Raw genomic sequence first — 195,634 nt, 5'->3', positions numbered from 1 at the left:
CCACCGCCAGACCTCGATCCCGATGACGATCCCGACCCTCCCTTCTGACTTCACGGGGGCCGCAAGGCCCCCGTTTGCATCTCAGCACCGTTCCCCGCTTCAGGCCGCCTGCCCCATCATCACCAGCGCCGCTGACATACCTACCGGCGTCGCTTCACCCCCGCATTCCTGCAGCTTACCGACCACTTCATCTCGCGCTCTGCGCGGTCATGTTCATTCCCATCGCAGCGCGAGACAAACGCTGTCGTTCCACCTCGATTAGCCCGGGACGTCGGCCCTCAAATAGCGCGGGACGTAACAGGTGCGCGACCTCCTGGTCCGGCGCGGCGTTGTGCTCGTCGGAAAGGAAGTCCAGCAGGCTGGAGCCCGGGTCCAGGTCAAACGGCGTATCGAGCGAGGTGGTATGTTCGTTAAGCGCCAGCACGTCCTGCACCTCGTCAGGCGTCTTGCCCAGCAGGTGGGCAATGTCCTCGAGGCTGGCGTCGCGGCCGTCGGTGCCGCCTTTTTCAAGGTGCCGCTTGGCGCGCAGCACCTGGTTGAGTTCACGGATCACGTGGACCGGCAAGCGTACCGTGCGCGCCTGGTTCATGATGGCGCGCTCGATGCTCTGGCGGATCCACCAGGTCGCGTAAGTGGAAAAACGGAAGCCGCGCGACGGATCGAATTTCTCGATCGCGTGCATCAACCCCAGGTTGCCCTCCTCGATCAGGTCGAGCAACGGCACGCCGCGGTTGAGGTAGCCCTTGGCGATGCTCACGACCAGCCGCAGGTTACGCTCGATCATGACCTGCCGCGCGGAGAAATCGCCGTCCTTGGCCAGCGTCGAGAAATGCAGTTCCTCAGGCGCGGAAAGCAGCGGCTTGATGCTGATGCGGTTCAGGTAGTGCTGCACCGTATCAGCCGCCAACTCCGTATGCAGGACGGTGCGGAAGTCATCGTGTTCGGCCGCGCCGGACTCGGTGCCGTTCTCGCCGTCACTGTCCTCGTCCTCTTCCGCCTCGTCCTCGTCGTCATCGTTCAGATGACGATCGTTGTCGTCGCTGAGCAGGTCGGCCTCGCGCAGGCCAACCGTTGCAGTGGTCGCGATCGGCTCATCGGTAACGGGAATCAGTTCCGCACCGACGTCCTTGTCGAACGCGTCCAGATCAGCCTGATCATCGGCTCGTGCCACACCAGCCTTCACTTCCGGCTGCTTGGGACGGCGAGCCCTGCTGACGATTCCGGAGGAGACAGTTTTCTGGCGTGGCATGAACCCTCACTGTGGTGGCAGATACCGCATCGGATCAACCGGTTTTCCGTTCTTGCGAACTTCGAAGTGAAGCCTTACCCGGTCGGTATCACTATTGCCCATCTCCGCTATCTTCTGCCCTTTTCGGACGGTCGATTGCTCTGCCACCAGCACCTTGTCGTTGTAGCCGTAGGCAGTAAGAAATGTCTCATTGTGTTTGATGATGACAAGATTCCCGTAGCCGCGCAAGGGGCCAACGTGAATCACCCGACCATCGTCGGCAGCAAGCACGGCATCGCCTTTCTTGCCCGCAATATCGATCCCTTTATTGCCCTTGTCATCAAATTTGCTGACCAATTGGCCGGTTGCCGGCCATGCCAGTTTCATGGCCCCGTCGGCAACCGGCGCGGACGTGCCGGCGGACGCTGCGGCACCTGCCGCGGGCGCGCCAGCGGCTGCCGGAGGCGGCACCGGCGTGCCTGCCGGTCGCGCCTGGTCGAGCGGCTGCCCCTGGATCGAACCCGGCGCCACCGGCATGGTGGTCACACCCTGGCCGGCATTGACGTCGGCACCCGGCGGGACGACGCGCAACAACTGGCCCACCTCGATCTGGTTGGCGTTGCTGATATTGTTCCAGGCCGCGACATCACGATATGACTGGCCGTTCTCCAGTGCGATACGGTAAAGGGTATCGCCTCGCTTGACCCGATAGTATCCGGCGGGCGCCGGCTCCAGCGGTGCCGCAGGAGTGCCCGCGGTGGAGGTGCGGTCCACCACGGGTGCCGGCATCGGCGAGTTGGCGCAGGCAGCCAGCAGCGCCGCCAGCGTGGAAGCCGCCACAAGCTGGCCAGCGCGTGCGAAATGATGCGAATTCACGATCTTGTGCATAGTTCGACTCAGATGGTGCCCGATTTTAAGGGCACAAAGAAAACGGCTTCAAGCGCGGTTCGGTGAAAGCGATGCCGATTGAGCCGCTCGATCAGCAGGAGCTGCTGCGTGACCGTCTGGCCCGGCGCGCCGGCTGGCGGCATCAGTGCGACTGGCGCGATCAGCCGGCCGCCGACGGCAAGCTGCTCGAGCAGGGCTTGCGGCACGTCCATGCCGGCGGCAGCAAGGATGATGGCCGAGAACGGCGCCGCCTGCGGCAGGCCGAGCATGCCATCGCCATAATGCAGCCTCAGGTTTGGCACGCGCAGCGGCCGCAGGTTCGCCTTCGCCTGCTCATGCAGCGGACGAATGCGCTCGATGGAAAAGACCTCACGCGCGACCAGGCTCAGCACCGCGGCCTGGTAGCCGCAGCCCGTGCCGATCTCGAGCACGCGCTCCAGCGGCGCGTCCGCCGGCAGGCCTTCACGCAAGAGTTCGATCATGCGTGCGACCACGGACGGCTTCGAGATCGTTTGTTGATGGCCGATGGGCAGCGCAGCATCCTCATAGGCCTGCGATGCCAGCCCCGGCTCGACAAACAGATGGCGCGGCACGGTGCCGATGGCGGACAACACACGTTCGTCGCGAATGCCCGCGGCCCGCAGCCGCGCAGCCAGCGCGCCCCGCGCGCGGTCCGACGCCATGCCGCCCCCGCCCGCCGTCGCGGCCGAAGCGCGCGCCTCCACGGCGCTGGCTGCTGGCGTGGGCACGGATGGCTGCTGGTCGCGGACCTTGGCCGGCGCCCTCGCCGGGCGCGGCGCGCCAACAGCCGGCATGCCGGCGGTACGCGCCGGCGCCGGCTTGCGCTGCACTACCGCATCCAGCGGCAGGGGGAATTTGCTGCGAGGGGGCGTCGGGCTCATCGGCGGCGAGGCACTGCGGCGGGAATGGCTAGTTCAGCCACTGGGCAAGCGCCTCGAGCTGGCCGCGATGTGTCAGGTCGAGCTGCAGCGGCGTCAGCGAAACATAGCCTTCTGCCGTCGCGTGGAAATCCGTGCCTTCGCTGGCATCGCGCGCATCCCCCGCTGCGCCGATCCAGTAATTGAGATCGCCGCGCGGGTTGACCTGCGAGATCACCGGCTGCGACGGATGCCGCTTGCCGAGCCGCGTGGCACGATAGCCCTTGATGTGTTCGAAAGGCAGGTTCGGGATATTGACATTGAGCAGGAACGGCTCGGTGGGCGGCGTGGCAATGGCACGCTCGACAATGGCACGCGCCACGCGCGCGGCGGCGTCGAGGTGTTCCCAGCCCTTGTGCACCTGCGAGAACGCAATGGAAGGAATGCCCAGCAGGTAGCCTTCGATGGCGGCCGCGACAGTACCGGAGTACAGCACGTCCTCGCCCATGTTCTGCCCCTGGTTGATGCCGGACACCACCAGGTCGGGCTTCTCGTCGAGCAGGCCGGTCAGCGCGATATGCACGCAATCGGTCGGCGTGCCGTTGACGAAGCGGAAACCCTTCTGCACGCCTTCTCTCGCCTCGTAGATCGAAAGGGGCCGCTGCAAGGTCAGCGAGTTCGAAGCCCCGCTGTGGTTCTGCTCGGGCGCGATCACCGTAATGCGCGCCAGCGGAGCGAGCGCAGCGTGCAAGACGGCCAGTCCCGGCGCGAGATAACCGTCGTCATTGGCTAGAAGGATGTGCATCCCGCGATTGTACCTGACGAAGCCTGCGCAAGCGGCCTCTCCAGGCACGGCAAAACCCGCTTGCCGCATGTCTCCCGCAGCCACGCAAACGGGTCAAACCGCAGAACAGAACGATCGTGCTATTTGCGTTACACTTGGTCTTGCCAACTGGCCGCGCGCGGCAGCCACGCGGCAAGCTTATCGCCCATACATATCACCGGAGACAAGATGAAAGCCGTTCTGTGCAAGGCCTGGGGGCCGCCCGATTCCCTGACCGTCGAAACCCTGCCGGATCCGGTGCCGGATCAGGGCGAAGTGGTCATCGAGGTGAAGGCCGCCGGCGTGAATTTCCCGGATGTGCTCATCATCCAGAACAAATACCAGGCCAAGCCGGAACTGCCGTTCACGCCAGGTTCCGAACTAGCGGGCATCGTCACCGCGGTCGGCGCGGGCGTCACCCATGTCAAGCCGGGCGACAAGGTGATTGCCTACCTTGGCAATGGCGCCTTCGCCTCGCACGTAAAGGCTCCGGCCAACAAGGTCGTGCCCATGCCGCCTGGCATCGATTTCGAAACTGCGGCAGCGTTCACCCTCACCTACGGCACCTCGCACCATGCCGTGATAGACCGCGGCGAACTCAAGGCCGGCCAGACCATGCTGGTACTGGGCGCTGCTGGCGGCGTCGGCCTTGCTGCGATCGAGATCGGCAAGGCCATCGGCGCGCGCGTCATTGCGGCGGCGTCCACCGATGAAAAGCTCGCGGTCTGCAAGGAGCATGGCGCCGACGCGCTGATCAACTACAGCACCGAAGACCTGCGCGAACGCATCAAGGCGCTGACTGACGGCAACGGCCCGGACGTCATCTACGATCCGGTAGGCGGCATCTATGCCGAACCGGCCTTCCGCTCCATCGCGTGGCGGGGCCGCTATCTGGTGGTGGGTTTCGCCAACGGCGAGATCCCCAAGATCCCGCTCAACCTGGCGCTGCTCAAGGGCGCGTCGCTGGTAGGCGTGTTCTGGGGGGATTTCGTGCGGCACGAACCGCGTGCCAACCAGGCCAATATGGCGCAGATGCTGGGTTGGATAAAGGAAGGCAAGCTGCGCCCGCACATCTCCGCGCGCTACTCGCTGGAACAGGCTCCGCAAGCGCTCAAGGACATGGAAGCGCGCAAGGTGACCGGCAAGGTCGTGATCGTTCCCTGAAGCAGGAACAGTCGAAAAAAATAAGGACGCAGAGCGTGCGGCAACGCCCTGCGCCCCTGTTGGGGCAATCCGCCCCAAGCTGTCTTCCACCTGAATGCACACCCCTACTGGCAGCGGAAGACAGTTCCCAAATCAGCAATCAGGCGATTGCTGCATCGACATGAACCGACGCGTCAGAAGCGATGCTGCAGGCCGGCGATCACGCCGGTCTGGCTGTTGGCATACCCGACGAAGTCGCGCGACAGGCTGACGTTCTGGCCGTTGCGGGCCTTGGCGTAACCAGCGGACAGATAAGCCAGCGTGCGCTTCGAGAACGAATACTGGGCGCGCACCGAGAACAGGATCGGATCGGCGTCGTTGCCGCCCTTGATGTTCTGCTTGTAGACCGCGCCATACAGCGTGAACGCCGGCGTGAATTCATAGCTCGCGCCGCCCCAGTACATGTCGCTGCGATCCGAGGCCGCGCCGGTGGTCAGCGTGCGCTTGTAGTTGCGGTAGCCGGCAAACAGCGACAGGTTGCCGAAGTCATAGCTGGCGCCGGCGTGGATGCCCTGGATGTAGTCGGTGGCGTCGGCCGGCGTGGTGCTGCTGCCTGCGCCGTTCTGGCGGTCCCACGTTGCTGCCGCGGCGAACTTCCCGGCGTTGTAGCCCACACCAAGGGCGTACTTGGACGAGGTCTTGAAATCGCCCGCCACCTCGCCCATCGCTGCCGTCGCCCCCAGTTTCAGCCCGCCGAACTTGCCGTCGTAGCGGATGGCGTTCGATGCGCGCGAGAACAGGCCGTCCTTGCGGCCGCCCGTTGCCGTCGAGGACGTTGCCCACGAATAGTTCGGCGCGTAGCCCATCGGGTCGAACGGCAGCATGAAGTCATAGGTCGTGGTGAAGGTGCGGCCCAGCACCACCTGGCCATAGCTGCTGCTCAAACCCACCGTGGCGCGGCGATCGAACAGCGTGCCGTCCGTGTCCAGCTTGCCCGTGTCGATGGCGATGCCGCTTTCCAGGTTGAAGAGCGCCTTCAGTCCCCCGCCCAGGTCCTCGACGCCGCGCATGCCCCAGCGCGACGTATTCCTGCCGCCCGAAGTCAGCTTGACCACGGAGCCATCCGGCCCGGCATGGTTGACATACTCGACCCCTGCATCAACCAGGCCGTACATGGTCACGCTCGACTGTGCGAAGACCGAACCGGTGCCCGTCAGACCGATGCAGGCCAGTGCCAGTGCCGTACGTTTCATACCTTTTCTCCTTGCTTTGCTTGTTGTGGTAATACCAGTCGCTTGTGCCGGAGGATCTTGTCCGCCGCCGATGCCGGCGGCGAATCGCGGTGAAAGCACGGCCGCCCCGCGTCGGCCGCAGCGCCAGCACAACTGTCTGCCGGCACGTCCACCACAAATGTCCCCTGGTCGTTATGGCGTTCCATCCGGCAAGCGGTGGAACGCTGGAATGGCGGCATCGTATGGGAGCGGCACTTTCAGTTCGCTTTCGGGCGAAGGCGCTTTGGCGCGTCATGCACAAACCCGGGGTTGGGAGTTTCCCTAGCTACAAAGAACGCGCACTTCGCTGTATCTGTCTGTGCCACCCCATCCATTGAATTGCCCCAAGGCTGTGCGCCGTGGCGGGTCACGGACGTGCACGCTCGGCCGCATGGCTGCCTGGCCTGTGCGGAGAACGCCGCCCCCTCGTGCCACCACGCACCCCGCCTTGCCGCCTTGAATTGCCCGATGCGTATCCTGCTTGCCGAAGACAACGTGATGCTGGCCAACTCGCTGAGCCGGGCCATGACCCAGGCCGGCTTCACCGTCGACTGCATGCACGACGGCCGCAGCGCCGACCACCTGCTTGCCACGCAGGACTACGCCCTGCTCATCCTTGACCTCGGTTTGCCGAGGCTGGACGGGCTCGAGGTGTTGCGCCGGCTGCGCCAGCGCCGCAACCGGATGCCGGTACTGATCCTCACCGCGCACGGCACGGTGGAAGACCGCGTACGCGGCCTGGACCTGGGCGCTGACGACTACCTGGCCAAGCCTTTTGACCTGTCCGAACTGGAAGCCCGGGCGCGGGCGCTGATACGGCGCAGCCACGGGCACGAATCCACGCAGCTGAGCTGCGGCCCGCTGCAATACGACAGCGTGAGCCACGCCTTCACCATCGACGGAGAACTTCTGCAGCTCACGCGGCGCGAGCGCTCGGTGCTGGAGGTGCTGATGCTGCGCGACGGCAAGGCCGTGAACAAGTCGGCCCTCTCCGAGAAGATCTTCGGCATCGACGAGTCGGTCAACGCAGATGCCATCGAGATCTACATCCATCGCCTGCGCAAGAAGCTGGATGGCAGCGGCGTGGCGATCGTCACCCTGCGGGGCCTCGGCTACCTGCTCGAATCGCGGCCACAGCCCGCGCCATGAGCATCCTGGGCAGGACGCCGAGCCTGCGCCTGCAGCTTTCCCTGTGGCTGCTGCTGCCGCTGCTGGGACTGCTGGCACTGGATGCCTGGCTGACCTACGAGCGCGCCATGTCGGCCGCGCACACCGCCTTCGACCGCACGCTCGAAGCCTCGCTGCGCGCCATGCGGGAAGGCATCGCCCTGCGCGACGGCCGGCTTGAGATCGACGTGCCGAGCCTGGCGCTGGAACTGTTCGACGACAAGGCCGGCCCGCATGTCTTCTACCAGGTTCGCGCCGAAACCGGGGAGACGGTCACCGGCTACAGCGACCTCCCAGGGCCGCCCGGCGCCCGCCCGCCGCTCTACCGGACCGTGTTCTACGATACCGTGTTCCGCGAACAGCCATTGCGCATGGCCGCACAGGCCCTGCCGATCCATGACGTGGGCTCGGCCCGCAGCCAGCTGGTGTGGGTCGTGGTCGGCGAGACCATCGAGCCGCGCCAGGCGCTGGCGCGGGAGATCCTGCTTGGCTCGCTACTGCAGGAACTCGTGCTCGTGGCGCTGGCGCTGGGCATCGTCTGGCTCGGCGTGCGCCGCGGGTTGCGGCCGCTGCACCGCCTCTCCGACACCGTGGCCGCACGCAGCGCCAGCCAGCTCGACCCGATCGAGCATCGGGACCTGCCATCGGAAATGAAGCCGCTGGTGCACGCGCTCAACCAGTATGTCGATCGCCTGCACCGCATGCTGCAGGCCCGCAAGCGCTTCTTTGCCGATGCCGCGCACCAGCTCAAGACGCCGCTGGCCGTGATCCAGGCCGAATCCGAACTGGCGCTGCGCGAGCCCGATGGCGAGCGCGTACGCGAGCATATGCGCGTGCTGCACGGCACCGTGCGTCATGCCGCCAAGGGCGTGCAGCAACTGCTGTCCCTGTCGCGGCTCGACCCGGAAAGCGGTTACGCGCCCACGCTGCGCGATGTTCCGCTCGACGCAGTGGCGCGCGCGGTCGCACTGGAATGGGCGCCGGTCGCACGCAGGCAAGGCGTGGATCTGGGATTCGAGGGAGATGGCCCGGCGACCATGCTCGGGCAAATGGAACTGCTGCAGGAACTGACCGCCAACCTCATCGACAATGCCATCCGCTATGCGGGCGACGGAGCGACTGTCACGGTAAAGGTTGCACAGGAAGCCGACGGCGGGGCCCTGCTGCAGGTGGTCGACAATGGCCCCGGCATTGCTCCGGCCGAGCGCGAGGACGTGTTCCGGCGCTTCTACCGCGGTGAAAGCGGCCAGGGCGTGGAAGGCACCGGGCTTGGCCTGCCGATCGTCAGGGAGATCGCGAGGCTGCACCAGGGGGTTGCCGGCCTGGAAGAGACTCCCGGCGGCGGCCTGACTGTCACGGTCCGTTTCCCCGCACCGGACGGCTAGCCGCTTACCTAATGCCCGATCAGAGCTTCTCGGTTTCGCCCGTCTTCGGCTGCCACTTCATCAGCCGCTTTTCGCCAGCCCCGACCATCCAGTCCAGTACCAGCGCAAACGCCGTCAGGACCACGATGCCCGCGAACACGGTATTGATGTCGAACGTCCCTTCGGCCTGCAGGATCAGGTAGCCCACACCGCGCGCGGAGCCGAGGTATTCGCCCACCACCGCACCGACGAAAGCCAGGCCCACCGATGTGTGCAGCGACGAAAACACCCAGCTCGTCGCGCTCGGCAGGTACACGTGGCGCAGCAGTTGCTGGCGGTTGGCGCCCAGCATGCGCGCATTGGCCAGCACCACGGGACTGACTTCCTTCACGCCCTGGTAGACGTTGAAGAAGACGATGAAGAACACCAGCGTCACGGCCAGTGCCACCTTGGACCAGATGCCCAGGCCGAACCACACCGCGAAGATCGGCGCCAGGATCACGCGCGGCATCGAGTTCATCGCCTTCACGTACGGATCGAGGATGGCCGACGTCAGCGGGCTCAGCGCCAGCCACAGGCCCACGCCCAGGCCGGCCACGGTACCGATGCCGAAGGCCAGCACGGTTTCGATCAGCGTCACGCCCAGGTGCAGGTAGATATCGCGCTCGACGATAAACCAGTTCCAGATGCGCTGCGCCACCATCAGCGGCTCGCCGAAGAAGAAGGCGATCTCTTGCGAGCGCGTGGCCACGTGCCACACGCCGAGGATCACCACCAGGACCAGCAGCTGCCAGACGCGCAGCATGCCCTTGGAGTCAGGACGGAATGCCATGGGAATTCGGATTCGGTATCAGATTGGCCGCGGCGTTCACGCGGCGGCGGCGTTACGCTGCTGGGCATAGCCCTTGAGAACCTCTTCGCGCAGCACGTCCCAGATCGCGGCGTGCAGTTCGACGAAGCGCGGATGGCTGCGGATCTCCGCCACATCGCGCGGGCGCGGCAGGTCGATGACGAACTCGCCGATCGGGTGCGTGCCCGGCCCGGCGGACAGCACTACCACGCGGTCGCTCATGGCGATCGCCTCGTCGAGGTCGTGGGTGATGAAGAGCACAGCCTTGCGCTTGGCCGCCCAAAGATCCAGCACCTCGTTTTCCATCAGTTGGCGCGTCTGGATATCGAGTGCGGAGAACGGTTCGTCCATCAGGATGATGTCCGGGTCCAGCACCAGCGTCTGCGCCAGGCTGACGCGCTTGCGCATGCCGCCCGAGAGCTGGTGCGGATAGCGGTCGCCGAAGCCGCCCAGGCCCACGCGGCGCAGCCATTCCTCGCCCTGTTTCACCGCCTCGGCACGCGGCACGCCGCGGAACTCCAGCCCGGCCACCACATTGTCGAGCGCGCTGCGCCACGGCATCAGCGCTTCGGCCTGGAACATGTAGCCGGCGCGCCGGTTGAGGCCGCGCAGCGGCTCGCCAAAGACCGTGATCTCGCCGCTGGATGGCTCCAGCAGGCCGGCGCCGACATTGAGCAGCGTGGACTTGCCGCAGCCGGTCGGGCCGACCACGGAAACGAACTCGCCCGGCTGGATCGCCAGGGTAACGTCCTTGACCGCCGTATAACGCTGGTTGCGGTCTTCGCGCGAGACAAAAGTGCAGGTGACCTTGTCGAGGGAAAGTGCGGGAGTGCTCATGGGGAAATCGTCTCGTTCGCCAAGCGCCGGCACAGGGCACGCCGGCGCGGATCGAGGGTATGAATGGCCTCCGTCCCTGCAATGCAAAGGCCCGCTTCACACAGCGGGCCGGGGGCGGAAGCGGCGCGGGCTTACTTGTACTTCGCGTTGGCCTTCTGCACGAACGCGTTGGTGTACGTGTCTTCGAGCCTGATGGTCTTGCCCTTCAGCTCGGCATCGAACTGCTGCAGCATGTTCAGCGCGGTGCGCGGGCCATCGGCCGGCATCACGCCGTCCGGGGAGATCGCTTCCTTGACCTTGTCCCAGGCGGCCAGGTACAGCGCGCGGTCGCCGAGCAGGTAGCTCTCGGGCACGGTCTTGACGATGTCGGACGGGCCGGCCTTCTGCAGCCACTTCAGCGCGCGCACCATGGCGTTGGTCAGCGCCTGCGTGGTGTTGGGGTTCTGCTGGATGAATGCCGTCGACGCGTACAGGCAGCCTGAAGGCATATTGCCGCCGAACACGGCCTGCGTGTCCTTCAGCGTACGGGTATCCGACGCGATGCGCACTTCGTTCTTCTGCGTCAGCATCGAGATCACCGGATCCAGATTGGCCATGGCGTCGATCTGCCCCGAGCGCATCGCGGCCACCGCGCCGGCGCTGGCACCCACGCCGATGAACGATACGTCCGACGGCTTGAGCCCGGCCTTGGCCAGCACGAAATTGGCCATCATGTTGGTCGACGAACCCGGTGCGGTCACGCCGATCTTCTTGCCTTTCAGGTCGGCGACCGACTTGAAGCCCGGCATGGTCTTGTTCGACACCACCAGCACGATCTGCGGCGCGCGGCCCTGCAGCACGAACTCCTGGTAGCGCTGTCCCTTGGACTGTAGCGCGATGGTGTGCTCGAAGGCGCCGGAAACCACGTCAGCACTGCCGCCCACCACCGCCTGCAGCGCCTTGGCGCCGCCCGCGAAGTCGACGATCTCGACGTCCAGCCCTTCTTCCTTGAAGTACCCCAGCCGCTCCGCGATGGTCAGCGGCAGGTAATAGAACAGGTTCTTGCCGCCGACGGCGATCGTCACCTTGGTCTTTTCGGGCTTGCCCTGTGCCTGCGCCTGGCCGAAGGTGAACCACCCTGCCAGGAACAACGCCAGCGCGATCAGCAACTGCTTCCAGAATTTGTTGTTATACATTCGATTCTCCTACCCGTTGGGATCTGCAAACGGCATGCCGCCCGGCGGCCTAGTGCGATGCTAGCGGACCTTTCACGGACCCGCATCGGGGCGAATACCTAAAGCCGGCCAATCGGCAGCCGGCCCCAGCTTACGCCCCTTTGCTTTCGATCGGCTTGCCGCCCGCGCTTATTCGGCGTGGATATCGGCGGACTTGATCACCTTGCCCCAGCGCGCCAGTTCCGCTTTCTGGTACTGCGCGAGTTGCTGCGGGCCCATGAACACAGCCTCGGCACCAAGTTCCTCGGCCTTCTTGCGGAACGCGTCGGTGCGCATGATCTTTTCGATTTCACCGGCCAGCTTGTCGATCACGGGCTTGGGCGTGCCCGCCGGCGCGTACATGGCGAACCACGACGACACATCCAGGTCCGGATAGCCTGCTTCCGGTGCCGACGGCACATCCTTCAGGCTGGGCAGGCGGGTCTTGCTGGTCACCACCAGCGGGCGCAGCTTGCCCGCGGCGATATGGCCCATCAGCGGCGGCGGCGTGGTCATGGTCAGGTCCACGTTGCCGCCGAGCAGGTCGGTCATGGCCGGGCCGGTACCCTTGTACGGCACGTGGGTGATGTGGATGCCCGCCATCTGGTTAAGCAGTTCGGTCGAGACATGCTGCAGCGAGCCATTGCCCGACGACGCATAGTTCAGCTTGTCCGGATGGCTCTTGGCGTAGGCCACCAGTTCCTTCATCGACTTCACCGGGAGGCCCTGGCGCACGACCAGCACCTGCGGCGCCGACAGCAGGTTAGCCACCGGTGCGAAATCCTTGACCGGGTCCCACGACAAGTTCTTCACCAGCAGCGGCGTGATGACGTGAAAGCCCGAGTACTGCACCAGCAGCGTGTAGCCGTCCGGCTTGGCACGCGCCACGACCTGCGCGGCGATGCCGCCGTTGCCGCCGGGGCGGTTGTCCACCACCACCGCCTGGCCCAAGGCCTTGGCCAGCGGTTCGGAAATCATGCGTGCCGCCAGGTCGGTGGTGCCGCCCGCCGCGGCCGAGACCACCAGCGTGACAGGACGGTTCGGGTAGCTGCCGTCCTGGGCAAAGGCGCACGGCGCGGTCGCCGCGATAGCGCCGCCGAGCGCGAGCATGGCTGCCGCCATCAGCTTGCGGCGTGCAGGCAGGAAAGAGAAGGCTTGCTTCATGGAATGTCTCCGGTATCGGTATCGGTATTGACTGATCTTTCTTATCGTCGCGCCGCAGCTTCCCGCGGCGCGCTTGCCGCAGGAAGCTAATCCTGGCCGGCGAAATGCTCTACCAGCCAGGCTGGCGGCTGGTGCGTACGCAGACGCGGGCCCGCGCGCAGCAACTGGCTGCCGACGTCGCGGTCCACCAGCGCCGGTATGCCAGCCACGACATCAAGCAAAGCTGGCAGGTCCACGCCGGTCTGCACGCCCATGCAGGCAAACATGTGCACGAGTTCCTCGGTGCTGACGTTGCCGCTGGCGCCCGGCGCATAGGGGCAGCCGCCCAAGCCGCCGGCGGCAGCATCAAAGCGCCTGACGCCGGTTTCCCATGCGGCCACCGCATTGGCCAGCCCCATGCCGCGCGTGTTGTGCAGGTGGATGGTCAGCGCCGTGTCCGGAAAGCGCTGCTGGAACTGTTCGCACACCTGTGCCACCTGGTTCGGATAGGCCATGCCGGTGGTGTCGCACAGCGTGATGCCCTCCGCGCCGGCGTCCGCAAAACTCTCGGCCAGCGCCATCACGGCATCGCTGCCCACCTCGCCCTCGAACGGGCACCCGAACACGGTCGACAACGAAACGTTGACCGGCACGCCGGCCGCACGCGCCTCGGCGATCATCGCCAGCAACTGCGCCTGCGACTGCCCGCGCGTCATGCGCAGATTGGCTCGGTTGTGGGTCTCGCTGGTCGACATCACCAGGTTGACCTCGTCCGGCCGGCACGACAGCGCCCGCTCCAGGCCGCGCAGGTTCGGCACCAGCGCGGTGTAGCGCACGTCCGGCTGGCGGCGCATGCGATGCATCAGGGCCTCGGCATCGGCCAGTGCCGGGATGGCCTTGGCGGACGTGAACGATGTCGCTTCGATGCGCGCGAAGCCGCAGGCGGACAAGGCATCGACAAAGGCGACCTTGGCGTCGGTTGGCACCACCACGGGCTCGATCTGCAGGCCGTCGCGCGGCGCCACTTCATTGATCTCGATACGGGCCGGGCCGCGCAGGGCTGCGGTGGAAAAAGCGGCGGCGCTCATGCGATCACCTTGCGGGCACGCAGGTCGGCAATCGCCGCGGCGTCGAACCCGGCCTGGGCCAGCACGGCATCGGTATGCTCGCCAAGCGTCGGCGCGCGGTCATGGATCTCGCCGGGACTGCCCGAGAGCTTCGGCACGATGCCGGGCACTTCCACGGTCAGGCCGCCGGCCGACGTGACCGACTCGATCACGCCACGCGCACGGTAGTGCGGGTCTTCGGCGATGTCCTTCACGGTGTAGATGCGCCCCGACGGCACCTCGGCCTCGCGCAGCACGGCCAGCACCGACTCCACAGTCTGCGTACTTGTCCAGGCGCCAATGGCGGCGTCGATTTCCTCGACGCGCTTCACGCGCCCGTCGTTTTGTGCGAGCGTTGGATCCTCCGCCAGGTCGGCGCGGCCGATCGCATGCATCATGCGCTTGAAGATGGCATCGCCATTGGCCGCCACCAGCACGTATTCGCCGCTCTGGCACGGATAGGCGTTCGACGGTGCAATGCCGGGCAGCGCGCCGCCAGCAGGCTGGCGCACCGCGCCGAATGCCGAGTACTCCGGCAGCAGGCTTTCGCTGAGATTGAACAGCGACTCGTACAGCGCCACGTCGATGACCTGCCCTTCCCCGCCGCGCGCGTCGCGCTGGTAGAGGGCCAGCAGCACGCCCATCGCACCGTGCAGCCCGGCGATCGTGTCGCCCAGCGACAGGCCTGCCCGCACCGGAGCCCGGCCCGGCTCGCCGGTCAGGTGGCGCAGGCCGGCCATGGCCTCGGCCACAGCGGCAAATCCCGGCTCATCCTTCTTGGGGCCGGTCTGGCCATAACCCGACACGCGCAGCATGATCAGGCGAGGATTGTCGGCATGCAGCACGTCCCAGCCCAGGCCCCACTTCTCCATGGTGCCGGGGCGGAAATTCTCGATCAGGACGTCGGCTTCGGCGGCCAGCTTGCGCACCAGTGCCTGGCCTTCCGGCTGGCGCAGGTCGATGCAGATCGATTCCTTGTTGCGCGATTGCGCTTCCCACCAGACCGAGGTGCCTTCATGCAGCATGCGCCATTTGCGCAGCGGATCGCCCTGCCCGGGCGGCTCCACCTTGACCACGTGGGCGCCGAAGTCGGCCAGGGTCTTGGCCGCGAAAGGGCCGGCAATCAGTTGCCCGAGTTCGAGGACGCGGATGCCCTCGAGAATCTGTTGCGCCATGAATGTCTCCGTACCGTGCGGCCTGCCGGGGAATCTGGCGGCCGCGATTGCGTTTCGACGGAGTGTGCCTCAGCAGCCCGCTGGCCGGAATCGGCAATCGGAGAAGCGGGTTTTCTCGGAATGCGAAAGGCCTGGGCCTTCTTGATGTGCCTAGAACGGCGCGCGGTCGCCGCAGAGGTGGGTGATCAGCAACCGGGCCGAGACCGTCAGGCCGGCCGGGTCCCGCATGCCGATCAGAAGCGAGCGCTTCGCCCAGGCATCCTGCAGCGACACCAGCGACAGCCCCATCGACTTCACATGCGGCTCGGCGGCGATGCGCGGCAGCACGCCGACACCGAGCCCGGCCATCACCATGCGGCACATGGCATCGAAGCTGCGCACCTGGATGCGCAGCCGGAACGGGCGGTCCAGCCGGCTGCTTTCCTCCAGCAGGCGCGCGGCCAGCGAGGTCACCTGCGGCAGGCTGACGAAGTCGTATTCGAGGGTGTCGGCGTAGCGCACGGGCCCGCGCTCGGAAAGCGGATGGCCCGGCGGCGTGACCATGACCAGTTCGTCCTGGCGGTACTCCACGGTCACCAGGCCCGCGCATGGCGTGCGGTCGGCAAAGATGCCGACGTCGGCGCGGTTCTCGACCAGCGCGGCGACGATGTCGCTGCTGTTCTGCTCTTCCAGCTCGATGCGGATGGTCGGATGCAGCCGCATGAAGGCCGCCAGGTCATCGGGCAGGAACTGCGTGATGGCCGAGGTGTTGGCACAGACGCGCACCTGCCCGCGTACGCCGCTCGCGTAGTCCGACATCACGCCGGCCATGCGCTCGACGTCCTGCAGGATGGTCAGCGCATGGTGGAAGCAGGCTTGCCCGGCTTCGGTGAGCTGCACGCCCGCGGCATGGCGGAAGAACAGCGGCGCGCCCACGGCCGCCTCCAGGTCCGAGATCCGCTTGCTGGCGGCGGCCACGGCCAGGTGCGACTGCCTGGCCCCCGCCGAAATGCTGCCCTGCCGGACCACGGCCACGAACAAGCCAAGCGTGACAAGATCGAAGCGGGCCAGGTTCATCGCGAGTGTTGCCGAAGTGGGATGGCGGAAAAATGTCCAGGTCGGGCCATGGTGCCGGATGCGCCAGGCCTTAGAGATTGCGGCGATCCATCACCGCGCGGGCAATGGTGCCGGCATCGACGTATTCCAGTTCGCCGCCCACCGGTACCCCGCGCGCCAGGCGCGACACCTTGAGCCCGCGCGCCTTGAGCATTTCGCCGATGTAATGCGCGGTGGCTTCGCCTTCGCTGGTGAAATTGGTGGCGACGATGACTTCGCTCACCGGGCCGCCCATCTCCGGATCGGTGGCTCGCGCGAGCAGGCGGTCGAGATGGATTTCCTTCGGGCCAATGCCATCAAGCGGCGACAGCCGGCCCATCAGCACGAAATACTTGCCGCGATAGGTCAGCGTCTGTTCGATCATGATCTGGTCGGCGGGTGTTTCCACCACGCACAGGATCGAACCGTCACGCCGGTCGTCAAGACAAGTTTCGCAGATTTCCTGCTCGGTGAAAGTATTGCAGCGCGCGCAATGGCGGATGTGATCGGCCGCGCCGCGCAACGCGTCGCCGAGCTTGCGTGCGCCTTCACGGTCGTGCTGCAGCAGGTGGTAAGCCATGCGCTGGGCGGACTTCGGACCCACGCCGGGCAACACCCGCAGCGCCTCGATCAGCGCCTGCAGCGAGGTCGGAGGGGAAGCCTTCACGACTGCCCCCCAGCCAGCGGCATGAACATTGCACGCGCCATGGTTGTGCCGGCAGTGTGCCTCAGAACGGCAGCTTGAAGCCCGGCGGCAGCGGCAGGCCCGAGGTCATCGAGCCCATCTTTTCCTGCGTGGTCGCCTCGGCCTTGCGCACGGCGTCATTGAACGCGGCGGCCACCAGGTCTTCCAGCAGGTCCTTGTCGTCGGCCAGCAGGCTCGGATCGATGGTGACGCGCTTCACGTCGTTCTTGCAGGTCATGACCACCTTCACGAGGCCGGCGCCGGACTGGCCCTCGACCTCGATCTGGGCCAGTTGCTCCTGCATCTTCTTCATGTTTTCCTGCATTTGCTGGGCTTGCTTCATCAGCCCGGCCAGTTGACCTTTCATCATGATGGAATGCTCCTGGATTCGATAGAAAACGGTTGAAAGGCCGCGCGCCGCGCGGCCTGGAAAATCAGGCTACGCGCGGCTGGATCGAGCCCGGCACGATCTGCCCGCCGAAGTCGCGCAGCAGGCCTTGCACGAACGGGTCGGCCTCGATATTGGCCTCGGCCTCGCGCTGGCGCTCGGCACGGGCCTGGGCATCGGCCGCGGCGGCCGTTTCGGAGACCGCGCCGATTTCGCACAGGACACGCACCGCTACGCCGAAATGATCCGACAGCGCCTGCTGCAGGCGCTCGGCGACGCCGTTCTCGCCGATTGCCGCAACCGGAATACGCAGGTGGAGGGTACGCCCGACCACCTGGGTCAGTTCGCTCTGGTAGGCCAACTGCTGCGTCAGCCCCTTGAGCGACAGGCTGGCAGCGAGCGTCGGCCACTCGCCCGTGAACACCGGCGGCGTGCCGTCTTCCGCTGCGACTGGCGGCCGCGGCGGGACAGCCTTGGCCACGGGTCTCGGGCGCGGTGCCTCGGGCGCGGGAGCTTCCGGCTTGGGCGAGCGAGCAGGCGCTGCCGCCTTCGGCGGCAGACTCACGGGCTCGCTGTCATAGGGACCAAAGACCGGCAGATCCGGGGGCAGCTCTTCCCACGGCGGAATGTCGCTGCCGCCCGAGGCTTCCCAGGGCGGCACGCTTTCCGGTTCCTGCGCAGGCTTGCGGACAGGTGCGGGCGCCGCGGCCGGCTGGGCGGGCCTTGCCGCCGGAGCCGGTGCCGGGCGCGATGAAGCGGCAGGCGCCGGCGCACGCAGTGGCTGGGCCGGCTGGCGTGCAGCGCCACCGGTCGGCGTTGGCATCGGCGCCGCGGCCGGCGCGCGGCCTGAGCCGCCGCGGCCAGCGGAGGCCTGGCGTGCCGCCGCCAGGGCGGCGCGGGCTGGAGACATCGGCGCGTCACTGCTGGCGTCCGGCCTGGCCGGTGCAGCAACCGCGGGCGCCTGCGCTGCCGGCGCAGGCGACACAGCGGATTCCACATAGCGCGCCATGGGTTCAGCCACGACCGGTGCGGCTGCCGCCGCAGTTCGCGCGCGCGGCGTAGCGCCACCGCCCTGGCCCGATGCCGTGGCAGGCAAGGGTTCCGGACTGGACGACGGGCGGAATGCCAGCATGCGCAGCAGCGTCATGGTGAAGCCCGCGTACTCGTCAGGCGCCAGCGCCAGTTCGCTGCGGCCGAGGTTGGCAATCTGGTAGAACAGCTGGACTTCCTGGGCATCGAACACGCCCGCCAGCCGGCGCACGTCCCCGGCTTCCGGCCACTCTTCCTGCACCGAAGCTGGCACGGCCTGGGCCAGCGCGATCTTGTGCAGCAGCGAACCAAGGTCCTGCAGGGCACCGGCGAACGACAGGCTGCGGTCGGCCATGGCATCGGCAATGCCGATCAGCGCGGCGCCGTCCTCGGCCGCCAGCGCGTCGAGCAGCTGCACCAGGTAGCCCTGGTCAATCGCGCCCAGCATGCCGCGTACGGCCTCTTCGGAAACCTGGCCTGCACTATAGGCGATGGCCTGGTCGGTCAGCGACAGCGCGTCGCGCATCGAGCCGTGGGCCGCCTGGGCCAGCAGCCGCAGGGCATTGCCGTCATGGCCGATGCCCTCTTGCGCCAGGATATTGTCCAGGTGGGACACGATGTGTCCCGGCGGCATCTGCTTGAGGTTGAACTGCAGGCAGCGCGACAGCACCGTGACCGGGATCTTCTGCGGGTCGGTGGTGGCCAGGATGAACTTGACGTGGCCAGGCGGCTCCTCCAGCGTCTTCAGCATCGCGTTGAAGGCGTGGTTGGTCAGCATGTGCACTTCGTCGATCATGTAGACCTTGAAGCGCCCCGCCGTCGGCGCGTACACCGCCTTGTCCAGCAGCTGCGCCATTTCGTCGACGCCGCGGTTGGACGCCGCGTCCATCTCGATATAGTCGACGAAGCGGCCGCTGTCGATTTCGGTGCAGGCCTGGCACTGGCCGCACGGCTGCGCGGTGATGCCGCCGTTGCCGTCAGCGCCGGTGCAGTTGAGGGCCTTGGCCAGGATCCGGGACAGCGTGGTCTTGCCGACGCCGCGCGTGCCGGTGAACAGGTAGGCGTGGTGCAGCCGTTGCTGTTCCAGCGCGTGCGTGAGCGCGCGGACCACGTGCTCCTGGCCGACCAGCGTGGTGAAATCCCTGGGGCGCCATTTGCGCGCTAGAACTTGATAACTCATGGCGGCGATTGTAGCAAATGGCGGCGCCGCGACGGCGGCCGCCGCGGCAATCCGTCCGCCCGCCAGCCTTGGCGCCGCCTGGGCTCGCGCGGGGCCGGATCAGCCGCACTCGCCCACGTATCCGCAGTTGGCGCACTTGGCGCAGCCGTCTACCTTGTGCAGGGCGTGCGCGCCACACTCCGGGCAGGGTTTTCCGGTGCCAAGGGCCGGGTTGACGGGGGCAGCCGCAACAACGGCGTCTTGCCCGATCTCCTCCCCTGCGGCAGCGCCTTCGCGGCGGGCCAGGCGCGCTGCCAGCTCGGCCACCGGCACCTGGGTGCCCTCGGTATCCAGGAACCCGCGCTTGATCAGGATGCGCTGCAGCGCGTAGCCGATAGCCGCCACCTCGGAATCATGGAAGCGCGGCACTTCCGTGCCGTCCTGCCGCACCAATGTGCCATAGCGGACCGTGCCCTTGTCCCACACGACATTGCGCATGTCGGCGAGCGCCTTGGCCACCGATCCACCCGAGCGCGCCACCATGGACAGCAGGCGCATGGTCGACGTGATCCACTGCTGCCCCTCGCTGCGCTGGCCGGCCGGCATGAAGAACTCGATCGGCCGCTCGATCTCGACCGGCTTGCCGTCCAGCACGCCGCTGACCCGCATGAAGTTCACGGTCAGGTAGACCGTCTTGTGGCCTTCGTAGGTCATGTAGTCGAGCTTGGAGGTCACTCCCTCCAGGTCGCCCACAGGGCGGCTGCCGAAAGGCCGCACCAGCGGGTCGTCCGCCGCCGCAGGCGCCGCAGCCGGAGCGGTGGGCGTACTGACCGACAGCACGGCACCGAGCACGCTGTTCGGCCGGTACGTCGCCAGCCCCTTCAGCCCCGCCTTCCAGGCCTCGAAATACAGGTTGCGGAACGCCTCGTATGGATAGTCCTCCGGCACGTTGACGGTCTTGCTGATGCTGGTGTCGATATAGGGCTGCACGGCCTGCAGCATGCGCATATGGTCGAGCGCCGACATCTGCAGCGCCGTCACGAAGGCATCGGGCAGCTGGTCCATGTCGGCACCCATGTGACGGTAGAGCCGCCATGCATGGTCGGCCACCTCGAAGCTGCGGTAGGTGTTGTCCGGCATGCGCTTCTTGCGGTTGTAGGTCCACGAGAAGGCCGGCTCGATGCCGTTCGACGCGTTGTCGGCAAACGCCAGCGTGATCGTGCCGGTCGGCGCAATCGACAGCAGGTGCGAGTTGCGCAGCCCATTGCGCTCGATCGCCTGGCGCACGGCCTCGGGCAGCCGGCTTGCAAAGCCGCTCTGCAGGTAGGCATCGGCATCGAACAGCGGGAACGCACCCTTCTCCGCGGCCAGCGCGGTCGATGCCAGGTAGGCTTCATCGCGCATGCGCTCGGAAATGCGGGCGGCAAGTGCGCGCGCCGGCCCGCTGTCATAGCGCAGGCCCAGCATCACCAGTGCGCTGCCCAGGCCCAGGAACCCCAGGCCTACGCGGCGCTTGGCCTGTGCCTCGGCCCGCTGCTCGGGCAAGGGCCAGAAGGTCGCGTCGAGCACGTTGTCCAGCATGCGCGTGGCCACGCGGACCACTTCGGCGAAGGCGTCGAAGTCGAACTCGCTGTCAGGGGAAAACGGCTGGCGCACGAAGCGCGTCAGGTTGACCGAACCCAGGCAGCAGCAGCCGTACGACGGCAGCGGTTGCTCGGCGCACGGGTTGGTCGCTTCGATGGTCTCGCAGTAATAGAGGTTGTTGTCGGCGTTGATGCGCGACAGGAACAGGATGCCAGGCTCGGCGTGGTCGTAGGTCGCGTGCATGACCTGGTCCCACAGCAGGCGCGCGGGCATGCGGCGGTAGACCCACTGCCCGTCATCGCGCCGGTAGGCGCCGGCACCAATGAGGTCCGCGCCGGGCTCGGCCTCGTGCACCAGTTCCACTTCCTCGTCGTTCTCGACCGCGCGCATGAATGCGTCGGTGACGCCGATCGAGATATTGAAGTTGCTGAGTTCGCCTTTGTCCTTGGCGTGGATGAAGCTCTCGATATCCGGGTGGTCGCAACGCAGCACGCCCATCTGCGCGCCACGCCGCGCCCCGGCCGACTCGACCGTCGCGCACGACGCATCGAACACCTTCATGAACGACACCGGACCCGATGCGCGCGAATGCGTGGCGCGCACCAGCGCGCCGGCCGGCCGGATGGCCGAGAAGTCATAGCCGACGCCGCCGCCGCGGCGCATGGTTTCGGCTGCCTGCGCGACCGCGGTGTAGATGCTGGGCCGGCCATCGCGCGGCTCCGACACCGAATCCCCCACGGGCTGCACGAAGCAGTTGATCAGCGTAGCCTGGATGCCGGTGCCCGCGGCCGAGTTGATGCGGCCTGCCGGCACGAAGCCGTTCTCCTGCGCCCACAGGAAACGCGCCGCCCAGGCCTCGCGCTGGTCTTCGGCCTCCACCTGCGCGAGCGCGCGCGCCACGCGCTCGCGCACCTCGGTAGCGCTCTGCTCCTCGCCTTTGGCGTATTTCTCCAGCAGGACTTCAGTCGAGATTTCCTGCGGCGCCAGCGCGCCACGGAGGATCTGGTCGTTTGCGTTCATGTCTTGGCTCACCATTCATGTCCGGATTGGGCAGCCGGTATGCTCGGGGCACTGCGGGGAACATCGCCTGCGCTAGGTCAAGCCAGGTCAAATTTCCGCAACTTCAACGCAGTGCGTCCACTCTGGGTTACAATGGCGGTCGGACGGGCCTCCTCGCATGGTGGCGCGGTCAACCTGGTCAGGTCGGGAACGAAGCAGCCATAGCCGTTTTCCACCAGTGCCGAGGGCCAGGCTCGTCCACCTTATACCCTCCCACTACCCTCCCGCTCGTTCCCCGCTGTCCGGCAGAATCCCCTACGCAATTCAGGCCTTTTGGGCGCCTCCTTGCGCCACTCCGCGTCGCACATCCAGTCACTTTAGTACAGCAAGGCCCCGGGCGCCGCTTCCTCCATTCTGCGCCGATTCCGGCAAGGCAGCAGGACGCCGCACTTCCGGTATTCAGTCCGGTATTCAGAACAATGAGCCCTGCACCGGCTCCGCCGCCGGCACGGACAACGCTTCGACCGGAATCCACTCGCCCTGCGCCGTGGCTACGCCGGCCTCCACACGCTTGCCGGGGAACATCGGCGCCACGGCAGCGACATAGCGCATGAGCTGGGCACGATAGGCGGCGCGCTCTTGTGGCAGCAGACGCAGCTTGTAGTCGATGATGACGACCTTGTCGTCGAATTCGACCAGGCGGTCAATACGCAGCAGCCTGCCGCGCCCGTCGTAGAGCTCGACCTCATTGCGAGCCGACACTGCGTCAAACGCCTGCAGCAGCGGCGACAACGCCGGGGCCGACAGCATCGCCTGCACCGCGCCGACCGCCTCTTCCACCTGGGCCAGCCAGGCCTGCCGAGCGCCTGGCGAGCCGGCCCCGGCCAGCGGAAACCAGCGCAGTACCGTCGGCACGTCCGGCACGGCATCGAACGCATCGGGATAGCGCGTGATCCGCTCCAGCAGCGCGTGGATCAGCTCGCCGTGGCGCGCCGCGGCGGCATTGAAGACGATGCCTTCGGTTTCGTCGCCCGATGCCTCGAGCAGGGATTCACCCATGCCGTCCTGATCATCGGCAAATTCCACCACGCCCGCCGCATCGCGGTAGCGAAGCCGGAAGTCCGTGAAACGCACGGGCTCGCTCAGGCGCGATGCCACGGGCAAATTGTCCGCCTGCACTGGCGGACGCTCAGCCACGGCCTCGGCCACCCCGGCTGCCTGCAGGCGGACATACCAGCTACCCGCGATTTCGCTTCCCGGTTCGCCTTCGGCGTTCTTGCTGGCGCGGCCCTTGACGCCGCTGACCAGCAAGCCTTGCTGGGCACGCGTCATCGCCACGTACAGCAGGTTCCAGTTTTCGCGCTCGCCCAGTGCGGCCTCGGCCTCGAACAGTGGCATGCGGGCCAGCCCGCGTTCGCTGCGCTTGCCATAGGCGGAAAAATGCCGTGGCACGCGCGATTCCGGCGGCCAGTCGATCAGGATGCCGCCACGGTCCGGCGCCGGATCGCTGTGGTTCGCATCCAGCAACACGACGAACGGCGCCTCCAGCCCCTTGGCGGCATGGACGGTCAGGATATGCACGGCATCCAGCCCGGCCTGCGCGGGATCCTCGTCAGCGGGCTCGGTGTCCTCGGCCATGCCGCCTTCGTCGGGGCTTTCCTGCTCATCGCCGCGGCGGATTTCCTGCAGTTCGTCGATGAACTTCGGCAGGCTCGGATAGCGGCCGCCATCCAGGTCCAGCGACAGCTTCAGGAATGCATCGAGGTTGGCCAGCACCTGCTCGCGGATATCCGGCGGCGCGGCTTCGGCATAGCGCCGCCGCACTTCGCCGCCATGGAAGATCTGGTCAATCAGGTCATGCACAGGCTGGTGCGGCGCCAGCCGCAACCAGTGCCGCAGCCGCGCCACACCTTCGCGCACGGCGTCGGAGCATGCCTGCGGGACACCCCCGGCATCGATGCGCGCCCACCAGCCACCCTCTCCCTCCAGTTGCGACAGCGCAACGAGGTCGTCATCCGTGGCGCCGACCAGCGGGCTCTTGAGCACGTGGGCAAGATCCAGGTCGGACTCCGGCGTCATCAGGAACGCCAGCAGCGCCGACAGGTCCAGCGCCTCCAGGGTAGCCAGCAGGCCGCCGCGGCGCGGGCTCAGGCACGGAATGCCAGCCTCGCGCAAGGCGCGCTCGTAGTCGGCCAGGTGGGTCTTGCGCCGCACCAGCAGGTGCATGTCGCTCCAGCGCGCGGGCCGCTGTTCGCCGCCCTCGTGGACCGGGACCGTGTCATGGATATGGCGCAGCCATGCCGCGACGCGCCGGCCTTCTTCCAGGCGCAGCGAGTCGCCTTCCTGACGGCGTGGCTGCAGCAAGGTGTCACGATGGCCGGATTCGGACGCCGCATCGGAAGACGCGTCCGGCTCCTCGGCCAGCGCATCGGTCGATCCGCTGTCTTCGGACTCCACCAGCGGCAGCAGCCAGACCGGTCCGCCGCCCTCAGGCAGCGCGGTGGTCTGCGTTTCGTAGAGCGGATAGCGGCCTTCGCCACGCGCGGCATCGAACACGGCGTTGACCCACGCCAGCACTTCCATGCGGTTCCGGCGGGTGCGGTTGGTGCGCAGCACCGTGGCGCCGAACTCCGCCTGGAGCATGGTGCTTGCGGCGCCGAACAGGCGTGCGTCGGCGCGGCGGAAGCGATAGATCGATTGCTTGGGATCGCCGACCAGGAACACCGTCGGGCGCTCTCCCAGACCCGCGTAGCCGGCCAGCCACCCTTGCAGGATGCGCCACTGCAGCGGGTTGGTGTCCTGGAATTCGTCCAACAGCAGGTGGCGGTAGCGCGCATCGAGCCGCACCTGCAGATAGGTGGCGGTCTCCTCCTCGGCCATCAGGCAGGCGGCCTGCCACTCCAGGTCGGCAAAATCCATCGCACGCTGCTCGCTCTTGTACTGCTGGTAGCGTTCCAGCAGCGCGTCGCCGAGGCGGTAGAGCGCCAGGTTGACCGCGAGCACAGCGGCTTCGCAACGACGGGCGCTGATCTCATCGAGCATCGCACACAGCTCGGCGTGCTGCGCCACCAGCGCGTCCACCTGCGATTCCCCGCCTGCCGACTTGACCAGCGCACTGGTCCGGCGCAGCGAACGCGGGCTGCCCGCAGCGGTAAAGAATGCCGTGCGCAGCAGCGCGAAAGCCTGCTCGGCCGGCTTGCCAGGCGCCGCGCCCGCCTCGCACCAGGCACGGATGGCAATCAGCGCATCCTGGATGCGGCCCGCATGCGCCTGTTCGGTCTTGCCGCCCGCACCGAGTCGCGACGCCAGCGACTGGCACATGTCGAGCCACGCTTCGTCACACAGCGCCGGCACCAGCACGTCGCCCTGTGCATCTTCGCCAAGGCACTCGGCCAGCGCCTCGGCCGGATCGCCGCCTTCGCGCATGGCCCACCACTCGCTGCGCGCGTGGAACATGGCGTCGAGCAAGCCGCGCGCCTGGAATTCACCGACGGCATCGACCAGCGTCTCGTACGCCTGCCGCAGCTCCGCATACCGCGGTGCCGCCAGCGAGCGCCAGACCGGCGCCCACGCCTCGCGCTTCATGCGCAGCGCGTCTTCGCGCAAGGAGGCGCCCGGCACGACACCTGATGCGAGCGGCGCGCCGCGCAGCAGCGTGCCGAACCAGCCGTGGAAGGTGTCGATCGCCATGCGCCCGGGTGCGGCCAGCACCTGCGCATGCAGGCGCCGCGCGCGCGGCAGCGCTTCGCTGGCGGCCTGCGGCGTCATGCCGCGCATGAGCAGCGACTCGATCACCGCCTCGTCGCTGTCGCGCGCCATCTGCGCGAGCACCTCCATCAGGCGCTCGCGCATTTCTTCCGCGGCCTTGCGGGTGAAGGTGATGGCCAGGATCTCGTGCGGGGCGGCACCAGCCAGCAGCAGGCGCACCAGGCGCGCCACCAGCAGCCAGGTCTTGCCGCTCCCGGCGCAGGCCTCGACCACCACCGAACTGGCAGGATCGCAGGCGGCACGCGTGAATTCGGCCTCGCTCACTGGCTGGCCGTCGCGCAAGTAGGCGTGAACCGTCATGATGTCAGGTCCGGCACGGCGGTGGATTCCCAGAAGCCCTTGCGGCACAGGCCGCGGGCATTGCAGTACGTACAGGCCGAGGCGTCGCCGAATGCCGGCAGCCGCACGCCTTCGCGCAGGCGCATGACGTCGCTGCGCATCTGCTGCTCCAGCCAGGCGACAGCGGCATCGAAATCCGGCAGGTCGACTTCGCGCTGGGGCCCCGCAGCGCCTTCGCGTGCGCCTTCCAGCGACACCCAGCTTCCGCCGACCGCATCGGCACGCAGCAGGCCATAGAACGGCAGCTGGCAATCTTCCTCGACCTCGCTGGTCTTGCGCTTGAGGCGCGTGGCGCTCTGCGTCTTGTAGTCGAGCACGGCATGCGCACCGTCCGGGCCCTGGTCGAGCCGGTCGATGCGACCGTTCAGCCGGATCGGCCTGCCGTCGGGCATGGGCAGGTCCACGCCGGCGTCCAGCTCGCCGCCGCGCCAGAACCATCCTTGCGCTTCGCGGTCGCTTTGCCATGCCACATAGGACGGCAGCACTTCGCACCAGCGCCGATAGTAGCCGATCGCATTGCCGTCCTCGGCCATCAACGCGCCGAAGATGTCGTCCGATATCTCGCGCAACCTGTCGAGCCTCGCCGGCTCCGGCACCACTTCGCCGCGTTCGCGCCGCATCTGCAGCTCGCGGTGGTAGCGCAGCAGCACGCGGTGCAGCAACTCGCCAATATCGCGTTTTTCCAGGTCGTCACTGACAGCCTCCAGTCCGGCCAGGCCCAGCATGCGGCCAGCGAAGAACTGATAGGGGCAGCGCCGCAGCATGTTGTAGGCCTGCGCGCTCCAGCGAACCGGCACCAGCTCGGGTGCAGCCGGCGCGGGCATGCCGCGCGTATCGGCGAACGTCTGGTGGATGAGCGGAGCCATGCTCGCTTCAATCGTCACGCCCGCACGCGCGCAGCACGCGGACAAGCGCTCGATCCAGCCGGACACGTGCTTGGGCTCGCCACGTCCGCCCAGGCGCTGCCACGTCAGCACGACATCGTTGTTATTGAGCAGGACTTCCGCCAGGTCGCGGGCCTGCTGCGCAAAGCGCGCTTCGCGGTCTTCGAGCTCCAGTTCGCGGCGCATCTGGTTGGAGAAGAACATCAGTTCGGCGGCGCTCGACGGCAATTGCGCGTCGTCGCAGCCGACCACCACGACCCCGTCGAACCGGCGCATGCGTGCGCCGTTGAGCGGCAGGATGGTGATCCGTGCCGAGCCGGCGGCAGAGGGCTCCTTGTACGCCACCGACTCCAGCAACGCGGAAAGCATCGCGCGGAATTCCGCCTGGCACAGCGTGGCATGCGAACTGGTTTCATCCGATGGCAGGTCCTGCAGCCGCGCCAGCGCGTCAAGCAATTGCCGGCCCGCCTCGTCCGCGGCGAGCGCGGTGCGCATGCCGAGCGCGTCGAGCGTGCCGTCCAGGCAGCCCAGCCAGACCGACAACGGATGCTGTGCAACGCCGCGCGGCCAGCGGGCGGCCTCGTCGGCGAGCACAGCGAGCAGCTCGCCCGCGCTGCGGCGCACTGCCTCTGCCCGCTGGATTTCCGCGTCGTCGGCTTCCGCCGGCGCGGCAGGCAGCGCGCCGGACAGGTGGCGCAACCGGTCCCATCCGCCGCTGACATTGTCGCGCCGGACCCGGCGCTCGATCATCGCGATGGCGGCGCCGCGGTCCGTGAATTCGGGCAGGCAGAACGGGCTCTTCAGCAGGTCGAGCAGCGCAGCGGTGTCGCCATCGCGCACCAGCAGGTCGAACCAGCGCATCAGTGCCGCCGCGGCGCGCGTGGTCGACAGCTTCCAGCCGGTTTCATCGCGCACCGGTGCCCCGGCACGCGCGAGCAAGGCACGCACGCGCCTGGCCACGACGCGGTCGTGCGCGACCAGCGCGATATTGCGGCGCCCCGCGTTGAGCCATTGCACGAGCTGGTCCGCCGCGGCGGCCGCTTCGTCCTCGAAACGGGCGGCGCCGATGACGCGAATCGATGGCCGCGCCTCTGGCAGCACTGGCATGGCCTGCGCGAATACCGGTGCATCGCCGTCATCGGCAATGCGCGCCTCCGGCCACAGCGCAACCAGCGTGTCGTACCAGCCGGCCGCCTCGGCTTCACCGGTGCCCGACCAGTCATAGCCGACCTCCAGCACCGGCACCAGCTCGGCTGCATCGCGCAGGAAGGCACCCTCGATGGGCGTCGGCGGTGTCGGGGCAATCCACACGACCGGCCCTGAGAGTTGCTGTGCAAGCTGGCGCAGTGCACGCCGGCGCGACGGCAAGGGATCGTCCGGACCTGATAGCGCCTGCCAGAACGCGAGCACGATGCGCGCCTCCTCGCCGAGCAGCCGCTCGGACAGATGCGCATAGGTACGCTCCAGCGCGCCTTGCAGCAGCGACGCGCGATCCGTACCGTCCATGGCTTCGCCGTCGCTCACGGCGACGTCCTCGAGCCAGCGCGTATTGAGTTCGTCGCAGATCGACAGGAGCGTCTGCGCCAAACCCCACGCCGCGGATTCCGTCTGGGCGCCGAACGAGCGCCTCAGCCAGTCCTGCGCGCGCACGGCCTGCTGCACGGCCAGCAGGCGGGCGGCATGGCTGCGCACCGGCGAGCCATCGGGCGGCAGGTCGAGCAGCCAGTGTCCCAGGGTCAGGACACGGGGCAGCAGGCGCGGCCGGCCGGCGGCGCGCGCCGCGGCGTCGAGCGCCATGCGCACGCCCGGGATCTGCGCCGCGGTCGGCACGACCACATGCGCGGCGGCCTCGGGCACACCGCAGTGGTCAAGGAAATGCCAGGCAGCCGCAGCCGCCTGGTCGAGGAAATCCGGGCCTGGACGAAAGCGCAGTGGCGTCATGAGCGCACGTGCCGCGGGTTACGCGGACTGCGTAGGGACAAGAGTGAAAGCAACGGCAATAACGGAAACAACGAGGGCTGACTGCCCGCTGCGGCATTTGCAAGCGGCGGACCATGGCGGAATCTGCGAATCGCGCGGCAGGCCCCGCGCCCGTCCCGCTCAGTGCGGGCCGCCCTCCAGCCGCGCGCGGATCTCGCGCGCGGTCTCGAGCAGGCCTTCGTAGCCCGAGCGCGCATGCTCGGGTAGGTCCGGGTCGCCCACCAGCGTGCCGAGGGTCTCGATAATGCTGTACACCAGCCCCTTGGCCGCGCCGCTGGCAATGCTGTTGGTCTCGACCGCGCTGCTGATGTGATCCAGCGCGTCGCTCAGGTGTTCCACATCCGGAGACGCCGGCTCGGCGTCGGGCTGTGTGGGCTTGCGGGAATCGGGAGTCATGTCGATGGCCTTGTCGATGGCGCATGGCGCGCAGGAAGTGCTGCCCTTCTATTCTACGCGTCCGGCGGGCGCATCAGGCACACGTCCGGGCAAATCCGGGCAGCGTGCTGGCGCCCAAAAAGTGCCGCTTGTCCCACATGACCGATTGTCGGAATCTCTTGACCCCATTGAAACAACCATTCATGTGAACCGGAAATCCAAGGCAGAATATATACACTGCCGGCGATTATCCGGACCGCTAACGGGGCCTTTTGGGAACCGTCTTGAAAATCCGCAAACTGGTAACATATCGACGAAACCGGGGCGCGACAGCGGCCGCCGCGGCGAATCCCCGCCAGGCGCCGTCAGGCGAATCCGGGGATTCTCGTGTAAGGTAGCGGTTCGGCCATTCCCAGCCATTGACATAAACTGAGCGAAACCAGAGGTTTTCCGCCATGAGTGAACAAATCAAGTATGTGAGCGACGCCTCGTTCGACGCCGACGTCCTCCAGTCCGACAAGCCTGTCCTGCTCGACTTCTGGGCCGAATGGTGCGGCCCCTGCAAGATGATCGCCCCGATCCTGGACGAAGTGGCCAAGGACTACGGCGACAAGCTGCAGATCGCCAAGATCAACGTCGATGAGAACCAGCAAGTGCCGGCCAAGTTCGGCATCCGCGGTATCCCGACGCTGATCCTGTTCAAGAACGGTGCGGTCGCGGCCCAGAAGGTCGGCGCGCTGTCCAAGTCGCAGCTCACGGCGTTCCTCGACGGCAACCTGTAAGCGCTTGCCTGCCGGAGCCCTGGCATGGGCTCCGGGTTTCCCACGATCCGATGTGCGTGCGCCACGCCCTGGCGCGCCGGTCGGATTGTGCTAAGATGCCACCAACAACTTCCCCGAGCGTTCGCTCATTTCTTCCCCCTTCCCTCTAGGTCTCGCCCGTCCGGGCCTTCTGTACCCCTTGTCTATGCACCTGACAGAACTCAAATCGCTTCACGTGTCTGCGCTTCTCGAAATGGCGGCAACGCTCGAGATCGACAACGCACAGCGGATGCGCAAACAGGAACTGATGTTTGCGATCCTCAAGAAGCGCGCCAAGATGGGCGAAACCATCTACGGAGACGGCACGCTGGAAGTTCTGCCCGACGGTTTCGGTTTCCTGCGCTCGCCGGAAACCTCGTACCTGGCCAGCACGGATGACATCTACATCAGCCCGTCGCAGATCCGCCGCTTCAACCTGCATACCGGTGATTCGATCGAAGGCGAAGTGCGCACGCCCAAGGACGGCGAGCGTTACTTTGCGCTGGTCAAGGTGGACAAGGTCAACGGGCAGCCGCCCGAAGCGGTCAAGAACCGCATCATGTTCGAGAACCTGACGCCGCTGCACCCGAACCGGCCACTCCAGCTCGAACGCGACATCAAGGCCGAAGAGAACATCACCGGCCGCATCATCGACATGATCGCGCCGATCGGGCGCGGCCAGCGCGCGCTGCTGGTGGCATCGCCGAAGTCCGGCAAGACCGTGATGCTGCAGCATATTGCGCACGCCATCGCAAACAATCATCCGGAAGCAGACCTGTTCGTGCTGCTGATCGACGAGCGCCCGGAAGAAGTGACCGAAATGCAGCGCTCGGTGCGCGGCGAAGTGGTGGCCTCCACGTTCGACGAACCGGCCATCCGCCACGTGCAGGTCGCCGAAATGGTGATCGAGAAAGCCAAGCGCCTGGTCGAACTGAAGCGCGACGTGGTGATCCTGCTGGACTCGATCACCCGCCTGGCGCGCGCCTACAACACCGTGGTACCCGCTTCGGGCAAGGTCCTGACCGGTGGTGTGGACGCCAACGCGCTGCAGCGCCCGAAGCGCTTCTTCGGCGCCGCGCGCAACCTGGAAGAAGGCGGTTCGCTGACCATCATCGCCACCGCGCTGATCGAGACCGGCAGCCGCATGGATGACGTGATCTACGAAGAGTTCAAGGGCACCGGCAACATGGAAGTGCACCTGGAACGCCGCCTCGCAGAAAAGCGCGTCTATCCGTCGATCAACCTGAACAAGTCCAGCACGCGCCGCGAGGAACTGCTGATCAAGCCGGACATCCTCCAGAAGATCTGGATCCTGCGCAAGTTCATCTCCGACATGGACGAAGTCCAGGCCATGGAATTCATCCTGGACAAGATGAAGGCAACGAAGAACAACGCAGAGTTTTTCGATATGATGCGCAGAGGCGGCTAAGCCTCCGGCATCTTTGCCAAGCGAACAAAAGGCGTGCCGCGGCGCGCCTTTTTTGTTTTGTTGTTTTGTCGCATTGCCAGGGCCGGCCCCGGCTTTCAGCCCCCACCGCACCATGCTCGGCAAACTGACCCAATTCCTGCGCACCCGCTCGAAAGCCCGCAAGCTCGAGCACTACGCCATCCCCGATGCGCTGTGGGAGCGCACCGTGTCGGCACTGCCATTCGTGCAGCGCTACGCCGAGGACGACCTGCGCGCGCTGCGCGAACTGGCCACGCTTTTTATCGCCGAGAAGGAATACTCCACCGCGCATGAACTGCCGCTGACCGACGACATGGTCGTCACCGTCGCGGTGCAGGCTTGCGTGCCCATCCTGCGGCTTGGCATCGAGTGGTATCGCGGCTGGCACGGCATCGTGCTGTACCCGGGCGAATTCATCATCCGGCGTACAGTGCAGGATGAGATCGGCCTAGTGCATGGCATCGTCGAGGAAGCCAGCGGCGAAGCGTGGGAACACGGCCCGGTCATCCTGTCCTGGCCCGATGTCGATACGCCGGGCGGCGGTCTCGACACCGGGCACGATGTGCCCGCCGACACATATAACGTGGTGATCCACGAATTTGCCCACAAGCTGGACATGCTCGACGGCGAACCGGACGGCGTGCCACCGTTTTCCCGGCAATTGCACCCTGACGTCGACGCCGAAGCCTGGGCCGAAACCTTCCTGACCGAGTACGACCGCTTTGCCGAAACCTGGGACCAGCATCCCGTGAAAGCCTGGGAGCATCCCGAGCGGCTGCCGCCGGCCCTGCGCCTGATCGACCCGTATGGCTGCGAGGCGCCGAGCGAGTTCTTCGCAGTGACGGCTGAAGCATTTTTCGTGGAACCGGCGGGCCTGAAACGTCACTGGCCAGTGATCTATCAATGCCTGGCAACGTTCTTCCGGCAGGATCCCGCCGGCGCGTCGGCTTAGGGCTCCGAGTCCGGCACGCACCGGTTCGCCGCAAATTGCGGTCGTGTTTCCCAAGCCATTGTTTTTCTGCCATAATTCCAGTTTGCCCGTAATCGGCAAGTGGTTCGTTCACCGCCGCGGTATTGTGCCGGCAGCGCGCAACGGACTGGCTACCCAACCAGAAAGGAATCACCATGAAAGAAGGCATCCACCCGAATTACCGCGAAGTCGTGTTCCAGGACATGTCGAGCGACTTCAGCTTCATCACCCGTTCGACCATCCAGACCAAGGACACGATCGTGAAGGACGGCAAGGAATACCCGCTGGCCAAGATCGAAGTCTCGTCGGAATCGCACCCGTTCTACACCGGCACCCAGAAGATCATGGACACCGCCGGCCGCGTCGAGAAGTTCCGCCAGAAGTTCGGCAACAAGCTGGGCAAGGCTGCGAAGTAATCGCTCCGGCGAACACCCGTTTGCGTGGCGCCAGCGGACAGATGTTCCGGTGCCATGCAGACCCGCAAAGAGGCAGCAGCGGCTGCCTCTTTGTATTTGTGCCCTCCATACCGTTCCGGCCCTGGCGCCGCCACTCGCTTGCAGCAGCCTTGCCCGTCCCGCGCTGCTGACCCCATCCGCCGATGCGTGAAGCCAAGACTTCCCCCGTTCAGTTGACCGCCTCCGCAACGGGCGCGCTGCCGCGTGCCCTGCTGCTCGCGATCTGCATCATCTACGGGCTGACCGGCCTGTTCAACCGCGACCCATGGAAGAATGAGGACGCGGCCGGCTTCGGCGTGATGTGGCAGTTGGCCACGGGTGGTCCGCATGACTGGCTGATGCCCAACATCGCCGGGCGCCCTTTCACCGAAGACGGCCCGCTGGTCTTCTGGATCGGTGCGGCCATGATCCGCCTGTTCGGCGGCTGGCTCGGCGCGCCCGATGCATCGCGCCTGGCCACGGCGCTGTGCTTCTTCGGCACCTGCGCCTTCATCTGGTACACGACCTACCTGCTCGGGCGCCGCGACGAGGTCCAGCCGTTCGCCTATGCCTTCGGCGGCCAGCCCAGCGCGCGCGACTATGGCCGCACGCTGGCAGACGGCGCCCTGCTCGTTTTCCTGGCCTGCGTGGGGCTGGCCATCCGGGGCCATGAAACGACCGCACAAGTCGGCCAGGTTGCCCTGATCGCCATGATTCTGTATGGACTGGTGCGCAGCCTGGACAAGCCTGTGCACGGCAGCCTGGTGTTCGGGCTTGGCCTGGGCGCGCTGACACTCGCCAGCGGACCGATCCTGCCGCTGGCGCTGCTGGCTGCCGCCGCTGTCTGCGCTGTCGTCTGCGCCCCGCTTCCGTGGCGGCGGCTGGCGGCTATCGGCCTGCCGCTGGCACTGCTGATCGTGGCGGCATGGCTGGCCACCGCCTATTTCGGCACGGCGGACCGCACCGAAGCCGTGACCTTCATCCGCGAGTGGGCCCGCTATGACCGGCGCAGCTATGGCGCGCCGAATATGCAGACGTTCGGCTTCAACATGCGTAACCTGTTCCTGTATGCGTGGCCGGTCTGGCCCATCGCAGGCTGGGCCTGGATTGCCTGGGCCGGCATGCGCCGCGCCCCGCATGTGGCGCTGCCGCTCGCGCTGCTGCTGCCGACGCTGGTACTGCTGTTCCTGCAGACCAACGCCGGGGACGTGCAATTCATCCTGCTGCTGCCGCCCATGGCGATCCTCGGCGCGTTTGCGCTGCCCACGCTCGCACGTGGCGTGATCAACGCGATCGACTGGTTCGCCCTGCTGTTCTTCACCATTTTCGGTGGGACGGTGTGGTTTCTCTGGATCGCCAAGACCACGGGCTGGCCACCGCGCATCGCCCGCAACGTCTTCCGGCAACTGCCCGGCTTCCAGCATCACTTCACGCTTTCCGCCGTCATCTTCGCGCTGCTGGTGACGGTGGCCTGGGTGCTGATCGTACGCTGGCGGCTGTCGCGGGCACCCAAGCAGATCTGGCGCCCGGTGGTGATCTCCGCCGCCGGCACCACACTGATGTGGGTCATGGCCATGACGCTGTGGCTGCCGTCGATCAATTACGGCAAGACCTACCGCGACGTAGTCGAGGCTGCCGCCATGGCGCTGCCGCCCGCGTACCAGTGCGTACAGCCGATCCGCATGGGCAATGCCCAGCTCGCGTCATTCGCCTACTTTGGCCATTTCCGCTTCGGCGGCCCCGACGATGGCTGCGACATCCTGCTGCGGCACGACAGCGCCGACTACGGCGAGCCCAGCAAGATCTCCCATTTCGAATGGCGGCTGATCTGGGAAGGCCGCCGGCCCGCCGACCGTGACGAGCGTTTCCGCATGTATCGCCTGGTCGATACATCGCGCGCCACGCACGCACGGCCGGAACTGCCGCGGCGCCGCCTGCCCCAGTAGCCCTGAACCCTCTTGCCGGCGGCATGGCTGGCGGCTGCGCCGCCGCCGCCGGCTGAACTCCTGCGCATTCATGCGCTTGTGCGAATCCGGCATGAACCTGCTTCACGACCTGCGGCGTATCGCCCATCTTGCCGCGCCGGTACTGGTCGGCCAGCTCGCGGTCATCGCGTTCGGCGTCATGGATACGGTCATGGCCGGGCGCGCCTCCGCAAGCGACCTGGCTGCGGTTGGTCTCGGCGGCTCAATCTATGTGACCGTCTATATCAGCCTGATGGGCGTGCTGCAGGCACTCGCACCGATCGCCGGCCAACTCTACGGCGCAGGCCGCAGCGAACAGATCGGCAGCGAGGTCAGGCAAGCCGCCTGGCTCGGGCTGGCACTGTCTGTTCCCGGCGTGCTGCTGCTCGCATTCCCGGAGCCGCTGCTCGCCTTTGCCAAGGCGCCCCCTGAACTGGTCGGCAAGGCCAGCCAGTATCTGCATATTGGCGCATTCGGCCTGCCCGCGGCCCTTGGTTTCCGCATCTATTCGGCGCTCAACAACGCGCTGTCGCGCCCGGTCATGGTGACGGTACTGCAAATCGTTGGCCTGGCCCTGAAGGTGCCGCTCAACGCGTGGTTCATCAACGGCGGACTTGGCATACCCGCCATGGGCGGCCCTGGTTGCGCGCTGGCTTCGACGCTGATCAGCTGGGGCTGGTGCGTTGCCGGGCTCCTGATCCTTCGCCATAGCGCGGTCTATCGGCCCTTGAAGATCTTCTCGGCCTGGAGCTGGCCGGTACCGGCCCAGCTACGGGCACTACTGCGCCTGGGCGTACCGATGGGGTTGACCTACCTGATCGAGATCACCTCTTTCACGCTCATGTCGATCTTCATCACGCGCATGGGTACCGTCACCCTTGCCGGCCACCAGATCATTGCCAATCTCGGTGCCGTGGCCTATATGCTGCCGCTCTCGCTGGCAATCGCCACGTCGACACTCGTGGCGCAGTCGATCGGCGCACGTGACATGGCCGGCGCGAGCCGCCTTGCGTGGCGCGGCATCTGCCTGGCGGCGTCTCTCGCCATGCTGACCGGCTGCATGCTGTGGCTGCTGCGCGAGCCCTTGCTGCATGCCTACACCAGAGACGCCGCGGTCGTGGCCACCGCGCTGCCACTGGTACTGTTCATCGCCTTTTACCAGGCCTTTGACGCCATCCAGGTCATGACAGCCTTTATCCTGCGCGCCTACAAGATTGCGCTGATTCCGACACTGATCTACGCCGGCTCACTATGGGGCATCGGTATTGGCGGGGGCTATGTGCTGGGATTCGGCCTGATTGATACCCTGCCTGCATTTACGCGTGGCGCCGCGGGTTTCTGGATCGCCAACAGCGTGAGCCTGGGCGTTGCCGGTTTCCTGCTGGTGCGCTACTTCATGCGCATCAGCACGGTGGAACAGCATTGATGCGCATGCGTCTATCCTGGGTCGAACCTGCATCGGGATAGATGCAACGAAGCAGTATTTGCATTTGAGCCAAAGCAAAAGAAAAAACCCACATGGGATTAACCATGTGGGTTTAGTTTTGGCGGAGTGGACGGGACTCGAACCCGCGACCCCCGGCGTGACAGGCCGGTATTCTAACCGACTGAACTACCACTCCTTAGTCGGCTGCCGCCCCGAGCTTCGCTCGATGCAGCAATTCAGGCGTTTGATTACGCCCGATGTTATGGCGTCCCCTAGGGGATTCGAACCCCTGTACTCACCGTGAAAGGGTGATGTCCTAGGCCTCTAGACGAAGGGGACAGAAACTTGTCTTTCAACACGTTCCGTCTCGCGTTGAGAAGTCGGTCATTCTAACTGACTTTTCTTCGCTTGGGAAGCATCTTTTTAACTACGATGCATCCTGAATTCTGGTGGAGCTAAGCGGGATCGAACCGCTGACCTCTTGCATGCCATGCAAGCGCTCTCCCAGCTGAGCTATAGCCCCGTATGCGGTATTTACTACGATACTACTTATTCGCTGTTTCATTATTACCTCAACGCCTCAGCGAATGAAAGAATTATATACAGCCTTGATATAAACCGCAACAGTTATTTTCTGCCTCGGCGATTATCAGATAATCCTCTCACTTATAAGAAAAAACCCACATGGGATTAACCATGTGGGTTTAGTTTTGGCGGAGTGGACGGGACTCGAACCCGCGACCCCCGGCGTGACAGGCCGGTATTCTAACCGACTGAACTACCACTCCTTAGTCGGCTGCCGCTCCGAGCTTCGCTCGACGCAGCAATTCAGGCATTTGATTACGCCCGATGTTATGGCGTCCCCTAGGGGATTCGAACCCCTGTACTCACCGTGAAAGGGTGATGTCCTAGGCCTCTAGACGAAGGGGACAGAAACTTGTCTTTCAACATGTTCCGTCTGGAAACATCCAAACTGCGGATGATTCCGGCATCTTGGTGGAGCTAAGCGGGATCGAACCGCTGACCTCTTGCATGCCATGCAAGCGCTCTCCCAGCTGAGCTATAGCCCCATGGTACTGCCATTTATTACTGCTTGCTTATTCGCCCCCACCGGATATTTCACCGTTTCAAGCGAAGCAGAGATTATATATCAACCTCGATTTTTTGCAAGCCCCCAATCTGTTTTCCTCTAGCTCTGCTTCCGCAGATTTTGGCCTCACGGCCGCGAGATTCTTTCCAGATCGCCCGCTTGGTCTTGCTTACTGACCGCGCTGCAGGGAGAACGAGATTATGGCGAAGTCCTGGCCGGAGCGCAAGCCCCCGCCAGGACTTTTCGCAGCTTTTTATGCGCTCAGGCCAGCGGCAAGGCGGCGCAGTACGGTCTCGCGGCCGAACAGCTCCAACACGGCGTCAATGCTGGGCGTCTGGAGCTGGCCGGCTACCAGCAGGCGTACGGGCATGGCGAGCTTGGGCATCTTCAACCCGAACTCCGCCAACACCGCCTTGAACGTGGCGCTGATGGCTTCCCGCTTCCATTCGGGCAGCGCGCCGAGCTGGGTCGCCAGCGCCTTCAGCGCCGGCTGGATTTCAGGCGTCAGGTGCTCGGTCTTGAGTGCCGCATCCGCCTGCGGCTCGCCGCGGTAGAAAAGCAGCGCTGCCTGCGCGACTTCCTTGAGCGTGTTGGCCCGGTCCTTGACCAGGGCGATCACTCCGACCAGATCCGCACCCTCCACCTTGCCGCCGAGCGCCTCGATGAACGGACGCGTCAGTTCGGCCAGGCGCGCGTTGTCGCCCACCTTGATGTAGTGGTTGTTCAGCCAGGCGAGCTTTTCGGGGTTGTACTGCGCCGGGGACTTGCCCAGGTGCTCGAGGTCGAACCACTCGACGAACTGCTCGCGGCTGAAGATTTCCGCGTCGCCGTGCGCCCAGCCCAGACGGGCCAGGTAGTTCAGCACGGCTTCGGGCAGATAGCCCTCGTCGCGATAGCCGGTCACGCTCATGGCGCCATGGCGCTTGCTCATCTTCTCGCCGCTCTCGTTGAGCACTGTCGGCAGGTGCGCATAGACCGGAGGCGTGCCGCCAAGCGCGCGGATGATGTTGATCTGCCGCGGCGTATTGTTGACATGATCGTCGCCACGGATCACGTGCGTGATCTTCATGTCGAGGTCGTCGACCACCACGCAGAAGTTGTAGGTCGGCGTGCCGTCGGGCCGCGCGATGACGAGGTCATCCAGCTCTTCGTTCGAGATCTCGATGCGGCCCTTGACCGCGTCTTCCCACACCACGCTACCGTCGAGCGGATTGCGGAAACGCAGCACCGGCTTCACGCCGGCCGGCGGCTCCGGCAGGACCTTGCCCGGCTCCGGGCGCCAGAAGCCGTTGTAGCGGGGCTTCTCGCCGCGCTCGCGCTGGGCTTCACGCAGGGCGTCCAGCTCTTCCGTGCTCATGTAGCACGGATAGGCCAGCCCATTGTCGACCATCTGGGCCAGCACCTCGCGGTAGCGGTCCATGCGTTGCATCTGGTAGAACGGGCCCTCGTCGATATCCAGGCCCAGCCACGCCATGCCTTCGAGGATCACGTCGACGGCTTCCTGCGAGGAACGCTCGACATCGGTGTCTTCGATGCGCAGCACGAAGTCGCCCTTCATGCGACGGGCAAATGCCCACGGATAAAGCGCGGAGCGGATATTGCCGAGATGGATGAAGCCGGTCGGGCTCGGCGCGAAGCGGGTGCGGACGCGTTGGGTCATGGTGGTCGGGGACAAACAAAAAAGCCCGCGCGGACGCGCGCAGGCTGGAATATGCTGGTGCTGCATTATAGCAAGCGAAGCCGGCGGCCTTGCCGACCGGCAATCGCCCTCCGGGCCTGCGTGGTCACCTCCCCGAATGGAATCATTTATGCTTCGCGGAGTCACAGGAACGGTCGTCACAAAAACAATTTGTCACTGCGCCGGTCAAGTCACATTTCAGGTTCCGCCCGCCGCTGCTCACCCACTGGCATCCCGATTCATCGATTCATGCAACGACGTCATTTCCTCGGCGCCTCCGCAGCCACCCTGCTTTCCGCCTGCTCGTTCGGCCCGCGTCCTTCCGTACCGACCCAGCCGGCAAACCCTGTAGCCTCGCAACCGGCAACGCGCCCGGTCAAGATCGGCCTGGCACTGGGCGGCGGCGCCGCGCGCGGCTTCGCCCATATCGGCGTGATCAAGGCGCTCGAAGCCCAGGGTATCCACCCTGACCTGGTTACCGGCACCAGCGCCGGCGCGGTGGTCGCAGCGCTCTATGCCACCGGCATGAGCGGCTTCGAACTCAACAAGCTCGCGCTGACGATGGATGAGGCCGCCATCGCCGACTGGGCCCTGCCCTTCGGCAGCCGTTTTGGCGGGTGGCTCAAGGGCGAGGCCCTGCAGAACTATGTGAACCGCCTGGTTTCCAACCGTCCGATCGAGGCCATGAAGCTGCCGCTGGGCATCGTGGCCACCGACCTGAAGACCGGCGAGCGCATCCTGTTCCGCCGCGGCAATACGGGACAGGCCGTGCGGGCCTCCAGCAGCGTGCCAGGAGTCTTCCAGCCGGTCTCCATCCAGGGGCGGGACTATGTGGACGGCGGGCTGGTCGAGCCGGTGCCCGTGGATTCGGCACGCAGCATGGGTGCGGACTTCGTCATTGCCGTCAATATCTCGGCGGACCCATCCAGCCAGAAGAATGGCGGCCAGAGCGGCGTGCTCCTGCAGACGACGGCGATCATGGGCCAGTCGATCAACAGAATGGCGCTGGCCCGCGCGGACGTGGTGATCCGCCCCGAGCTGCCCGACATGGGCGGCAGCGACTTCAATGCACGCAACCGCGCTGTACTGGCCGGAGAACAAGCCACTGCCGCGATGATGGCCACCTTGCGCCAGCGGCTGGAGCAAGCCCGCTTGCAGCCGGCCGGCACCGTGGCGGCGCAATAGCCAGGATGCCCCGGCAAACAAAAAGGACTGCCCGGGGCAGTCCTTTTTGTTGCCTGGCAGGCGTGTCTCAGCCGCCGTACAGCGTGCGCGTACTGGCGTTCGGGTCGAATCGCTTGAGCGTCTCGACCATGTTCCCGAGGCTGTCGCCACGGTTCGAAGCCGGGCTGTCCTCAATGCGGCGGGCGCCGTTGTAGCGCGTCACCCAATAGGCGGCACGCATGTCATCAACACGGATCTTGCTGCCCGTGGACGGGGCGTGCACGAACTTGTTGTCGCCGATATAGATGCCAACGTGCGAGAAGGTCTGGCGCATGGTGTTGAAGAACACCAGATCGCCCGGGCGCAGGTCATTGACGGCCACCGTGGTGCCGACCTGGCTGATCTCGACGGAACGGCGCGGCAGCATGAAGCCGAAGGTGTCATGGAACACGTAGCGGACGAAGCCGCTGCAGTCCAGGCCGGATTCCGGGCTGTTGCCGCCAAAGCGGTAACGCACGCCAATCAGGCCAAGCGCATTCATGACCAGGTCGCCAGCCTTGCTGGCAACGTTGCTGGTGGAATTCACGACCGACGACAGCAAGCCGCGCTTGCCTTCCGCATGCGTGTCCGCACCCAGCTGGGCCGAAGCATCGACGCGGGCATCGGAATCCTTGAAAACCGTATCCGCCAGCACTCCATTCGACACAGTCGCACCGCAGGCAATGGCAATCCCGGCGGCGACGCGTGCCAGGGAATGAAGTACCGATCGCTGCATTGGTTCTCCTGATGAATCGTTCGAATCATCCCCATCACGCCGTATGAATACCGCGGCGCGGATGGTGATGCCTGAATCATTGCGGGGACGACCGTACGCAAGATACGCGCCAGTCATACGGGCACAAAAGCCGTGCAGGACCCGTCCCAAAGCGGACGAGCAACCACCCCGAAAATAGTCCTCGCGGGATGGTATAGGCTTGTCACCCGCCTGTCAAAGTTCGTTACAAATTTGACGGAAAGAGCTTTCCAATCAATGACCTACTTCAGTTTTCGCATCTGAATTGTTGCTTTTCGCATGACAATTGCATGACATCGCCCTGAGGCGGTGCGAATGCTGCGCGGCAATGGTTTCAGGCCGCACTAATCTGGGCAGCCGCCATCAGCTTGCACGTATAAGGATGTTGCGGCGCGCCGAGAACTGCCTCGGTTTCCCCCGACTCCACCACCTCCCCGGCCTTCATGACGATGACCCGGTGCGCCATGGCGCGTATCACCGCGAGATCGTGGCTGATGAACAGGTAGCTGAGGTTGTACTTGTGCTGCAACTGGGAGAGGAGACCCAGCACCTGCTGCTGGATCGAGACATCGAGCGCCGAAGTAGGCTCGTCGAGCACCAGTACCTGCGGCTTGAGGATGAGCACCCGGGCAATGGCGATGCGCTGGCGTTGCCCGCCCGAGAATTCGTGCGGATAGCGGCCAAGCGCCGTGCGGTCCAGCCCGACTTCGCGCAGCGCCTCGATGACCTGCTGGCGCATGGCGTCGCGAGACAGGCCCGACTGGTGCAACGTCAGTCCTTCCCCGACGATCTGCTCGATCGTCATGCGCGGCGACAGCGACCCGAACGGATCCTGGAATACCACCTGCATGCGCGAACGCATCTCGCAGCGGTCCTTGCGCGTGGCGTCGTCGAAGCTGCGCCCGAGGAAATGGATGGCGCCCGCGCTCTTGCGCTGCAGCGCCAGCACAGCATGAGCCAGCGTGGTCTTGCCGGAACCCGATTCCCCGACGATGCCGATGGTCTCGCCCTCGCGCAACTGGAAATCGACGTCCTTGACGGCGGCGAACTGGTCCTTGCCGAACCAGCCGGCAATGCCCTTGCGCTTGCGCGAGTAGTTGACGCAGAGCCCGCGTGCCTCGAGCAGCGTCGGCGCCAGCGGTACCAGCGGCAGCACATCGCGGCGTGGCCGGCTGTCAATGAGCTTGCGCGTATAGGGATGCTGGGGCGACGCGAAGACCTGCGCGGTCTCGCCCGTCTCGACCAGCACCCCCTTCTCCATGACGCCGACACGCTGGGCAAACGCGCGTACGAGGTTCAGGTCGTGGGTGATCAGCATCACCGCCATGCCGAACTCGGCCTGCAGGTCACGCAGCAGGTCCAGGATCTGCGCACGGATGGTGACGTCGAGCGCCGTGGTCGGCTCGTCCGCGAGCAGCAGCTTCGGACGGCAGGCCAGTGCCATGGCGATCATGGCGCGCTGCCGCTGCCCGCCGGAAAGCTGGTGCGGGAAACTGTCAAAGCGATGCGCCGCGTCGCTGATGCCGGTGCGCTCCAGCAAGGCAATGGCACGCTCACGCGCCGCGCGCCGATCGAGCCCTTCATGCAGCGCCAGTGTTTCGACGATCTGGTTGCCGATCGTGTACAGGGGATTGAGCGCTGTCATCGGCTCCTGGAAGATCATGGCGATCTCCGCACCGCGGATGGCGCGCATCTCCCGGTCCGACACGTCGAGCAGGTTGCGGCCTTCAAAGCGGATCGCCCCGTGGTAGTGGGCGTCCTCCACCAGGCGCAGCATGGCCAGCGCCGTCACTGTCTTGCCGGAACCCGACTCGCCCACCAGGGCATAGCGCTCGCCGGCACGCAGGTCGAAGCTGACCTCGCGCACCGCGCGCGTGGCGTCCTCACCGTGGCCGAACGTGACCGAGAGCTTGTCCACGCAGATCAGCGTATCGCCCGGTGACGGCAATGACGGCGGACTGGCCGGCATGGCCTCGGATTCGCGAAGCTTCGGCACCACGTTCATGGCGTTGCCCCCGCCCCGGCAGGCGCACCGGCCGGCACCTTGGGCGCTACACGGCCGCGCAGCGCGGCCAGGCCCAGGCGCGTGTCGAACGCATCGCGCAGCGCATCGCCCATGAACGTCAGCAGCAGCAAGGTCACTACCAGCACGGTGAAGGTCGACAGCGAAATCCACCAGGCATCCAGGTTGCCCTTGCCCTGTGCCAGCAATTCGCCCAGGCTGGGCGTGGTGGGCGGCACGCCCAGCCCCAGGAAGTCCAGGCTGGTGAGTGCCAGGATTGCCGCGCTCATGCGGAACGGCAGGAAGGTGATCACCGGCGTCAGGCTGTTGGGCAGGATATGGCGCCACATGATCTGCACATTGGACAGCCCCAGCGCACGCGCCGCCTTGACGTAGTCGAGCGAGCGGTTGCGGTAGAACTCCGCGCGCACGTAGTCCGACAGGCCCATCCAGCCGAACAGCGACAGCAGGATGATCAGCAGCGCCAGGCTGGGCTCGAAGATCGAGGCAAAGATGATCAGCAGGTACAGCTCTGGCATGGAACTCCAGATTTCGATGGCCCGCTGCGAGAACAGGTCGAAGCGCCCGCCAAAGAAGCCCATCAGCGCGCCCGTCAGGGTGCCGATCAGCACGCCGAGCACTGTCAGCGCCAGCCCGAACAGCACCGACACGCGAAAGCCGTAGAGCAGGCGCGCCAGGATGTCGCGGCCACGGTCATCGGTGCCAAGCCAGTTATCGGCCGACGGCGGCGCGGGGTTGGGTTCCTTGGCGAAATAGTTGAGCGAGTCGTACGAATAGTGGTTCAGCGGGAACACCGCGAAATTGCCGTTGGTGGTGATACGGTCGCGGATATAGGGATCCAGGTAGTCGGCCGGCGTGGCGAAATCGCCATCGAACGTGGTCTCCGGATACACCTTCACGATCGGGAAATACCATTCGCCCTTGTACCGCACCACCAGGGGGCGGTTGCTCGACAGGACCTCCGCGCACAGGCTCAGCACGAAGATCGCGACAAACAGGATCAGGCTCCAGTAGCCCAGGCGGTTGCGCCGGAAGCGCTGCCAGGCCCGCTGCCGCGGGGATGGCGAGTGCGGCAGGCCGTTCGGCACCGCTTGCGAGAGTAATTTCATCGGTGCAGGGCCTCGAAGTGGATGCGCGGGTCGACCAGCACGTAGCAGACGTCGGAAATCAGCCTGGTCACCAGACCGATCAGGGTGAACAGGTAGAGCGTACCGAGCACCACCGGATAATCGCGCCGGAGCACGGCCTCATACGACAGGAGGCCAAGACCATCGAGCGAGAAAAGCGTTTCGATCAGCAGCGACCCGGTGAAGAACGCCCCGATGAACGCCGCCGGGAACCCGGTCACCAGCGGGATCAGTGCGTTGCGGAACACATGCTTCCAGAGCACCCTGCGCTCGGACAAGCCCTTGGACCGCGCGGTCAGCACATACTGCCGGCGGATCTCGTCGAGGAAGGCGTTCTTGGTCAGCATGGTCACCACGGCAAAGCTGCCCACCACCGATGCGGTGATCGGCAGCACCAGGTGCCACAGGTAGTCCATGACCTTGCCCATCAGCGAAAGCTGGTCCCAGTTGTCGGAAGTCAGGCCGCGCAGGGGGAACCACTGCACAAAGGTGCCGCCGCCGAACAGCACCAGCAGCAGCACGCCCAGCACGAAGCCCGGAATGGCGTAGCCGACCAGCACGATCATGCTGGTCACCACATCGAAACGGCTGCCGGCGCGGATCGCCTTGGAAATGCCCAGCGGCACCGATATCAGGTAGGTCAGGAAGAAGGTCCACAGCCCGAGGCTCACCGAAACCGGCAGCTTGGACTTGACCAGTTCCCACACGCTGCGGTGCTGGAAGTAGCTCTGGCCGAGGTCAAACTGCGCAAAGCGCTTGAGCATCAGGAAGTAGCGCTCGATCGGCGGCTTGTCGAAGCCGTACAGGGCCTGGATTTCCTTGATCTTCTCGGGATCGACGCCACGGCGGCCGCGGTACTCGGCGCCGCCGCCACTGGCTTCGCCGCCACCGCCGCCGCGCCCCTTGAGTTCGAGCATCATCTGCTCGACGGGCCCGCCCGGCACGAACTGGATGACGACGAAGGTCAGCGTGATGACCCCGATCAGCGTCGGGATCATCAGCAAAATGCGCTTGAACAGGTAGGCAAGCATCGGCTGTCCCCTTTCTTCAGCGAGCCGCGGATGGCGGGACAGTATCCGTGCGCCACCAGTTGCTCAGAATCCAGCCTTCGGCCGTGTAGTAATAAGGCAGGCGCTCGGGGTATTTCAATTCCTTGCGGTACGCCACCCGATGCGACGCACTGTACCAGTTCGGCACGATGTAGTACCCATGCATCAGCACCCGGTCCAGCGCCCGGCCCGCTGTGACGAGTTCTTCACGCGTGTTGGCATGCAGGACATTGTCCACGAGCTGGTCCACCTGCGGCGACTTCAACCCGAACAGGTTGTCGGATCCCGGCGTGTCGGCGGCCTCGCTCGCGAACCGGTCGCGCAGTTCGTTGCCAGGGCTCTGCGAATCGGGGAAGCGGATCGATACCATGTCGAAGTCGAAGTCCTCGAGCCGCTTCTGGTACAGCGCGTAGTCGGTGGTGCGCTGGTTCACCTGGATGCCGAGCTTTTCGAGATTGCGGACATAGGTGGTGATCACCCGGCTCATGGCGCCGCCGTCGTCAAGGAACTCGAACACCATCGGCTCGCCCTTGGCGTTGCGCAGCGCATCGTCGGTATAGGTCCAGCCCGCCTGTGCCAGCAGGCGGCGCGCTTCGCGCAGGTTGTCCCGCAGGGAACGCGGCGGGTTGGTGGTCGGCTGCACGACATCGGGACCGAAAACCTCGGGCGGCAGCTTCACGCGCATCGGCTCGAGCAGGTTCAGCTCGCCCGGCCCGGGCTTGCCGTCGAAGGTAGCGCTGGCCGCGAGTTCGCTGTTGGAAAACCAGCTGTCCAGGCGCTTGTATGCGCCATAGAAGAGCTGGCGGTTGAGCCATTCGAAATCGAGCGCGAGGATCAGGGCCTGCCGGACCCGCACGTCCTTGAAAATCGGCTTGCGCATATTCATGACGAAGCCCTGCATGCCGGCGCCGTTGCGGTGCGGGAACTCCGTCTTGATCAGGTCGCCCTTGCTGAAGCGGGTACCCTGGTAGCTCTTGGCCCAGTTCTTGGCGCGGTATTCGACGATCGCGTCGAACTCGCCCGCCTTGAAGGCTTCCAGCTTGGCGGTTTCGTCCTTGTAGAGCCGGTACACGACGCGCTCGAAATTGAAGGTGCCGCGCCGCACCGCCAGCCTCTTGCCCCAGTAGTTCGGGTCGCGCTTGAAAATGATCCCGCGGCCCGCGTCATAGCGGTCGATGATGTATGGGCCGCTGGTCACCGGTTCTTCGAAGGTCAGCTTCTCGAACGACACGGTCTGTGTCCACTTCTTCGAGAACACGGGGAGTGATCCGACGATCAGCGGCAGCTCGCGGTTGCGCTGCTTGAAGTCGAAGCGCACGCTGCGTTCGCCCGTAACCACCACCGACTTCACGTCCATGCACATGCTGCGGTAGCCCGGGCTGGACGCCTTGCTCATCAGCATGTCGTAGGAATACTTGACGTCCGAAGCCAGCACCGGGTCGCCATTGGAGAAGCGCGCTTCGGGCCGGATATGGAAGACGACGGACAGTTCATCGGGCGCCACCGTGACATCGTCGGCCAGCAAGCCGTACGCGCTGGCGGTTTCATCGGCACTGCTGATCAGCAGCGACTCGAACATCAGGGCGTTCAGCCCCGGCGCAGCGGTACCCTTCAGCGTGAACGGATTGAACTTGTCGAAACTCGTGCGGCGGTCCGGGTTGGCAAGCGTCAGGGTGCCGCCTACCGGAGCGTCTGGATTGACATAATCGAAATGCTTGAAATCGGCCGGGTATTTGAGATTTCCGTGCAGGGCAAAGCCATGCGCCGCATTCGCCGTTGCGGGAATCCCCGCCGCCAGCGCCAGCGCCAGCCCAACCCGCAGTACTGCGTCCCGACGGAAGCACTGCCATGCCGCCTGAAGCGGCCAACGTGCTTGAATAGGCATCCCGCTGGATTCCTCCAATTTGACCTCTGGGGTCCGGCGTTCTGCGGCCGGGCCAAGTTGTGAGACAATTTTACATGCGTTCGGGTAGGCTCCAGCCATCCGGACATTCCCTCTACACGGCGCAATAAAACGGCCGTCGGACACCGAGGGCATGCCCCCGGCCGCAGGGCCGACGCAGGAAGCGTGCCCCATGCATCACCTTGACCACCTTGGAGAACTTATGGGATTTCTGGCAGGTAAGCGGATCCTCATCACCGGCTTGCTATCGAACCGTTCGATCGCCTATGGCATCGCATCGGCCTGCAAACGCGAAGGCGCCGAACTCGCCTTCACCTACGTCGGCGAACGGTTCAAGGACCGGATCAGCGACTTTGCCAAGGAATTCGGCACCGACCTCGTCTTCGAATGCGATGTCGGCAGCGACGAGCAGATCGCCGCGACCTTCGCCGGCCTGGGCCAGCGCTGGGAAAAGCTCGACGGCCTGGTGCACTCGATCGGCTTCGCCCCGCGTGAAGCCATTTCCGGCGATTTCCTGGAAGGCCTGTCGCGCGAAGGCTTCCGCATCGCGCATGACATCTCCGCCTACAGCTTCCCGGCACTGGCCAAGGCCGCGCTGCCGATGCTGGCGGACAATGCCTCGCTGCTGACGCTGACCTACCTCGGCGCCGAGCGCGTGGTTCCCAACTACAACACCATGGGCCTCGCCAAGGCCGCGCTGGAAGCCAGCGTGCGCTACCTGGCGGCCTCGGTTGGCCCGCGCGGCATCCGTGCCAACGGCATTTCGGCCGGCCCGATCAAGACGCTGGCTGCGTCCGGCATCAAGGACTTCGGCAAGCTGCTCAGCGCTTTCGAGGCCTCGGCCCCGCTGCGCCGCAACGTGACCATCGAGGAAGTCGGCAATGTCGCGGCGTTCCTGCTGTCCGACCTGGCCAGCGGCGTCACCGGCGAGATCACCTATGTCGATGGCGGCTTCAACATCGTTGGCGCGGCCGCACCGAGCGAAGCGTAAGCCTCGGCCAGCCTGTCGGCCATGAAGGGGTACCAGCGCGCGCTGGTACCCCTTTTTCATTGGAGCGGACCGGCCGCACGTTCCCTTGCGGGACTCAGCGGCCCATGCGGCGATCGTAGCGCTGGGATATACGCCCAAGCAGGCCCGGGTCCCGCGAATCGCTCGAATCGAACTGCACGCGCACCGAGCCGTCAGCCTGCCGCATCACGCTGGCCCGGATCACCGTATTGCCGGCATTCCCGGCGATGGAGCCGCTTGCGCGGTCCTGCAAGCTGACCGCGACGCCCTCGTCGCGCATGGCGCCCGCCGCGGCATCGAAGGAACGGTCGAAATTCGCCGGTGCCGTGGCCGGCACGCCATAGTAGGTGCAGCCTTGCAGGACCAGCAGGATGGCAGCAAGCACGGCCAGCAGAACGCGTTTCATGGTGCCACCTTGGTCCAGCCCGCCCCCGGATCGAATGAGGTCGTCGCCGCCGCCTTGGTCGCGGTGTCGGTGCCAAGGTCGCGCTCGAACACTTCGCCCGCATGGCTGACCATGAAGGTCTTCACGCCGGTCTGGCCATAGCGGACCGGCCATGCGATCACGGCGAATCCGCCGAACAGCTTGCCCCGCACCAGATAATCAAAGGCCCCGCCCGGAGCGCTCGCGCCCTGCTTCGTGAGCAGCTTGTAGTGGTAGCCGTAGTAGCCTTCGGCCCCGGCACCGCGCTTGCCGGCGGTCAGGAACGCCTCGCCCAGCGGGCTTGGCTTCTCTCCCGGCGGGGTTGGCCAGTACAGGCCGTCCTGCTTGCCGGGCGAACTGGCCAGCTTCGCGGCATAGGCGAGCACGCCACTGCCGTCGTGGTCGACCAGCGCATACTCGACCTGGGCATCGTGGATGGCCAGCAAGGTCTGCATGACCGCCAGCTCGTTGCGCCCGATCTGGCGCACGCGCATCTCATCCAGGCCGGCGACCGTGTCGAAGCGCCAGCCCTGCGCGGTCTTGACCAACGGGACAGGCAGCGTCCATCCATCCGTACCGACGGCGATGCGCGCATGCTGGTCATCCACGGACTGCACCGTGTGGGAAGCGCCCCAGGCAGTCAGGAACCGGGTACGGATGTCAGCACCGACCGGTGGAATCAGCTTCTGGAACCTGTCACCGAAGATCTTCTTCATGGCTGCGTCGTTGTTGCTCTCGACCGCGGTCCCAAAGGCGGCCATCGCTTCGTCGGCCGTGGAAAAGGTCTGCTGAGCATGCGCGACCCCTGCGCCGCCAGCGACCATGGCCAGCGCGAAGGCAATCTGGCGGCACCGGGCCGCAAGCGGCATACCGGAAAAGACAAGTGGCTTGATCATGGCCGTTCTCCCCGTTCAGCGCCTGCCACCACCGCCACGGCCGCCGCCACCGCCGCGACCTCCGCCACCGCCAAACCCGCCCCCACGTCCGCCGCCACCGCCACTGAATCCCCCGCCCCCGCGGTTGGCCGGCGACGATTGCAGGCTGCTGCGGCCCCGATCAAAATCACGCTGCGACGCACCACCGCCACCGACTCCCTGGAACGCGCTATCGCGCCCCCCACCCCGATTCGCCGTCGACGTGCGGGTTGCGGCACCGGCCGCGGCGCCGCGCTCTCCGCCACCCGAGAATCCACCGCGATCCCCCGTACCCGCCCGGTCCGAAACGCCGGCACGGTCGCCGCCCCGATTCGCTGCACCACCACGATCGCCGGCGCCACCCCGGTCACCCACACCGCCACGATCGCCAACGCCGCCCCGGTCACCCACACCGCCACGATCGCCAACGCCGCCCCGGTCACCCACACCGCCACGATCGCCAACGCCGCCCCGGTCACCCACGCCGCCACGATCGCCAAGACCCTGCCGGTCTCCGGCACCCTCCCGGCCACGGAAATCATTGCGCCGATCCGCGCCGGGCACATTGCGGCCGAATTTCTCGCGCGAAGCATTGTCCCGGTAGGCCACGCCCTTGCGATGGCTGGCATCGTGCTGCCACTTGCCGCCCTGAACCTTGGAGGCGTTGAAGTTGCGGTCAATATTGGTGGCGCGGTTGACGTTGACATTGACGTCGCCGCCACCCCAGTTACAACCACCGAAGATCGCCCCCGCCGCCGCCAGGCCAACGCCCCAGGCAAAGCCGGTGGCCAGCGCGGCGCCCGGATAGTACGCCGGATACGGCGGCCAGTAATACGGCGGATAGGACGGATACCCCCATGACCCGTACACCACGGTCGGGTTGTAGGACGGCACGTAGATGACTTCCGGATTGGCCGGCTCGATCTTGACGATGGTCTGCCCCGGTTGCCCCGATACCGTGCCCTGTTCGACGGTCACTTGCTGCTGCTCGTTCGACTTCAGGTTGCCAGACTGCTGCGCCTTTGCGCGCAACCGCTGCACCGCGGCAAGCACGTCCGATTCCTGCGCCAGGAAGGCATCGCCGAGCTTCTGGGTCCAGTCGAGCTTGTCGTTCATCGGCTCCAGCGCCTGCGGAAATGCGACCAGCGACTTGACGCTGACGTCCCACGGCTGGTCGGCCACGGCCTTGACCGCATCGTCGCCCTTGACCTTCGGGTTGGCCTTGACCCAGCGCGCAGCCTGCACGATTTCCAGCGGATAGGTGGAAGCCATCAGCACCTGCGACAGCACCGAATCCGGATAGAGCGCAATGGGCGCCACCAGCGCCTCAAGTTCCTCGGGCTTGAATGTTGGCGCTTGTGCCTGTTGTTGCGCAATGGCCTGGCCCGCGCCTGCCATCAGGCAGGCTACGAGCACGCCCCAGACCGCATGGACCAGCCCCCTCCCCCACACACGCATGGCGACTCTCCCGGCTGAATTCAGCGGACTGAGACAGGTACGGTGACCGTGCCGCTGCGGCCCGGTACAGCAGTGCTGGTGGCAGTCCCGATACGACCATAGTGCGTCGCGGCCACATTTGCAATTTCTGCCTGCAACAACGCAAGGCGCAGGCCCCCGTCCGGCGCCGCGAACTGTTGTCGGGAAACGCCTAGCGGCATGCGCCAGGCATTGGTGGCAGCCCCGTTTCATCGGCAAGATTGCACGCGCTGGCTTGTTCCGGGCCAGACGCCACGCGCCTGCCTAATATGGGGGAAACACGGTATCGCCACAGGAGGGGCGCCTCCGTTCGGAGTGCCCTTCCCGCACAGGAAAAAAGCACCTGTTCACGCCCTACGCGTTTTCCCCGACTGTCCCGAGATGCAAACAGGTTGTCCCGCATAGTCAAACCGCGACCCGCCAATCCCCGATACTTCGCCAGTCGCGACCGAGGCCATGTCAAGAGCCCGGGCAACCAGCGGCGATGGCCTGCCGGCATTGCCGGGAGCGCGATCAAGTCTTACAAGAGAGGCATTCATGCTTGGACAACATTCCACCCATCCCGCCATGATGACCGGCAAGCAGACCGCTGCCGCATCCCGTTTTTATCCATGGCTGGTCTTCGCCCTGAGTTTTGGCCTGCTGCTGTCGGACTATATGTCGCGCCAGGTGCTCAACGCAGTATTCCCGCTACTGAAGGCCGAATGGGCCCTCACCGATACCGAACTGGGCGCACTGGGCGGCATCGTCGCACTGATGGTCGGCCTGCTCACGTTTCCGCTGTCGATCCTTGCGGACCGCTGGGGCCGTGTCAGGAGCCTGACGCTGATGGCCGCGCTCTGGAGCCTGGCCACGCTGGGCTGCGCGCTGGCCAATAACTTCGGCGAAATGTTCATCGCCCGGCTGTGCGTCGGCATCGGCGAAGCGGCCTACGGCAGCGTGGGCATCGCCGTGGTGCTATCGGTATTCCCGCGCCACCTGCGCGCCAGCCTCAGTTCCGCCTTTATCGCCGGCGGCGCATTCGGCTCGGTGCTGGGCATGGCGGCCGGCGGCGCGCTGTCGGCCCAGTTCGGCTGGCGCTGGGCGTTCGCGGGCATGGCGATCTTCGGTCTGGTGCTGGTGGTCATCTATCGCACCCTCATCACCGAACCGCGCCTGAAAGCTCAACGCGTCGCGCTCGGTGAGGACGCTCCCACCGAAACGCGCCGCGAAAGCCTGTCCCTGCGCCCGCTGCTGTCCGCCCTGTTCTCGGCACGATCGATCCTCTGTGCCTACGTTGGCAGCGCGCTGCAACTGCTCGTCATGGGCGCCCTGCTTGCGTGGATGCCCAGCTACCTGTCGCGCTACTACGGCATGGCCACCGATCGAGCAGGCGTGACCGCTGCCGCCTTTGTCCTGGCAGCCGGCGTCGGCATGGTTGCGTGCGGCGCGCTGACCGACTGGGTCGCCCGCCGTTGCCCTGCACGCAAATGGCTGATGGCGATTGCCTACAGCATCACCTGCTGCGCGCTGCTGGCCGTGGCCTTCCGCCTGCCGGCCGGTACGGCGCAGCTCACCCTGATCGCTGCTGGCATGCTGCTGGTCGGCGGCACGGCAGGCCCGGCCAGCGCCGTGGTTGCCAACCTGACCCATCCGGCTATCCACGCCACCGCATTCGCCACGCTCACGCTGGCCAACAACCTGCTGGGCCTGGCGCCGGGCCCCTTCGTCACCGGCGTGCTCGCCGACCGCATCGGCCTGCTGGGCGCGCTGCAGTGGATTCCGCTGACCGGCCTGCTCGCCGCGGTGTGCTTCATCGCCGGCCGCCGCTACTACACGGCTGACCTGCAGCGACTGGAACGCCAGCGCGACGCACAGCAAGCCAACACCTGATCCCCTGGTTTTTCTGGAATTCCGATGAGTCTCACCCCCGACACCACCGTCCTGCTGGTTCCCGGTCTGCGCGACCACGTGGCCGAGCACTGGCAGACCCTGCTCCAGGCGCAACTGCCGAACGCCCGGTCCGTGCCACCGCTGGAACACGACAAGCTGAGCCGCGCTGCCCGCGTGGCAGCGCTGGATGCCGCACTCGCGGACATCGACGGCCCCGTGGTGCTGGTCGCACACAGCGCCGGTGTGATGATCACCGTGCATTGGGCTGCACAGCACCACCGCAAGATCCGGGCCGCGCTGCTGGCCACGCCGGCCGATCTCGAAAGCCCGATGCCGGCCGGCTATCCGCAAAAGGAAGCACTGGCCGAGCATGGCTGGCTGCCCGTGCCGCGCCAGCCGCTGCCCTTCCCCAGCATCCTGGCGGCAAGCCGCAACGATCCGCTGGCGAAGTACGAGCGCGCCGCGCAGATGGCGAGCGACTGGGGCAGCGAGCTTGTCGACCTCGGCGAGGTCGGCCACCTCAATCCGGCCGCCGGCTACGGGCCGTGGCCGCGCGCCACGGCGCTGATCGACCAGCTGCTCCGCATGAACTGACGCCGGCCCACAAGAAGCCGGCTGCAGACCGCAAGGGCCCATTCGGGCCAGCACCCCCGATGCAGTAACCAGCAGCACCCATTTCGACGGGAACACCCGCATCACAACCCAAAGGAAGAAGAAGGAGATTTGCCCCATGAAGCTCAGGAGCATGGCCGTAGCCGCATTGCTTGCCTGTTCTGGAAGTGCGTTCGCGCAATCGACAGTCACGCTTTACGGCGTGGCTGACATCAACGTCGAATACGTCAACCACGTCGGCGCCATCCCACAGGCTGCCAACCAGTTCAACTCCGGCCCGTCCCACAACGTCTACCGCATGGATTCGGGTGGCGTCTCCGGGTCCCGCTGGGGTCTGCGCGGCACCGAGGATCTCGGCAACGGCGTGAAGGCGCTGTTCGTGCTCGAAAACGGCTTCAGCCTGGATAACGGCGCCCTGCAGCAGCAAAGCCGCCTGTTCGGTCGCCAGGCGTATGTAGGCGTGCAGAGCGCCACCTTCGGCCAGGTCACGCTCGGCCGCCAGTACACCTCGATGTTTGAAGCGCTCGCCAACTTCGTGCCGGGTGCCTATGCCACGCAGTACGAGCCGGCTGCGCTGCTGACCGGCGCGAACTTCCGTGAAGACAACACGGTCAAGTACAGCGGCCAGTTCGGCCCGGTAACGGCACTGGCCCACTGGTCGTTCGGCACCGGCCTGGCCCTGCCGCCCTTCATCGGCGTGGCAACGCCGATCGGCGGCAACGGCGAAGTCCCGGGCCAGTTCCGCCGCGACAGCGCGTACGGTGCAGCCCTGGCCTACGCGACCGGCCCGTTCGGCGTGACTGTTGGCTATGACCAGTGGAATCCGACCATTGGCACCGGCAACGGCACGGCCAAGAAGGCAGTGGTCGCGGCAAGCTATGCCTACGGGCCGGCCAAGATCATGGGTGGTTACCGCTGGGGTCAGAACAAGAATGCAGCGGACGTCCTGGTCCAGCGTGACGATTTCTACTGGATCGGCGCCGCCTACCAGGTGACGCCGGCGATCGGCCTGTCGCTCGAGTACGACTACGACAACCTCAAGAACCAGTTCGGCAATACCGGCCTTGCCAATCCCTGGCAGGTCGCGTTTATCGCGAACTACGCGTTCTCCAAGCGTACCGATGTGTACCTGAGCACGGCTTACTCCAAGAACGCGGGCCTGGCACTCGACTCGGTGTCCAACTTCTACGCCACCAGCCTTGCCACGGGCAACAGCTATGCCCTGGCCAACGGGCAGAGCAGCATGCTGGGCGTGGCAATGGGGATCCGGCACAAGTTCTGAGCGGACTTCAGTACCTATGCTCGTTTCGGCCGCGCCGGGGTGAACTCCGGCGCGGCCGTTTTTTCCAAAGCCCTCGTTCTCCGTGAACTCCCTACTGCTGCGGCCGGCTGGACAGCAGCGAAAGCGCTGCCACCGCCACCACCGGTCCGACCGCCAGTGTCAGCAGCGCAACCGAAAACGAATGTGTCTGCGCATAGAAGTAGCCCACCACGAGCGGCGACATGGCACTGCCGGATTGCCAGATGGCATTGGTCAGGCCTGCGCCGGCGCCGGCGGAGTTGCGGCCGGATGCATCGCTGACCTGGGCCATGAGCACGGGTGTATAACCGAATCCCACAGCGCCCAGCAGGGGAGCGAGCAAGTAAAACTGCGTGACCGTGGAGCTTTGCCCGAAGACCATCAACATCACGGCAAAAGCAGACAAACACAGGATCGAGATCCGCTTGCGCGCATGGCTATGCATGTCAGAAAGCCATCCCAGCACCGGCTTCGCGATGACGGCGCCAATGCCGAAAGTCGCTGCAATCGAACCCGCGGTGACCGGAGAAATGCCGTACTGCTTGGTCATCAGCGCATTGCCCCATGCGCCGAAGCCAACGGTGGCCCACAAGCCGCCACAACCGGCGATGGCAAGCAGGATGAGGTTGCGGCTCTTGAGCAACGCCAGAATGTCGGCAGCCTTGATGCACGCAAGCGGCGGCTCTCCTTCGGGAGCGTCGCGCAAGACGAACCAGGCGACAGCCGCACACGCCAGGGTAATGCCGCCAAGCAGGCGGAAGGCGTTTTGCCAGCCATACCACTGCGAAATCGTTGGCACGGTGGCATTCGTGATCACCACGGCCAGCGACGTGGCCGTGGTGTACAGCCCCATCGCCCGGCCACGGTCTTTGCGGAACCACGCCGCGATGATCTTCATGCCGGCCGAATAGTCCGCGCCGGCGGCCAGGCCCATCGCGAACTGGATGGCGATGCCCGACCACAAGCTATGCGCAAAGCCAAAGCAGAAGGTGAACACGCCCAGCGGCACGAGAGCCAGGGTCAGCGTGGCACGGCCGCCGAGCACATCGGTCAGGATGCCGCCCGCGATATTGGCGAGCACATAGCCGATGTAGAACGCGGTGATGAAAGCGCCGAGCATCGACACGGTCAGGCCGAGTGAATGACCCACCGGCGCGGCGACGCTGCTCCACGCCACGCGATCCACATAGCTCAGCAGGAACGCTGCCCACACGACCGCCAGCACCACCCAGCGGTAACGTGACGTATCGGCCTGCGCGGACGATGCGGCGTCGGCCGCGCTCTCCGTCATCGAGAGGCTTGTCTTCATGGTCTCCTCCGTCGCGGGCGCCTGTTTGGGTGCGCTCCGCGTAGTATCAGGTGTATCGGGTACAGGTGTCCGGAAATGTTTTTCGGACGGCGGTTCCGTTGCCCGCTCTTCTGGCTGCATTGTTTCAACCGGCGGCACTTACCTGCCGTCACCGGGTCCGGCTCAAAGATCAAGCACCAGCGTTGGCGACCTGGCGCGTGAGCAGCACGGGGTGAACTGGTCGTTCCTGGCCTGCTCCTCGGGCGAGAGGTACAGGTCACGATGGTCGGGTTCACCTTCGAGCACGCGCACCAGGCAGGTGCCGCAGATACCCTGTCCGCAGGACACCGGCACTTCCACGCCGGCGTCGGCAAGCGCTTCCGCTACGGTCTGCCCCGCCGGCACGGCAACGGTCTTGCCGGAGCTGGCGAGCTTCACTTCGAAGGCGCCGCCGGTGGTATCGACGCTGGCGGCAAAGAACTCGTAGTGCAGGCGATCCTCTGCCCAGCCCAGCCGGCGAGCGGTCTCCAGCACGGCGTCCATGAATCCTTTGGGGCCACAGACATACAGATGCACATCGGCACCGGCCGCGGCCAGCAGGGCCTGGATGTCGAGCCTTTGCGCCGGGTCTTCGTCATCGAAATGGCACGTCACCTGCCCTGCATACGGCGCGCGGGCAAGACGTTCGATAAAGGCGGCACAGCGTCGCGAGCGGGCGCAGTAGTGCATGGCAAACGGGAGCCCTTCATTCGCCAGGCACTCCGCCATGCACAGCATCGGTGTGACGCCGATGCCGCCGGCCAGCAGCAAATGCCGCCGGGCTTCCCGCTCGAGCGGGAAGTGGTTGCGCGGTGTACTGATCTGCAGCGTGCTGCCTTCTTGTACGACCTCGTGCATGGCGCGCGAGCCACCGCGCGACTGTGCATCGTTCAACACGGCGATCACATACCGGTGCTGCTCGGAAGGCGGGTTGCACAGCGAATACTGCCGTGTCAGGTCGCCCGGAATGTGCACGTCGATGTGCGAGCCGGCGGAGAACGGCGGCAGCGGCGCACCTGCCGGGTCGGCCAGTTCGAAACTGCAGATGCCTTCGGCCTCCACCTGCCTGCGCACGACGCGCACGGTGAGCTGGGATGCGTCCATGACGACCTCCTACATCACATGCAAGCCACCATCCACCATCAGCGTGGTGCCGGTGATGAACGAAGCCTCGTCGCTGGCCAGCCACAGGATCGGCCAGGCGATTTCTTCGGGCGAGGCCCAGCGACCGAGCAAGGACGTATCCTGGCGCTGCGTCTTGAGCACTTCGACGCTTTTGCCCGCAGCCTGTGCACGGCCAACGTGGAAATCCGTCAGCGTAGAGCCAGGGCACACTGCGTTGGCGCGCACGCCATTGGCAGACTCTTCAAAAGCCAGGGTGCGCGTCATGGCCAGCATGCCCGCCTTGGTTGCGTCGTACAGGCCCATGCCCTTGCGCCCGGTCACGGCATAGCACGACGAGACGCTGACGATGCTGCCTCGCCCGGCAGCCCGCAGCAGCGGCAGCGCGGCCCTGCAATAGTTCGAGGTCCCCACCAGGTTGACGTCGACCATGGCGTGCCACTCTTCCGGCGTGGCATCTGCCATCGCCGAATAGTTGCGCATGGCCGCGTTGTTCACCAGCACGTCCAGGCCGCCGAACTTGTCCGCTGCCCGCTGCACGGCGCGCTCGGCCTGCGCAGCGTCATTCACGTTGGCCACCAGGGTCAGCAGTGTTGCCGCCGGAAACTGCCCGGCGATGGCCGCGGCGGTGCATGCCAGCGCCTCGGCACTGGCATCGACCAGCATGACCGCAGCGCCCGCCGCGCAGAACAAGCTGGCAGTCGCGGCGCCGATGCCGCCTCCGCCGCCGGTGATCAGGGTCCGCTTGCCCTGGAGTCGTTGAGATTGTTCCATCTTGGCGATCTCACACGGAGTAGACGGGCTGGTCTTTGCCGTCGTCCAGGTGCACGCGCGCCCAGTCCTGCGCCTTCTGGTCCTTGGGCAGCAGCACGCCGGCGGCGCGCACGCGTTGGGCGCTGGCGTCCAGCGCGGGCGGCTCGACATCGCTCTGCATGTTCGTCGCAGCCTCGTACAGCATGCGGCGGCACATCACGATCGCGCGGTCGGTCGGCAGCAGCTTTTCAGCCTCGTGGTTCTGGATCGGGCCCATGCTTTCTTGCAGCGACGAATCCTGTACTGCAAAGCCGAACACCCCCGAATACGCACGCTTGTCTTTCTGTGCCTGGCGGTCGATCAGGTAGTCGTTGTCCTTGTTGGCCTTGGTGCGCCACGTGCCTTCTTCGTATTCGTTGTGGATGCCCTTGCCGGCCTTCATGTCGGCCAGTTCCTGCTCGGTGAGCGGGCGGTCCGGGCGGAAGTTGATGCTCCAGGCCCAGCAGTTGTGGTCGTCGATGGGCACCCACACGTGGCCGCCGAGCGCGTGCTCGCCGAACGGCGGAATCAGCGTGTACCACGGGAACAGCCACTGCGTGATGCGGTAGTAGTAAGTGTCTTCGTCACCGTTGCGGCGGCCGAACAGTGTGAGGCCAACCGGCGTCTTCTCGATTTCGAAGACCACGTTGCCGTCGGCCTTGATGTACTTCAGCGCCTCGGTGCCCTGGTGCATGGGGTCGTCGTCGACCTCGTAGCGGTGCACGTACGACACGTGGCTCGTGTCGATGCCGCCTTCCATGGCCTGCAGGTAGTTGCTCTCCTGCAGCCGCTTGGAGACATACACGTGGCTCTCGGGCAGGTTGCACCACTCCACGTCGGGCGGAGCGGGCTGCTTGTCCTTCGGGCCCAGATAGGCCCAGACGATGCCCGCGCGCTCGATGCACGGATACGCCTTGACGCCCATGTGCTTGCAGGCCTGCGGCGCCGAGGGCACATCCACGCACTTGCCGTCACGGTCGAACTTGAGGCCGTGATAGGCGCAGCGGATGCCGTTCTCCTCGTTGCGACCGAAGTAGAGCGACACGCCCCGGTGCGAGCAGAACTCGTCGATCAGCGCCGCCTTGCCATCCGTGTCGCGGAACGCCAGCAGCTTTTCGCCCAGGATCTGCACGCGCACCGGCGGGCAGTCCGGCTCCGCGATCTCGCTGACCAGCAGTGCCGGTACCCAGTACCGACGCATCAGGCTGCCCATCGCCGTGCCAGGGCCCGTGCGAACCAACGTTTCCGACATTTGCTTGTCCATCTCCGTTTCCTCTGTTTGATGTCCGTCTGATGAGATTTGAATCCATTCTACGGACAATTTGACAAAGGTCAAGGTCGAGTTTGAATACAATGGCGAAGATGAAAAATTTGAAATTGGCGGGAATCAATCACATGGAAGCCGAAAAGAACCAGGACAGCGTGCGCGCCGTCGACCGTGCGCTGGACATCCTGCTTGCGTTCCGTCCGGGCGACGAAGCCCTGACGGTGGCGGAGTTGCTCAGGCGGGTCGACCTGAGCCGGCCGACGCTGTACCGCCTGCTCAATGCGCTGGAGCACAACGGCTTTCTTGTGTCGTTCGGGGAGCCGCAGCGCTTCCGCCTGGGGAGATCCGTGGCGCGGCTGGCTCATGTCTGGGCGGCGAGCCATCGCATTGCCGATATCGCGCAAGCGCCGCTGCGTCGACTGTGGGAGGCCACGGGAGAAACCGTGGCGCTGTTCGTGCCGGAAGGCGCTTACCGCGTGTGCGTGGCAGAGATCGAAAGCGTGCAGCCCCTGAGCTTCCGTCGCGGCCTCGGGTATCGGGAAAAGCTCGCCCTTGGCGCCAGCGGGCGCGCAATCCTCGCGCATATGGACAGTGGCGCCGTGGATGCGCTCGATGCTCCCGTCGATCCGGCGGAACTGGCCGCCATTCGCCAGCGCGGCTACGCGGTCAGCCGCAACGAACTGATTGAAGGTGCAGTCGCACTGGCCGCGCCATTCTTCAACGGCGCGGACCGCGTCGCGGGTTCGCTATGCATCTTCGGCCCGGGGGTACGCATGACCGAAGACAGGGTGAACACATTCAGCCGCCTGCTGGTGGCTGAAGCGGCAACGCTATCGAACGCCCTCGGACAATGATCCACCCCGGACCTGGTGTTCCAGCGCAGGTCCGGAACTTCGGCGCAGGCTACAAATGAACCACCGGCCCAGGCACCTCACCTCTTTTTTCTGGAGTGGCGACGCCATCCGCAGCCGGTGCGTGAGCGACAGCGTGCTGTCAGGCACCGTCGACGTACCTGAGCCGCCGGCGCGTTTGCTCGCGGATTGGGCAAGGGAGATAGCGCTCCACATGACACTGGAAGCGGGAGATGTCGAGGTGATGCCTCTGGCACGAGCGCGAGCCCGCTGGCCGGATTACTCGCACTGCGTGCGGGCGGTGTCCGATTGGACAAGCTCGCTTGGTCTACCTGGTGTGCTGGCCTCGGGCGACGTAGCGCTCATGGTTTGCCGCGGTGCGAGGTATCACCATGACGGGGACCAGTATGGCGGCGCGGCCTTCTGCAATCTCTTCCTGAGCGAGGACAAGGGGCAGGACGTACATTTTCCGTCGTTGGACCTTCGCATCCCGCTGCGGCGAGGTACGGTCCTGCTATTCGATACTTGCCAGCCTCACGGCGTGATTCGACGCGGCAGCAACGGCTTTGACGTCACCGACTTCCCCGCCGACCAGAATTGCACGCAGCTATTCCTGAGCTGGGAGCTTCCCATCGAGGATGCGCATGTCGCACAGGCGCTCAACATCGCCTTCGACATTGACCAGTCGGCCTCGGGGATCGTGAATGAAGAGCAAGTGCGGCTGGATGGTGAAAGGGTAAGCGTCCGCGATGACTCCGGCGAGTGGCGCCGGGCCAACTATTGAGCTTTCCCTATTTCACGACAACATCAAAGCAACCACCGTCATTCCCGCGAAGGCGGGAATCCAGCGTCTTACAAGTCCCCCGAAGGGGGACAAAAAGTCACTGGGTCCCCGCCTGCGCGGGGACGACGAATATTTTGCGTTGTCATGAATTCTGGAAACATCAATAGACGACGGCGAGACGCGGACGACGCGGCCGCCGATGCAGACACGGCCCAAGCCACGCCGCCGCGCCATCCTGGGACAGGGCCTGGCCTCAGGCATCCGTCCCGTGCAGGAACTTCCCCACCACGCGCGCCGTCTGGGTCGCAGCCGTCACAAGAAAGAGATGACCGTCATTGCGGAACACATGCAGCGTCGCCCCCGGGATGCAAGCCGCAAGAATCTTCGCATTGGCGAGCGGCACGATCGGATCATCGCCGCCATGCAGGATCAGCGTGCGCTGCTTCAGCGCGCCCAGCCACGGCAGGCTGCTCCAGCCCCATGCGGCCAGCAGTTGATAAAGGTAGCCGCGTCCGCGCGGCGGATGCATATGGCGGCCATGTGCGTCGAGCAAGGAGGGGTCATCGCGAAAGGCTCCGCCATAGAGTTCCGCCCCCACCCGCCGCAGGTACTGCGAATCGGTGTAACGCCGCACCCCAATCATCTTCGAAAGCACCGAGGGACTGCCCGGCACCATGAGGACGCCGGGCGAAGTTGCCGCGAGCACCAGCCGCCGGCAACGCCGCGGATACAGCCGCGCGAACTCCTGCGCCAGTGCTCCGCCCCAGGAAACCCCGAGCGTATCGACGGGCCCGGCATAGCCCAGGTGCGACAGCAGCTTGTCGGCCATCACGCACAGGTTGGAGAAACGGTAGGGAAGCAATGGCGCTGGGGAGCCCCCCGCGCCGGGGATGTCGAAAATGATTACCTCCACATCCTCCAGCGCATCGACGAAGGGCTCGACGAGTTCGAGGTTGGCGCCGATGCCGTTGAAGATGAGCAGCGGCGGATGCGCGCCGCTGCCGGGCCGGATGCCGACCCTGAGTGCCTGCCCGTCCAGGTCTACCGTGCGGGTCTGCATGATCTGTCCAGCTTCGATGCTGGTGTTGTTGGTTGTCATCAAGTCGTCCCAGAGAGGTTGGCGGCGAAGCATGGCCGGGGGCGGCCATGCTTCCTTGCGCTTACTGCCTGGGGCGCAGGATGCCCTTCACCTCTTCCACGTTTTCCGCCAGGCGCTTGCCGACCGTGGCAATGCTGTCGGCCTGGGCCTTGTACACGGTGTCGGTCAGTCCGCGCAGGCCGGCCACGGCCTTGTGCAGCGAGCGCGGCAGCACCTCCGAGACCTTGGTCGCGGCCTCGCCGTCGGCCGCCTGGCCGCGGCGTGCGAGCGATTGCAGTTCGGCGGCGGTGTCGGTCAGGAACTCGGCCTGCTGGCGCACCAGCGATTGCAGGCCCGCCAGCAGCGTGGCGTTGACGCTGGCAATCGCCTCGATGTCCTTGCGGCGCGATTCCAGGATCGCGGCCGGGTCCAGGCGGTTCTGCTTGACGAAGTCGAACAGCTTCTTGTGCGCGGCGGTTGCGCCCGCGGCATTGGTGGTTTCCATCTTTACTTCTCCTTACAGGTTACATCACAGAAATCGACGGGCCGGAATCAGGCCTCGGTCACATAGCGTCCGGGCGCTTCGCCGAGCGGGGCGTGGCGCTCGCTGCCCAGGGCGGACGGCGCGGCGTGCATGGCGCCGGAGCGCGTCTTCAGCCACTCGCCCCAGTGCTCCCACCAGGACGCCTGGCTGGCCGTGGCGCCATCGAGCCAGGCTTCGGGATCCGCCGCTTCCGCGTCGTTCAGGAAGAACTTCGCCTTGGCATTGCCGGGCGGGTTGATCAGGCTCTGTACATGGCCGCTGGAACTGAGTACGAACTCGGTCTGCCCGCCGAAGGCGCGCACCGAACGGAACACCCCCTTCCACGGCGTGATGTGGTCGGTCATGCCCGCCACCACGTACTTGTCGCAATCCACCGCCGAAAGGTCGATGGGCTCGCCAAGGATGCGCAGCGCGCCCGGCGTCGCGAGCTGGTTCAGCATCAGCATGTCCAGCAGCTGGCCGTGCAGGCCGGCGGGCAGGCGCGTGGTGTCGTTGTTCCAGTAGAGGATGTCGAACGCCGGCGGCGCCTTGCCGAGCAGGTAGTTATTGACCCAGTAGTTCCACACCAGGTCGTTCGGCCGCATCCACGCGAACACGCGCCCGAGTTCCTCGCCGTCGAGCACGCCGCGTGCCTGGCTGCCCTGCCGTGCGGCATCAATGGCTTCCGGCGTCGCGAACAGGCCCAGTTGGGATTGCGAATCCAGGCCGAACACGGACACCATCAGCGTGGCCGCATGCACGAGCTTTTCGCCGCGCGCCGCGCAGTACCCCATCAGCGCCGACATCGTCATCGCGCCGGAGCACGCGCCATGCAGGTTCACATCGGGGCTGCCCGTGATATCGCGGATCGCATGGATGGCTTCGACCAGTGCGCCCACATAGGTGTCGAGATTCCAGTCGCGGTGTGCCGCAGTCGGGTTGCGCCAGCTCACCATGAACACCTGCAGCTCGTTGCGCAGCAGATGCTCGACCAGGCTCTTGCCCGGCGCAAGGTCGAACACGTAGAACTTGTTGACCTGCGGCGGCACGATGAGCTGGGGCCGGGCATGAACGTTCGCGGTGGTTGGCGTGTACTGGATCAGCTCCAGGACATCGTTGCGGAACACCACCGCGCCAGGCGTGGCGGCAAGGTCCTTGCCGACACGGAACGCGCCCTTGTCCACCTGCGACGGCATGCCCTGGTTGGTCAGCGTATCGGTCAACAGGTTGACCAGGCCACTGACCAGGCTCAGGCCGCCCGACTCGAACGTCTTCCTGAGCGCGGCGGGATTGCCCAGCAGCGTGTTGGTCGGCGCCACGGCATCCATCAGCAAGTCGGTGAAGTACTGCGCACGCTCCTTGCTGCGCCCGTCCATCACCGAGCGGGTGACGAAGCCGGTCAACGCATCGCGCCACGCCTGGTATCCCTGCAGGGCCATGCGATAGAAGGGGTTGTCCTGCCAGGCGGGATCGCCAAAGCGGCGGTCGCGCGTGGTGGGCGCGGGCGCCGAGCCGTCCACGACGGCCATCAGGTCTTGCGCGAGCCGGGTCTGCTGCTCCAGCAACAGCGTCGGTTCCTGCACGCACTGCGCGCCGATCTGCTGCGCGGTGCTCATCAGGTCCTCGGGGCGCATGCCCACGAAGGGATTCGGGCCCGTCACGGCCGGCGCACGGTCGACGATCGCCGCCGGAACGACTGCGCTTGCTGCCTTCTTCTTTGCCTTCTTCGCCGGCGCCCCTGTACTCACTGCTGCTGTCATGCTGCCACTCCTCGTCCTGCCTTGTTCATACCTTGTTCGTGCCTTGTTCAAGCTCAGGCGACCAGCAGCGCGAGCGCCTCGGCCACCAGCGCGGGCTTGCCCTCGCCTTCGATCTCCACCGTGTTCTCCGTCCTGAGCAGCACGCGGCCGTTGCCTTTGCGCTCAGCAGCAAGCAGGTTCACCCGGTTGCGAACGCGCGCCCCGGCCTTCACCGGCGTCAGGAAACGCGTCTTCTCCAGGCCGTAGTTCACCGCGGCGCTCGCGTCGTGCGGCACCACGCCCATGTCGGTCAGCTGGCTCGCCACGAGCGAGAGCGTCAGGTAGCCGTGGGCAATGGTGCCGCCGAACGGGCTTTCCCGCTTCGCGCGATCCACGTCCACGTGAATCCACTGGTGGTCGCCCGTGCATTGCGCGAACGCGTCGATGCGCGCCTGGTCGACTTCCACCCACTCGGACACGCCGAGTTCCTTGCCGACGAATGCGTCGAGCGTGGCCATGCTGTAGCCTTCGATTGCCATCTTCTTCCCTTCCTGAACTTGTATTCCGAGCCGCCGCGTCAGAAGCAGGCTTCGTCCAGCGCCAGGAAACCGTCCTGGCCCGTGGTGCTGATCACTGCCGCTTCGAACGCGGAGGCGCGCGGCAGGATATGGTTGGCGAAGTACTCAGCGGTCGCGATCTTGGCGCCGTAGAAGGCCTCGTCCTCGGCCCGCTTCTGCGTTGCCACGATCAGCGCGCGCGCCATCTGCCAGCCCGTCAGCACGATGCCGGTCAGCTTCAGATAAGCAACGCTCGAACCGAACACGGCGTTCGGGTCCTTGCGGGTCTTCTCCACCACGTGGTCGACCGCATTGCCCAGGGCCAGCCGCGCAACGCCAAGGCGCATCAGCATGGCGCTGCATGCCCCATTGCGGCAGCCGTCTGCGTATTCCTTCAGCGCCTCCAGCGTCTTGTCGATCTCCGCCAGGATGCCGCGCGCCGCCGCGCCGCCATCGCGCACGGTCTTGCGGCCGATCAGGTCATTGGCCTGGATCGCCGTGGTGCCTTCGTAGATCGGCAGGATGCGCGCATCGCGGTAGTGCTGCGCCGCGCCGGTCTCCTCGATAAAGCCCATGCCGCCATGGACCTGCACGCCAAGGCTGGTCACTTCCAGCGACATCTCGGTGCTCCAGCCCTTGATGACGGGCACCAGGTATTCATAGGCCGCGCCAAAGCGGGCACGCGTTTCCGCGTCCGGCGACTGGTGCGCGAGGTCGGAGTAGCCCGCTGCCACCAGAGCCAGCGCACGCGCGCCTTCGGTGAGCGCACGCATTTCGGTCAGCATGCGGCGTACGTCGGGATGGCGGATGATCGCCACCGATTCCGCGGCGGAGCCATCGACAGGGCGGCTCTGCACGCGCTCTTTCGCATAGGCCACGGCCTGCTGGTAGGCCCGGTCGGAGATGGCGATGCCCTGCACGCCCACGCCGAAGCGCGCGGCGTTCATCATCACGAACATGTATTCGAGGCCGCGGTTCTCCTCGCCGATCAGGTAGCCGACGGCACCGCCGTTGTCGCCAAACTGCAGCACCGCGGTCGGGCTCGCCTTGATGCCGAGCTTGTGCTCGATCGACACGCACTGCACGTCGTTGCGCGCGCCGAGCGAACCGTCGTCATTGACGAGGAACTTCGGTACGAGGAACAGCGAGATACCCTTCACGCCTTCGGGCGCGTCCGGCGTACGCGCCAGCACCAGGTGGACGATGTTGTCCGCCATGTCGTGCTCGCCGTAGGTGATGAAGATCTTGGTGCCGGACACCTTGTAGCTGCCATCGGCCTGGCGTTCCGCGCGGCTGCGCACCAGTGCCAGGTCGGAGCCGGCCTGCGGCTCGGTCAGGTTCATGGTGCCGGTCCACTCGCCGGCGATCAGGCGCGGCAGGTAGCGTTGCTTGAGTTCGTCCGAGCCGGCCGTGAGCAGCGCTTCGATGGCGCCATCGGTCAGCAGCGGGCACAGCGCGAACGACATGTTGGCCGCGTTCATCATCTCGATGCACGGCGTCGCCACCAGCTTGGGCAGGCCCTGGCCGCCGAATTCGGCCGGATGCACGATGCCCTGCCAGCCGCCTTCGCCGAACTGGCGGAACGCCTCGCGGAAGCCCGCGGTCGTCGTCACTTCGCCGTCGTGCCAGCTGCTCGGCTGCCGATCGCCGGCGGCGTTCAGCGGCGCCAGCACCTCGCCGTGGAACTTCGCGGCCTCCTCGAGCACTGCCTCGACCGTCTCCGGCGTGGCATCTTCGTAGCCCGGCAGCGTGGCAATCTTTGTCAGTCCGGCCAGTTCGCGCATGGCGAACAGCATGTCCTTGGTGGGCGCAGTATAGCTCATCTCGTTCCTCTCGCGGCGATGCAGCGTCGGCTCCGGCTCCATGCCCTGCGGCGCTGCGACATCATTGATGGCCCTGATCGTAAGGGACATCCACGCGAAAGCAATTACCCAAACCCGCCCTTTGAATGACAAATCTTGCCGCATTGCACAATGCTGCGGCCGGCGCACGGGGAGTGCGGCGTCAGAGGCGCCCGATGTGGCAGGATTTGTCAGTCGTCGGCCAGCCTTGCCAGCCGCCGCACGCGCTCACAGCGCGCGCCGGTAGGCGTTTGGCGTGCTGCCAGTCCAGTGGCGGAAGGCCCGGTGAAAGGCAGTGGGGTTGTCGAAGCCCACATCGAAGGCAATGGCCGCGATGGGGTCTTCGGAGCGCGTGAGACGCCGGATCGCGATGTCGCGCCGCACCTCGTCCTTGATGGCCTGGAAGGTGGTGCCTTCCGCCGACAACCGCCGGCACAGCGTGCGCACCGATTGGTGCAGCGCCTGTGCCACCGCATCGATGGTTGGCGATGCCGGCAGGCAGTCCGCCACGTGTTGGCGAACGCGGTGGCAGGTCATCTCCTCGGCGAACGAGACGAAGATCCAGTCCTCCGGCGCGCGCGCCAGGAACTTCTCGAGATCGGGCTTGCGCTGCCGGATTGGCAGGTCAAGATAGGCGGCATCGAAGACCAGCCGTGTGTGCTGGCGGTCGAAATGCACCGGGCCCGGAAACAGGTAGAGATGGTCGCTGGCGAGCGCCGGCCGCGTATCGGGCAACTCGACCGCCTGCAACGGTATGCGCTGGCGGATCAGCCACGACGCCACGCCATGCACGAGCTTGAGCATCAGCTCGCGCCCCAGCATGCTCGCGGCGGGGCCGGCCGGGTTGTCCACGAGCTCGACGATGCCGCTCGAATCCTCGCGCCGGGACTCCATTCGGAAGTCGTCAAGGATCAGGTGGAAGAACTGCCCGAAGCGACGCAGCGCGACTTCCAGCCTTGGCGCATCGAGCAGGCTCAGGCAGAGGTATTTGAGCGTGCCATTGCGCAATGGCCGGCTGAAGATGCCCGGCATTTCGTCGTCCAGCTCCTTCGCGAGCAGGCGGTATAGCGTCGAGAACTGCTCCTGCGTGACCCGCGCCGCCGGTTCGGCCAGCAATTCCGGCGCAATGCCGGAGCACTCCGCCAGCCGTGCCATGGCCGCGGGATCGGCACCGGACAGGAAGCCGTTGACGACGGAGATAGGGACGGTGGCTGAAAAGTCGTTCACGCGGCTTGTTGGCAATGCGTGCAATGGGAATGTGGTGAAGGCTGGCGCATTCTGTCACAGCCGCCGCATGGTGAGAATCGGTCGGCTACGTGATGCTCCCTGCCTGGCCATCCTGCTGCATGCGCCATCTCGACACACTGCAGCCAAATTGGCCGCCAAACCAGCGCGAAAACGCGCTCAGCGACGAAAAGCCGAGCAACGTGGCGACTTCGGACAATGGCCGCTCGCGGTTGTCGATATAGCGCACCACCAGGCTCGCACGGGCTTCATTGACGATGCCCGAATAGGTCGTGTTCTCCTGCGCCAGCCGCCGGTGCACCGTGCGGCGGTCCACGCCGAGGTGCTGCGCCACGCGGTCGACCGAGCACATGCCGGATGGCAGCAGCACATGGACAAGCTCGCGCACCTTGTCAGGCATCGTGGTGTTTGCCTGGGCCAGCAACGTGCCGAGGTAGCGCTTTACCTGCTGCGCCATGACCGGATCATAGGAAGGCAGTGGCGCTTCGAGATCGGCGGCGACACAGACGATGCCATCGAAGTCCTGGTTGAACAGGCAGGGCATGCCGAACACGCGCAGGAAGGTAGCCTGGCTGGCGGGCGCCGCATGCGTGAAGCAGATGCTGCGCGGCCGCCACGAAGCTCCCAGGAACACGCTCAGCATGCGATAGATCACGCCGACCGCGAGATCGGTGGCCTGGCGCAGCGTGCCCGGCTCGTCGTTGAGGATATGCAGGCGAATCATCAGCAAGCCCTCGGACTCTTCCATGCGCATCGCGAGCGCTTCATTCTGCAGGCCCATGTAGCGCACCATCGACTCCAGCGCCCGCCGCAGCGTCGGCTGCTCGCGCACGACGAAGGCCAGCGGGCCGAGGTTGGAGAACTGGCGCAGTTCCGCCATGCGCAGGCCGATATCGTCCACCTGCGCGGCGCGCGCGGAATCGTCCAGCAGGCGGCCGACCTTTTTCGCCGGAATGCGGATATCGGGGTCCAGCAGCACGTCGCGGCTGATCTTTGCCGCGCGCAATTGCTGATGCGGATCCAGGCCCACGGAGCGGGCCACTTCCACATAGTTGGTAAGGCTGGCACTGCGAAGGTAGTAGGACATCGTGTTTTCCCTGACTGTCCCGAAATGTAAATCGATCGTCCCGGATCGTCAAATTGCTCTGCACCATTCACCGATACTTCGGGCACCGGAACAGCAGTTCCCAGGACAAGGCAAAACGGCAGCACATACAGAGCCGGCAGCCACGCACATTCAGGAGCAACGCAATGCAATTCCTCGACGATTCCCTGCACCCCGAGAACCAGGACAAAGTGGTCATCACCGTGGCCCCGTACGGCCCGGAGTGGATGCCGCAGGACTTTCCGGAAGACATCCCGGTGACCATGGAAGAACAGGTACAGAAGGCCGTGGATTGCTACAACGCCGGTGCCACCGTGCTGCACCTGCACGTGCGCGAACTCGACGGCAAGGGCTCCAAGCGCCTGTCCAAGTTCAACGAACTGATCGCCGGCGTGCGCGCCGCTGTGCCGGACATGATCATCCAGGTCGGCGGCTCGATCTCGTTCGCGCCGGAAGATGACGGCCAGGCCGCCAAGTGGCTGTCGGACGACACGCGCCACATGCTGGCCGACCTCGACCCGAAGCCGGACCAGGTGACGGTGGCTATCAACACCACGCAGATGAACATCATGGAGCTGCTGTACCCCGAATACCTCGAGGGTACGTCGCTGTCCCATCCCGCCTACGTCGAGGCCTACCGCGAGATGACGGTACCGGCCGGCCCGGGCTGGGTTGAAGAGCATCTGCGCCGCCTCAGCAACGCCGGCATCCAGCCGCACTTCCAGCTCACCGGCATCCATGCGCTGGAAACGCTGGAGCGCATGGTGCGCGCGGGCCTGTACAAGGGGCCGCTGAACCTGACCTGGATCGGCATCGGCGGCGGCTTCGACGGCCCCAACCCGTTCAACTTCTTCAACTTCGTGCATCGCGCGCCGGACGGCTGCACGCTGACCGCCGAGTCGCTGCTGAAGAACGTGCTGCCGTTCAACATGATGGCGATGGCCATGGGCCTGCACCCGCGCTGCGGCATCGAGGACACCATCATCGACCAGCACGGCAACCGCATGACCTCGGTGCAGCAGATCGAGCAGTGCGTGCGCGTGGCGAAGGAACTGGGCCGCGAGATCGCCTCGGGCAAGGAAGCCCGCGAGATCTATCGCATCGGCACCTGGTACGACAGCGCTGACGAGACGCTGGAAGCTCACGGCATGGCGCCCAACCGCAAGGTCGGCCAGAAGAACCTGCCGCTGCGCAAGGCAGCCTGATGTGCCGCTAGCCGGCCGGGGCGTGATGCCCCGTGCCGGCCGGCATGCAGCCCCCGCCCCATCGCACGCGAACAAAGCCATGAACCCGTCCATTTCCGTCGCGAATCCCTGCATCAACATCTGCCGCATGGACCAGGCGGGCAAGTATTGCCAGGGTTGCGGCAGGACCCTCGTGGAGATCGGCCGCTGGGAACAGATGACCGATGACCAGCGCGCCGAGGTGATGGCGTCGCTGCCGGCGCGCCGCCCGAATCGCAGCGTGCCGGCGCCACGCGCCTGACCGCGTCGCGCACATTTCCGCGGCGCCTTTCCGCAGCATCCATGACTCCAACCAACATCCTGTCGGTCGAAGCGTATTTCGACCTGATCTGTCCGTGGTGCCTGATCGGCAAACGGCATCTTGAAACCGCCCTGGGCCTGCTCGCACGCGAGCGCCCGGACGTTACCGTACACGTGGAATGGCGCTCCTACCCGCTCATTCCCGCCACGCCACCCGATGGCATTCCCTATCGCGACTTCTACGTAGCGCGGCTGGGCAGCCCGCAGGCCGTAGCCGTGCGCCAGGCACAGGTATGCCATGCGGCGCGCGAAGCCGGCCTTACCCTGGCGCTGGACCGCATCGAAACCTTCCCCAATACGCTGCTGGCGCATCGGCTGGTGCGCTTCGTCCGCCGGCAATCGGGCGCAGAGGCCACCGCGGCGCTCATCGACAACCTGTTCACGCGCTACTTCATCCGCGCCCAGAACATTGGCGACGGGCAGGTACTGAGCGATGCGCTGGCCGAGTGCGGCGTTGACATGCCCGGAGCTTCCGGCACACCCGTGCGGCACGACCTGGACTGGCTGCCGCCACTGAATGGCCCCGACGATTTGCCGCCGCGCACCGGGCTTGGCGTGCCGCACTTCGTATTCAACGGCACGCACAGCGTGTCGGGGTCGCGGCCGCCTGCCGCGCTGCTGGAAGCCATGCAGCGTGCGCTGGCGCGGGCCAAGCAGATCGCCACGCGAACTGCCGCCTGAACCCCTGCCTCCCGAACGGGACGAAGTCCGTCCTGCCTCGACCGACCCCGCAGTACCCTGTGCCCGTCCCCTCAGGCGGCGGGCACGGGCGCCGTCGCGTATCACATACTCATAACGGAGACAACACAACATGAAACAACGCCCCGCCCTGCTTCGCATGCGCCATGTGGCGCTCGCCACCGTCATGGCCCTGGCCATGCCCGCGGCCATGGCGTGGACCAGCAAGCCCGTGCGCATGCTGGTACCGGCCCCTGCCGGCGGCACCATGGACGTCATGGCCCGCCTGCTGGCGGACCAGCTTTCCGCCGATCTCGGGCAGCCTGTCATCGTCGACAACAAGCCGGGGGCCGGTGGCGGCATCGCCATCAGCACGCTGCTGGCCGCACCGGCGGACGGACAGACCATCATGGTGACAGCCACCAATGTCCTGACTGAAGTGCCGCACGTACTGAAGACGTCACACGACACCATGAAGGACACCCGTCCCGTAGCCGCCGTGGCGCGGTCGCGCATGGTGCTGGTCGGTGCGCCGACACTGCCCGCCAAGGATCTGCCGTCCCTCGTCAGCTACGTCAAGGCCAACCCCGGCAAGCTGAGCTTCGCATCCTACAGCGCGGGTACGGCGTCGCACTACGCGGGCATGATCATGAACCAGAAGGCCGGAATGGACCTGCAGCACGTGCCGTTCGCCGGCTCAGGGCCAGCGCTTGCCCAGGTCATGGGCGGGCAGATCGCGGTCATGTACGACGGCATGGTGACCTCGTTGCCGATGATCAAGGCGGGCAAGGTGCAGGCGTTCGCTGTTGCTTCCAAGAGCCGTTCGCCGCTGCTGCCGCAGGTGCCGACCTTTGCGGAACTGGGGTATGCGGATGTCGACTTCAGCAACTGGATCGGCGTGATCACCTCCGCGCAGGTGCCTGTTGAACTAGCGCAGAAGATCCAGGCTGCGGCCTACAAGGCCGCTGCAACGCCCAAGTTGCATGACCGGATGGAATCGCTTGGCTATGAGCCGATGCCGGCTCAAACCCTGCCTCAGCTTAGCCAGGCGCTGCGGGCGGAGTATGAGAGGAATGGGCAGATTGTTAAGGCGTTTAATATTCAGCCCTGAAGAGGTTTTTGAGTTGATATTTGGTGGTTTGGAAGCGCCCTCCCCCTGTGGAGGGCGTTTTTTCTTTGGGTGCTGGTGATTCGGGGCCTGTCGTCGTACTTGGCATGCGGGGCTGTTTCGCCGGCTACGCCCCCCCACCCGGCACCATCTCCAACGCCGGGCGCAGCCCCTCAGATTCACCCTCCCCCACCAACAACTCCCCCCCACCCGGCTCCCTGAACACCACCTCCAGCGGCAGATCCAGCTGCGGATTGACCAGGATCGATTTCAGCGACTCGGCACCTTGCAGCTGCTGCGCCAGCGCCGTGCGCGGCAAGCGCGGCAGGTTCAGCACCAGCCGGTCATACAGCATCCGCAGCGTCACCTGCGACGGATCACACAGCAGCGCCCAGTGCGCCTGCCCGCGCTCCTGCTGCAGCTTGCCGATCAGGTGCATGGCCTTGAGCTTGCCGAGCAGCACGGCGAGGTAGTCGGCTTCCACGCGCAGCTTGCGGCCCAGGTCCAGTTCGCCCACGCTGCGCGGCACCTCGTCGCGCGCCTTGTACAGCAGCAGCAGCACGCCCAGCGCATCGAAGAACTCGCTGCCGGCAAAGGTGCGGCGGCGCCAGTGCCCCTGCCGCACTACCGGCAGGTTGGCCGCGATCGTGGCACCCAGTAGCGTCACAAGCCAGCTCAGGTAGATCCACAGCAGGAAGAGTGGCAAGGCCGCGAAAGTCCCATAGACCGCCGTGTAGGTCGGAATATGCGTGATGAAATAGCCGAAGCCGCGCTTGGCGAATTCGAACGCGATAGCCGCCACGAGGCCCGCGGCAATCGCATCGCGCCACTCGACATACACGTTCGGGACTGCGGTGTAGAGAAACGCGAACGCCAGCGCCGACAGCACGACCGGTGTCGCGCTCACGAGCAGCCCCAAGCCGATCGGCATATTGCCGACATAGCCGGCCGAGACCGAGATCAGGTAGGAACTGATCGAGAGACTGGCGCCGATCAGCACCGGGCCGAAGGTCAGCACGGCCCAGAACACCAGCACGCGCTGCGCCAGCGGCCGGCGCTGCTTGACACGCCAGATGGCATTGAGCGCGTCTTCGACCGTCAGCATGGTCAGTACCGACGTCAGCATCAGCCCGCCCAGGCCCATCGCCGTCAGCCCTCGCGCGCTCTTGGAAAACTGGCCGAGGTAGCGAGAGATCGATTCGCTGACGTTGCCGGGAATCAGGTTCTGGAACAGGAAGGTCTCGATGTCCGCGCGGAACTCCCGGAACACCGGGAATGCGGCCAGCAGCGCGAACGCCACCGTCAGCACCGGCACCACCGACAGGAAGGTAGTGAAGGTCAGGCTGGCAGCGACCTGGGGCAGGCGGTCTTCGCCCGCGCGGCGCAGCGCATAGCGCGCCAGCGCGCGCAGCTTCTGCAGATTCCATTCCCTGCGCAGGCGGGCGACGCGGGTTCCATACATGCGGCAGCAGGCTCCTGTGTGGCGGTGTGGGGATCGGACGTGTCCCGCTGGCGTGGCGGGGGCACAACTATAATACGCGGATTGTTCCGGCCCGATTGTTCCGGCCTGCATGCCGACCGACTCCGGCACGGCCCGCCATCCCGCCCCATGACCGACATCCTCGTCCTGTACTACAGCCGCCACGGCGGCACCCGCAAGCTGGCAGAACTCATCGCCACCGGCATCGACAGCGTCCACGGCGTCCAGGCGCGCCTGCGCACCGTGCCGCCGGTCTCCACGGTATGCGAGGCCACCGCGCCGGATATCCCGGCCGACGGCCCGCCCTATGTCGAGTTGCGCGACCTGGAGGAATGCGCCGGCCTGGCGCTGGGCAGCCCCACGCGCTTCGGCAATATGGCCGCGCCGATGAAGTATTTCCTCGATGGCACGGTGGCCCAGTGGCTGTCAGGCGCGCTGACCGGCAAGCCAGCCTGCGTGTTCACGGCTACCGGCAGCCTGCACGGTGGCCAGGAAACCACGTTGTTGTCGATGACGCTGCCGCTGCTCCACCACGGCATGCTGATCCTGGGCCTGCCCTATGCCGAGAAGGCGCTGATGACCACCACCGCCGGCGGCACCCCTTACGGCCCCAGCCACCACGCGCACGGCGACAACCGCGGCCCGGTCACCGATGAAGAGGCCGCCCTGGCCCTGGCGATGGGCAAGCGGCTGGCCGAGACCGCGTTGCGCCTGGCGGGAGCCCGCGCATGACCGCCGCGCCAGCCGACAGCGACAGCGCCCTGCACAACGCGGCGCTCTACCGACTGAGCGTTGGCAGCCTGGTCGCGCTGATGGTGCTGTGCATTGCCTGGGAATGGTTCCTGGCACCGCTGCGGCCCGGCGGGTCGTGGCTGGTCATCAAGTTCCTGCCCCTGCTGCTGCCGCTGCGTGGCGTGCTGACGCGCAACCGCTACACCATGCAGTGGTCATCCATGCTGATCCTGCTGTTCTTTACCGAAGGGATCGTGCGCGCCACCAGTGACCGCGCCCCGTCTTCGACGCTGGCCTGGATCGAGGTCGCGCTGACCCTGCTGTACTTCTTCAGCACCATTTTTTACCTGCGCCCGTACAAGCGCCGCGCCAGGGCCATGAAGCCGGCCACCGGCAAACGCGCCGGCAAGTAGCCGCATTCCAGGACACGACATGCCTGCTTCGCACCACGACTCCTTCCTCGACCTCTGCCGCGCGGCGCTGGGCCCCCAGCACGTGCTGACCGATACTGCCGACAAGGCGCCCTACCTGACGGACTGGCGCAAGCGCTACAGCGGCGACGCCATCGCCGTGCTGCGTCCCGGCAATACCGAGGAAGTTGCCGCAGCCGTCCACGCGTGCCATGCCCACAAGATCGCCGTGGTGCCCCAGGGCGGCAATACCAGCCTGTGCGGCGGCGCCACGCCGGGCACGACGGATTCCGTGGTGATTTCGCTGCAGCGCCTGAACCGCGTGCGGCAAGTGGACCCGCTCAACAACACGGTCACCGTCGAAGCCGGCGTCGTGCTCCAGCACCTGCAGGACGTGGCGCACGAACACGGCAGGCTCTTTCCGCTGAGCCTGGCAGCCGAGGGCAGTTGCACCATCGGCGGCAACCTGTCCACCAACGCGGGCGGCACCGCGGTGCTGCGCTATGGCAATACGCGCGAGCTGTGCCTGGGGCTGGAGGTGGTGACGCCGAAAGGCGAGATCTGGCATGGTCTGCGCGGACTGCGCAAGGACAACACGGGCTACGACCTGCGTGACCTGTTTATCGGCGCGGAAGGCACGCTCGGCGTCATCACGGCCGCCGTCATGAAGCTGTTCCCGCTGCCGCGCGCGAGCGTCACCGCGCTGGCGGCCGTGGCAAGCCCGCGTGCGGCGCTCGCGCTGCTGGCCATCGCCCAGTCGCACGCCGCAGCCATGCTGACCGGCTTCGAGCTGATGTCGGCGCTAAGCATGCGGCTCGTCACTACGCATTTTCCGCAGTTGCGCTACCCGTTTGCCGACGTGCACCCGCAGCTTGTGCTGATGGAGCTTTCGGACAGCGAAGGCGAGGAACATGCGCGTGCCATCTTCGAGAAGCTGATGCAGGTCGCCTTCGATGCCGGCGTGGCCATCGACGCCGCAGTGGCGGAATCCGTGCAGCAGTCGCGCGATTTCTGGAACCTGCGCGAGCACATTCCGCTGGCGCAGGTCGAGGAAGGCAAGAACATCAAGCACGACATTGCCGTGCCCGTGTCGCGCGTGGCCGATTTCATCGAGACGACGGACGCGCTGCTGCAGGTGTCGTTCCCTGGCGCGCGCATGGTGACCTTCGGCCACCTCGGCGACGGCAACCTGCACTACAACGTGTCGCCGCCGCCCGGTGTGGACCACGATGCGTTCCTGGGCAACCAGGATGCCGTCAACCGCATCGTCCATGACAGCGTGCATTCGCACGGTGGCTCGATCTCCGCCGAACATGGCCTGGGCCAGCTCAAGCGCGAGGAGAACCGCCTCTACAAGAGCGAGGTGGAACTGGCCATGATGCGTGCGATCAAGCAGGCACTGGACCCGCAGGGGCTGATGAACCCCGGCAAGGTCATCTGAGCGCCGCCACCTCGCTGCGCACGTACGCCGCCACGGCTTCCAGCATCTGATCGAGGTGCCCGCGCAGCGTCGCAAACCCTGCGTGGCGGGCAAAGCGTGCCTCGTCCAGATAGAGCGCACGGTTGACCTCGACCTGCAAGCTGTGCCGGCCGCGCGCCGGGTCCGAGTAGGCGCGGATCAGCTCGGCGCCCTTGTAGGGCCAGTTGACCGATACCTTGTAGCCGAGCCCGCGCAGGCAACTTGCCACTACCTCGACAAACTCCGCTGAGCAGGTCTCGCCGTCCCGGTTGCTCACCACGAAGTCCGGCCGCTCGGCGCCGTTGTCGATGTTCATCGCATTGCCGCGCGACTTCATCGAATGGCAGTCGATATGCCAGACCGCGCCGAAGCGCGCGTGCTGCGCGTCGATCAGGCCGGCGATCGCCGCGTGGTAGGGATCGTAATACCGCTGCAGCAGCTGCTCGGCGAACATCGCCGGCAGCTTGCACGCATAGACCGGGACGCCCGGCAGCGCCAGCCGGCGCAGTACCCCCATGCCGCGCCGCGCCTTGTCGCTGGGGTGCAGCGGATATGGCATCTGCCCTTCCAGCAGATCGGGGTCCAGGTCGTCGCGCGCACGGTTGGCATCCACCAGCCAGCGCGGAAAGCGCGCATGCAGCAGCGTGCCGCCCACCTGGGGCGCATGGCCGAAGAGTTCATCGACATAGGCGTCCCAGCCGGCCAGCAATTCGTCCGGCGTGGCCGACATCGGCAGGATCTCGTCGTGATGGAGGCCGCTGTGGGGAGAGTCCACCACCAACGGCAAGGCAGCGACGGCAGGTTCGATCAGGGTGTAGGGATGAGACATTGAACGGACAGACGGATACGAAGTGGGGGCGCGGCGCGCGGCCAGTCAGAACTTGTGCTGGATGCCGATGCCGTAGGTGACCACGGTATCGCCGGGCTTTCGGTTGTTGCCGTCTTCGTAGTCGAAGAAGACGTAGGGCAAGGTGCGCTTGCTCAAGCGATAGCCGTAGCCGGCCTGCGCCTTGCGCAGCTTGCCGCTGGAGCTGTTCTGGACGTCGCGCTCCATGTAATTGACGGTCAGGCTGTGCGCGCCATACGGGACCGTGAAGCCGGCCAGCCAGTAGTGCACGTCGCTGCGCGTGCTGGCCGTAGCGTTATAGCGGTCACGTCCGTAGACGCCATATACGTTGACAACCTTGAAGTCATAGGCTGCCGTGGCCTGTATCTTGTCGCGGAAATCGTTCGCGGCGAGCCCGCCCGTCTTGGCATCGCGCGAGTAGCCGAGACCCGCCGAGAAGTTGCCGGAGGCATAGTTGAGCCCGGTGTCGTACTGACGGAAATCGTCCTCGGACTTCACCGGCGAGGTGGCATTGGGCGTGGCGGGGTCAGGACCGGCCAGGTTGATGCGGGCGCGCAGCGAGAAGCCACCGAAGTCCGGCGTCTTGTAAGCCAGTGCATTTGACACGCGGTTGCGCGCGTTGAGCACCTTCGTGCCGATGGCGGTCGCGCCGGCGTCGTGGATAACGAAGTCGACATTCTGGGTGATCTGCGAATAGATCGGCGAACCCGCCGGCGAGGCGGAATCCAGCCGGCCCATCGTGAACGCGCCAAAAACACCCGTCAGGCCAACGTAGGCATTGCGGAACTGCGGGTTGGTGGCGGTGCCGCTGTCGGCCTGGAACCCCTGCTCCAGCCCGAACACTGCCTGCAGGCTGCCGCCAAGCGGTTCGTTGCCGCGCATGCCCCAGCGCGACGCGTTGTCCACCATCTGCGCGGCATTGCCGCGCGGACCGCGCTGGTATTCGATATCGGTATCGATGCGGCCATAGAGCGTCAAGGCGGCCTGCGCGCCGGCGGATGCCGCCAGCAGCGCGCCGCCCATGCACGCTCGCCCGATGAGACTGCTTGCCTTCATGCTGTTCTCCTTCTCCTCTTTCCGAATTGACCCTGCCGCCATGCGTCCGCGCTTCAAGCGCGCGAGCGCCGCCCTCCGCGCCCTCAACCGGAACGGATGCCATGCGGTAACCCCGTGGAAATGCGCCGCCTGAGCGGCGCGCGATCAGGCCGCCTTCATCTGGCCTGGTTCATTGAGGTGGCACGCCGACAGGCGGCCGCCACCGATATCGCGCAACAGCGGCACCTCGGCCGCGCACCGTGCGCTCGCGTGCGGGCAGCGCGGATGGAACGCGCAGCCGGACGGCGGCGCGAGCGGGCTTGGCAGTTCGCCCTGGATCGGCTGGTGGCTGGCGGAGCTGCCATCCAGCCGCGGCGCATCGGCCAGCAACGCGCGCGTATAGGGATGGCTGGGCGCGGCAAAGACCGTGCGCGCATCACCCATCTCGACAATGCGGCCCAGGTACATGATGACCACGCGGTCCGACATGTGTTCCACCACCGCGAGGTTGTGGCTGATGAAGACGTAGGTCAGGTCCTGCTGCCGGCGCAGGTCCATGAACAGGTTGATGACCTGTGCCTGCACGGAGACGTCCAGCGCGGACACCGCCTCGTCGCAGACCACCAGCCGCGGCTGCAGCGCGAGCGCCCGCGCGATCGCCACGCGCTGGCGCTGGCCACCGGAGAATTCGTGCGGATAGCGCTCGGCATAGGAAGCATCGAGCCCGACCATCGCCAGCATCTCGCGGGCGAACGCGGTGGCCTGGCCGCGCCCGATCAGTCCGTGATGCAGCGCACCTTCCGTGATCGCCTGGCCGATGCGCAGGCGTGGATTGAGCGACGCATAGGGATTCTGGAACACCATCTGCACCGCGAGGTGGTACGAAGCGGCGGCCGTATCGGCACGCTCGCCCTCCCACAGCACGTCGCCGCCGCTGGGCGCGAGCAGGCCGGCCAGCATGCGCCCCAGCGTGGACTTGCCGCAGCCGGACTCGCCTACCACGCCCAGGACTTCGCCCTTGTGGACCTGCAGGGAAACATCATTGACGGCGTGCACGACCTGGCGTGCGCGCGGTGGCCGGGTCACCCGGCTGAGCAGGCCTGGCTTCGGGGAAAAATGCTTCTGCAGATGGCGCGCTTCGAGCAGGACAGTCATGCCGCCTCCAGTGGGTGAACGCAGCGCAGCGACCGGCCGCGCACGGAAACTTCGAGTGGCGCCTGCGCGCAACGGTCGCTGGCACGCGCGCAGCGCGGCGCGAATGCGCAACCCGGCGGCAGGGCAGCCAGCGCGGGCGCCGCACCGGGAATGGCCCGCAAAGTCCGCCCGCGCGTGTCGTGCGCGGGCAATGAATCGAGCAGCCCGCGCGTATAGGGATGCATCGGCTGGCGGATGACGTCCGCCACCGGCCCCTGCTCGACCACGCGGCCGGCGTACATCACGCAGACGCGGTCGACCAGGTCCTTGACCACGGCCAGGTCATGGCTGATCCAGATCACGGCCGCGCCGGTTTCTCGCACGAGCTGCTTCATCTCGAACAGGATCTGCGCCTGGATGGTCACGTCGAGCGCAGTGGTCGGCTCGTCGGCGATGATCAGGTCGGGCTGGTTGATCAGCGCGTTGGCAATGGCCACGCGCTGGCGCATGCCGCCCGACAGCTCATGCGGATAGGCCTGCATGCGCTCCTGCGGCGCGGGGATGCCCACCTTCTTCAGCGCCTCGACGGCACGGTCATGCGCTTCTGCGCGTGAGCAGCGGTAATGCACGCGCACCGTCTCGATGAGCTGCGCACCGATACGCATGACAGGGTTGAGCGACATCATCGGGTCCTGGAACACCATCGCGATGCGGTCGCCGCGCAGGGACTGCCACTGGCGCGGCGTACACGCGCGCAGGTCCTGCCCCTTGAAGCGGACCTCGCCGCCGGTCACGCGGCCGGGCGGGTCGAGCAGGTTCATCAGCGAGAACGCCGTGACCGACTTGCCCGAACCGGACTCGCCCACGATGCCGAGGATCTCGCCCGCATCGAGCGAGAAGGAAACATTGTCGACCGCGGTGACCGTGCCGTGCTCCAGTGCAAAGCGCGTGGTCAGGCCGTTGACTTCCAGCAGTGCCATGGTTATCTCCTCAGCCCTCGTTGCGCGGGTTGAGCACGCGGCGCAGCCGGTCGCCCACCAGGTTGATGGTGCCGATCAGCAGCACCAGGGCCACGCCCGGGAAGATGCTGATCCAGTACTTGTTCGACAGCATGTACTCGAAGCCGTTGGCGATCAGCATGCCCAGCGACGGCTGCGTGCGCGGCAGGCCGATGCCGAGGAAGCTCATGGTCGCCTCCAGCGTGATGGCGTGCGCAATCTGCAGCGTGGCGGTGACCACCAGCGGCGCCATGCAGTTGGGCAGGATGTGCCGGAACATCACACGCCAGGCGGGCAGCCCCTGGCCGAGCGCGGCTTCGACATAGTCCTTGCGCCGCTCCACCTGCGCCGACCCGCGGACCGTCCGCGCGAAATAGGCCCATTGCACGATCACCAGCGCCATCAGCGTCTTGTCCACGCCCTGCCCCAGCACCGCGAGCAAGATCAGCGCGACAAGGATGGCCGGCAGGCTCAGCTGCAGGTCCACGATGCGCATGATCACCGCATCGACCGCGCCGCCGCAGTAGGCCGCGACCAGCCCGATGGCGGTCCCCAGCATGAGCGCCACCACCGCACTGATCACGCCGACGCCGACGCTGATGCGGATGCCATAGAAGATGGCGCTCACCAGGTCGCGCCCGGCGCCGTCGGTGCCGAGCCAGTAGCGCATCTGGCCCTCATAGCCGGCCGCGCCTGGCGGCAGCTCGGAGTCGATGACGGACACGGTGGCCAGGTCGTAGGGGTTCTGCGGGCTGATCACGCCCGCAAACACGGCCACCAGCATGAGCGCGAGCAATAGCGCCAGCGCTGCCGCCGCCACGCGGTTGCGCGCGAAACGTGCGAGAAAGGATGGCCGTCGCGGCCGTGCCGGCGGCGCCGTACTCTCTGCGGGCGCCGACGCCAGCGGCGTAGCCGTGCCGCGCGGTTCAGTAACGGGAAGGGACATCGGGAATCTTGGCGAAAGACAGGTTCAGGGACAAGGGCCGGAAAGGTTCAGGCCGCCTTGTGGCGCAGGCGCGGATCGAGCACCACATACAGCAGGTCGACGATCAGGTTGAGCACCACGAACATCACCAGCGTGACCAGCAGGTAGGCCACCACCACGGGGCGGTCCAGCGCCAGCACCGAGTCGATGATCAGCTTGCCCATGCCGGGCCACGAGAACACGGATTCGGTCACCACCGAGAACGCGATCAGGTGGCCGAATTCCAGCCCCACCACGGTCACGATGGGAATCAGCACATTGGGCACCACGTGGCGCAGCACCAGCCGCGCGCCGCCCACGCCCTTGGCGCGCGCGAACTTGATGTACTCCTGCCCCGCCACCTCGCGCGTGCCGGCTTCGGTCAGGCGCGCCACCAGCGAGATCTTGAACAGCGACAGCGTCAGCGCCGGCAGCAGCAGGAAGCGGATGCCCTCCCAGCTCGTCACGGACAGCGGCACGCCGAGCACCGTGCTGACCGGCCCGCGTCCGCCGGACGGCAGCCAGCCCAGGTTCACCGAAAACACCAGGATGCCGATCATGCCGATCCAGAACGTGGGCATGATCACACCGCCGAGCGAGCACGCCATCAGCAGCCGCGACAGCCGGCTGCCCGGCTTCAGGCCCGCGAAGATGCCGATCGGGATGCCGATGGCCAGCGACAGCAGCAGCGCCGTGACTGCCAGTTCCAGCGTGGCCGGAACGCGGCTGACGATCAGTTCGATCGCGGGGCGGTTGTAGATGAAGGAGTCGCCCAGGTCGCCGCGCATCGCGCCCTGCACGAAATGCAGGTATTGCTGCTGCACCGGCTGGTCCAGCCCGAGCGCGTGGCGCGCTTCGGCAATCTCCTGCTCGGTCGCCGTCGGGCTCACCAGCAGGTGCACCGGGTCGCCGATCAGGTTGACGGCGCAGAAGGTCAGGACCGACATGGCCCAGAGCACCACAATGCTCTGCAGCAGCCGTTTGAGAAGAGTTTCCAGCATGGTTGCTTCCGGAATGGCCGACGTGCCTCAGGGGCGTGCGGCCGGACGAATGTTCATGGCATAGGTGAAACCGTCGCTGCGCGGCGTCACGGACAGGCCATTGCGGTAGGCCCACGTGGCGCGCAGGTGATGCAGCGGCACCACGCCGACGTCCTCGGCCAGCGTCACGGCCGCCTGGCGCTGCACCTGCTCGCGCGCTGGCGGGTCCATCGTGCGCATGGCTTCGTCGACCAGCGCGTCGACGCCAGGGTTGGCGTAGCCGCTGCGGTTGTTGGCGCCCAGGCCCGCCTTCTTGTCCTGCGAATGCGCGGCGGCCACCAGCGGTTCGAGCGAATCGCCGCTGACCGCGCCGATGCCGAGCATGAACGCGCTGAATTCCGGCTTGCCGCCCTCGCCGCCCGACGTGGCACGCGTGATATACACCGAATAGGGCAGCGTGCGCACCTCGGTCCGGATGCCAGCGCGGGTCAGCATCTGGCCGATGGCCTCGCAGGTCTTGGCATCGTTCAGGTAGCGGTCGTTGGGGCAATGCAGCGTCAGGCGGAAACCGGACGGATAGCCGGCTTCCGCGAGCAGCCGGCGCGCAAGCGCTGCGTCGCCATGCGGCGCCGCCACGGCGCGGGCGAAACCGAAAAAGCCCTGCGGCACGAGCTGGCCGGCGGGCACGGAATCCCCTTTGGTGACGCGCGCGGCAATCAGGTCGCGGTCGATCGCCACGCTGATGGCCTGGCGCACCTTCACGTCGCGCAGCGGGTTGGCGGCCAGCGGGCGGCCTTCGTTGTCGCTCACGTACGGCGACACCTTGCGCGCCTGGTCGAGCTGCAGGTAGTTCAGCATGTACGAGGTAGCCGACACCGTGCGGATGCGCCCGTTGGTGCGGGTAAAGGCGTCGGCAATGCTGGCCGACGAGGCATCGATCACGTCCACCAGCCCCGACAGCAGCGCCGATGCGCGCGCAGGCTCCTTGGCGATGAACTGGAATATCACGTGGTCCCACGGCTGCGGCGCGCCCCAGTAAGACGGGTTGCGCGCGAAGGTGAGCTGCTGGCCGTGCTCCCACGACACGAAGCGGTACGGCCCCGTGCCGATGGCCGCGCGGCCGGCGGCAAAGTCAGCTTCCTTCACCTTGTCGCCCAGCGAGCGCGGCAGCATGGCCACCAGCCCCACGTTCTGCGGCAGCACGGGATTGGGCGAGCGCGTCACCACGCGCAACGTCAGGGGCCCCGTGGCCTGAACGTCGGCAATCGACTTCAGGTAGGTGCGGAAGGTCCGTGCGCCAGCGAGGTGCCGTGCCCGCTCGATCGAGTACCGGGCGTCTTCAGCCGTGAACGGCTCGCCATTGCTGAAACGCACGCCCGGGCGCAACTGGAACTCCCACGTCCGTGCGTCCAGCTGGCGCCAGCTCGCGGCGAGTTGCGCCACCGGGTGCAGGGCGTTGTCCAGTCCGACCAGCGTCTCATAGACGTGCCCCCAGAGATTGCGGCCTGCCGCGTCCAGCACATGCGGGTCGGCCGCGCTGATTTCCGCCTTGTAGCCGATGCGCAGATCGGCCGCGCGCGCCGCGCCCGTGCCGGCCAGCGCCAGCAAGGCGGCAATAACGAGCGCGGCCGCCGGATGGCGGCAGCCTCTTGCAGGGGTCGTTTTTTTCGTTTGCTGAAACATTGTTTCATTCAGTGATACTGTGTATCGAAGAATAAGACAACGGCGTGGCGCGGGTAAGCAGGGTTTACCCGCTATCAGGTACGAGAAGAAGGAAAGACGGAGACAGCCAGGCCGCAGGAGCACGGGCGCGTGGACGGCACTCCGGCAACCAGTCGTTACCGGAGTGGAGCGGGAAATTGGGGGTATGTTGGGGGTACGTTGCCGCGGCTGCGGCAACCGGCTGGCCTGCCGGCCAGCGAATCAGGCGCCGGTGTAGCCCAGCGAGCGCGACAATACGGCCGCCTGCTCGACGACCATGGCCACGTGGCGGTCCAGCACTTCCTGGGTGGTGCGGCTGGCCGGGCTGGCAATGCTTAGCGAGGCAACCGTGGCGCCGGTATGGTCGCGCAACGGGGCCGCGGCCGAAACGGCATCGGGTTCGCGCTCGCCGAGCGACACCGCATAGCCCACGGCGCGGATGGCGGCCAGTTCCTCGCGCAGCGCTTGCGGATCGACGATGGTCTTGTCCGTGAAGCGCTGCGGCGCGTTCGCCAGCACTGCGTCGATCAATGCCTCCCCGCCATAGGCGAGCAGCAGCTTGCCCGATGCGCCCACATGCAGCGGACGCCGGTTGCCGACTTCCGTATGCACGCGCACCGACTGTGACGACTCGTGGCGTGCCACGCAGACCGATTCCAGCCCGTCGCGCACGCGCACGATCACGTTTTCGCCGCAGGCCGCGCCAAGCGCGGCCAGGCTCGGCGTCACCAGCTTGATCAGGTCGACCTGCTCGCGCGCGGCGTTGCCCACTAGCAAGGCGTTGTAGCTCAGCTTGTAGACCGCCGCCGGCGCCTCGCGCGCGATCATGCCGCGATGCTCGAGCGTGCTCAGCAACCGGAACGCGCGCGCCTTGGTCAGCCCGGCGCGGCGCGCGAGCTCGGTCACGCCCAGGGACGGATGCTCGGCCACCAGCATCAGCAGGCCGAGGGCCTCGTCCACGGCGTCAACGATGTATGTCATCGGCTTGGTTTCTTGCACAGTTTCTGAAACGGGGTTCATAACGAATTGTAGCGGTCTTGCCTGCCATGACGTGGACAGGGCAGACGCCGGCAACGGAATGCGCGCGGCCCGGTGCCCGCCCGCGGCAAGGCCCGGAAACCGCCGGCGGCACAGTGGCGTGCGGCGCGCAATGTAACGCAACGCGCATGGGATGGCCAGCTTGCGGGCGCCGTCCTGTCCGGCCATCGCCCCGTGCCGGAACCATGACATCGCGCGGGCCTCCAACAAGGTAGGCGGGCGCCTGCGCGGCCCGGCAGGCCCGGCGAGGCACCGCCGGCACGGCCAGCCCCGTGAGCCCATCGACGTGATTCAGGACTGCTGTGGCTGCTTCCATCGAGGACTACGCACTCATCGGCGACTGCGAGACGGCTGCCCTTGTCTGCCGTGACGGCAGCATCGACTGGCTGTGCCTGCCGCGCTTCGATTCGGCTGCCTGCCTGGCCGCGCTGCTGGGCACGCGCGAGCATGGGCGCTGGCGGATCGCCCCCGCGGCACGCGGCGGCCGGAGCCGGCGTCACTACCTGCCCGGCAGCCTGGTCCTCGAAACTGTCTTTGTCCATCCCGAAGGTGTCGCGGCGCTGATCGACTTCATGCCGATCCGCCATGGCATGTCCAACTCCGGCGAGCGTTGCGACATCGTCCGGATCGTATGCGGACGCAGCGGAAGGCTCGACATGAAGATGGACCTGACGCTGCGCTTCGACTACGGCGCAACGGTGCCATGGGTGACGCGCCTCGAACAAGGCAATGGCATCCGCGCCGTGGCGGGGCCCGCCATGGCGATCGTGCGTTCGCCCGAGCCGCTGCGCGGGAAGGACCTGACCACGACCTGCGAGTTCACGATAGCGGCCGGCGAGGTGAAGCCGTTCGTGCTGACCTACTGCCCGTCGCACCTTGCCATACCGGATCCGGTCGATGCATGGCAGGAACTCGAACGCACGGACCGCTGGTGGCGAAGCTGGTCCGACCGGTGCAAGGTCGGCGGCGACTGGAGAGGGCCGGTCAGGCGTTCGCTGCTGACGCTCAAGGCCCTCACCTACTGGCCGACCGGCGGCGTCGTCGCGGCCCCGACCACCTCCTTGCCGGAAGCGCCCGGGGGCGTGCGCAACTGGGACTACCGCTACTGCTGGCTGCGCGACGCGACCCGGACCCTGCTGGCGCTCATGGCTGCCGGCTACTATGACGAAGCCCAGGCCTGGCGAGCGTGGCTCACCCGCGCAGTCGCAGGCAGTCCCGAGCAGGCCCAGATCATGTATGGCGTCGGCGGGGAGCGTCGCCTGTGGGAATGGGAGCTGGACTGGCTGCCGGGCTACAAGGGAGCCCGCCCGGTTCGCGTTGGCAACCTTGCCGCGACCCAGCTCCAGCTCGACGTCTACGGCGAAGTCATGGATGCGCTGTTCCAGGCGCGCCTTGGCGGCCTGCCCCGCGACCCGGACTCGTGGGCGCTGCAACGGGCGCTGGTCAACCATCTTGCCGCGATCTGGCAGCAGCCGGACGAAGGCATCTGGGAAGTTCGCGGCGGACGGCAGCCGTTCACCTTTTCCAAGGTGATGGCCTGGGTCGCGCTGGACCGTGCCATCAAGACTGTCGAAATGCACGACTGGCCGGGCTCCGCATCGCACTGGCGCACCGTGCGGGACACCATACACGCCGACGTGCTCGCCAACGGCTTCAGCCAGAAGCGCAACAGCTTCGTGCAGGTCTATGGCGGCAGCACGACCGACGCCAGTCTGCTCCTGCTGCCGATCGTGGGGTTCATCGATGGCAAGGACCCGCGCATGCTCGGTACGATCAAGGCCGTCGAAGACGAACTGCTCGCCGACGGGCTTGTGCGCCGGTACCTCCCGTCCCGCACGGAGGACGGCCTGCCCGGCGACGAGCCGACCTTCCTCGCCTGTAGCTTCTGGCTCGCGGACGCCTATGCCATGGCCGGACGCTGGCAGGAGGCGCGCGAACTGTTCGAGCGCCTCCTGCTGCTTCGCAACGACGTCGGCCTGTTGTCGGAGGAATATGATGCGGCGACGTGCCGCATGGCCGGCAACTTTCCGCAGGCGCTATCGCATATCGCGCTGGTCAATACTGCCTTGCTGCTCGACAAGGGCATCAAGCGAGCGTGAGTGCTCCGCCAGGCTGGATTCCCCAGGGGAATCCGGTTTGCACGTCTATCGCTGCAGGGCGGCCTCCACACCCATGCCGATGCCCAGCAGCCTCCGGTCGGACAGGCGGCGGCCGAACAGCATCAGCCCCACCGGCGCTTCGCCGGGGCGATGGCATGGCACCGACAAGGCACACAGGTCGAGCATGTTGGCGATGGCCGGGTTGCGCAGCAGCAGGCGGTTGATGCGGAAGAAGGCTTCGTCATCGTCGAGGTCGGCAATCCGCGGCGCCACGATGGGCACAGTGGGCAGCACGACGGCGTCGAATCCCGCCAGTTCGGCATCGGCCTGCCGGCACAGCGCGGTGCGGCGCGCGAGCATCCGCACGTAGTCCGCTGCGCGCTGGCCGTCGGCCAGGCGGATGCGCGACAGCACGCGCGGGTCGTAGGCGCCCGCATGCTCCGCCAGCAGGTCAGCATGCCACGCGCCTGCCTCGGCAGCGACCAGGCCACCATGGGCACCGATCTCCGCAAGACGATCCCAGCTGTCGAACTGTGCATCCTGCAACCGTGCACCGGCGGCTGAAAGCTGCCGCAGCGCGTGGCTGAAGGACTCGGCCACTTCATCGCTGACGCCTTCGAAGACGAACCCCGATGGCACCGCCAGGCGCAAGCCGGCGAGCGGCAACGGGGCCAGCGGGGCCGTGTCCTCGCCGGCCATCACCGCGTCGATGCCGGCGCAGCACGCAACCGTGTTGGCCAGGCACCCGACGGAGTCGTAGCTCGGCGACAGCGGCACCGCACCATCCAGGGGAATGCGGCTTGCCGTGGGCTTGAAGCCGGCGATGCCGCAGAGCGCCGCCGGGATGCGGCACGACCCGCCGGTATCCGAGCCGATGGCAGCCAGCGCCATGCCATCGGTCACCGACACCGCAGCGCCCGATGACGATCCGCCGGGGATACGCTCGCCGGCACGATCGAACGGGTTGCGCGGCGTGCCGTAGTGCGGGTTGATGCCGACGCCCGAATACGCGAACTCGGTCATATTGGTGCGCCCGACGAACACCGCACCCGCCGCCCGCAGCCGGGCAATGGCGGCCGCGTCGGCAACAGCCGGCTGCTCGGGCAGCACGCGCGCCCCTGCCCGCGTGACGTCGCCCTGCACATCGAACAGGTCCTTGATCGAGATCGGCAAGCCGGCCAGCGGCCCGGCAATGCCGTACTCGCGCAGCAGGTCGCTGGCACGCGCCTGTTTGCACGCGGCCATGCTGACACCGTGCGGAAAGGCACGCGCGCCCTCCCCGCCCGGGTTGCAGATGCGCTCCACGCAGGACGCCAGCAGCGACGCGGCGTTTGCGCTGCCATCAGCCAGTTGCCGCAGTGCGGCTCGTACGGTGGCAGTCATGGTCAGGCCGGGTCGTAGTAGTGGATTTCCAGCAGCATGCAGCCGGTGTCGGACTTGAACGGGCCATGGAAAGCACCCGGCGGGCGGCAGGCGTACGTGTTGGGCTCGAATGCTTCGCCGCCCTGCCCTTCCGCGTCGTTGCCGACCGTCAGGTCACCGCTCAGCAGGTAGACCTCCTCCCAGTACTCATGCACGAACGGCTTGGTGGTGAAGACGCCCGGCGCGAAGCGCAGCAGGCGCGTGCGGCTGCCGCGGCGGCCTGGCTCGTCGAGCTCGCCGGACAGGATCTTCTGCTGGATGCCGGCCGGGTAACCGTGGGGCACCTCCCAGCCGGACTGCAGGTCCAGCGTGTGGAATTCGTCGTGAAGCTTGTTGATCGCCATGATCATCTCCTTGTGTGGGGTGGGTCCGAAGTTACGGTGCGGGACGGGCCTCAGGCTGCGCGCGCGGTTGCACCGAGTTCGGTTTCGAGCGAGTAGCTGCCGAGCATGTTGTCGACGAGATGTGCGGCACGCTTCCAGTCGTACGTACGGTAGGCGTGGCCCTTCGTGACAAACGAGGCGCCCGCATAGAACATCTCGTACTGGTTGTGGCGCGACGCGAATTCGGAGCCAACGGCATCCCAGGCGAGCTTGAAGAACTTGACGCGTTCTTCCGGGCTGCACGCAGGCGACTTCTGCGTCTTGGCGATGATTTCGGCGAGCATCGGATTCGCAAAGTCCTCGATGCTCGAGGGCAACATGATCATGCCGCCGCCGGCCAGCTCGCGCAGCGTGTTGAGGACCTTGGCATAGAGCTGCTGCGTCAGCACCTGCGAGCCGTACAGCATGCTGCGGTCCGGCACGTAGTAGCCGTTGACCATCTGGCCCTTGGCTTCCATGCCGTAGACCCATGCTTCCACCATGCCCGCCTCGGCGGCAAGCTGGCCCAGCATCTCCTTCACCTGCGGGAAGTTGCTGGTGCCGTTGACCTCCGTGATCTTGTGCGCGATGCCGACCAGGAAGCGCAGCTTGACCATCAGGCGCACCTGGCACTGGTAGTTCTGGTAGCTGTGCGCGGGCGTCGCGTGAAACTGCTTCGCGCACATCGCAACATCGCCGGCAACGAAGACGCGTTCCCAGGGCACCTTCACGTCGTCGAAGTAGAGCACCGCGTCGTTTTCGTCATAGCGGCTCGCAAGCGGGTTGTCGAAGACCGAGGTGGCATTGGCCTCGTACGATTTTCGCGACATGACCTTCAGGCCCTTCGTGTTCATGGGGATCGCGAACGACAGCGCATACATCTCGTCGCCTTCGCGCAGCGGCTGGATGCAGCTGCAGAACACCTCGTTGGCCATGATGCCGCTGGTGGCGAGCATCTTGGCGCCGCGCACGGTGATGCCTTCGGCGTCCCGGTCGACGATGCCGACGGCCAGGTACTTGTCTTCCTGCTCTTGCGCAGCCTTGGACTGGTTGGCTTGCGGGTTGACGATGACGTAGGTCAGGAACAGGTCGTTGTCACGGGCATAGCGATAGTAGTCTCGCAGCGCGCCTGCACGCGCCGGGTCCGCCTGCTCGAACACGTCGATGCCCATGTACATGCCAGAAATGCACGACGCCACATGATCGGGCGAACGGCCCATGAAGCCGTAGTGCAGTTCGGTCCAGGCTTCCAGCATGTGGCGGCGCTCAACCAGTTCGTTGTAGCTGGTGGGCAACTGCCAGATCCGGCTGACGCGGTTGGCGGTGCCGTCCGGCTGGAACGTCATCTTCTCGAGGTTCTCGGGCCGCGCCTGGAAGTCGTAGAGGCTCGCGTAGCTGCCGATCGAATTGCGGAAAGCCGGGTGTGTGGTGACATCGCTCACGCGCTTGCCGTCCAGATAGACTTCGCGTCCATCGCGCAGCATGGCGATGTGCTGGGTGCCGGTCTTGACCATGTTTTTCTCCTGTTTCCTGATAACGGCTGGATTGGGTACTGGTGGTTGGGTTCAGGCGGCGGCCGGGCTGGCGTCCAGCGCGCGGTACTTGCCGCCAAAGAAGATCAGGGGCCGCCCGTCCTGCCGGGACTGGTGGCGGACGACGCGACCGATGAAGATCACGTGGTCGCCGCCGTCATGCTGTGCGTACGGTTCGCATTCGAACGTGGCCAGTGCATCGGGCAGCAGCACGTGGCTCGCGGCATCGCGCGGGCCGAAGTCGATGCCTTCCCACTTGCCCGAGTGCGCACGGGCGAAGCGGTTCGAGATATCCTGCTGCGCCTCGGCCAGCACGTTCACCGCGTAGCGCGGCGTCGCGCACAGGTCGCCAAGGCTCTGGCAGCGGCGGTCCACCGAGAACAGGATCAGCGGCGGGTCCAGCGACACGGCATTGAACGACGCCACCGTGATGCCGATTGGCGTGCCCGACTCCCGCGGCGCGGTGATGACGGCAACGCCCGTGGCGAACATGGCCAGTGTGTTGCGGAAATGGCGTTGGGCGTCAAGTTCGATACCGCCCACAACAGATGACTCAGACATCACTACTCCTACGCATGTTGTCAACCCGGCTTGTTTACTTTTTTTATTAGCTTTTTTTATTAGCTATTATTCAACGCTAACAAATTTCACTATTCAAGCTAGTGAAAACACCTATCCAAGGGCAGGAGAGTGTGCTCGAAGCCAAGGCGAACAAGCCGGAAACCATTGTCTGACAACGATTTCCGGGGGATCGAGGCTGACCGGCTCGCCCCCGGCGGGTGTACCGAAGGCCGGACAACAACCCTATCGCCGGCATGGCGCGACGAAGATTTTCGTCACCCCGGTGCTAGACTCGGCCCGCGTACTGGCACTGGCGGCCACGCATCCGCCCCTCCGCCCTCCCGACATCCAGGCAGAAACATCATGCAATCCGAGCCTCAGACCTTCCCGATCTATATGGACTACAGCGCGACGACACCGGTCGATGCGCGCGTCGTCGAAAAGATGGTGCCTTTCCTGCACCAGCACTTCGGCAACCCAGCCTCGCGCAGCCACGTGTATGGCTGGCACGCGGAAGACGCCGTGGAGACCGCGCGGGCGCATGTGGCCGCGCTGCTGAATGCCGATCCGCGCGAGATCGTCTGGACATCGGGCGCGACGGAAGGCAACAACCTCGCCCTCAAGGGCGCCGCGCATTTCTACCGTGGCAAGGGCCGCCACATCATCACGGTAAAGACCGAGCACAAGGCCGTGCTCGATACGTGCCGCGAACTGGAACGGCAGGGGTTCGAGGTGACCTACCTTGATGTGCGCGAGGATGGCCTGATCGATCTCGATACGCTGCGGCAGGCGCTGCGGCCCGACACCATCCTGGTGTCCGTGATGATGGTCAACAACGAGATCGGGGTGATCCAGCCGGTCGCGGGGATCGGCGAGATCTGCCGCGCCGCGGGCATCGTCTTTCATTGCGATGCGGTGCAGGCCGCCGGCAAGATCCCGATCGACCTGGAAGCGCTCAAGATTGATCTGCTCACCGTGACGGCGCACAAGGTCTATGGTCCCAAGGGAATCGGTGCGCTATACGTGCGCCGCAAACCCCGCGTTCGTCTCGAAGCGCAGATCCATGGCGGCGGCCACGAGCGCGGCATGCGCTCCGGCACGCTGCCGACGCACCAGATCGCCGGCATGGGCGAGGCCTTCCGCATTGCGCGGCTGGAACTGCACGAGGAAGCCCGCCGTGTCGGCGCGCTGCGCGACCGGCTGCTGGCGGGCCTGATGCAGCTTGAAGAGGTCTACGTCAACGGCAGCCTCGCGCATCGCGTGCCGCACAACCTGAACGTGAGCTTCAACTATGTCGAAGGCGAGTCCCTGATCATGGGGATCAAGGGCGTGGCGGTGTCGTCAGGCTCGGCCTGTACATCGGCTTCACTGGAGCCGTCGTTCGTGCTGCGCGCGCTCGGCCGCAGCGACGAGCTGGCGCACAGCTCCATCCGCTTCACGCTGGGCCGCTACACCACCGAGGCGGAAGTCGATGAAGTGATCCGCGTCGTGACGGCCACGGTCGGCCGGCTGCGCGAACTGAGCCCGCTGTGGGACATGCACAAGGAAGGCATCGACCTGCGCACGATCCAGTGGGCAGATCACTGATGGCGCGGCTCCCGCGGCGGCTAGCCGGCCTGCTGGCGGGCGTGCAGATGCTCGAGATCCAGCGCGGCGCGGTCGCCGTTAGTCACAAGGCGATCGACGATGGAGCACAGCACCTTGAATTCCGTGCGCGTCACGCCATCGAACAGCACGTCGTTGATGCGCTGCTGCACCGGGAGCAGTTCGCCGAGCAGCCTGGTGCCGGCCGGCGCGATCGTCAGCAGCATCTTGCGCCGGTCCTCGGGATGCGCCTTCTTGTCGATCAGCCCGAGCTTCTTCAGCTTGCCGGTTTCGATGGTGATGAACGGACCGCTCAGGTGCAGGTGGTCGGCAAGCTGGTTGACGGTCACGTCGCCCTGCTGGGACAGGTGCGAAATCGACCGGATGAGGGAGTACTGCACGCCGGTAAGCCCAATGAGGCTGCCGAAGCCGTCCCGCACCGTCAACAGCCTGGCGGCAAATGGCAGCAGCCCGTTGACGAGGTGCCGGAATTCGGTATCGGAGCCATCGACCAGGCATGCCGGGTTGGTGATGGTCAGGGTCTTGCTGGACGTTTTCGACGCCACGGTATGCTCCACTTAGCTTTTTAAGCAAGCTTTGCACCAAATTGTAGCAAATACTGCCGAACGGGGGACACCACGATGCCGGACCCCTGCCGGCGCCATACCCTGAAACGGAGACCACCATGACCGCTATCCCGGCCGCCACGGCGCAAGCCCTGCTGAACCGGTACATCGAGGCAAAGGACAACAACCGGCCGGAGATCATCGACGAAGCGTTCGCGCGGGATGCCTGGCTGACGATTTCACTCAATACCGACGCCATCAGCTTTCCGTCGAGAACGGAAGGCGCGCCGGCCATCGCCCGGACACTGGTATCGGACTTTGCCAGGACCTTTGACCGTTGCCGGACCTACTACATCATCGACAACCAGTCATGGGACGGCGGTGCCATGACCATCCCATGGCTCGTGGCCATGCGCGAAACAGGGGCCGGCAAGCTGCGCGTGGGCAGGGGCTACTACCGCATTGGCTTCACCGAGGCGGATGAGCACGCCCGGATCGCGAACCTGCACATCCATATCGACCGCATGGACGTAGTCGATGATCCTGGCGCGCAAACGCTGGCCATCCTGCACGAATCCCTGCCCTATCCGCGCCTTTCCCTCACGGAGCTGAGGGCGGGTGTCGACCGGGCCCTGGCAAACCGGCCTTCCCTGGAATACCTTCGGGCATTTGCCGAACCTGCGCCGCTGCCCTGAGGTCGTGCGAGCCGGCGGGTTGAGCCGTGCGGACATCGGTTGATAGCATTTCCCCCGCGTCTTTCCGATTCCGCACCCGGCCTGTCCAGGCCATCGACCAGGAGCAGGCCGGCACCATGACAGACCGCACCGTGACGGACAGCCCCGGGCAATCCGCCTCGTCCTGGCATACCCTGCCGTGGCGGCTGGTTGCCCGGCAACTGCAAACCGGCGCCGAAGGCCTGACAGAGACGGAAGCCCGCGAACGCCTGGCCCGGCACGGGCCCAACCGGCTTGCGCCGCGCGAAGAGGCGGTGCGCACCATGACGGTCAACGCCGTCGTTGCCGCCGAAATGTTCTATCTGCTGAACAGTCGCTTCATCCTTGCTCCGGTCCTCACTCTCGACGGCCTGACCGGCAACCGCTACATCCTGCTGGCCATCGCCGCCTGCATCCCCTTGCAGTTCGCCACACATGCGCCCGGGATGCGTGAGATACGCCAGGCCCGGGCAGCCCGTCTGCAGATGAGCGTCGCGGGACAACTGGTGGCATCGGCGTGATCCTGCTGTGCGTATCGCACCGCTAATCGGCGTTCGCCACACCTTCTGTATCATCGACGCGGTGCGCCTGCGATCAACCCGTTGCTCCCGGCCGGCATCGGCGGAAAACGCAGCAGAAGATCGATGCCCGCGCCGCTGCCGGTCACGGTGATGCTCTGGCCGACAATGACGCCGCCGTACCGGATCAACGCCCGGTAGGTGCCCTGCGGCAGGTTCATGTACAGGTATGGCCCCTCGCTGAGCACGAGCAGGATGATTTCGCGCCGTGCATTGAACAGCGTAACGGTGACATCCGACAAGCTGCTGTTGTCCGTGCTGTCCACGAAATGCATGCGCACATTGAACTGCTTCGCCATGCCGCGCATGGCGGCCGCCTCGTCGCTGCCTATCCCGCCGGACAGGTAGGAAATGCCATTGAGCTGCCGTGGCCGCAGCGCACCGTCCGGCGAAGTGGCCATTGCCACATTGACATCGGCCAGCACGGCGGTTGACAGCAGCAGGCAGCAAGTCGCAATGAAAGTCCGCATCGGCTACTCCTCGATGGATGTCATGTCGCAATCCGGCTCAGCACGGTCGCGCGACTGACGGCACGTATCTCCCTTTGCAGCCTAGCCGGCCTGGGCGGCTGCATCTTGCTGTGGATCAACGACGACCGATGTCAGATTCCGCTGACAAGGTGTCGTCATCGTCCGACATGCAACGTCGTCTGGCACGTACAGGCGGAACTCCCGCAGACGGACAGCATTCTCGTCCGAGGCTGATATCGGCGTCACGCCGCGGCACCCATACTTAAGGCATCCAGGCAGGCACGCCGTTGGCGAGGCCCTGAAGCCTTCCGCCGGGCGTGCCGCCAGGACGAAGAAGAAGGGGCGAGCGATGCATGACGACAACCAGTACCTCGAGTCCGTGCAGGATTTCGCCGGACTGGCAGAAACGCTTGCCTTGGGTGCGCACCTCGCGACGCACCGGCTGGGCTATGTTCACCACGGCATCTATGCCGGCAACGGGGAGGTCATCCACTATGTCGGATTCAAGGGGTTCCTGCGCTGTGGCCCGGTCGAGAAGACTTCCCTGGCAGGCTTTGCCGACGGGCATGGCCTGTGCATCGAAACGGGCGCAGCGGCACGATACTTCGGCGCGGAGGTGGTCAGGCGCGCGGCATCGCGGCTCGGTGAAGACGATTACCGCCTTCTTACCAACAACTGCGAGCACTTCTGCACGTGGTGCCTGTCTGGCGAGAGCCGCAGCCGGCAGGTGGAGGCGCTGCTGAGCCGGCCCTGGCGCGCGGCACAGGCCATCATCAGCATTCTTCTCGGCATGCACAGGCAGCCAGCCTGCGAACAGCAGGCCGGCTTCGGCGGCGCTGGCGCCTGAATGCTGCCAGCCGGTACACTCGACGCGTTGTCGGACTGCCGGAACGATCGGTTCGAATCGGTTCGTTGCGGGCACAACTAGACAGCGCCATGGCCTCGACGAAGGCCCGGTGACAGGCTGGGAGCTCTCTCATGGAAGACGCGGTATTGACGGCAGCATTGGCGCAGCCGGACGCCTACCCGCATCCGGTGCGGGAAGTCCGCATCATCGAGACGCACATATCGCGGGTCTTCCTGGCCGGCGACTATGCCTACAAGGTTCGAAAGCCGGTGCAGTTCGACTTCGTGGACTTTTCCAGCGCGCAGGCCCGCCGTGAGGATTGCGAGACCGAACTGCGCCTGAACAGCCGGCTGGCTCCCGAACTCTATCTGGGCGTGGTGCCGATCAGCGCGGAGGCCACGACAGGTGCCGTACGCGTCGAAGGCGGCGGCACGCCCGTCGAGTATGCAGTGAAGATGCGGCGCTTTGCGCAGCAGGACCTCTTCATCGAGATGATCCGGACAAACCGCCTGCACGCCGCGCACATCGACGCGCTGGCGCCGCGCATCGCCGCGTTCCACCGGAACCTGCCGCCCGCTGACCCGGGCGACGGCTTTGGTACGCCGGACCGGGTTGGCGCGGTCCTCACGGAGTGCCTCGGCGGCATCGAGCGCCTGGACCACGGTTCCGGCCTGGCCAGCCAGGTCGCGCAGCTGGCCCGTACCCGGGCGGCGCTGCTGGCCGGCGCGATGCAGTCGCGGCTGCGCCACGGCCACGTGCGCGAATGCCATGGCGATCTGCATCTCGCCAATATCGTGCTGCTCGATGGCCAGCCGACCCCGTTCGACTGCCTGGAATTCGATCTGGGCCTGCGCTGGATCGACACGATCGGCGATCTCGCCTTCCCGTTCATGGACCTGCTGCATCACGGCCGGACTGACCTGGCCTACCGGCTGCTCAACGTCTATCTCGAGCAATCCGGCGACTATGCGGGACTGGCTCTGCTGCCGTTCTACGTCGCCATGCGCGCGCTGGTACGCGCGCGTGCTGCTGGAGCGGGTGCACCAGCAGCATGACACCGCCGGGGCAGCCATGGCAGCCGCCCAGCTGGAATGCCGCAATCTGCTGGCCCTGGCATGGCGCATGCTGGCCCGCCGCCAGGGCGCCCTGCTCCTGATGCACGGCCTGTCAGGCAGCGGCAAGTCGACTGTCGCGGCAGAGATCAGCCAGAGCGCGGCGATGGTGCGCGTGCGGTCTGACGTCGAGCGCCAGCGCCTGCGCCGGGGCGTTCCCCCCGCAGGCGGCAGGTATGGCAGCAAGGAAACCGCGCGGACCTATCAACGCCTGCTGGCCATCTGCCGGCTAGGCTGCAGTGCGGGCTTCCCCATGATTGCCGATGCCACATTCCTGTCCCGCGGCCAGCGGGACCGCTTTGCGGCGCTGGCACGCCGTCTTGGCGTGCCCTTCTTCATCGTCGAATGCGAAGCGCACGTGGAGACGCTGCGCGCGCGTATCCGGGCGCGGGCACAGGCGTGCCAGGATCCGTCAGAGGCCGACTGCACGACGCTGGAATGGCAGCTGCGTATCCAGGAGCCGCTGACAGCGGCCGAGTGCGCGTACGTCGTTCCTGCAAGCCGGCTCGTCTCGCCTTCTCTCCAGGGCGACGAAAACCGGCAATGACAACGCCACGGCTCAGCCCGCCTACCGCGCCATCATGCCGCGATGCATTCCCTGCCCCCCCGGGCCGGGACCCATGCCAGGCCCGGCTCCCTGGCCATCCGCCATCGCTGCCATCATTTCCTGCATCAGTGCCACGTGCTGCCCGGTCGGGTCATAGCACATGCCGGCGCCCGGTCCCCGGGGCGTGCCCGCACGCCCGGCATTGCGCATGCCTCCCGGCCCTGGCATGCCGCCGGTCTTTTGCATCGTGGTCATGGCATCACGCATGACGGTGGCCCGCTCGGCCAGGAGCATCCTCCGCTCCTCGTCGGTACTGGCCCGTGACAACCGTTCCCGGATGGCACGCAGGTGCGCGATCTGCGCATCGAGTTCGGCCGACTGCTGAGGCGCTGCGGCGGGTTCCTCGGGACGCTCCGGGGCATGTGCGCCTTTGGAACCGGCGGGGTCTCCCGGCGATGCCGAGATGGCGAGCGGCGTCCACGCCGCGGCGGCAAGCGTGATGAAAAGTGAAATGCACGGGTTCGTTGCCATGATGGATCTTCCTATGCTGGTCAGGAACAGGGCGGCAGGCCCTGTCATCAACTTATGCCATGGCGCCCGGTGCGAATTGACGTGCCTCAATGATCCACGCTTGTCCTGGACCTGATGCCGCGGCGCCGGCAGGGAGCGGCGCGAAGATCTCGCGCTGGAGCGTCCAGCCAGGCACGCAGCACCGGGTAGACGCGGCTGCGCCATACCTCGCCACAAAACAGCCCGTAGTGGTCGCAGGTGGGGACCGTCACCTTCGCGCGATACCCGTTCGCCAGCCCCGTACACAGCGCATGCGCCGCGTGGGTCTGCCCGGTGCCGGTGATGGTGTCCAGTTCTCCCTCCACCGTCAGCAGACGTGTTGCGCGCATGGCGGCGGGGTTCACCGGCATCTCGCCTATGCGCCACGCGCCGCGCGCCAGCAGGTATTCGCGAAAGACGATGCGCAGGGTATCGAGAAGGAACTCCACCGGCATGTCCATCATCGCCGCATAGCTGGCGGCGGCATGGCCCAGGTCCTGCTCGTCATGGCCGAACCACATGTACCGCATGGCATCCAGCACGAGGCCCGGCAGGCGCTCGGGCTGGCCGCTTGCCAAAGTTGGCAGCTGCAGGAAGCCAGGGTAGACGGCACGCCCGGCCCCCGGATATCCCGGTGGCACGCTGCCGGTGCAGTGGGCAAGGAAGACCGGCAGGGGCAACGCGGCGGCAATGTGCCCGAGCCGGGTCGGGTGAAGCCTGGCATCGAGCGGGCCGCCCAGCAGCGCCAGCGTCCGGATCTCGTCCGTGCCCCCGGCTGCCAGCCGGGCCGCCGCCGCCAGGCACGGCACGGTCGCCTGGCAGATCGCCACGACGTCCAGCCCGGCCGGCCCGAGCTGCGTCATGAAGCGCTCGAGCAGCAGCACGCAGTCATCCAGGTGGAAAGGACCGGCCTCGGGCGGCACGTCGCGGGCGTCGATCCAATCGGTGACATAGACGTCGGCATCCGCCAGCATCGATTCGATCGCGTCGCGCACGACGACGGCGCGGTGCCCTGCCAGCGGCGCGCACAACAACCGGCGGATATTGCTGCCTTCCCCCGCCGAGAAACGGCGCAACCGGCAGAAAGGCGTTTCGGCGACGACCGTTTCGGTGACCGGCAGGCACCGGCCTTCCCGGAAAATGGTGGCCAGGCGAAATGCCGGCGGCCCGAACTGGCGCATCGATGCCTGGAAGAGCTCATAGGCACCGACAAACTGGGCGCGCCGCACCGCCGCCGCAAACGCCGATGCCGGCGGCCATGCGGCGAACGGATCGTCGTTCGCACTGACGGAGTTGAAATTCATGCTTGGGTCGCCAGGCAATGGTCTCTAGTGCAAGCGGGTCCGGCACGCGTCTGCCTGCAGCCAGGCATCGCCTGCAAACGCCCTGCCATCTTTTACGCCTGACGCCGGTGGGCGCCCTTCATTTCAACATATTCGATCATGGGCAGGCACACTTGCGGCAGCTCAATTTTTTCCGGCGGCCACCACGGCGTCTGCCGCGACCCGCGCCATTCCCTCCCAGGAGAAACAGAGATGATCAAGAACACTGGCAGTGCGGAGCAGATCCGCAATGAAATCCTGCGCCGCCTGCAGAAAAATTGCGGACCTTGCCGACGCCTGCCGCAATTGCGATATCCCCCTTCCGCTGCACGTCGATCCCGTTACGAACAACGGATGCAACTGGCGTATTGAAGCGTTTCCGGACGTGACGCCGGCGTGCCAGTCCACGGTCAAGGCCATTACCGCCGAAATGATGCGGGAGTACGATCTTCCCTGATATCCCGTTTCAACGACCAGGAAAAGAAGGAAGAGGGCGAAGGCTTGAACGCGCCCCTTTCCTCTTTGCGCTTCGCTCTTTACTCTTTGGGAAACAGGTTCCACAACCCTGGGTTCATGATTCACCGGAGAATCGAATGCTTGAGAGAGAACGGTCATACAAGGGATTCCGCGTCCTGCTCTTCGTGCCCGAAGCGATGGCGCCGGGCGCGTCGAACGGCCGTGTCCAGATCACGGGGCCGAACGGGGATATCGGCGTGCGCTTTACACCGGACTGGCTCCACCCGCCCGAAACGCCCCAGCAGGCTGAAGAATGGCTGTTTGCCTATGCCGCCGGGATCATCGATTGCGAGCTGGCCGGCGGCTTCGGCATGGATCTCAGCCACGAGTAGGCAGCCACGAGCAGGCCGAACAAGCTCGATTCGCTTCAGCCCCGCCGGCCCGATCCTGGCGCCCCGCCCTGGTCGCGGGCATAGAGATGCTCGTGCCGGCTCTGGCAGGCCGTGCAGCGCTTGGCGGTCGGGTAAGCCTGCAGGCGCGAATACGGTATTGCCTGTCCGCAGTCGGTGCAGATGCCGTACTGGCCGGCTTTCATCCGCGCCCTGGCCGCTTCGATATCGGCCAGTTCCATGCGGTAGTGTTCGAGCATCGCGTCGTCCTGGCGGTGTATCACTTCTTCCTCGGCGAGATCGGCTTCGTCCCGCGCCTCGGCTTGCCCCATCGGCGCCAGGGGCGAGTCCGCAGATCCGACTGCCGCACGGACTCGCGCCTCGTCCGCATCCAATTGTGCGGCCAGGGCCGCCTGCTCCTGCTTGGTCAGCGCATGCACGATAGATCTCCTCAACGACGGCCCAGTACGCCGGAACCGCCGGAACGTGCAGGGCCGGATAACCGGCCAGCCACTGCAGCCTGAACACCCGCCGCCAGCAGTTCCGCCAGCGGGACGCGATTGGACAGGTGCTCGACGGTGCCGCAGCTCACCACGCCGGACGCTACCGGCGGCTCACGGCAAGCGCCACGATCGCACCGGCCACGGCACCAATCGCCGCGACAGTCCCAATGGATTGCCATGGGTGTTCGCGGACATACAGGTCCGCCGTGTCGGCGAGCTGCCCGACACGATGACGGCCAGCCTCGCGCAACGTGTCCAGGCGGGCCTGCAGCGCCCGCAGCCGGGTGCCGAGTTCGGTTCGCGCCTGGCCGGCTTCGGCGCCGGCCTCTTCCGCGACATCCTTGAGCAAGGCCTGTACGTCGGCGAGCAATACATTGGCGTCGCGGATCAACGCGTCCTTGTGTACCAAAAGATCTGCACGGATATCGTTCATCGTTCACTCCCTGTTCTGTTGACCACCGCCGCGCGTCGCACGGCAACTCTTGCGTACCGCTGCAACATATCAATATAGAAGCGTCCTGGCACCCCGGCTTGATCCGTAACAAGACACCGGGAACAAGACATTAAGCCGGCTTCATCCGCCCCGCTTCGGCAAAGTGCTGCTGGAACCATTTAGCGGCAAGCCTGCCCACCTGCTCGAGCGCGCCGGGCTCTTCGAACAGATGGGTTGCGCCGGGGACCACCTCCAGGCGCTTTTCGCAGGGCATCCATGCCGCGGCACGGGCATTGAGGCTCACCACGACCGGATCCGCTTCACCAACGATCATCAGGAGCGGCGCGGCGAGTCGGCAAAGCGCCTCGTGGCCGGCGAGGTCCACGCGCCCCCCGCGGGAAACAACAGCGTCGATGTGCATGTGCGCCGGCGGCTCCGCGGCAGCGCGCACGGCCGCGCCGGCACCGGTGCTGGCGCCGAAATAGCCCAGCCGCAGGTGACGCTCCCGTACCAGGTGCCCGACCGATCTCGTCGCCGCCCGCAGCCTGTCGCTCAGCAACGCGATGTCAAAGCGCCGTGCCAACCCGACATCCTCGTCCGGCGTCAGCAGGTCAAACAGCAAGGTGCCGATGTCTGCATCATTGAGCATCGAAGCCACCAGGCGGTTGCGCGGACTGAGCCGGGAACTGCCGCTGCCATGCGCGAACAGCACCAGGCCGGTTGCCGCTTCCGGCAGGACCAGGTCGCCCGGCAGCCCCACGTCGCCCGTGTGGATCAGCACCTCTTCCGCGGTGATGTGTTTCATTGGCGTCTCCCCCTCTTTCGGCCGGATGCACCGCTTATTCCCTCATTCCCTGTTCCAGCTCACATGCAGTTCGGTTTCCGCGTTCTCGTAGTCGATCTTGAGCTTGCCGTGGTACGCATAGTGAATGGCATTGCCAATATCGCGCGCCATGTGCATCCCGGTCGTGGTGATGACGGTGCCCTGTTCACCGGAGTCGATGGCCATGACCCGCTCCATCGGATGCTGCTCGCGCTGCTGCGCTTCGCGATGGCGGACGAGCGCAAGGATTTCATCGCGATGCGCAGCCTCGAAGCCGCCGCTTAGTACCACCCGCGCGAAACCGCGCTCCGCCAATGAAGCGGCTGGTGGGCACTTATGGATAAGCTATGCGTACAGCCAGGCCACAACTTGGGCTGGATCAAAGGAACTGCAGACGGGCCGGAACCGCCCGGGGCCGGACTCCGTTGACACGGAACAATCCGCGCCATCCGTGCGCGCCTATGTTTGAAGCACGTGCATGCTGGAGGCCATCAGGCCATGACAACGCTGCTGATCATCCTGAACATCGTCACCTTCTTCGGCGAAGTGCTGACTGGCGGCGCGCTGGCCATGGCGTTCGCGCTGTGGCCGCTGTCAACAGGCGCCGGGGCGGACGCCGGAATGGGCTTCGCGCCGTGGCAACTGCTCACCTACGGCTTCCTGCATGCCAACCTGGCTCACCTGGCCTTCAACATGCTTGGCCTGCTGATGTTCGGCCGCAGCATCGAAGCCGCCCAAGGGCCCGGCCGCACGCTGGCGGTTTACCTGGCCAGCCTGGTCAGCGCCGGCCTGACCCAGCTGGCCGTCCTGAGCTACATCACCCCGGCGCACGTGCCGACGATCGGCGCGTCGGGTGCGGTGTTCGGCATGTTGTTCGCCTATGCGCGACTCTTCCCGCGCCGCATCGTGGTCTTGCTGTTTCCGCCGATTCCCATGCCGGCATGGCTCTTCGCCACGGTCTATGCCGTGCTGGAGCTGCTGCTTGGGCTTGCCGACACCCGCACCGGCATTGCGCACTTTGCCCACCTTGGTGGCATGGCGGGAAGCGCGCTGCTCCTGCGGCACTGGCATGTGCGCGCGGAGCCGCGAACCTGAGCCCCGCGCTTCCGGGCCGCTTCCGCGTTTGGCGTTGCGTCAACGCGCCCGCCGCCATTCCGGGCACGCAAAACGACGATGCCGGCAGCGAACGCTTTGGCGATATGCTGGAAGTGAGCGCGATCGCCCCGGTAAAGGTGGCGGTAAAGGTGGTGTGCACTGCCCTGCAGAACGCCATCTCGATCGCCTCGCTGCTGCTCACGACCGACTGCATGATCGCCGTCGAGCGGAGCCCTTCCGGCGTGCCGGAAGGGCTCCGCCATGTTCGGGAGCGAGTACTGAACGGCTGCCGGCCACTTCGTGGGAACCGCCATGACCACCCATATCACTTCCGAAAGCCCGCTGCTTACCGACCTGTACGAGTTCACGATGATGCAGGCGTACTTCGACGCCGGCATGAACGACACCGCGAGCTTCGAGTTCTTCGTGCGCAAGCTGCCGGCGGGAAGGAACTTCCTCATCGCGGCAGGCCTGGAACAGGTCCTGGCCTACCTGGAGACCTTGCGCTTCAGCGCGGACGACATCGGCCTGCTGAAGCAGACCGGCCACTTCAGCACGCCGTTCCTGCGCTCGCTTGAAGGCTTCCGGTTTTCCGGCGACGTGCAGGCCATGCCGGAGGGCATGGTGTTCTTCCCGGACGAACCCATCCTGCGCGTGACCGCGCCGATACGCGAGGCCCAGCTTGTCGAAAGCCGGGTCATGAACCTGCTCCACTACGAGACCATCGTGGCGAGCAAGGCCGCGCGCGTGGCACTGATGGCGCAAGGGCGCAGCCTGGTCGATTTCGGGCTGCGCCGGGCCCACGGCGCCGAAGCCGGCATGCTGTCGGCGCGCGCCAGCTACCTGGCAGGCTTCACCGGGACCGCCACCCTGCTGGCGGGATTGCGCTACGGCATCCCCGTCTATGGCACGATGGCCCATTCATACGTGCAGGCCCACCTGGACGAGGCACAGGCCTTCGAATCGTTCGCCCGCTCCCAGCCCGGCAACAGCACGCTGCTGATCGACACCTATGACACGGAAGCCGGGGCGCACAAGGTGGCGGCACTTGCGGCCAGGCTGCGTGAAAGCGGCATCCGGGTGAACGCCGTGCGCCTGGACAGCGGCGACCTCGGCGAGCATGCCCGCCGGGTCAGGGCGATTCTCGACGGCGCCGGCTTCCGGGAGATCGGCATCTTCGCGAGCGGCAACCTCGACGAATACCGCGTTCGCGACCTGGTGGAAAGCGGCGCCCCCATCGACGGCTTCGGCGTCGGCACGCGCATGAATACGTCGGCCGACGCGCCTTATCTCGATTGCGCCTACAAGCTCACCGAGTACGCGGGCCTGCCGCGGCGCAAGCGTTCCGAAGGCAAGGCGACATGGCCGGGGCGCAAGCAGTCCTACCGCCGCTATGGCGCGGACGGCACCATGTCCGGCGACACGCTGACCCTCGAAGGCGACGCCTGCGACGGCGTTCCGCTCATGCAGCCGTGCATGACGGCGGGCAGGCGCACGGCGCCACCGGTTCCCCTGGGCACCAGCCGCGCCCTTGCCATGCAGCAGATCGCCGCCCTGCCCGCCGCGCTCCGGTCACTGGAGCCGGCGAGTGCCTATCCCGTCGCCGTTAGTGCGGCACTCATCGACCTGGCCCGGGCCGCCGACGCGCTGAGCGGATCGGCGGGAGCGGGATCGCACACGGGCCTCAGAGGCTGACGCGGATAATCAGTTGGCGCACGGCCTGACGTGGCATGATCTCGCCGGACAGAGGGCTGAACGCCAGCTTTGCGCCCGGCCACGCCCTGCCGGGCAAGCTGGCATTCGCCACGCAGTCCGGGGCGCTGGCAACGGCAGTGCTGGACTGGGCGCGCCCGCGGCAGATCGGTTTTTCCCACTTTGTGTCGCTGGGCGACAGCGCGGATGTCGACGTTGCCGACGTCCTCGACTACCTCGCGGGCGACCCCGATACCCAGGCGATCCTGCTCTATGTCGAGGCCATCCGGAACGGAAGGCGCTTCATGTCGGCAGCCCGTGCGGCCGCACGCTGCAAGCCCGTGCTGATCGTCAAGGCCGGCCGCGCGCCCGAAGGCGCGAAGGCCGCTGCGTCGCACACCAGCGCACTGGCCAGCCGCGACGATATCTACGATGCCGTCATCCGCCGGGCGGGCATGCTGCGGGTGGCCACGACCGAAGACCTGTTCGCCGCCGTGGAAACCCTGGCCAGGGCCAGGCCTGTGCATGGCGACCGTCTTGCCATCATCACCAACGGCGGAGGCGCCGGGGTCATGGCGACCGATGCACTGATGCGCGCATCGCCATACGGCCTGCTGAGGGACATCCCCACGACCGGCTGGCGATCCTGCCTTACCCCCGCGAACTCGAAGAACACGTGACGTGGAACGGCACCACCATCCGGCTGCGCCCGATCCGTCCCGAAGACGAGGCTGCATTGCGGACGTTCTTCGAGCAGTTGTCGCTCGAAGACATGCACGCGCGCTACTTCTGCACATTCCGCAATCCCGAGCACGCACAACTGGCCCGGCTGACCCAGATCGACTATGCGCGCGAAATGGCATTCGTTGCCATGGCGGAAACGCCTGAAGGCAATGCAGAGATCCTGGGAGAGGTGCGTGCCGAGTCGGATCCCGACAACATCGAGGCGGAAATCGGAATCGTCGTCCGCTCGGATTGCACGGGACGCGGCCTGGGGACGCTGCTCATGAAAAAGATCGTGGCGCATTGCCGGAAGCAGGGCACGCGCTTCCTCGCGGGCACCGTGCTGCCCGGCAACCGCCGTATGCTTGGCCTGGTGCGCGGGTTCGGGTTCGCTGCACAGACCGGTTCGCATTCCGATGGCATCGCCATCCGGTTGCCGCTGTCCGATGATGACAGCGCCGGGAACGAGGAGCAGACCCAGGAAAATTGAGCCGCGTCGGTCCGGCGTCTCTCAAGGCCGAGAGCGCCGCGGCCCATGCGGGGCCGGCTCTTCGGCATGCCCGGCAGCCCAGCGATGCGCCTGGGCAACGGCAATGCGGATCGCCATGCCTTCGCCGTACCCCTGCGCCAGCAAAGCATTGGCGATCTCGATCGCCTTCTCCCTGACCATGGGCGCGAGATTCTTCATCGACGCAGGAAAGTACCCGGAATTCCACGGCATAGGTCAGACCTCCACGGGAAAGCGCGGACCAGCGGCCTTGCTTTCCCGTTGCGCCTCATCCCCTCCTCCCTTCAACCGAGCTCCAGGTTGTCCACCACGGCGCCGACGCCGGGTGCGGACCATGCCGCGCCAACCGCCGCCAGCCGCTCGGCGCGCGTACCCACGTGGCCGCTCAGCGTTACCGTGCCATCCTTCATCGAGATGCTGATGTGCCTCGCTTCACGTTCCGCGTGCCGGCGCAATGCCGCTTCGATCCGCTCCACCACGTCGGCGGGCGCCACGCGTGCATGCATCTTGATGAGGTTGGTCACGCCCGTCACGCCGCGCAGATGGGAGACGGTACGTTCGGCCACCTTGCGCTGGTAGCCCCACTCCACTTCGCCGGCCAGGGTTATCCACCCTTTCTCCACGCGCAGCTTGACGGCATCCGGCGGCAGGTGGACATGCCATTGCAGCGCGTCGCGCGCGGCATTGGCGATGGCTTCGTCGCTGGGCACGCTCGCGGGCCTCACCTCCAGGTTCACCACGACTCCCCTTACCCCGGACACCTTCTCGGCAGCGCGCTCCGCGGCGAGCTTCTCGGCATAGCTGGGCAGATGGCCGCTGAGCGTGACCACGCCTTCGTTGACCTCGACGCCGATTGCGGCGGCGTCGAGCGACGGGTCCCAGTCCAGCTCGTCGAGGACTTCCTTCTTGAGTTGAAGATCAGTTTTCATGGCTTCGATCTCACGACAGGCCGTACCGGCACCAAAGTGCAGGTAAGCGGGATGTGGACCGGTTCACGCGAACAAATCTCGTCGATTCTCATTACCGCACTCCTTTCGGCTGTCGGATGGCAGCCTTACTTCACCGCGATCCGCTGCTGTGGCGAGGTTTCCTTCTTGGGCAGGACCACGCGCAGTACGCCATTGGTGTAGCTCGCGTCGACCTTGCTCTCGTCGATGCTGGCGTCCAGCGTGAAGGCACGCTGCATCGAACCGCTGTAGCGCTCGCGCCGGATCAGGCGTTCGCCTTCCTTCTGTTCCGAGGACTTCTCCACTTTTGCCGCAATCATCACGGTGCCGCGGTCAACGGAAACATCGATGTCTTCCTTCTTCACGCCAGGCAGTTCCGCCGTCAGCGTATAAGCGGTATCCGACTCCGACACGTCGACCTTGAATGCCAGGCCGGTATCCGCTGCGCCCCGGAATGAGCGCAGCATGCCTTGCAACATGTCGTTGATAGGTTCGACGGAAAAGGGTTCGAAGTGCCTGAGGCTGGTCATGGTGATCTCCTTGCAAAGCTGGAACAACAGAACCGGAAACACCGGCTGTTTCCAGATTGGCAGTTGCGCGCGGCCGGCGTTTGTCCTGCATCAAGGCAGGTGCATCGGCGCGTGCACCGCCTGGCCCACATGGCTTGCGGGTGTCCGGGCATCAGGCCGTCAGGTAAACCTGACAACACCGGCCCGAAGCCTGACGCGAGTCTCAGCACAGCCTGATATCGGAATGCGCGCCCGGCGACAATACTGGGCACATGAGCCACCGCACCCAGGTCCACGGCCTTACCGTCTACCTTCTCGAGCATGCGAGTTCCATCAGGACGCGGCAGCAGCGCCTGGTAAGCGGGGTTGCCGGCTTGCAGGTCGTTGGAACCGGTACGGATGCCGAAACCGACCTGCCGGCAATCGAGGCGCTTCACCCGGACGTGGTGCTGGTCGGGCTGCGCAGCGGACAGCCCCTGTGGCAGGTCCGGCTGCTGGCGGCGACCTTGCCGGGGAGCATCGTGATCGTGCTCACCAATAGCGGGTCCCCGCAGATGAGAAGGGCCTGCCTGATGGCCGGCGGGAGCTACTGCTTCGACAAGACGCTGGAAGTCGACGACCTGCGCGCTGTCCTGCTGAAGATCGCAGGTACAACCCGGCAAGGCATTGAACCATAGGAGTATGGGCGTAGCGGGGCCGGCAAACGTGGTCCTGCTTGCACCTCATCTGGAGAATACGATGTTCGGAACCACCGATTCGCCTCTGATGGATTTGCCTCAGGATGACACCCGCGCCCCCGCCAGCCGTCCTGTCCGATTCTCCGCCGAAAAGGCGGCGACGCCGTCGGCGCAGTGTTCCTCCTGCATGCTCAGGCACATCTGCATGGCATCCAACCTGGATGATTCCGATGTCGCGCGGCTGAACAATGTCGTGCGCAACTGGCGAATGGTCAAGCAAGGCCAGGCGCTGTACCGGGCCGGCGACCCCTTCCAGAGCATTTATGCGGTCCGCTCCGGTTCGTTCAAGACGGTACTTTCGCACCAGAGCGGCCGGGAGTATGTCTCCGGCTTCTTCCTGTCCGGCGAAACGATCGGCCTGGACGGCATCTCCACGGAGGCCCATGCATGCGATGCCATCGCGCTGGAAGACAGCGCCGTCTGCGTGATCCCGTTCCACCTGCTGGAAGCGCTGTGCCGGGAAGTCAGATCGCTGCAGCAGCAGGTCCACAAGATGATGAGCGCCGAGATCGTCCGCGAGACCGGCCAGATGATGCTGCTCAGCAACCTCACCGCCGAACAGCGCGTGGCGGCGTTCCTGCTCAATATCTCGGCCCGCCTGCAGCGCAGGGGCTTTTCGCCGACCTCCTTCACGCTGCGCATGACGCGGGAGGACATCGGCAGCTACCTTGGCATGACGCTGGAAACCGCGAGCCGGACATTGTCCCGCTTCCAGCAGGAAGGACTGATCCGCGTCCAGGGCAAGCAGATCGACCTGCTGGATCTCGAGGCTCTCGACATGCGCTGAACGCGTACAGCGGGAATCGATAGGGCAATGGATGGGGACAATGGCCAATGACCTGCCGTACGCCGTCGATGAAGGCCGCGGCCCGGAGCCGCTGGTCTTCAAGCCGCTCGGCATCGACACCTGGCAGGAGCATGTGATCTACCTGCACCCGGACTGCACGGTGTGCCGCGCGGAGGGCTTTGCGGCGCAGGCGCGGGTCCAGGTGCAGATCGGCGACAGGACCATTATTGCCACGCTGAACCTGGTTGGCTCGCCGCTGCTGGAAACGGCGGAAGCCAGCCTGTCATCCAGCGCCGCACAGGCGCTCGCCGCGCGTGCCGGCGATATCGTCGGGGTCAGCCACGCGCCCGCGCTCGAATCGGTACGCGCATTGCGGGCAAAGATCTATGGCCGCCGGCTGGAGAGCGCCCAGATCGAGTCCATCGTGCAGGATATTTCGGCCGGCAGATATGCCGATGTGTACATCTCGGCGTTCCTTGCCGCATGCGCCGACGGCCGCATGAACGTGCGGGAAACCGTGGACCTGACGCGCGCCATGGTGAACTCCGGCGAAAGGCTGGTCTGGGACAAGGCCATCATTGCCGACAAGCATTGCGTCGGCGGGCTGCCCGGCAACCGCACCAGCCCGATTGTCGTGGCCATTGCGGCAGCGGGCGGCCTGGTCCTGCCCAAGACCTCTTCCCGGGCCATCACGTCCCCGGCCGGTACCGCCGACACGATGGAAACGTTGACCTGCGTGGCGCTGGAAGCGGCCGAGCTGCGGCACGTCGTCGAGCGTGTCGGGGCATCGCTGGTCTGGGGTGGCGCGCTGAACCTGAGCCCGGCCGACGATATCCTGATCCGCGTCGAGCGCGCCCTGGATATCGACAGCGACGCGCAGCTGGTCGCCTCCATCCTGTCAAAGAAGATCGCGGCCGGCTCCACCCACATCCTGATCGACGTACCTGTAGGCCCCACCGCCAAGATCCGCGAGGACAGGGACCTGGAGCGGCTCGAAACCGCCATGCGGCACGTGGCGCAGGTATTCGGGCTGCACATCCTGATGGTACGGACGGACGGTGCACAGCCGGTCGGCAAAGGCATCGGCCCGGCGCTGGAGGCGCGCGACGTCCTGGCGGTCCTGGAGCGGTCGGTATCGGCGCCGCCCGACCTGCGCGAACGTTCGGTGATGCTGGCGGGCGCCCTGCTCGAATTCTGCGGGGCAGCACCGCAGGGCCAGGGCGAGAGGACCGCCGGCCAGCTGCTCGACAGCGGCGCGGCATGGCGCAAGTTCCAGGCGATCTGCGAAGCGCAGGGCGGCTTGCGCATCCCGGGCGAGGCGATCTTCCGGCGCGATATCGTCGCGCCGCATGCAGGCAAGGTCACGGCCATCGATAACCGCCACATTGCCCGCACCGCAAAGCTGGCTGGCGCGCCGAGACGGAACGTGGCGGGCATCGAGATGCACGTGCGGGTCAACGACGAAGTCCGTGCCGGGCAACCGCTGTTCACCATCCATGCCCAAGCCTCCGGGGAACTGGACTACTCCGCCAGCTATGCGCTGGCGCACCCGGCCATCTGCATCGCGCCATACTGAGAACGTGCCACATCACGCATCGGCGACAGGAATCGCCGAACCGCCCGCGCGCCTCAGATGTCTTCTTCCTCGTCGAACAGGTGGTTGCGCATGGCGTAGCGCAGCAACGCGGCTTCGCTTGGCATCTGCATCTTCTCCATCAGCCGCATCTTGTACGTGCTGACGGTCTTGGCGCTCACGCACAGTGCCGCCGCGATGCTCGTGAGCGGCTCGCCCAGCACCAGGCGCCGGTAGACTTCCAGCTCCCGGTCGGACAGGCGCAGGTGCGGCGCCTCGCCCTGAGGGTCCTGCAGGCTCGTCGCCAGCTTGCCCGCGATCGACTGGCTGACGTAGGTGCCGCCGCTGGCTACCTGCCCGATCGCGGAAACCAGCTCGGTCGCGGCGCTTTCCTTGGTCAGGTAGCCGGCGGCGCCGGCCTGGAACGCGCGTACGACGTATTGCTGTTCCGCGTGCATGGTCAGCACCAGGATGCGCAGCGCGGGCTGCTCGACCCGCAGCAGGCGGATCAGTTCCAGGCCGCTGCGGCCTGGCATCGACAAGTCGAGCAGCAGCACCTGTGGCGCGCAGTCGCGCACCAGCTTGAGTACCTGCGTGCCGTCCGCGGCTTCGCCCACCACTTCGAACTTGCCGGCACGCTCGAGGATGTGCTTGAGCCCGTCGCGCACGACAGCGTGGTCATCGGCAATGAGTATGCGCGTCATCTCAGACTCCCTTTGCGTGCGGAATCTGCACAGTCAGGCAGAACCCCTTGCCGGGCCTGCTGTCGACCGTGACGGAGCCGCCTAGCAGGCGCGCCCGCTCGCGGATGCCCAGCAGTCCCAGCGACCTGCGCGGCCCGCTCCCCGCAGGCTTCTTGTCCCAGCCGACGCCGTTGTCCTGCACGCGCAGCTCGATCCGGCCATCCGCCTGGGCAAGGTGAACTTCCACGGCGGTGGCATCGGCATGCCGGACAACATTGCTGAGGGCCTCCTGCACGATGCGGAACATGGCGATTGCCGTCTGCTCGGGAACGTCGGCATCCGCGCCGTCCACCGACACCGGCAATCCATAGCGGCTCGAAAAGTCGGTAGCCAGCCATTCGATGGCCGTCAGCATGCCAAGCTCGTCCAGCAAGGCAGGCCGGAGATCGCTGGCGATGCGGCGAACCGACGCAACCGTATCGTCGATGACGCCATTCATGGCCGCGATGTCGCCGAGAATGCCTTCGGCGCCCCGGCCTTCCTCGATATCGGCGCCGAGCATGGCCAGGTCCATCTTCAGCGCGCTCAGCCGCTGGCCCAGATCGTCATGGAGTTCGCGCGCGATGCGGCGCTTCTCCTCTTCGCGCGTGGCGAGGATGCTGTCCGAAAGCTGCTGCAGCTCTTCCCGCGAGCGGCGCAGCGCCTCTTCGGCGCGCACACGCTCGGTGATATCGCGAAGCATCACGGTGTAGAGCTTCGTGCCACCGTCGCTGGCCTGGGAAATGGAAGCCTCGATGGGAAACTCGCTGCCGTCGCGGCGCATCGCATAGAGCGCCCGCTGCCGTCCCATTTGCCGGTCGGACACGCCGGTGATGCCAAACCTGCGCACATGCTCCTCATGGACCGTGCGGAAACGCTCGGGGATGAAATCGTTGAGGTGCCGGCCGATCGCCTGTTCGGCCGGCCACGCGAACAGCGTTTCCGCCATGGGATTGAACAGGATGACGCGCTGGGCACTGTCCACGGAAATGATGGCTTCCATGGAGGAGCGGATGATCCCCGCAAGCCGCGCCTCGCTTTCCTTCAGGCGTTGGAGACTGTCCCGCATGGCTTCCTCGGTGCGCACCCTTTCGGTAATGTCGCGCAGCATGACAGTGTAGAACCTGGAACCGCGGCAGCTCGCCTGCGAGATCGAGGCCTCGATCATGAATTCGCTGCCGTCCCGGCGCATCGCATGGAGTGGGCGCTGGCTGCCCATCTGCCGGTCCGATACGCCTGTGGCCCCAAAGCGGCGCACATGCCGCGCATGGGCCTCCCGAAAGCGCTCGGGAATGAAATCCCCGAGCGGGCGGCCGATCGCCTGCGCGGCCGTCCACCCGAACAGGGTTTCTGCCATCGGATTGAACAGCACGACGCGCTGCTCGCTGTCGACGGTAATGATGGCCTCCATGGAAGAGCGGATGATCCCCCCCAACTGCGCCTGGCTCTTAGGCGCGCGGCGGAAAGTGCGGCTTGCGGCGTGTCGCACCCCGCGCATCCGGATCGAATAGGGGGTCATGCCCTTGACCATGTCTGGTGCCCCGACCGCACATCACGGCAATTGAATGGTACTAGAGACAATATAAGAAGACCCGGGGCCGACTTCAACAGGCGACAACCGGTTTTCGCACAGGAACAACGGCAACTGGCGGGAACGCGCTCAGTCCAGCTCCAGGTACCCTGCAAGCAAGCTTCGGACCATAAAGGTTAGCAGCAGATACCCGGCCAGGATCGGCACCAGCATCATCCACAAGGATGAGGGCGGCTCATGCAAATGGAGTATCCGGGCAAGCGGCGAATACGGAAGCCAGGCACCGAGCAGGCAGATGGCCGCCGTCGCCGCCAGCAACGGCGTGCTGGCCCGGCTCCCCACAAACGGGATCCGGCTTGTCCGGATGATGTGGACGACCAGCGTCTGGGACAGCAGGGACTCCAGGAACCAGCCGGTCTGGAACAGCGGCGCGCCGGCCGGCGTGGACGCGCCGAGCCACCAGTAGAGCCCGGCGAACGTCAGGTAGTCGAAGAGGGAACTGACGGGGCCAAGGCACAGGATATAGCGGCGGACCTTGCCGACCTCCCATCGGCGGGGCCGCAGGAGTGCCATGTCATCCACGTTGTCGGTGGGCAAGGCGGTTTGCGAGATGTCATAGAGCAGGTTGTTGGTCAGCAGCTGGATCGGCGCCATCGGGAGGAAGGGAAGCCAGGCGCTGGCGCCCAGCACGCTGAAAATATTCCCGAAGTTGGAACTGGCGCCCATGCGCAGGTACTTGAGCAGGTTGACGAACACGCGCCGGCCTTCCATCACGCCGTCGTGCAGGACCGTGAGGCTCTTCTCCAGCAGGATCACGCCGGCGGATTCCTTGGCGATGTCCGCGGCGTTGTCGACCGAGATGCCGACATCGGCGGCCTTGAGCGCCGGCCCGTCGTTGATGCCGTCGCCGAGCACGCCAACCACCCTGCCCTGTGCGCGCAATGTCTGCACCAGCGCCTCCTTGTGGGCGGGGCTAAGCCTGGCAAACAGAGCGTTCTCCCGTGCCGTTTTCGCAAATTCATCGGGCGTCAACTTGTCCAGTTCGCTCCCCAGCACCACGCGGCCGGCCGGCAGGCCCACCATGCGGCACACCTTGCTGGTAATGCGGGGGCTGTCGCCGGTCAGGATCTTGACCTCGATGCCGCTCTGGCGCAGTGCCGCCAGGGCGGCGGCAGCGCTTTCCTTGGGCGGGTCGATGAAGGCGATATAGCCGATCAGCTCCAGCCCGGCTTCATCGGCAACCCCGTACGCATGCGCCGGGCTCGCGGGCGGCAGGCGCTTGCAGGCAATGGCAATCACGCGGTAGCCGTCTTCGTTCAGCCGCTCGCTCTGGTGCATCAGCCCTGCCCGGTGGCCCGCATCGAGCATGACAACCGTCTCGCCGGCCCGGCCGGTCCGCGCCGTGGTACAGGCATCGAAGACCTCCTCCACGGCCCCCTTGCAGATCAGCAGACGCTGGACCGGCCCGGACCCATTGCTCTCCACCACCACCGACATCCGCCGCCGCGTGAAATCGAACGGCACCTCGTCGATCAGGCGCCACCTGTCCCCGATCCGCATGCGCTCGCCCACGTCCTCGTGCTCCAGCACCGCGACGTCCAGCAGGTTGCGCAACCCCGACTGGAAATAGCTGTTCAGGTAGGCCAGTTCCAGCACCCGCCCGCTTTCCCGGCCATTCAGGTCCAGGTGATGCTTCAGGATCACCCGGTCCTGGGTCAGCGTTCCGGTCTTGTCCGTGCACAGCACATCCATCGCGCCAAGGTTCTGGATGGCGTTGAGGCGCTTGACGATGACCTTGCGCCGCGACATCACCAGCGCACCCTTGGCCAGGTTGACCGTGACCAGCATGGGCAGCATCTCGGGCGTCAGGCCAACGCCGACGGCCACGGCAAACAGCAGCGCCTCGAACCAGTCGCCCTTGGTCAGGCCGTTGATGACGAATACCAGCGGCGCCATCACGACGATGATGCCGAGCATCAGCCGGCTGATGCGACCCAGTCCTTCCTCGAAGACCGTTGGCGGTTCTTGCGCGGCGACGGCGCGGGCAATGTGGCCGAACACGGCGTTGCGGCCGGTCAGCACCACGAGTGCGGTGGCCGTGCCGCTGACCACGGCGGTTCCCATCAGGGCCAGGTTGGGAATGTCTCCGGTGGTCTCCGCGCGCGCGCCGTCCACGGCAAACTTTTCCACCGGCATGGATTCGCCGGTGAGCGCCGCCTGGTTGACGAACAGGTCCTTGGCCGTCAGCAGCCGCACGTCCGCCGGGACGAGGTCTCCGGCGGCAAGGTGGATGACATCGCCGGGCACGAGTTCGGCGATCGGGATGTCGGCAGTTTCCGGCGGCATCCCGGGGGCCGGCCTGCGCCGCACGGCGATGACGGTGTGCACCATCGCGCGCAAGGCGGCCGCGGCACGGCCCGACCGGTGCTCCTGCAACGTGGCCAGCATCACGCTCAGCACCACCATGCAGGAAATGACCGATGCCGCCTGCCAGTCGTGAATCAGCCCCGACAAGGCCGCCAGGCCCATCAGCATCAGATTCAGCGGATTGCGCAGCCGCCCGAGCAGGTCCGGGATGAACCGGTGCGGGCGCTCGGTCGCGACCTGGTTGGTGCCGTACTGGCGCCTGCGCGCCTCCACTTCAGGCGCAGGCAGCCCTTGCGCACTGGAAGACAGGGCGGCCAGTGCCTCGGCCTGGCTGCCCGCCGCGGCCTGGGCCAGCAATGGCGGAATGCCGTGCTCGCGGGACCGGCCTGCCGGTCCGCCCGCGGCACCCCCACCGGGCGCCTGCGCCTTCAGGCCCGCGCCTGCTGCAAGCTGCCCGGCTTCCATGAATGCCGCCGGCCCGTCGGTTCAGGTTTCTTCCGGGGCCCTGACCAGCAACACCGGAACCGGACACAGGCGCACCAGGCTCTCTGCCACGCTTCCGAGCAGCAGGCGGCGCATGCCATGGCGCCCATGCGTGCCGATCACGACAAGCTGCGCACCGCTGCTTTCGACAAGCTGCCGGATCTGGTGAGCGATGTCGCCGAGTGCGAGGATCTCGTCGACCATGACAGTCTTGCAACTCACATGCCCGGCCTTTGCCTTTTCCCGGGCCTGGGCCAGCAGTTCCTCCCCGCCCTTGATCAGGCCCGCGCGCAGGTCTGTCAGGTCGACGTATCCCATGTCGTATTTCAGGTAGCCGTTGTCGATGACATGGACGACCTGCAGCTCGGCACCGCAGGTGGCCGCCAACCCGATCGCCTGGTCCAGCGCCAGGTCGCTGCAGTGGCTGCCGTCGACCGCCACGAGAATCTTTTTGTACATAAATCCTCTCTATCAAGGTTCAAGAATTCAGGCTTCGTTCGACGAAATCCACGCCGGCCGCCCAGTAGGGGCCGGCTCCGTCTGCCGCGTGCGCAGCGCTCTGGCAAACGCCGCCAGCGATGCCGCAGCCTCGCCGCTTTGCACGTCCGCCTGGCGCACCACCAGAGCGGGCTCCGGGGTCTTCCGGGTCAGCCTGGCAATGTCATCCTCCGCCCTGAAGCCGCCACGGGCCGCCATGACGCATATCGCGGACACGGCGCCGGGAAACGGCGCATTGTCCTGGATGAATCCGCGCATCGGCGCGGCCAGCCGGCCGAGCCAGACCGGCGCGATGACCACCACGTGCCGGCAGCCGGCAGGCCTCGGCCCCTCGTAGCGGTATGCCGGCTTGCGATGAAGCAGCATATCCAGCACACAACGCAGGTCGCCGGACAATCCGGCCCTGGGTGTCTCGTCCCGGACTTCCGCCAGCGTCCAGCCAGTGTGCGCCGCCACGGTCTCGGCGACTTGCCTGGCCGTTCCGGTCCGGGAGTAGTAGACGATCAGGTTTTCGGTCATGAGTGCCTCCTCGTCCCGGCGCAGGCCGCCCCGGGACTCTGCTTCGATGGTAGAAGGCAATCGCGGAGCACTCTTGACGCATGTCAATCCGGCAGACCGTGACGGGAACGTGACAGGAACGCTTCCCGCCCGCTTCCGCCAACGCCTGGCGCGTTGATGTGCATCAAACGATCATGGCAACTCTGCCCTAGGATTAGCCAGATACTTTCACGTGGCACTCATAGGAGACGCAGCATGTCGCAACCTACTGACCCGACGTTCGAATTCATCCGCAGTGGACACCAGGCGGCGCTGCGCGTGCTGATCCTGATGGAGGAAGCGCGCCAGGCAACGCTGAAGCTGCAGGTCAAGGCGCTGGAGGACGACATCAAAGGGGCGCGCCGCATCCTGGCCGCCATGTCGGAGGCGCCCGACTGGAACACGTTCCATGGCATGCCGACCAAGCTGCTGGCCGAGCAGGTGGAGCGCAATGCGGATTTCGCCCGCGCGGCGGGAAAGCTTTCCATCGAACTGGGAACCGGCCTGTTCGAACAGTTCCGGGCCGGCACGGAACAGTGGGCGGAATTACAGCGCAATGCCCTCAGCGCAGGAAGCGGCTACGTGCCGCCGCTGGCCGAATCCGTGAAAGGCATGTTCGACAACGTCAGCCAGGCCATGATGTGGCCGGGCCTCAAGACTGCCGACCCCGCAGCTGCCACCACCACCACCACCACTGGGAGCTGATGCCGTGTCCGATCAGAAAGTCGCTCTCGTCACGGGCGGGATGGGCGGGCTCGGCGAAGCCATCGCCATCCGGCTGCATGCCGACGGCATGCGGGTGGCCGTCACCCACTCCATGCACAACGACCACGTTGCCAGCTGGCTCGAGCGCCAACAGCAAGCCTGTCGCCAGTTCCTGGCGTTTCCGGTCGACGTGGCGGACTTCGACGCCTGCCAGCGCTGCGCCGCGCAGGTTCTGGCCGAAACCGGCCAGGTCGATATCCTGGTGAACAACGCGGGCATCACCCGCGACAAGACGCTTCGGCGCATGGACAAGGCAGACTGGGACGCGGTGCTGCGCACCGACCTCGACTCGGTATTCAACATGACGCGCCCGCTGTGCGAAGGCATGGCAGCACGGGGCTGGGGCCGCATCATCAATATTTCATCGGTGAACGGATCGAAGGGCGCCTTTGGCCAGACCAACTACGCCGCGGCAAAGGCCGGCATGCACGGGTTCACGAAGGCGCTGGCGCTGGAACTGGCAAGCAAGGGCGTCACCGTCAATACGGTATCGCCGGGGTATCTCGCCACGCGTATGGTGACCAGCATGCCGGCCGATATCCTGGAAAAGCATGTGCTTCCGCAGATACCGGTGGGCCGGCTCGGCCGGCCAGAGGAAGTGGCGGCGCTGGTCTCCTACCTCTGTTCGCCGGAGAGCGCGTTCGTCACCGGCGCGAACTTCCCGATCAACGGCGGCCAGCATCTCCAATGAAAGTGAAAGCGAACGAAGGTTTCCTGACGGCACCCGCCGGCGGCACGGCGGCAGAATGCCCTCCGTACACGGATGAGCCGGACTACCGGTACTACGACAGGCAGGTACGCGCGGCACTGGCGCGCGTCACCGGCGGCATCTCGCTGATCTCGCTCGGGCTGGCCGGGGTGGACTGGGGCCTCCAGACGGCGCTCGCGCCGGGCAAGCTCGCCCACGCGGCTGTGGACTGGGCGCGCGGGTGGCTGGATGACACTGTACGCTGGCTGCCGCTCTCCGACGCACCGCCCGCCATCCCGTCCACCGAATCGCGATTCGCCGACGAGGGCTGGCAGGCGTGGCCGTATCGCTGCTGGCGCGATGCGTTCCTGCGCAACGAGGCCTTCTGGCAGTCGCTGACCAGCGATGTGGACGGCTTGTCCCGCCACCACCAGCGCGTGGCGGCCTTCTGCATGCGGCAGTGGACCGACATGTGCTCGCCCGGGAACGTCTGGTGGATGAACCCGGCGGTGGTGCGCGAAACGCAGCGTACGTGCGGCACGAACTTCGTCCAGGGCACCCGCCACTGGGCCGAGGATTTCGCGGATATGGCCGCGAACCTGCCCGGCGCCGACCCGCGGCCGCGGCAGCTTGCCTACATGCCGGGAAAGGATGTGGCGATCACGCCCGGCAAGGTCGTGTTCCGCAACGCGCTGCTGGAGCTGATCCAGTACACACCGTCCACGGAAGCGGTCTGGAAGGAGCCCGTGCTGATCGTGCCTTCGTGGATCATGAAGTACTACATCCTGGACCTCCAGCCGCATGACTCGCTGGTCCGCTACCTGGTCGAGCAGGGCCACACGGTATTCATGATCTCGTGGAAAAACCCCGGAGACGAGGCGCGCGACCGCGGCTTGCATGATTACCTTCATGACGGCATCCTGGCCGCCCTGTATGCGGCCCAGGCGCGCTGCGAAGGCGCGTGCGTCCATGTGGCCGGCTATTGCCTGGGCGGCACCTTGCTGGCGATCTGCGCAGCCAAGCTGGCGCGCGACACCGATGGCGATCCGCTCGCCTCCGTCACATTCTTCGCGACGGAAACCGACTTTACCGAACCCGGCGAGCTCGGCCTGTTCATCGACAAGAGCGCCGTCGCCACGCTGGATGCGCTGATGTGGAGCCAGGGCTATCTGGATGGCCCGCAGATGACTTCCGCGTTCCAGATGCTCAACGCCCGCGACCTGATCTGGTCCCGGATGATGAGCGAATACCTGCTTGGACAGCGGCTGCGCGCCAACGACCTCATCTCGTGGAACCGGGATATCACCCGGCTGCCCTATCGCCTGCATTCCGAATGCCTTCACAAGCTGTTCCTGGCGAATGAACTCGCCGAAGGAAAGCTCTGCGTCGGCGGCCGGCCGGTCGCCCTGTCGGACCTGAACCGGCCGATCTTCATGGTCGGAACCGAGCATGATCACGTTTCGCCGTGGCGGTCCGTCTACAAGCTCCATCTGCTCACGCGGACGGCGCTGACGTTCCTGCTCACGTCCGGCGGACACAACGCCGGCATTGTCTCGGAACCCGACCATCCGCGCCGGCGCTATCGGTTCACGACGCGCAAGCCGGGCGATCCCTACTTGAGCCCCGAGCGCTTCCTGACCCACGCGGAATACCATGAAGGGTCATGGTGGCCGGCATGGAGCCACTGGCTCGCCGACCGGTCGTCGGCAAAATGCCAGCCGCGCGATCCGGCGCCTGGCGCCGTGTGCGATGCGCCGGGCCGGTATGTCATGGAACCCTGAGGGAAGCCGCGCTCCTGCAAGCGTGGCTGGATTCGGCGGAGCTGCGGGTACCCGCAGCGCAGGTAGGCGGCACCCGCGGCAATATCAGTCGTCGAGTCGATAGGTCTCCCGGTATTCCGGCATCGTCACCCGCCACCCGAGTCCGCGTTCCACGCGCTGGCGCAGCGCATCGCTGGCCTCGGGCTCGCCGTGGACGATGAACACGCGCCGCGGCGGCGCATGGAAGCCGCCGAGCCAGGTCATCAATTCATTGGCATCGGCATGGGCCGACAGGCCGTGAATCTGTTCGACCGCTGCGCGGATCGCGATGTCCTTGCCATGGATGCGCAGTTCGCGCTGGCCGCCCGCCAGCGCGGCGCCACGCGTGCCCGGCGCCTGGAAGCCGGCAAGCAGCACCGTGCAGCGCGGGTCCGCGCCAAAGCTGGCAAGGTGGTGCACCACGCGCCCCCCGGTCGCCATGCCGCTGCCCGCCAGGATGACTTTCGGCGTGTGGTCCTGGTTGAGCCAGACCGACTGCTCCATGCTCTGCACCGGAACCGGCAGGCCGCAAGCCGCCACGCACGCGGCGCGGCTGATCCGGAGTTCATCCGGATGCAGGGCAAAGATCTGGGTCGCGTCGATGGCCATCGGACTGTTGAGGTAGACCGGGATATCGGGCATGCGCTTTTCCTCGCGCAAGCGGTACAGGCAGTACAGCAAGGCCTGCGTGCGCCCCACCGCGAAAGCGGGAATGACCAGAGTGCCGCCCCGGCCCAGCGTGCTACCGACGGCGTTGGCCATGGCGTCCAGCGGATCCTCGTCCGGATGGATGCGGTTGCCGTAGGTCGATTCGACCAGCAGGCAATCCGCCTGCCGGATGAACTCGGGTGGCCGCATCACGATGTCATTCAGCCTGCCGAGATCGCCCGAAAAGACGATGCGCTGCCCCCCTGCATACAGGGTCACCGCGGCCGCGCCGATGATGTGCCCCGCATGGTGGAATTCCGCATCGATATCCGGCGTCAGCGCAAAGCGCGTGCCAAACGGCTTCGGCTCCAGCCGGCGCAGCGCGCGCGCGGCGTCGGCGCAGGTATAGAGCGGCAGGGCCGGACGGTGGCGCGAGAAGCCCTTGTGGTTGGCATAGGCCGCGTCCTCCTCGGCCAGCGCCGCGCTGTCCGGCAGCAGGATGCTGCAGAGTTGCGCGGTACCCATGGTGCAGAACACGGTCCCGCGAAAGCCGTTTCGCACCAGCAGCGGCAGGTAGCCGCTGTGGTCGATATGCGCATGGGTCAGGATCACGGCATCCAGGCTGGCGGGATCGACCGGCAAGGGGTCCCAGTTGCGCAGCCGCAGCGACTTGAACCCCTGGAACAGGCCGCAGTCCACCATGACCCGGCTGTGGCCTGTGTCTAGCATGTATTTCGAGCCGGTGACGGAATCGGTGGCGCCGAGGAATTGCAGTTCCATGTGTCGCTCCCTGTCAGTGCGCGCCGAAATGCGCGCCAAGTTCGGCAGCCACGCGAACGCGCGCCTGACCGCCGGGATCGCTTGCCAACGCAACCAGTACAGTCCCGTAATCCCACGGGATGGCAGAGCCCGTGAGGATCTCCGGCACGACGACATGCTTCCGTCTACGCAATCTACGTCGCGATGCCCGCGTGGACTTGTCTCACGTCAAGCTTCGCGGTGATGACACGCCCTCGGCCGGTGTGCGTCCAGCCACCGAAGCTCCCGGACGGGCTCCGGCTGGCGGGCACCGGTGAACTGCCCAGCGAGACCTTGCAACGGTGCCGAGGATCGGCTTGATGCCGGAAAAAGGCATGCCGCGAATTCGGGCCATCAGGCTTTTGCGCTGCGCCGGCGCCTCTCGCTACGACGCCGGCTCACTGAGCAGCAGCTTGGCCTCCTGAGCGTCGCAAGAAGAACATTTTCGTGGCGTTTTCACAGAAAGCGCACCATTATTCAAGGGTCAAACATCTCGAACGGCACTCCGCCGACGCGCGACGGAACATGGAATCCCACGACCTTGCCCGCCACCCGTTTGTCATCTCGACCACACTACCCGCCCTCGTCCGCCATTGCATGGCGATGCTCATGCTGGCGCTGGCCCTCGCGCTTCCCTTTGCTGCGCTTGCCGCAGACAAGCCTGCCCCGGCACAAGGTCTCGAATTTGCCGACCTGACGCTGATGAACCGTCCGGTCGCCACATTCCGCGCAACACTGGCTGGCGCGTCGCCAGCCGTGCGGGCCGAGCGTGCGAAAGAGCGCTTCAACAATCTCGACCGCGCCAAACTGGCTCAGCCGTTGACGCGCGTGGCAGGCCGGCTGGGCAACGCGTCGGGCGTGGCTATCCGGATCGGCGATCTCGTGCTGTTCGCGATCACGGAGGGCGATCTGGATCCAGAGCAACCGGGCCAGACCACCGAGACCGAGGCCGCCGCCGCCGCCGAGCGGCTCGAAGCTGTCATCGCAGCACGCCGGGATCAACTTCGCTGGCCAACAATCATTCGCGGCACGATGCTGTCAATGCTGGGGCTGCTGGTATTCGGCGGCCTCGTCTGGGGCATTGCCCGGGCACGCCGGCGGCTCAGCGCACTGCTGGTGAAGACACTGGAGCACCGTGTCGGCGAGCGCGCCCGGCGTACCGGCTTCGACTGGACCAGCGCGCTGTTCCAGGTAGCCAGCCTCGTCGTGCAGATTGTCGGGGCCGGCCTGATCGTCCTGCTGGTGTTCCTGTGGCTGGAATTCGCCCTTGACCAGTTTCCCCTGACCGCGCCGCTCGGCCAGCGCATGGGAACATTCCTGCTGGGCTTGCTGGCGCGCATCGGCGAAGGCATGTTGCAGGCAGTTCCCGGAGTCGTCACCGTCATTGTGATCCTGCTGATCACCCGGGCCGTGCAAAGGCTGGTGGCGAGCATCTTCGATGCGGTGGAACGCGGCCAGATCAGCATGCCCGGGCTCCATCCGGAGACCGCCGGAGCCACCCGGCGGCTTGCGTCCGTCGTGCTTTGGGCGCTGGGGCTGACCTTCGCCTACCCATACATCCCTGGCTCGCAGAGCGATGTATTCAAAGGCTTGTCGGTGCTGTTCGGCTTCATGGTCACGCTCGGATCGGCCAACATTGTCAACCAGATCATGAGCGGCATGGTGCTGGTGTATTCGCGTGCGTTGCGGCCGGGCGACATGGTCGACATCGGCGGCACCGTAGGTACGGTAACGGGACTCGACACGCTCTCGGTCAAGATCGAGAACCTGCGGCAGGAGGAAGTGACGCTGCCCAACGCGGTGGTGGTTGGCAGCGCGGTCCATAACTTCTCGCGCCGCGGGCGCGCATCCGCTGCGCTGCATGGCGACTCCGGCGCGCTGTTGTCCACCGCCGTGACCATCGGCTACGACACGCCCTGGCGGCAAGTCCACGCCATGTTGCTCAGCGCCGTCGCGAGCGTTCCGGGACTGCGCGGCGAGCCCGTGCCCTTCGTGCTGCAGCGCGGGTTGTCGGACTTCTACGTCGAATACGAGTTGTTCTTCGGCATTGCGGACCCGCGCCGGCGCTTCTTCGCCCTGTCCACGCTGCACCAGGCGATCCAGGATGAATTCAACCGGCAAGGCGTGCAGATCATGTCGCCGCATTTCGTGCTGCAACCCGACGAGCCGGTGGTAGTGCCGCCGGCAAAGTGGCACCAGATGCCTGACGCGGCAGGCGCCAGACGCGAACTCAGGCCGGACGACGGCACAGCCTGATACGGCGCCGAGCGGCGCGCATGCTTCAGAAGCCGGCCTCCCGACTCCCCACGCAGGCTGCGTTGCGCTGCCTCGCCCTCTAGGTACAAGCGTCCGTCTCCTGCGAGATGAGTGGGTCGATGATGGTGATCCCCTCTTTGCCCTCGATGATGATCATGTCCAACTGCAGAATGCAGGTTTACTCCCCAATGCCCGTCTAACACCTCGTACGCAAGGAGCGAGTCCGCGCACCCTGTATGGTTTTGTCGGGACGTTAAATTTAATGATGTATTCTAAATGCATCTTATAGGCTGCCAACCACATCCGTTCTCGCGAACGTCATACAGATCATGTCACTTACTGCCACCCTCAAGAACGAACATCAAGGAATCTTCCGGCTTCTCGAAGAATGCCGTGAAATGGGCATGTCGGACGAAGGCCGCAGAAAGCTCAAACAGGTGAAGGGACTTGTGATCGCGCATCTGGCACGCGAAGACAGCAAGCTGTATCCGCAAATGCAAAACAATATCGAGACGAAGGATCTGGCTGCCACCTACGCGGCAGAAATGAAGGGAATAACGCAGGACGTGATGGCATTCTTTAATGCGCTCGAGCAAGGCAGATCGGGGATGGACTTTGCACGCCAGATGGGCGCAACGATCGCCCGGCTTCGTCAGCGTATGACGCGTGAGGAAGTCCGTTTGTATCCCGCATTCGACCAGCATTGCGCGTGATACGCCGCCAGGTCTGGCGGACTCCCGTCGTGACCGGGGCCATCGCCGATGGCCAGATTCGTCCCACGCGGAATCCGGCGGCATGGTGGCATCCCAAGCTACGGATGATCTCGCGCTAGCCACTGTGCTGCTCGACGAGGTCCAGGAGGATTTTGCGGCGGAAGTCGTAGGCATTGCCGCGAAGCTGGCAGTTCGTTGCCATTCGGATTCTCACAGGTACCGGTGTAACACCTGCGCGGCATCGTGTGCCGCCTGATCCCACTCCAAAAAAACAAAACCCCGGAAGACCGCGATCTTCCGGGGTTCGCCGCCAATACAGATGTAGTGGCGGAGACGGAGGGATTCGAACCCTCGATCCAGGTTTTGGCCCAGATGCTCCCTTAGCAGGGGAGTGCCTTCGACCTCTCGGCCACGTCTCCCAAACTTGCGTTGTTCGAGGGAGCCGAACAACGAAGCGCGTATTCTAGCGGCCCCGTCCTTGTTGGTCAACGAAAAATCGATAACTCAACACAAAAATTTTCGGTCCCGCCAGAAGAATTTACGAACGGGATCAGGCCTGTTCCAGTTCGAACGCCTTGTGCAGCGCGCGCACAGCGAGTTCCATGTATTTCTCGTCGATCAGCACCGAGATCTTGATTTCCGAGGTGGAGATCATCTGGATGTTGATGCCCTCTTCCGAGAGCGTACGGAACATCTTGCTGGCGACGCCGACGTGCGAGCGCATGCCCACGCCGACCACCGAGACCTTCGACACCTTCGGGTCGCCCGAAACGCTGGCGGCGCCAACGTGCGGCTTGACGCTGTCGGTCAGCAGCGTCAGCGTGCGCTGGTAGTCGCCGCGCGGCACAGTGAAGGTGAAATCGGTCTTGCCGTCCACCGACTGGTTCTGGATGATCATGTCGACGTCGATGTTCGCGTCGGCGACCGGCCCCAGGATCTGGTACGCAATGCCCGGCTTGTCCGGCACGCCAAGAACGGTGATCTTGGCTTCGTCACGTGCAAAGGCGATGCCGGAGATAACGGCGGCTTCCATTTCAGACTCTTCCTCAAAAGTAATCAGCGTGCCCGAATGCATTTCCTGTTCGAGCGGCATAAGCGGGTCGGTCAGCGACGACAGCACGCGGGTCTTCACGCGGTACTTGCCGGCGAACTCCACCGAGCGGATCTGCAGCACCTTCGAGCCCAGGCTGGCCATTTCCAGCATTTCTTCGAAGGTGATCTGGTCCAGGCGGCGGGCGTCCTCGACCACGCGCGGATCGGTGGTGTACACACCATCCACGTCGGTGTAGATCAGGCACTCGTCTGCCTCGATGGCGGCGGCAATGGCCACGGCCGAGGTGTCCGAGCCGCCACGACCCAGCGTCGTGATGTTGCCGTCGTCGTCAATGCCCTGGAAACCCGTGATCACCACCACGCGGCCGGCGTCGAGATCGGCAAGGATGCGCTCGTCGTCGATCGACTCGATGCGGGCCTTGGTGTAGGCCGAATCGGTCTTCACCGGCACCTGCCAGCCCGTGTAGCTGACTGCGTCGATGTTCTCGCCGTGCAGCGCGATGGCCAGCAGCGCGACGCTGGCCTGTTCGCCGGTCGAGGCGAGCATGTCCAGTTCACGCGGGTCCGGCTGCGCCGAAATCTCCTTGGCGAGGCTCAGCAGGCGATTGGTTTCGCCCGACATGGCCGAAGGCACCACGACTACGCGGTGACCGGCGCGGTGCCACTTGGCCACGCGCTTGGCGACATTCTTGATGCGTTCCGTGGAACCCATCGAAGTGCCGCCGTATTTGTGAACGATGAGAGCCATCTTCTTGTCGACGCCAGCGATTGTGCAAAGCTCTTGAAAATACACGAACCGAGCCCGTCAGGCAAGGCGCAATGGCCTTGGCGCGCCCCGGAAAGTGATGCCGGCGACCAGCGCCGGGCTAATCCGAGCGAGCCCCGGGGCCCGCTTGCACCCACTCGACACGCCAGCGCGGCGCGTGCGGCGCCTCGCCCCATCGACGGTGCATGCCGAGCCCCGCCGCCATGACCAGCACATCGCCGGCCCACAGCAGCGGCAGCCAGCACCGGCGCCAGCGTGGCACGCCAGCCTCCTGGTAGGCCTGCTTGAGCGCGCGAGCGGGGCCGCCGGGCCGAAGCACGATGCGCTCGCCGCCGGTGCGCTGCGCAAGCCGCAGCGGCTGCCGCAGCACGGCTTCGGGTACACCGAACGTGTCGTCGCGCGTGAAGCGCAGTTCGCCGCGCCAGGCCGGCACCACGATACGCGCCTCGCCATGCCACGCTAGCGCCTGTGGCGCCGGCAGCGTATCGGGCTCGGGCCGGCAGGCCAGCACCCTGCCCTGGAACCGGCGCAGCACCAGGCCGTCATGATCAATGGCCGGCTCGCCGCCGCCGTGGTCGAGCAGTTGCCCACGCATGGCGGCCAGCCTGGCCGTGGATGGCGCCCGTGCGCCGAGGTCGCGCAGCCAGACGCGCAGCACGGCATCGGCATGGGACGCAGGCAATGCGCGCAGGCCAGGCAGGTCCAGTTCGGCCAGCGTATCGGCATCGCGTCCGGGGGCTGCCAACCGTGACAGCGCAGCGCCTGCCAGGTCGTCGAGCATACTGGCGGCCTGCGCAAAATGCACGGCAGCCTGCGCGACGTTCGCGCGCAATGCGGGGAAGGCCTGCTCCAGCAGCGGCAACTGCGCGCGCAGCGCATTGCGTGCGTAGCGCGTGCTGTCGTTGGATGGATCCTCGATCCATGCCAGCCCATGCGCGGCGCAATAGCTGTCGATGTCAGCTCGCGGCACTTCCAGCCACGGCCGCAGCAGCACGATGGCACCTTCTTCGTCCAGCCTGCGCATGGCGGGCATGCCGGCCATGCCTGCCACGCCTGCGCCGCGAAAAAGCCGCAGCAAAACGGTTTCGACCTGGTCGTCGAGATGATGGGCAAACAGCAGCATGCAGGCGCCGCTCACGCGGCACATCTCGCCGAGCGCCTCATAGCGGGCACGCCGCGCGGCGGCCTCGATGCCCTCGCCCGTGCCCGCCTGCACCGAGACGCGCCGCACGAAATAACCCAGTTGCCAGCGCTCGCACAGTTCCGTGCAGAACCGGTCCCAATCGTCGGCCTGCGCCTGCAGGCCATGATGCACATGCAGCGCCACGACACGGGCCTGCAGGTTCCACGCCGATACCGCAGCCTGCGCAGCATGAAGCAACGCCACCGAATCGCGACCACCGGACAGCGCCACGGCCACCACTATTTCGGCAGGATCCGACGCCGCCCCGCCAGAAACAACAAAGGCCGCACCGGCCTGCAGAGCCTGTGCGACCTTGTCGGTCAGGCGGTCGGACGGATCAGTCCTGGACGCCGGTTTCCTTGAACTTGCCATAGGCGAGCAGGCGCTCGTAGCGGCGGGCTTGCAGCTCCTTGACGCTCACGCCCTGAAACTGGCGCAGCGATTCGGCCAGCGAACGCTTGAGCATGGCTGCCATGCCCTTCACGTCGCGATGGGCGCCGCCCAGCGGCTCGCTCACGATCTTGTCGATCAGGCCCAGTGCCTTCAGGCGGTGGGCGGTCAGGCCAAGCGCTTCAGCAGCTTCGGGTGCCTTCTCTGCCGTCTTCCACAGGATCGATGCGCAGCCTTCCGGCGAAATCACCGCGTAGGTCGCAAATTGCAGCATCTGCACCACATCGCCCACGGCGATGGCCAGCGCACCGCCCGAACCGCCCTCGCCAATGATCGTGGCGATCAGGGGCACCTTCAGGCCGGCCATCACGTACAGGTTATGGCCGATCGCTTCGGACTGACCGCGCTCTTCGGCATCGATGCCGGGGAACGCGCCCGGCGTATCCACGAACGTGAAGATCGGCAGGCCAAACTTGTCGGCCAGTTCCATCAGGCGCTTGGCCTTGCGATAGCCTTCGGGCTTGGGCATGCCGAAATTGCGCATGGCGCGCTCTTTCGTGTCACGGCCCTTCTGGTGGCCGATCACCATGCACGACTGACCGTTGAAACGGGCCAGGCCGCCGACGATGGAAAGGTCGTCAGCGAAGGTGCGGTCGCCATGCAGTTCGTGGAAATCGGTGAAGATTTCACGCACGTAATCGAGCGTGTATGGACGCTGCGGATGGCGAGCGATCTGCGCAACCTGCCACGGGGTCAGGTTGGCATAGATGTCCTTGGTCAGCTGCTGGCTCTTGCCGGCCAGCCGCGAAATCTCTTCGGAAATATCGACAGCCGAATCGTCCTGCACGAAACGCAGTTCTTCGATCTTTGCCTCGAGTTCGGCAATGGGCTGCTCAAAATCCAGGAAGGTGGTTTTCATAAAATCACACGTACCTGTCTGTGAAGGGGCGCATTCTACCGGAATTTGGCCGCTATCTTTGCGCCGGGCAGATAGCCTTTACTGCACCTGCAGCTACTTTTTGTTACGGCTATGCCTAATACGTCACTGGCAGCGGGTCTAGACTGCGCCACATGTACCATGTGGCCACCGTGCGCCAGGGCTCCCAGTTTGCCGCGACTTCACGCGCTTCGCTACGGGTCACAGGCTCGCCGCTGAAATAATTGGTCGAGATGGCATTGATCAGCCCCACGTCGTCCAGCGGCAGGACGTTCGGGCGCATCAGATTGAACATCAGGAACATCTCGGCCGTCCAGCGGCCGATGCCACGGATCTGCGTAAGCTCCGCGATGACGGCTTCGTCGTCCATCACCGCCCATTCGCTCACATGGACGCGGCCGGCCTTGAAATGGTCCGCCAAGTCGGCAATGTACTCCGCCTTGCGGCGCGACAGCCCACACGCGGCCAGTTTCTCGGGCCCCGCGCGCAGGAACTGCGCAGGCGTCAGCTTCGGGCAGGCGGCGGCCAACCGCTCCCAGACCGACTGCGCCGCCTTGACGGAAATCTGCTGGCCTACCACCGAACGCGCCAGCGTGATGAACGGATCGCCGCGCGAGACCAGATGCGCCGGGCCGTAGGTCGGAATCATCTTGCGCAGGATCCGGTCGCGCTTCATCAGGTCGGCGCAGGCTTCGTCCCAGTAGGCGGGACGCACGGCGTCGATGACGGTCTCGACCGGCAGCGGCAATGCCTCGGCTTCCGGCAGCACGGCCTTACCGTCCTTCGCGCTGCCCTTGGCGGCACGGGAACTGGCGGTCTTGGCCGGTGCGGCGGGCTTGCGCGCGGCAGCGTTCAAGCCCGCCTCCATTCGGTCGCACCACCCGGTTTGTCTTCGAGCACAATGCCCGCAGCCAGCAGTTCCGCGCGGATGCGGTCGGCTTCGGCGAAGTTGCGTTCGGCCTTGGCGGCCTTGCGGGCAGCGATCAGCGCTTCGATCTCTTCCGGCGCCGGGCCGTCCGCCTGCTTGCCGCCTTGCAGGAACGTGTGCGGGTCGCGTTCCAGCAGGCCCAAAGTGCCGGCCAGTCCCTTGAGCTGGCGTGCCGCCGCGGAGGAGCCGGTCCTGTTGACCTCGCTGGCGAGGTCGAACAGCACGGACATTGCGATCGGCGTGTTGAAGTCGTCGCACATGGCCTCGGCAAAGCGCTTTGCATGCGGTTCTTCCCAGTCCACGGCATAGCCGCCGGGCTGCGTGTCCTTGAGCGCCGTGTAGAGCCGGGTCAGCGCGTGGCGGGCGTCGTCCAGATGGGCGTCGCTGTAGTTCAGCGGGCTGCGGTAGTGCGCGCGAAGGATGAAGAAACGCACGACTTCCGGGTCGTATTCCTTCAGCACTTCGCGGATAGTGAAGAAGTTGCCGAGCGATTTCGACATCTTCTCGTCATTCACGCGCACGAAGCCGTTGTGCATCCACACGTTGACGAACGGCTTGCCACTTGCACCTTCGGACTGCGCAATCTCGTTCTCATGATGCGGGAACTGCAGGTCGGCGCCGCCACCGTGGATGTCGAAGTGCTCGCCCAGCAATGTGCAGCTCATGGCCGAGCATTCGATATGCCAGCCCGGGCGGCCCATGCCCCACTTCGAATCCCACTTGCTTTCTGGGGGCTCGCTTTCCTTGGCCGACTTCCACAGCACGAAATCGAGCGGGTCCTGCTTGGCGTCGTTGGCCGTCACGCGCTCGCCGGCGCGCAGGTCTTCCAGCGACTTGCCGGAAAGCTTGCCGTAGCCATCGAACTTGCGCACGGAGTAATTGACGTCGCCGTCCGTCGCCTGGTAGGCCAGCCCCTTCGCCTCCAGCTTGCCGATCAGGTCGAGCATCTGCGGCACGTAGTCGGTCGCGCGCGGCTCGTGGTCCGGCCGGACGATGCCCAGCGCATCGGCATCCTCGTGCATGTACTGGATGAAGCGCGTGGTCAACTGGCCGATGGTTTCGCCATTCTCGGCCGCGCGGCGGATGATCTTGTCATCGATATCCGTGATGTTCTGGACAAACGTCACCTCGTAGCCCGCGGCGCGCAGCCAGCGATGCACCATGTCGAACACCACCATCACGCGCGCGTGGCCAACGTGGCAGTAGTCGTACACGGTCATGCCGCACACGTACATGCGGACCTTGCCGGGTTCGATTGGCACGAATGGCTGTTTCTCACGCGCGAGCGTGTTGTAGATGTTCAGAAGCTGCATGAAGCAATGAGTGTGATGTGAGGTGACTGCCGGCACGCCGCTGGCCCGGCCCACGACACTACCCGCCGGACCCGGAGCGATGGCGCACGCGCAAACACCGGAGCCCCATATCTTACCGGAAGCGCCTTGCCGCCACGCACCCGCGCGCGCAATGCATGGCGCCGGCCCGGTGCCGTGGCGCGCACGCGCGTCGTGCCGGCGGTGCCGCTTTGCTAGAATGCCGCGGAGTATAACGGACCCTCCTTCAATGAGCCTGACCCTGCCCACCGAGCGCCTCGCCCCAGCGCGCCGCGCCATGACCGCACTGGCCGTCCTTGCCGCGCTGGCAGGTGGCGCCCATGCGCAGAACGGCCCGCTGTCCCTGGCAGCCCCGAGCGCGCCGCCATCGGGCCCGCGCTCGGCCGACCCCGGCATGGACAAGGCCGAACGCGCCGCCGCCGGCAAACGCTACGACGAAGCCATTGCCGGCTACGACCGTGTGCTGGCCGCCAACCCACGCAATGCCCAGGCCCGCTTCGAGCGTGCCTGGGCCATGGCACAGGCCGGCCGCGAGGACGAGGCCATCCAGGCCTTCTCCGAAATGGCGCAGGACTTTCCCGAGTTGCCCGAGCCGCACAATAACCTGGCACTGCTCTATGCGAAGCGCGGCGACCTGAAGCGCGCGGAAGCGGAGTTGCTGCTGGCCACCGAGGTCAAGCCCGGCTTTGCCATCGGCTATACCAATCTCGGCGATGTCTACCGGCGCCTGGCCGAACAGGCCTATGCCGAAGCCCTGCGCCGCAACCCGGGCGACGCGCGCGCCGGTGCGGCGCTGCGCCAGTTGCGGCCTGCCGGGAACCCGGCAAGCCCGGCAGCCCCGGCTGCGATCCGCGCGCCTGCCAGCGCCCGGCCGCACGCTGATACCAGCCGCCGCCCACTTCCCGTTCCGTCGCCGGGCTGCCAACGCCCGGCGCAATCCTCAAGACTACCGGAGCCGCAGTCATGATCCGTTCCCGCCGCATCCTCCTGGCCGGCCTGAGCGCCGCCGCACTGGCCCTGTCCGCCCTGCCGTCGATGGCGCAGCAGGCGCAAAAGGCCGAACGCGTGCAGTTCGTCACCAGCCAGGGCAAGTTCACCGTCGAGGTCTATCCCGACGCCGCGCCCAAGTCCGTCGCCAACTTCATGGAGTACGTGAAGAGCGGCTTCTACAGCGGCACGATCTTCCACCGCGTGATCAACGGCTTCATGGTCCAGGGTGGCGGCTTTGACCGCGAAATGAAGCAGAAGCCCACGCGCGCGCCAATCCCGCTGGAAGCCCAGAACGGGCTGAAGAACAAGGCTGGCACCGTGGCCATGGCGCGCACCAGCGACCCGAACTCGGCCACCGCCCAGTTCTTTGTCAATGTGGTAGATAATCCGAATCTCGACTACCCGCAGCCTGACGGCAATGGCTACGCAGTATTCGGCAAGGTGGTGGAAGGCATGGACACGATCGACAAGATCAAAAACGTGCCGACCACCGCCTACGGCCCCATGCGCAATGTGCCGGCCACACCCATCGTGATCGAGTCGGCCAGCGTCATCCAATAAACACTACCGTACAGAGGAATGCCCATGTCCAAGGTCCAGCTCCACACCAACCAGGGTGTCATCACCATCGAACTCGACGCCGAGAAGGCTCCGAAGACGGTCGAGAATTTCCTGTCGTATGTCCGCAAGGGCCACTATGACAACACCATCTTCCACCGCGTGATCAAGAACTTCATGATCCAGGGCGGCGGCTTTGAACCCGGCATGAAGCAAAAGGGCACCGACGCCCCGATCGAGAACGAAGCCGGCAACGGCCTGAAGAACGACAAGTACACAGTGGCCATGGCCCGCACCAACGCGCCGCACTCCGCCACGGCCCAGTTCTTCATCAACGTGGTCGACAACGACTTCCTGAACTTCAGCTCGCCGACCCCGCAGGGTTTCGGCTACGCGGTGTTCGGCAAGGTCGTCGAAGGCACCGAAGTGGTCGACCAGATCAAGGCCGTGCGCACCGGCAGCTCGGGCTTCCACCAGGACGTGCCGCTGGAAGACGTGGTGATCGAAAAGGCCGTGGTCGCCGAGTAAGCACGCGACCCATGCCTGACGATTGCGGCTTCATGCACTCTCTCCTGCCGGTAACCAATTCCTCCAGGCCGCGCGCATGACCGCAATCCCCACCACGCCGGTGGCCGGTCCCCTCGAGGTACAGGCGCCGGCGTGGTTCATTTCCGACCTGCACCTGACGCCGGGCATGCCACGTACGCTGGCAGCGTTCGAGCGCGTGCTGGAACGCGCCGCCACGCAAGCCCGCACCCTTTTCATCCTGGGCGACTTCTTCGAGTTCTGGATCGGCGACGAAGAGACCAGTTCCCCGTTCGCCACCCGGGTGACCACTGCACTGCGCGCGCTGGCCCGACGCGGCGTGGCGATCTACCTGATGCACGGCAACCGCGACTTCCTTCTCGGCAAGCGCTTCGCCGACGCGGCCGGCATCACGCTGTTGCCCGATCCCGCCATCATCCTCTGCGCGGGCCAACGCGTCGTGCTCAGTCATGGCGACATGCTGTGCACCGACGACGAGCGCTACAACCGCTTTCGCCGCTGGACCCGCAAGCGCTGGGTGCAGCGCGTGTTCCTGGCCTTGCCATTGTCCGCGCGTCTCGCGGTGGCGCGCCGCCTGCGCGCCGACAGCGAGGCCGGACGCCAGCGCCAGCTGGAGCAAGGCCTGCCGGCCCAGGTGGTGTACGGCGACGCCACGCCGGCCGCGGTGACGGCACTGCTCGAAGCGTGCGATGCCCGGCTAATCGTGCACGGCCACACTCACCGTCCCGCGCGGCACCAGGATGCCTCGGGCGTGCGCTGGGTGCTCACCGACTGGGATCTCGACGGCAGCCATCCGCGCGCCGCGGTGCTGCAACTGGACGAAAGCGGCTTCCATCTGCAGCCACAGACGGCATAAGGGGCAGCCTCGGCTGCCCCTATTTCCTTATTTCATCAGCTTGCGCAGTTCGCTCGCATCGAAGCGGTCGTTCGGCGTGTTCTCCAGATGCTCGCCCAACCGGTCAAGCGCGGCCAGCACAGTCTCGATGCGCTCGTTCTGCTTGGCCGCATTGTCGATCAGGCCCTTGAGCGCGAGCGAGACCGGGTCATCCGCATTGGGCGTGATGCCATAGGCGGAAAACTCCTGCTTCGCGCCCTGCTGCGACGCCGGCGCATCGGGCAGGATGATGCGGGCCGGCACGCCCACGGCTGTCGCACCGGGCGGCACGGGCTTGAGCACCACGGCATTGGAGCCCACGCGCGCACCATCGCCCACCACAAAGCCGCCCAACACCTTGGCGCCAGCGCTGACCACCACATTGGCACCGAGCGTCGGATGGCGCTTCTGCCCCTTGTACAGCGACGTGCCGCCCAGCGTCACGCCCTGGTAGATCGTGCAGTCGTCGCCGATCTCCGCGGTCTCGCCGATCACCACGCCCATGCCGTGGTCGATGAAAACGCGACGACCCAGCCTGACCGCCGGGTGGATTTCAATGCCGGTGAGAAAACGCGACCAGTGCGAGATCCAGCGTCCCAGCCAGTGGAAACCGGCATTCCAGCAGACATGGGCAAACCGATGGAACACGACGGCGTGCAGGCCGGGATAGCAGGTCAGGACTTCAAGGCGGCTACGCGCGGCGGGATCGCGCAGCATGATGGTGTCGATATCTTCCTTCAGGCGAGAGAACATCTTGGTCGTGTCGTGTTGCCGCGCCGTGCGCCGGCCATGACGGCATCTGCCGTGGGCACGGTCGCCGGCGCGGTCGTTGGCCGGTGGAAACGGGATCAGGGAGTGTAAGAGATTTGGGGCCCCGATGCCGTCAGGGTCATTGGCTTCGACGCGTGTTCAACATCGCCCGGACAAGTGCGCGCGGCCGGCCACCTGCCTGCGCGCGCAACAGCGCATCGCAGCGGGGGATTGCGGGACTTGGGCCGGATTGTGCGCCACCGTTCAGTGCTCCTCTTGCGTGGCCGGCGATTCCGGCCCTGGTCGTTCTGGCTTCGTGGTGCCACCACGCACCGCCAGCAGCATGTGCTTGGCCATGCCGCGCAGGATATTCACTTCCTCGCGCTCCAGGCCGGTACGGGCCAGCAGTCGCCGCAGGCGCGTCATCAGCTTGCGCGGATTGCCGGGGTCGAGGAAGCCGATCGCTTCCAGCCCTTGCTGCAGGTGGCCGAACATCGATTCGACCTGCTCTGCCGTGGCCGGCTCACCAGCATAGCCGATATTGCCACTGTCGTCCGGCGCGCCTTGTGCACGGTCCAGCAGCGCCAGGCGCATCTCGTACGCGACAAGCTGCACCGCCTGGGCCAGGTTGAGCGAGGCATAGGCCGGGTTGGCAGGGATATGCGTCACTGCCGCGCAGCGCTCGACTACCTCGTTTGGCAAGCCGTACCGCTCGTTGCCGAACACGAACGCGATCTCGTCCCCGGCCCGGGCGGCCAGCGACGCCGCACCGCGCGCGGCGGCATCGCGCGGCAGCACGCGCGGCGGGCCGAATTCACGCTGTCGCGCGGTCATGGCTATGATCTGCGTGGCGCCTGCCAGCGCAGCGTCGATGCTGTCGACGATCATGGCGCCGGCCAGCACGTCGTCGGCACCGCTGGCCATGGCCACCGCGTCCGGATGTTCGCGCACGGCCGGTTCGCGTGGCGAAACCAGCACCAGGCTGCCGAAGCCCATGGTCTTGATGGCGCGTGCCACCGATCCGACATTGCCCGGATGGCTGGTTTCCACCAGCACAAACCGCACGCGGTCGAACATGGTACCCACGGAAGTGGCTGCAGCGGCCGTTCCGCCGGCCTGGCTCGTCTCGATTGCCGGGTTCATATACAATTCAGCTTCTTCTTCGGCGCGGCGCCGATATTTTGCCTGCTCGCGAGACGCTTGCGGCACATATGGCGACGCCCCACGTTCTTCTACAATCCGTTGTGTTGTCAGCTGCCCGGGCCCGGCGCGCGAATCCATTCGCGCCATGGCGAGATCCCGGCCGGCCTGGAGAGATTCATGCATCCGATGCTCAATATCGCCGTCAAGGCGGCCCGCAAGGCGGGTTCCATCATCAACCGCGCGTCGCTTGACGTCGATCTGGTGCGCGTCTCGCGCAAACAACACAACGATTTCGTGACCGAGGTCGACAAGGCTGCCGAGGCGGCCATCATCGAGATCATCCGCACTGCCTACCCCGAACACGCCATTCTAGCGGAAGAGTCCGGCCAGTCCTGGGCAGAGGGCGAAGACAGTCACGAGTACACCTGGGTCATCGACCCGCTGGATGGCACCACCAACTTCATCCACGGCTTCCCGCAGTACGCAGTCTCCATCGCCCAGCTGCATCGCGGCGTGCCGTCCCAGGCGGTGGTCTATGACCCGACCCGTGACGAGCTGTTCACCGCCACCAAGGGCGCGGGTGCATTCCTGAACAACCGCCGCATCCGCGTCACGCGCCGCGACAAGCTGGCCGACTGCCTGATCGGTACCGGCTTCCCGTTCCGCGACCTGGAAGGCGTGGACGAGTACCTGGAGATCTTCGCGCTGATGACGCGCAGCTGCGCCGGCCTGCGCCGCCCGGGCGCCGCCGCGCTGGACCTGGCCTACGTGGCTTGCGGCCGGCTGGACGGCTTCTTCGAACGCGGCCTGAAGCCGTGGGACATGGCTGCCGGCATGCTGCTGATCACCGAATCGGGCGGCCTGGTCGGCAACTACGCTGGCGAAGCCCGCCAGATGGAACAAGGCGAAGTCCTGGCCGGCAATCCCAAGGCCTTTGCCCAGATGGTCCGCCTGCTGGCCCCATACTCGCTGGACAACGCCAAGCCTGTCGCGGCCTGAGCCCCGCACGCTTTCGCGCCAGACGCCCGCCACCCCAGCGGGCGTTTTTGTTTTCGCGCCGCCCGCGCGACGTCAGGGCCACGATGATCCTCGTCAAGGTCGCCACAGCCAGGCTTGCTCAGAATGGGAATGTCATAGCACTTTTCCGAGGAGGCCCCGAATGTTCCCTGAATACCGCGACCAGATCTCCCTGCTGAAGACGCAGGACGCGCACTTCGCACGGCTGTTTAACCGCCACAACCAGCTGGACCACGAAATCCACAATATGGAGACCGGCGTCGTTCCCGGCACCACGATGGAGATCGAGCGCCTCAAGAAGGAAAAGCTCCAGCTCAAGGACCAGCTCTACGCCATCCTGCGGAACACGCACGCCTGACCATGGCAGGAACCATCCATGACCCCGACGCGGCCGGCGCGGTGCGCGCAACGGCACGCGGTGACGTACTGCCCACCAATACGGCCCGCTCGGCCGAGCGCAACGAAGTGAACGATGCCATCGGCGCCGCGGTCCAGCTCGCGGCGAACAGCATGCAGGACGTTCTTGCCCGCCAGGACAAGGACAGTGTGCTGGACTCGATCCGCGCGTTGATGGACGGACTTTCGCCCGACGAGGCCGGCCAATTGCGCAGCCTCATCCTCGAAGGCGACCCGGGCGCCTGGCAGGCCGGCCGCAGCCGACACCCGGACGAGGAACTGTCCGCCGGCTGGCGCGACGGCGCGTATCCGTACCAGAACCTGATGTCGCGCCGCAACTACGAGAAGCAGAAATACCGCCTGCAGGTGGAACTGCTGAAGCTGCAGGCCTGGGTGCGCGAGACCGGCCAACGCGTGGTGATCCTGTTTGAAGGCCGCGATGCCGCCGGCAAGGGCGGCACCATCAAACGCTTCATGGAACACATGAACCCGCGCGGCGCCCGCGTGGTGGCACTCGAGAAGCCCACCGAATCGGAACGCGGCCAGTGGTACTTCCAGCGCTACGTGCAGCACCTGCCATCGGCAGGCGAGATCGTGCTGTTCGACCGCTCCTGGTACAACCGGGCCGGCGTCGAGCACGTGATGGGCTTCTGCTCGCAACTGGAGTACCAGGACTTCCTGCAACAGGCACCCGAATTCGAGCGCCACCTGGTCCGCAGCGGCATCCACCTGTTCAAGTTCTGGTTCTCCGTCAGCCGGCACGAACAGCGCCGGCGCTTCAAGGAGCGCGAAATCCATCCGCTCAAGCAATGGAAACTCAGCCCGGTCGACATTGCCTCGCTCGACAAGTGGGATGCGTACACGCGCGCCAAGGAGGCGATGTTCTCTCATACCGACACGGCCGACGCGCCATGGACGGTCATCCGCTCCGATTGCAAGAAACGGGCACGCCTGAACGCACTGCGCTTCATCCTGTCGCGCTTCCCTTACGCCAACCGCGACACTACGGCGATCGGGCAGCCCGACCCGCTGATCGTCGGACGCGCAATCGGCAACTGAACAAACCCCGAACAAACCCCTTCTCCCCGCCCCTCATTGAAAGGAATTCCATGTTCCAGCACATCCTGCTCCCCGTCGATGGCTCCGAGCTTTCGCACAAGGCAGTTTCAGCCGCCATCGAGTTCGCGCGCGCGACCGGCGCCCGGCTGACGCCCTATATGTGCGTGGAGGAGTATCCGTACGTCCTGTCGAGCGATTCCAGCCACGAAAAGAAGGAGGTGTTCCGGCAACGTGTAGAGGCCAGTGCCAGGCAGGAACTGTCGCGCATCGAGTCCGCCGCGGCACTGGCGGGCGTGCCCTGCACCGGACACGTCTCCGCGGCAGCCGCACCGTTTCGCGGCATCATCAATGCCGCGCAAGACCTCGGCTCCGACGTCATCTTCATGGCTTCGCACGGACGCAGCGGCATCAGCGGCCTGCTACTCGGCAGCGAGACGCAGAAGGTACTGACGCACAGCACGATTCCGGTACTGGTGTTCCGCTGATTCTGCTTCAGCACCCCCTCCGCAATACCTGTCCCCATGGCCGGGTCCAGTATGGCAACCGCCATGCCGGTCCGCGCCGCGATTTCCCGCCCCGCGCACTGCGGTCACAAGCCCGCCTGCGGTAAACTCCCTGCTTTGGCCGCCCTGACACAATCCGGGCCGCATCCGCACGCCGCGGCATCACAGGCCGGCGAAGAGACGGCAACGGCCAGCCACGTCGTGCGCGCCCCGTTGCCGCAAGGCCATGCCAGACAAGGGAATGCAGGAGAAAATCGAATTGAATCAGGAAGTTGCAAAGCCCCTTGCGGAAAAGCACACCCCAATGATGGCGCAATACCTGCGCATCAAAGCGGACCATCCGGACACTCTTCTCTTCTACCGGATGGGCGATTTCTATGAGCTGTTCCATGATGACGCCGAAAAGGCCGCTCGGCTGCTGGACATCACGCTGACCTCGCGCGGCAGCTCCAACGGGGTGCCGATCCGCATGGCCGGCATTCCGTTCCATTCCGTGGACCAGTACCTTGCCAAGCTGGTCAAGCTCGGCGAATCCGTGGCGATCTGCGAACAGATCGGCGATCCCGCGGCGAGCAAGGGTCCGGTCGAGCGCAAGGTGGTGCGCATCGTCACGCCGGGGACGCTGACCGATGCCGCACTGCTGCCGGACAAGTCCGATACCTTCCTGATGGCCGTGCACCAGCAGACCACGCGCCGCGGCGTCAGCAAGACAGGCCTGGCCTGGCTGAACCTGGCCAGCGGCGAGCTGCGCCTGATGGAATGCGAAGCCGCGCAGCTTGCGCGCGAACTCGAGCGCATCCGTCCTGCCGAACTGCTCTATGCGGACGGCATCGAACTCCCGGCCGTTGCGTGCGCACGCACGCGCCTGCCAGAGTGGCACTTCGACCAGGACGCCGCCACGCGCCGCCTGCTGGAGCAGCTTGGCGTGGCCAGCCTGGAGCCGTTCGGCTGCGCCGGCCTGGGCGCCGCGATTGGCGCGGCTGGCGCGTTGCTGAACTATGCGGCAACCACGCAGGGCCAGTCCCTGCGCCATGTGCGTGAAATCAAGGTCGAACGCGAATCGGAATTCGTCGGGCTGGATTCGGCCACGCGCCGCAACCTGGAACTCACGGAAACGCTGCGCGGCGGCGAGTCGCCGACGCTGTTCTCGCTGCTCGACACCTGCGCGACCGCCATGGGCAGCCGGGCGCTGCGCCACTGGCTGCACCATCCGCTGCGCGACCCCGCCCTGCCCCGCGCACGCCAGCAGGCCATCGGCGCGCTGATGGACCATGGCATCGACGACCTGCGCAGCGCACTGCGCAAGCTCGCAGACGTGGAACGCATTACCTCGCGCCTGGCGCTGCTGAGCGCGCGGCCGCGCGACCTGTCCTCGCTGCGCGATACGCTGCGCGCGCTGCCGCACGTGCGTGCCTGCCTGCAGGCCGAGCCCGACAGCGCGTTGCTGTCGCTGACGCTGGCCGAGCTGGGGGTGCCGCAGGCTTGCCTCGACCTTCTCATCTCCGCGGTCACCGAAGAACCCGCCACAGTCGTGCGCGACGGCGGCGTGATCGCGCGCGGCTATGATGCCGAGCTGGACGAACTGCGCGATATCTCAGAGAACTGCGGCCAGTTCCTGGTCGACCTGGAAACGCGCGAGCGCGCACGCACGGGCATCGCCAACCTGCGCGTCGAATACAACCGCGTGCACGGCTTCTACATTGAAGTCACCAACGGCCAGGCCGACAAGGTGCCGGACGACTACCGCCGGCGCCAGACGCTGAAGAATGCCGAGCGCTATATCACGCCCGAACTGAAGGCCTTCGAGGACAAGGCGCTATCGGCGCAGGACCGCGCGCTCGCGCGCGAGAAGCAGCTGTACGATGCCCTGCTGCAGGCGCTGCTGCCGCATATCGGCGAACTGCAGCGCGTGGCCGGCGCGCTGGCCCGGCTCGACGTGCTGGCCGCACTGGCCGAGCGCGCCCAGACGCTGGACTGGTCGTGCCCCGAGCGCGTGGCCGAGAACGTCATCGACATCGTGCAGGGCCGCCACCCAGTCGTGGAAGGCCAGCTCGCCGCGGAATCGGTGCCCTTCATCGCCAATGACTGCCAGCTCAACGAGGCACGCAAGCTCCTGCTGATCACCGGCCCGAACATGGGCGGCAAGTCGACCTTCATGCGCCAGACCGCGCTGATCGTGCTGCTGGCCTGCGTGGGTGCCTATGTGCCGGCCCGGCGCGCCGTGATCGGCCCGGTGGACCGGATCTTCACGCGCATCGGCGCTGCCGACGACCTGGCTGGGGGGCGCTCCACGTTCATGGTCGAAATGACCGAGGCAGCGGGTATCCTGCACCATGCCACGCCTGCCAGCCTGGTGCTGATGGACGAGATCGGCCGTGGCACGTCGACCTTCGACGGGCTGGCACTGGCCTGGGCCATCGCGCGTCACCTGCTGTCTCACAACCGCAGCCACACGCTGTTTGCCACGCACTACTTCGAGCTCACGCAACTGCCGCAGGAATTCCCGCAGGCGGCCAACGTGCACCTCTCGGCCGTGGAGCATGGCGACGGTATCGTCTTCCTGCATGCGGTGCAGGACGGGCCGGCCAGCCAGAGCTACGGCTTGCAGGTCGCGCAGCTCGCAGGCGTGCCGCAGCCCGTGATCCGCGCGGCGCGCAAGCATCTTGCTTGGCTCGAGCAGCAGTCGGCCGATGCCACGCCAACCCCGCAGCTGGACCTGTTCGCCCCGCCGCCGCACCCGGATACCAGCGACGAGGACGAGGATGCACACACCAACGCCGGAACCCCGGTGCACGCTGCGTCCCTGCCGCCGGAACAGGCAGCCGTGCTCGATGCACTCGCGGATCTGGACCCAGACAGCCTCACGCCACGGGCTGCGCTGGACGCGCTCTACCGGCTCAAGATGCTGGCGGACGAGGCTGTCGACGCCGTATGAGCGCTTCGGGCAGCCGGCCCTGCGGCTGGCCTTTCGTGCTTGCCGCCTTGCTGCCGTTGCTGGCAGCCATGTCGGTGTCCGCGGCCGAGCCGGCTCGCCGCGCGGGCAAGGCCGCACCTGAGACCATCCGCATCGCGTTGCTGTCGGACCTGCCGCAATGGCCGGCAGCCGAGGACCGCCTGGCCGCCCTGCTCGACCTGCTGGCGGAGCGCAAGCTCGATCTGGTCGTCCACGCAGGCGGCATCAAGGGCGATACCGAGTCGTGCGGCGATGCGGTATTGCAGGCCAGGCAGCACCTGCTCGACCAGTCGCCGCTGCCACTGGTGTATGTGCCAGGCGAAACCGACTGGGCGGAATGCCACCAGCCGGTCAATGGCAACTACGATGCCGTGGAGCGGCTCAACCGCCTGCGCGAGCTGTTCTTCCCGGAAGACGCCACGCTCGGCAAGCACCCGCGCGCCGTGGTGCGCCAGTCGGATCAGGCCATGTTCCGCAGCTTCCGCGAGAACGTGCGGCTCAGCATCGGCAACATCCTGCTGGTGGGCCTGAACATTCCCGGCGACAACAACCACTACCGCAGCGAAGGCGGCCGCAACGGCGAGTTCGAAGACCGGCGCGAAGCCAACCACCAGTGGCTGGCGCGCGCCTTCTCGCTTGCGCAGCAGCGTGGGATAACGGGAATCGTCATCGTTGCGCATGGCGATCCGCTGTTCGGCAATGGCTGGGAAAAACGCGGCAAGCCGACGCTGCTCGACGGCTTCATGCGCCGGCGCCCGCGCGACGGCTACCTGGAGTTCAAGCGGCAACTGCGCGAACTCGCCGGACGCTATCGCGGGCAAGTGCTGCTCGTGCATACCGGCAGCAATGGCTTTCATACCGACAAGCCGCTGCGCGACACGGCGGGCAAGCGGATTCAGAACTTCACGCGCGTGGCGTTGCCAGCCGGCACGGCAGCGCAATGGACCGAGCTGATCGTGACACCGCAGGCGTCCTCGCCGTTCACTGTGGTGCTGAAGGATGGGGTCAGAGGTTAGTGTCCTGTTCCACCGGTAACTTGCCGGCAAACCCCTCAAACGCAAAAGAGCCGGAATATCCGGCTCTTTTGCTGAAATCATTACCGCGAAGGGTCAGTGCAGCGTTCGCGGCGTATCGTCTTCATCTTCGTCCACCACCTCGACACCCGATGCGCCGTGCGCATGGCCGTGCTCGATCTCCTCGTCCGTGGCTTGACGCACTTCGGATACCTTCAGCCAGAAGCGCAGCGCCATGCCGGCGAGCGGATGGTTGCCGTCAAGCACCACCTTGTCTTCAGCGACATCGGTCACGGTGTAGATGACGGAGTCTTCTTCATCGCCATCTTCGGGCATGCCTTCGAACTGCATGCCGACTTCGAGAGGTTCGGGAAAACGGTCGCGCGGCTCGACCTTGACGAGTTCGGCGTCATAGTCGCCGAACGCGTCTTCGGGCTCCAGCTGCAACTGGGTCTCGAAGCCCGTGTCGTGGCCGTCAAGCGCTTCCTCGATCTTGGGGAACGTGCCATCATAGCCGCCGTGCAAGTAGACCATGGCCTCATCCGATTCCTCGATCAGATTGCCTTGCGCATCCGACAGCTTGTACATCACGGACACCACCGTGTTCTTAGCGATTTTCAATTCTTGACTCCATGAACGATTCCGCATTATACGCGCACGCCTTGCCACCTGGCCCCGTCGATCCGGATGCACCGCTCGGCCTTCTCGGTGGCATGACGCCCGCTGCATTCATGCGTGATATCTGGCAACGCAAACCGCTGTTGATTCGACAGGCATTTCCCGGAATCGTGCCACCTGTGCCGCGCGAGGCGCTTTTGGCACTGGCAGACCGGGACGAAGTCGAATCGCGCCTGGTGACGCACTTCCGCAACAGGTGGAAGCTCGAGCACGGGCCCTTTGCCGCCGAAAACCTGCCGTCCCTCAAGACCAGACAGTGGACCCTGCTGGTGCAGGGTGTCAACCTCCACGACTCGGCCGCGGCCGACCTGATGGGCCAGTTCCGCTTCGTGCCGGACGCCCGCCTGGACGACCTGATGATCAGCTACGCCACCGACGGCGGCGGTGTCGGGCCGCACTTCGATTCCTACGACGTGTTCCTGCTGCAGGTTTCGGGCCGGCGCCGCTGGCGCATCTCGTCGCAGACGAAGCTCGACCTGATACCGAACCTCCCGCTCAAGATCCTGGCTGGCTTCAGCGCTGACGCGGAATGGGTGCTGGAGCCCGGCGACATGCTCTACCTGCCGCCGCAATACGCGCACGATGGCATTGCCGAAGGCGAATGCATGACCTGCTCGATCGGGTTTCGCGCGCCCGCCTACCGTGAGCTCGCCGGCCACTTCCTCGCCTGGCTTTCCGAGACGGTGGAGGACAACGAAGACCTCGGCGGACGTTATGCGGACCCCGGCGAACGCGCCACCAGGAATCCCGCGCAACTGCCCTCCGGCATGGCAAAGGCCGTCGCGCAACGCCTCAAGGCCCTGCAGTGGAACAACGCAATGGTGTCGGAATTCCTCGGCACCCACCTGTCCGAACCCAAGCCAACGATCGAGTTTGCCGAGGTGCCCGACGTCCCGATGCGCCAGTACGCAAAGCTGGCTCGCATGCATGGTGTGGTATTGGCACCAGGTTCGATTGCCCTCTATGACAGCACGCATTTCTTCCTGAATGGCGAAGCCTATGAGCCTCCGCCCGAACTGGCACGCTGGTTGCGTAGATTGGCCGATTATCGGCAACTTTCCGCGGAGGAATTAGCGGCATGCGCCGGACTGCCAGACCTGCTCGATACCTTCCATCACTGGACGCTGGAGGGCTGGTTGCAGCTTTCACCGCCGGCACTGTAATAATGCGTAACATTGCAATTCCGTAAATTTCCACGCTACACAAGCCGGGAAAACGCGGATATAATCGTCGGCTGGCTAGTACTGTGTACCACTGCATTTGTCGGCACCGGGAGAGCCTCTATTTTGCAGTTCAAGAGCGATAATTACCGGTAATTATTCATCGCCTGTTTTTTTGGTTATTACAAGTTAAAGGACGAACAATGAAGAAGTCTCTCCTGATCGCATCGCTGCTGGCCGCTGTTGCTCTCGCCGCCTGCGGCAAGAAGGAAGAAGCTGCTGCCCCCGCCGCTGAAACCGCTGCTCCGGCTGCTGCCGCTCCCGCCGCTGAAGCTTCGGCTCCTGCTGCTGAAGCCCCGGCCGCTCCGGCTGCCGAAGCCTCGGCCCCGGCTGCTGAAGCTCCGGCTGCTGAAGCTTCGGCCCCGGCTGCCAAGCAATAATTGGTTCGTACCAACAAAAAAACCGACCTTCGGGTCGGTTTTTTTTGTTTCTGCACCGCTCAGTGCGACACCTCACCCGCGCACTGACTGCCAGTCCAGCCCCGCCTCCTGATCCGCCACCAGCACATCCGCCGGCAAGGTGCCGAGTGCTGACGCCAGCGCTGCCGTAGCCAGTTCACGCGTATTGTTCTGCTTGCTGAGGTGTGCCGCCACCACGCGGTTCAGCCCGCCATGGGCCACCTGCGCAAGGATGCTGGCCGCCACTTCATTGGCCAGGTGACCGAAATCCCCGCCGATGCGGCGCTTGAGTGAAGCCGGGTAGACGGAGTTGCGCAACATCTCGCGGTCGTGGTTGCATTCGAGCACCAGCGCATCGACGCCCGACAGGCGCGCCGTCACATACGGCGTTTCCATACCGATATCGGTCAACACGCCAAGGCGCACATCCCCATCGGACAGGACAAACTGCAAGGGCTCGCGCGCATCATGCGGTACGGTATAAGGCAACATCTGCAGGCCACCGATGCTGAAGGCATGATCGGCAGCACAAACTCGCACATCGGCCGCGTCTGCGCCGCGCATATGACGCGTCGCCAGCCAGGTGCCGTGGCTGGTATGCACGGCCAGGCCATGACGCGCCGCAAAGGCGTAAGCTGAGCCGACGTGGTCGCCATGCTCATGCGTCACCAGCACGGCATCGAGTTGGTCCGGCGTGACGCCCAGGCGCTCCAGGCGCCTGGCGGTCTCGCGAATGCCGAAGCCGCAGTCCAGCAGGATGCGGGTGGTGATGGTTCCTTCGCGGGATTCAACCAGCAGCGAGTTGCCCTCGCTGCCGCTGCCAAGAAAGGCGAAGCGCATCATGCTAGCGCCCGCCTCACGGCATGTCGTGCAAACCGGGCCGGGCGGCCCGTTCGATCCGTTTGCACGCCAGGCGTCAGTGGAGTTGCTCGTCGAGCAGCGAGAGAATGCGCTTGCCGACTTCGCCGTTCTCAGGCTGGCCGGCATCGTTGAGCACCGTCACGAGCGTGCCCGAACCGGTGCCCTTGAGCGCCACGCGGTACTTCTTGGCGGTCTTCGGATCATCCGGCTTGGTGAACAGCTTGGAGAAGAAGCCACGGTTGTCGACGTTGGTGCGCGGATCGACATAACGCACGTAGTACAGGCCCTGGGCGCGGTCGCGGTCCTCGACGGTGAAGTTCACGCGATCGAGCGACAGGCCGACCGAACGCCAGGCACGGTCGAACGGCTCGGGCAGTTGCAGCACCGGGGCACCGTTGACCTGCGACAGGTACGACTTGCTGGCGACCGAAGAGGCATCGCCCGCGGCGGCCGCACCGGTTGCTGCCGCGGCAGCACCGGCCGCCGCGCTGTTGCCCGCCGGCGTCGGGTTCTTGGCCATCTGGTCGGCCTGTTCCTTCTGCATGCCCAGGCGCTGCGCCAGGCGCGAGAGGAATTCGGCTTCCAGTTCCGGATCGGCCGGGCGCGGCGTCCAGACGGTGGTCGACTTGTCGACACCCGTCAGCTGTTCCTGCGCGCCGCGATGGCTGATGAAGACTTCCAGCGTGCCGTTCTGCGAGCGCTCGACGCGCGTGCGGAACTTGTCGCGCTCCGACGTCGAGTACAAGCCATCGAACACCTTGCCGATGGTGTTGCGGATGATGTCCTGCGGAATCTTGGCACGGTTTTCCGCCCAGTCCGTTTCCATGATGCCGGTCTCAGGCGAATCCTGAACCAGCAGGAAACCGCTTTCCTGCCAGAAGCCGCGCAGCGACTGCCACAACTGGTCGGCGCGCATGCCGTTGCTGATCACCAGCCAGCGCTGGTTGCCATCGCGCTCCATGCGGATGCCCTGCGCCGAAGGCAGGACGTTTTCCGTCGGCGAAGCCTCGCGGGTCTTGGTCGCCTGGCTGTAGTTCGACAGCGTGGACGTGCCGTTCTGGTCGGGCACGGAATAGCGGCGATCGCCTTCCAGCTTGGTCAGGTCGGGCGGGATATCCAGGGACGGCGTACGCTTGGAAGCCGACGACTTGTAATCGATCTTGTCCGGCTGCATCGCTTCGTTGATGCTGCTGCAGCCCGTGATCACGCCCGCGGCAAGCACGGGCACAACCAGTGCGGCGCGGCGGACTTGCGTCGCGCCGCGGCGGTTAAGCTTGAGTTTCATTGACACGCAATCCTAATTGATGGAGTGGCACGGGTGCGCCGGAAATCAGCGCAGCAGGCCTGCAGCAGCCAGTGCCTTGCGCACGGTCTCGTGGTTGGACTCGGACAGCGGTGTGAGCGGCAGGCGGATGCCGCCTTCCATCTTGCCCATCTGCTGCAGGGCCCACTTGACCGGAATCGGGTTGGCCTCGACGAACATGGCCTTGTTCAGCTCGATCAGTTCCATGTGCAGGCGGCGTGCCGTCATCACGTCGCCCTTGAGCGCGGCCGCGCACATCTCGTGCATCTTGCGCGGCGCGACATTGGCGGTCACCGAGATATTGCCCTTGCCGCCCAGCAGGATCAGCGCCACGGCGGTGGGGTCGTCGCCGCTGTAGATGGCGAAGCCTTCCGGCGCATCCTTGATCAGCTGTGCGGCGCGGTCGATGTTGCCGGTCGCTTCCTTCACCCCGACGATGCCAGGCACCTGCGCCAGGCGCAGGATGGTGTCGTTGGTCATGTCCGCCACGGTGCGGCCCGGCACGTTGTACAGCAGCACCGGCAGGTCCACCGCCTCGGCGATGGTGCGGAAATGGCGGTACATGCCTTCCTGCGTCGGCTTGTTGTAGTACGGCACGACCTGCAGCGAGGCATCGGCGCCGACCTTCTTGGCGTAGGCCGTCAGCTCGATGGCTTCCTTGGTCGAGTTGCCGCCGGTACCGGCGATGATGGGAATCCGCTTGCCTGCCTGCTCCACGGCCACGCGAATCAGCTCGCAGTGTTCGTCCACCGAGACGGTGGGCGATTCGCCGGTGGTGCCAACGATCACGATGGCATCGGTGCCCTCGGCCACGTGCCAGTCGACGAGGGCGCGCAGCGCCGGATAGTCCAGGCTGCCGTCCTCATGCATCGGGGTGACGATGGCAACAATGCTGCCGGTAATCTGTGTCATAACGTTAGGGAATTCGGGATGCGAATAACAAGATTGTACCGGAACCGCCGGCCGCCTCGACCGATGTTCCGACAAGGGGTTACACCAAGCGTATCAACGTGTGAAGCGGCATTCTCGCGGACAACGGAGACGCCACTTCAGGCGGGCAGCCGGTAGCGCGGCGGCGCGCCATTGCCTGCCGCCTGCGCCACCTCGCGCACGGCACACAGGCGCTGCACAAAGGCCGCTTTGGGCACTTCAAGCACGCCATCCTCATAGCCGATCACACGCAGCCCGTGCGCACGCGCCACTTCCAGCAGTTCGCCGGGCCGCAGCAGGAAATCGGGCCGCGACGGCTTGCCGACCGTCTCGTTTCCGCTGGCAAAGGTCTCATACAGCAACACACCGCCGGGCGCGAGGGCGCCGGCCAGGTCCGCCCACAGCGGGCGGTGCAGGTAATTCGTGACGACGACAGCGTCGAACGGTGCCTCGTCGGCGAGTGGCCATGTGCCCTGTTCGAGGTCTTCCACGCGTCCGGCAATGGGCGCCGGCAGCGCGGCAACGGCTTCGGCATCGCGGTCGACACCGACCACCACATGACCGCGCTGCGCGAACCAGCGCGCATGCCGGCCGCTGCCACATGCGAGGTCGAGGACCCGGCCAGCCGGGCGCACGAGGTGAGCCCAGCGCATGACCCATTCGGACGGAGCGCCGGTCGGCGCATGGGCGAGCATGGACGGCGCCCCTTACTGCAGCAGCATGATGATGGGCCGCAGCATCAGTTCCACGACCGAGCTGAGCAGATTGATCACCGGCCGCATCCAGACCGAGGTGATCACGCCGGCAGCCACCAGGGCCAGGACGACGAAAATGCCATACGGCTCGATGCGCGATACCGAATAGGCCACGCGCGGCGGCAGCAGCGCGGTCAGCACGCGGCCGCCGTCCAGCGGCGGAATCGGGAACAGGTTGAACGCCGCCACCACCAGGTTGACCAGCACGCCGGCGCGCGCCATTTCACTGAAGAACGGTTCGGACACGCGCCCCCAGGCCAGCCCGATCGCGATCAGCGCCCACAGGAAGGCCTGCACGACATTGCTGGCCGGCCCGGCCAGCGCCACCCACATGCCATGCCAGCGCGGGTTGCGCAGCCGCCCGAAATCCACCGGCACCGGCTTCGCATACCCGAACACGAACTGGCCGCTGGTGAGGAGATACAGCAGCAGCGGCACGGCAATGGTGCCGATCGGATCGATGTGCCGCGCCGGGTTCAGGCTGACGCGGCCCAGCGCGTAGGCCGTGGTGTCGCCGAAATGCTTGGCCACGTAGCCGTGCGACGCCTCGTGCAGCGTGATGGCGAACAGCACCGGCAGGGCATAGACGGCAAAGGTCTGAATGAGGGAAGAATCCATGAGGCTTATTGTACCGGGCAGGCTGGCGGCCGGCTCGCGTGCCGCCGGGAATTCACAGGCCGAAGCGTGCGATATCGCCCCTTCCGGCACGCACCAGTTCCGGCTCCCCGCTGGTCAGGTCGATCACGGTCGTGGGCTGGGCCGGCGCGGGCCCGCCGCAAATCACCAGGTCCAGCAGTTTCTCGAGCCGGGCCCGGATTTCCGACGGATCATTCATCGGCTCCTCGTCGCCGGGCAGCTGCAGCGTAGCGGTCAGCAGCGGTTCCCCCGCTTCGGCCAGCAGCGCCAGCGGGATGGCGTGGTCGGGCACGCGCACGCCGATGGTCTTGCGCGCCGGGTGCGACAGCCGGCGCGGCACTTCCTTGGTTGCTTCGAGGATGAAGACGTACGGCCCCGGCGTCGCGCCCTTGATCCAGCGGTACTGCCGGTTGTCTACGCGCGCGAAGCTGCCCAGCTCGGACAGGTCGCTGCACATCAGCGTGAGGTGGTGCTTGTCGTCGATGCCGCGCAGCCGGCGCAGGCGCTCCACCGCCGCCTTGTCGTCAAGCTGGCAGGCCAGCGCATAGCTGGAGTCGGTTGGCAGCGCGATCAGCCCGCCCTGGCGGATGATCTGCACGGCCTGCTTGATGAGCCGCGGCTGTGGGTTGACGGGGTGGATATCAAAGTACTGGGACATGGCCGGGCGGACTCAGGGGCGGGTTCGGGCAGGGTTCGAGGCCGGCAGCCAGGCACCGTCGCCCGCGCCAGCCCGGCAGCTGGGGCCGGCTACCAGTCGTGCCATACAGGCGTCACCGTCGGCGGCAACGGCGGCAGCGCGCCAAGCTCCACGCGGCCTTCACCGGGACCGTGGAAGTCCGAGCCACGGGACGCCAGCAGGCCGTAGCGGCGGGCCACGTCGGCATAGCGCCGGTACTGGTCCGGCGTATGGCTGCCTGTCACCACTTCGACCGCACGGCCGCCCAGCGCCGTGAACTCGTCGAACAGCGCGTCGTGCTGCGTATCGGTGTAGTTGTAGCGGCCCGGATGGGCCATCACGGCGATGCCGCCCGCCGCGCGGATCCAGCCGATGGCATCGGAAAGGTTCGCCCAGCGGTGGCCCACATAGCCGGGCCGCCCCTCGGACAGGTACTGGCTAAACACGTCGCTGATCGTGGCGCAGTAGCCCTGGTCCACCAGCCAGCGGGCAAAATGCGTGCGAGAGATAAGGTCGGGATTGCCGACGTGCTGCAGCGCGCCCCGATAAGCGCCCTCGATGCCGATCTTCGCCAGCGCGTCGCCGATGTCGCGCGCGCGCCGTGCGCGGCCCGAGCGCGTGTCGGCGAGCCCGTCGACCAGCGCGGGGCAGAACGGATCGATCTGCAGGCCGACGATATGGACGGTCTGGCCGGCCCAGGTCACCGAAATCTCGACGCCATGAACATAGCGCAGGCCCAGCGCCTCCGCAGCGGCACGCGCTTCCGCCTGCCCGCCGACCTCGTCATGGTCCGTGAGCGACCACAGTTGCACACCGCCTGCATGCGCGCGCTCGGCAACGGCGCGTGGCGACATCGTGCCGTCGGACACGGTGGAATGGCAGTGCAGATCGGCGTTAAGGGTGTGCGGGTCGGGCATGTGGCTATTCTACTCCCGTATGTGCTTTCGGGCTGGCCCCATCCACGTTCGCCGCCGCAACGGAAATGCCCTTGCCGGCAACGCTGGCGTCGGCGGAATCGCGCCGGCGGCGCGGTATAGTCGGGTTTCGGATTACCTACCTGCCTGCCGCACCCAGCCAATGCCCACCGACAACACCACTCCCCTGCCCGTCGCCGCCGACACCACCACCACCGACGTGCTGATCGTGGGTGCGGGCCCGGTTGGCCTGTTCGCCGCATTCCAGGCCGGCGTGCTCGGCCTGAAATGCGAGCTGATCGATGTACTGGATCGCGCCGGTGGCCAGTGCACCGAGCTGTACCCCGAGAAGCCGATCTACGACATCCCGGCCGTTCCGGGCTGCCTGGCCCAGGAGCTGGTGGACCGCCTGCTGGACCAGTGCGCGCCATTCGCCTTCCCGATGCACTTCAACCAGCGCGCCGAAAGCGTGACCGAAGTGCTGCCCGTACAGGGCGACGGCCATCCGCGCCTGCTGGTGACCACCGACACCGGCAAGCGCTTTAACGTGGCCGCCGTGCTGGTCTGCGCCGGTGCCGGCGCCTTCGCGCCGCAGCGCGTATCGCTGCCCGAGGCCCCGGCGCTGGAAGGCCGTCACGTGCATTACGCCGTGCGCGATGTATCGCGATTCGCCGGCAAGCGCGTGGTGGTGGCCGGCGGCGGCGACTCCGCGCTGGATTGGGCGCTGGCCCTGCGCAAGGTCGCCGCGCGCGTGACGCTGCTGCACCGGCGCGACGGTTTCCGCGCCGCCGACGGCACGGTGGCCGAAATGCATGCAGCCGTGGCGGCCGGCGAGATGGATTTCGTCGTCGGCATGCTCAGCGCGCTCAAGACCGCCGGGGACGGCACCGATGCCGCGCTCACCGAGATCGAGGTCCGCAGCCGCGACGGCGTCCAGCCCCTGCCCGTGGACGAACTGGTGGCGCTCTACGGACTCGTCTCGGAGCCCGGCCCGATCGCACACTGGGACATGGACATGCGCGCCGGCCGCATCCTCGTTGACACCACTACTTACGAAAGCTCGCGGCGCGGCATCTTTGCGGCCGGCGACATCGCTTACTACGCCAACAAGCAGAAGCTGATCCTGTCCGGCTTCCACGAAGCAGCGCTGGCCTTGCGCAAGGCCTATCACTACGCGTTTCCGGAGAAGTCGCTGGTGCATGTGCACACCAGCAACAACGCGGCCCTCAAGGAAAAGCTCACGCACGCCTGAGGCGCGGCAGTACCGGGCTCAGGCGCAGAACGATTCGATCAGCGCCGCCACTGCGGCCGGCTGGTCGTGATGCAGCATGTGGCCCGCGTCATCGATGATCGCTTCACGGAAATCGCGAAATGCGCGGAAGCGCTCGCGGAATTCGTCAAGCGTCTGCTTGTGGGCGATATGGCGCAGCGTTTCCGAATCGCGCGCTTCCACATGCAGCACCGGGGCGCTCACCTGTGCCCAGATCGCCATAACCTCATCGAGCCGGTACAGCACCGGATTCACCAGCTTGTGCGCGGGATCGCCAAGGATTTCCCAGCGCCCGGCCTCGTTGCGGCGCGACCAGTGCTCGGCGAGGAACGCCGCACGGTCGTCCGGCAGGCGCGGATTGGTTTTCTGCAGCCGCGCCGCCACGCCGGCCGCATCGTCGTAGGTACGCAATTCCGGGCTCTCGCGCAACTCGTCGAGCCAACGTGCATAGCGCTTCGGCGCTTGCCCGGCGCGCGTCTGCGTCATGCCAAACCCTTCGAGATCCACTACCCGGCGCACGCGCTCGGGCCGGATGCCCGCATACAGGCAGGCCACGTTGGCGCCCATGCTATGTCCCACCAGGTCAACCTGCCCTTCGGGCTGGTAGTGGTCGAGCAGCGCCTCCAGGTCGGCAATGTAGTCGGCAAACCAGTATGACTGCGTGCCCGGATAGCGTGTCGGCCAGTCGGTTTCGCCAAAGCCTCGCCAGTCGGGCGCGATCACGTGCCACTCGCGCTCGAGACAATCCACCAGGAACTGGAACGAAGCCGCCACGTCCATCCAGCCATGCAGCATGAACAGCTTGGGCGCCCCAGGAGTTCCCCACTGGCGCACGTGGTAGCGCAGGCCGCGCAACGTGATAAATTCAGAGCGCGAGGTTTCCTTGATAGTCATTTGTCTCCCCTGGTTGCAGACTTTCCCTGCCTTGCGCGGCCCCGGGGGCCGGCGTGGAAGCCCGCATAAAATAGAACGATCGTTCGCAGAATTATAGCGACACTCAAAGGAGACAGCAGCATGGCTGCAGTGGCCCTGCCGGCGACCCGGCGCGACGACTACCAGGCGCTCTATGACACCTTCCGCTGGCAGGTACCCGAGCACTTCAACCTGGCCGAGGCCTGCTGCGGCCGCTGGGCGCGCGATCCGGCCACTGCCGACCGCTTCGCGATCTATACCGAACACGAGGACGGGCGTCGCGACGCGTTCAGCTTTGCGCATCTCCAGGCGGAAGCGAATCGCCTGTCGGCGGCATTGCGCGGGGTCGGCGTGCAGCGCGGCGACCGCGTCGCCATCGTCATGCCGCAGCGTATCGAAACGGCCATTGCCTACATGGCGATCTCCCAGCTCGGTGCCATCGCCACGCCATTGTCGATGCTGTTCGGTCCCGAGGCGCTGGCTTACCGCATCGGCCACAGCGAATCCGTCGTGGCGATCGCCGACGAGACCTCGATCGACAACGTGCTTGCCGCACGCCCGGAATGCCCGACGCTGGCCACCGTGATCGCCGCCGGCGACGCGCGCGGCCGCGGCGATCATGACTGGGACATCCTGCTTGCCGCGCAGCTGCCGACGTTCACGGCCGAGCAGACCAAGGCCAACGAAGCCGCCGTGCTGATCTACACCAGCGGCACCACCGGCCCGCCCAAGGGCGCGCTGATCCCGCACCGTGCCTTGATCGGCAACCTGCCCGGCTTCGTCTGCTCGCAGAACTGGTATCCGCAGGACGACGATGTGTTCTGGAGTCCGGCGGACTGGGCCTGGACCGGTGGCCTGTGGGATGCGCTGATGCCGGCGCTCTATTTCGGCAAGCCGATTGTCGGCTACCAGGGCCGGTTCTCGGCCGAGCGCGCGTTCGAACTGCTGGAGCGCTACGCCGTCACCAACACGTTCCTGTTTCCAACGGCGCTGAAGCAGATGATGAAGGCGTGCCCCGAACCGCGGCAGCGCTACACGCTGAAGCTGCGTGCGCTGATGAGCGCCGGCGAGGCGGTCGGCGAAACGGTCTTTACCTGGTGCCGCGACGCCATGGGCGTGGTCGTCAACGAGATGTTCGGCCAGACCGAGATCAATTACATCGTGGGCAATTGCACGGCGCAGCATGACGAATCGCGCCTGGGCTGGCCGGCGCGGGCGGGGTCGATGGGACGGCCCTACCCGGGCCATCGCGTACAGGTCATCGATGACGAAGGCCGGCCGTGCGCACCCGGCGAGGACGGCGAGGTCGCGGTCTGCACCACCGACATCCACGGTCACGCCGACCCGGTCTTCTTCCTCGGCTACTGGAAGAACGAAGCGGCTACTGCCTCGAGATATGTGGAGCGCGACGGCCTGCGCTGGTGCCGCACGGGCGACCTGGCGCGCGTCGACGCCGACGGCTACCTCTGGTACCAGGGCCGTGCCGACGATGTCTTCAAGTCATCGGGCTACCGCATCGGCCCGAGCGAAATCGAGAACTGCCTGCTCAAGCATCCGGCTGTGTCCAACTGCGCGGTGGTGCCTTCGCCGGACGCCGAGCGCGGCGCCGTGGTCAAGGCCTTCATCGTGCTGACGCCTTCCGTGGCGCGCTCGTTCGACAGCGACGCGGCGCTGGTGGCTGCGCTGCAGGAGCATGTGCGCGGCCAGCTTGCGCCCTACGAGTATCCGAAGAAGATCGAGTTCATCGACCAGTTGCCGATGACCACCACCGGGAAGGTCCAGCGGCGCGTGCTCAGACTGCTGGAGCAGGAGCGCGCGGCCGACAAGCGCTAGCCGGCAGAGGCCTCCAGCCACGCCAGCTCATCCTCATCGAAGCCTGCGGCACGGCGCGCATCGAGGTTGAACGGGCCTCGCAGTTTCGGCGCGCGGTGCTGCTGCGCCAGCGCGGCGTAGGTCGATACCGGGTCGATGCCGCGCTGCGCGCACAGCCAGCGGTACCAATGGTTGCCGATGGCCACGTGCCCCACTTCATCGCGCAGGATGATATCGATGATGGCAGCCGCGGCGTGGTCGCCCGCCCCGGCCAGCTTCGCGCGCACCGGCGGCGAGGCATCGAGCCCGCGCGCCTCCAGCGTGCGCGGCACCAGCGCCATGCGCGCCAGCACATCACCTGCGGTTCGGTCGCACATTTCCCACAGGCTGTTGTGGGCGGGAAAGTCGCCGTAGCGGAAGCCCAGCGTGCCGAGATGGTCCGCCAGCAGCGTGAAATGCAGCGCCTCTTCGTCGGCCACGCGCAGCCAGTCGCGGTAATAGTCCGCCGGCATGCCCGGAAAGCGCCAGACGGCGTCAAGCGCCAGGTTGATGGCGTTGAATTCGATATGGCACAGCGCGTGGATCATGGCGGCGCGGCCAGCGTCGGTATGCAGGGAACGGCGACGGTCGACCTGTTGTGGCGGCACCAGTTCTGGCTGCGGCGGGCGGCCCGGAATGGGCAGCACGGCATTAATGTGGTCTTCCGTGCCCAGACGGCCGGCGTCGGCGTCCGCGACACGCCGGAAAAGTGCACGCGCGGCATTGGCCTTGTCCCGCGCATCGGTCAGGCAAAGCACATCAAGCGCCTGCCGGCGAAGCGTTTGTGAAGGATCAGGCAAACGGGCGGCGGGTGAAATCTCTGGCATGGGCGTAAAATCCGGTCTGCCGCCATTGTAGAGCCACGCCGGGCGCGCCCGGCCCCGCATGCGGCGTGCCGGCGCCAAGGCCGGCCGCGGCAACTCCCCGGACTCTTTAAAGGCCGGCGGCAATCCCCAGATAACTACCTTCGTGCAGGAGATTCCATGGCGCTGTACCAGCTCGGCGAACTCGTTCCCAATATCGACCAGGACGCCTACGTGGCTCCCGAAGCCACCATCATCGGCAACGTGACCATGAAGTCGCGCGCCAGTGCATGGCCGGGCGTGGTGATCCGGGGCGACAACGAACCGATCATGGTCGGCGTGGACACCAACATCCAGGAAGGCTCCGTGCTGCACGTCGACCCGGGCTGCCCGCTGACGCTGGGCGACAAGGTTTCCATCGGCCACCAGGCCATGCTGCACGGCTGCACGGTCGGCGAGGGCTCGCTGATCGGCATCCAGGCCGTGGTGCTGAACCGTGCCGTGATCGGCAAGGAGTGCCTGGTCGGCGCCGGGGCCGTGGTAACCGAAGGCAAGGTATTTCCGGACCGCTCGCTGATCCTCGGCGCGCCGGCCAAGGTGGTGCGCGAACTGACCGACCAGGACGTGGCCAACCTCTATCGCAATGCCGAGACCTACGCCACGCGCCAGGCCATGTACAAGCAACAGCTCAAGCGGATCGACTGACACGCGCCGCCGCGGCTACAACCGATTGACAGACAGATTATTGTGACCGATACGACCACTACCGACACCCTGCAGAAATTCCTGTTCGACGCGGCCCCCGTGCGCGGCGAACTGGTCCGCATGGAAGCCACCTGGCGCGAAGTGCTGAACCGCCACGCCTATCCCGCGCCGGTGCGGCGCGTGCTGGGCGAAATGATGGCTGCCGCCGCGCTGCTGTCGGCCAACCTCAAGTTCAACGGCGCGCTCGTCATGCAGCTGCATGGCGACGGCCCGGTGCGCATGCTGGTGGTGGAGTGCCTGTCCGACCTGTCGATGCGCGCCACGGCCAAGCTGGCCGAAGGCGTGCAGATCAACGACGACGCAACGCTGGCCGACCTCGTCAATGTCCACGGCCACGGCCGCTTTGCCATCACGCTCGACCCGAAGGACAAGCTGCCGGGCCAGCAGCCCTACCAGGGCATCGTGCCGCTGGCGGACGCCCACGGGCCGCTGGCCAGCATGAGCGCCGTGCTGGAGCACTATATGCAGGCCTCCGAGCAGCTCGACACGCGCCTGTGGCTGGCCGCCGACGACCATGCCGCGGCCGGCATGCTGCTGCAGAAGCTGCCGTCCTACGGCGGCACGCAGGAAGTCGGCGAAACCGGCGCCGCCCTGTCGGGGCACGGCCGCGCGCAGGACCTGGACACCTGGGACCGCGCCTGCCAGCTCGGCAACACCCTGAAATCGGACGAATTGCTGGCCGAGACGCCGGACACGCTGCTGCGCCGACTGTTCTGGGAAGACCTGGAACAGACCGGCCTGCGTGTCTTCGAGCCGCTCACCCCGCACTTCCAGTGCTCGTGCTCGCGCGCCAAGGTGGCGGGCATGCTGCAGTCGCTGGGGCAGGAAGAAATCGACAGCATCGTGGCCGAGCGCGGCAATGTGGAGATCCATTGCGATTTCTGCGGCCAGCGCTACGAATTCGATGCCGTGGACTGCGCCCAGCTGTTCACGCATGCCCACGTCGCCACTGGTGCTGGCGAAGGCGCGCATCACCAACACTGACCCCAAATCGGCCTACCGGGCCGGTAATTTGGCGGACATGTCGGGGGCGAACCACCCTGCAGGGCGCAAGTCCAACAGCTAAGCTGTTATCGACGGCGCCAGCTCCAAAACAGTTGGCGCCCGATGTTCCGACTCGCCATTCGTCGCCGCCATGCTCGTCGCCCGCCTTACCCGCTCCCTGCCTGTTCTGCCAGCCTTGCTGGTTGCCACGCTGCTGGCCGGCGGCTGCGCCGCACCGGTCCCGCGCGATCTCAACGGGACCCCTGCCACGGCCCGCCTGGCCCCGGATGCCGCGGCTACCGCCCCACTGACCGTCGAGCAGAAGCAGCAACTCGATGCCCTGAACCAGCAGATCCTGCGCGACCAGGAAGCAGCTATCCGCCAGCAGCAGGCCTACGAAGCAGCCTACCGCGCGTACGCCTATCCGACCACAAGCTGGAATCTGTTCTATGGAGGCTGGGGCGGCGGCCACTGGGGTGGCGGCGTGAGCTTCAGCTCGCCCGGCTACTGGGGCGGCTACCCGTACTGGTGGTAACGATGGAAAGGCCGCCCGCTGCGGGGCTGGTCGGCCAACTGGCGCTCAGTGGCGGCCGGTGGCCGCAGTGGAATTCGGCGGTGGCGGTGGCGGCAGCGGCGGCGTGGCGCTGACCTTCGGCGCCGGCGCAACGAACTGCACGAACACCTCGCCGTCCTTCACCATGCCAAGCTCGTAGCGGGCGCGCTCCTCGATGGCGCCCGTACCGTCCTGCAGGTCCTTCACTTCCCCTTCCAGCTTGGCATTGCGCAGCTTCAGCGTCTGGTTGCGCGTGGCCTGCTCCTGCACCTGCCGGTTGAGTTCCCAGACTCGCAGCCAGCCGCCCTTGCCGAGCCAGAGCGGATACTGGATGGCAAGCAGCAGTACGAACAACAGCAAAGAAATCAGGCGCATGAGGCGTGGCGGACGGAAATTTCCGCACAATGATCTGCGAACTCGGGCCGGAAGGCAATGCCAGGCAGAATTCGATACAAAAAATGGTGGTGGCCGGAATAAATTCCGTGCCACCACCATTTTCATGACTACCACGTCTACCACGTCATTCCCGCGCATACCCAAAGGGCACGTGGGCGGGAATCCAGCGTCGCTGAAAGCCACTGGGTCCCCGCCTACGCGGGGACGACAACCGCAGGCATTAGCGCAGGTTGTAGAACGCGCTCTTGCCCGGGTAGCTGGCGATATCGCCGAGGTCTTCCTCGATGCGCAGCAGCTGGTTGTACTTGGCGATGCGGTCCGAACGCGACAGCGAGCCGGTCTTGATCTGGCCGGCGTTGGTGCCCACGGCGATGTCGGCAATGGTGCTGTCTTCGGTTTCGCCCGAACGGTGCGAGATCACGGCGGTGTAGCCGGCGCGCTTGGCCATCTCGATGGCGGCGAACGTCTCGGTCAGCGTGCCGATCTGGTTGATCTTGATGAGGATCGAGTTGCCGATGCCCTTTTCGATGCCTTCCTTCAGGATCTTGGTGTTGGTCACGAACAGGTCGTCACCCACCAGCTGTACGCGCGTGCCGAGCTTCTCGGTCAGCGTCTTCCAGCCATCCCAGTCGCCTTCGGCCATGCCGTCCTCGATCGACACGATCGGGAACTTGTCGCACAGGTTGGCCAGGTAGTCGGCGAACTGCGTCGACGACAGCTTCAGGCCTTCGCCTTCGAGCTGATACACGTCTTCGGCTTCGTGGTAGAACTCGCTCGCAGCGCAGTCCAGCGCCAGCAGCACGTCCTCGCCCATACGGTAGCCGGCCTTCTCGACGGCCTGGACGATGGTATTCAGGCACTCCTCGTTGGACGAGAAGTTCGGAGCGAAGCCGCCCTCGTCGCCCACGGCGGTGGACATGCCCTTGTCGGCCAGGATCTTCTTCAGCGCGTGGAAGACCTCGGCGCCGCAGCGCAGGGCTTCACGGAAGCTGGTCGCCGACACCGGCATGATCATGAATTCCTGGATGTCCAGGCTGTTGTTGGCGTGCGCGCCGCCGTTGACGATATTCATCATCGGCACCGGCATCTGCATGGCGCCCGAACCGCCGAAATAGCGGTACAGCGGCAGGCCGGCCTCTTCGGCGGCAGCCTTGGCCACGGCCATCGACACGGCCAGCATGGCGTTGGCGCCCAGGCGGCTCTTGTTCTCGGTGCCGTCCAGGTCGATCAGGGTGCGGTCCAGGAAGGCCTGCTCGGAAGCGTCCAGGCCCATGATGGCTTCGGAGATCTCGGTATTGATGTGCTCGACCGCCTTCAGCACGCCCTTGCCCAGGTAGCGGCCCTTGTCGCCGTCACGCAGCTCGATGGCTTCGCGCGAACCGGTCGAAGCGCCCGACGGCACTGCCGCGCGGCCCATCACGCCGGATTCCAGCAGCACGTCGCATTCGACGGTGGGGTTGCCGCGCGAGTCGAGAACCTCGCGACCGATGATATCTACGATTGCACTCATGAATTCCTCTCTGACTGTTGATTCTTGCTGCTGCTGATTACTGCAACCTGCTCGCGTGTCACGGCGATGTCACGCGCCTGGAAAAGGCTCGGCGGCTCAGGCCGCGCCCTCGACAACGATCATGTTCATGTGCGCCGCATGCTCGCGTGCCTTGCGGGCAGCGCGGTAAGCCTCCCCATCATGGAAGGCCTTGGCGGCTTCGAAGCTCGGGAACTTCAGTACAACGACGCGGGTCGGCGCCCATTCCCCCTCAAGGTTCTCGGCCTTGCCGCCGCGCACCAGCACTTCCGCGCCATGGATCTGCATGGCCTTGCTGGAAAGCACCTTGTATGCCTCGTACTGCTGGGGGTCGGTCACGTCGATGTACGCGATGATATAGCCCGCGGCCATGCTGTATCTCCCGATGTTTTGTATTGTCTTTCGATACGGTTTGTCACGGCCGGACCAGCGGCCGCGACAAACCGGGGGCCTGCTCAGGCGCAGGCGGGCCAGCCGAAGTTGTCTTCAAGGAAGCCGGCACGCTTGACCAGCGTGTCGAGGTCCTTGAGCACGGCCAGCAGTTCCTTCATGCGCGACAGCGGCACCGCGTTCGGGCCATCGGACATGGCCTTGCTCGGGTCCGGGTGCGTTTCCATGAACAGCCCGGCCACGCCGGTGGCCACGGCCGCACGCGACAGCACGGGCACGAACTCGCGCTGGCCGCCCGAACTGGTGCCCTGCCCGCCCGGCAGCTGCACCGAGTGGGTGGCGTCGAACACCACCGGGGCGCCGGTCTCGCGCATGATCGCCAGCGAGCGCATGTCCGAGACCAGGTTGTTGTAGCCGAAGGACACGCCGCGCTCGCAGGCCATGAAGACGTCGTCCGGCAGGCCGGCTTCGCGCGCGGCGTCGCGGGCTTTGTCGATCACGTTCTTCATGTCGTGCGGCGCCAGGAACTGGCCCTTCTTGATGTTCACCGGCTTGCCGCTCTGGGCGCAAGCGCGGATGAAATCGGTCTGGCGGCACAGGAACGCCGGCGTCTGCAGCACGTCCACGACCGCCGCCACCGGCTTGACCTCATCGATCTCGTGGATGTCGGTCAGCACCGGCACGCCGATCTCGCGCTTCACGGTCGCCAGGATCTCCAGGCCCTTCTCCATCCCCAGGCCTCGGAACGACTTGCCCGACGAACGGTTCGCCTTGTCGAACGACGACTTGTAGATGAACGGAATACCCAGTTCGCCGGTAATCTTCTTGAGCTCGCCGGCGGTATCCAGCGCCATCTGCTCTGACTCGATCACGCACGGGCCGGCGATCAGGAAGAACGGCTTGTCGAGGCCAGCCTCAAATCCACAGAGTTTCATGACAGTCTCCTGCTCGGCGCCCGGTTTCAGGCGCCCTTGCGCTGCTGGCCGGCCAGCGCGGCTTCGACGTAGGCCTTGAACAGCGGATGGCCGTCACGCGGTGTGGAGGTGAATTCCGGGTGGAACTGCACGCCGACGAACCACGGGTGCATCGACTCCGGCAGTTCCATCATCTCGGGCAGGTTCTCGGTCGGCGTGCGCGCGGAGATCACCATGCCGGCGTGTTCGAGCATCGGCACATAGTGGTTGTTGACCTCGTAGCGGTGACGGTGGCGTTCGTTGACCTCGGCACCGTAGATCGACGCCGCCTTGGTCCCTTCCCTCACCGGCACGCGCTGCGCGCCCAGGCGCATGGTGCCGCCCAGGTCCGAATTGGCCGAACGCTGCTCGACCTTGCCTTCGCGGTCGACCCACTCGGTGATCAGCGCGACCACCGGGTGTTCGGTTTCCAGGTTGAACTCGGTCGAGTTGGCGTCGCCCATGCCGGCCACATGGCGGGCAAACTCGATCACGGCGAGCTGCATGCCCAGGCAGATGCCCAGGTACGGGATCTTGTTCTCGCGGGCGTACTGGATCGCGCGGATCTTGCCTTCCGTGCCGCGCTTGCCGAAGCCGCCCGGCACCAGGATGGCGTCCAGCGGGGCCAGCACTTCCAGGTGCCCCGATTCCAGCTCCTCGGAATCGATGTACTCGATGTTCACGCGCGTGGCGGTATGCATGCCGGCGTGGCGCAGCGCCTCGATCAGCGACTTGTACGACTCGGTCAGGTCGACGTACTTGCCGACCATGCCGATGGTGATCTCGTGCTGCGGGTTTTCCTGCGCGTTGACCAGCTTCTGCCACATCGACAGGTCGGCCGGCTTCGGGTCCAGGCGCAGCTCTTCGCAGATCAGGCGGTCCAGGCCCTGCTCATTGAGCATCTGCGGGATCTTGTAGATGCTGTCGGCATCCCACACCGAAATCACGGCGTCCTGCGGGATATTGGCAAACAGCGAAATCTTGGCGCGCTCGTCGTCCGGAATCGGTCGGTCGGCGCGGCACAGCAGTGCGGTCGGCGAAATGCCGATTTCGCGCAGCTTCTGCACCGAGTGCTGCGTCGGCTTGGTCTTCAGCTCGCCGGCGCTGGCAATGAACGGCACCAGCGTCAGGTGCACGAACGCGCAGCGGTTGCGGCCCATGCGCAGGCTCATCTGGCGCGCGGCTTCCAGGAACGGCAGCGATTCGATGTCACCCACGGTGCCGCCGATTTCCACCAGTGCCACGTCGGCCTTGCCGTCGTGCGAGGCGGCGGCGCCCCGCTCGATGAACGCCTGGATCTCGTTGGTGATATGCGGGATCACCTGTACGGTCTTGCCCAGGTATTCGCCGCGGCGCTCCTTGCGGATCACCGATTCGTAGATCTGGCCCGTGGTGAAGTTGTTCGACTTGCGCATCTTGGCCGACACGAAGCGCTCGTAGTGGCCGAGATCGAGATCGGTTTCCGCGCCGTCTTCCGTGACAAACACCTCGCCATGCTGGAAGGGGCTCATCGTGCCGGGATCGACGTTGATGTAGGGATCTAGCTTGAGGAGGGTGACTTTGAGGCCGCGCGACTCAAGAATGGCCGCGAGCGAGGCAGCAGCGATGCCCTTGCCGAGAGAAGAGACGACGCCACCGGTGACGAAGACGAATTTGGTCATAAACCGAGCTTGCCGGGGAAATCGGGATTATACATGAGACCCCGTCCCCCGCAGGCCCGGAAATTGTGACACGCGCCGGTCCGGATGCCCGCCTGCGGCGCATCCGCCGCTTGCCGCTCAGCGTCCGTCGCGCCGCATTCCCGCGATGAGTTCGCGGATCAATTGCGCCGTCTCCAGCGGCCGTTCCATCGGGTACAGATGGCCGCCTTCGATGAAGCGCAGGTTCTCGCCGACAAGCTTGCGCGTGGCGGCAAGACCACATTGCCGCACCTCGCGCGAGCGCGTGCCGGCCACGAAGCCGACCGGCACTGGCGCGCCGCGCGCCACCTTGCGGCCCAGGCTGGTCGGCAGGGTGCGGTAGATCCAGTATTCCACCTCGCGGTTGAAGCGCAGCTGGCGCTCGCTGTCCTTGCCGGTCGGCTCGGTGCCGTGCAGCGCATAGTCGCGCAGCATCTCCTGATCCCATACCGCGAAGTTGGGCTTGGAACGGAAATGCTCCCACACCGCTTCCGCATCGGGCCAGCGTGTGCGGCGGTTCCTGGTGACAGCAGCCGGGCCGGGCTTCTCGTCCATGCCGAGCCACTGCACGGTCTTCAGCAGCGACGCGCGCCAGCCGGCGATGATCGGCGAATCGAGCATCACCACGCCGCGCACCCACTCCGGGCGCCGCAGTGCGGCCATCAGCGACAGGAAACCGCCCAGCGAATGCCCGACCAGCCACACCGGCTCGCGGTACTGGTGCTGCAGCGAATCAAGCAGTTCCTCGACGAGGTGCGGCCAGCCGCGCGTCACCGGGTATTCAGGCCTGTGCCCGTAGCGTTCGACGGCGCGGAACTCGAAATCGTCCTCGAGTTCCGCGAACAGCTTCCGATAGGTCGACACCGGAAAACCGTTGGCATGGGAAAAATGGATGATCTCGCGCATTGCCCTGCCCCGCTCAGTCCTGCGTGCGCGAACGCTCGCGCTTGGCCCGCACCGGCTGTCCCCAGCGGTCGGCCTCGCCCATGCGCGCCAGCGGAAACTCGGCCTCGCGCGAGGCATCCCACTCCGGGTCGTTGATCTCGCCGAACACCTGGCGCAGGCGCTGCCCCCAGGTGTCGCGGATCATGCGGAAGTACGCGTTCTTCTCGTCGATATTGACGAAGCGCGTGACCCGCAGCGCGTCGGCCTCATAGACCAGCAGGTCCAGCGGCAGGCCCACCGAGATATTCGACTTGAGTGTCGAATCCATCGAGATCAGCGCGCACTTGGCGGCCTCGCCAAGCGGCAGCGACGGATGCACGACACGATCGATGATCGGCTTGCCGTACTTGGCCTCGCCGATCTGGAAATAGCAGTTCTCGGGCGTGGCCTCGACGAAATTCCCCGCCGCGTAGACGTTGAACAGTCTCACGCGCTCGCCGCGGATCTGACCGCCGAAGATCAGGCTGACATTGAACTCGATGCCGGCATCGCGCAGCGCATGGGCATCGCGCTTGTGCACCTGGCGCACGGCATCGCCGACGATGGATGCTGCCTCGAACATGTCCCGCGCAGTCCACAGCGAGCGCTTCTCGTCCCGCCCCTCGGCCAGGATCTGGCGCACCGACTGGCTGATGGCCAGGTTGCCGGCGGTCAGCAGCACCATCACGCGGTCGCCGGGCTCTTCGAACACCGTCATCTTGCGCGCGGTGGAAATCGCGTCGACACCGGCATTGGTGCGCGAATCGGAAAGGAATACCAGGCCGGCGTCGAGCCGCATGGCAACACAGTAGGTCATGGTTTGTCGGGTTCACTCGGAACCGTGCGGGGTTGCAGCGGGAATTCTAGCGCCCCGCGGGCGTGCTGCGGGCACCGGCATCACCGGTTTCGAGACAGTGTTCGGATTTCCCGTCCGGCGCCCGGCACGGGCCTTCCTCAGGCGTCAAACCGGTGCATTCGGTAGGCCAGTGGCGCCACCACGGACAGGTAGCCATGCACCGCGGTGCGCAGCATGCGCTGCATGGCCTGCGGATCAGGCGGCCGCGCCGACGTCATCAGCGACTGGGAAACCAGGCTGTAGGTCATGGCATGCGCGGCAAATGCGGCCTCGGCCGTCAAGGCGTCTGCCGGCCAGTCGGCACCGGCGCTCAGCGCTGCTTCCCATAGCTGGACGAACTCCGCATAGAGACTCCGGAATGCCTCCACGCCGGAGACCTTGCGCTCCAGCAGGAACAGGGCTGTCCACTGTTCGGGTTCGGCCAGCGGCGCCGCGCACTGGGCCTGCAGCAGGGCATCGACGCGATCGGGCAACGGCTGCCCGCGCGTGGCGTCGATGCTTTCGCTCATGGCCGATGCGATGTCCTTGATGCGCAGGTGGATGCAGACCGCGGCCAGCGCTTCCTTGCTCGAGAAGTATTCGTAGAAGCTGCCGATACCCACGCCGGCCAGGGCGATCACCTGGCGGATGCTGACCTTGTCATAGCTCTTCTCGACAAGCAGCCGGACAAACGCTTCACGGATGGCATGCGCCGTGGCGCGGGCGCGCGACTGCGCCGGCTTGCGGCGCTGCGGACGATCAGGAGCACTGGGGGGCGCTGGCTTCATCTCGGAAAAACCCGAACACCGTCGGGCAGGCTCGTTCTTATACTCGTTGGCCATGCAGGCTGCCTTATAGAGGCGGCCATCCATCGGAGACACGCACATGAACCAGGGCACGCACGAAGTCACCAACGTGGTGACAGAGCTGCACGATTATAACGTCTACACCACCGACATCGCCCTGCAGGAGGCGGTGCGGCGCGCCGACGGCACCGGCCACGAGGCCGAGCTCGCTGCCTACGGCGCACGCCTTGGCAGCGCCGAAACGCTGCGCATGGCCGAGGACGCCAACCACTTCAAGCCCGAGCTGCATACCCACGACCGCCAGGGCCGGCGCATCGACCGCGTCGAGTTCCATCCGGCCTGGCATGGCGTGATGCGCCTGCTGCGCGAGCAGAACCTGGTGTCGCAACCGTTCTCCGACCCGCGCCCCGGCGCATGGGCCGCCTATGCCGCCGGCTTTTCGATGCACGGGCAGATCGAAGCGGGCTCGCAATGCCCGAACTCAATGACCTTCGCGTGCATCCCCGTGCTGCAGAAGGAGCCCGAACTGTTCGCCCAACTGGCGCCCAAGCTCTATTCGCGCCGCTACGACGCGCGCAACATCCCGCTGGAACAGAAGGACTCGATCCTCGTCGGCATGGGCATGACCGAGAAGCAAGGCGGCTCCGATGTGCGTGCCAACAGCACGCGCGCTGTGCCGGTGCATGGCGAAGGACGCGGCGGCGAATACGAGATCACCGGCCACAAGTGGTTCTTCTCTGCGCCGATGTGCGACGCGCACCTCGTGGTGGCGCGCACCGAGAGCGGCCTGTCATGCTTCTTCGTGCCGCGCTATCGCCTGGACGGCAGCAAGAACGCCGTGCAAATCCAGCGCCTGAAGGACAAGATCGGCAACCGCTCCAATTCCAGCAGCGAAGTCGAGTTCCACGGCGCCTGGGGCCGCATGATCGGCGAAGAAGGCCGCGGCGTGCCGACCATCATCGAGATGGCCACCTACACCCGCCTGAACTGCGTGATGGGCAGCGCCGGCCTGATCCGCCAGTGCCTGGTGCAATCGCTGCACCACGCGCGCGAGCGCCACGCCTTCGGCAAGCGCCTGGCCGAGCAGCCGCTGATGCGCAACGTGCTGGCCGACATGGCGCTGGAAAGCGAAGCCGCCACGCAGCTCATGATGCGCCTGACCGAAGCCTTCGCGCAGGCCGCGCAAGACCCGCTGCAGCGCGCCTACCAGCGCATCGTCACCCCCGCCGCCAAGCTGTGGGTGGCCAAGCGCAGCATCGAACTGTCGGCCGAGGCCATGGAAGTGTTCGGCGGCAACGGCTACATGGAGGAAAGCCCGGTGGGCCGGCTCTATCGCGAAACGCCGGTGATCTCGATCTGGGAGGGCTCGGGCAACGTGATGGCGCTCGACATGCTGCGCGCTGTCGGCCGCGAGCCCGATGCCATGCACGCGCTGCTCGACGACCTGCACCATGCGTTTGCCGGTGACGCCCCGCTGCGCGCGCAAGTGGCAGCGCTGGCCGACGCATTGGGCAAGCCCGCTGAAACGCTGGAAGCCCAGGCGCGCCGCCATGCGCAGCAACTCGTGCTGCTGGTGCAGGCGCGCCTGCTGCGCGAACATGCGCCGCAGGCCATGGCCGACGCCTTTATCGCCAGCCGCTTCGATGCGCAGTGGGGCCGCATCTTCGGCATGCTGCCCGAAGGCTCGCCGCATAAGGCCATCCTGGCGCGGGCGTGGCCGGTATAAGCGAACCAAAACAAGCAAACCAGAAGAGAAAAACGGGAGACAAGCCACCTATGAATATCGTCGCGCTGTTCGACAGCAACGCCCGCAAATACCCTGACAAGCCGCTGCTGCGGCATGCCGGGCAATCCGTCAGCTATGCCGAGGCCGATGCGCTGTCACGCCGTGCCGCCGCCGTGCTGGCCGCACAGGGCGTGCGCGCCGGCGACCGCATCGCCATCATGTGCTTCAACACGCCAGGCTTCGTCGTCGCAATGCTGGGCGCGTTGCGGCTGGGCGCGGTGGTCGTGCCGGTCAACCACAAGATGCAGGCCCCGGAAGTCGACTACATCCTTGCGCACGCCGGCGTGAAGGTGTGCGTGTTCGACGGCGCGCTGGCGCCGGTGATCGCACGGCTGCAGACGGCCGTCACGCTGCTGGCCACCGACAGCGTGCCCGAAGGCTGTCTCAGCTTCGACGAGCTGGTGGCAGCAGCCACGCCCACCGACATCGCGCCGCCTGCCGACGACGACATCGCCGAGATCCTCTACACCTCCGGCACGACCGGCAAGCCCAAAGGCTGCCTGCTCAGCCACCGTAACGTGTGCCAGGCCGCGCTAACCACTGCCGTCGCGCTCTCGATGACGCGCGACGAGCGCACGCTGATGGCCATGCCGCTATGGCATTCGTCACCGCTCAACAACTGGTTCCTGGGCACGCTCTACGTGGGCGGTACCGTGATCCTGCTGCGCGAATACCATCCGCTGCATTTCCTGCAGGCCGCGCAGGACGAGCGCGCCACGCTGTATTTCGGCGCCCCGGTGTCCTACCTGCTGCCGCTGCAGTCGGGGCTGGACGTCGCGTCGTACGACCTGCGCTCGATCCGGGCGTGGATCTACGGCGGCGGCCCGATCGGCGCCGACACCGCCCGCCGGCTCGCCAGCGCCTACCGGAGCGACCGCTTCTTCCAGGTCTTCGGCATGACCGAGACCGGCCCGTGCGGCACCGTGCTCTACCCCGAGGAACAGCTGGACAAGGCCGGTTCCATTGGCCGCGTTGCCACACCGGGTGTCGACCTGCGCGTGGTGCGCGAAGACGGCAGCGAAGCCGGTGCCGATGAAGTGGGCGAGATCTGGCTGAAGGCCGACTCGGTGATGCAGGGCTACCTCGACAACGAGGCCGCCACCAGCGCCGTGCTGCAGGACGGCTGGTACCGCAGCGGCGACCTGGCCCGCCGCGACGCCGAAGGCTTCCTGTTCATCGTCGACCGTGCGAGGGACATGATCATCACTGGCGGTGAAAACGTGTACTCGAAGGAAGTCGAGGACGTGCTGCTCGCGCATGCCGACATCCAGGATGCCGCGGTAATTGGCCGCCCGCACCCCGAATGGGGCGAAACGGTGGTGGCAATGCTGGTGCCGAAAGCCGGAACGCAGCATGACCCGGAAGCGCTCAAGGCCTTCGTCGGCGAACGACTGGCACGCTACAAAGTGCCGCGCGAATTCGTTGTGTGCGAGCAGTTGCCCCGCACACCCACCGGCAAGCTGATGAAACACCTGCTGCGCACCGCCTAGGTGAAGTGCCGCACCAGCACGGTGCAGCGCGCGTCACTTCAGTCGATCAACGGCGTGATGGCGATATTCACCTGCAACGTCTCGCCGCCACCGCCTTCGAGGATGCCCCGGACCGGTGCGGCGGACTGGTAGTCGCGCCCCACGGCAAGCCGCACATGCCGGTGGTCCGTGACGCAACGGTGCGTGACGTCGATGCTGCACCACAGGTCCTGGCCCGCATCGAGGCAGACATCCGCCCAAGCATGGCTGGCCAGCTCCGTGGCGGCCGGATCGTAGAAGTATCCGCTCACATAGCGCGCGGGAATGCCGAACGCGCGGCAGGCCGCCACCATTACCTGCGCCTGGTCCTGGCACACGCCGCTGCCCAGATGGAACGCCTCGGCGGCAGAGGTGCCGACGTGAGTGGTATTGGCCGCATAGCGCACGCGTTCGGTAATGCCGCCGGCCAGCGCGAGCAGCGCTGGCACCTCATGCCCCGCTGCCAGGAAAGGCGCCGCAAAGGCCTGCATCTCGGGCGGCGCCGTGGTGAGCGGCGTACCGCCGATGAAGTACAGCGGCGACACGCGCGCCTCACCCGCGGCAGGGGCATCGCGGAACGCGTGGTGGCCGTCCCGTTCGGCGACATCATGCGGCGGCGTGACCTGCACCTCGCCAATCGCGGTAATGGCAATCGTGTCGGCCGGGCGACTGATGGTGAAGTTGTGGACGATATTGCCGAAGCCGTCGCGCGCCTCGGACAGGTTGCCAGGCGCCTGCAGCTCCCAGGCCTGCACGGCCTGCAGCGGGCCCGAGCGCGGCGCCAGCCGCAGTTCGTGCACGCTGCGCCGCACCGGCTCCGCGTAGCGGTAGACGGTCTGGTGATGGATCTTGTATTTCACGGTATTCAGAGCGCCGCGGCGACGACTGCTGCACATGGCGTCCTCCTCGCGGCGTCCGGTCGGCGGCCAGTCCTAGGCCGCCAGCAGCGGCACCAGGAAATCACGGCTGATGCCGTTGCCGAGGTCGCCGATGCGCTCCAGGAAGCTCGTCAGGAAGGCGTGCAGCCCGACGGCAAAGATGTCGTCGATGCGGGCATATTTCAGGTCGGCGTGGAGTTTACCAGCCTGCCGCTCGGTCTCTCCCGATTGCTGGTTACCGACCAGCGCGAGGATAGCCACCACCTCATCCATGCTCGACACCAGCGAGCGCGGCATGTCCGGGCGCAGGATCAGCAGCTCGGCCACGCGCTGCGGCGTGATCACCGCGCGGTAGACCTTGCGGTAGACCTCGAAGCCCGACACCGAACGCAGTACCGCGGCCCAGTGGTAGAAGTCGTTCTGCTCGCGGTTGGGGTCGCTGTCGTCGGAGCCCGATGACTGGAACTTCACGTCGAGGATACGCGCGGTGTTGTCGGCGCGCTCCAGGAAGGTGCCGAGCCGCATGAAATGGAAGGCATCGTCCTTCAGCATGGTGCCGAACTGCACGCCGCGCGCCAGGTGCGAACGGAACTTGACCCACTCGAAGAAGCGCGACGGGTCGTCCTGCAACTCTCCGTCCGCGATCATGCGCTGCACTTCGAGCCATGTGGTGTTGACCGTTTCCCAGACCTCGGTGGTGAGCGAGCCGCGCACCGCGCGCGCGTTCTCGCGCGCCGCTCGCAGGCAGCTCATGATGGACGATGGGTTGGTCATGTCGCGCACCATGAAGTCGATCACGTCGTCGCGCGTCAGCAGTCCGTACTTGTTGTCGAATGCACGGGTCAGCTCCGAAATATCGAGCATGGCCCACCAGCCCTGCTCCGCCACTTCCGCGGACTGCGGCAGCAGCGACGTCTGGTAGTTGACGTCCAGCATGCGCGCGGTGTTCTCCGCGCGTTCGGTATAGCGCGCCATCCAGAAAAGATGGTCGGCGGTGCGGCTCAGCATGATGGTTTTCCTCGCAATGCGGTCTTGGCGGCTTGGTGGCGGAGGGCTCAGCGCTCCAGCACCCAGGTGTCCTTGGTGCCCCCGCCCTGCGAGGAATTCACCACCAGCGAGCCCTCGCGCAGCGCCACGCGCGTCAGCCCGCCCGGCACCATGCGCACCTCCCGCCCCGACAGCACGAAGGGACGCAGGTCGATATGGCGCGGCGCGATGCCCGATTCCACATAAGTCGGGCAAGTGGACAACGCCAGCGTCGGCTGGGCGATGTACTGCTCCGGCCGCGACTTCACCACCTCGCGGAAGGTATCGATCTCCGCGCGCGTGGCCGCCGGGCCCACCAGCATGCCGTAGCCGCCCGCGCCATGGGTTTCCTTGACCACCAGGTCGGCCATGTTGTCGAGCACATACTGCAGGTCGTCCGGGCGGCGGCACATATAGGTCGGCACGTTGTTGAGGATGGCCTCCTCGCCCAGGTAGAAGCGGACCATGTCGGGCACGTACGGGTAGATCGACTTGTCGTCGGCCACGCCCGTGCCGATGGCATTGCAGATGGTCACGTTGCCCGCGCGGTAGACCGACAGCAGCCCGGCCGCGCCGAGCGAGGAATCGGGCCGGAACACCAGCGGATCGAGGAAATCGTCGTCCACGCGCCGGTAGATCACGTCGATGCGCTGCGGGCCCTGCGTGGTGCGCATGTAGAGATGGTCGTCCTCGACGAACAGGTCGCTGCCTTCCACCAGCTCCACGCCCATCTGCTGCGCCAGGAACGCGTGCTCGAAGTACGCCGAGTTGTACATGCCCGGCGTCAGCACTACCACGGTCGGGTCGGAGATGGCCTGTGGCGAGACCCCGCGCAGCATGTCCAGCAGCAGGTCGGGATAGTGGGCCACCGGCGCCACCCGGTTGCGAGCGAACAGGTCCGGGAACAACCGCATCATCATCTTGCGGTTTTCGAGCATGTACGACACGCCAGAGGGCACGCGCAGGTTGTCCTCCAGCACGTAGAACTCGCCCTCGCCGGCGCGCACCACGTCGATGCCGGCCACGTGCGCATAGATGTCGCGAGGCACGTCCACGCCGAGCATCTCGGGCCGGTACTGCGCGTTGTTGTAGATCTGGTCCGGCGGGATCACGCCCGCGCGGATGATGTCCTGGCCATGGTAGATGTCGTGGATGAAGCGGTTCAGCGCCGCCACGCGCTGGCGCAGGCCCTTCTCCAGGGTGGCCCACTCGCTGGCGGGAAAGATGCGCGGGATCACGTCGAACGGAATGGTCCGCTCGGTGCCACTGTTGGACTCGTCCTTGTCGCCGTAGACGGCGAAGGTGATGCCCACGCGCCGGAAGATCAGGTCCGCCTCGGCGCGCTTGTTGGCCATGGTGTTTTCGGACTGCCGCGCCAGCCAGTCCGAAAACTGCCGGTAGTGCGGCCGCACCAGACCGCCCGGCAAAGCCTGCCCCGCCTGGATGACGGTATTCCTATCGTCATCCCGCCAATCCAGCATCTCGTCGAAATAACGCGCCGCCATGATGGCCCTTCCCTCCGTGAAATGGGGGACGTCCTGGTCCGCCTGGCCTGCCGGCATCCCGCCGGAATCGCCGCCCCCTTGTTTTTCCTGGCTGTACAGCTGTCGAGTGACTGGCCCTTTCAGCATACCTGTGCCAGCGAAAGCCGCAAGTCCCCCGCGGCTGCGCGGCACGGAAACGGGTTAAGCAAGATACCTGCCAGCGCAACGGCAGGCGGCGCGCCCAAGGTCAGCGCACGGCCGCGACGCTGTGCCTTTCGCCGTCGGCAAGAATGGCTTGCACCAGCGCCTCCGGCGTCTGCCGGATATCGAGCACGAGAGCGCCGTGGGGCTCCTCCAGTGTCTCGAGCTGGCTCTGCAACAGCGCCGGGTTGAAGAAATGGTCCGTGCGCGCGGACAGGCGCGAGCCGATCAACGACGCATCGCCCTTCATGTAGACGAACGTCACGCCACCGTCCGGCGGCGTGAGCCGTTCGCGGTACGCCTGGCGCAGCGCGGAGCAGGTGAACACGTGGGTGCGGCCCTCGGCCCGGGCGGCATCGATGGCTTCGCGCATGGCCGCCAGCCACGGCCAGCGGTCTTCGTCGGTGAGCGGGATGCCGGCGTGCATCTTGGCCTTGTTGGCGGCGCTGTGGAACTCGTCCGCGTCATGGAATGCGCAGCCCAGGCGTTGCGCCAGCAATTCGCCAACTGTCGACTTGCCGCTGCCGGAAACGCCCATCAGGATATAGATCATGTCTGCTCCATCGATCATGGTGTCGGATGGTTTGCCCCATCCTTGTCGGTAGCCTGGTGCCGGCAGGCGGCACGCAGGTGCCCGGCACGCGGCTGGCGCCGGCCGGGGAATCGGGTGAAACGGGCCTGTGGCCCGACTATTGTGCGACGGAATGTGCCGCCGTGGCAGTTCCGGGTGCGGCCGCCGCAGGGACGGCATCCGCCTCGGACAGGTCAAGTGCGCTGCCGCCCTCTTCCGCCATGCGCGCGTGGCGCCGGAACAGCCCGAACAGGCCGCGGCCCACGCTGAATTGCGCGAAATCATCGGCCGGCGCGGGCGCCACCGGACGAGCCGCGAACTCCGCGGGGTCGCCGAGCCAGGCAAGCGTACCGGCCACGGCGTCCACGCGCAGCCGATCGCCATCGCGCACGCGCGCGAGCGGACCACCGGCCAGCGCTTCGGGACCCACGTGGATCACCGCGGGCACCTTGCCGGACGCACCCGACATGCGCCCGTCCGTGACCAGCGCCACGTGGTGGCCGGCGTCCTGCAGCGCACCGAGCACGGGCGTGAGGCGATGCAGCTCGGGCATGCCGTTGGCATTGGGCCCCTGAAAGCGCACCACGGCCACCACGTCGCCGTTCAGCTCGCCCGCCTCGAAGGCGGCCTGCAGGGCCTCCTGCGAGTCGAACACGCGCGCCGGCGCCTCGACCACGCGGTGTTCCGGGGCCACGGCGGACACCTTGATCACGCCGCGCCCCAGGTTGCCCTGCATCAGGCGCAGGCCGCCCTCGGCCGAGAACGGCTCGGCCATCGTGGCCAGCACCTGCGCATCGCCGCTGGCGCTTGCGCCATCGCGCCAGCGCAGGACACCGTCGATCAGCACCGGCTCCTGGGTGTAGCGCGCCAGCCCGGGGCCAGCCACGGTCTGCACGTCCTCATGCACGAGTCCGGCCTCCAGCAGCTGGCCGATCACATAGCCCGTGCCGCCCGCGGCATGGAAGTGGTTCACGTCCGCCGAGCCGTTCGGATACACGCGCGCAAGCAGCGGCGTGACGCGGGACAGGCGGTCAAAATCGTCCCAGTCGATCAGCACGCCGGCGGCGCGCGCCATGGCGACCAGGTGGATGGTGTGGTTGGTGGAGCCGCCGGTAGCCAGCAAGCCGACCATCGCGTTGACGACCGCGCGCTCGTCGACGATGCGAGCCATCGGCAGGTATTCGCCGCCTCGCGCCGACAGTGCCAGCGCGCGCTGCGCCGCCGCGGCGGTCAGCGCGTCACGCAGGCCGCTGTCCGGGTGGACGAACGCCGCGCCCGGCAGGTGCAGGCCCATGATTTCCATCAGGAACTGGTTGCTGTTGGCCGTGCCGTAGAAGGTGCAGGTGCCGGCGCTGTGATAGGCCTCGCATTCGGCTTCAAGCAAAGCTTCCCGGCCTACCTGGCCAGTTGCGTAGAGCTGGCGCACGCGGGCCTTCTCCTTGTTCGGCAGGCCACTCGCCATCGGCCCGGCCGGCACGAACACGACCGGAAGATGACCAAACTGCAACGCGCCCATGACGAGGCCCGGCACGATCTTGTCGCACACGCCCAGCATTACCGCCGCGTCGAACGTGTTGTGGGACAGCGATACCGCCGTGCTCATGGCGATCGCGTCGCGCGAGAACAGCGACAGCTCCATACCCGGATTGCCCTGCGTGATGCCGTCGCACATCGCCGGCACGCCGCCGGCCACCTGCGCCACGGCGCCCACGGCGCGCGCCGCTTCGCGGATCACGCCGGGGTAGCGCTCGTACGGCTGATGCGCGGACAGCATGTCGTTGTAGGCCGTCACGATGCCCAGGTTGGGCGCATGCTCCACGCGTAGCTTGAGCTTGTCGTGGGCCGGCAGCGCGGCAAAGCCGTGAGCCAGGTTGGCGCAGGACAGGCCGCGCAGCGGGCCAAGCTCCGCCTGGGCCCGCTCGCAGCGCGCAAGGTACGCCGCACGGCTCGCGCGGCTGCGCTCGGTGATGCGCCGGGTCACGGCAAGGATTTCAGCATGGACGGCGTGGGGCATGGACGAACGTTCCTGTAGGAAGTCCAGGCGGATTTGACCGCCCTCGACATGTAGATTTTCTACATTATAGCGACACCGCCATCACCTGAGCAGCCTCGCGCACGTCACAAATCCCCGAAAAATACCAAAATTCGGGAAACCCCTAGTGCCATCAATCAACAATCGGCTGATTCCCGATGACTTCCGCGCTGTAGAATATCTACATTCACGATCTTCCCGCAACACCCTGCCAACGTCATGCGCGACCGAATCCTTGCCGTCTACGACACGCTCCGCCCGTCCGAACGCCGCCTGGCCGACTATGTGGCCCGCCACGGCGCCAGCGTGATCCGGCTCTCGATGCCCGAGCTGGCCGAGCGCGCCGGGGTGTCGCAACCCACGATCGCGCGTTTCTGCGCGGCGCTGGGCTACGATGGATTCCGCGAATTCAAGCTGCAGTTCGCCCAGAACGTAGGCGGCGGCACACCGTTCGTCCACCAGGACGTGAAGCCGGACGATGGCCCGGCCGACATCGCCTGCAAGGTGTTCGACCGCACCATTGCCACGCTGATGAGCGTGCGCAATGCGCTGTCGGCGGACCAGATCGAGCACGGCATCCGCCTGCTGGCCGCCGCGCGCCGGATCGAGTTCTACGGCTGCGGCAATTCGGGCATCGTGGCACTCGACATCCAGCACAAGTTCTTTCGCCTGGGCATGCCCACCACGGCCTACTCCGACCCGCATGTGTTCAGCATGTCCGCCGCGCTGCTGGGGCCGGGCGATGTGGCCGTGCTGGTTTCCAACAGCGGCCGCACGTGGGACATGCTGACCGCCGCCACGCTGGCCCGCTCCAGCGGCGCGAGCGTGCTGGCGCTGACGCACAGCGGCTCGCCGCTGGCCAGGCTGGCCGATGTCTGCGTGTTCTCCGACGTGGAGGAGGACAGCGAGGTCTATACGCCGATGACTTCGCGCATCAGCCATCTCGTGCTCGGTGACGTGCTCGCGGCCGGCGTGGCGCTCGAACGTGCCGATACCGTCGCCGCCGGCCTGCAGCGCGCCAAGGCCCATCTGCGCGAGCGCCGCATCGGCGGCGCCGAGCCCGCGCGCGCGCCGCAGGAGCCGGATGCACCGGTACCGCCCACCAGCCGCAAGGCAACATCGCGGGCGCGCGCCCGGACTGCCGGCTGAGGACGCACCCCACTATCGCGGCGCGACCGGTGCGTCGCGCCAATAGCGTGGCTCCGCTTGGCGAAACGCGTCCATGGCGTAGGCCTGGCCGTGCGTGGACATCGTGACCGCCCCGGTTTCGTCCGTGCGGTAGCGCAGGATGCCGGCGTCGCCATAGCGCTCCCAGACGTCGGCGCGCGGATGCTGGTAACGGTTGCGATAGCCGAGCTGGAACACCGCGGCACCAGGGTTGACGGCCGCGAGCCACTCCGGACTGGAAGAGGTGCCGCTGCCATGATGCGGCACGACGAGGACATCGGCGCGCAGCAGATTGCCAGGCAGCCGCTCGACGAGCTCACGCTCTTCCGCCTTGCCGATGTCGCCGGTCAGCAGCACGCGATGACGGCCGTTGTCCACGCGCAGCACGCAGCTCCGCGCATTGCTCGCCAGGGCCGCATCGCGCGATTGTCCTGCGCCGGGATGAAGCACCGTGAAATCAACCCCATCCCACTCCCAATGCTGGCCGGCCGCGCACGGCTCCCATTCGGCCTTGCCCAGCAGCGCATGCCCGGACGGCGCCGCAGTGAACCGGACATCGACCGGCACGGCCGCCATGACGTGCTGCGCGCCGCCGGCGTGGTCGGCATCTTCGTGACTCACCATGAGATGGTCCAGCCGGCGCACTCCCAGCGCGCGCAGATAGGGCACGACGACTTGAGCGCCGGCGCTGCCGCCCGATGCATAGGCAGGGCCGGCATCGTAGAGCAAGGCATGTGCGCGCGTCTGCACCAGTACGGCCGTGCCCTGTCCCACATCGAGCATCGCTGCCCGGAATTCCCCGGGCGCCACGTCATCGCCGCGCGCGAGCAGCATGGGCAGCATCAACAGCAGCCCATGCAGCCGTATGCGCAGCCCGAAGGCGGCCGGGGCAAGCAGGACGAGCATACCCAGCAAGGCCAGCACCGTCTCCAGTACCCCGGCCTGCGCGGTTTCCCAGACGACCCATTCGGGCGATGCCAGCCACCGCAGCATCTCCACCAGCCACGCCAGCGCCTGGTGTGCAACGGCCAGCAACGGGCCGGCCAGCACGGCCGGCATCACCGCGCCGAGCAATGCCAGTGGCGTGACCAGCATGCTGACCACGGGAATCGCGACCGCGTTGGCCAATGGGGAAATCACGGGAAATTGCCGGAACAGCAGGAGCGTGAGCGGTACCAGCCCGAGCGTGACCGCCCACTGTGTACGCACCGCCGAGGCCAGCGTGGCGCGCACGCGTGCCCGGAAGCCACTGACAGGAACATCGGGCCGCGACGCCGCCAGGAAGATCACGCCTACCGCGCCAAATGACAGCCAGAAGCCCGGCAGCATCACCGCCCACGGGTCCAGCAGAAGCGCGACGAACGCCGCCCACGCGAGCACCATCGATGCCGGCGGCGTGCGCGCGCTCCACGCGGCCAGCGCGGCGATCGACAGCATCGCCACCGTGCGCAGCGCGGGAATCTGCAGCCCGGCGATCAGCCCGTAGCCCAGGCCGGCCAGCACTGCTGCCACGAGCGCTGCCTGCCGCGCCGGGCACCGCAGCGGCAGCGGCCGGCGCAGGCGGCGCCCGAGGCCAAACGAATGCCGCCAGGCCCAGTGCATGAGCCCCGCGGCCATGCCGGCGATCATGGTGATATGGAGCCCCGAGATGCTGACGAGATGGCCGATGCCGGTGCGGCTGAACAGCAGCCAGTCGTCGCCTTCTATTCCACGCTGGTCGCCAACAACCAACGCCACCAGCACCGGCGCGAAACGCGCATCGACCGGAAGCGCCGCGCGGATGTGGTCGCGCAGTGCGGCACGTTGCGCCTGAATGCGCCACGCCAGCCGTTCATGCGCCGCTTCGTGCGGGCCGTTGCGGACGCTGCGCACATAACCCGTCGCGCCATAGCCTTGCGCGAGCAGCCAGTATGCGTAGTCGAAACCGTGGGGATTGGCCAGCCCGCGCGGACGGCGCAATCGCACCGTGAATGCATAGCGCTGGCCCGGGCGCAATTCAGCGGGAGCTTCGCGCCAGGTCAGCACGACGTGTTCCGGCACGCGTTCGCCGCGCGGTGCGGCCTCGACTGTGAAGGCAAAGCGCGCACCCTGCGACAGTTCGGCCGGCAGGCCGGACACCACGCCGTCCACCTCGATGTCGCGCGCCTCGAGCTGCGTCGGCAGCCAGTCGCCCATGCGCGCGTGCGCGCGCCACGCTGCCCAGCAAAACGCCACGGAAACCGCCAGCAGAACCGCCAGCCCACGCGCTTTCCAGCTGGCAGGTCTGCGCCGGACGAGCCGGACAGCCAGGATTGCCAGAGCGGCCAATACGAGCACCGCCATGCCGAGCGTGCTTGCCGCCGGCAGCCTGCCCTGCCGCTGCAGGGCCCAGCAGCCGGCTACGAAACCCAGCAGGATCAGGCGCACGAAGCGTCCCCGGCAAGTTCAGAGGGCCATCGTTGTACCCTCGCGCCACCGGAAAAAACTTGTCAGCGTGTCAACGGTTGTTGTCGGATGGGTTATTGCCGGCGGGCGCCATCGCGTCCGCGAACGCGGCCAGGCGTGGCAGCGCGGCAACCGAATTGCGCCACATGGCCTGCGCCAGCGCGGGCGGCTCCAGCCCGCGCAGTTCGCCGAGCACGCGCGCGACGCCCGCGACTTCGGCGGGCGTATTGCGGGCCTTGTGCTGCTCGCCGAACTGGTCGTCGGACAGCCACGCGGGGGCAATATCGGGCGCATCGGTCTCCAGCACCAGCGCATCGAGTGGCAGCTCGGTGGCCAGCCGGCGAATCTGCCGCGCGCGGCTGAACGTCACGTTGCCGCCAAAGCCCAGTTTGAGTCCCTGCTCGATGAAGCGGCGCGCCTGGTCGTGGCTGCCATTGAAGGCATGGGCGATGCCCTGCCGCACGCCCAGCTTGCGCAGTTGTGCGCAGACCTGGTCCTGCGACTTGCGCACGTGCAGCAGCACCGGCAGGTCGAACTCGCGCGCGATCTTCAACTGCTCGATATACAGCCAGGTCTGGTGTTCCGCGTCGAGGCCGGCAACGAAGAAGTCGAGGCCGATCTCGCCGACGCCGACAAAGCGCGGATCATCGATCGACGCCGCCACCTCCCTGCGCAACGCATCCACATCGGCCTGCGTCGTATCAGTCGAGCACAGCGGATGGATGCCGAGCGCATAGACGCAGCGTGAGTCCTGCCGCGCAAGCGTGCGCACCGCGTCGAAGTTCCACACCGCCACCGCCGGCACCACGATGCCGGTCACGCCCGCAGCCGCGGCAGCATCAGCCACCTGGCCGCGGTCGCGGTCGAATTCGCTGGCGTCGAGATGGCAATGGGTGTCGATCCACATGGCTGCCGGAGGGTCAGCGTTCCTGATGCAGGTGCCCGTCGCGCAGCCGCAATACCCGGTCGCAGCGATTGGCCAGGTCCAGGTCGTGCGTGACGATGACAAAGCTGGTGCCCAGCGTGCGCGACAGTTCGAGCATCAGGTCGTACACGCCGCCGGCGGTGTGGTCGTCGAGGTTGCCGGTCGGTTCGTCGGCGAGCACGCAGGCCGGCTGCCCGACCAGCGCCCGCGCAATCGCCACGCGCTGGCGCTCGCCGCCCGACAGTTCGCCGGGGCGATGCTTCGAACGGCCGCCCAGGCCGACACGCTCGAGCATGGCCTGCGCCGCGTCGCGCGCCTGCTGCTGGTTCAGCCCACGGATACGCATGGGCATGGCCACGTTGTCGAGCGCCGTGAATTCCGGCAGCAGGTGGTGGAACTGGTAGACGAAGCCGAGCGAGCGATTGCGGACCACATTGCGCTCGCGCTCGCGCAGCGCCGTGAACGGCTTGCCGTGCAGCGCAACGCGGCCGGCGTCAGGATTGTCCAGCCCGCCCAGCACATGCAGCAGCGTGCTCTTGCCCGAGCCTGAAGCGCCGACGATGGCAACTTTCTCGCCCGCTTCCACACGCACGTCCACGCCTTTCAGCACTTCGACGTCGAGCCCGCCCTGGCGGAAACGCTTGAACAGGCCTTCGCCCAGCAGCACCGGCGTGCCCGTGCGCGGCAGCCCGCCGACGGGCCGGGTATCGGCTTGCAGCATGGCTTCACTCATAGCGCAGTGCCTCCGCCGGATTGACGCGGGCGGCGCGCCAGCTTGGGTAGATCGTGGCCAGCGTGGCCAGCACGAAGGAAATGATGCCGATGGTGGCGATATCGTTCACACGCGGGTCCGAGGGCAGTTCGCTGATGAAATAGATGTCGCGCGGCAGGAACTGCACGTGCAGCAGCCGCTCGATGAAAGGCACGATCACGTCGATATTGGTGGCGATCAGCGTGCCGCCCGCCACGCCCAGCAAGGTGCCGATGAAGCCGATCGCCACGCCCTGCACGATGAAGATCTTCATGATCGATCCGGGCTGCGCGCCCATGGTGCGCAGGATGGCAATGTCGGCCTGCTTGTCGGTGACCGTCATCACCAGCGTCGACACCAGGTTGAACGCGGCCACGGCGATGATCAGCGTCAGGATGATGAACATCATGCGCTTCTCGGTCTGCACCGCGGCGAACCAGTTCCGGTTCTGCTTGGACCAGTCGCGCAGGTAGAGCTCGCCCGACATCGTGCCGGCCAGTTCGTTGGCCACCTGCGGGGCGCGCTGCATGTCCGCCAGCTTCAGGCGCACGCCGGTCGGGCCGGTCATGCGGAACAACGTCTCGGCATCGCGGATATTGACGAGGGCCAGCGCGCTGTCGAACTCGAAATGGCCCGAAGAGAACACGCCGACCACCGTGAACTGCTTCAGGCGCGGCAGCACGCCGGCCGGCGTGATGGTGCCCTGCGGCGCCAGCAGCGTGATCTTGTCGCCGACCTGCACGCCCATGGCGTTGGCCAGTTCATTACCGAGCGCAATGCCGAACTCGCCCGGCTGCAGGCTTTCCATGTGGCCGGCCTTGAACTGCTTGCCGATGTCCGACACCTTCGGCTCCTCAGCCGGGTCCACGCCGCGCAGCAGCACGCCGCGCACGGCATCTTCGCGTGTCACCATGGCCTGGGCCGCCACGTATGGCGCCGCACCCACGACTTCCTTGTTCTGCATGGCCTCGGCCGCGGTGCGTTGCCAGTCCGGCAGCGCCGACGGGCCGATCACCTCGATATGCGACAGCACCGACAGCATGCGGTCGCGCACTTCCTTCTGGAAGCCGTTCATCACCGACAGCACCACGATCAGCGCGGCCACGCCGAGCGCGATGCCCGACATCGAGATCATCGAGATGAACGATATGAACGTATTGCGGCTGGCGCGCTTGCTTGCGCGGGTGTATCGCCAGCCAATCTGCCACTCGTAGGGAAAGTTCAAGAGGGTTCCTGTTGTTTCGGGAAAGCGCCCTGTCCGGTGGCGCAGGTGTCCCGCGCCACACGCAAGGCTGGCGCCGGCCAGCCGGAAGTTTACAATCTCGCCACCATGATGACGCACCTGACCCTGATTGTGCCCTTTTCCGTCCCGCCGGGTGCCGGCGACGACGCCACGGACGACGTCGTGCCCGGCGCGCTGCTGCGGCAGTTGGAGTTGCCCGCGCTCGGAAAGTTGCTGACCCGGGCGACACCCGGCCAGCGCGAGCGGCACGACGACCCCTGGCTGCGCAGCCTGCCGCACGAACGCTGGCTGGCCGGCAAGGCCGGACTGGACACGGCCAGGGTGCCGATGGCGCCCTATATGCGCCTGGCCGACAGCGGCGTCGCCGCGCCGGCGGACCACGACGGCTGGGCCTGCCTGCAACTCGTGCACATCCATGCCGCGCGCGACCACCTGGTGCTGATGCACCCGGACCAGCTGCGCGTGCGTGACGAGGAAGCCGCATCACTGCACGCCGCCATCGAGCCGTTGCTGCGCGAGGCGGACATCACGCTCGAGACGCCCTGCGCGGCCCGCTGGTACCTGCCGGAAGCCGTGTTCGGCCCGCTGGACGCCACCACGCCGCTGCGCGCCACCGGCCGCAATATCGACATCTGGCTGCAGGCCGGCGAGCGCGCGCGCGACTGGCGCCGACTGCAGAACGAGATCCAGATGACGTGGTTCGATCACCCGGTCAACCAGGCACGCGAGGCGGCCGGCGAACTGCCCGTCAATTCCGTCTGGCTGTACGGCGGCGGCGCGATGCAGCCGGTGCCGAAGCTGGCCGACGCCATCGTGACCGACGATCCTTTCCTGGCCGGCCTGGGGCTCGCCGGTGGCAGCCGCGTCGCGGCCATACCGGCCGGATTTGCCGGTCTGCCGACCGAAGGCTCGGCCATGGCGATGCTCGACAGCGCCACCGAAGCCCATATCGCCGAAGACTGGGGCCTGTGGATCGAACGCATGCACGCGCTGGACGCCGACTGGTTCGCGCCGGCGCTGCAGGCGCTTGGCGACGGCAGCATCGAAGCCATCACGCTGGTGCTCGGCGGCGAGAACCACTTCGCCGAGTTCACCGTGCGCCGCGCCGACCTGCGCAAGTTCTGGCGCGGCATGGGCCAGCGCGGCGACTGGCGCGCGCTGCTGTCCGACCTCGCCTTCACCGCCTGAACCCCCGAATACAGATACAGAAGAAGCAGACCGCCCCATGACCCGGATTGCCATCCGCCCCTACTCCACCGAGCACGCCAGCACCCTGGCCGCCGCCGGCCTGCACCCGACCCTGGCCCGCATCCTGTCCGCGCGCGGCGTGGCGCAGCCGTCCGAACTCTCCACCGAACTGCCGGAGCTGGTGCCGCCCGCGGCCATGAAGGGCATCGGCCATGCCGCCGGGTACCTGGCCGACGCGATTGCAGCACAAAAGCGCCTGCTGATCGTGGCCGACTATGACTGCGACGGCGCGACGGCCTGCGCGGTCGGCGTGCGCGGGCTGCGCATGCTGGGCGCACGCGTGGAATACATCGTCCCCAACCGTTTCGAGTACGGCTATGGGCTGACGCCGGAGATCGTCGCACTGGCTGCGAAGCAGCAGCCCGACGTGATCGTGACGGTCGACAACGGCATTGCGAGCGTCGACGGCGTGGCAGCCGCCAACGCGCTGGGCATCGACGTGGTGGTGACCGACCACCACCTTCCGGGCGCGGAGCTGCCCGAGGCGGCGGTGATCGTCAATCCGAACCAGCCGGGCTGTGAATTCCCCAGCAAGAACCTGGCCGGCGTGGGCGTGATGTTCTACGTGCTGCTGGCGCTGCGCGCCGAACTGCGCAAGCGCGGTGTCTACACGCAGCAAACCCAGCCACCGCTGCAAACGCTGCTGGATCTGGTGGCCCTGGGAACGGTGGCCGACGTGGTCAAGCTCGACGCCAACAACCGCATCCTGGTGGCACAGGGCCTGAAGCGGATGCGTGCCGGCCGCATGCAACCGGGCGTCGCCGCGCTGTTCCGTGCCGCGGGCCGTGAGGCCGCGCGGGCCAACACCTTCGACCTTGGTTTCGGCCTGGGCCCGCGGCTGAATGCCGCCGGCCGGCTCGCCGACATGTCGCTCGGCATCGAATGCCTGCTGACAGACGATGCCAACCGTGCCTGGGAAATCGCCCAGGAGCTGGACGGCATGAACCGCGAGCGGCGCGACATCGAAGCCGGCATGCAGCAGGAAGCCTTGCAGATCCTCGAACAGCCGCTGGCCGGCCTCGATCCGTCGGCACGCTTTACCGTCAGCGTGTTCAACGACACCTGGCACCAGGGCGTGATCGGCATCGTCGCCTCGCGGCTGAAGGACAAGTTCCATCGCCCGACCATCACCTTCGCGCCCGGCGACGACACCACGGTCAAGGGGTCCGGCCGCTCGATCCCCGGCTTCCACCTGCGCGATGCGCTCGACCTGGTCTCCAAGCGCTGCCCGGGCATGATGGTCAAGTTCGGCGGCCACGCCATGGCGGCCGGCCTGACCGTGCGCGCCGAGCGCTTTGCCGAGTTCCAGGAAGCCTTCGAAGCGGTCGGCAGGGAATGGCTGACCGACGACCAGCTCGCGCGCGTGATCGAGACCGACGGCGACATCGAGGACCAGTGCTTCAGCCCGGAATTCGTCACGCTGCTGGAGCAGCAGGTGTGGGGCCAGGGCTTTCCGGCGCCGACCTTCTGCGGCGAGTTCGACGTGCTGCGCCAGAGCGTGCTCAAGGGCAAGCACCTCAAGCTGCAGCTCGGGCGCGGCAAGCAGCGCTTCGACGCGATCTGGTTCAATCACGCCGACGAGCTCGGCGCCAGCGCTCAGGTAGCCTACCGGCTCGACAACAATACCTTCAACGGCATCACGCGCGTACAGCTCGTGATCGAGCACGCGCAGTAGCGGAGCGCAGCCCCTTAGCCGCGCGCTGGCAGGTAGTTGGCCGGATCGACCGGCTTGCCGTTGCCGCGCACTTCGAAGTGCAGTTCGCCAGCGGTGTTGCCCATGCGGCCGACGTCCTGGCCCGCGGCAACGCGCGCGCCTTCGCTGACCAGCGGCTTGTCCAGGTTGCCGTAGACGGTCAGCCAATCGTCGTTGTGCTTGACAATCACCAGCATGCCGTAGCCGCGCAAGTTGCCGACGTGGATGGCCCAGCCCGCCGCGGCGGCCTTCACGGTGCCGCCAGGCGGTACCGCAATGGTCAGGCCCTTGCTCGCAGGCGGCGAGAAGCGCGCCATGACCTTGCCGTCGGCGGGCCACTGCAGCCGGATCGCGCTCGCGGGCGGCTTCGACTGGCCGCCGGCGTCCGCGCGCGGCGTATCAGTCACATTCTGAGGCGGCGTGCCGGATGACGAAGCGGTCGCCGTGCCCGGCGGCCTGACCCGGATAAGCTGGCCGACTTCGATGCGATCCGCGCTCGGCAGGTTGTTCCAGCGCACCAGATCGCGCACATTGCGGCGATGCTTGCGCGCGATCGAATACAGCGTGTCGCCGCTCTCCACGCGGTAGAAGCCCTCGGGCGCGGGTTCGGAGGACATGGTGCCGCAACCGGCGGCCAGCGCGGCGGAAGCGGCCGCGAGTATCCATCCCAGCATCCGGCGTCGGCCGGCAATATCGTGTCTAGTTGGCGTCATTCGTCCCTGTTGGTGTGGTCTTCGGGGGGCGACTTGCGGGTCTGCAGGGGCTCTATTATCGCCGCCGGCGCCACGCGGCCCGCCCAGTAGACCGCCGGCGGGGTCCGCAGTTCGGGCGGGAATGGGCTGCCGGCGCCGCCCGGCGGCCCGAAATACGGCCCGAATCCGCTATAATTCAAGGTTTTCGAAGCGCAGGATCATCATGGAAGCAGAACGCCTCAACGCCATCTCCGGTGCCATCTCCGATCTCCGTTCCCGGACGGAAGATCTACGGGGGTATCTTTGACTACGATGTCAAAGTAGGAAGGCTGGAAGAAGTCAACGGCCTGCTGGAAGACCCGGACGTCTGGAACAACCCCAAGCGCGCCCAGGATCTCGGCAAGGAAAAGAAAGCACTCGAGGGCGTGGTGAGCGTCCTCGGCAAGCTCACGGACGACCTCAATGGTGCCGATGAGCTGTTCGAGCTCGCCAGGGAAGAAGGCGACGACGAAACCCTCGAGTCGATCGAGACCGACGTCAAGGGCTTCGAGGAAATCGTGGCGGGGATGGAATTCCGCCGGATGTTCTCGGGCGAGATGGACCAGGCCAACGCCTTCATCGACATCCAGGCCGGCGCCGGCGGCACCGAAGCGTGCGACTGGGCGTCCATGTTGCTGCGCCAGTACCTGAAGTACTGCGAACGCAAGGGCTTCAAGGCCGAGGTGCTCGAAGAATCCGAAGGCGACGTGGCCGGCATCAAGAGCGCGACCATCAAGATCGAGGGCGAATACGCCTTCGGCTACCTGCGCACGGAAACGGGCGTGCACCGGCTGGTGCGCAAGTCGCCGTTCGATTCGTCGGGCGGACGCCATACCTCGTTCTCGTCGGTGTTCGTGTATCCGGAAGTCGATGACTCGTTCGAGGTCGAGGTCAACCCGGCCGACCTGCGCGTGGATACCTACCGCGCTTCGGGCGCCGGCGGCCAGCACATCAACAAGACCGATTCGGCCGTGCGGATCACGCACATCCCGACCGGCATCGTGGTGCAGTGCCAGAACGACCGTTCGCAGCACCGCAACCGTGCCGAGGCCATGTCGATGCTGAAGTCGCGCCTGTACGAGCACGAGATGCGCAAGCGCCAGGCCGAGGCCGACAAGCTCGAAGCCGGCAAGACCGACGTGGGCTGGGGCCACCAGATCCGCTCGTACGTGCTGGACCAGAGCCGCATCAAGGACCTGCGCACCAACGTGGAAATGTCCAACACCCAGAAGGTGCTGGACGGCGATCTGGACCCGTTCATCGAGGCCAGCCTCAAGCAGGGACTGTAAGGCCGCTGCCATGTCCGCCGTGCGGGCATGGCAGCCCGGCAACCACCGCCAACGACGCACCGCCCGCCGGGCGGCTCCTCCAACCGGGGCATCATGAGCGAAGCAGACCACCTCTACATCATCACCGGCGCCTCGCGCGGGCTTGGTGCGGCACTGACCAATGCCCTGCTCGTGCCGGGCAACCGCCTGGTATGCGTGGCGCGCAGCCGCAACCTTGAGCTTGAGCGCGTTGCCACCATGAGCGGCGTGCCGGTAGCCTGGCACCTGCAGGACCTGTCGCAGCCCGCGTCGGCCGCCGGCTGGCTGTCCAGCGTGCTGGAGAGCCAGGACCAGCCGCCCGCCAGCGCCACGCTGATCCTGAACGCCGGCGTGGTCGAGCCGATCGGCCCCGTCTCGCGCCTGCAGGAAAGCACGTTGCTGCCGCACCTGCTGACCAACCTGGCCACGCCGATGATCATGACCGGCGCGTTCCTGGAACGCACCGAGAAGTTCGACTGCCCGCGCAAGGTGCTCGCCATCTCGTCCGGCGCGGCACGCCACCCGATCGAGGGCTGGAGCGCCTACTGCGCCGGCAAGGCCGGGCTCGACATGTTCATCCGCTCGGTCAACGCCGAGTACGCCGGCACGCCGGCGCCGCGCACCGTGCGCGCGGTGGCCCTGGCACCGGGCGTGGTCGACACCGGCATGCAGGACACCATCCGCAATGCCGACTTTGCCCAGGTGCAGCGCTTCCGCGACCTGAAAGCAAACCAGCAGCTTGCTTCCGCCGAAGAAACCGCCGGCCGCATCCTTGCTTACCTGCATCGCCCGGACTTCGGCAGCACCGAGCTGGACGACCTGCGCAATTACTGAAGCCATACTGAACCCGCGCGCGGCATGCCGCGCGCGACCCGACAAGACATCATGACCGAACCCACCCGCGCCCAGGCCGCACCGGCCTCAGACACGCCCGCCGCAGACGAGAACAAGATCATCGCGGAGCGGCGCGAGAAACTGGCGGCCCTGCGCCAGCAAGGCGTGGCCTTCCCCAACGATTTCCGCCCGACCCACCAGGCCGGCGCGCTGCACGCCCAGTATGGCGAGACCGACCAGCCCACGCTGGAAGCCAGCCCGGTGGAAGTCGCCATCGCCGGCCGCATGATGCTCAAGCGCGTGATGGGCAAGGCCAGCTTCGCCACCGTGCAGGACGGCAGCGGCCAGATCCAGTTCTACATCACGCGCGACAAGGTTGGCGAAGACGTCTACGCCGCCTTCAAGCACTGGGACCTCGGCGACATCATCAGCGCGCGCGGCGTGCTGTTCCGCACCAACAAGGGCGAGCTGTCGGTGCAGGTGCAGGAACTGCGCCTGCTGTCCAAGTCGCTGCGCCCGCTGCCGGACAAGTTCCACGGCCTGGCCGACCAGGAAATGAAGTACCGCCAGCGCTATGTGGACCTGATCGTCTCGCCGGAAACCCGCAATACCTTCCGCGCGCGCACCAAGGCGATGTCGTCGCTGCGCCGCCATATGGCCGACGCCGGCTTCATGGAAGTCGAAACGCCGATGCTGCACCCGATCCCGGGCGGCGCTGCGGCCAAGCCGTTCATCACGCACCACAACGCGCTGGACATGCAGATGTTCATGCGCATCGCGCCCGAGCTGTACCTGAAGCGCCTGATCGTCGGTGGCTTCGAGCGCGTGTTCGAGATCAACCGCAACTTCCGCAACGAGGGGGTGAGCCCGCGCCACAACCCCGAGTTCACCATGATGGAGTTCTACGCGGCCTACACGGACTACCGCTGGCTGATGGACTTCACCGAGAACCTGATCCGCCAGGCCGCCATCGACGCCAGTGGCACCGCCGTGCTGACCTACCAGGGCCGCGAACTGGACCTGTCGAAGCCGTTCCACCGCCTGACGATCTGCCAGGCCATCCAGAAATTCGCGCCGCAATACACCGACGCGCAGCTGGCCGACGCCGGGTTCCTGCGCACCGAGCTGAAGAAGTTCGGCGTCAACACCAGCGCGCCGCAGTTCCTCAACGCCGGAATTGGCACGCTGCAGCTCGTGCTGTTCGAGGAAACCGCCGAAAGCCAGCTCTGGGAGCCGACCTTCATCGTCGACTACCCGGTGGAAGTCTCGCCGCTGGCGCGTGCCTCGGACACGGTGCCGGGCATCACGGAGCGTTTCGAGCTGTTCATCACCGGCCGCGAGATCGCCAACGGCTTCTCGGAGCTCAACGATGCCGAAGACCAGGCCGAGCGCTTCCGCAAGCAGGTCGAGCAAAAGGACGCCGGCGACGAAGAGGCCATGTACTACGACGCCGACTACATCCGCGCGCTCGAATACGGCATGCCCCCGACGGGCGGCTGCGGCATCGGCATCGACCGCCTGGTGATGCTGCTGACCGACAGCCCGAACATCCGCGACGTCATTCTGTTCCCGCACCTGCGGCGGGAGGATTGAGTACAAGCCTGACACGCTGGCTGGTTTCTCCCCTTTGCCAGCGATCTGAGCCCCGCCCCAAGGCGGGGTTTTTCTTTGCTCCCGTGATTTGCTCACGCCCGGGGGAGCCCGTGTCCACGTACGCGTCCGGGCGGAATATTCCGTAACACAAAGAGCCCGGCCCTTCCGCAGAAACCTCCCCTGCACTTTGCTATGATTCCTGAGCGTCCAGGCTCATCGGAATCCACAAGATGCAATGCGCCAACCGCAGGACCTTCAGCATCTGGCAGCGCGTCATGCCCCTGGCTGGCAGCCTGCTGCTGGCCATGCTGCAGCAAGCGGCACACGGGCAGGAGCTGCTGCTGATGGGCGGCGCCTACACCAACCCGCCGATCCACGGTGACGACGACCGCAGCGCGGTCTATGCCTACAGCTACCAGCAGAACCTCACGGACAACTGGTATGCGACCTACACCTACCTGAACGAAGGACACATCAGCGGTCGCCATCGCGACGGCCACGGCGCCCAGCTATGGTGGCGCTGGCTGACACCTGGCCGCCAGTTTGCGTTCTCGGCAGGCGCCGGCCCCTACCTGTATTTCGACACCACGGACGCCCGGCCCGACGACAGCTACAGCAATCGCCATGGCGTCGCGCTGCTGGCCAGCACGGCCGCAACCTGGTACGTCAGGGGCGGCCCCTGGATGGTGCAGGCGCGGTTCAACCGCATCCAGGCACCGTCTAGCTTCAACGCCAACACGCTGTTGCTCGGTGTGGGCTACCAGCTCGACCATGGCCGGCGCGACGGCCCGTTCGTTGCGGGCACGCGCACCAGTGCCCTGACCGGCGACGAGCTGACGATCTTTCTTGGCACCAATATCGTCAACAGCTTTGATTCGGAAACGGACTTCGCGGCGGCAGTGGAGTACCGGCACGGTTTCTGGCGGGGCGTCGAAGGAACGCTGAGCTACTTCTCGGAGGGCAGTTCGGACCTGCTGCGCCGCCGCGGCGTGGCGGCGCAGGCGTGGCTCAGCGGTGGATTCTTTGGCGACCGGCTGACGCTAGGCGTCGGCGCCGGTCCGTACTATGCCACCACGCTGCATGTCGGCGGGCCGGGGGCGGATAGCTCGCCCTCGCGCTGGGCCGGGCTGCTGACGATGTCGGCCAGCTACCGCATCAGCGAGCACTGGCTGGGCCGGCTGTCGTGGAACCGCGTGATGACCGGCTACGACCGCGACGCCGACATCTTCCTGGCAGGCGTCGGCTATCGCTTCTGATAGCGGGACTCCTGCAACTGGTCGTCGAATGCGAGCGTCCCGGGCCCCACGGCACTCGTACGGAAGGACGCCCATACCCTGGCGGCCGACGCTGCGAATATTGCAATAGTTGACACATGTAACGCGCTGCCTGCGGATAACATCGCCTTCGGTCCGCAGCAGGTGCTTCACGCGCATCACGGGTGCCCTGCGGGAATCCTCATCTCAGGAGGCCGTTCGCATGGGTATCCGCGATCATCTGCCGTTCCCCGCCCGCACCGTCACGGTCGCCGGTCCGGCCTTGCCGGAAATTCTGGGCCAGTCCCCTTTCACCTTCGTGCGCCTGGAGGGTCACGAGAACCTCTGCAGCCTGTTCGAATACGAACTCGAACTCAAGACCCCCGACAAGCCGTACAACTTCCACGGCCCGGAAGGCAACTTCGACCTGCGCGAGATGAACGGGCGCGAGCTCACAGTACGGATCGAACTCGATGGCATGGGTAAGGGGTTGGCCGGCCGCATCGGCTCGGGTACCCGCGAAATCAGTGGCATTGTCGATCGCGCCCGCTACCTGCGCGCCGAGGGGCGGCACTTTGTCTATGGACTGACACTGCGTCCATGGCTCTGGATTGCCTCGCAGAACCGGAACAGCCGCGTTTTCGAGAACCGCACGGATATCGAAATCATCGAGGAAGTCCTGTCCGCCTATACCTTCCCCGTCGAGCGCAGGCTGGACGCGGCGAAGTACCCAAAACGGGTCTATCGCACCCAGTGCAATGAAAGCGACTACGTTTTCGTCGCCCGGCTGATGCAGCACTGGGGAATATCCTGGTTCTTCGAACATTCGGCCGGCAGGCATCGCCTGGTTCTGGTCGACCACGTGGGCGGCTACCTCACCATGCCGAGCGAGGCGTATCAGGTTCTGGAGATTCACCCGCCCGGAGTCCGGATCGACCAGGAACATCTCGATACCTTCACGGTCGTCGATGCCGTGGTAGCCGGCAAGTACACGACCAATGCCTACAGCTTCACCCAGCCGCGCGGCAACCTGACTGCCAGCAGTTCGGACCCGAGAGACACCGGACTGAATACTGGCGAGCTGCATCAGGAGGTGTACGACTTCCCAAGCGAACACGCCCAGCCCGCGACGGACAACCACCCATGGAACGAAGGCGACATGATCGCCCGCATTCGCATGGAGGCCATTCGCTCGCAGGGGCTGCGCTGTTTCGGCGCGGGCAACCTGCGTGAAGCGATTTCGACCAGGAGGTGTATCTGCATCTGCCCGACGGCTCGCCTGCCAGAAATCGGAAATTCCGCCTGACGCAGTCGGACGGCAGCGTGATCGAGGGCGCCACGAATCCGGATGGGCTGACCACACTCCAGCAAAGCCAGGGGGCAGAGAACATCCGCGTACAAATTCTGGGAAACCTCCATGGAAACTGATCGCATCCATCTGAAAACAGGCGAGGAAATCGGCGGGCATGCCGGTGCCACCATTGCGCTGACGCCCTCGACCGACAAGCAGCGCGTGAGCCTGCCGGTGCCGCCTGACAAGGTGATTCCGATCATTTTCCTGCCGGGCATCATGGGCAGTCATTTGCGCATGAGCCGGACGCGACAGAAGGACCTTAAGCGCGACGACAACATCGCATGGCGACCCGATGATATCTCGGACACTCTGGCTCGTCGCAATGACTCCCCGGAATTGCGGCAACTGAACTTCGATCCGGACGAGACCGAAGTGGATCGCTACGAGATCACCGACGACGCCGGCAAGTTCGACATGACCGGCCAGGAGACGGTGAATTCCGACAAGCGGCACCGCAATGTGCCGGACGGGCTGCCCGACATCGGCTTGCTGATGAGCGCACCGTTGCCGCCAGCCGCCGAGCAATGGAAAGCCAGGCGCGGCAAACACGAAGCCACGGCTGCGCAGAAGGCGCGCTGGCGCGGATGGAGCGAGGTCATGTTCGACACCTACGGCACCGTGATCAAGCTGCTGGAGGCGCATCTGAATGACATGCTGGCGCCAAAGACCGGAGTGCTTTCGCCAACCTGGAAGCAGGGCAAGAGAGTAGAAGTGCTGGGTGTCAATCCTGCCTATTGGGGCGGCGCCGGCGATGCGCTGACGGAGGCCGATATCCTGCGTGTGGCGAACTGCTGGTATCCGGTCTACGCGATGGGCTACAACTGGCTGCAGAGCAACGGCACATCCGCGCAGAAGCTTGCCAGGCGAATCGACGACATCATCCGGATGTACAAAGCCAACGGGCGGCAGTGCGAGAAGGTGATCGTGGTCACGCATTCCATGGGCGGGCTGGTCGCCCGCGCGCTGCTGCATCCGGACTACGGCAACGCGAAGGACAAGATCCTCGGGATCTATCACGGCGTCCAGCCTGCACTCGGGGCCGGGGCCGCCTACAAGCGGGTACGCGCAGGATTCGAGGCGCAGAACGATCTGGTTGGGAATCTTGTCCGGGATGTCATGGGCAAAACGGGCAAGGAGGTGACGGCCGTTTTTGCCAATGCCTCAGGCCCATTGGAACTGCTGCCTTCCGCCTCCTATCCGCGCGGCTGGTTGCGCCTGCAGACAGCCGACTACCGGCAGGTGATGGCGCTGCCGATCACGTCGGACGGCCCATTGAAGGCGTATTGGAACGATCTGGAATTGCATCGGACGCTGGGCGTCGACAAGCCAGCAGCGCCAATGGCTGTTGGCGATCCATTCTATGACATCTATGGGCGCAACCCGCAGGCGTGGTGGCGGCTGCTGAATCCTGAGTGGATTAATCCGGCAGATAAGGATACTAAAGGCGCAGAGCCATTCGCTCTTGCGAAGAAGCGGGTTGCCGCTGCGCAGCTTTTCCACAAGAACATCAAAGATCTGTACCACCCGGTCACCTACGCCAGCTATGGCCATGACAGTGACCAGAAAGCCTATGGCAGTGTGACCTGGCGCGCGGACACTGCCGATCTGACGCCACACGGCGACCCGCTCACATGGACGCTAGAGAGCGAGGATGCCCAAGGCCGCATCGTGGTGCGTACTCGAAGCGGCCAGCCGCTGACACTGCGCGTGGAGCCTCCGGCCGACGCCGGGGACCAGACAGTACCTGCCAAGGCGTCGGCCGAAGCCGTGCGCGGTACGCTGTTCCGGCAGACCGGCTACGAGCATCAGGCAAGCTATCAGAATGACCAGGTGCTGGCGAGCACCCTGTATTCGATCATCAAGATCGCCAACACTGCCACATGGTGGGATCAATGATCCGCCGAGCCCTAGCCATCAGCCTTGCCGCCCTGCTGCTCGCGGGGTGCCAATCGCATACCTATCCGGAGAAGAACATGTCGGAACCCGTTACGCTGTCGCCGCGCTTGCAGACGCTCTTTGCCAACACCAAGCAGGTTTGCTTTGGGCGCTACGTGATGGAAGTCCCGGCGGAAGCCAAGTTGCTATGGGGATTCCAGGAGTTTCCCGGCAAGATCGTTACGCACGTTGGCCAAGCGGAGCGCTTGAAAGAGCGTGCGGAGTCCTTCCGCCACGAAGTCCTAAGCAAGGACCGAACTGCCAGCATCAGCTATTTTGGCCACGCAGCATCGCCGATGAGTTGGGAGATTCGCTACTTTGAAGACCAACTTTCGATCGACTACGGGGTGGAAATGAAGCATACCTTCGTTGCATCCGGATCGAATCTGTACGAGTGGTTCACAGGTGGCGAGAAACTTGCCCCTCTGGTGTACAGCATCCGCGCACGCGACAATGCCGACATTCCGACCGCCCCCGGCGTCTGCATCGACCACGGCTTTGTTGCAGATGCATCTGGCACATTCCAGGAAATCTTCGGCGCGGGCATTCATCTCCCGAGTTTCCCGGATGTCAGCTTTTCGGTCGACTCCAACAAGCTGGCGACCGGTGTAGGAGAAGGGCTCCTGGCATCAATCGCCGAACAAAAGAAGGATCTTGGCAGCCGCTATCCGAAACTGACCACCCTGCGAGAACGCAAGCGCCCGGTCGGCGTGTGGCAGGGCGAGGAATCGCTGGTCCGCCGTGCAAATGGTACGCATGACTTCGAATGGGAAGCCATAGGCAAGGAACGCTCCACGCTGCATCCTGCCCGCATCGGCGCAAAGATGTACACCAAGGTAGCGGCCAACCGCATCGGCGCCGCAGATGCGGCGTCCCTGAGCGATGACGAAGCCATTGCCCTCTGGAACAGGCTGCTGGATGGCGTGCGCTTTCGCGTCAACGCACCGCCGACGCAAACCGGGGCTCCGGTCACAGTGCGATCGGGTGAGATCACGCCCCTGACCGGCATGTGGCGCGCCTCGCTTCCCCCCGGACACCCGAAGGCGGCGTTGGTGGCCAGCCAATCCGGCGTCCTCTGGCAAAAAGGGATGCCGATGATCCGCTTCGGGCTATCGCCTGCCGACGAAGCGCTGGTTGTGTGGACGTGGATGGGCGAGGCCAGTACATGAGCCCCCGCCGCATCATCACGGTCGGTGATGTAACCGACCACAACGGCGTGGTGGCCACGGGCTCGCCCACGTACAAGCTTTGGGGACGCGCCGTTGCGCGGCTGCACGACGAGGTGGACTGTCCGCAGGTCTATCCGGACGGGCAGCCCCATGGGCGCAACAAGATCATCGAGGCCTCCGGGCCAATGTTCGGAGGCCTGCCCGTTGCGATGGAGGGAGATGGTTGCGAATGCGGCTGCAGACTGATCGGCAGTTCCCGCGCGACGATTGGCTAAGGCGATGTTCCGTGCGAGTCAGGAAGCAGCGCACAGAACGCTTCAGGAAGACTCAGTTCGCTTCCTCGATCCACGCCGCCTGGATCGCTTCGAGGATCTTCTCGCCAGAGCGCTCGGGCAGGTCACTGAAGCCGTCCAGTTCCAGTACCCACTTGCGCAGATCCGTGAAGCGGATCGTTACCGGATCCACGTCGGGAAACTTGTCATACAGCGCCGCGGCAATGTCGTAGGTGTCGGTCCACTTCATGGGGTTCTCCGGGCCTCAGTGGCCTTCCTTCGCGTGATTAATGGTGTACTTCGGGATCTCGACCGTCAGGTCTTCGTCAGCGACGATGGCCTGGCATGACAGACGCGATTGGGGCTCCAGTCCCCAGGCCTTGTCGAGCAGGTCTTCTTCCTTCTCCTCGGCCTCCTCGAGCGAGTCAAAGCCCTCGCGCACGATCACGTG

176 protein-coding genes, 7 tRNA genes, 1 other RNA gene and 3 pseudogenes (1 of these 187 cut by a window edge) are annotated in these 195,634 nt (G+C 66.0%); 74 read left to right on the top strand and 113 right to left on the bottom strand.

What is annotated here, in order from left to right:
• Positions 1 to 301: 301 nt before the first annotated feature.
• From LDO29_RS03780 to surE, 4 genes and pseudogenes are all read right to left on the bottom strand, one after another.
• Positions 302 to 1,249: pseudogene (locus LDO29_RS03780) on the bottom strand (sigma-70 family RNA polymerase sigma factor); the annotation flags it as partial.
• A gap of 6 nt (positions 1,250 to 1,255) precedes the next feature.
• Positions 1,256 to 2,116, bottom strand: coding sequence for a peptidoglycan DD-metalloendopeptidase family protein (locus tag LDO29_RS03775; protein WP_224078431.1), 861 nt, complete (start codon positions 2,114 to 2,116; stop codon positions 1,256 to 1,258).
• An 8-nt stretch (positions 2,117 to 2,124) separates the two neighbouring features.
• On the bottom strand, positions 2,125 to 3,018 hold the full coding sequence (locus tag LDO29_RS03770; RefSeq protein WP_224078430.1) for a protein-L-isoaspartate(D-aspartate) O-methyltransferase: 894 nt from the start codon (positions 3,016 to 3,018) through the stop codon (positions 2,125 to 2,127).
• A 28-nt stretch (positions 3,019 to 3,046) separates the two neighbouring features.
• Positions 3,047 to 3,799, bottom strand: coding sequence for a 5'/3'-nucleotidase SurE (gene surE / locus LDO29_RS03765; protein ID WP_224078429.1), 753 nt, complete (start codon positions 3,797 to 3,799; stop codon positions 3,047 to 3,049).
• 207 nt (positions 3,800 to 4,006) lie between these two features.
• Here surE and LDO29_RS03760 point away from each other — a divergent pair, with 207 nt between their 5' ends.
• The gene (locus LDO29_RS03760) at positions 4,007 to 4,981 is read left to right on the top strand and encodes an NADPH:quinone oxidoreductase family protein (protein ID WP_224078428.1); all 975 of its coding nucleotides are present in this window, start codon (positions 4,007 to 4,009) and stop codon (positions 4,979 to 4,981) included.
• A 173-nt stretch (positions 4,982 to 5,154) separates the two neighbouring features.
• On the opposite strand, the gene LDO29_RS03755 is transcribed toward LDO29_RS03760, so the two are convergent.
• Positions 5,155 to 6,213, bottom strand: coding sequence for a porin (locus tag LDO29_RS03755; protein ID WP_224078427.1), 1,059 nt, complete (start codon positions 6,211 to 6,213; stop codon positions 5,155 to 5,157).
• Between the two features lie 486 nt (positions 6,214 to 6,699).
• Here LDO29_RS03755 and LDO29_RS03750 point away from each other — a divergent pair, with 486 nt between their 5' ends.
• Together LDO29_RS03750 and LDO29_RS03745 are read left to right on the top strand one after the other, a co-directional pair.
• Positions 6,700 to 7,380 (top strand): response regulator, encoded by a 681-nt coding sequence (locus LDO29_RS03750; RefSeq protein ID WP_224078426.1) that lies wholly within the window; start codon positions 6,700 to 6,702, stop codon positions 7,378 to 7,380.
• Positions 7,377 to 8,783, top strand: a complete 1,407-nt coding sequence (locus LDO29_RS03745) for a sensor histidine kinase (RefSeq protein WP_224078425.1) — start codon at positions 7,377 to 7,379, stop codon at positions 8,781 to 8,783. The genes LDO29_RS03750 and LDO29_RS03745 overlap by 4 nt, the downstream gene beginning before the upstream one ends.
• 19 nt (positions 8,784 to 8,802) lie before the next feature.
• Here the strand turns inward: LDO29_RS03745 and LDO29_RS03740 are convergent, their stop codons facing one another.
• The 11 genes from LDO29_RS03740 to LDO29_RS03690 form a co-directional block, all read right to left on the bottom strand.
• Complete coding sequence (locus LDO29_RS03740; protein WP_224078424.1) at positions 8,803 to 9,594, bottom strand: ABC transporter permease; 792 nt, start codon at positions 9,592 to 9,594, stop codon at positions 8,803 to 8,805.
• 36 nt (positions 9,595 to 9,630) lie between these two features.
• Positions 9,631 to 10,449 (bottom strand): ABC transporter ATP-binding protein, encoded by an 819-nt coding sequence (locus tag LDO29_RS03735; RefSeq protein WP_224078423.1) that lies wholly within the window; start codon positions 10,447 to 10,449, stop codon positions 9,631 to 9,633.
• 131 nt (positions 10,450 to 10,580) lie between these two features.
• Entirely contained in the window at positions 10,581 to 11,624 is a 1,044-nt protein-coding gene (locus tag LDO29_RS03730; RefSeq protein WP_224078422.1) for an ABC transporter substrate-binding protein, read from the bottom strand.
• A 168-nt stretch (positions 11,625 to 11,792) separates the two neighbouring features.
• Positions 11,793 to 12,806 carry a Bug family tripartite tricarboxylate transporter substrate binding protein gene (locus tag LDO29_RS03725; RefSeq protein WP_224078421.1) on the bottom strand — a complete coding sequence of 338 codons (1,014 nt, stop codon included), beginning with the start codon at positions 12,804 to 12,806 and terminating at the stop codon, positions 11,793 to 11,795.
• Positions 12,807 to 12,892: 86 nt separating this feature from the next.
• The gene (locus tag LDO29_RS03720; protein WP_224078420.1) at positions 12,893 to 13,873 is read right to left on the bottom strand and encodes a hydroxymethylglutaryl-CoA lyase; all 981 of its coding nucleotides are present in this window, start codon (positions 13,871 to 13,873) and stop codon (positions 12,893 to 12,895) included.
• The gene (locus LDO29_RS03715) at positions 13,870 to 15,066 is read right to left on the bottom strand and encodes a CaiB/BaiF CoA transferase family protein (protein ID WP_224078419.1); all 1,197 of its coding nucleotides are present in this window, start codon (positions 15,064 to 15,066) and stop codon (positions 13,870 to 13,872) included. The genes LDO29_RS03720 and LDO29_RS03715 overlap by 4 nt, the downstream gene beginning before the upstream one ends.
• Before the next feature lie 150 nt (positions 15,067 to 15,216).
• Entirely contained in the window at positions 15,217 to 16,122 is a 906-nt protein-coding gene (locus LDO29_RS03710) for a LysR family transcriptional regulator (RefSeq protein ID WP_224078418.1), read from the bottom strand.
• Positions 16,123 to 16,192: 70 nt separating this feature from the next.
• Entirely contained in the window at positions 16,193 to 16,807 is a 615-nt protein-coding gene (gene recR / locus LDO29_RS03705; protein ID WP_224078417.1) for a recombination mediator RecR, read from the bottom strand.
• Between the two features lie 61 nt (positions 16,808 to 16,868).
• On the bottom strand, positions 16,869 to 17,195 hold the full coding sequence (locus tag LDO29_RS03700) for a YbaB/EbfC family nucleoid-associated protein (protein ID WP_008647477.1): 327 nt from the start codon (positions 17,193 to 17,195) through the stop codon (positions 16,869 to 16,871).
• 64 nt (positions 17,196 to 17,259) lie between these two features.
• Positions 17,260 to 19,422 carry a DNA polymerase III subunit gamma/tau gene (locus tag LDO29_RS03695; protein WP_224078416.1) on the bottom strand — a complete coding sequence of 721 codons (2,163 nt, stop codon included), beginning with the start codon at positions 19,420 to 19,422 and terminating at the stop codon, positions 17,260 to 17,262.
• A gap of 99 nt (positions 19,423 to 19,521) precedes the next feature.
• On the bottom strand, positions 19,522 to 22,005 hold the full coding sequence (locus LDO29_RS03690; protein ID WP_224078415.1) for an adenosylcobalamin-dependent ribonucleoside-diphosphate reductase: 2,484 nt from the start codon (positions 22,003 to 22,005) through the stop codon (positions 19,522 to 19,524).
• A gap of 142 nt (positions 22,006 to 22,147) precedes the next feature.
• Here LDO29_RS03690 and ffs point away from each other — a divergent pair.
• An RNA gene (gene ffs, locus LDO29_RS03685) (signal recognition particle sRNA small type) lies at positions 22,148 to 22,246 on the top strand.
• Between the two features lie 209 nt (positions 22,247 to 22,455).
• On the opposite strand, the gene LDO29_RS03680 is transcribed toward ffs, so the two are convergent.
• The 3 genes from LDO29_RS03680 to LDO29_RS03670 form a co-directional block, all read right to left on the bottom strand.
• Positions 22,456 to 26,052: a UvrD-helicase domain-containing protein gene (locus LDO29_RS03680; RefSeq protein ID WP_224078414.1), complete on the bottom strand. Its 3,597-nt coding sequence runs from the start codon at positions 26,050 to 26,052 to the stop codon at positions 22,456 to 22,458.
• Positions 26,049 to 28,916 (bottom strand): PD-(D/E)XK nuclease family protein, encoded by a 2,868-nt coding sequence (locus tag LDO29_RS03675; protein ID WP_224078413.1) that lies wholly within the window; start codon positions 28,914 to 28,916, stop codon positions 26,049 to 26,051. Before LDO29_RS03675 ends, LDO29_RS03680 begins: the two co-directional genes overlap by 4 nt.
• A 159-nt stretch (positions 28,917 to 29,075) precedes the next feature.
• A complete protein-coding gene (locus LDO29_RS03670) occupies positions 29,076 to 29,351 on the bottom strand; it encodes a hypothetical protein (protein WP_224078412.1) in 276 nt (91 codons plus the stop codon).
• A 434-nt stretch (positions 29,352 to 29,785) separates the two neighbouring features.
• Here LDO29_RS03670 and trxA point away from each other — a divergent pair, with 434 nt between their 5' ends.
• The 6 genes from trxA (at position 29,786) to LDO29_RS03640 (ending at position 36,371) form a co-directional block, all read left to right on the top strand.
• The gene (gene trxA / locus LDO29_RS03665) at positions 29,786 to 30,112 is read left to right on the top strand and encodes a thioredoxin TrxA (RefSeq protein WP_010814265.1); all 327 of its coding nucleotides are present in this window, start codon (positions 29,786 to 29,788) and stop codon (positions 30,110 to 30,112) included.
• A 184-nt stretch (positions 30,113 to 30,296) separates the two neighbouring features.
• Positions 30,297 to 31,559, top strand: coding sequence for a transcription termination factor Rho (gene rho, locus LDO29_RS03660; RefSeq protein ID WP_224078411.1), 1,263 nt, complete (start codon positions 30,297 to 30,299; stop codon positions 31,557 to 31,559).
• 112 nt (positions 31,560 to 31,671) lie between these two features.
• On the top strand, positions 31,672 to 32,529 hold the full coding sequence (locus LDO29_RS03655; RefSeq protein WP_224078410.1) for a M90 family metallopeptidase: 858 nt from the start codon (positions 31,672 to 31,674) through the stop codon (positions 32,527 to 32,529).
• 173 nt (positions 32,530 to 32,702) lie between these two features.
• Entirely contained in the window at positions 32,703 to 32,963 is a 261-nt protein-coding gene (locus LDO29_RS03650; protein WP_012353195.1) for a type B 50S ribosomal protein L31, read from the top strand.
• 182 nt (positions 32,964 to 33,145) lie between these two features.
• Entirely contained in the window at positions 33,146 to 34,927 is a 1,782-nt protein-coding gene (locus LDO29_RS03645) for an ArnT family glycosyltransferase (protein WP_224078409.1), read from the top strand.
• Between the two features lie 91 nt (positions 34,928 to 35,018).
• Complete coding sequence (locus LDO29_RS03640; protein ID WP_224078408.1) at positions 35,019 to 36,371, top strand: MATE family efflux transporter; 1,353 nt, start codon at positions 35,019 to 35,021, stop codon at positions 36,369 to 36,371.
• Between the two features lie 119 nt (positions 36,372 to 36,490).
• On the opposite strand, the gene LDO29_RS03635 is transcribed toward LDO29_RS03640, so the two are convergent.
• From LDO29_RS03635 to gltX, 7 genes are all read right to left on the bottom strand, one after another.
• A tRNA-Asp gene (locus LDO29_RS03635) sits at positions 36,491 to 36,567 on the bottom strand.
• Between the two features lie 67 nt (positions 36,568 to 36,634).
• Positions 36,635 to 36,710 (bottom strand) — tRNA-Glu (locus LDO29_RS03630).
• Positions 36,711 to 36,818: 108 nt separating this feature from the next.
• Positions 36,819 to 36,894 (bottom strand) — tRNA-Ala (locus LDO29_RS03625).
• 188 nt (positions 36,895 to 37,082) lie between these two features.
• Positions 37,083 to 37,159, bottom strand: a tRNA-Asp gene (locus tag LDO29_RS03620).
• A 67-nt stretch (positions 37,160 to 37,226) separates the two neighbouring features.
• Positions 37,227 to 37,302, bottom strand: a tRNA-Glu gene (locus LDO29_RS03615).
• A gap of 63 nt (positions 37,303 to 37,365) precedes the next feature.
• Positions 37,366 to 37,441: transfer RNA gene (locus tag LDO29_RS03610), tRNA-Ala, on the bottom strand.
• Positions 37,442 to 37,714: 273 nt separating this feature from the next.
• On the bottom strand, positions 37,715 to 39,121 hold the full coding sequence (gene gltX, locus LDO29_RS03605) for a glutamate--tRNA ligase (RefSeq protein WP_224078407.1): 1,407 nt from the start codon (positions 39,119 to 39,121) through the stop codon (positions 37,715 to 37,717).
• Positions 39,122 to 39,388: 267 nt separating this feature from the next.
• Here gltX and LDO29_RS03600 point away from each other — a divergent pair, with 267 nt between their 5' ends.
• A complete protein-coding gene (locus LDO29_RS03600; RefSeq protein ID WP_224078406.1) occupies positions 39,389 to 40,324 on the top strand; it encodes a patatin-like phospholipase family protein in 936 nt (311 codons plus the stop codon).
• Between the two features lie 67 nt (positions 40,325 to 40,391).
• Here LDO29_RS03600 and LDO29_RS03595 read toward each other — a convergent pair whose 3' ends face one another.
• From LDO29_RS03595 to LDO29_RS03575, 5 genes are all read right to left on the bottom strand, one after another.
• Positions 40,392 to 41,078, bottom strand: a complete 687-nt coding sequence (locus LDO29_RS03595) for a C40 family peptidase (RefSeq protein ID WP_224078405.1) — start codon at positions 41,076 to 41,078, stop codon at positions 40,392 to 40,394.
• 352 nt (positions 41,079 to 41,430) lie between these two features.
• Positions 41,431 to 43,065 (bottom strand): ABC transporter ATP-binding protein, encoded by a 1,635-nt coding sequence (locus LDO29_RS03590; protein WP_224078458.1) that lies wholly within the window; start codon positions 43,063 to 43,065, stop codon positions 41,431 to 41,433.
• A gap of 32 nt (positions 43,066 to 43,097) precedes the next feature.
• The gene (locus tag LDO29_RS03585) at positions 43,098 to 44,228 is read right to left on the bottom strand and encodes an ABC transporter permease (RefSeq protein ID WP_224078404.1); all 1,131 of its coding nucleotides are present in this window, start codon (positions 44,226 to 44,228) and stop codon (positions 43,098 to 43,100) included.
• Positions 44,225 to 45,277, bottom strand: a complete 1,053-nt coding sequence (locus tag LDO29_RS03580) for a microcin C ABC transporter permease YejB (protein WP_224078403.1) — start codon at positions 45,275 to 45,277, stop codon at positions 44,225 to 44,227. The genes LDO29_RS03585 and LDO29_RS03580 overlap by 4 nt, the downstream gene beginning before the upstream one ends.
• 16 nt (positions 45,278 to 45,293) lie before the next feature.
• A complete protein-coding gene (locus LDO29_RS03575) occupies positions 45,294 to 47,180 on the bottom strand; it encodes an extracellular solute-binding protein (protein WP_224078402.1) in 1,887 nt (628 codons plus the stop codon).
• A gap of 220 nt (positions 47,181 to 47,400) precedes the next feature.
• On the opposite strand from LDO29_RS03575, the gene fabI reads away from it, so the two are divergent.
• Positions 47,401 to 48,189, top strand: coding sequence for an enoyl-ACP reductase FabI (gene fabI / locus LDO29_RS03570; RefSeq protein WP_224078401.1), 789 nt, complete (start codon positions 47,401 to 47,403; stop codon positions 48,187 to 48,189).
• Positions 48,190 to 48,283: 94 nt separating this feature from the next.
• On the opposite strand, the gene LDO29_RS03565 is transcribed toward fabI, so the two are convergent.
• From LDO29_RS03565 to LDO29_RS03555, 3 genes are read right to left on the bottom strand one after another with little or no spacing between them, the layout of a single operon-like run.
• Positions 48,284 to 48,613 (bottom strand): hypothetical protein, encoded by a 330-nt coding sequence (locus tag LDO29_RS03565; RefSeq protein WP_224078400.1) that lies wholly within the window; start codon positions 48,611 to 48,613, stop codon positions 48,284 to 48,286.
• Complete coding sequence (locus tag LDO29_RS03560; protein ID WP_224078399.1) at positions 48,610 to 49,527, bottom strand: DUF2950 domain-containing protein; 918 nt, start codon at positions 49,525 to 49,527, stop codon at positions 48,610 to 48,612. Before LDO29_RS03560 ends, LDO29_RS03565 begins: the two co-directional genes overlap by 4 nt.
• 15 nt (positions 49,528 to 49,542) lie before the next feature.
• Positions 49,543 to 51,003 (bottom strand): DUF3300 domain-containing protein, encoded by a 1,461-nt coding sequence (locus tag LDO29_RS03555; RefSeq protein ID WP_396022619.1) that lies wholly within the window; start codon positions 51,001 to 51,003, stop codon positions 49,543 to 49,545.
• Positions 51,004 to 51,558: 555 nt separating this feature from the next.
• On the opposite strand from LDO29_RS03555, the gene LDO29_RS03550 reads away from it, so the two are divergent.
• The 3 genes from LDO29_RS03550 to LDO29_RS03540 all read left to right on the top strand — a co-directional run bounded on the left by LDO29_RS03550 (position 51,559) and on the right by LDO29_RS03540 (position 54,787).
• Positions 51,559 to 52,893: an MFS transporter gene (locus LDO29_RS03550; RefSeq protein WP_224078398.1), complete on the top strand. Its 1,335-nt coding sequence runs from the start codon at positions 51,559 to 51,561 to the stop codon at positions 52,891 to 52,893.
• A 24-nt stretch (positions 52,894 to 52,917) separates the two neighbouring features.
• A complete protein-coding gene (locus tag LDO29_RS03545; protein WP_224078397.1) occupies positions 52,918 to 53,487 on the top strand; it encodes an RBBP9/YdeN family alpha/beta hydrolase in 570 nt (189 codons plus the stop codon).
• A 136-nt stretch (positions 53,488 to 53,623) separates the two neighbouring features.
• Complete coding sequence (locus LDO29_RS03540; RefSeq protein ID WP_224078396.1) at positions 53,624 to 54,787, top strand: porin; 1,164 nt, start codon at positions 53,624 to 53,626, stop codon at positions 54,785 to 54,787.
• 91 nt (positions 54,788 to 54,878) lie between these two features.
• Here the strand turns inward: LDO29_RS03540 and LDO29_RS03535 are convergent, their stop codons facing one another.
• From LDO29_RS03535 to LDO29_RS03520, 4 genes are all read right to left on the bottom strand, one after another.
• Complete coding sequence (locus tag LDO29_RS03535; protein ID WP_224078395.1) at positions 54,879 to 56,114, bottom strand: MFS transporter; 1,236 nt, start codon at positions 56,112 to 56,114, stop codon at positions 54,879 to 54,881.
• Positions 56,115 to 56,276: 162 nt separating this feature from the next.
• On the bottom strand, positions 56,277 to 57,236 hold the full coding sequence (locus LDO29_RS03530) for a PDR/VanB family oxidoreductase (RefSeq protein WP_224078394.1): 960 nt from the start codon (positions 57,234 to 57,236) through the stop codon (positions 56,277 to 56,279).
• Between the two features lie 9 nt (positions 57,237 to 57,245).
• Positions 57,246 to 58,028: an SDR family NAD(P)-dependent oxidoreductase gene (locus tag LDO29_RS03525; RefSeq protein WP_224078393.1), complete on the bottom strand. Its 783-nt coding sequence runs from the start codon at positions 58,026 to 58,028 to the stop codon at positions 57,246 to 57,248.
• 10 nt (positions 58,029 to 58,038) lie between these two features.
• Positions 58,039 to 59,310 carry an aromatic ring-hydroxylating dioxygenase subunit alpha gene (locus tag LDO29_RS03520; RefSeq protein WP_224078392.1) on the bottom strand — a complete coding sequence of 424 codons (1,272 nt, stop codon included), beginning with the start codon at positions 59,308 to 59,310 and terminating at the stop codon, positions 58,039 to 58,041.
• Between the two features lie 131 nt (positions 59,311 to 59,441).
• Here LDO29_RS03520 and LDO29_RS03515 point away from each other — a divergent pair, with 131 nt between their 5' ends.
• Positions 59,442 to 60,167: an IclR family transcriptional regulator gene (locus LDO29_RS03515; protein WP_224078391.1), complete on the top strand. Its 726-nt coding sequence runs from the start codon at positions 59,442 to 59,444 to the stop codon at positions 60,165 to 60,167.
• A gap of 55 nt (positions 60,168 to 60,222) precedes the next feature.
• On the top strand, positions 60,223 to 60,948 hold the full coding sequence (locus tag LDO29_RS03510) for a hypothetical protein (protein WP_224078390.1): 726 nt from the start codon (positions 60,223 to 60,225) through the stop codon (positions 60,946 to 60,948).
• A 253-nt stretch (positions 60,949 to 61,201) separates the two neighbouring features.
• On the opposite strand, the gene phaZ (LDO29_RS03505) is transcribed toward LDO29_RS03510, so the two are convergent.
• From phaZ (LDO29_RS03505) to LDO29_RS03475, 7 genes are all read right to left on the bottom strand, one after another.
• Positions 61,202 to 62,047 (bottom strand): poly(3-hydroxyalkanoate) depolymerase, encoded by an 846-nt coding sequence (gene phaZ / locus LDO29_RS03505; protein ID WP_224078456.1) that lies wholly within the window; start codon positions 62,045 to 62,047, stop codon positions 61,202 to 61,204.
• A gap of 61 nt (positions 62,048 to 62,108) precedes the next feature.
• Positions 62,109 to 62,531 (bottom strand): phasin family protein, encoded by a 423-nt coding sequence (locus LDO29_RS03500; RefSeq protein WP_224078389.1) that lies wholly within the window; start codon positions 62,529 to 62,531, stop codon positions 62,109 to 62,111.
• Positions 62,532 to 62,578: 47 nt separating this feature from the next.
• Positions 62,579 to 64,309 carry an alpha/beta fold hydrolase gene (locus LDO29_RS03495; protein ID WP_396022618.1) on the bottom strand — a complete coding sequence of 577 codons (1,731 nt, stop codon included), beginning with the start codon at positions 64,307 to 64,309 and terminating at the stop codon, positions 62,579 to 62,581.
• 53 nt (positions 64,310 to 64,362) lie between these two features.
• Complete coding sequence (locus LDO29_RS03490) at positions 64,363 to 64,827, bottom strand: MaoC family dehydratase (protein ID WP_224078388.1); 465 nt, start codon at positions 64,825 to 64,827, stop codon at positions 64,363 to 64,365.
• 38 nt (positions 64,828 to 64,865) lie between these two features.
• Positions 64,866 to 66,668, bottom strand: coding sequence for an acyl-CoA dehydrogenase (locus LDO29_RS03485; RefSeq protein WP_224078454.1), 1,803 nt, complete (start codon positions 66,666 to 66,668; stop codon positions 64,866 to 64,868).
• 246 nt (positions 66,669 to 66,914) lie between these two features.
• Entirely contained in the window at positions 66,915 to 67,841 is a 927-nt protein-coding gene (locus tag LDO29_RS03480; protein ID WP_253074104.1) for an AraC family transcriptional regulator, read from the bottom strand.
• Positions 67,842 to 67,998: 157 nt separating this feature from the next.
• Complete coding sequence (locus LDO29_RS03475; protein WP_224078386.1) at positions 67,999 to 69,018, bottom strand: AraC family transcriptional regulator; 1,020 nt, start codon at positions 69,016 to 69,018, stop codon at positions 67,999 to 68,001.
• Between the two features lie 164 nt (positions 69,019 to 69,182).
• On the opposite strand from LDO29_RS03475, the gene LDO29_RS03470 reads away from it, so the two are divergent.
• The 4 genes from LDO29_RS03470 to LDO29_RS03455 all read left to right on the top strand — a co-directional run bounded on the left by LDO29_RS03470 (position 69,183) and on the right by LDO29_RS03455 (position 72,369).
• The gene (locus LDO29_RS03470; protein ID WP_224078385.1) at positions 69,183 to 70,241 is read left to right on the top strand and encodes a BKACE family enzyme; all 1,059 of its coding nucleotides are present in this window, start codon (positions 69,183 to 69,185) and stop codon (positions 70,239 to 70,241) included.
• Positions 70,242 to 70,320: 79 nt separating this feature from the next.
• A complete protein-coding gene (locus LDO29_RS03465; RefSeq protein WP_224078384.1) occupies positions 70,321 to 70,521 on the top strand; it encodes a DUF1289 domain-containing protein in 201 nt (66 codons plus the stop codon).
• A gap of 41 nt (positions 70,522 to 70,562) precedes the next feature.
• The gene (locus LDO29_RS03460) at positions 70,563 to 71,261 is read left to right on the top strand and encodes a DsbA family oxidoreductase (RefSeq protein ID WP_224078383.1); all 699 of its coding nucleotides are present in this window, start codon (positions 70,563 to 70,565) and stop codon (positions 71,259 to 71,261) included.
• 130 nt (positions 71,262 to 71,391) lie between these two features.
• Positions 71,392 to 72,369: a Bug family tripartite tricarboxylate transporter substrate binding protein gene (locus LDO29_RS03455; protein ID WP_224078382.1), complete on the top strand. Its 978-nt coding sequence runs from the start codon at positions 71,392 to 71,394 to the stop codon at positions 72,367 to 72,369.
• 124 nt (positions 72,370 to 72,493) lie between these two features.
• Here the strand turns inward: LDO29_RS03455 and LDO29_RS03450 are convergent, their stop codons facing one another.
• Positions 72,494 to 73,828 (bottom strand): YihY family inner membrane protein, encoded by a 1,335-nt coding sequence (locus tag LDO29_RS03450; RefSeq protein ID WP_224078381.1) that lies wholly within the window; start codon positions 73,826 to 73,828, stop codon positions 72,494 to 72,496.
• A gap of 147 nt (positions 73,829 to 73,975) precedes the next feature.
• Here LDO29_RS03450 and wrbA point away from each other — a divergent pair, with 147 nt between their 5' ends.
• From wrbA to LDO29_RS03435, 3 genes are read left to right on the top strand one after another with little or no spacing between them, the layout of a single operon-like run.
• Positions 73,976 to 74,578 (top strand): NAD(P)H:quinone oxidoreductase, encoded by a 603-nt coding sequence (wrbA, locus tag LDO29_RS03445; protein WP_224078380.1) that lies wholly within the window; start codon positions 73,976 to 73,978, stop codon positions 74,576 to 74,578.
• A complete protein-coding gene (locus LDO29_RS03440) occupies positions 74,575 to 74,991 on the top strand; it encodes a DUF2069 domain-containing protein (protein WP_224078379.1) in 417 nt (138 codons plus the stop codon). Before wrbA ends, LDO29_RS03440 begins: the two co-directional genes overlap by 4 nt.
• 19 nt (positions 74,992 to 75,010) lie before the next feature.
• Positions 75,011 to 76,429 carry an FAD-binding oxidoreductase gene (locus LDO29_RS03435; RefSeq protein ID WP_224078378.1) on the top strand — a complete coding sequence of 473 codons (1,419 nt, stop codon included), beginning with the start codon at positions 75,011 to 75,013 and terminating at the stop codon, positions 76,427 to 76,429.
• Here the strand turns inward: LDO29_RS03435 and LDO29_RS03430 are convergent.
• The 8 genes from LDO29_RS03430 to LDO29_RS03395 all read right to left on the bottom strand — a co-directional run bounded on the left by LDO29_RS03430 (position 76,422) and on the right by LDO29_RS03395 (position 85,087).
• Entirely contained in the window at positions 76,422 to 77,276 is an 855-nt protein-coding gene (locus LDO29_RS03430; RefSeq protein ID WP_224078377.1) for an N-formylglutamate amidohydrolase, read from the bottom strand. The two genes, LDO29_RS03435 and LDO29_RS03430, sit on opposite strands and share 8 nt — an antisense overlap.
• A 45-nt stretch (positions 77,277 to 77,321) precedes the next feature.
• Complete coding sequence (locus tag LDO29_RS03425; protein WP_224078376.1) at positions 77,322 to 78,350, bottom strand: porin; 1,029 nt, start codon at positions 78,348 to 78,350, stop codon at positions 77,322 to 77,324.
• Between the two features lie 144 nt (positions 78,351 to 78,494).
• Positions 78,495 to 79,484: an ABC transporter ATP-binding protein gene (locus tag LDO29_RS03420; RefSeq protein WP_224078375.1), complete on the bottom strand. Its 990-nt coding sequence runs from the start codon at positions 79,482 to 79,484 to the stop codon at positions 78,495 to 78,497.
• Complete coding sequence (locus LDO29_RS03415; protein WP_224078374.1) at positions 79,481 to 80,443, bottom strand: ABC transporter ATP-binding protein; 963 nt, start codon at positions 80,441 to 80,443, stop codon at positions 79,481 to 79,483. Before LDO29_RS03415 ends, LDO29_RS03420 begins: the two co-directional genes overlap by 4 nt.
• 10 nt (positions 80,444 to 80,453) lie before the next feature.
• Positions 80,454 to 81,407, bottom strand: coding sequence for an ABC transporter permease (locus tag LDO29_RS03410; protein WP_224078373.1), 954 nt, complete (start codon positions 81,405 to 81,407; stop codon positions 80,454 to 80,456).
• 47 nt (positions 81,408 to 81,454) lie between these two features.
• Entirely contained in the window at positions 81,455 to 82,426 is a 972-nt protein-coding gene (locus LDO29_RS03405) for an ABC transporter permease (protein ID WP_224078372.1), read from the bottom strand.
• A 27-nt stretch (positions 82,427 to 82,453) separates the two neighbouring features.
• Positions 82,454 to 84,088, bottom strand: a complete 1,635-nt coding sequence (locus tag LDO29_RS03400; protein ID WP_224078371.1) for an ABC transporter substrate-binding protein — start codon at positions 84,086 to 84,088, stop codon at positions 82,454 to 82,456.
• Positions 84,089 to 84,328: 240 nt separating this feature from the next.
• Positions 84,329 to 85,087, bottom strand: coding sequence for an IclR family transcriptional regulator (locus LDO29_RS03395; protein ID WP_224078370.1), 759 nt, complete (start codon positions 85,085 to 85,087; stop codon positions 84,329 to 84,331).
• A 359-nt stretch (positions 85,088 to 85,446) separates the two neighbouring features.
• Between LDO29_RS03395 and LDO29_RS03390 the strand changes: the two genes are divergently transcribed.
• Positions 85,447 to 87,243, top strand: coding sequence for a glycoside hydrolase family 15 protein (locus LDO29_RS03390; protein WP_224078369.1), 1,797 nt, complete (start codon positions 85,447 to 85,449; stop codon positions 87,241 to 87,243).
• A gap of 45 nt (positions 87,244 to 87,288) precedes the next feature.
• Here the strand turns inward: LDO29_RS03390 and LDO29_RS03385 are convergent, their stop codons facing one another.
• The 4 genes from LDO29_RS03385 to LDO29_RS03370 are packed head-to-tail and all read right to left on the bottom strand — an operon-like array spanning position 87,289 to position 91,120.
• Complete coding sequence (locus LDO29_RS03385) at positions 87,289 to 88,626, bottom strand: amidase (RefSeq protein ID WP_224078368.1); 1,338 nt, start codon at positions 88,624 to 88,626, stop codon at positions 87,289 to 87,291.
• A gap of 2 nt (positions 88,627 to 88,628) precedes the next feature.
• The gene (locus LDO29_RS03380; protein WP_224078367.1) at positions 88,629 to 89,009 is read right to left on the bottom strand and encodes a cupin domain-containing protein; all 381 of its coding nucleotides are present in this window, start codon (positions 89,007 to 89,009) and stop codon (positions 88,629 to 88,631) included.
• Between the two features lie 50 nt (positions 89,010 to 89,059).
• Positions 89,060 to 90,541, bottom strand: coding sequence for a 4-hydroxyphenylacetate 3-hydroxylase family protein (locus LDO29_RS03375; protein ID WP_224078366.1), 1,482 nt, complete (start codon positions 90,539 to 90,541; stop codon positions 89,060 to 89,062).
• A 51-nt stretch (positions 90,542 to 90,592) separates the two neighbouring features.
• Positions 90,593 to 91,120: a flavin reductase family protein gene (locus tag LDO29_RS03370; protein WP_224078365.1), complete on the bottom strand. Its 528-nt coding sequence runs from the start codon at positions 91,118 to 91,120 to the stop codon at positions 90,593 to 90,595.
• A 363-nt stretch (positions 91,121 to 91,483) separates the two neighbouring features.
• Between LDO29_RS03370 and LDO29_RS03365 the strand changes: the two genes are divergently transcribed.
• The gene (locus LDO29_RS03365; RefSeq protein ID WP_224078364.1) at positions 91,484 to 92,707 is read left to right on the top strand and encodes an IscS subfamily cysteine desulfurase; all 1,224 of its coding nucleotides are present in this window, start codon (positions 91,484 to 91,486) and stop codon (positions 92,705 to 92,707) included.
• Positions 92,708 to 92,727: 20 nt separating this feature from the next.
• On the opposite strand, the gene LDO29_RS03360 is transcribed toward LDO29_RS03365, so the two are convergent.
• A complete protein-coding gene (locus tag LDO29_RS03360) occupies positions 92,728 to 93,270 on the bottom strand; it encodes a MarR family winged helix-turn-helix transcriptional regulator (protein ID WP_224078363.1) in 543 nt (180 codons plus the stop codon).
• 119 nt (positions 93,271 to 93,389) lie between these two features.
• Between LDO29_RS03360 and LDO29_RS03355 the strand changes: the two genes are divergently transcribed.
• Together LDO29_RS03355 and LDO29_RS03350 are read left to right on the top strand one after the other, a co-directional pair.
• Entirely contained in the window at positions 93,390 to 93,965 is a 576-nt protein-coding gene (locus tag LDO29_RS03355) for a hypothetical protein (protein ID WP_224078362.1), read from the top strand.
• A 116-nt stretch (positions 93,966 to 94,081) separates the two neighbouring features.
• Entirely contained in the window at positions 94,082 to 94,504 is a 423-nt protein-coding gene (locus tag LDO29_RS03350) for a cation-transporting P-type ATPase (protein WP_224078361.1), read from the top strand.
• 50 nt (positions 94,505 to 94,554) lie between these two features.
• On the opposite strand, the gene LDO29_RS03345 is transcribed toward LDO29_RS03350, so the two are convergent.
• On the bottom strand, positions 94,555 to 95,031 hold the full coding sequence (locus LDO29_RS03345) for a carboxypeptidase regulatory-like domain-containing protein (RefSeq protein ID WP_224078360.1): 477 nt from the start codon (positions 95,029 to 95,031) through the stop codon (positions 94,555 to 94,557).
• A gap of 349 nt (positions 95,032 to 95,380) precedes the next feature.
• Between LDO29_RS03345 and LDO29_RS03340 the strand changes: the two genes are divergently transcribed.
• Complete coding sequence (locus LDO29_RS03340; protein ID WP_224078359.1) at positions 95,381 to 95,878, top strand: lecithin retinol acyltransferase family protein; 498 nt, start codon at positions 95,381 to 95,383, stop codon at positions 95,876 to 95,878.
• Positions 95,879 to 96,009: 131 nt separating this feature from the next.
• Positions 96,010 to 97,537, top strand: a pseudogene (locus LDO29_RS03335) (bifunctional aminoglycoside phosphotransferase/ATP-binding protein).
• 21 nt (positions 97,538 to 97,558) lie between these two features.
• Here LDO29_RS03335 and LDO29_RS03330 read toward each other — a convergent pair.
• Entirely contained in the window at positions 97,559 to 98,068 is a 510-nt protein-coding gene (locus tag LDO29_RS03330) for a hypothetical protein (protein ID WP_224078358.1), read from the bottom strand.
• An 86-nt stretch (positions 98,069 to 98,154) separates the two neighbouring features.
• Entirely contained in the window at positions 98,155 to 99,390 is a 1,236-nt protein-coding gene (gene phaZ / locus LDO29_RS03325) for a polyhydroxyalkanoate depolymerase (RefSeq protein WP_224078357.1), read from the bottom strand.
• 268 nt (positions 99,391 to 99,658) lie between these two features.
• Here phaZ (LDO29_RS03325) and LDO29_RS03320 point away from each other — a divergent pair, with 268 nt between their 5' ends.
• Positions 99,659 to 99,865 (top strand): hypothetical protein, encoded by a 207-nt coding sequence (locus LDO29_RS03320; RefSeq protein ID WP_224078356.1) that lies wholly within the window; start codon positions 99,659 to 99,661, stop codon positions 99,863 to 99,865.
• Between the two features lie 136 nt (positions 99,866 to 100,001).
• Complete coding sequence (locus tag LDO29_RS03315) at positions 100,002 to 100,256, top strand: hypothetical protein (RefSeq protein ID WP_224078355.1); 255 nt, start codon at positions 100,002 to 100,004, stop codon at positions 100,254 to 100,256.
• A gap of 35 nt (positions 100,257 to 100,291) precedes the next feature.
• Here LDO29_RS03315 and LDO29_RS03310 read toward each other — a convergent pair whose 3' ends face one another.
• The 4 genes from LDO29_RS03310 to LDO29_RS03295 all read right to left on the bottom strand — a co-directional run bounded on the left by LDO29_RS03310 (position 100,292) and on the right by LDO29_RS03295 (position 102,354).
• Positions 100,292 to 100,693 (bottom strand): TraR/DksA family transcriptional regulator, encoded by a 402-nt coding sequence (locus LDO29_RS03310; RefSeq protein WP_224078354.1) that lies wholly within the window; start codon positions 100,691 to 100,693, stop codon positions 100,292 to 100,294.
• 163 nt (positions 100,694 to 100,856) lie between these two features.
• Positions 100,857 to 101,189, bottom strand: coding sequence for a DUF883 family protein (locus LDO29_RS03305; protein WP_224078353.1), 333 nt, complete (start codon positions 101,187 to 101,189; stop codon positions 100,857 to 100,859).
• A gap of 130 nt (positions 101,190 to 101,319) precedes the next feature.
• Complete coding sequence (locus LDO29_RS03300) at positions 101,320 to 101,994, bottom strand: dienelactone hydrolase family protein (RefSeq protein WP_224078352.1); 675 nt, start codon at positions 101,992 to 101,994, stop codon at positions 101,320 to 101,322.
• A 42-nt stretch (positions 101,995 to 102,036) separates the two neighbouring features.
• Complete coding sequence (locus LDO29_RS03295) at positions 102,037 to 102,354, bottom strand: BCAM0308 family protein (RefSeq protein ID WP_290369509.1); 318 nt, start codon at positions 102,352 to 102,354, stop codon at positions 102,037 to 102,039.
• A 156-nt stretch (positions 102,355 to 102,510) separates the two neighbouring features.
• Here LDO29_RS03295 and LDO29_RS03290 point away from each other — a divergent pair, with 156 nt between their 5' ends.
• The 4 genes and pseudogenes from LDO29_RS03290 to LDO29_RS03275 all read left to right on the top strand — a co-directional run bounded on the left by LDO29_RS03290 (position 102,511) and on the right by LDO29_RS03275 (position 106,012).
• Positions 102,511 to 103,107 (top strand): rhomboid family intramembrane serine protease, encoded by a 597-nt coding sequence (locus LDO29_RS03290; protein ID WP_224078350.1) that lies wholly within the window; start codon positions 102,511 to 102,513, stop codon positions 103,105 to 103,107.
• Positions 103,108 to 103,419: 312 nt separating this feature from the next.
• Positions 103,420 to 104,802 (top strand): nicotinate phosphoribosyltransferase, encoded by a 1,383-nt coding sequence (locus LDO29_RS03285; RefSeq protein ID WP_224078349.1) that lies wholly within the window; start codon positions 103,420 to 103,422, stop codon positions 104,800 to 104,802.
• Positions 104,803 to 104,846: 44 nt separating this feature from the next.
• Positions 104,847 to 105,392 (top strand): annotated as a pseudogene (locus LDO29_RS03280) (GNAT family N-acetyltransferase); the annotation flags it as partial.
• 83 nt (positions 105,393 to 105,475) lie between these two features.
• A complete protein-coding gene (locus LDO29_RS03275; RefSeq protein WP_224078347.1) occupies positions 105,476 to 106,012 on the top strand; it encodes a GNAT family N-acetyltransferase in 537 nt (178 codons plus the stop codon).
• A gap of 21 nt (positions 106,013 to 106,033) precedes the next feature.
• Here the strand turns inward: LDO29_RS03275 and LDO29_RS03270 are convergent, their stop codons facing one another.
• The 3 genes from LDO29_RS03270 to LDO29_RS03260 all read right to left on the bottom strand — a co-directional run bounded on the left by LDO29_RS03270 (position 106,034) and on the right by LDO29_RS03260 (position 107,507).
• Positions 106,034 to 106,243, bottom strand: a complete 210-nt coding sequence (locus tag LDO29_RS03270; RefSeq protein WP_224078346.1) for a DUF2188 domain-containing protein — start codon at positions 106,241 to 106,243, stop codon at positions 106,034 to 106,036.
• Positions 106,244 to 106,314: 71 nt separating this feature from the next.
• Complete coding sequence (locus tag LDO29_RS03265; protein ID WP_224078345.1) at positions 106,315 to 106,959, bottom strand: BON domain-containing protein; 645 nt, start codon at positions 106,957 to 106,959, stop codon at positions 106,315 to 106,317.
• 125 nt (positions 106,960 to 107,084) lie between these two features.
• On the bottom strand, positions 107,085 to 107,507 hold the full coding sequence (locus tag LDO29_RS03260) for an Hsp20/alpha crystallin family protein (protein ID WP_224078344.1): 423 nt from the start codon (positions 107,505 to 107,507) through the stop codon (positions 107,085 to 107,087).
• Between the two features lie 251 nt (positions 107,508 to 107,758).
• Between LDO29_RS03260 and LDO29_RS03255 the strand changes: the two genes are divergently transcribed.
• The 3 genes from LDO29_RS03255 to LDO29_RS03245 all read left to right on the top strand — a co-directional run bounded on the left by LDO29_RS03255 (position 107,759) and on the right by LDO29_RS03245 (position 110,586).
• Complete coding sequence (locus LDO29_RS03255) at positions 107,759 to 108,163, top strand: response regulator (protein WP_224078343.1); 405 nt, start codon at positions 107,759 to 107,761, stop codon at positions 108,161 to 108,163.
• A 61-nt stretch (positions 108,164 to 108,224) separates the two neighbouring features.
• Entirely contained in the window at positions 108,225 to 109,010 is a 786-nt protein-coding gene (gene fnr, locus LDO29_RS03250) for a fumarate/nitrate reduction transcriptional regulator Fnr (protein WP_224078342.1), read from the top strand.
• Positions 109,011 to 109,050: 40 nt separating this feature from the next.
• Positions 109,051 to 110,586: a thymidine phosphorylase family protein gene (locus LDO29_RS03245; RefSeq protein ID WP_224078341.1), complete on the top strand. Its 1,536-nt coding sequence runs from the start codon at positions 109,051 to 109,053 to the stop codon at positions 110,584 to 110,586.
• Positions 110,587 to 110,639: 53 nt separating this feature from the next.
• Here the strand turns inward: LDO29_RS03245 and LDO29_RS03240 are convergent, their stop codons facing one another.
• From LDO29_RS03240 to LDO29_RS03220, 5 genes are all read right to left on the bottom strand, one after another.
• Positions 110,640 to 111,287 (bottom strand): response regulator, encoded by a 648-nt coding sequence (locus tag LDO29_RS03240; RefSeq protein ID WP_224078340.1) that lies wholly within the window; start codon positions 111,285 to 111,287, stop codon positions 110,640 to 110,642.
• A 1-nt stretch (position 111,288) separates the two neighbouring features.
• Entirely contained in the window at positions 111,289 to 112,824 is a 1,536-nt protein-coding gene (locus tag LDO29_RS03235) for a PAS domain-containing sensor histidine kinase (RefSeq protein WP_224078339.1), read from the bottom strand.
• A gap of 141 nt (positions 112,825 to 112,965) precedes the next feature.
• The gene (mgtA, locus tag LDO29_RS03230) at positions 112,966 to 115,668 is read right to left on the bottom strand and encodes a magnesium-translocating P-type ATPase (protein ID WP_224078338.1); all 2,703 of its coding nucleotides are present in this window, start codon (positions 115,666 to 115,668) and stop codon (positions 112,966 to 112,968) included.
• A 21-nt stretch (positions 115,669 to 115,689) separates the two neighbouring features.
• Positions 115,690 to 116,145, bottom strand: a complete 456-nt coding sequence (locus tag LDO29_RS03225) for a universal stress protein (protein WP_224078337.1) — start codon at positions 116,143 to 116,145, stop codon at positions 115,690 to 115,692.
• Between the two features lie 27 nt (positions 116,146 to 116,172).
• Positions 116,173 to 116,703 carry a flavodoxin family protein gene (locus LDO29_RS03220; RefSeq protein ID WP_224078336.1) on the bottom strand — a complete coding sequence of 177 codons (531 nt, stop codon included), beginning with the start codon at positions 116,701 to 116,703 and terminating at the stop codon, positions 116,173 to 116,175.
• A 234-nt stretch (positions 116,704 to 116,937) separates the two neighbouring features.
• Between LDO29_RS03220 and LDO29_RS03215 the strand changes: the two genes are divergently transcribed.
• Genes LDO29_RS03215 through LDO29_RS03205 form a run of 3 tightly spaced genes read left to right on the top strand, consistent with a single transcriptional unit; the run spans position 116,938 to position 119,955 of the window.
• A complete protein-coding gene (locus tag LDO29_RS03215; protein WP_224078335.1) occupies positions 116,938 to 117,426 on the top strand; it encodes a hypothetical protein in 489 nt (162 codons plus the stop codon).
• Between the two features lie 40 nt (positions 117,427 to 117,466).
• Positions 117,467 to 118,177 (top strand): acetoacetyl-CoA reductase, encoded by a 711-nt coding sequence (gene phbB, locus LDO29_RS03210; protein ID WP_253074103.1) that lies wholly within the window; start codon positions 117,467 to 117,469, stop codon positions 118,175 to 118,177.
• Positions 118,174 to 119,955, top strand: a complete 1,782-nt coding sequence (locus LDO29_RS03205; protein WP_224078333.1) for a PHA/PHB synthase family protein — start codon at positions 118,174 to 118,176, stop codon at positions 119,953 to 119,955. Before phbB ends, LDO29_RS03205 begins: the two co-directional genes overlap by 4 nt.
• An 84-nt stretch (positions 119,956 to 120,039) precedes the next feature.
• On the opposite strand, the gene LDO29_RS03200 is transcribed toward LDO29_RS03205, so the two are convergent.
• On the bottom strand, positions 120,040 to 121,401 hold the full coding sequence (locus LDO29_RS03200) for an MBL fold metallo-hydrolase RNA specificity domain-containing protein (RefSeq protein WP_224078332.1): 1,362 nt from the start codon (positions 121,399 to 121,401) through the stop codon (positions 120,040 to 120,042).
• A 543-nt stretch (positions 121,402 to 121,944) separates the two neighbouring features.
• Between LDO29_RS03200 and LDO29_RS03195 the strand changes: the two genes are divergently transcribed.
• Together LDO29_RS03195 and LDO29_RS03190 are read left to right on the top strand one after the other, a co-directional pair.
• Positions 121,945 to 123,675 (top strand): mechanosensitive ion channel family protein, encoded by a 1,731-nt coding sequence (locus tag LDO29_RS03195; RefSeq protein WP_318035495.1) that lies wholly within the window; start codon positions 121,945 to 121,947, stop codon positions 123,673 to 123,675.
• A 329-nt stretch (positions 123,676 to 124,004) separates the two neighbouring features.
• Entirely contained in the window at positions 124,005 to 124,388 is a 384-nt protein-coding gene (locus LDO29_RS03190) for a hemerythrin domain-containing protein (RefSeq protein WP_224078331.1), read from the top strand.
• 325 nt (positions 124,389 to 124,713) lie between these two features.
• On the opposite strand, the gene LDO29_RS03185 is transcribed toward LDO29_RS03190, so the two are convergent.
• The 6 genes from LDO29_RS03185 to cysS form a co-directional block, all read right to left on the bottom strand.
• A tRNA-Ser gene (locus LDO29_RS03185) sits at positions 124,714 to 124,807 on the bottom strand.
• A 131-nt stretch (positions 124,808 to 124,938) separates the two neighbouring features.
• Positions 124,939 to 126,189 (bottom strand): aspartate kinase, encoded by a 1,251-nt coding sequence (locus LDO29_RS03180; protein WP_224078330.1) that lies wholly within the window; start codon positions 126,187 to 126,189, stop codon positions 124,939 to 124,941.
• A 118-nt stretch (positions 126,190 to 126,307) separates the two neighbouring features.
• Positions 126,308 to 127,762: a tRNA lysidine(34) synthetase TilS gene (gene tilS / locus LDO29_RS03175; protein ID WP_396022617.1), complete on the bottom strand. Its 1,455-nt coding sequence runs from the start codon at positions 127,760 to 127,762 to the stop codon at positions 126,308 to 126,310.
• Positions 127,728 to 128,699, bottom strand: coding sequence for an acetyl-CoA carboxylase carboxyltransferase subunit alpha (locus LDO29_RS03170; RefSeq protein WP_211947873.1), 972 nt, complete (start codon positions 128,697 to 128,699; stop codon positions 127,728 to 127,730). Before LDO29_RS03170 ends, tilS begins: the two co-directional genes overlap by 35 nt.
• 115 nt (positions 128,700 to 128,814) lie before the next feature.
• Positions 128,815 to 129,573, bottom strand: a complete 759-nt coding sequence (locus LDO29_RS03165; protein ID WP_396022616.1) for a DNA-3-methyladenine glycosylase family protein — start codon at positions 129,571 to 129,573, stop codon at positions 128,815 to 128,817.
• Positions 129,570 to 130,958: a cysteine--tRNA ligase gene (gene cysS, locus LDO29_RS03160; RefSeq protein ID WP_224078328.1), complete on the bottom strand. Its 1,389-nt coding sequence runs from the start codon at positions 130,956 to 130,958 to the stop codon at positions 129,570 to 129,572. The genes LDO29_RS03165 and cysS overlap by 4 nt, the downstream gene beginning before the upstream one ends.
• 247 nt (positions 130,959 to 131,205) lie before the next feature.
• Here cysS and LDO29_RS03155 point away from each other — a divergent pair, with 247 nt between their 5' ends.
• From LDO29_RS03155 to LDO29_RS03140, 4 genes are all read left to right on the top strand, one after another.
• Positions 131,206 to 131,943, top strand: coding sequence for a tetratricopeptide repeat protein (locus LDO29_RS03155; protein WP_224078327.1), 738 nt, complete (start codon positions 131,206 to 131,208; stop codon positions 131,941 to 131,943).
• Complete coding sequence (locus LDO29_RS03150) at positions 131,940 to 132,527, top strand: peptidylprolyl isomerase (protein ID WP_224078326.1); 588 nt, start codon at positions 131,940 to 131,942, stop codon at positions 132,525 to 132,527. Before LDO29_RS03155 ends, LDO29_RS03150 begins: the two co-directional genes overlap by 4 nt.
• 24 nt (positions 132,528 to 132,551) lie before the next feature.
• Positions 132,552 to 133,052: a peptidylprolyl isomerase gene (locus LDO29_RS03145; RefSeq protein WP_290369501.1), complete on the top strand. Its 501-nt coding sequence runs from the start codon at positions 132,552 to 132,554 to the stop codon at positions 133,050 to 133,052.
• Between the two features lie 76 nt (positions 133,053 to 133,128).
• Entirely contained in the window at positions 133,129 to 133,926 is a 798-nt protein-coding gene (locus tag LDO29_RS03140) for a UDP-2,3-diacylglucosamine diphosphatase (protein ID WP_224078324.1), read from the top strand.
• Between the two features lie 27 nt (positions 133,927 to 133,953).
• Here LDO29_RS03140 and cysE read toward each other — a convergent pair whose 3' ends face one another.
• Positions 133,954 to 134,697 (bottom strand): serine O-acetyltransferase, encoded by a 744-nt coding sequence (gene cysE / locus LDO29_RS03135; protein ID WP_224078323.1) that lies wholly within the window; start codon positions 134,695 to 134,697, stop codon positions 133,954 to 133,956.
• Positions 134,698 to 134,958: 261 nt separating this feature from the next.
• The gene (locus LDO29_RS03130; RefSeq protein ID WP_224078322.1) at positions 134,959 to 135,837 is read right to left on the bottom strand and encodes an RNA methyltransferase; all 879 of its coding nucleotides are present in this window, start codon (positions 135,835 to 135,837) and stop codon (positions 134,959 to 134,961) included.
• Positions 135,838 to 136,014: 177 nt separating this feature from the next.
• On the opposite strand from LDO29_RS03130, the gene LDO29_RS03125 reads away from it, so the two are divergent.
• The 6 genes from LDO29_RS03125 to LDO29_RS03100 all read left to right on the top strand — a co-directional run bounded on the left by LDO29_RS03125 (position 136,015) and on the right by LDO29_RS03100 (position 142,781).
• Positions 136,015 to 136,836, top strand: a complete 822-nt coding sequence (locus tag LDO29_RS03125) for an inositol monophosphatase family protein (RefSeq protein WP_224078321.1) — start codon at positions 136,015 to 136,017, stop codon at positions 136,834 to 136,836.
• Between the two features lie 160 nt (positions 136,837 to 136,996).
• The gene (locus LDO29_RS03120; protein ID WP_224078320.1) at positions 136,997 to 137,212 is read left to right on the top strand and encodes a YdcH family protein; all 216 of its coding nucleotides are present in this window, start codon (positions 136,997 to 136,999) and stop codon (positions 137,210 to 137,212) included.
• Positions 137,213 to 137,214: 2 nt separating this feature from the next.
• Positions 137,215 to 138,309: a polyphosphate kinase 2 gene (gene ppk2, locus LDO29_RS03115; RefSeq protein WP_224078319.1), complete on the top strand. Its 1,095-nt coding sequence runs from the start codon at positions 137,215 to 137,217 to the stop codon at positions 138,307 to 138,309.
• A gap of 50 nt (positions 138,310 to 138,359) precedes the next feature.
• Complete coding sequence (locus LDO29_RS03110) at positions 138,360 to 138,794, top strand: universal stress protein (RefSeq protein WP_224078318.1); 435 nt, start codon at positions 138,360 to 138,362, stop codon at positions 138,792 to 138,794.
• 259 nt (positions 138,795 to 139,053) lie between these two features.
• Complete coding sequence (mutS, locus tag LDO29_RS03105) at positions 139,054 to 141,747, top strand: DNA mismatch repair protein MutS (protein ID WP_224078451.1); 2,694 nt, start codon at positions 139,054 to 139,056, stop codon at positions 141,745 to 141,747.
• The gene (locus LDO29_RS03100; RefSeq protein WP_224078317.1) at positions 141,744 to 142,781 is read left to right on the top strand and encodes a hypothetical protein; all 1,038 of its coding nucleotides are present in this window, start codon (positions 141,744 to 141,746) and stop codon (positions 142,779 to 142,781) included. Before mutS ends, LDO29_RS03100 begins: the two co-directional genes overlap by 4 nt.
• 93 nt (positions 142,782 to 142,874) lie before the next feature.
• Here the strand turns inward: LDO29_RS03100 and LDO29_RS03095 are convergent, their stop codons facing one another.
• Entirely contained in the window at positions 142,875 to 143,399 is a 525-nt protein-coding gene (locus LDO29_RS03095) for an FKBP-type peptidyl-prolyl cis-trans isomerase (protein WP_224078316.1), read from the bottom strand.
• Between the two features lie 11 nt (positions 143,400 to 143,410).
• On the opposite strand from LDO29_RS03095, the gene LDO29_RS03090 reads away from it, so the two are divergent.
• Entirely contained in the window at positions 143,411 to 144,619 is a 1,209-nt protein-coding gene (locus tag LDO29_RS03090) for a cupin domain-containing protein (protein WP_224078315.1), read from the top strand.
• A gap of 200 nt (positions 144,620 to 144,819) precedes the next feature.
• Positions 144,820 to 145,056: a hypothetical protein gene (locus tag LDO29_RS03085; protein WP_224078314.1), complete on the top strand. Its 237-nt coding sequence runs from the start codon at positions 144,820 to 144,822 to the stop codon at positions 145,054 to 145,056.
• A 72-nt stretch (positions 145,057 to 145,128) separates the two neighbouring features.
• On the opposite strand, the gene LDO29_RS03080 is transcribed toward LDO29_RS03085, so the two are convergent.
• The 7 genes from LDO29_RS03080 to LDO29_RS03050 form a co-directional block, all read right to left on the bottom strand.
• The gene (locus LDO29_RS03080) at positions 145,129 to 145,917 is read right to left on the bottom strand and encodes an MBL fold metallo-hydrolase (RefSeq protein ID WP_224078313.1); all 789 of its coding nucleotides are present in this window, start codon (positions 145,915 to 145,917) and stop codon (positions 145,129 to 145,131) included.
• Positions 145,918 to 145,990: 73 nt separating this feature from the next.
• Positions 145,991 to 147,220, bottom strand: a complete 1,230-nt coding sequence (gene bamC / locus LDO29_RS03075; RefSeq protein ID WP_224078312.1) for an outer membrane protein assembly factor BamC — start codon at positions 147,218 to 147,220, stop codon at positions 145,991 to 145,993.
• Between the two features lie 45 nt (positions 147,221 to 147,265).
• Positions 147,266 to 148,150: a 4-hydroxy-tetrahydrodipicolinate synthase gene (dapA, locus tag LDO29_RS03070; RefSeq protein WP_224078311.1), complete on the bottom strand. Its 885-nt coding sequence runs from the start codon at positions 148,148 to 148,150 to the stop codon at positions 147,266 to 147,268.
• Between the two features lie 137 nt (positions 148,151 to 148,287).
• Complete coding sequence (locus LDO29_RS03065; protein WP_224078310.1) at positions 148,288 to 148,863, bottom strand: class I SAM-dependent methyltransferase; 576 nt, start codon at positions 148,861 to 148,863, stop codon at positions 148,288 to 148,290.
• 12 nt (positions 148,864 to 148,875) lie between these two features.
• Complete coding sequence (locus LDO29_RS03060; protein WP_224078309.1) at positions 148,876 to 149,541, bottom strand: site-2 protease family protein; 666 nt, start codon at positions 149,539 to 149,541, stop codon at positions 148,876 to 148,878.
• A gap of 52 nt (positions 149,542 to 149,593) precedes the next feature.
• Positions 149,594 to 150,217: an L-threonylcarbamoyladenylate synthase gene (locus LDO29_RS03055; RefSeq protein WP_224078308.1), complete on the bottom strand. Its 624-nt coding sequence runs from the start codon at positions 150,215 to 150,217 to the stop codon at positions 149,594 to 149,596.
• Positions 150,218 to 150,306: 89 nt separating this feature from the next.
• The gene (locus tag LDO29_RS03050; protein WP_224078307.1) at positions 150,307 to 151,152 is read right to left on the bottom strand and encodes a 3',5'-nucleoside bisphosphate phosphatase; all 846 of its coding nucleotides are present in this window, start codon (positions 151,150 to 151,152) and stop codon (positions 150,307 to 150,309) included.
• A 160-nt stretch (positions 151,153 to 151,312) separates the two neighbouring features.
• Between LDO29_RS03050 and LDO29_RS03045 the strand changes: the two genes are divergently transcribed.
• Positions 151,313 to 152,401 (top strand): NAD(P)/FAD-dependent oxidoreductase, encoded by a 1,089-nt coding sequence (locus LDO29_RS03045; RefSeq protein WP_224078306.1) that lies wholly within the window; start codon positions 151,313 to 151,315, stop codon positions 152,399 to 152,401.
• An 18-nt stretch (positions 152,402 to 152,419) separates the two neighbouring features.
• Here LDO29_RS03045 and LDO29_RS03040 read toward each other — a convergent pair whose 3' ends face one another.
• Positions 152,420 to 153,313, bottom strand: a complete 894-nt coding sequence (locus LDO29_RS03040; protein WP_224078305.1) for an alpha/beta fold hydrolase — start codon at positions 153,311 to 153,313, stop codon at positions 152,420 to 152,422.
• A gap of 120 nt (positions 153,314 to 153,433) precedes the next feature.
• On the opposite strand from LDO29_RS03040, the gene LDO29_RS03035 reads away from it, so the two are divergent.
• Complete coding sequence (locus LDO29_RS03035; protein ID WP_224078304.1) at positions 153,434 to 155,164, top strand: acyl-CoA synthetase; 1,731 nt, start codon at positions 153,434 to 153,436, stop codon at positions 155,162 to 155,164.
• On the opposite strand, the gene LDO29_RS03030 is transcribed toward LDO29_RS03035, so the two are convergent.
• The gene (locus LDO29_RS03030) at positions 155,161 to 156,009 is read right to left on the bottom strand and encodes a ferritin-like domain-containing protein (protein WP_224078303.1); all 849 of its coding nucleotides are present in this window, start codon (positions 156,007 to 156,009) and stop codon (positions 155,161 to 155,163) included. The genes LDO29_RS03035 and LDO29_RS03030 overlap by 4 nt on opposite strands.
• A gap of 156 nt (positions 156,010 to 156,165) precedes the next feature.
• Here LDO29_RS03030 and LDO29_RS03025 point away from each other — a divergent pair, with 156 nt between their 5' ends.
• From LDO29_RS03025 to LDO29_RS03015, 3 genes are all read left to right on the top strand, one after another.
• Positions 156,166 to 156,690 (top strand): gamma carbonic anhydrase family protein, encoded by a 525-nt coding sequence (locus LDO29_RS03025; protein ID WP_224078302.1) that lies wholly within the window; start codon positions 156,166 to 156,168, stop codon positions 156,688 to 156,690.
• A 42-nt stretch (positions 156,691 to 156,732) separates the two neighbouring features.
• Positions 156,733 to 157,734: an Hsp33 family molecular chaperone HslO gene (gene hslO, locus LDO29_RS03020; protein ID WP_224078301.1), complete on the top strand. Its 1,002-nt coding sequence runs from the start codon at positions 156,733 to 156,735 to the stop codon at positions 157,732 to 157,734.
• Positions 157,735 to 157,885: 151 nt separating this feature from the next.
• Positions 157,886 to 158,269, top strand: a complete 384-nt coding sequence (locus LDO29_RS03015) for a YckD family protein (protein ID WP_224078300.1) — start codon at positions 157,886 to 157,888, stop codon at positions 158,267 to 158,269.
• Between the two features lie 45 nt (positions 158,270 to 158,314).
• On the opposite strand, the gene ftsB is transcribed toward LDO29_RS03015, so the two are convergent.
• The 8 genes from ftsB to LDO29_RS02975 form a co-directional block, all read right to left on the bottom strand.
• Positions 158,315 to 158,662, bottom strand: coding sequence for a cell division protein FtsB (gene ftsB / locus LDO29_RS03010; RefSeq protein WP_224078299.1), 348 nt, complete (start codon positions 158,660 to 158,662; stop codon positions 158,315 to 158,317).
• Positions 158,663 to 158,903: 241 nt separating this feature from the next.
• A complete protein-coding gene (gene eno / locus LDO29_RS03005; protein WP_224078298.1) occupies positions 158,904 to 160,193 on the bottom strand; it encodes a phosphopyruvate hydratase in 1,290 nt (429 codons plus the stop codon).
• 96 nt (positions 160,194 to 160,289) lie between these two features.
• On the bottom strand, positions 160,290 to 160,583 hold the full coding sequence (locus LDO29_RS03000) for a DUF1330 domain-containing protein (RefSeq protein WP_224078297.1): 294 nt from the start codon (positions 160,581 to 160,583) through the stop codon (positions 160,290 to 160,292).
• Positions 160,584 to 160,666: 83 nt separating this feature from the next.
• The gene (gene kdsA, locus LDO29_RS02995; protein ID WP_224078296.1) at positions 160,667 to 161,536 is read right to left on the bottom strand and encodes a 3-deoxy-8-phosphooctulonate synthase; all 870 of its coding nucleotides are present in this window, start codon (positions 161,534 to 161,536) and stop codon (positions 160,667 to 160,669) included.
• 26 nt (positions 161,537 to 161,562) lie between these two features.
• The gene (locus LDO29_RS02990; protein ID WP_224078295.1) at positions 161,563 to 163,215 is read right to left on the bottom strand and encodes a CTP synthase; all 1,653 of its coding nucleotides are present in this window, start codon (positions 163,213 to 163,215) and stop codon (positions 161,563 to 161,565) included.
• Positions 163,216 to 163,332: 117 nt separating this feature from the next.
• A complete protein-coding gene (locus LDO29_RS02985; RefSeq protein WP_224078294.1) occupies positions 163,333 to 164,139 on the bottom strand; it encodes an alpha/beta fold hydrolase in 807 nt (268 codons plus the stop codon).
• 13 nt (positions 164,140 to 164,152) lie between these two features.
• Positions 164,153 to 164,974, bottom strand: a complete 822-nt coding sequence (locus LDO29_RS02980) for a peptidase (protein ID WP_224078293.1) — start codon at positions 164,972 to 164,974, stop codon at positions 164,153 to 164,155.
• Positions 164,975 to 165,111: 137 nt separating this feature from the next.
• Positions 165,112 to 165,780 (bottom strand): TetR/AcrR family transcriptional regulator, encoded by a 669-nt coding sequence (locus tag LDO29_RS02975; RefSeq protein WP_224078292.1) that lies wholly within the window; start codon positions 165,778 to 165,780, stop codon positions 165,112 to 165,114.
• 97 nt (positions 165,781 to 165,877) lie between these two features.
• Between LDO29_RS02975 and LDO29_RS02970 the strand changes: the two genes are divergently transcribed.
• The gene (locus LDO29_RS02970) at positions 165,878 to 167,524 is read left to right on the top strand and encodes an acyl-CoA dehydrogenase family protein (RefSeq protein WP_224078291.1); all 1,647 of its coding nucleotides are present in this window, start codon (positions 165,878 to 165,880) and stop codon (positions 167,522 to 167,524) included.
• A 50-nt stretch (positions 167,525 to 167,574) separates the two neighbouring features.
• Positions 167,575 to 169,074, top strand: coding sequence for a class I adenylate-forming enzyme family protein (locus LDO29_RS02965; protein WP_224078290.1), 1,500 nt, complete (start codon positions 167,575 to 167,577; stop codon positions 169,072 to 169,074).
• A gap of 38 nt (positions 169,075 to 169,112) precedes the next feature.
• Here the strand turns inward: LDO29_RS02965 and LDO29_RS02960 are convergent, their stop codons facing one another.
• From LDO29_RS02960 to edd, 5 genes are all read right to left on the bottom strand, one after another.
• Positions 169,113 to 169,952, bottom strand: coding sequence for a transglutaminase family protein (locus LDO29_RS02960; RefSeq protein WP_224078450.1), 840 nt, complete (start codon positions 169,950 to 169,952; stop codon positions 169,113 to 169,115).
• Between the two features lie 72 nt (positions 169,953 to 170,024).
• Positions 170,025 to 170,978, bottom strand: a complete 954-nt coding sequence (locus LDO29_RS02955; RefSeq protein ID WP_224078289.1) for an alpha-E domain-containing protein — start codon at positions 170,976 to 170,978, stop codon at positions 170,025 to 170,027.
• A gap of 47 nt (positions 170,979 to 171,025) precedes the next feature.
• Positions 171,026 to 172,501 carry a circularly permuted type 2 ATP-grasp protein gene (locus LDO29_RS02950; RefSeq protein ID WP_224078288.1) on the bottom strand — a complete coding sequence of 492 codons (1,476 nt, stop codon included), beginning with the start codon at positions 172,499 to 172,501 and terminating at the stop codon, positions 171,026 to 171,028.
• A 226-nt stretch (positions 172,502 to 172,727) separates the two neighbouring features.
• The gene (locus tag LDO29_RS02945) at positions 172,728 to 173,234 is read right to left on the bottom strand and encodes a gluconokinase (protein WP_224078287.1); all 507 of its coding nucleotides are present in this window, start codon (positions 173,232 to 173,234) and stop codon (positions 172,728 to 172,730) included.
• 136 nt (positions 173,235 to 173,370) lie between these two features.
• A complete protein-coding gene (gene edd, locus LDO29_RS02940; protein WP_224078286.1) occupies positions 173,371 to 175,266 on the bottom strand; it encodes a phosphogluconate dehydratase in 1,896 nt (631 codons plus the stop codon).
• 237 nt (positions 175,267 to 175,503) lie between these two features.
• Here edd and LDO29_RS02935 point away from each other — a divergent pair, with 237 nt between their 5' ends.
• Positions 175,504 to 176,433 carry a MurR/RpiR family transcriptional regulator gene (locus LDO29_RS02935; RefSeq protein ID WP_224078285.1) on the top strand — a complete coding sequence of 310 codons (930 nt, stop codon included), beginning with the start codon at positions 175,504 to 175,506 and terminating at the stop codon, positions 176,431 to 176,433.
• A 12-nt stretch (positions 176,434 to 176,445) separates the two neighbouring features.
• Here LDO29_RS02935 and LDO29_RS02930 read toward each other — a convergent pair whose 3' ends face one another.
• The 4 genes from LDO29_RS02930 to LDO29_RS02915 all read right to left on the bottom strand — a co-directional run bounded on the left by LDO29_RS02930 (position 176,446) and on the right by LDO29_RS02915 (position 181,776).
• Positions 176,446 to 178,857, bottom strand: coding sequence for a DNA internalization-related competence protein ComEC/Rec2 (locus LDO29_RS02930; RefSeq protein ID WP_224078284.1), 2,412 nt, complete (start codon positions 178,855 to 178,857; stop codon positions 176,446 to 176,448).
• 70 nt (positions 178,858 to 178,927) lie between these two features.
• A complete protein-coding gene (locus LDO29_RS02925) occupies positions 178,928 to 179,782 on the bottom strand; it encodes a TatD family hydrolase (protein WP_224078283.1) in 855 nt (284 codons plus the stop codon).
• A 13-nt stretch (positions 179,783 to 179,795) separates the two neighbouring features.
• Positions 179,796 to 180,533, bottom strand: coding sequence for a lipoprotein-releasing ABC transporter ATP-binding protein LolD (lolD, locus tag LDO29_RS02920; RefSeq protein ID WP_224078282.1), 738 nt, complete (start codon positions 180,531 to 180,533; stop codon positions 179,796 to 179,798).
• Positions 180,526 to 181,776 (bottom strand): lipoprotein-releasing ABC transporter permease subunit, encoded by a 1,251-nt coding sequence (locus LDO29_RS02915; protein WP_224078281.1) that lies wholly within the window; start codon positions 181,774 to 181,776, stop codon positions 180,526 to 180,528. The genes lolD and LDO29_RS02915 overlap by 8 nt, the downstream gene beginning before the upstream one ends.
• Positions 181,777 to 181,881: 105 nt before the next feature.
• Between LDO29_RS02915 and LDO29_RS02910 the strand changes: the two genes are divergently transcribed.
• Together LDO29_RS02910 and recJ are read left to right on the top strand one after the other, a co-directional pair.
• Positions 181,882 to 182,982: a hypothetical protein gene (locus tag LDO29_RS02910; RefSeq protein ID WP_224078449.1), complete on the top strand. Its 1,101-nt coding sequence runs from the start codon at positions 181,882 to 181,884 to the stop codon at positions 182,980 to 182,982.
• A 37-nt stretch (positions 182,983 to 183,019) separates the two neighbouring features.
• Positions 183,020 to 184,717 (top strand): single-stranded-DNA-specific exonuclease RecJ, encoded by a 1,698-nt coding sequence (gene recJ, locus LDO29_RS02905; RefSeq protein WP_224078280.1) that lies wholly within the window; start codon positions 183,020 to 183,022, stop codon positions 184,715 to 184,717.
• A gap of 14 nt (positions 184,718 to 184,731) precedes the next feature.
• On the opposite strand, the gene LDO29_RS02900 is transcribed toward recJ, so the two are convergent.
• A complete protein-coding gene (locus LDO29_RS02900) occupies positions 184,732 to 185,448 on the bottom strand; it encodes a peptidoglycan DD-metalloendopeptidase family protein (protein ID WP_224078279.1) in 717 nt (238 codons plus the stop codon).
• 202 nt (positions 185,449 to 185,650) lie between these two features.
• Here LDO29_RS02900 and prfB point away from each other — a divergent pair.
• The 8 genes from prfB to LDO29_RS02860 all read left to right on the top strand — a co-directional run bounded on the left by prfB (position 185,651) and on the right by LDO29_RS02860 (position 195,186).
• Positions 185,651 to 186,755 (top strand): peptide chain release factor 2 gene (prfB, locus tag LDO29_RS02895; RefSeq protein WP_224078278.1). Its coding sequence is split into 2 segments (ribosomal slippage): positions 185,651 to 185,731 and positions 185,733 to 186,755, totalling 1,104 coding nucleotides; the frame shifts between segments, so codons are not numbered across the junction.
• 93 nt (positions 186,756 to 186,848) lie between these two features.
• Positions 186,849 to 187,607, top strand: a complete 759-nt coding sequence (locus LDO29_RS02890; protein WP_224078277.1) for an SDR family oxidoreductase — start codon at positions 186,849 to 186,851, stop codon at positions 187,605 to 187,607.
• Between the two features lie 51 nt (positions 187,608 to 187,658).
• Entirely contained in the window at positions 187,659 to 189,200 is a 1,542-nt protein-coding gene (gene lysS / locus LDO29_RS02885) for a lysine--tRNA ligase (RefSeq protein WP_224078276.1), read from the top strand.
• Positions 189,201 to 189,430: 230 nt separating this feature from the next.
• Complete coding sequence (locus tag LDO29_RS02880) at positions 189,431 to 190,456, top strand: porin family protein (RefSeq protein WP_224078275.1); 1,026 nt, start codon at positions 189,431 to 189,433, stop codon at positions 190,454 to 190,456.
• 220 nt (positions 190,457 to 190,676) lie between these two features.
• On the top strand, positions 190,677 to 191,759 hold the full coding sequence (locus LDO29_RS02875; RefSeq protein ID WP_224078274.1) for a type VI secretion system Vgr family protein: 1,083 nt from the start codon (positions 190,677 to 190,679) through the stop codon (positions 191,757 to 191,759).
• A gap of 111 nt (positions 191,760 to 191,870) precedes the next feature.
• A complete protein-coding gene (locus LDO29_RS02870; RefSeq protein ID WP_224078273.1) occupies positions 191,871 to 193,703 on the top strand; it encodes a lipase family alpha/beta hydrolase in 1,833 nt (610 codons plus the stop codon).
• A gap of 77 nt (positions 193,704 to 193,780) precedes the next feature.
• Positions 193,781 to 194,911 carry a T6SS immunity protein Tli4 family protein gene (locus LDO29_RS02865; protein WP_224078272.1) on the top strand — a complete coding sequence of 377 codons (1,131 nt, stop codon included), beginning with the start codon at positions 193,781 to 193,783 and terminating at the stop codon, positions 194,909 to 194,911.
• The gene (locus tag LDO29_RS02860) at positions 194,908 to 195,186 is read left to right on the top strand and encodes a PAAR domain-containing protein (protein ID WP_224078271.1); all 279 of its coding nucleotides are present in this window, start codon (positions 194,908 to 194,910) and stop codon (positions 195,184 to 195,186) included. The genes LDO29_RS02865 and LDO29_RS02860 overlap by 4 nt, the downstream gene beginning before the upstream one ends.
• Before the next feature lie 52 nt (positions 195,187 to 195,238).
• On the opposite strand, the gene iscX is transcribed toward LDO29_RS02860, so the two are convergent.
• Positions 195,239 to 195,433, bottom strand: a complete 195-nt coding sequence (gene iscX / locus LDO29_RS02855) for a Fe-S cluster assembly protein IscX (RefSeq protein ID WP_224078270.1) — start codon at positions 195,431 to 195,433, stop codon at positions 195,239 to 195,241.
• A 15-nt stretch (positions 195,434 to 195,448) separates the two neighbouring features.
• Positions 195,449 to 195,634, bottom strand: partial view of an ISC system 2Fe-2S type ferredoxin gene (fdx, locus tag LDO29_RS02850; RefSeq protein WP_224078269.1) — the 3' portion only. The gene runs 153 nt beyond the window's last position; the window shows 186 of its 339 coding nt (coding positions 154-339); its start codon lies off the right edge, out of view; its stop codon occupies positions 195,449 to 195,451.

This window comes from Cupriavidus laharis, assembly GCF_914271435.1.
Lineage (GTDB): Bacteria > Pseudomonadota > Gammaproteobacteria > Burkholderiales > Burkholderiaceae > Cupriavidus > Cupriavidus laharis.
The sequence above is the reverse complement of the archived record's forward strand: the minus strand, read 5'-3'. Positions and strand labels throughout refer to the sequence as shown.

Excerpts from the sequence above, each read along its gene's own strand:
- LDO29_RS03775 (WP_224078431.1), bottom strand. The coding sequence starts at position 2,116 with ATGCACAAGATCGTGAATTCGCATCATTTCGCACGCGCTGGCCAGCTT.
- LDO29_RS03770 (WP_224078430.1), bottom strand. The coding sequence starts at position 3,018 with ATGAGCCCGACGCCCCCTCGCAGCAAATTCCCCCTGCCGCTGGATGCG.
- surE (WP_224078429.1), bottom strand. The coding sequence starts at position 3,799 with ATGCACATCCTTCTAGCCAATGACGACGGTTATCTCGCGCCGGGACTG.
- LDO29_RS03760 (WP_224078428.1), top strand. The coding sequence starts at position 4,007 with ATGAAAGCCGTTCTGTGCAAGGCCTGGGGGCCGCCCGATTCCCTGACC.
- LDO29_RS03755 (WP_224078427.1), bottom strand. The coding sequence starts at position 6,213 with ATGAAACGTACGGCACTGGCACTGGCCTGCATCGGTCTGACGGGCACC.
- LDO29_RS03750 (WP_224078426.1), top strand. The coding sequence starts at position 6,700 with ATGCGTATCCTGCTTGCCGAAGACAACGTGATGCTGGCCAACTCGCTG.
- LDO29_RS03745 (WP_224078425.1), top strand. The coding sequence starts at position 7,377 with ATGAGCATCCTGGGCAGGACGCCGAGCCTGCGCCTGCAGCTTTCCCTG.
- LDO29_RS03740 (WP_224078424.1), bottom strand. The coding sequence starts at position 9,594 with ATGGCATTCCGTCCTGACTCCAAGGGCATGCTGCGCGTCTGGCAGCTG.
- LDO29_RS03735 (WP_224078423.1), bottom strand. The coding sequence starts at position 10,449 with ATGAGCACTCCCGCACTTTCCCTCGACAAGGTCACCTGCACTTTTGTC.
- LDO29_RS03730 (WP_224078422.1), bottom strand. The coding sequence starts at position 11,624 with ATGTATAACAACAAATTCTGGAAGCAGTTGCTGATCGCGCTGGCGTTG.
- LDO29_RS03725 (WP_224078421.1), bottom strand. The coding sequence starts at position 12,806 with ATGAAGCAAGCCTTCTCTTTCCTGCCTGCACGCCGCAAGCTGATGGCG.
- LDO29_RS03720 (WP_224078420.1), bottom strand. The coding sequence starts at position 13,873 with ATGAGCGCCGCCGCTTTTTCCACCGCAGCCCTGCGCGGCCCGGCCCGT.
- LDO29_RS03715 (WP_224078419.1), bottom strand. The coding sequence starts at position 15,066 with ATGGCGCAACAGATTCTCGAGGGCATCCGCGTCCTCGAACTCGGGCAA.
- LDO29_RS03710 (WP_224078418.1), bottom strand. The coding sequence starts at position 16,122 with ATGAACCTGGCCCGCTTCGATCTTGTCACGCTTGGCTTGTTCGTGGCC.
- LDO29_RS03700 (WP_008647477.1), bottom strand. The coding sequence starts at position 17,195 with ATGATGAAAGGTCAACTGGCCGGGCTGATGAAGCAAGCCCAGCAAATG.
- LDO29_RS03695 (WP_224078416.1), bottom strand. The coding sequence starts at position 19,422 with ATGAGTTATCAAGTTCTAGCGCGCAAATGGCGCCCCAGGGATTTCACC.
- LDO29_RS03690 (WP_224078415.1), bottom strand. The coding sequence starts at position 22,005 with ATGAACGCAAACGACCAGATCCTCCGTGGCGCGCTGGCGCCGCAGGAA.
- LDO29_RS03680 (WP_224078414.1), bottom strand. The coding sequence starts at position 26,052 with ATGACGGTTCACGCCTACTTGCGCGACGGCCAGCCAGTGAGCGAGGCC.
- LDO29_RS03675 (WP_224078413.1), bottom strand. The coding sequence starts at position 28,916 with ATGACGCCACTGCGCTTTCGTCCAGGCCCGGATTTCCTCGACCAGGCG.
- LDO29_RS03670 (WP_224078412.1), bottom strand. The coding sequence starts at position 29,351 with ATGACTCCCGATTCCCGCAAGCCCACACAGCCCGACGCCGAGCCGGCG.
- trxA (WP_010814265.1), top strand. The coding sequence starts at position 29,786 with ATGAGTGAACAAATCAAGTATGTGAGCGACGCCTCGTTCGACGCCGAC.
- rho (WP_224078411.1), top strand. The coding sequence starts at position 30,297 with ATGCACCTGACAGAACTCAAATCGCTTCACGTGTCTGCGCTTCTCGAA.
- LDO29_RS03655 (WP_224078410.1), top strand. The coding sequence starts at position 31,672 with ATGCTCGGCAAACTGACCCAATTCCTGCGCACCCGCTCGAAAGCCCGC.
- LDO29_RS03650 (WP_012353195.1), top strand. The coding sequence starts at position 32,703 with ATGAAAGAAGGCATCCACCCGAATTACCGCGAAGTCGTGTTCCAGGAC.
- LDO29_RS03645 (WP_224078409.1), top strand. The coding sequence starts at position 33,146 with ATGCGTGAAGCCAAGACTTCCCCCGTTCAGTTGACCGCCTCCGCAACG.
- LDO29_RS03640 (WP_224078408.1), top strand. The coding sequence starts at position 35,019 with ATGAACCTGCTTCACGACCTGCGGCGTATCGCCCATCTTGCCGCGCCG.
- gltX (WP_224078407.1), bottom strand. The coding sequence starts at position 39,121 with ATGACCCAACGCGTCCGCACCCGCTTCGCGCCGAGCCCGACCGGCTTC.
- LDO29_RS03600 (WP_224078406.1), top strand. The coding sequence starts at position 39,389 with ATGCAACGACGTCATTTCCTCGGCGCCTCCGCAGCCACCCTGCTTTCC.
- LDO29_RS03595 (WP_224078405.1), bottom strand. The coding sequence starts at position 41,078 with ATGCAGCGATCGGTACTTCATTCCCTGGCACGCGTCGCCGCCGGGATT.
- LDO29_RS03590 (WP_224078458.1), bottom strand. The coding sequence starts at position 43,065 with ATGCCGGCCAGTCCGCCGTCATTGCCGTCACCGGGCGATACGCTGATC.
- LDO29_RS03585 (WP_224078404.1), bottom strand. The coding sequence starts at position 44,228 with ATGAAATTACTCTCGCAAGCGGTGCCGAACGGCCTGCCGCACTCGCCA.
- LDO29_RS03580 (WP_224078403.1), bottom strand. The coding sequence starts at position 45,277 with ATGCTTGCCTACCTGTTCAAGCGCATTTTGCTGATGATCCCGACGCTG.
- LDO29_RS03575 (WP_224078402.1), bottom strand. The coding sequence starts at position 47,180 with ATGCCTATTCAAGCACGTTGGCCGCTTCAGGCGGCATGGCAGTGCTTC.
- fabI (WP_224078401.1), top strand. The coding sequence starts at position 47,401 with ATGGGATTTCTGGCAGGTAAGCGGATCCTCATCACCGGCTTGCTATCG.
- LDO29_RS03565 (WP_224078400.1), bottom strand. The coding sequence starts at position 48,613 with ATGAAACGCGTTCTGCTGGCCGTGCTTGCTGCCATCCTGCTGGTCCTG.
- LDO29_RS03560 (WP_224078399.1), bottom strand. The coding sequence starts at position 49,527 with ATGATCAAGCCACTTGTCTTTTCCGGTATGCCGCTTGCGGCCCGGTGC.
- LDO29_RS03555 (WP_396022619.1), bottom strand. The coding sequence starts at position 51,003 with ATGCGTGTGTGGGGGAGGGGGCTGGTCCATGCGGTCTGGGGCGTGCTC.
- LDO29_RS03550 (WP_224078398.1), top strand. The coding sequence starts at position 51,559 with ATGCTTGGACAACATTCCACCCATCCCGCCATGATGACCGGCAAGCAG.
- LDO29_RS03545 (WP_224078397.1), top strand. The coding sequence starts at position 52,918 with ATGAGTCTCACCCCCGACACCACCGTCCTGCTGGTTCCCGGTCTGCGC.
- LDO29_RS03540 (WP_224078396.1), top strand. The coding sequence starts at position 53,624 with ATGAAGCTCAGGAGCATGGCCGTAGCCGCATTGCTTGCCTGTTCTGGA.
- LDO29_RS03535 (WP_224078395.1), bottom strand. The coding sequence starts at position 56,114 with ATGAAGACAAGCCTCTCGATGACGGAGAGCGCGGCCGACGCCGCATCG.
- LDO29_RS03530 (WP_224078394.1), bottom strand. The coding sequence starts at position 57,236 with ATGGACGCATCCCAGCTCACCGTGCGCGTCGTGCGCAGGCAGGTGGAG.
- LDO29_RS03525 (WP_224078393.1), bottom strand. The coding sequence starts at position 58,028 with ATGGAACAATCTCAACGACTCCAGGGCAAGCGGACCCTGATCACCGGC.
- LDO29_RS03520 (WP_224078392.1), bottom strand. The coding sequence starts at position 59,310 with ATGGACAAGCAAATGTCGGAAACGTTGGTTCGCACGGGCCCTGGCACG.
- LDO29_RS03515 (WP_224078391.1), top strand. The coding sequence starts at position 59,442 with ATGGAAGCCGAAAAGAACCAGGACAGCGTGCGCGCCGTCGACCGTGCG.
- LDO29_RS03510 (WP_224078390.1), top strand. The coding sequence starts at position 60,223 with ATGAACCACCGGCCCAGGCACCTCACCTCTTTTTTCTGGAGTGGCGAC.
- phaZ (WP_224078456.1), bottom strand. The coding sequence starts at position 62,047 with ATGACAACCAACAACACCAGCATCGAAGCTGGACAGATCATGCAGACC.
- LDO29_RS03500 (WP_224078389.1), bottom strand. The coding sequence starts at position 62,531 with ATGGAAACCACCAATGCCGCGGGCGCAACCGCCGCGCACAAGAAGCTG.
- LDO29_RS03495 (WP_396022618.1), bottom strand. The coding sequence starts at position 64,309 with ATGACAGCAGCAGTGAGTACAGGGGCGCCGGCGAAGAAGGCAAAGAAG.
- LDO29_RS03490 (WP_224078388.1), bottom strand. The coding sequence starts at position 64,827 with ATGGCAATCGAAGGCTACAGCATGGCCACGCTCGACGCATTCGTCGGC.
- LDO29_RS03485 (WP_224078454.1), bottom strand. The coding sequence starts at position 66,668 with ATGAGCTATACTGCGCCCACCAAGGACATGCTGTTCGCCATGCGCGAA.
- LDO29_RS03480 (WP_253074104.1), bottom strand. The coding sequence starts at position 67,841 with ATGGCACGGCTGGCGGAGTGCTCCGGCATTGCGCCGGAATTGCTGGCC.
- LDO29_RS03475 (WP_224078386.1), bottom strand. The coding sequence starts at position 69,018 with ATGTCCTACTACCTTCGCAGTGCCAGCCTTACCAACTATGTGGAAGTG.
- LDO29_RS03470 (WP_224078385.1), top strand. The coding sequence starts at position 69,183 with ATGCAATTCCTCGACGATTCCCTGCACCCCGAGAACCAGGACAAAGTG.
- LDO29_RS03465 (WP_224078384.1), top strand. The coding sequence starts at position 70,321 with ATGAACCCGTCCATTTCCGTCGCGAATCCCTGCATCAACATCTGCCGC.
- LDO29_RS03460 (WP_224078383.1), top strand. The coding sequence starts at position 70,563 with ATGACTCCAACCAACATCCTGTCGGTCGAAGCGTATTTCGACCTGATC.
- LDO29_RS03455 (WP_224078382.1), top strand. The coding sequence starts at position 71,392 with ATGAAACAACGCCCCGCCCTGCTTCGCATGCGCCATGTGGCGCTCGCC.
- LDO29_RS03450 (WP_224078381.1), bottom strand. The coding sequence starts at position 73,828 with ATGTATGGAACCCGCGTCGCCCGCCTGCGCAGGGAATGGAATCTGCAG.
- wrbA (WP_224078380.1), top strand. The coding sequence starts at position 73,976 with ATGACCGACATCCTCGTCCTGTACTACAGCCGCCACGGCGGCACCCGC.
- LDO29_RS03440 (WP_224078379.1), top strand. The coding sequence starts at position 74,575 with ATGACCGCCGCGCCAGCCGACAGCGACAGCGCCCTGCACAACGCGGCG.
- LDO29_RS03435 (WP_224078378.1), top strand. The coding sequence starts at position 75,011 with ATGCCTGCTTCGCACCACGACTCCTTCCTCGACCTCTGCCGCGCGGCG.
- LDO29_RS03430 (WP_224078377.1), bottom strand. The coding sequence starts at position 77,276 with ATGTCTCATCCCTACACCCTGATCGAACCTGCCGTCGCTGCCTTGCCG.
- LDO29_RS03425 (WP_224078376.1), bottom strand. The coding sequence starts at position 78,350 with ATGAAGGCAAGCAGTCTCATCGGGCGAGCGTGCATGGGCGGCGCGCTG.
- LDO29_RS03420 (WP_224078375.1), bottom strand. The coding sequence starts at position 79,484 with ATGACTGTCCTGCTCGAAGCGCGCCATCTGCAGAAGCATTTTTCCCCG.
- LDO29_RS03415 (WP_224078374.1), bottom strand. The coding sequence starts at position 80,443 with ATGGCACTGCTGGAAGTCAACGGCCTGACCACGCGCTTTGCACTGGAG.
- LDO29_RS03410 (WP_224078373.1), bottom strand. The coding sequence starts at position 81,407 with ATGTCCCTTCCCGTTACTGAACCGCGCGGCACGGCTACGCCGCTGGCG.
- LDO29_RS03405 (WP_224078372.1), bottom strand. The coding sequence starts at position 82,426 with ATGCTGGAAACTCTTCTCAAACGGCTGCTGCAGAGCATTGTGGTGCTC.
- LDO29_RS03400 (WP_224078371.1), bottom strand. The coding sequence starts at position 84,088 with ATGTTTCAGCAAACGAAAAAAACGACCCCTGCAAGAGGCTGCCGCCAT.
- LDO29_RS03395 (WP_224078370.1), bottom strand. The coding sequence starts at position 85,087 with ATGACATACATCGTTGACGCCGTGGACGAGGCCCTCGGCCTGCTGATG.
- LDO29_RS03385 (WP_224078368.1), bottom strand. The coding sequence starts at position 88,626 with ATGACTGCCACCGTACGAGCCGCACTGCGGCAACTGGCTGATGGCAGC.
- LDO29_RS03380 (WP_224078367.1), bottom strand. The coding sequence starts at position 89,009 with ATGGCGATCAACAAGCTTCACGACGAATTCCACACGCTGGACCTGCAG.
- LDO29_RS03375 (WP_224078366.1), bottom strand. The coding sequence starts at position 90,541 with ATGGTCAAGACCGGCACCCAGCACATCGCCATGCTGCGCGATGGACGC.
- LDO29_RS03370 (WP_224078365.1), bottom strand. The coding sequence starts at position 91,120 with ATGTCTGAGTCATCTGTTGTGGGCGGTATCGAACTTGACGCCCAACGC.
- LDO29_RS03365 (WP_224078364.1), top strand. The coding sequence starts at position 91,484 with ATGCAATCCGAGCCTCAGACCTTCCCGATCTATATGGACTACAGCGCG.
- LDO29_RS03355 (WP_224078362.1), top strand. The coding sequence starts at position 93,390 with ATGACCGCTATCCCGGCCGCCACGGCGCAAGCCCTGCTGAACCGGTAC.
- LDO29_RS03350 (WP_224078361.1), top strand. The coding sequence starts at position 94,082 with ATGACAGACCGCACCGTGACGGACAGCCCCGGGCAATCCGCCTCGTCC.
- LDO29_RS03345 (WP_224078360.1), bottom strand. The coding sequence starts at position 95,031 with ATGCGGACTTTCATTGCGACTTGCTGCCTGCTGCTGTCAACCGCCGTG.
- LDO29_RS03340 (WP_224078359.1), top strand. The coding sequence starts at position 95,381 with ATGCATGACGACAACCAGTACCTCGAGTCCGTGCAGGATTTCGCCGGA.
- LDO29_RS03330 (WP_224078358.1), bottom strand. The coding sequence starts at position 98,068 with ATGGCAACGAACCCGTGCATTTCACTTTTCATCACGCTTGCCGCCGCG.
- phaZ (WP_224078357.1), bottom strand. The coding sequence starts at position 99,390 with ATGAATTTCAACTCCGTCAGTGCGAACGACGATCCGTTCGCCGCATGG.
- LDO29_RS03320 (WP_224078356.1), top strand. The coding sequence starts at position 99,659 with ATGAAATCCTGCGCCGCCTGCAGAAAAATTGCGGACCTTGCCGACGCC.
- LDO29_RS03315 (WP_224078355.1), top strand. The coding sequence starts at position 100,002 with ATGCTTGAGAGAGAACGGTCATACAAGGGATTCCGCGTCCTGCTCTTC.
- LDO29_RS03305 (WP_224078353.1), bottom strand. The coding sequence starts at position 101,189 with ATGAACGATATCCGTGCAGATCTTTTGGTACACAAGGACGCGTTGATC.
- LDO29_RS03300 (WP_224078352.1), bottom strand. The coding sequence starts at position 101,994 with ATGAAACACATCACCGCGGAAGAGGTGCTGATCCACACGGGCGACGTG.
- LDO29_RS03290 (WP_224078350.1), top strand. The coding sequence starts at position 102,511 with ATGACAACGCTGCTGATCATCCTGAACATCGTCACCTTCTTCGGCGAA.
- LDO29_RS03285 (WP_224078349.1), top strand. The coding sequence starts at position 103,420 with ATGACCACCCATATCACTTCCGAAAGCCCGCTGCTTACCGACCTGTAC.
- LDO29_RS03270 (WP_224078346.1), bottom strand. The coding sequence starts at position 106,243 with ATGCCGTGGAATTCCGGGTACTTTCCTGCGTCGATGAAGAATCTCGCG.
- LDO29_RS03265 (WP_224078345.1), bottom strand. The coding sequence starts at position 106,959 with ATGAAAACTGATCTTCAACTCAAGAAGGAAGTCCTCGACGAGCTGGAC.
- LDO29_RS03260 (WP_224078344.1), bottom strand. The coding sequence starts at position 107,507 with ATGACCAGCCTCAGGCACTTCGAACCCTTTTCCGTCGAACCTATCAAC.
- LDO29_RS03255 (WP_224078343.1), top strand. The coding sequence starts at position 107,759 with ATGAGCCACCGCACCCAGGTCCACGGCCTTACCGTCTACCTTCTCGAG.
- fnr (WP_224078342.1), top strand. The coding sequence starts at position 108,225 with ATGTTCGGAACCACCGATTCGCCTCTGATGGATTTGCCTCAGGATGAC.
- LDO29_RS03245 (WP_224078341.1), top strand. The coding sequence starts at position 109,051 with ATGGCCAATGACCTGCCGTACGCCGTCGATGAAGGCCGCGGCCCGGAG.
- LDO29_RS03240 (WP_224078340.1), bottom strand. The coding sequence starts at position 111,287 with ATGACGCGCATACTCATTGCCGATGACCACGCTGTCGTGCGCGACGGG.
- LDO29_RS03235 (WP_224078339.1), bottom strand. The coding sequence starts at position 112,824 with ATGACCCCCTATTCGATCCGGATGCGCGGGGTGCGACACGCCGCAAGC.
- mgtA (WP_224078338.1), bottom strand. The coding sequence starts at position 115,668 with ATGGAAGCCGGGCAGCTTGCAGCAGGCGCGGGCCTGAAGGCGCAGGCG.
- LDO29_RS03225 (WP_224078337.1), bottom strand. The coding sequence starts at position 116,145 with ATGTACAAAAAGATTCTCGTGGCGGTCGACGGCAGCCACTGCAGCGAC.
- LDO29_RS03220 (WP_224078336.1), bottom strand. The coding sequence starts at position 116,703 with ATGACCGAAAACCTGATCGTCTACTACTCCCGGACCGGAACGGCCAGG.
- LDO29_RS03215 (WP_224078335.1), top strand. The coding sequence starts at position 116,938 with ATGTCGCAACCTACTGACCCGACGTTCGAATTCATCCGCAGTGGACAC.
- phbB (WP_253074103.1), top strand. The coding sequence starts at position 117,467 with ATGGGCGGGCTCGGCGAAGCCATCGCCATCCGGCTGCATGCCGACGGC.
- LDO29_RS03205 (WP_224078333.1), top strand. The coding sequence starts at position 118,174 with ATGAAAGTGAAAGCGAACGAAGGTTTCCTGACGGCACCCGCCGGCGGC.
- LDO29_RS03200 (WP_224078332.1), bottom strand. The coding sequence starts at position 121,401 with ATGGAACTGCAATTCCTCGGCGCCACCGATTCCGTCACCGGCTCGAAA.
- LDO29_RS03195 (WP_318035495.1), top strand. The coding sequence starts at position 121,945 with ATGGAATCCCACGACCTTGCCCGCCACCCGTTTGTCATCTCGACCACA.
- LDO29_RS03190 (WP_224078331.1), top strand. The coding sequence starts at position 124,005 with ATGTCACTTACTGCCACCCTCAAGAACGAACATCAAGGAATCTTCCGG.
- LDO29_RS03180 (WP_224078330.1), bottom strand. The coding sequence starts at position 126,189 with ATGGCTCTCATCGTTCACAAATACGGCGGCACTTCGATGGGTTCCACG.
- tilS (WP_396022617.1), bottom strand. The coding sequence starts at position 127,762 with ATGGCAAGTTCAAGGAAACCGGCGTCCAGGACTGATCCGTCCGACCGC.
- LDO29_RS03170 (WP_211947873.1), bottom strand. The coding sequence starts at position 128,699 with ATGAAAACCACCTTCCTGGATTTTGAGCAGCCCATTGCCGAACTCGAG.
- cysS (WP_224078328.1), bottom strand. The coding sequence starts at position 130,958 with ATGCAGCTTCTGAACATCTACAACACGCTCGCGCGTGAGAAACAGCCA.
- LDO29_RS03155 (WP_224078327.1), top strand. The coding sequence starts at position 131,206 with ATGAGCCTGACCCTGCCCACCGAGCGCCTCGCCCCAGCGCGCCGCGCC.
- LDO29_RS03150 (WP_224078326.1), top strand. The coding sequence starts at position 131,940 with ATGATCCGTTCCCGCCGCATCCTCCTGGCCGGCCTGAGCGCCGCCGCA.
- LDO29_RS03145 (WP_290369501.1), top strand. The coding sequence starts at position 132,552 with ATGTCCAAGGTCCAGCTCCACACCAACCAGGGTGTCATCACCATCGAA.
- LDO29_RS03140 (WP_224078324.1), top strand. The coding sequence starts at position 133,129 with ATGACCGCAATCCCCACCACGCCGGTGGCCGGTCCCCTCGAGGTACAG.
- cysE (WP_224078323.1), bottom strand. The coding sequence starts at position 134,697 with ATGTTCTCTCGCCTGAAGGAAGATATCGACACCATCATGCTGCGCGAT.
- LDO29_RS03130 (WP_224078322.1), bottom strand. The coding sequence starts at position 135,837 with ATGAACCCGGCAATCGAGACGAGCCAGGCCGGCGGAACGGCCGCTGCA.
- LDO29_RS03125 (WP_224078321.1), top strand. The coding sequence starts at position 136,015 with ATGCATCCGATGCTCAATATCGCCGTCAAGGCGGCCCGCAAGGCGGGT.
- LDO29_RS03120 (WP_224078320.1), top strand. The coding sequence starts at position 136,997 with ATGTTCCCTGAATACCGCGACCAGATCTCCCTGCTGAAGACGCAGGAC.
- ppk2 (WP_224078319.1), top strand. The coding sequence starts at position 137,215 with ATGGCAGGAACCATCCATGACCCCGACGCGGCCGGCGCGGTGCGCGCA.
- LDO29_RS03110 (WP_224078318.1), top strand. The coding sequence starts at position 138,360 with ATGTTCCAGCACATCCTGCTCCCCGTCGATGGCTCCGAGCTTTCGCAC.
- mutS (WP_224078451.1), top strand. The coding sequence starts at position 139,054 with ATGCAGGAGAAAATCGAATTGAATCAGGAAGTTGCAAAGCCCCTTGCG.
- LDO29_RS03100 (WP_224078317.1), top strand. The coding sequence starts at position 141,744 with ATGAGCGCTTCGGGCAGCCGGCCCTGCGGCTGGCCTTTCGTGCTTGCC.
- LDO29_RS03090 (WP_224078315.1), top strand. The coding sequence starts at position 143,411 with ATGAACGATTCCGCATTATACGCGCACGCCTTGCCACCTGGCCCCGTC.
- LDO29_RS03085 (WP_224078314.1), top strand. The coding sequence starts at position 144,820 with ATGAAGAAGTCTCTCCTGATCGCATCGCTGCTGGCCGCTGTTGCTCTC.
- LDO29_RS03080 (WP_224078313.1), bottom strand. The coding sequence starts at position 145,917 with ATGATGCGCTTCGCCTTTCTTGGCAGCGGCAGCGAGGGCAACTCGCTG.
- bamC (WP_224078312.1), bottom strand. The coding sequence starts at position 147,220 with ATGAAACTCAAGCTTAACCGCCGCGGCGCGACGCAAGTCCGCCGCGCC.
- dapA (WP_224078311.1), bottom strand. The coding sequence starts at position 148,150 with ATGACACAGATTACCGGCAGCATTGTTGCCATCGTCACCCCGATGCAT.
- LDO29_RS03065 (WP_224078310.1), bottom strand. The coding sequence starts at position 148,863 with ATGCTCGCCCATGCGCCGACCGGCGCTCCGTCCGAATGGGTCATGCGC.
- LDO29_RS03060 (WP_224078309.1), bottom strand. The coding sequence starts at position 149,541 with ATGGATTCTTCCCTCATTCAGACCTTTGCCGTCTATGCCCTGCCGGTG.
- LDO29_RS03055 (WP_224078308.1), bottom strand. The coding sequence starts at position 150,217 with ATGTCCCAGTACTTTGATATCCACCCCGTCAACCCACAGCCGCGGCTC.
- LDO29_RS03050 (WP_224078307.1), bottom strand. The coding sequence starts at position 151,152 with ATGCCCGACCCGCACACCCTTAACGCCGATCTGCACTGCCATTCCACC.
- LDO29_RS03045 (WP_224078306.1), top strand. The coding sequence starts at position 151,313 with ATGCCCACCGACAACACCACTCCCCTGCCCGTCGCCGCCGACACCACC.
- LDO29_RS03040 (WP_224078305.1), bottom strand. The coding sequence starts at position 153,313 with ATGACTATCAAGGAAACCTCGCGCTCTGAATTTATCACGTTGCGCGGC.
- LDO29_RS03035 (WP_224078304.1), top strand. The coding sequence starts at position 153,434 with ATGGCTGCAGTGGCCCTGCCGGCGACCCGGCGCGACGACTACCAGGCG.
- LDO29_RS03030 (WP_224078303.1), bottom strand. The coding sequence starts at position 156,009 with ATGCCAGAGATTTCACCCGCCGCCCGTTTGCCTGATCCTTCACAAACG.
- LDO29_RS03025 (WP_224078302.1), top strand. The coding sequence starts at position 156,166 with ATGGCGCTGTACCAGCTCGGCGAACTCGTTCCCAATATCGACCAGGAC.
- LDO29_RS03015 (WP_224078300.1), top strand. The coding sequence starts at position 157,886 with ATGCTCGTCGCCCGCCTTACCCGCTCCCTGCCTGTTCTGCCAGCCTTG.
- ftsB (WP_224078299.1), bottom strand. The coding sequence starts at position 158,662 with ATGCGCCTGATTTCTTTGCTGTTGTTCGTACTGCTGCTTGCCATCCAG.
- eno (WP_224078298.1), bottom strand. The coding sequence starts at position 160,193 with ATGAGTGCAATCGTAGATATCATCGGTCGCGAGGTTCTCGACTCGCGC.
- LDO29_RS03000 (WP_224078297.1), bottom strand. The coding sequence starts at position 160,583 with ATGGCCGCGGGCTATATCATCGCGTACATCGACGTGACCGACCCCCAG.
- kdsA (WP_224078296.1), bottom strand. The coding sequence starts at position 161,536 with ATGAAACTCTGTGGATTTGAGGCTGGCCTCGACAAGCCGTTCTTCCTG.
- LDO29_RS02990 (WP_224078295.1), bottom strand. The coding sequence starts at position 163,215 with ATGACCAAATTCGTCTTCGTCACCGGTGGCGTCGTCTCTTCTCTCGGC.
- LDO29_RS02985 (WP_224078294.1), bottom strand. The coding sequence starts at position 164,139 with ATGCGCGAGATCATCCATTTTTCCCATGCCAACGGTTTTCCGGTGTCG.
- LDO29_RS02980 (WP_224078293.1), bottom strand. The coding sequence starts at position 164,974 with ATGACCTACTGTGTTGCCATGCGGCTCGACGCCGGCCTGGTATTCCTT.
- LDO29_RS02975 (WP_224078292.1), bottom strand. The coding sequence starts at position 165,780 with ATGAAGCCAGCGCCCCCCAGTGCTCCTGATCGTCCGCAGCGCCGCAAG.
- LDO29_RS02970 (WP_224078291.1), top strand. The coding sequence starts at position 165,878 with ATGAACCAGGGCACGCACGAAGTCACCAACGTGGTGACAGAGCTGCAC.
- LDO29_RS02965 (WP_224078290.1), top strand. The coding sequence starts at position 167,575 with ATGAATATCGTCGCGCTGTTCGACAGCAACGCCCGCAAATACCCTGAC.
- LDO29_RS02955 (WP_224078289.1), bottom strand. The coding sequence starts at position 170,978 with ATGCTGAGCCGCACCGCCGACCATCTTTTCTGGATGGCGCGCTATACC.
- LDO29_RS02950 (WP_224078288.1), bottom strand. The coding sequence starts at position 172,501 with ATGGCGGCGCGTTATTTCGACGAGATGCTGGATTGGCGGGATGACGAT.
- LDO29_RS02945 (WP_224078287.1), bottom strand. The coding sequence starts at position 173,234 with ATGATCTATATCCTGATGGGCGTTTCCGGCAGCGGCAAGTCGACAGTT.
- edd (WP_224078286.1), bottom strand. The coding sequence starts at position 175,266 with ATGCCCCACGCCGTCCATGCTGAAATCCTTGCCGTGACCCGGCGCATC.
- LDO29_RS02935 (WP_224078285.1), top strand. The coding sequence starts at position 175,504 with ATGCGCGACCGAATCCTTGCCGTCTACGACACGCTCCGCCCGTCCGAA.
- LDO29_RS02925 (WP_224078283.1), bottom strand. The coding sequence starts at position 179,782 with ATGTGGATCGACACCCATTGCCATCTCGACGCCAGCGAATTCGACCGC.
- lolD (WP_224078282.1), bottom strand. The coding sequence starts at position 180,533 with ATGAGTGAAGCCATGCTGCAAGCCGATACCCGGCCCGTCGGCGGGCTG.
- LDO29_RS02910 (WP_224078449.1), top strand. The coding sequence starts at position 181,882 with ATGATGACGCACCTGACCCTGATTGTGCCCTTTTCCGTCCCGCCGGGT.
- recJ (WP_224078280.1), top strand. The coding sequence starts at position 183,020 with ATGACCCGGATTGCCATCCGCCCCTACTCCACCGAGCACGCCAGCACC.
- LDO29_RS02900 (WP_224078279.1), bottom strand. The coding sequence starts at position 185,448 with ATGACGCCAACTAGACACGATATTGCCGGCCGACGCCGGATGCTGGGA.
- LDO29_RS02890 (WP_224078277.1), top strand. The coding sequence starts at position 186,849 with ATGAGCGAAGCAGACCACCTCTACATCATCACCGGCGCCTCGCGCGGG.
- lysS (WP_224078276.1), top strand. The coding sequence starts at position 187,659 with ATGACCGAACCCACCCGCGCCCAGGCCGCACCGGCCTCAGACACGCCC.
- LDO29_RS02880 (WP_224078275.1), top strand. The coding sequence starts at position 189,431 with ATGCAATGCGCCAACCGCAGGACCTTCAGCATCTGGCAGCGCGTCATG.
- LDO29_RS02875 (WP_224078274.1), top strand. The coding sequence starts at position 190,677 with ATGGGTATCCGCGATCATCTGCCGTTCCCCGCCCGCACCGTCACGGTC.
- LDO29_RS02870 (WP_224078273.1), top strand. The coding sequence starts at position 191,871 with ATGGAAACTGATCGCATCCATCTGAAAACAGGCGAGGAAATCGGCGGG.
- LDO29_RS02865 (WP_224078272.1), top strand. The coding sequence starts at position 193,781 with ATGTCGGAACCCGTTACGCTGTCGCCGCGCTTGCAGACGCTCTTTGCC.
- LDO29_RS02860 (WP_224078271.1), top strand. The coding sequence starts at position 194,908 with ATGAGCCCCCGCCGCATCATCACGGTCGGTGATGTAACCGACCACAAC.
- iscX (WP_224078270.1), bottom strand. The coding sequence starts at position 195,433 with ATGAAGTGGACCGACACCTACGACATTGCCGCGGCGCTGTATGACAAG.